The sequence below is a fragment of the Burkholderia sp. BCC1208 genome, from assembly GCF_902833095.1.
Lineage (GTDB): Bacteria > Pseudomonadota > Gammaproteobacteria > Burkholderiales > Burkholderiaceae > Burkholderia.
In genome coordinates, this window is sequence record NZ_CADFDY010000003.1 from 230,254 (window position 1) to 460,939 (window position 230,686).

The 230,686-nt window shown below is 67.0% G+C and carries 202 protein-coding genes and 3 pseudogenes (2 of these 205 running past the window's edge); 93 read left to right on the forward strand and 112 right to left on the reverse strand.

From position 1 onward, the window contains the following. A protein-coding gene (locus HWX09_RS08650; RefSeq protein WP_027786549.1) for an extracellular solute-binding protein crosses the window boundary here: on the reverse strand, positions 1-202 show its start. Its footprint begins 1,037 nt before the window's first position; the window shows 202 of its 1,239 coding nt (coding positions 1-202); the start codon lies at positions 200-202; its stop codon lies beyond the left edge, outside the window. A gap of 63 nt (positions 203-265) precedes the next feature. Beyond that, positions 266-1,420: a sn-glycerol-3-phosphate ABC transporter ATP-binding protein UgpC gene (ugpC, locus tag HWX09_RS08655; RefSeq protein ID WP_027786548.1), complete on the reverse strand. Its 1,155-nt coding sequence runs from the start codon at positions 1,418-1,420 to the stop codon at positions 266-268. A gap of 235 nt (positions 1,421-1,655) precedes the next feature. Here ugpC and HWX09_RS08660 point away from each other — a divergent pair, with 235 nt between their 5' ends. Beyond that, a complete protein-coding gene (locus HWX09_RS08660) occupies positions 1,656-2,669 on the forward strand; it encodes a LacI family DNA-binding transcriptional regulator (protein ID WP_027786547.1) in 1,014 nt (337 codons plus the stop codon). A gap of 336 nt (positions 2,670-3,005) precedes the next feature. On the opposite strand, the gene HWX09_RS08665 is transcribed toward HWX09_RS08660, so the two are convergent. Together HWX09_RS08665 and HWX09_RS08670 are read right to left on the reverse strand one after the other, a co-directional pair. Beyond that, complete coding sequence (locus HWX09_RS08665; RefSeq protein ID WP_034185563.1) at positions 3,006-6,062, reverse strand: hypothetical protein; 3,057 nt, start codon at positions 6,060-6,062, stop codon at positions 3,006-3,008. A gap of 315 nt (positions 6,063-6,377) precedes the next feature. Continuing rightward, the gene (locus HWX09_RS08670) at positions 6,378-19,094 is read right to left on the reverse strand and encodes an autotransporter-associated beta strand repeat-containing protein (RefSeq protein ID WP_089502465.1); all 12,717 of its coding nucleotides are present in this window, start codon (positions 19,092-19,094) and stop codon (positions 6,378-6,380) included. Between the two features lie 737 nt (positions 19,095-19,831). Here HWX09_RS08670 and HWX09_RS08675 point away from each other — a divergent pair. Beyond that, positions 19,832-20,305, forward strand: a complete 474-nt coding sequence (locus tag HWX09_RS08675; RefSeq protein ID WP_027786546.1) for a (2Fe-2S)-binding protein — start codon at positions 19,832-19,834, stop codon at positions 20,303-20,305. Between the two features lie 2 nt (positions 20,306-20,307). Continuing rightward, positions 20,308-22,800, forward strand: coding sequence for a xanthine dehydrogenase family protein molybdopterin-binding subunit (locus HWX09_RS08680; protein WP_027786545.1), 2,493 nt, complete (start codon positions 20,308-20,310; stop codon positions 22,798-22,800). A gap of 314 nt (positions 22,801-23,114) precedes the next feature. On the opposite strand, the gene HWX09_RS08685 is transcribed toward HWX09_RS08680, so the two are convergent. The 15 genes from HWX09_RS08685 to HWX09_RS08755 all read right to left on the reverse strand — a co-directional run bounded on the left by HWX09_RS08685 (position 23,115) and on the right by HWX09_RS08755 (position 36,100). Further along, entirely contained in the window at positions 23,115-24,089 is a 975-nt protein-coding gene (locus tag HWX09_RS08685; protein ID WP_027786544.1) for a type II secretion system F family protein, read from the reverse strand. A 36-nt stretch (positions 24,090-24,125) separates the two neighbouring features. After that, positions 24,126-25,103, reverse strand: a complete 978-nt coding sequence (locus HWX09_RS08690) for a type II secretion system F family protein (RefSeq protein WP_027786543.1) — start codon at positions 25,101-25,103, stop codon at positions 24,126-24,128. 34 nt (positions 25,104-25,137) lie between these two features. Then, on the reverse strand, positions 25,138-26,502 hold the full coding sequence (locus HWX09_RS08695; RefSeq protein WP_027786542.1) for a CpaF family protein: 1,365 nt from the start codon (positions 26,500-26,502) through the stop codon (positions 25,138-25,140). A gap of 18 nt (positions 26,503-26,520) precedes the next feature. Further along, positions 26,521-27,729, reverse strand: coding sequence for an AAA family ATPase (locus tag HWX09_RS08700; RefSeq protein ID WP_027786541.1), 1,209 nt, complete (start codon positions 27,727-27,729; stop codon positions 26,521-26,523). Between the two features lie 22 nt (positions 27,730-27,751). Next, the gene (locus tag HWX09_RS08705; protein ID WP_027786540.1) at positions 27,752-28,195 is read right to left on the reverse strand and encodes a TadE family protein; all 444 of its coding nucleotides are present in this window, start codon (positions 28,193-28,195) and stop codon (positions 27,752-27,754) included. Further along, entirely contained in the window at positions 28,192-28,728 is a 537-nt protein-coding gene (locus tag HWX09_RS08710; protein WP_027786539.1) for a TadE family protein, read from the reverse strand. Before HWX09_RS08710 ends, HWX09_RS08705 begins: the two co-directional genes overlap by 4 nt. 13 nt (positions 28,729-28,741) lie before the next feature. After that, a complete protein-coding gene (locus HWX09_RS08715; RefSeq protein ID WP_027786538.1) occupies positions 28,742-30,013 on the reverse strand; it encodes a TadE/TadG family type IV pilus assembly protein in 1,272 nt (423 codons plus the stop codon). 25 nt (positions 30,014-30,038) lie between these two features. Next, the gene (locus tag HWX09_RS08720) at positions 30,039-30,335 is read right to left on the reverse strand and encodes a hypothetical protein (RefSeq protein ID WP_027786537.1); all 297 of its coding nucleotides are present in this window, start codon (positions 30,333-30,335) and stop codon (positions 30,039-30,041) included. A gap of 20 nt (positions 30,336-30,355) precedes the next feature. Next, entirely contained in the window at positions 30,356-32,275 is a 1,920-nt protein-coding gene (locus HWX09_RS08725; protein WP_027786536.1) for a type II and III secretion system protein family protein, read from the reverse strand. A 104-nt stretch (positions 32,276-32,379) separates the two neighbouring features. Beyond that, positions 32,380-33,219: a Flp pilus assembly protein CpaB gene (cpaB, locus tag HWX09_RS08730; protein WP_027786535.1), complete on the reverse strand. Its 840-nt coding sequence runs from the start codon at positions 33,217-33,219 to the stop codon at positions 32,380-32,382. A 35-nt stretch (positions 33,220-33,254) separates the two neighbouring features. Beyond that, the gene (locus HWX09_RS08735; RefSeq protein ID WP_027786534.1) at positions 33,255-34,655 is read right to left on the reverse strand and encodes an ATPase; all 1,401 of its coding nucleotides are present in this window, start codon (positions 34,653-34,655) and stop codon (positions 33,255-33,257) included. A 43-nt stretch (positions 34,656-34,698) separates the two neighbouring features. Then, complete coding sequence (locus tag HWX09_RS08740; RefSeq protein WP_027786533.1) at positions 34,699-35,238, reverse strand: prepilin peptidase; 540 nt, start codon at positions 35,236-35,238, stop codon at positions 34,699-34,701. 28 nt (positions 35,239-35,266) lie between these two features. Continuing rightward, positions 35,267-35,485, reverse strand: a complete 219-nt coding sequence (locus HWX09_RS08745) for a Flp family type IVb pilin (protein WP_027786532.1) — start codon at positions 35,483-35,485, stop codon at positions 35,267-35,269. Between the two features lie 82 nt (positions 35,486-35,567). Continuing rightward, positions 35,568-35,759 (reverse strand): Flp family type IVb pilin, encoded by a 192-nt coding sequence (locus tag HWX09_RS08750; RefSeq protein WP_027786531.1) that lies wholly within the window; start codon positions 35,757-35,759, stop codon positions 35,568-35,570. Positions 35,760-35,908: 149 nt separating this feature from the next. Continuing rightward, the gene (locus tag HWX09_RS08755; protein ID WP_027786530.1) at positions 35,909-36,100 is read right to left on the reverse strand and encodes a Flp family type IVb pilin; all 192 of its coding nucleotides are present in this window, start codon (positions 36,098-36,100) and stop codon (positions 35,909-35,911) included. Positions 36,101-37,149: 1,049 nt separating this feature from the next. On the opposite strand from HWX09_RS08755, the gene HWX09_RS08760 reads away from it, so the two are divergent. Genes HWX09_RS08760 through HWX09_RS08775 form a run of 4 tightly spaced genes read left to right on the forward strand, consistent with a single transcriptional unit; the run spans position 37,150 to position 41,227 of the window. After that, positions 37,150-38,388, forward strand: coding sequence for a glycosyltransferase family 87 protein (locus HWX09_RS08760; protein ID WP_027786529.1), 1,239 nt, complete (start codon positions 37,150-37,152; stop codon positions 38,386-38,388). Then, a complete protein-coding gene (locus HWX09_RS08765) occupies positions 38,385-39,764 on the forward strand; it encodes a glycosyltransferase family 87 protein (RefSeq protein ID WP_027786528.1) in 1,380 nt (459 codons plus the stop codon). Before HWX09_RS08760 ends, HWX09_RS08765 begins: the two co-directional genes overlap by 4 nt. Before the next feature lie 23 nt (positions 39,765-39,787). After that, positions 39,788-40,831 carry a glycosyltransferase family 2 protein gene (locus tag HWX09_RS08770; RefSeq protein WP_027786527.1) on the forward strand — a complete coding sequence of 348 codons (1,044 nt, stop codon included), beginning with the start codon at positions 39,788-39,790 and terminating at the stop codon, positions 40,829-40,831. Between the two features lie 12 nt (positions 40,832-40,843). Next, a complete protein-coding gene (locus HWX09_RS08775) occupies positions 40,844-41,227 on the forward strand; it encodes a GtrA family protein (protein WP_027786526.1) in 384 nt (127 codons plus the stop codon). Positions 41,228-41,347: 120 nt separating this feature from the next. Here the strand turns inward: HWX09_RS08775 and HWX09_RS08780 are convergent, their stop codons facing one another. Further along, a complete protein-coding gene (locus HWX09_RS08780) occupies positions 41,348-41,962 on the reverse strand; it encodes an NIPSNAP family protein (protein ID WP_027786525.1) in 615 nt (204 codons plus the stop codon). A 99-nt stretch (positions 41,963-42,061) separates the two neighbouring features. On the opposite strand from HWX09_RS08780, the gene HWX09_RS08785 reads away from it, so the two are divergent. Beyond that, positions 42,062-42,982: a LysR family transcriptional regulator gene (locus HWX09_RS08785; protein WP_027786524.1), complete on the forward strand. Its 921-nt coding sequence runs from the start codon at positions 42,062-42,064 to the stop codon at positions 42,980-42,982. A gap of 110 nt (positions 42,983-43,092) precedes the next feature. Here HWX09_RS08785 and HWX09_RS08790 read toward each other — a convergent pair whose 3' ends face one another. Next, positions 43,093-43,995: a LysR family transcriptional regulator gene (locus HWX09_RS08790; protein WP_027786523.1), complete on the reverse strand. Its 903-nt coding sequence runs from the start codon at positions 43,993-43,995 to the stop codon at positions 43,093-43,095. A 99-nt stretch (positions 43,996-44,094) separates the two neighbouring features. Between HWX09_RS08790 and HWX09_RS08795 the strand changes: the two genes are divergently transcribed. From HWX09_RS08795 to aroE, 5 genes are read left to right on the forward strand one after another with little or no spacing between them, the layout of a single operon-like run. Continuing rightward, positions 44,095-45,045: a 2-dehydropantoate 2-reductase gene (locus tag HWX09_RS08795; RefSeq protein ID WP_027786522.1), complete on the forward strand. Its 951-nt coding sequence runs from the start codon at positions 44,095-44,097 to the stop codon at positions 45,043-45,045. After that, complete coding sequence (locus HWX09_RS08800) at positions 45,042-45,434, forward strand: VOC family protein (protein ID WP_027786521.1); 393 nt, start codon at positions 45,042-45,044, stop codon at positions 45,432-45,434. Before HWX09_RS08795 ends, HWX09_RS08800 begins: the two co-directional genes overlap by 4 nt. A gap of 2 nt (positions 45,435-45,436) precedes the next feature. Continuing rightward, entirely contained in the window at positions 45,437-45,895 is a 459-nt protein-coding gene (locus HWX09_RS08805; RefSeq protein ID WP_027786520.1) for a MaoC family dehydratase, read from the forward strand. Next, positions 45,895-47,115 carry a CoA transferase gene (locus HWX09_RS08810; protein WP_027786519.1) on the forward strand — a complete coding sequence of 407 codons (1,221 nt, stop codon included), beginning with the start codon at positions 45,895-45,897 and terminating at the stop codon, positions 47,113-47,115. The genes HWX09_RS08805 and HWX09_RS08810 overlap by 1 nt, the downstream gene beginning before the upstream one ends. Continuing rightward, positions 47,115-47,948 (forward strand): shikimate dehydrogenase, encoded by an 834-nt coding sequence (aroE, locus tag HWX09_RS08815; RefSeq protein WP_027786518.1) that lies wholly within the window; start codon positions 47,115-47,117, stop codon positions 47,946-47,948. Before HWX09_RS08810 ends, aroE begins: the two co-directional genes overlap by 1 nt. A gap of 72 nt (positions 47,949-48,020) precedes the next feature. Here the strand turns inward: aroE and HWX09_RS08820 are convergent, their stop codons facing one another. Together HWX09_RS08820 and HWX09_RS08825 are read right to left on the reverse strand one after the other, a co-directional pair. Then, positions 48,021-48,317 (reverse strand): YciI family protein, encoded by a 297-nt coding sequence (locus HWX09_RS08820; RefSeq protein WP_027786517.1) that lies wholly within the window; start codon positions 48,315-48,317, stop codon positions 48,021-48,023. A 117-nt stretch (positions 48,318-48,434) separates the two neighbouring features. After that, positions 48,435-49,358, reverse strand: a complete 924-nt coding sequence (locus tag HWX09_RS08825) for an SDR family NAD(P)-dependent oxidoreductase (RefSeq protein ID WP_230469158.1) — start codon at positions 49,356-49,358, stop codon at positions 48,435-48,437. Between the two features lie 200 nt (positions 49,359-49,558). Here HWX09_RS08825 and HWX09_RS08830 point away from each other — a divergent pair, with 200 nt between their 5' ends. Continuing rightward, on the forward strand, positions 49,559-50,623 hold the full coding sequence (locus HWX09_RS08830; RefSeq protein WP_034185525.1) for an AraC family transcriptional regulator: 1,065 nt from the start codon (positions 49,559-49,561) through the stop codon (positions 50,621-50,623). Positions 50,624-50,758: 135 nt separating this feature from the next. Here the strand turns inward: HWX09_RS08830 and HWX09_RS08835 are convergent, their stop codons facing one another. Further along, complete coding sequence (locus tag HWX09_RS08835; RefSeq protein WP_027786514.1) at positions 50,759-51,388, reverse strand: TetR family transcriptional regulator; 630 nt, start codon at positions 51,386-51,388, stop codon at positions 50,759-50,761. 266 nt (positions 51,389-51,654) lie between these two features. Here HWX09_RS08835 and HWX09_RS08840 point away from each other — a divergent pair, with 266 nt between their 5' ends. Beyond that, on the forward strand, positions 51,655-52,656 hold the full coding sequence (locus HWX09_RS08840; RefSeq protein ID WP_027786513.1) for an NADP-dependent oxidoreductase: 1,002 nt from the start codon (positions 51,655-51,657) through the stop codon (positions 52,654-52,656). A gap of 129 nt (positions 52,657-52,785) precedes the next feature. On the opposite strand, the gene HWX09_RS08845 is transcribed toward HWX09_RS08840, so the two are convergent. Together HWX09_RS08845 and HWX09_RS08850 are read right to left on the reverse strand one after the other, a co-directional pair. Then, positions 52,786-53,724 carry a cysteine synthase family protein gene (locus HWX09_RS08845; RefSeq protein ID WP_027786512.1) on the reverse strand — a complete coding sequence of 313 codons (939 nt, stop codon included), beginning with the start codon at positions 53,722-53,724 and terminating at the stop codon, positions 52,786-52,788. A gap of 217 nt (positions 53,725-53,941) precedes the next feature. After that, positions 53,942-54,808 (reverse strand): NmrA family NAD(P)-binding protein, encoded by an 867-nt coding sequence (locus HWX09_RS08850; RefSeq protein WP_027786511.1) that lies wholly within the window; start codon positions 54,806-54,808, stop codon positions 53,942-53,944. A 210-nt stretch (positions 54,809-55,018) separates the two neighbouring features. On the opposite strand from HWX09_RS08850, the gene HWX09_RS08855 reads away from it, so the two are divergent. Further along, positions 55,019-55,951, forward strand: a complete 933-nt coding sequence (locus HWX09_RS08855; RefSeq protein WP_027786510.1) for a LysR family transcriptional regulator — start codon at positions 55,019-55,021, stop codon at positions 55,949-55,951. Positions 55,952-56,064: 113 nt separating this feature from the next. On the opposite strand, the gene HWX09_RS08860 is transcribed toward HWX09_RS08855, so the two are convergent. Beyond that, positions 56,065-57,027: a helix-turn-helix domain-containing protein gene (locus HWX09_RS08860; protein ID WP_027786509.1), complete on the reverse strand. Its 963-nt coding sequence runs from the start codon at positions 57,025-57,027 to the stop codon at positions 56,065-56,067. A 90-nt stretch (positions 57,028-57,117) separates the two neighbouring features. Further along, complete coding sequence (locus HWX09_RS08865; RefSeq protein ID WP_027786508.1) at positions 57,118-58,041, reverse strand: LysR family transcriptional regulator; 924 nt, start codon at positions 58,039-58,041, stop codon at positions 57,118-57,120. Between the two features lie 105 nt (positions 58,042-58,146). Here HWX09_RS08865 and HWX09_RS08870 point away from each other — a divergent pair, with 105 nt between their 5' ends. From HWX09_RS08870 to HWX09_RS08880, 3 genes are read left to right on the forward strand one after another with little or no spacing between them, the layout of a single operon-like run. Next, positions 58,147-58,881, forward strand: coding sequence for an SDR family oxidoreductase (locus HWX09_RS08870; protein WP_027786507.1), 735 nt, complete (start codon positions 58,147-58,149; stop codon positions 58,879-58,881). A gap of 10 nt (positions 58,882-58,891) precedes the next feature. Then, a complete protein-coding gene (locus HWX09_RS08875) occupies positions 58,892-59,659 on the forward strand; it encodes an SDR family oxidoreductase (RefSeq protein WP_027786506.1) in 768 nt (255 codons plus the stop codon). Positions 59,660-59,686: 27 nt separating this feature from the next. Beyond that, positions 59,687-60,283, forward strand: a complete 597-nt coding sequence (locus HWX09_RS08880) for an NADPH-dependent F420 reductase (protein WP_027786505.1) — start codon at positions 59,687-59,689, stop codon at positions 60,281-60,283. Positions 60,284-60,399: 116 nt separating this feature from the next. Here HWX09_RS08880 and HWX09_RS08885 read toward each other — a convergent pair whose 3' ends face one another. Continuing rightward, entirely contained in the window at positions 60,400-61,128 is a 729-nt protein-coding gene (locus HWX09_RS08885) for a transporter substrate-binding domain-containing protein (RefSeq protein WP_027786504.1), read from the reverse strand. A 257-nt stretch (positions 61,129-61,385) separates the two neighbouring features. Between HWX09_RS08885 and HWX09_RS33550 the strand changes: the two genes are divergently transcribed. Beyond that, positions 61,386-61,667: a hypothetical protein gene (locus tag HWX09_RS33550; protein WP_227789468.1), complete on the forward strand. Its 282-nt coding sequence runs from the start codon at positions 61,386-61,388 to the stop codon at positions 61,665-61,667. A gap of 36 nt (positions 61,668-61,703) precedes the next feature. Here HWX09_RS33550 and HWX09_RS08895 read toward each other — a convergent pair whose 3' ends face one another. Then, the gene (locus HWX09_RS08895) at positions 61,704-62,132 is read right to left on the reverse strand and encodes a hypothetical protein (protein WP_227789469.1); all 429 of its coding nucleotides are present in this window, start codon (positions 62,130-62,132) and stop codon (positions 61,704-61,706) included. 554 nt (positions 62,133-62,686) lie between these two features. On the opposite strand from HWX09_RS08895, the gene HWX09_RS08900 reads away from it, so the two are divergent. Beyond that, a complete protein-coding gene (locus HWX09_RS08900; protein ID WP_143751688.1) occupies positions 62,687-64,711 on the forward strand; it encodes a hypothetical protein in 2,025 nt (674 codons plus the stop codon). A 376-nt stretch (positions 64,712-65,087) separates the two neighbouring features. Here HWX09_RS08900 and HWX09_RS08905 read toward each other — a convergent pair whose 3' ends face one another. Further along, complete coding sequence (locus HWX09_RS08905; protein WP_027786502.1) at positions 65,088-66,209, reverse strand: sensor histidine kinase; 1,122 nt, start codon at positions 66,207-66,209, stop codon at positions 65,088-65,090. Positions 66,210-66,607: 398 nt separating this feature from the next. On the opposite strand from HWX09_RS08905, the gene HWX09_RS08910 reads away from it, so the two are divergent. Further along, positions 66,608-67,723: a PHB depolymerase family esterase gene (locus tag HWX09_RS08910; protein WP_027786501.1), complete on the forward strand. Its 1,116-nt coding sequence runs from the start codon at positions 66,608-66,610 to the stop codon at positions 67,721-67,723. A gap of 32 nt (positions 67,724-67,755) precedes the next feature. Here the strand turns inward: HWX09_RS08910 and HWX09_RS08915 are convergent, their stop codons facing one another. The 6 genes from HWX09_RS08915 to HWX09_RS08940 form a co-directional block, all read right to left on the reverse strand. Further along, entirely contained in the window at positions 67,756-69,525 is a 1,770-nt protein-coding gene (locus tag HWX09_RS08915) for a histidine kinase (protein WP_027786500.1), read from the reverse strand. 85 nt (positions 69,526-69,610) lie between these two features. Then, positions 69,611-71,023 (reverse strand): HD domain-containing phosphohydrolase, encoded by a 1,413-nt coding sequence (locus tag HWX09_RS08920; RefSeq protein WP_027786499.1) that lies wholly within the window; start codon positions 71,021-71,023, stop codon positions 69,611-69,613. Between the two features lie 121 nt (positions 71,024-71,144). Then, positions 71,145-71,600: a GNAT family N-acetyltransferase gene (locus HWX09_RS08925; RefSeq protein ID WP_027786498.1), complete on the reverse strand. Its 456-nt coding sequence runs from the start codon at positions 71,598-71,600 to the stop codon at positions 71,145-71,147. A gap of 371 nt (positions 71,601-71,971) precedes the next feature. Continuing rightward, a complete protein-coding gene (locus tag HWX09_RS08930; RefSeq protein ID WP_152777264.1) occupies positions 71,972-72,373 on the reverse strand; it encodes a hypothetical protein in 402 nt (133 codons plus the stop codon). Positions 72,374-72,545: 172 nt separating this feature from the next. Beyond that, positions 72,546-73,784, reverse strand: a complete 1,239-nt coding sequence (locus HWX09_RS08935; protein ID WP_027786496.1) for a dicarboxylate/amino acid:cation symporter — start codon at positions 73,782-73,784, stop codon at positions 72,546-72,548. Continuing rightward, positions 73,768-74,430: a GntR family transcriptional regulator gene (locus HWX09_RS08940; RefSeq protein WP_027786495.1), complete on the reverse strand. Its 663-nt coding sequence runs from the start codon at positions 74,428-74,430 to the stop codon at positions 73,768-73,770. The genes HWX09_RS08935 and HWX09_RS08940 overlap by 17 nt, the downstream gene beginning before the upstream one ends. A 149-nt stretch (positions 74,431-74,579) precedes the next feature. Between HWX09_RS08940 and HWX09_RS08945 the strand changes: the two genes are divergently transcribed. Then, positions 74,580-75,044 carry a GNAT family N-acetyltransferase gene (locus HWX09_RS08945; protein WP_027786494.1) on the forward strand — a complete coding sequence of 155 codons (465 nt, stop codon included), beginning with the start codon at positions 74,580-74,582 and terminating at the stop codon, positions 75,042-75,044. On the opposite strand, the gene HWX09_RS08950 is transcribed toward HWX09_RS08945, so the two are convergent. Then, entirely contained in the window at positions 75,018-75,410 is a 393-nt protein-coding gene (locus tag HWX09_RS08950; protein ID WP_143751687.1) for a hypothetical protein, read from the reverse strand. The two genes, HWX09_RS08945 and HWX09_RS08950, sit on opposite strands and share 27 nt — an antisense overlap. A 639-nt stretch (positions 75,411-76,049) precedes the next feature. Between HWX09_RS08950 and HWX09_RS08955 the strand changes: the two genes are divergently transcribed. Beyond that, positions 76,050-77,216, forward strand: a complete 1,167-nt coding sequence (locus HWX09_RS08955; RefSeq protein ID WP_027786493.1) for a porin — start codon at positions 76,050-76,052, stop codon at positions 77,214-77,216. Positions 77,217-77,381: 165 nt separating this feature from the next. Here the strand turns inward: HWX09_RS08955 and gcvA are convergent, their stop codons facing one another. Next, a complete protein-coding gene (gene gcvA, locus HWX09_RS08960) occupies positions 77,382-78,314 on the reverse strand; it encodes a transcriptional regulator GcvA (RefSeq protein WP_027786492.1) in 933 nt (310 codons plus the stop codon). Between the two features lie 138 nt (positions 78,315-78,452). Between gcvA and HWX09_RS08965 the strand changes: the two genes are divergently transcribed. Further along, positions 78,453-79,685: an MFS transporter gene (locus HWX09_RS08965; RefSeq protein ID WP_027786491.1), complete on the forward strand. Its 1,233-nt coding sequence runs from the start codon at positions 78,453-78,455 to the stop codon at positions 79,683-79,685. Next, positions 79,672-80,568 (forward strand): oxidoreductase, encoded by an 897-nt coding sequence (locus HWX09_RS08970; protein ID WP_027786490.1) that lies wholly within the window; start codon positions 79,672-79,674, stop codon positions 80,566-80,568. Before HWX09_RS08965 ends, HWX09_RS08970 begins: the two co-directional genes overlap by 14 nt. 37 nt (positions 80,569-80,605) lie before the next feature. On the opposite strand, the pseudogene HWX09_RS08975 reads toward HWX09_RS08970, so the two are convergent. From HWX09_RS08975 to HWX09_RS08985, 3 genes and pseudogenes are all read right to left on the reverse strand, one after another. Continuing rightward, positions 80,606-80,680 (reverse strand): annotated as a pseudogene (locus HWX09_RS08975) (chromate resistance protein ChrB domain-containing protein); the annotation flags it as partial. A gap of 14 nt (positions 80,681-80,694) precedes the next feature. Further along, positions 80,695-81,867, reverse strand: coding sequence for a chromate transporter (locus HWX09_RS08980; protein WP_027786489.1), 1,173 nt, complete (start codon positions 81,865-81,867; stop codon positions 80,695-80,697). 20 nt (positions 81,868-81,887) lie between these two features. Then, positions 81,888-82,850, reverse strand: coding sequence for a chromate resistance protein ChrB domain-containing protein (locus HWX09_RS08985; RefSeq protein WP_027786488.1), 963 nt, complete (start codon positions 82,848-82,850; stop codon positions 81,888-81,890). A gap of 472 nt (positions 82,851-83,322) precedes the next feature. On the opposite strand from HWX09_RS08985, the gene HWX09_RS08990 reads away from it, so the two are divergent. The 9 genes from HWX09_RS08990 (at position 83,323) to HWX09_RS09030 (ending at position 87,365) form a co-directional block, all read left to right on the forward strand. Beyond that, positions 83,323-83,607: a hypothetical protein gene (locus tag HWX09_RS08990; protein ID WP_027786487.1), complete on the forward strand. Its 285-nt coding sequence runs from the start codon at positions 83,323-83,325 to the stop codon at positions 83,605-83,607. A gap of 274 nt (positions 83,608-83,881) precedes the next feature. Continuing rightward, positions 83,882-84,085, forward strand: coding sequence for a cold-shock protein (locus HWX09_RS08995; protein ID WP_027786486.1), 204 nt, complete (start codon positions 83,882-83,884; stop codon positions 84,083-84,085). 246 nt (positions 84,086-84,331) lie between these two features. After that, positions 84,332-84,487: a hypothetical protein gene (locus HWX09_RS09000; RefSeq protein ID WP_175888565.1), complete on the forward strand. Its 156-nt coding sequence runs from the start codon at positions 84,332-84,334 to the stop codon at positions 84,485-84,487. A gap of 392 nt (positions 84,488-84,879) precedes the next feature. Beyond that, on the forward strand, positions 84,880-85,164 hold the full coding sequence (locus HWX09_RS09005) for a hypothetical protein (RefSeq protein ID WP_027786485.1): 285 nt from the start codon (positions 84,880-84,882) through the stop codon (positions 85,162-85,164). Between the two features lie 48 nt (positions 85,165-85,212). After that, on the forward strand, positions 85,213-85,422 hold the full coding sequence (locus tag HWX09_RS09010) for a hypothetical protein (RefSeq protein ID WP_027786484.1): 210 nt from the start codon (positions 85,213-85,215) through the stop codon (positions 85,420-85,422). Between the two features lie 32 nt (positions 85,423-85,454). Then, positions 85,455-85,667, forward strand: a complete 213-nt coding sequence (gene rpsU / locus HWX09_RS09015) for a 30S ribosomal protein S21 (protein ID WP_027786483.1) — start codon at positions 85,455-85,457, stop codon at positions 85,665-85,667. Positions 85,668-85,676: 9 nt separating this feature from the next. After that, the gene (locus HWX09_RS09020) at positions 85,677-85,883 is read left to right on the forward strand and encodes a hypothetical protein (protein WP_027786482.1); all 207 of its coding nucleotides are present in this window, start codon (positions 85,677-85,679) and stop codon (positions 85,881-85,883) included. A 94-nt stretch (positions 85,884-85,977) separates the two neighbouring features. Beyond that, the gene (locus tag HWX09_RS09025; RefSeq protein WP_155257386.1) at positions 85,978-86,271 is read left to right on the forward strand and encodes a hypothetical protein; all 294 of its coding nucleotides are present in this window, start codon (positions 85,978-85,980) and stop codon (positions 86,269-86,271) included. 359 nt (positions 86,272-86,630) lie between these two features. Beyond that, positions 86,631-87,365 (forward strand): ABC transporter substrate-binding protein, encoded by a 735-nt coding sequence (locus HWX09_RS09030; RefSeq protein WP_027786481.1) that lies wholly within the window; start codon positions 86,631-86,633, stop codon positions 87,363-87,365. Between the two features lie 54 nt (positions 87,366-87,419). On the opposite strand, the gene HWX09_RS09035 is transcribed toward HWX09_RS09030, so the two are convergent. Both HWX09_RS09035 and gltP read right to left on the reverse strand, forming a co-directional pair. Beyond that, positions 87,420-88,679: an aminotransferase class V-fold PLP-dependent enzyme gene (locus tag HWX09_RS09035; RefSeq protein ID WP_027786480.1), complete on the reverse strand. Its 1,260-nt coding sequence runs from the start codon at positions 88,677-88,679 to the stop codon at positions 87,420-87,422. 53 nt (positions 88,680-88,732) lie between these two features. Continuing rightward, positions 88,733-90,061: a glutamate/aspartate:proton symporter GltP gene (gltP, locus tag HWX09_RS09040; RefSeq protein ID WP_034185523.1), complete on the reverse strand. Its 1,329-nt coding sequence runs from the start codon at positions 90,059-90,061 to the stop codon at positions 88,733-88,735. A 175-nt stretch (positions 90,062-90,236) separates the two neighbouring features. Between gltP and HWX09_RS09045 the strand changes: the two genes are divergently transcribed. The 3 genes from HWX09_RS09045 to HWX09_RS09055 all read left to right on the forward strand — a co-directional run bounded on the left by HWX09_RS09045 (position 90,237) and on the right by HWX09_RS09055 (position 93,675). Further along, positions 90,237-91,154 (forward strand): LysR family transcriptional regulator, encoded by a 918-nt coding sequence (locus tag HWX09_RS09045; protein ID WP_027786478.1) that lies wholly within the window; start codon positions 90,237-90,239, stop codon positions 91,152-91,154. A gap of 258 nt (positions 91,155-91,412) precedes the next feature. Further along, on the forward strand, positions 91,413-92,720 hold the full coding sequence (locus HWX09_RS09050) for a dicarboxylate/amino acid:cation symporter (RefSeq protein WP_027786477.1): 1,308 nt from the start codon (positions 91,413-91,415) through the stop codon (positions 92,718-92,720). Positions 92,721-92,733: 13 nt separating this feature from the next. After that, entirely contained in the window at positions 92,734-93,675 is a 942-nt protein-coding gene (locus tag HWX09_RS09055; RefSeq protein ID WP_027786476.1) for an amino acid ABC transporter substrate-binding protein, read from the forward strand. A gap of 88 nt (positions 93,676-93,763) precedes the next feature. Here the strand turns inward: HWX09_RS09055 and uvrA are convergent, their stop codons facing one another. The 5 genes from uvrA to HWX09_RS09080 form a co-directional block, all read right to left on the reverse strand. Then, positions 93,764-99,658 (reverse strand): excinuclease ABC subunit UvrA, encoded by a 5,895-nt coding sequence (gene uvrA / locus HWX09_RS09060; protein WP_027786475.1) that lies wholly within the window; start codon positions 99,656-99,658, stop codon positions 93,764-93,766. 256 nt (positions 99,659-99,914) lie between these two features. Continuing rightward, complete coding sequence (locus HWX09_RS09065) at positions 99,915-101,375, reverse strand: amino acid racemase (RefSeq protein ID WP_175888566.1); 1,461 nt, start codon at positions 101,373-101,375, stop codon at positions 99,915-99,917. Then, the gene (locus tag HWX09_RS09070; protein WP_027786473.1) at positions 101,372-102,646 is read right to left on the reverse strand and encodes a dicarboxylate/amino acid:cation symporter; all 1,275 of its coding nucleotides are present in this window, start codon (positions 102,644-102,646) and stop codon (positions 101,372-101,374) included. Before HWX09_RS09070 ends, HWX09_RS09065 begins: the two co-directional genes overlap by 4 nt. 184 nt (positions 102,647-102,830) lie before the next feature. Continuing rightward, complete coding sequence (locus HWX09_RS09075; protein ID WP_027786472.1) at positions 102,831-103,745, reverse strand: LysR substrate-binding domain-containing protein; 915 nt, start codon at positions 103,743-103,745, stop codon at positions 102,831-102,833. A gap of 266 nt (positions 103,746-104,011) precedes the next feature. After that, complete coding sequence (locus HWX09_RS09080) at positions 104,012-104,227, reverse strand: DUF3820 family protein (RefSeq protein WP_027786471.1); 216 nt, start codon at positions 104,225-104,227, stop codon at positions 104,012-104,014. 215 nt (positions 104,228-104,442) lie between these two features. Between HWX09_RS09080 and HWX09_RS09085 the strand changes: the two genes are divergently transcribed. Then, positions 104,443-104,631, forward strand: a complete 189-nt coding sequence (locus tag HWX09_RS09085) for a hypothetical protein (protein WP_027786470.1) — start codon at positions 104,443-104,445, stop codon at positions 104,629-104,631. 202 nt (positions 104,632-104,833) lie between these two features. Here HWX09_RS09085 and HWX09_RS09090 read toward each other — a convergent pair whose 3' ends face one another. Next, positions 104,834-105,496 (reverse strand): OmpA family protein, encoded by a 663-nt coding sequence (locus HWX09_RS09090; RefSeq protein ID WP_027786468.1) that lies wholly within the window; start codon positions 105,494-105,496, stop codon positions 104,834-104,836. A gap of 115 nt (positions 105,497-105,611) precedes the next feature. Then, positions 105,612-109,556: a YadA-like family protein gene (locus HWX09_RS33820; protein WP_027786467.1), complete on the reverse strand. Its 3,945-nt coding sequence runs from the start codon at positions 109,554-109,556 to the stop codon at positions 105,612-105,614. A 1,471-nt stretch (positions 109,557-111,027) separates the two neighbouring features. On the opposite strand from HWX09_RS33820, the gene HWX09_RS09100 reads away from it, so the two are divergent. Continuing rightward, positions 111,028-111,861, forward strand: a complete 834-nt coding sequence (locus HWX09_RS09100; RefSeq protein ID WP_027786466.1) for a response regulator — start codon at positions 111,028-111,030, stop codon at positions 111,859-111,861. Next, a complete protein-coding gene (locus HWX09_RS09105) occupies positions 111,854-114,196 on the forward strand; it encodes a sensor histidine kinase (protein ID WP_027786465.1) in 2,343 nt (780 codons plus the stop codon). Before HWX09_RS09100 ends, HWX09_RS09105 begins: the two co-directional genes overlap by 8 nt. Positions 114,197-114,290: 94 nt before the next feature. Here HWX09_RS09105 and yjfF read toward each other — a convergent pair whose 3' ends face one another. From yjfF to HWX09_RS09125, 4 genes are read right to left on the reverse strand one after another with little or no spacing between them, the layout of a single operon-like run. Beyond that, entirely contained in the window at positions 114,291-115,379 is a 1,089-nt protein-coding gene (gene yjfF, locus HWX09_RS09110; RefSeq protein ID WP_027786464.1) for a galactofuranose ABC transporter, permease protein YjfF, read from the reverse strand. After that, positions 115,376-116,419 (reverse strand): ABC transporter permease, encoded by a 1,044-nt coding sequence (locus tag HWX09_RS09115; RefSeq protein ID WP_027786463.1) that lies wholly within the window; start codon positions 116,417-116,419, stop codon positions 115,376-115,378. Before HWX09_RS09115 ends, yjfF begins: the two co-directional genes overlap by 4 nt. Beyond that, positions 116,416-117,930, reverse strand: coding sequence for a sugar ABC transporter ATP-binding protein (locus tag HWX09_RS09120; protein WP_027786462.1), 1,515 nt, complete (start codon positions 117,928-117,930; stop codon positions 116,416-116,418). Before HWX09_RS09120 ends, HWX09_RS09115 begins: the two co-directional genes overlap by 4 nt. Positions 117,931-117,989: 59 nt before the next feature. After that, positions 117,990-118,952, reverse strand: a complete 963-nt coding sequence (locus HWX09_RS09125) for an ABC transporter substrate-binding protein (RefSeq protein WP_027786461.1) — start codon at positions 118,950-118,952, stop codon at positions 117,990-117,992. Between the two features lie 376 nt (positions 118,953-119,328). Here HWX09_RS09125 and HWX09_RS09130 point away from each other — a divergent pair, with 376 nt between their 5' ends. Beyond that, positions 119,329-120,357, forward strand: a complete 1,029-nt coding sequence (locus HWX09_RS09130; RefSeq protein WP_027786460.1) for a DNA topoisomerase IB — start codon at positions 119,329-119,331, stop codon at positions 120,355-120,357. A gap of 274 nt (positions 120,358-120,631) precedes the next feature. Beyond that, complete coding sequence (gene proP, locus HWX09_RS09135; RefSeq protein WP_027786459.1) at positions 120,632-122,101, forward strand: glycine betaine/L-proline transporter ProP; 1,470 nt, start codon at positions 120,632-120,634, stop codon at positions 122,099-122,101. A 55-nt stretch (positions 122,102-122,156) separates the two neighbouring features. Here proP and HWX09_RS09140 read toward each other — a convergent pair whose 3' ends face one another. The 4 genes from HWX09_RS09140 to HWX09_RS09155 form a co-directional block, all read right to left on the reverse strand. Then, complete coding sequence (locus HWX09_RS09140; protein WP_027786458.1) at positions 122,157-122,981, reverse strand: alpha/beta fold hydrolase; 825 nt, start codon at positions 122,979-122,981, stop codon at positions 122,157-122,159. Positions 122,982-123,141: 160 nt separating this feature from the next. Next, entirely contained in the window at positions 123,142-124,134 is a 993-nt protein-coding gene (locus HWX09_RS09145) for a LysR substrate-binding domain-containing protein (protein ID WP_027786457.1), read from the reverse strand. A gap of 620 nt (positions 124,135-124,754) precedes the next feature. Continuing rightward, a complete protein-coding gene (locus tag HWX09_RS09150; RefSeq protein ID WP_089502478.1) occupies positions 124,755-125,615 on the reverse strand; it encodes a diiron oxygenase in 861 nt (286 codons plus the stop codon). Between the two features lie 29 nt (positions 125,616-125,644). Continuing rightward, the gene (locus tag HWX09_RS09155) at positions 125,645-126,592 is read right to left on the reverse strand and encodes a fatty acid desaturase (protein ID WP_027786455.1); all 948 of its coding nucleotides are present in this window, start codon (positions 126,590-126,592) and stop codon (positions 125,645-125,647) included. Between the two features lie 420 nt (positions 126,593-127,012). On the opposite strand from HWX09_RS09155, the gene HWX09_RS09160 reads away from it, so the two are divergent. From HWX09_RS09160 to HWX09_RS09270, 23 genes are read left to right on the forward strand one after another with little or no spacing between them, the layout of a single operon-like run. Further along, positions 127,013-128,788 (forward strand): fatty acyl-AMP ligase, encoded by a 1,776-nt coding sequence (locus tag HWX09_RS09160; protein WP_027786454.1) that lies wholly within the window; start codon positions 127,013-127,015, stop codon positions 128,786-128,788. Continuing rightward, complete coding sequence (locus tag HWX09_RS09165; RefSeq protein WP_027786453.1) at positions 128,785-129,495, forward strand: ABC transporter ATP-binding protein; 711 nt, start codon at positions 128,785-128,787, stop codon at positions 129,493-129,495. Before HWX09_RS09160 ends, HWX09_RS09165 begins: the two co-directional genes overlap by 4 nt. Continuing rightward, positions 129,467-130,684, forward strand: a complete 1,218-nt coding sequence (locus tag HWX09_RS09170) for an ABC transporter permease (protein ID WP_027786452.1) — start codon at positions 129,467-129,469, stop codon at positions 130,682-130,684. The genes HWX09_RS09165 and HWX09_RS09170 overlap by 29 nt, the downstream gene beginning before the upstream one ends. After that, positions 130,681-131,424 carry an outer membrane lipoprotein-sorting protein gene (locus tag HWX09_RS09175; RefSeq protein ID WP_027786451.1) on the forward strand — a complete coding sequence of 248 codons (744 nt, stop codon included), beginning with the start codon at positions 130,681-130,683 and terminating at the stop codon, positions 131,422-131,424. Before HWX09_RS09170 ends, HWX09_RS09175 begins: the two co-directional genes overlap by 4 nt. Beyond that, on the forward strand, positions 131,414-132,742 hold the full coding sequence (locus tag HWX09_RS09180; RefSeq protein WP_027786450.1) for a hypothetical protein: 1,329 nt from the start codon (positions 131,414-131,416) through the stop codon (positions 132,740-132,742). Before HWX09_RS09175 ends, HWX09_RS09180 begins: the two co-directional genes overlap by 11 nt. A gap of 13 nt (positions 132,743-132,755) precedes the next feature. Next, the gene (locus tag HWX09_RS09185) at positions 132,756-133,853 is read left to right on the forward strand and encodes a hypothetical protein (RefSeq protein WP_027786449.1); all 1,098 of its coding nucleotides are present in this window, start codon (positions 132,756-132,758) and stop codon (positions 133,851-133,853) included. 58 nt (positions 133,854-133,911) lie between these two features. Continuing rightward, entirely contained in the window at positions 133,912-134,166 is a 255-nt protein-coding gene (locus tag HWX09_RS09190; RefSeq protein WP_006481176.1) for an acyl carrier protein, read from the forward strand. A 7-nt stretch (positions 134,167-134,173) separates the two neighbouring features. Further along, complete coding sequence (locus HWX09_RS09195) at positions 134,174-135,049, forward strand: hypothetical protein (RefSeq protein ID WP_027786448.1); 876 nt, start codon at positions 134,174-134,176, stop codon at positions 135,047-135,049. A gap of 1 nt (position 135,050) precedes the next feature. Next, entirely contained in the window at positions 135,051-135,680 is a 630-nt protein-coding gene (locus HWX09_RS09200; RefSeq protein WP_027786447.1) for a hypothetical protein, read from the forward strand. Position 135,681: 1 nt separating this feature from the next. Beyond that, on the forward strand, positions 135,682-136,665 hold the full coding sequence (locus HWX09_RS09205) for a ferritin-like domain-containing protein (protein ID WP_051421441.1): 984 nt from the start codon (positions 135,682-135,684) through the stop codon (positions 136,663-136,665). A gap of 1 nt (position 136,666) precedes the next feature. Beyond that, entirely contained in the window at positions 136,667-137,656 is a 990-nt protein-coding gene (locus HWX09_RS09210; protein WP_034185521.1) for a 3-oxoacyl-ACP synthase, read from the forward strand. Continuing rightward, positions 137,646-138,821, forward strand: a complete 1,176-nt coding sequence (locus tag HWX09_RS09215) for a PLP-dependent decarboxylase (RefSeq protein ID WP_027786444.1) — start codon at positions 137,646-137,648, stop codon at positions 138,819-138,821. The genes HWX09_RS09210 and HWX09_RS09215 overlap by 11 nt, the downstream gene beginning before the upstream one ends. Before the next feature lie 20 nt (positions 138,822-138,841). Further along, positions 138,842-140,425 carry an acyl-CoA ligase (AMP-forming), exosortase A system-associated gene (locus tag HWX09_RS09220; RefSeq protein WP_027786443.1) on the forward strand — a complete coding sequence of 528 codons (1,584 nt, stop codon included), beginning with the start codon at positions 138,842-138,844 and terminating at the stop codon, positions 140,423-140,425. Continuing rightward, a complete protein-coding gene (locus HWX09_RS09225) occupies positions 140,422-141,513 on the forward strand; it encodes a hypothetical protein (RefSeq protein ID WP_027786442.1) in 1,092 nt (363 codons plus the stop codon). The genes HWX09_RS09220 and HWX09_RS09225 overlap by 4 nt, the downstream gene beginning before the upstream one ends. After that, the gene (locus tag HWX09_RS09230) at positions 141,513-143,360 is read left to right on the forward strand and encodes an acyl-CoA dehydrogenase (protein ID WP_027786441.1); all 1,848 of its coding nucleotides are present in this window, start codon (positions 141,513-141,515) and stop codon (positions 143,358-143,360) included. Before HWX09_RS09225 ends, HWX09_RS09230 begins: the two co-directional genes overlap by 1 nt. Position 143,361: 1 nt before the next feature. After that, complete coding sequence (locus HWX09_RS09235; protein ID WP_034185520.1) at positions 143,362-144,600, forward strand: citrate/2-methylcitrate synthase; 1,239 nt, start codon at positions 143,362-143,364, stop codon at positions 144,598-144,600. A gap of 28 nt (positions 144,601-144,628) precedes the next feature. Further along, a complete protein-coding gene (locus tag HWX09_RS09240; protein ID WP_027786439.1) occupies positions 144,629-145,291 on the forward strand; it encodes a class I SAM-dependent methyltransferase in 663 nt (220 codons plus the stop codon). Positions 145,292-145,294: 3 nt separating this feature from the next. Beyond that, a complete protein-coding gene (locus HWX09_RS09245; protein ID WP_027786438.1) occupies positions 145,295-146,368 on the forward strand; it encodes a TauD/TfdA family dioxygenase in 1,074 nt (357 codons plus the stop codon). An 11-nt stretch (positions 146,369-146,379) separates the two neighbouring features. After that, positions 146,380-147,393, forward strand: a complete 1,014-nt coding sequence (locus HWX09_RS09250; protein ID WP_027786437.1) for an ABC transporter ATP-binding protein — start codon at positions 146,380-146,382, stop codon at positions 147,391-147,393. Further along, on the forward strand, positions 147,386-148,465 hold the full coding sequence (locus HWX09_RS09255) for an ABC transporter permease (protein WP_027786436.1): 1,080 nt from the start codon (positions 147,386-147,388) through the stop codon (positions 148,463-148,465). Before HWX09_RS09250 ends, HWX09_RS09255 begins: the two co-directional genes overlap by 8 nt. 37 nt (positions 148,466-148,502) lie before the next feature. After that, complete coding sequence (locus tag HWX09_RS09260; protein ID WP_027786435.1) at positions 148,503-149,045, forward strand: hypothetical protein; 543 nt, start codon at positions 148,503-148,505, stop codon at positions 149,043-149,045. Between the two features lie 2 nt (positions 149,046-149,047). Beyond that, positions 149,048-150,457 carry an FAD-binding oxidoreductase gene (locus HWX09_RS09265; protein WP_027786434.1) on the forward strand — a complete coding sequence of 470 codons (1,410 nt, stop codon included), beginning with the start codon at positions 149,048-149,050 and terminating at the stop codon, positions 150,455-150,457. 32 nt (positions 150,458-150,489) lie between these two features. Continuing rightward, complete coding sequence (locus HWX09_RS09270) at positions 150,490-150,747, forward strand: hypothetical protein (protein WP_027786433.1); 258 nt, start codon at positions 150,490-150,492, stop codon at positions 150,745-150,747. A 107-nt stretch (positions 150,748-150,854) separates the two neighbouring features. Here the strand turns inward: HWX09_RS09270 and HWX09_RS09275 are convergent, their stop codons facing one another. The 5 genes from HWX09_RS09275 to HWX09_RS09295 form a co-directional block, all read right to left on the reverse strand. Then, entirely contained in the window at positions 150,855-152,414 is a 1,560-nt protein-coding gene (locus HWX09_RS09275) for a methyl-accepting chemotaxis protein (protein WP_027786432.1), read from the reverse strand. Positions 152,415-152,560: 146 nt separating this feature from the next. Beyond that, the gene (locus HWX09_RS09280) at positions 152,561-153,652 is read right to left on the reverse strand and encodes a beta-propeller fold lactonase family protein (RefSeq protein WP_027786431.1); all 1,092 of its coding nucleotides are present in this window, start codon (positions 153,650-153,652) and stop codon (positions 152,561-152,563) included. A gap of 94 nt (positions 153,653-153,746) precedes the next feature. After that, positions 153,747-155,099: a TRAP transporter large permease gene (locus HWX09_RS09285; RefSeq protein WP_027786430.1), complete on the reverse strand. Its 1,353-nt coding sequence runs from the start codon at positions 155,097-155,099 to the stop codon at positions 153,747-153,749. A 4-nt stretch (positions 155,100-155,103) separates the two neighbouring features. Then, positions 155,104-155,676, reverse strand: coding sequence for a TRAP transporter small permease (locus HWX09_RS09290; protein ID WP_027786429.1), 573 nt, complete (start codon positions 155,674-155,676; stop codon positions 155,104-155,106). Further along, positions 155,673-156,659: a TRAP transporter substrate-binding protein gene (locus HWX09_RS09295; RefSeq protein WP_027786428.1), complete on the reverse strand. Its 987-nt coding sequence runs from the start codon at positions 156,657-156,659 to the stop codon at positions 155,673-155,675. Before HWX09_RS09295 ends, HWX09_RS09290 begins: the two co-directional genes overlap by 4 nt. A 578-nt stretch (positions 156,660-157,237) precedes the next feature. On the opposite strand from HWX09_RS09295, the gene HWX09_RS09300 reads away from it, so the two are divergent. Continuing rightward, positions 157,238-159,391 carry a glycosyl hydrolase family 28 protein gene (locus HWX09_RS09300; RefSeq protein ID WP_027786427.1) on the forward strand — a complete coding sequence of 718 codons (2,154 nt, stop codon included), beginning with the start codon at positions 157,238-157,240 and terminating at the stop codon, positions 159,389-159,391. A 90-nt stretch (positions 159,392-159,481) separates the two neighbouring features. Beyond that, positions 159,482-159,676, forward strand: a complete 195-nt coding sequence (locus HWX09_RS33570; RefSeq protein WP_080681422.1) for a hypothetical protein — start codon at positions 159,482-159,484, stop codon at positions 159,674-159,676. 34 nt (positions 159,677-159,710) lie between these two features. Here the strand turns inward: HWX09_RS33570 and HWX09_RS09305 are convergent, their stop codons facing one another. The 4 genes from HWX09_RS09305 to HWX09_RS09320 form a co-directional block, all read right to left on the reverse strand. Continuing rightward, entirely contained in the window at positions 159,711-160,796 is a 1,086-nt protein-coding gene (locus HWX09_RS09305; RefSeq protein ID WP_227789472.1) for a helix-turn-helix transcriptional regulator, read from the reverse strand. 280 nt (positions 160,797-161,076) lie between these two features. Next, on the reverse strand, positions 161,077-161,328 hold the full coding sequence (locus HWX09_RS09310) for a hypothetical protein (protein ID WP_027786425.1): 252 nt from the start codon (positions 161,326-161,328) through the stop codon (positions 161,077-161,079). Between the two features lie 356 nt (positions 161,329-161,684). Continuing rightward, positions 161,685-162,737 (reverse strand): ankyrin repeat domain-containing protein, encoded by a 1,053-nt coding sequence (locus HWX09_RS09315; protein ID WP_027786424.1) that lies wholly within the window; start codon positions 162,735-162,737, stop codon positions 161,685-161,687. A 104-nt stretch (positions 162,738-162,841) separates the two neighbouring features. Next, positions 162,842-163,246: a hypothetical protein gene (locus tag HWX09_RS09320; RefSeq protein WP_175888567.1), complete on the reverse strand. Its 405-nt coding sequence runs from the start codon at positions 163,244-163,246 to the stop codon at positions 162,842-162,844. 248 nt (positions 163,247-163,494) lie between these two features. Here HWX09_RS09320 and HWX09_RS09325 point away from each other — a divergent pair, with 248 nt between their 5' ends. Together HWX09_RS09325 and HWX09_RS09330 are read left to right on the forward strand one after the other, a co-directional pair. Beyond that, a complete protein-coding gene (locus HWX09_RS09325; protein WP_027786423.1) occupies positions 163,495-164,553 on the forward strand; it encodes an NAD-dependent epimerase/dehydratase family protein in 1,059 nt (352 codons plus the stop codon). Beyond that, complete coding sequence (locus tag HWX09_RS09330) at positions 164,550-165,539, forward strand: AraC family transcriptional regulator (protein WP_027786422.1); 990 nt, start codon at positions 164,550-164,552, stop codon at positions 165,537-165,539. Before HWX09_RS09325 ends, HWX09_RS09330 begins: the two co-directional genes overlap by 4 nt. Before the next feature lie 41 nt (positions 165,540-165,580). Here the strand turns inward: HWX09_RS09330 and HWX09_RS09335 are convergent, their stop codons facing one another. Further along, complete coding sequence (locus HWX09_RS09335) at positions 165,581-166,069, reverse strand: RidA family protein (RefSeq protein WP_027786421.1); 489 nt, start codon at positions 166,067-166,069, stop codon at positions 165,581-165,583. A 227-nt stretch (positions 166,070-166,296) separates the two neighbouring features. Between HWX09_RS09335 and HWX09_RS09340 the strand changes: the two genes are divergently transcribed. Further along, positions 166,297-166,596 (forward strand): H-NS histone family protein, encoded by a 300-nt coding sequence (locus HWX09_RS09340; RefSeq protein WP_027786420.1) that lies wholly within the window; start codon positions 166,297-166,299, stop codon positions 166,594-166,596. A 171-nt stretch (positions 166,597-166,767) separates the two neighbouring features. On the opposite strand, the gene HWX09_RS09345 is transcribed toward HWX09_RS09340, so the two are convergent. Then, on the reverse strand, positions 166,768-167,100 hold the full coding sequence (locus tag HWX09_RS09345; protein ID WP_027786419.1) for a cupin domain-containing protein: 333 nt from the start codon (positions 167,098-167,100) through the stop codon (positions 166,768-166,770). Continuing rightward, positions 167,081-167,374, reverse strand: coding sequence for a hypothetical protein (locus HWX09_RS09350; protein WP_155257385.1), 294 nt, complete (start codon positions 167,372-167,374; stop codon positions 167,081-167,083). Before HWX09_RS09350 ends, HWX09_RS09345 begins: the two co-directional genes overlap by 20 nt. Before the next feature lie 168 nt (positions 167,375-167,542). On the opposite strand from HWX09_RS09350, the pseudogene HWX09_RS09355 reads away from it, so the two are divergent. Beyond that, positions 167,543-167,968 (forward strand): annotated as a pseudogene (locus HWX09_RS09355) (LysE family transporter); the annotation flags it as partial. Between the two features lie 20 nt (positions 167,969-167,988). On the opposite strand, the gene HWX09_RS09360 reads toward HWX09_RS09355, so the two are convergent. After that, positions 167,989-168,621 (reverse strand): NAD(P)H-dependent oxidoreductase, encoded by a 633-nt coding sequence (locus HWX09_RS09360; RefSeq protein WP_027786418.1) that lies wholly within the window; start codon positions 168,619-168,621, stop codon positions 167,989-167,991. A 132-nt stretch (positions 168,622-168,753) separates the two neighbouring features. On the opposite strand from HWX09_RS09360, the gene HWX09_RS09365 reads away from it, so the two are divergent. Then, the gene (locus HWX09_RS09365; RefSeq protein ID WP_051421439.1) at positions 168,754-169,677 is read left to right on the forward strand and encodes a LysR substrate-binding domain-containing protein; all 924 of its coding nucleotides are present in this window, start codon (positions 168,754-168,756) and stop codon (positions 169,675-169,677) included. 10 nt (positions 169,678-169,687) lie between these two features. On the opposite strand, the gene HWX09_RS09370 is transcribed toward HWX09_RS09365, so the two are convergent. The 3 genes and pseudogenes from HWX09_RS09370 to HWX09_RS09375 all read right to left on the reverse strand — a co-directional run bounded on the left by HWX09_RS09370 (position 169,688) and on the right by HWX09_RS09375 (position 172,058). Next, a complete protein-coding gene (locus tag HWX09_RS09370; protein ID WP_027786417.1) occupies positions 169,688-170,944 on the reverse strand; it encodes a saccharopine dehydrogenase NADP-binding domain-containing protein in 1,257 nt (418 codons plus the stop codon). A 43-nt stretch (positions 170,945-170,987) separates the two neighbouring features. After that, positions 170,988-171,113 (reverse strand): annotated as a pseudogene (locus HWX09_RS33575) (acetoacetate decarboxylase); the annotation flags it as partial. Between the two features lie 261 nt (positions 171,114-171,374). Next, entirely contained in the window at positions 171,375-172,058 is a 684-nt protein-coding gene (locus HWX09_RS09375) for a glutathione S-transferase family protein (RefSeq protein ID WP_027786416.1), read from the reverse strand. Between the two features lie 99 nt (positions 172,059-172,157). On the opposite strand from HWX09_RS09375, the gene HWX09_RS09380 reads away from it, so the two are divergent. Further along, on the forward strand, positions 172,158-173,138 hold the full coding sequence (locus HWX09_RS09380; RefSeq protein ID WP_027786415.1) for a YafY family protein: 981 nt from the start codon (positions 172,158-172,160) through the stop codon (positions 173,136-173,138). 71 nt (positions 173,139-173,209) lie between these two features. Further along, the gene (locus tag HWX09_RS09385; protein WP_027786414.1) at positions 173,210-173,617 is read left to right on the forward strand and encodes a DUF3224 domain-containing protein; all 408 of its coding nucleotides are present in this window, start codon (positions 173,210-173,212) and stop codon (positions 173,615-173,617) included. A gap of 9 nt (positions 173,618-173,626) precedes the next feature. On the opposite strand, the gene HWX09_RS09390 is transcribed toward HWX09_RS09385, so the two are convergent. The 5 genes from HWX09_RS09390 to HWX09_RS09410 form a co-directional block, all read right to left on the reverse strand. Continuing rightward, complete coding sequence (locus tag HWX09_RS09390) at positions 173,627-175,192, reverse strand: methyl-accepting chemotaxis protein (RefSeq protein ID WP_027786413.1); 1,566 nt, start codon at positions 175,190-175,192, stop codon at positions 173,627-173,629. Between the two features lie 188 nt (positions 175,193-175,380). Continuing rightward, positions 175,381-175,860 (reverse strand): VOC family protein, encoded by a 480-nt coding sequence (locus HWX09_RS33580; RefSeq protein ID WP_227789473.1) that lies wholly within the window; start codon positions 175,858-175,860, stop codon positions 175,381-175,383. Between the two features lie 34 nt (positions 175,861-175,894). Continuing rightward, complete coding sequence (locus tag HWX09_RS09400) at positions 175,895-176,740, reverse strand: MBL fold metallo-hydrolase (RefSeq protein WP_027786411.1); 846 nt, start codon at positions 176,738-176,740, stop codon at positions 175,895-175,897. Positions 176,741-176,758: 18 nt separating this feature from the next. Then, positions 176,759-177,085: a hypothetical protein gene (locus HWX09_RS09405; RefSeq protein WP_027786410.1), complete on the reverse strand. Its 327-nt coding sequence runs from the start codon at positions 177,083-177,085 to the stop codon at positions 176,759-176,761. Next, positions 177,078-177,608 carry a hypothetical protein gene (locus tag HWX09_RS09410; protein WP_027786409.1) on the reverse strand — a complete coding sequence of 177 codons (531 nt, stop codon included), beginning with the start codon at positions 177,606-177,608 and terminating at the stop codon, positions 177,078-177,080. The genes HWX09_RS09405 and HWX09_RS09410 overlap by 8 nt, the downstream gene beginning before the upstream one ends. A gap of 168 nt (positions 177,609-177,776) precedes the next feature. Between HWX09_RS09410 and HWX09_RS09415 the strand changes: the two genes are divergently transcribed. Genes HWX09_RS09415 through HWX09_RS09425 form a run of 3 tightly spaced genes read left to right on the forward strand, consistent with a single transcriptional unit; the run spans position 177,777 to position 179,210 of the window. Beyond that, on the forward strand, positions 177,777-178,670 hold the full coding sequence (locus HWX09_RS09415) for a LysR substrate-binding domain-containing protein (RefSeq protein ID WP_027786408.1): 894 nt from the start codon (positions 177,777-177,779) through the stop codon (positions 178,668-178,670). A gap of 49 nt (positions 178,671-178,719) precedes the next feature. Then, complete coding sequence (locus HWX09_RS33825) at positions 178,720-178,848, forward strand: hypothetical protein (protein WP_256980743.1); 129 nt, start codon at positions 178,720-178,722, stop codon at positions 178,846-178,848. After that, on the forward strand, positions 178,845-179,210 hold the full coding sequence (locus HWX09_RS09425) for a hypothetical protein (protein WP_027786407.1): 366 nt from the start codon (positions 178,845-178,847) through the stop codon (positions 179,208-179,210). Before HWX09_RS33825 ends, HWX09_RS09425 begins: the two co-directional genes overlap by 4 nt. Before the next feature lie 46 nt (positions 179,211-179,256). Here HWX09_RS09425 and HWX09_RS09430 read toward each other — a convergent pair whose 3' ends face one another. Next, the gene (locus tag HWX09_RS09430; RefSeq protein WP_027786406.1) at positions 179,257-180,162 is read right to left on the reverse strand and encodes a LysR family transcriptional regulator; all 906 of its coding nucleotides are present in this window, start codon (positions 180,160-180,162) and stop codon (positions 179,257-179,259) included. Positions 180,163-180,279: 117 nt separating this feature from the next. Here HWX09_RS09430 and HWX09_RS09435 point away from each other — a divergent pair, with 117 nt between their 5' ends. Together HWX09_RS09435 and HWX09_RS09440 are read left to right on the forward strand one after the other, a co-directional pair. Continuing rightward, positions 180,280-180,870 (forward strand): flavodoxin family protein, encoded by a 591-nt coding sequence (locus HWX09_RS09435; RefSeq protein ID WP_027786405.1) that lies wholly within the window; start codon positions 180,280-180,282, stop codon positions 180,868-180,870. A 70-nt stretch (positions 180,871-180,940) separates the two neighbouring features. Then, a complete protein-coding gene (locus HWX09_RS09440) occupies positions 180,941-181,996 on the forward strand; it encodes an aldo/keto reductase (RefSeq protein ID WP_027786404.1) in 1,056 nt (351 codons plus the stop codon). A gap of 121 nt (positions 181,997-182,117) precedes the next feature. On the opposite strand, the gene HWX09_RS09445 is transcribed toward HWX09_RS09440, so the two are convergent. Both HWX09_RS09445 and HWX09_RS09450 read right to left on the reverse strand, forming a co-directional pair. Continuing rightward, entirely contained in the window at positions 182,118-182,837 is a 720-nt protein-coding gene (locus tag HWX09_RS09445; RefSeq protein ID WP_347879648.1) for a carboxymuconolactone decarboxylase family protein, read from the reverse strand. Between the two features lie 73 nt (positions 182,838-182,910). After that, complete coding sequence (locus HWX09_RS09450; RefSeq protein ID WP_027786402.1) at positions 182,911-183,309, reverse strand: cupin domain-containing protein; 399 nt, start codon at positions 183,307-183,309, stop codon at positions 182,911-182,913. 130 nt (positions 183,310-183,439) lie between these two features. On the opposite strand from HWX09_RS09450, the gene HWX09_RS09455 reads away from it, so the two are divergent. Beyond that, the gene (locus HWX09_RS09455; RefSeq protein ID WP_027786401.1) at positions 183,440-184,348 is read left to right on the forward strand and encodes a LysR family transcriptional regulator; all 909 of its coding nucleotides are present in this window, start codon (positions 183,440-183,442) and stop codon (positions 184,346-184,348) included. A 221-nt stretch (positions 184,349-184,569) separates the two neighbouring features. Here the strand turns inward: HWX09_RS09455 and HWX09_RS09460 are convergent, their stop codons facing one another. Next, entirely contained in the window at positions 184,570-185,484 is a 915-nt protein-coding gene (locus HWX09_RS09460) for a LysR family transcriptional regulator (RefSeq protein ID WP_027786400.1), read from the reverse strand. Between the two features lie 149 nt (positions 185,485-185,633). On the opposite strand from HWX09_RS09460, the gene HWX09_RS09465 reads away from it, so the two are divergent. From HWX09_RS09465 to HWX09_RS09480, 4 genes are read left to right on the forward strand one after another with little or no spacing between them, the layout of a single operon-like run. Beyond that, entirely contained in the window at positions 185,634-186,758 is a 1,125-nt protein-coding gene (locus HWX09_RS09465) for an FAD-dependent oxidoreductase (protein WP_027786399.1), read from the forward strand. Further along, entirely contained in the window at positions 186,751-187,050 is a 300-nt protein-coding gene (locus HWX09_RS09470; protein ID WP_027786398.1) for a (2Fe-2S)-binding protein, read from the forward strand. The genes HWX09_RS09465 and HWX09_RS09470 overlap by 8 nt, the downstream gene beginning before the upstream one ends. Next, positions 187,047-188,483 (forward strand): (2Fe-2S)-binding protein, encoded by a 1,437-nt coding sequence (locus HWX09_RS09475; RefSeq protein ID WP_027786397.1) that lies wholly within the window; start codon positions 187,047-187,049, stop codon positions 188,481-188,483. Before HWX09_RS09470 ends, HWX09_RS09475 begins: the two co-directional genes overlap by 4 nt. 40 nt (positions 188,484-188,523) lie before the next feature. Then, a complete protein-coding gene (locus HWX09_RS09480) occupies positions 188,524-189,306 on the forward strand; it encodes an ABC transporter substrate-binding protein (protein WP_027786396.1) in 783 nt (260 codons plus the stop codon). 128 nt (positions 189,307-189,434) lie between these two features. On the opposite strand, the gene HWX09_RS09485 is transcribed toward HWX09_RS09480, so the two are convergent. Further along, positions 189,435-190,097 carry an ankyrin repeat domain-containing protein gene (locus tag HWX09_RS09485; RefSeq protein ID WP_027786395.1) on the reverse strand — a complete coding sequence of 221 codons (663 nt, stop codon included), beginning with the start codon at positions 190,095-190,097 and terminating at the stop codon, positions 189,435-189,437. Positions 190,098-190,188: 91 nt separating this feature from the next. After that, a complete protein-coding gene (ampC, locus tag HWX09_RS09490; RefSeq protein ID WP_027786394.1) occupies positions 190,189-191,358 on the reverse strand; it encodes a class C beta-lactamase in 1,170 nt (389 codons plus the stop codon). A gap of 163 nt (positions 191,359-191,521) precedes the next feature. Between ampC and HWX09_RS09495 the strand changes: the two genes are divergently transcribed. Beyond that, positions 191,522-191,671 (forward strand): hypothetical protein, encoded by a 150-nt coding sequence (locus HWX09_RS09495; RefSeq protein ID WP_155257384.1) that lies wholly within the window; start codon positions 191,522-191,524, stop codon positions 191,669-191,671. 29 nt (positions 191,672-191,700) lie between these two features. Here the strand turns inward: HWX09_RS09495 and HWX09_RS09500 are convergent, their stop codons facing one another. From HWX09_RS09500 to HWX09_RS09560, 13 genes are all read right to left on the reverse strand, one after another. Continuing rightward, positions 191,701-192,513 (reverse strand): alpha/beta hydrolase, encoded by an 813-nt coding sequence (locus HWX09_RS09500; protein ID WP_027786393.1) that lies wholly within the window; start codon positions 192,511-192,513, stop codon positions 191,701-191,703. A 70-nt stretch (positions 192,514-192,583) separates the two neighbouring features. Then, entirely contained in the window at positions 192,584-193,048 is a 465-nt protein-coding gene (locus HWX09_RS09505; RefSeq protein ID WP_027786392.1) for a hypothetical protein, read from the reverse strand. A 375-nt stretch (positions 193,049-193,423) separates the two neighbouring features. Then, positions 193,424-193,798, reverse strand: coding sequence for a hypothetical protein (locus HWX09_RS09510; protein WP_175888563.1), 375 nt, complete (start codon positions 193,796-193,798; stop codon positions 193,424-193,426). A gap of 94 nt (positions 193,799-193,892) precedes the next feature. Next, positions 193,893-196,781: a sugar-binding domain-containing protein gene (locus HWX09_RS09515; protein WP_027786391.1), complete on the reverse strand. Its 2,889-nt coding sequence runs from the start codon at positions 196,779-196,781 to the stop codon at positions 193,893-193,895. A gap of 71 nt (positions 196,782-196,852) precedes the next feature. Next, entirely contained in the window at positions 196,853-199,345 is a 2,493-nt protein-coding gene (locus HWX09_RS09520; RefSeq protein WP_175888568.1) for a glycoside hydrolase domain-containing protein, read from the reverse strand. 547 nt (positions 199,346-199,892) lie between these two features. After that, entirely contained in the window at positions 199,893-201,080 is a 1,188-nt protein-coding gene (locus tag HWX09_RS09525) for a beta-propeller fold lactonase family protein (RefSeq protein ID WP_027786389.1), read from the reverse strand. A gap of 122 nt (positions 201,081-201,202) precedes the next feature. After that, the gene (locus tag HWX09_RS09530; protein WP_027786388.1) at positions 201,203-202,705 is read right to left on the reverse strand and encodes a M81 family metallopeptidase; all 1,503 of its coding nucleotides are present in this window, start codon (positions 202,703-202,705) and stop codon (positions 201,203-201,205) included. Continuing rightward, the gene (locus tag HWX09_RS09535; protein WP_027786387.1) at positions 202,702-203,982 is read right to left on the reverse strand and encodes a Zn-dependent hydrolase; all 1,281 of its coding nucleotides are present in this window, start codon (positions 203,980-203,982) and stop codon (positions 202,702-202,704) included. The genes HWX09_RS09530 and HWX09_RS09535 overlap by 4 nt, the downstream gene beginning before the upstream one ends. Before the next feature lie 34 nt (positions 203,983-204,016). Further along, positions 204,017-204,718 (reverse strand): ABC transporter ATP-binding protein, encoded by a 702-nt coding sequence (locus tag HWX09_RS09540; protein ID WP_027786386.1) that lies wholly within the window; start codon positions 204,716-204,718, stop codon positions 204,017-204,019. Continuing rightward, positions 204,715-205,482, reverse strand: a complete 768-nt coding sequence (locus tag HWX09_RS09545) for an ABC transporter ATP-binding protein (protein ID WP_027786385.1) — start codon at positions 205,480-205,482, stop codon at positions 204,715-204,717. The genes HWX09_RS09540 and HWX09_RS09545 overlap by 4 nt, the downstream gene beginning before the upstream one ends. Next, positions 205,479-206,519, reverse strand: a complete 1,041-nt coding sequence (locus HWX09_RS09550) for a branched-chain amino acid ABC transporter permease (protein ID WP_027786384.1) — start codon at positions 206,517-206,519, stop codon at positions 205,479-205,481. Before HWX09_RS09550 ends, HWX09_RS09545 begins: the two co-directional genes overlap by 4 nt. After that, on the reverse strand, positions 206,516-207,376 hold the full coding sequence (locus HWX09_RS09555; protein WP_027786383.1) for a branched-chain amino acid ABC transporter permease: 861 nt from the start codon (positions 207,374-207,376) through the stop codon (positions 206,516-206,518). The genes HWX09_RS09550 and HWX09_RS09555 overlap by 4 nt, the downstream gene beginning before the upstream one ends. A gap of 70 nt (positions 207,377-207,446) precedes the next feature. After that, positions 207,447-208,655: an ABC transporter substrate-binding protein gene (locus tag HWX09_RS09560; protein WP_027786382.1), complete on the reverse strand. Its 1,209-nt coding sequence runs from the start codon at positions 208,653-208,655 to the stop codon at positions 207,447-207,449. Positions 208,656-208,884: 229 nt separating this feature from the next. On the opposite strand from HWX09_RS09560, the gene HWX09_RS09565 reads away from it, so the two are divergent. Further along, positions 208,885-209,742, forward strand: a complete 858-nt coding sequence (locus HWX09_RS09565; RefSeq protein WP_027786380.1) for an FCD domain-containing protein — start codon at positions 208,885-208,887, stop codon at positions 209,740-209,742. Between the two features lie 59 nt (positions 209,743-209,801). Here the strand turns inward: HWX09_RS09565 and HWX09_RS09570 are convergent, their stop codons facing one another. Genes HWX09_RS09570 through HWX09_RS09580 form a run of 3 tightly spaced genes read right to left on the reverse strand, consistent with a single transcriptional unit; the run spans position 209,802 to position 214,108 of the window. After that, positions 209,802-211,241, reverse strand: a complete 1,440-nt coding sequence (locus HWX09_RS09570; protein WP_027786379.1) for an aldehyde dehydrogenase family protein — start codon at positions 211,239-211,241, stop codon at positions 209,802-209,804. 30 nt (positions 211,242-211,271) lie between these two features. Then, a complete protein-coding gene (locus tag HWX09_RS09575; RefSeq protein WP_027786378.1) occupies positions 211,272-212,669 on the reverse strand; it encodes an aspartate aminotransferase family protein in 1,398 nt (465 codons plus the stop codon). A 50-nt stretch (positions 212,670-212,719) separates the two neighbouring features. Further along, positions 212,720-214,108, reverse strand: coding sequence for an APC family permease (locus HWX09_RS09580; protein WP_027786377.1), 1,389 nt, complete (start codon positions 214,106-214,108; stop codon positions 212,720-212,722). Between the two features lie 251 nt (positions 214,109-214,359). On the opposite strand from HWX09_RS09580, the gene HWX09_RS09585 reads away from it, so the two are divergent. Next, the gene (locus HWX09_RS09585; protein WP_027786376.1) at positions 214,360-215,454 is read left to right on the forward strand and encodes an AraC family transcriptional regulator; all 1,095 of its coding nucleotides are present in this window, start codon (positions 214,360-214,362) and stop codon (positions 215,452-215,454) included. A gap of 482 nt (positions 215,455-215,936) precedes the next feature. On the opposite strand, the gene HWX09_RS33830 is transcribed toward HWX09_RS09585, so the two are convergent. After that, positions 215,937-216,068 (reverse strand): hypothetical protein, encoded by a 132-nt coding sequence (locus tag HWX09_RS33830; RefSeq protein ID WP_256980740.1) that lies wholly within the window; start codon positions 216,066-216,068, stop codon positions 215,937-215,939. A gap of 49 nt (positions 216,069-216,117) precedes the next feature. Between HWX09_RS33830 and HWX09_RS09595 the strand changes: the two genes are divergently transcribed. The 4 genes from HWX09_RS09595 to HWX09_RS09610 are packed head-to-tail and all read left to right on the forward strand — an operon-like array spanning position 216,118 to position 219,578. Beyond that, positions 216,118-216,834 carry an ABC transporter permease gene (locus HWX09_RS09595; RefSeq protein ID WP_027786374.1) on the forward strand — a complete coding sequence of 239 codons (717 nt, stop codon included), beginning with the start codon at positions 216,118-216,120 and terminating at the stop codon, positions 216,832-216,834. Further along, on the forward strand, positions 216,831-217,742 hold the full coding sequence (locus HWX09_RS09600) for a glycine betaine ABC transporter substrate-binding protein (RefSeq protein WP_027786373.1): 912 nt from the start codon (positions 216,831-216,833) through the stop codon (positions 217,740-217,742). The genes HWX09_RS09595 and HWX09_RS09600 overlap by 4 nt, the downstream gene beginning before the upstream one ends. Before the next feature lie 10 nt (positions 217,743-217,752). Then, positions 217,753-218,406 carry an ABC transporter permease gene (locus HWX09_RS09605; RefSeq protein ID WP_027786372.1) on the forward strand — a complete coding sequence of 218 codons (654 nt, stop codon included), beginning with the start codon at positions 217,753-217,755 and terminating at the stop codon, positions 218,404-218,406. Next, positions 218,403-219,578 (forward strand): ABC transporter ATP-binding protein, encoded by a 1,176-nt coding sequence (locus HWX09_RS09610; protein ID WP_027786371.1) that lies wholly within the window; start codon positions 218,403-218,405, stop codon positions 219,576-219,578. The genes HWX09_RS09605 and HWX09_RS09610 overlap by 4 nt, the downstream gene beginning before the upstream one ends. A gap of 338 nt (positions 219,579-219,916) precedes the next feature. On the opposite strand, the gene HWX09_RS09615 is transcribed toward HWX09_RS09610, so the two are convergent. Further along, a complete protein-coding gene (locus HWX09_RS09615; protein WP_027786369.1) occupies positions 219,917-220,294 on the reverse strand; it encodes a hypothetical protein in 378 nt (125 codons plus the stop codon). A 286-nt stretch (positions 220,295-220,580) separates the two neighbouring features. Between HWX09_RS09615 and HWX09_RS09620 the strand changes: the two genes are divergently transcribed. Next, positions 220,581-221,558, forward strand: coding sequence for a helix-turn-helix domain-containing GNAT family N-acetyltransferase (locus HWX09_RS09620; protein WP_027786368.1), 978 nt, complete (start codon positions 220,581-220,583; stop codon positions 221,556-221,558). A gap of 147 nt (positions 221,559-221,705) precedes the next feature. Here HWX09_RS09620 and HWX09_RS09625 read toward each other — a convergent pair whose 3' ends face one another. From HWX09_RS09625 to HWX09_RS09660, 8 genes are all read right to left on the reverse strand, one after another. Then, entirely contained in the window at positions 221,706-222,923 is a 1,218-nt protein-coding gene (locus HWX09_RS09625; RefSeq protein WP_027786367.1) for a porin, read from the reverse strand. Positions 222,924-222,986: 63 nt separating this feature from the next. After that, complete coding sequence (locus HWX09_RS09630; RefSeq protein ID WP_027786366.1) at positions 222,987-224,789, reverse strand: tannase/feruloyl esterase family alpha/beta hydrolase; 1,803 nt, start codon at positions 224,787-224,789, stop codon at positions 222,987-222,989. Positions 224,790-225,015: 226 nt separating this feature from the next. After that, a complete protein-coding gene (locus HWX09_RS09635; protein ID WP_027786365.1) occupies positions 225,016-225,723 on the reverse strand; it encodes a substrate-binding domain-containing protein in 708 nt (235 codons plus the stop codon). 14 nt (positions 225,724-225,737) lie between these two features. Beyond that, complete coding sequence (ligK, locus tag HWX09_RS09640; RefSeq protein WP_027786364.1) at positions 225,738-226,421, reverse strand: 4-carboxy-4-hydroxy-2-oxoadipate aldolase/oxaloacetate decarboxylase; 684 nt, start codon at positions 226,419-226,421, stop codon at positions 225,738-225,740. A 2-nt stretch (positions 226,422-226,423) separates the two neighbouring features. Further along, the gene (locus HWX09_RS09645) at positions 226,424-227,449 is read right to left on the reverse strand and encodes an amidohydrolase family protein (protein WP_027786363.1); all 1,026 of its coding nucleotides are present in this window, start codon (positions 227,447-227,449) and stop codon (positions 226,424-226,426) included. Between the two features lie 68 nt (positions 227,450-227,517). Then, positions 227,518-228,867, reverse strand: coding sequence for an aromatic acid/H+ symport family MFS transporter (locus HWX09_RS09650; protein WP_027786362.1), 1,350 nt, complete (start codon positions 228,865-228,867; stop codon positions 227,518-227,520). A 126-nt stretch (positions 228,868-228,993) separates the two neighbouring features. Further along, positions 228,994-230,298, reverse strand: coding sequence for a gallate dioxygenase (locus HWX09_RS09655; protein ID WP_027786361.1), 1,305 nt, complete (start codon positions 230,296-230,298; stop codon positions 228,994-228,996). Positions 230,299-230,393: 95 nt separating this feature from the next. After that, positions 230,394-230,686, reverse strand: partial view of a hypothetical protein gene (locus HWX09_RS09660; protein WP_027786360.1) — the 3' portion only. Its footprint extends 262 nt past the window's final position; the window shows 293 of its 555 coding nt (coding positions 263-555); the start codon falls outside the window, past its right edge; its stop codon occupies positions 230,394-230,396.

Below are 230,686 nucleotides of genomic sequence, written 5' to 3' on the forward strand. Positions count from 1 at the left end.
ATGCCTCCTCGCCGACGTAGCTGACCTTCAGATCGATATCCGGATTCGCCTTGTGGAACTGGTCGAACGCTGCCTGCCACGTCGCGCGCTGGTTGCCGCGCGCGGCGACGTTCACTTTCAGCGTGCCCGCGTCGGCCGTGCCCGCGGCGCATGCCGCGGCAGTCGTCAGGGCAAGCAGCAGTCGGCTCGCACGAAGTTTCATCGTTGTCTCCTGGTATTGGTGTGTTGAATGCCGCGTCGCATGCGGCGGGTCGGCATTGCGCCGTTACGCGAACGCCGCTTCGGCGTGGATGGCCGGCAATGCGATGCCGGCTTCGTCGAAAAGGTGACAGCTCGACGGCGGCACGCGGAACGCGTGGCGCTCGCCGCGCCGCAATGCGGCCTGCCCCGGCAGTTTCGCGAGTAGCGGCACACCATCGGGCTGGTCGAGATGCACGTACGCGGCTTCGCCGAGCTGCTCGACGAGCGCGACGTCGCGGACGATCGACGGCAACCCGGCATCGCCGGACGCCGCGACCGTCAGGTGCTCGGGACGGATCCCGAGCGTCACGCGCGCGCCGCGGCCGACGTGGCGCGGCAACGGGCGATCGCGCAGCGTGAGCATTTCGCCGGACCCTTCCAGCGTCAGCCGGCAGCCGTGCGCATCGCCTGCGTCGACCACCGCCGGCAGAAAATTCATCCGCGGCGAGCCGATGAAGCCCGCGACGAAGCGGTTGGCCGGCCGGTGATACAGCTCGAGCGGCGCACCGGCCTGCGCGATGCTGCCGAAGCGCGCGACGTCGTCGCCCGCGTGCAGCAGCACGATCCGGTCGGCCAGCGTCATCGCCTCGATCTGGTCATGCGTGACGTAGACCGAACTCGATTGCGTGAAGCGCGCGTGCAGCCGCGCGATTTCGACTCGCGTCTGGCCGCGCAGCGTCGCATCGAGATTCGACAGCGGTTCGTCGAACAGGAACACGCGCGGCTCGCGCACGATCGCGCGGCCGATCGCGACGCGCTGCCGCTGCCCGCCCGACAACGCCTTCGGCTTGCGATCGAGCAGCGCGTCGAGCTGCAGCACGCGCGCGGCCTCGGTCACGCGGCGGCGGATTTCGTCCTTCGGCGTGCCGGCGATCCGCAGCCCGAAACCGATGTTGTCGAACACGGTCATGTGCGGAAACAGCGCATAGCTCTGGAACACCATCGCGACGCCGCGCTCCGCGGGCGGCGTGTCGTTCATCCGCGCGCCGTCGATCCGCAGTTCGCCTTCGGTCACGTCCTCGAGCCCCGCGATCATTCTCAGCAGCGTGGATTTCCCGCAGCCCGACGGGCCCAGAAACACGCAGAATTCGTGCGACGCGATCTCGAGGTTCACGTCGCGCAGCACCGGCGCATGGTCGCCGTAGCGCTTGGAGACATCCTTCAATGAAATGGCGGTCATCGCGCTCTCCTCTGGCCGGTCACACGCATCGGATCGGAAAATTTAAACGCTTAAATTTCTGTGGTTCGATTCGCCCGGTTCGCCGTACCATGTCGTCTCCTTCCTCTGATGTGTCGAGAAATTAGCGTATCGGCTGTCCCTGTGCAACTTGTGGGACACACTCCCAGAATATGAGCAGACACTCCCCCGCCTTACTGTTCTCTTGCGGCGCTGCCCGGCCGAACGGAGCCCTCGCATGGTGACACTCGCCCAAGTCGCGCGACGCGCGAACGTCACGGCGGCGACCGTCTCGAACGTGCTGCGCAATCCGCAGAAGGTGAAGCCGGCGACCGTCGAGCGCGTGATGGCCGCGATCCGCGAGCTCGGCTATCGGCCGAACCTGACCGCACGCGCGCTCGCGGAAGGCCGCACGTCGACGCTCGCGCTGATGCTGTCGAACATCACGAACCCGTTCTACCCGGAGTTCGTGCTGGCCGCCGAACGCGAGGCGCGCAAGCGCGGCCATTACCTGCTCGTGTCGAATACCGACGACGATCCGGCGATCACGCGCAACTACCTCGAGCGGATCGCGGGCACGCTCGCGGCCGGCGCGATCGTGATGAACACCGATCTGGCCGAAGCCGAACTCGCCGACATCACGCGTCACGGCGCATCGATCGTGCTGTGCATGTGGGAACACGTGCATGCGTCGCGCACGCTGCCGTGCGTGACCGTCGATTTCGCGGCGGCGGGCGCGCTGGCGGCCGCGCATCTGTCCGGGTTGCGGCATCGCGCGTTCGGCGCGCTCGTCGGCAAGGGTTCGGGCGGACCGCAGTCGGTGCGGCTGCGCGGTTTCGCCGACGAACTCGCCGCGCGCGGCCATCCGGCGAATGCGCTGACGACCGTGTCGGCGCACGACTCGATCGAAGGCGGCTACGAAGCGGCCGCCGCGCTGCTACGGGAAAAGCCGGGCCTCACCGCGCTGTTCGCGACCAACGACCTGATGGCGATCGGCGCGATGCAGGCCGCCGCCGATCTCGGCTTGCGCGTACCGGCCGATCTGTCGGTGGTCGGCATGACCGATATCCAGCTCGCCCACCAGTTCCGCCCCGCGCTGACGACCGTACGGTTCCCGACCGCGCAGATTGCCGCGCGGGCGATCGCGCTGACGCTCGACATGATCGACGGGATCGAGCCGTCCGCGGCCGTGCATACGATCGGCGCGCCCGAGCTCGTCGTGCGCGAATCGACCGGGGTGGCGCCGGACTGACGGTTCGACATGCACGCGTTTGCGCGTGCGGCGTATGCGTCGGCAATGAACGGCGTGGCGTCGGTCGCGCGGTTTGCGTTTTCGCATTCGACGAGGGCGGGAAACGTACATCGCCCCTTCGACGCGCGGCGAACCGATGCGGGCAGGAAGAGATCGGAAGTCCGAGAGAGCGGCATCCGACGCCACCGCTCCGCGAAACGCAAAATGGCGCGTCACCGAGACAACGCCGCGCGAGTCGACACGATTCGTCGTCCCGCCGGCGTTGTGGGTGACGCGCGTGTAGCGTGATGATTCGCGGTCGCCCGGAGCATGCGGCGGCCGCGATATCGACGTCGCCTACTTCTTGATCACCGGGACGGTGAGCGAAGTGACGAGCGACGTCACGGGTGCCAGCAGACCGCCCGACGAACTGCCTCCGCCTTGCGCGGAATTGCCGTTCAGCGAAACCGCCAGCGCGGGAACGACGCCGGCCACCGCACCGACGGCCGAACCGACCGATTGCACCGCCGCGTTGGCGACCGTCGCGCCACCGGAGATGAGCGCCCCGGCGGCGTTCGTCACACCGCCGACTGCGCCGGCCGCCGTGCCGCCGTTGAGCGCGACACTCAATGCCGGCAGGGTCGCGGCGACCGCGCCGGTGGTACTGGTTACGGTGTGCGCGAGCGAGCCCGCCAGGCCTGTGGTGACCGTCGCGAGCGAGCCCGCCGCGCCGGTTGCGCCGGAGAGGACGCCGGTTCCCGAGCCGACGACGTTGCCGGCGCCGCCCGTGGCGGATCCGATCAACGACGTGACGGTCGATGCGATCGGCGTGATTGCCGCCGTGCCGGTGCCGGCGATGCCGGTTACCGCGCCGGACATTGCGCCAATCGCACCAGTCGCTGCGCCGACCGGCAGCGAACCGCCGAGATTGCCGACGATGCTCGTGATCGGCGTGATCAGCGCGCCGCCGTTGCCGGCGACTCCGGTGACGGCGTTGACGACGCCCGTGCCGGTATTGGCGACCGTGCCTACGATGTCACCGAGGCCGCCGGTCGCACCGCCGGCACCGCCCACTGCGCCGGTCAGCGTTCCGACTGCACCGGTTGCCGTGTTGCCGACCGTGCCCACAATGCCGCCGAGACCACCGGTCGCACCGCCGGCACCGCCCACTGCGCCGGTCAACGTTCCGACTGCGCCCGTTGCCGTGTTGCCGACCGCGCCAACGACGCCGCCGAGACCACCGGTCCCGCCACCACCGATGCCACCCAGCGCACCGGTTACCGTACCAACCACGCCACCAAGCCCGCTAGTCGGATCGCCGACACCACCCAAGGCACCTGTCACCGTACCGACCGCGCCGCTTGCCGCGTTGCCCACCGCTCCAACGACGCCACCGAGACCACCGGTCCCGCCACCAACACCGCCCAGCGCGCCAGTCAACGTTCCGACTGCACCCGTGGCCGTGTTCGCTACCGTGCCGACAACACCGCCGAGGCCGCCGGTCCCGCCGCCACCGATGCCACCCAGTGCACCGGTTACCGTGCCAACCACGCCACCAAGCCCGCCGGTCGGATCGCCGACACCACCCAAGGCACCCGTCACCGTACCGACCGCGCCGCTTGCCGCGTTGCCCACCGTTCCAACAACACCACCGAGACCACCGGTCCCACCGCCCACGCCGCCCAGCGCGCCAGTCAGCGTTCCGACTGCACCCGTCGCCGTATTCGCTACCGTGCCGACAACGCCGCCGAGGCCGCCGGTCCCGCCGCCACCGATGCCACCCAGCGCACCGGTTACCGTACCGACCACACCACCAAGCCCACCAGTCGGATCGCCGACACCACCCAAGGCACCCGTCACCGTACCGACTGCACCGCTTGCCGCGTTGCCCACCGTTCCAACAACACCACCGAGACCACCGGTCCCACCGCCGACGCCACCCAGCGCGCCAGTCAGGGTTCCGACTGCACCCGTGGCCGTATTCGCTACCGTGCCGACAACACCGCCGAGATCGCCAGTCGGATTGCCACCGCCGATGCCACCCAGTGCACCGATTACCGTACCGACCACACCACCAAGACCGCCTGTCGGATCGCCGACACCACCCAAGGCACCTGTCACCGTACCGACTGCGCCGCTTGCCGCGTTGCCCACCGTTCCAACGACGCCACCGAGACCACCGGTCCCGCCACCAACGCCGCCCAGCGCGCCAGTCAGCGTTCCGACTGCGCCCGTCGCCGTATTCGCTACCGCGCCGACAACGCCGCCGAGACCACCGGTCCCACCGCCGACGCCACCCAGCGCGCCAGTCAACGTTCCGACTGCACCCGTCGCCGTATTCGCTACCGTGCCGACAACACCGCCGAGACCACCGGTCCCACCGCCGACGCCACCCAGCGTGCCAGTCAACGTTCCGACTGCACCCGTCGCCGTATTCGCTACCGTGCCGACAACACCGCCGAGACCACCGGTCCCGCCGCCACCGATGCCGCCCAGTGCACCGGTTACCGTGCCAACGACACCACCGAGACCCCCGGTCGGATCGCCAACACCACCCAAGGCACCCGTCACAGCGCCGACCGCGCCAGTTGCCGTGTTCGCCACCGTCCCGACAACACCACCGAGGCCGCCCGTCGGATTGCCGCCACCGATGCCACCCAGTGCACCGGTTACCGTGCCAACGACGCCACCAAGCCCACCGGTCGGATCGCCAACACCACCCAAAGCACCCGTTACCGTACCGACCGCGCCAGTTGCCGTGTTCGCCACCGTCCCGACGACACCGCCCAAGCCACCCGTCGCACCACCGCTTCCACCAAGACCACCCAGCGCACCGGTCACCGTGCCAACGACACCACCGAGACCACCAGTCGCACCGCCGCCGCCCACACCACCCAAGGCACCCGTCACAGCACCGACCGCACCGCTGGCCGCGTTGCCCACCGTCCCGACGACACCACCCAAACCACCCGTCGCACCACCGCTTCCACCAAGACCGCCCAGTGCACCGGTCACCGTGCCAACGACACCGCCAAGACCACCCGTCGCACCGCCACTCCCGCCGATGCCACCCAACGCCCCCGTCACCGTGCCGGCCGCACCCGCGACCGGCTCGAGCAATCCGCTACCGATATCGATCGCCGCGGTTCCCGTCCCCGACCCGGCCATCCCGATCGAGATACCGCCTGCATTCGGGCTGCCGACCGTCACCGCCCCATTCCCCCATCCCGTCACGGTGCCGATGAGCCCGTCGGGCGCCGGCGATGCGCCTTCGATGATGACGCCGTCGGTATTGCTGAGACTTCCCGGCACGGCAGTCACGACCCCCGCCTGGGACGCCGTGGCGGCCAGGCTGAACAAAACCCCGACCGACAAGGCGATGCCTGTCAATTTCGCGTTCATTTTCGTTTTCATGAATAACCTCATTTCGGTTGGACAACCGCGGAACAGCTCGAGCGATGACGCGTGGACCCCATCGCCCGAAGGCGGCGCGAATCGTTCGCGGATTGCCCGATACGGCAAAGCGTTGAAACAGGTTCAAACAGGCCGATGCAACGGGATACCAAACACCAAGCGGCGCACTTCATGAAAATTGATTCGCATCACGAAACGTCTTCAATGCGAATCTGAAAACCAACCATCATCGAACTATCAAACCATCGATCGACGACCAACAACGATCGACCGCTCACGACGCCCCCCTCCATCGCGAGCGGCCCCCGCCTCCCTTTAGAACTTCCACAACAGATTGCCGTACAGCGCGTGATCGCCGATGTTGCCGCCGAGCTGGCCGCTGTACGACAGGCCGAGCGACAGATTCTTCGTGACGGCCGCATCGACACCAACCTCGAGCACCGCGGCGTCGCGCGCGACCGGCACGCCGACCACGCTGAACGGCGATCCGCCGCTCGCGAACGACAGCCTCGACGCCGGCTGCGTATTGCCGAACGCGTGGCGCCAGCCGACCGTGCCGAACGCCGTGACCTTGCCCTTCGTCGTGACCGCGAGGTCGGTCGAGGCCCGCACGCCGACGGTCGAGAAGCCGAGGCCCGTCGTGTCGGAATCGCCCTGCAGCGCAGCCGCGCCGCCGTTCTCCTTGAAGCCGCCGGTGTGCAGGCTCGCGAACGCGAGCCCGACGAACGGTTCGAGCTCGACGTTGCGAATGGCCGTCGAGTAGCCGATCTCCGTGAACACCTGCGTCGCGTTCGCGTCGTAGCTCGCGGTATCGTGATCGGAGAAGCCGCCGAACGACGGATTGCGCTCGCTATGCACGCGGTACCACGACTGCGACACGCCACCGCGCACGTTCCACGCGTCGTATCGGCCGCTGGCGTACAGCGCGATCGTCTCGCCGTTGACCTTCGCCGACTCGTTCTGGTCGGTATTGAGCTGGCTGCGCGACGCGCCGCCCGCGATACCGACGCGCCAGTGGCTGCTGACTTCCGCATCCGTACCGACGACGAAGCCGTACAGGTTGCGATCGATCGAAGCGACGCCGTCGCCGTCGAACCGGCTATGCGAACCGTACAGCCGGCCCCACACCGCGGGCTTGAACGACTTGGCCGGCGTGCAGCCGTTCTCCGCGGCCATGCGCCGGTCGAGCGCCGCCGAGTGATCGTCCGCCGACACCGGCGCCTCGCATCCGCACAGCGCCCCGCCCGGCTGCGAACCGAGCCGCGCGCGATCGAGCACCGCGTCACGCACGTAGCGGCTATCCGACAGCAGCACGCTGCGCGTGCTCGGATACAGGTCGCCGGCCAGTTGCGTGAACGCACGGTTGGCGGTCGGCGCATCCGAGGTCAGCACCGTATCGAACAGCGGGTTGCCTGCGCCGAGCGTGCCGACCGCGCCCGCCACCGCTTGCCCGTCGGGCGTCGTCGCAACCGACGCGAACGGCGTGCCGTTCGGGGCCAGCGACATCAGCACCCGCGCCGGGTCGTACGTGAGCGTCGGCGTGAGGAACGCATACGTCGAGTTCACCGCGCTGAACTGCCCTTGCACGCCCGCGCCGGCATTCACGATGGTGTAGAGCTTGCCCGGCTGGTATTGCCCGGCCGCCGCGACGACCTGGACCGACCCACCGTTGAGCGTGGCGGAGCCGGTCACGTCGAGGCCGCCGCTCTGTTGCGGCGTGGCGCCGACCTGCAGCGTCGAGCCCGGCTGGAAGGTCGCGTTGCCCGCGACCTTCAGCGGCTGCCCGAGCTGGAGAACCGATGCGGTGCCGCCACCCGACACGACCAGGCCGCCGATCGTGCCCGTCCCGGTGACGGTCGCGCCGCTACCGACGGTCACCGGCGAGCTGGCCAGCGAACCGGTCACGGCGAGCGTGCCGCCGGTCACGGTCGTCGGCCCGGACAACGTGTTCGTGCCGCTCAACACCTGCGCGCCCGTGCCGGCCAGCGTCAGCGGGCCGGTACCCGACAGCGTGCCCGCGAACGAGCTGGTGCCCGCGGTATTGACCGTCAGCGGCGTCGCGCCGAGGTTCACGTTCGAGCCCGTCGTACCCGACAGCGTGCCGATCGACTGCGGTGCGGCCGCGGCCGTCAGGTTCAGCGTCGCGCCGCTGCCCGCGAGAATCATCGGGCTCGTCGACGCGAGGCTGCCTGCGCCGGCGAGCGCGAGCGTGCTGCCGCTGCCGATCGTCGTGCCGCCGGTATACGTGTTGGCGCCGGTCAGCGTCTGCGTGCCGCCGCCCTGCACCGCGAAGCCGCCGGTGCCCGCGATCGTGCCGCCGAACGAACCGCCCGCCGGGCCGGCCACGGTCAGCGTGTTGCCGCCGAGATTCACGGTCGAACCGGCCGCGCCCGACAGCGCGCTGGCCGTCTGCGGCGTCGTCGTGCCGCTGACGTCGAGCGTCGCGCCGTTGCCGGCCAGCGTCAGTGCGCTGCCGGCCGACAGGCCGCCGTTGCCGCCGACCGCCAGCGTGCTGCCGTTGCCGATCGTCGTGCCGCCCGTGTACGAGTTCGCGCCGCTGAGGGTCGTCGTCGACGGACCGCTCACCGCCAGGTTGCCGCCGCCCGAGATCGCGCCGCTCAGGCCGAGGTTGTTGGCGCCGCCCACCGTCAGCGTCGAACCCGTGCCGAGATTCACGGCGTTGCCGAGCGTCGTGCCGGGCACGCTGGTCCCGAGCGTGCCGCCGTTGCCGCCGACACTCAGCGTGCCGCTGCCGAGTGCGGTCGGCGTGCCGGCGACCAGCGTGCCGCCGCCCGTGACGCTGGTGCCGCCCGTGTACGTGTTGGCGCCGGAAAGCGTCGTCGTCGCCGGGCCGCCGAGCGCGAGCGCGCCGCTGCCGGAGATCGGGCCGCTCAGACCGAGGTCGTTCGCACCGCCCACCGTCAGCGTCGATCCCGTGCCGAGGTTCACCGCGTTGGCGAGCGTCGTACCCGGCGTGCCCGCGGCCAGCGTGCCGCCCGCGCCGCCGGTGTTCAGCGTGCCGGTGCCGAGCGCCGTGTTGCTGCCCGCGACCAGCGTGCCGCCGCCGGTCAGGTTCGTGCCGCCCGTGTACGTGTTCGGCCCGGTCAGCGTTTCGGTGCCCGTGCCGGCCAGCGTGAGGCTGCCGCCCGTGCCGGCGATGGTGCCGCCGTACGTGCCGCTGCCCGACCCGCCAAGCGTCAGCGTGTTGCCGCCGAGGTTCACCGTCGAACCCGCGACGCCCGACAGCGCGTTCGTCGTTTGCGGCGTCGTCGCGCCGCTGACGTCGAACGTTGCGCCCGCACCGGTCAGGCTCAGCGGGCTGCTGCCGGACAGGCTGCCTCCCGCGCCGATCGCCAGCGTGCCGCTGTTGATCGTCGTCGCGCCGGTGTACGTGTTGTTGCCCGTCAGCGTTTCAGTACCGGTGCCCGACAACGTCAATCCGCCCGTGCCGCCGACCGTCCCGCCGAACGTGCCGCTGCCCGATCCGCCGAGCGTCAGCGTGTTGCCGCCGAGATTCACCGCCGAACCCGATACGCCGGACAGCGCGCCGGTGGTCTGCGGCGTCGTCGCGGCACTCAGGTCGAGCGTCGCACCGCTGCCCGCCAGATCCACCGCGCTACCCGACGACAGGCTGCCGCCCGCGCCGACCGCCAGCGTGCTGCCGTTGCCGATCGTCGTGTTGCCCGTGTACGAGCTGGTGCCGCTGAGGGTCGTCGTCGACGGACCGTTCACAGCCAGATTGCCGCTGCCCGAGATCGCGCCGCCGAGGCCCAGGTTGTTCGCGCCGCCGACCGTCAGCGTCGAGCCCGAACCCAGGTTGACCGCGTTGGTCAGCGTCGTGCCGGCCACACTCGTGCCGAGCGTGCCGCCTGCGCCGCTGGTGTTCAGCGCACCTGTGCCGAGCGCCGAACCGTTGCCGGCGAGCAGCGTGCCGCCGCCCGCCAGGTTCGTGCCGCCCGTGTACGTGTTCGGACCGGTCAACGTTTCGGTACCGGTACCCGCCAGCGTCAGGCTGCCGCCCGTGCCGGCGATCGTACCGCCGAACGTGCCGCTGCCCGACCCGCCGAGTGTCAGCGCGTTACCGCCGAGGTTCACCGTCGAACCCGCGACGCCCGCCAATGCTCCCGTCGACTGCGGCGACGTGGCCGCGCTCACGTCCAGCGTCGAGCCCGCACCGGCCAGATCGACCGCGCTGCCCGACGACAGGCTGCCGCCCGCGCCGATGGCCAACGTGCTGCCGTTGCCGATCGTCGTGCTGCCGGTGTACGTGCTCGCGCCGGTGAGCGTCGTCGTCGACGGGCCACTCACCGCCAGATTGCCGCTGCCCGAGATCGCGCCACCCAGGCCCAGGTTGTTCGCGCCGCCGACCGTCAGCGTCGAACCTGCACCGAGATTCACCGCGTTGCCGAGCGTCGTGCCGGCCACGCTGGTGCCGAGCGTGCCGCCCGCGCCGCTCGTGTTCAGCGTACCCGTGCCCAGTGCCGAACCGTTGCCCGCGATCAACGTGCCGCCGCCGGTGAGGCTCGTACCGCCCGTATAGGTGTTGTTGCCCGTCAACGTTTCGGTACCCGTGCCCGCCAGCGTGAGGCTGCCGCCCGCGCCCGCGATCGTGCCGTCGTACGTGCCGCTGCCCGTGCCGCCGAGCGCCAGGTTGTTGCCGCCGAGATTCACCGTCGAACCGGCCACGCCCGACAGCGTGCCCGTCGTCTGCGGCGTGGTCGCGCCGCTCAGGTCGAAGGTTGCGCCCGCACCCGTCAGGCTCACCGGCGTCGTCCCCGACAGGCTGCCGCCCGCGCCGATCGCCAGCGTGCCGCTGTTGATCGTCGTGGCGCCGGTGTAGCTATTGCTGCCCGTCAGCGTTTCGGTGCCGGTGCCCGACATCGTCACGCCGCCCGTGCCGGCGATGTTGCCCGCGTAGGTGCCGCTGGCCGACCCGCCGAGCGTCAGGTTGTTGTTGCCCAGGTTCACCGTCGAGCCGGCCACGCCCGAGATCGCGCCGGTCGATTGCGGCGACGCGGCGCCGCTGAGGTCGAGCGTCGCGCCGGACGCCGTGAGGCTGACCGGGCTGCTCGACGACAGGCTGCCGTTGCCGCCGATCGCCAGCGTGCCGCTGTTGATCGTCGTCGCGCCGGTGTACGTGTTGGTCCCGGTCAACGTTTCGGTGCCGGTGCCCGACAGCGTCAACCCGCCCGTGCCGCCGATCACGCCCCCGTACGTGCCGCTGCCTGCGCCGCCGAGCGTGAGCGTATTGCCGCCCAGGTTGACGTTCGTGCCCGTGCCGCCGGACAGCGCGCCGCTCGTCTGCGGCGACGTGGCCGCGCTCAGGTCGAGCGTGGCGCCGGTGCCGGACAGGTCGATCGCGCTGCCCGACGACAGGTTGCCGCCCGCGCCGACCGCCAGCGTGCTGCCGCCGCCGATCGTCGTGCTGCCGGTGTAGGTGTTCGCGCCCGACAGCGTCGTCGTCGACGGACCATTCACCGCGAGGTTGCCGCTGCCGCTGATCGCACCGCCGAGGCCGAGATCGTTCGTACCCCCGACCGTCAGCGTCGAACCGCTGCCGAGGTTCACCGCGTTGCCGAGCGTCGTGCCGGGCGTGCTCGCGGCCAGCGTACCGCCCGCGCCGCTCGTGTTCAGCGCACCCGTGCCGAGCGCCGAACCGCTGCCCGCGATCAACGTGCCGCCGCCGCTCAGGGTCGTGCCGCCCGTGTACGTGTTGTTGCCGGTCAGCGTTTCGGTACCCGTGCCCGACAACGTGAGGCTGCCGCCCGCGCCCGCGATCGTGCCGCCATACGTGCCGTTGCCCGTGCCACCGAGCGTCAGGTTGTTGCCGCCGAGGTTCACCGTCGAACCTGCGACGCCCGACAGCGTACCGGTCGTCTGCGGCGTGGTCGCGCCGCTGACGTCGAACGTTGCGCCCGCACCGGCCAGATTGACGGGGCTGCTGCCGGACAGGCTGCCGCCCGCGCCGATCGCCAGCGTGCCGCTGTTGATCGTCGTCGCGCCGGTGTACGTGTTGGTCCCGGTCAAGGTTTCCGTGCCGGTGCCCGACAGCGTCAATCCGCCCGTGCCGCCGACCGTCCCGCCGAACGTGCCGCTGCCCGACCCGCCGAGCGTCAGCGTGTTGCCGCCGAGATTCACCGCGGAACCCGCTGCGCCGGACAACGTGCCGGTCGTCTGCGGCGACGTGGCCGCGCTCACGTCCAGCGTCGAGCCTGCACCGGCCAGATCGATCGCGCTGCCCGACGACAGGCTGCCGCCCGCACCGACCGCCAGCGTGCTGCCGCCGCCGATCGTCGTGTTGCCGGTGTACGTGCTCGCGCCGGTGAGCGTCGTGGTCGACGGGCCGTTCACCGCGAGGTTGCCGCTTCCCGAGATCGCGCCGCCGAGGCCCAGGTTGTTCGCGCCGCCGACCGTCAGCGTCGAGCCCGAACCCAGGTTGATCGAGTTGGTCAGCGTCGTGCCGGCCACGCTCGTACCGAGCGTGCCGCCTGCGCCGCTCGTGTTCAGCGCACCCGTGCCGAGCGCCGAGCCGCTGCCCGCGATCAACGTGCCGCCGCCGGTGAGACTCGTACCGCCCGTATAGGTGTTGTTGCCGGTCAGCGTTTCGGTACCGGTGCCCGACAGCGTGAGGCTGCCGCCCGCGCCCGCGATCGTGCCGTCATACGTGCCGCTGCCCGACCCGCCGAGCGTCAGGTTGTTGCCGCCGAGGTTCACCGTCGAACCGGCCACGCCCGACAGCGTGCCCGTCGTCTGCGGCGTGGTCGCGCCGCTGACGTCGAAGGTCGCGCCCGCGCCGGCGAGATTCACCGGGCTGCTCGCGGACAGGCTGCCGCCCGCGCCGATCGCCAGCGTGCCGCTGTCGATCGTCGTCGCCCCCGTGTACGTATTGGTTCCGGTCAGCGTTTCCGTCCCCGTGCCGGCCATCGTCAGCCCGCCGGTGCCGCCGATCGTCCCCGCATAGCTGCCGTTGCCGGCGCCGGCCAGCGTCAGCGTGTTGCCGCCGAGATTCACGTTCGTGCCCGCCACGCCGGACAGCATCCCGCTCGTTTGCGGCACGGTCGCCGCGCTGATGTCGAGGGTCGCGCCCGTGCCGGCGAGATCGAGCGCGCTGCCCGACGACAGGCTGCCGCCCGCGCCGACCGCCAGCGTGCTGCCGCCGCCGATCGTCGTATTGCCGGTGTAGGTGTTGGTTCCCGTGAGCGTCGTCGTCGACGGGCCGCTGACCGACAGACCGCCGCTGCCCGAGATCCCGCCGCCCAGCCCGAGATCGTTCGTACCGCCAACCGTCAGCGTCGATCCCGCGCCAAGATTGACTGTATTGCCGAGCGTCGTGCCGCCCACGCTCGTGCCGAGCGAGCCGCCCGCGCCCGTCACGTTCAGCGCGCCGGAACCCAGTGCGCTGCCGTTGCCGGCGATGAGCCCGCCGCCGCTCAACGTCGTGCCGCCGCCGTAGGTGTTCGTGCCGGTGAGCGTCGTGGTGCCCGCACCGGTCTGCGCCAGGCCGCCGCTGCCGGAAATCGTGCCGCTCAGGCCGAGATCGTTCGCGCCGTTCAGCCCGAGCGTCGCGCCCGCGCCGAGCGTGACCGCGTTGCCGAGCGTCGTGCCGCTCACGCTCGCGTTCAGCGTGCCGTTGCCGGTCACGTTCAATGCGCCGGAACCGAGCGCCGTATTGCTGCCCACGCTCAGTCCGCCGCTGCTCAACGTCGTCCCGCCGCCATAGGTGTTCGCGCCGCCGAGCGTGGTCGTGCCCGAGCCGGACTGCACCACGCCGCCCGCGCCGGAAATCATGCCGCTCAGGCCGAAGTCGAACGCGCCGCCGAGATTCAGTGCTGAGCCGGCGCCCAGATCGACGGCGTTCGCCAGCAGCAGGTTCGCCGTGCTCGCGCTGAGCGCGCCGCCGCTGCCGGTGACGCTGAGTGCGCCCGTGCCGAGCGCCGTGTTGCTGCCGACCGACAGGCCGCCGGCACTCAGCGTCGTGCCGCCCGTGTAGGTGTTCGCACCGGTGAGCGCGGTCGTGCCGCTGCCGACCTGCGCGAGACTACCGCCGCCGGCGATGACGCCGCCGAGGCCGAGATCGTTCGTGCCGCCGAGCGTCAGCGCCGAACCGGTGCCGAGATTCACGGCATTGTTCAGCGTCGTGCCGGCGACGCTCGCGGCCAGCGTGCCGCCTGCGCCGCTCGTGTTCAGCGCGCCGGTGCCGAGCGCCGCACCGTTGCCGGCAAGCAGCGTGCCGCCGCCGGTCAGGTTCGTGCCGCCCGTGTACGTGTTGGTCCCGTTCAGCGTTTCGGTGCCCGTACCCGACAGCGTCAGGCTGCCACCGGCCCCCGCGATCGTGCCGTCGTACGTGCCGCTGCCTGCACCACCGAGTATCAGGCCATTGCCGCCGAGGTTCACCGTCGAACCGGTCACACCCGACAGCGTGCCGATCGCCTGCGGCAGCGCCGCGCCGCTCAGGTCGAACGTCGCGCCGGCCCCGCCGAGATTCACGGCGCCGCTTGCTGCCAGGCTGCCGCCCGCGCCGAGCGCCAGCGTGCCGCTGTTGATCGTCGTGCCGCCGATATAGGTGTTCGCGCCGGTCAGCGTCTCCGTGCCGGTGCCGGCCATCGTCAGCCCGCCCGCGCCGCCGATCGTGCCGCCGAACGTGCCGTTACCGGAGCCGCCGAGCGTCAGCGTATTGCCGCCGAGATTCACCGCCGAGCCGGCCGTGCCGACCAGCCCGCCCGTCGTCTGCGGCGACGTGGCCGCGCTCAGGTCGAGCGTCGCGCCCGCGCCGGCCAGATCGAACAAACTGCCGCCGGACAGGCTGCCGCCCGCGCCCACCGCGAGCGTGCTGCCGTTGCCGATCGTCGTGTTGCCGGTGTAGCTGCCCGCCCCCGTGAGCGTCGTGATCGACGGGCCGCTCACCGCGAGGTTGCCGCCGCCCGAAATCGCGCCGCCCAGGCCCAGGTTGTTTGCGCCGCCGACCGTCAACGTCGCGCCCGAGCCAAGATTCACCGCATTGCCGAGCACAGTGCCGCCGACGCTCGTACCGAGCGAGCCGCCCGCGCCGGTAACGTTCAACGCGCCCGTGCCGAGCGCCGCGCCGTTGCCCGCGACGAGCCCGCCGCCGGCGAGCGTCGTGCCGCCCGTGTACGTGTTCGTACCGAGCAGCGTCGTCGTGCCGCTGCCGGTTTGCGCAAGCCCGCCGTCGCCGGCAATCACGCCGCCCAGGCTCAGATCGGCCGTGCCGTTCAGGCCGAGCGTCGCGCCGGCGCCGAGGTTCACCGCGTTGCCGAGCAAGGTACCGGCGACGTTCGTGGCGAGCGTGCCGCCCGCGCCGCTCACGTTCAGCGCACCGGTGCCGAGCGCCGCGCCGTTGCCGGCGATGAGCCCGCCGGCGCTCAACGTCGTGCCGCCCGTGTACGTGTTCGCACCGAGCAGCGTCGTCGTGCCGGTGCCGGTTTGCGCGAGGCTGCCGTTGCCGGCGATCGTGCCGCTCAGGCCGAGATCGTTCGCGCCGTTCAGCCCCAGCGTGACGCCGGCACCGAGATTGACCGCGTTGCCGAGCGTCACGCCCGGCACGCTCGCGCCGAGCGAAGCCGAGCCGTTGACGTCGAGCGCGCCGAGGCCGAGCGCCGCGCCGCTGCCGACGACCAGGCTGCCGCCCGTCAGCGCCGTGCCGCCCGCATAGGTGTTGTTGCCGGTCAGCGTTTCGGTGCCGGTGCCGGAAAGCGTCAGCCCGCCCGCACCGCCGATGTTGCCGGCGAAGACGCCGCTGCCGCTGCCTGCCAGCGTCAGGTTGTTCGAACCGAGATCGATCGTCGAACCCGCGACACCCGACAGCGTGCCGATCGACTGCGGCGTGGTCGCACCGGTGATGTTGAACTGCGCACCGGCGCCCGTCAGGTTGACGGGGCTCGACGCGGCGAGGCTGCCGCCCGCGCCGATCGCGAGCGTGCCGCTGCCGATCGTGGTGCCGCCGGTAAACGTCTCGGCCGCGGTGAGCGTCGTCGTCCCCGGACCGCTCACGGACAGGCCGCCCGCGCCGGAAATGATCCCGCCCAGCCCGAGGTCGTTCGCACCGCCAACCGTCAGTGCCGCGCCCGCGCCGAGCTGGATCGCATTGCCGAGCACCGTGCCGCCGACGGTCGTGCCGAGCGAGCCGCCCGCGCCGGTCACGCTCAGCGCACCCGTGCCCAGCGCCGCGCCGTTGCCGGCGAGGATTCCGCCGCCGCTCAGCGTCGTACCGCCCGAGAACGTGTTCGCGCCGGTCAACGTCGTGATGCCCGAACCGGTTTGCGCGAGCCCGCCGGTACCGGCGATCACGCCGTTCAGGCCGAGATCGTTCGCGCCGGTCAACGCGAGCGTCGCGCCCGCGCCGAGGTTCACCGCGTTGCCCAGCGTCGTGCCGTTCACGCTCGCGCCGAGCGCACCGCCCGCGCCGGCGACGTTCAGCGCGCCGCTGCCCAGCGCCGTATTGCTGCCGGCGAGCAGCGTGCCGGCGCTCAGGGTCGTGCCGCCGCCGAAGGTGTTCGCGCCGGACAGCGTCGTCGTCCCCGTGCCGCTCAGCACGAGACCGCCGGTGCCGCCAATCGAGCCGCTCAGGCCGAGGTCGTTCGCGCCGTTCAGCGTCAGCGACGCGCCGTTCAGGTCGATCCCGTTCGTGAGCGCTGCGCCGGCGGCCAGATCGGTGCTCAGCGAACCGCCGAGGCCGCTCACGGTCAATGCGCCGCCCACGCCGAGCGCCGAGTTGCCACCGACGATCAGGCTGCCGCCACCCGTCAGGCTCGCGCCGCCCGTGAACGTGTTCGCGCCGGACAACGTCGTGGCGCCGGTGCCGCCGAGCGCCAGGGCGCCCGCGCCCGAGATCGCGCCGCTCAGGCCGAGATCGGCCGCGCCGTTCAGGCCGAGCGTGGCGCCCGCGCTCAGGTTGACCGCATTGCCGAGCACGGTGCCGCCGACGTTCGTCGCGAGCGTGCCGCCCGCGCCGACCACGTTCAGCGCCCCCGTGCCCAATGCCGCGCCGTTGCCGGCGATCAGTCCGCCTCCGCTCAGCGCCGTGCCGCCCGTAAACGTGTTCGCGCCGAGCAGCGTCGTCGTGCCGGCACCGGATTGCGCCAGGCTGCCGTTCCCGCCGATCGCACCGCCCAGGCTCAGGTCGGCCGCGCCGTTCAGGCCCAGCGTCGCGCCCGCGCCCAGGTTGACTGCGTTGCCGAGCAGCGTGCCGCCGACGCTCGTCGCGAGCGTGCCGCCCGCGCCGGATACGTTCAACGCGCCCGTGCCGAGCGCCGCGCCATTGCCGGCGATCAACCCGCCGCCGCTCAGTGCGGTGCCGCCCGAGAACGTGTTCACGCCGAGCAGCGTCGTCGTGCCCGTGCCGCTTTGCGCGAGGCCGCCGTTACCGGCGATCGTGCCGCCGAGGCTCAGGTCGGCCGCGCCGTTCAGGCCCAGCGTGGCCCCTGCGTCGAGATTCACCGCATTGCCGAGCAGCGTTCCGCCGACGTTCGTCGCGAGCGTGCCGCCCGTGCCGGCCACGTTCAGCGCCCCCGTGCCCAATGCCGCGCCGTTGCCGGCGATCAGCCCGCCGCCGCTCAGCGCCGTGCCGCCCGAGAACGTGTTCGCGCCCAACAGCGTCGTCGTCCCCGTGCCGGTTTGCGCGAGACTGCCAGTGCCTGCGATCGTACCGCCCAGACCGAGGTCGGCCGAACCGTTCAGGCCCAACGTCACGCCGGTATCGAGATTCACCGCGTTGCCGAGCAGCGTGCCGCCGACGCTGGTGCCGAGCGTGCCGCCCGCGCCGCTCACGTTCAGCGCGCCCGTGCCGAGCGCCGTGCCGGTGCCGACGATGAGCCCGCCGCCCCCCGTCAGATTCGTTCCTCCCGTGAACGAATTGGCGCCGTTCAGCGTCAGCGCGCCGGTGCCGCTCACGTTCAGCGGGCCGCCGCCGGCGATCGCCCCCGACAACGCGAGCCCGGTCGCGCCGTCCACCGTCAGGCCGCCGGTCAGCGTCACGTTGTTGAGCAGGTTCACGCCGGCCGCGCCGGCCTCGAGCGTGCCGCCGCCGCCGACGATCGTGCCGGTGCCCAACGCACCGGCGCCGTGGACGATCGCGGTGCCGCCGGTCAGCGACGCGTTCGTCGCGGTCGATGCGCCGGTGATGTCCCACGTGCCGCCCTGCACGGCGAGGTTGTTGAAATTGCCGTACGTATCGACCGCAATGGCGCCGTTCGTCGCGCCGCCGGCGGCCGTGTTCAGTTGCAGGTTGAGCGTGTTGTTGCCGCCCAGCCCGGCATCGACGCCGAGCCCGACCGACGATCCGGTCAGCGCATTGAACGTGTTCGACGTGCCCAAGGCCGCGCCCAGCGACACGTTGCCCGTGACGGTGCCGGCGTTGGTGAACGTGTTGCCCGTGCCCGGCGTCCCGCTGGGCGCGAGCACCACCGAACCGTTGATCGTGCCGCCGCTCGCGTTGGTGAAGTTGGCCTGCGCGCCGCCCGACGTGGTCACGACCTGCGCGGTGGGCCCCGCGCCGAAGCCGAGCAGGCCGGTCGTACCGATCGTGCCGGCATTCGTGATGTTCGTCGTGCCGCCGGTGCCGTTGTATACCGTCAACGCCGGCCCGTTGAGCAGCGAGCTCGTCGACCCCATCATCACGCCCGAGCTGGCGTTCGTGACGTTGACGGTGCTCGCCGACGCGATATTGCCGACCACCGTGCCGTTCGACACGATGCTCAACCCGGACAACGCGGGGTCGATCGTGCCGTTGTTGGTCAGCGTGACGCCGCTGCCCGTCAGCGACAGCGCCGTGCCGCCGATCAACGGCACCACGGAAACGGTCGCGCCGGACTGGACGGTCAGGTTGAGATTGTTCGTGCCGTTCGAATAGGACGTGCTGGCTCCGGTACAACTGACGGTCGTCGTTCCGGTGCAGGCAGCCAGTGCGTCGACGGGGACGATCCCGGCGCCGACCAGCGCGACCAGCATGCCGGTCGGGACGAGGAATTTCGGACGTGCTTCCGCGCGCTTTTTGTTCGAGCCCATGCGCATACGCATAATCACACCTTCCCATAAGAGAATCGACGACACCGGGCATTCACTCGGCGAATTAAAATGGCCTGAGATAAATACCGGAATGCGTTATTCGATGTTTTCCGGAAAAACACCGTCCCGTCACCAATCCGAAGCGGCTGGCTGGATTAAAAACAAACAAGAACGAATCGACGAGAATTATTGAATCGGCATATTTTACTTTTAACCCCCTTCATTACCCGGTAAATTTTCCACTAATCAATAATAGTTGTTTTCACGACACCGTAAACGTTGCCTCGACGAGCACAGCTCATCGCACATCCATCCATACAGGCCAACAACGCATCCATGCCGAAACCCTGCCCGTACGGGACTTCCCGCCCCACAATCAAACGCCGCCCGATCCCGTCGGACAACCGCGCTCCTGTTGCCCCGCATACCGATTCGTTAGTGCCTGCCGCCCGATCCGCCTGTCTCCCGGCGCGATCGCGAGTCAAATATAGGCCCGAGTCGCAAACGTTTTCCATCGAACGGGTATTTTTTTGGCAAAACTCAATATTCTTTCATTCACATTAATCCATTGGTCGCGCGAGATGAAAATGATTCTCTTTAAATAAACCGGGAAAATCATTAAGAAAGGCAAAAAACTCGAATTCCCCGGTGCAGACTTTTTAGCGAATCTGCTTTAATTGGTTCAGATTCGCCGCATTGCCTTTCCTGTTTCTCGGGCGATAACGAGGTGTCCAAGGGAGAACTTCACGATGGTGACGTTGAACATCAACAACCGGCCGGCCGAGATCGACGCCGATCCGTCGACACCGGTGCTCTGGGTGCTGCGCGACAACCTCGGGCTGACCGGCACCAAGTTCGGATGCGGCACCGGCGACTGCGGCGCCTGCACCGTTCATGTCGACGGCCGGCCGGCCCGAAGCTGCACGCTTGCGTTGTCGGCGGTCGGAAGCGCGCACGTCACGACATCCGAACATCTCGCCGACGATGCGGTCGGCAAGGCCGTCCTCGACGCATGGATCCGGCACGACGTCGCGCAATGCGGCTACTGCCAGAGCGGCCAGATGATGAGTGCGGCCGGCCTGCTGCGCGGCAACAAGGCGCCGACCGATGCCGACATCGATCGCGCGATGGCCGGCAACCTGTGCCGTTGCGCGACCTACCAGCGCATTCGCGCCGCGATTCACGATGCGGCTCACGCGCTTGAGCCTGCCGGGAGACTGTGACCATGCGTATCCGCACTTTCGGGCGCCCGGCAAGCGCCGACGCCCCCCACCGCGACGCTTCGCCGGTCGCCGGAACACGTTCTCCGAAGCTCGGCCGGCGCGGCTTCCTGAAGCTGACGATGGCGGCGAGCGGCTGCCTCGCGCTCGGCATCGCGCCGACGCGCGCCGCGGCGCAAGCGGGCAAAACCGTGCAGGCTTCACCACCACAAGCATTCCTGATCATCGCGCCGGACAACACCGTGACCGTTGCCGTCAACCGGACGGAATCCGGCCAGGGCGTCAGCACCGCGCTGCCGATAGCGCTGGCCGACGAGCTCGACGCCGACTGGCGCAACGTGCGCACCGTGCTCGCGCCGGCCGGCGAGCCGTACAAGGATCCGGTGACGGGCATCCAGATGACGGCCGGCTCGACGTCGGTCAATCACTCGTTCGCGCAATACCGCGAGCTCGGCGCGTCCGCCCGCGCGATGCTCGTCGCCGCGGCCGCACGGCGCTGGAACGTCGATCCCGCCACGTGCCGGACCGCGAATGGCGTCGTGACGTCCGGCAGCTACCGCGCGACCTACGGCGAGCTCGCACCGGACGCGATGGCGATGCCGGTACCGCAGCGGGTGCCGTTGAAGTCGCCGGACCAGTTCCGCCTCATCGGCAAGCCGACCCCGCGCGTCGACGCGCGCGCGATGCTCGACGGCACGCTCAAGTACGGGATGGACTGGCGCCTGCCGGACACGATGGTGGCCGTGGTCGCGCGCCCCCCGCGCTTCGGCGGCAAGGTCGCGAGCTACGACGCGGCGGCGGCCCGGGCCGTCAAGGGCGTGGTCGAGGTCGTCGAGATCCCGACCGATCGCGGCGGCACCGGCGTGGCCGTGATCGCGAACGGCTACTGGCCGGCCAAGCTCGGCCGCGATGCGCTGAAGATCACGTGGAAGGATGCCGGCTCGACCGTCACGTCCGCCGAACAGATGCAGGCGTACAAGCAGCTCGCCGGCACGCCCGGGACCGTGGTTCGCACGGGCGACGCGGGCAGCGCGCCGCCCGCGGCAACGCGGATCCAGAAGGACTACGAATTTCCGTATCTCGCGCATGCGGCGATGGAGCCGCTCAGTTGCACGGTCGACGTCGGGCCACCGAGCTGCGCGTGCGGGATCAAGATCTGGGGCGGCTCGTCGCTGCAGACGACCGACCGCGCGGCGGTCGCGAAGGCGCTCGGCGTCGCCCCGGAGAAAGTTCAGATCTTCACGATGATGACGGGCGGCGACTATGGCCGGCGCTCGACGCCCACGTCGGACTACGTGGTCGAAGCCGCCCACGTGTCCTCCGCGTACCTCGCGGCCGGCCATCTCGGCCCGGTCAAGACGATCTGGACGCGCGAGGACGATCTGCGCGGCGGCTATTACCGCCCGATGGTGCTGCATCGCGTCGACATCGGCGTCGACGGCAGCGGCGCCGTACGCGACTGGCAGCACGTCGTCGTCGGCCAGTCGGTGCTGAAGGGCTCGCCGCTCGAGCGCACGACGATGCTCAAGCGCGGCACCGATCCCAGCCTGACCGAAGGCGTGGCGAACAGCCCGTACGGCTTCCCGATGCAGGTATCGGTCCATCAGACCGACGCCGACGTGCCGGTCCAGTCGTGGCGTTCGGGCGGCCATACGCACACGGCGTTCGTGATGGAAACGCTGGTCGACGAACTCGCGCACTCGGCGCGGCAGGACCCGGTCGCCTACCGGATGGCGCGGCTGGCCGGCCCCGAACACGCACCGCATCGCCAGGCGCTCGCACTGGCCGTCGACAAGTCCGGCTACGGCACGCGCACGCTGCCGGCCGGGCACGCGTGGGGCGTCGCGATGCACGAAACGGCCGGCTCGGTCGTCGCGTACGTGACGGAAGTCTCGATCGAAGCGCAGCAGCCGCGCGTGCATCGCGTGACGGCAGGCGTGTATGCGGGCCGCATCGTCAACCCGACGGGTGCGGAAGCCCAGATCCAGGGCGGCGCGCTGTTCGGCCTCTCGACGACCAAGCCGGGCTTCGCGATCGACGTCGACCATGGCGCGGTGCGCAACGCCGGTTTCGCCGACTATTCGCCCGTGCGCATGCAGGAGGCGCCGCCGGTGGATGTCTTCTTCGTTCCGTCGGACGCTCAGCCGACCGGGTTGAGCGACGCCGGCGTGCCGCCGATCGCGCCGGCGGTGGCCAACGGTGCGTTCGTCCTGACCGGCGAACGGCTGCATGCGCTGCCGTTCGGCCCGATGCTGGTCGCCTCGGCCGCCCCCGCGATGTCGGCGGCCCCCACTGCGGCCGTCGACGAGGACCCGTACGGCGACCTGCCGGCCGGCGGCTGCCGGCTGCCGCGCAAGGCCAAGTCGATCGCGTCGAAGCCCAAGGTCGACCAAAGCCACGCCGGCGTCGGCCAGTCGCCGGCGGTGCCGAAATTCCTGCGGCCGAAACGGCGCGCCGGGATTCCGTGCATCGAGGATCTGAAGAAAGGCACGGTGTGACGTAGACGATCCGGCGCGCGATCGATACCGGCAGTCGTTTTTAGTGATGCGCCGCGCGCCGGCCGTCCCGATACGGGACGCCGCCGCTTCGAGCGGTTAGCAGTAGGGGGCAGCCGTGAAGGCGGTGGACTACGGCTTGTTCCATGGTCGACCATGGGTCCAGGATGCATTGACGCCGCTATGGTCGGCCTGTCTCGCGGCGCCGCCTGGGGAGGAAGCCTCCATGAAGCCTGTTGCCGTGCCGGCCGCCGGATCGCCCGGGGCCGGCACGCAAGATCGTGATCGATGCAGGTAAAGCCGTGTCGCCCCGCCGCTCACTGTGCGACGCCGACGAACGTCGGCAGCAGCACGCGATAGACGTGAATCATCGCCGGGCCGAGCAGCACCATCATCAGCGCGGGAAAGATGCAGAAGATCAGCGGAAACAGCAGCTTCAGCGCGATCTTCGCCGCGCGCTCCTCCGCGCGCATCCGGCGCCGCGTGCGCAGCATGTCCGACAGCACGCGCAACGATTCGCTGATGCTCGTACCGAACCGGTCGGCCTGGATCAGCATCGCGCAGAACGATTCGATGTCTTCCACGCCGGTGCGCAGCGCGAGATTGCGCAGCGCCGTCTCCTTCGTGAAGCCGGAGCGCATCTCGAGCAGCAGCAGGTCGAGTTCGGTCGCGACCACCTCGCTGCGAAACCGCAGCTCCTCGCTCACCTTCATCAGTGCCGCGTCGAGCCCCAGCCCCGCTTCGACGCACACCGTCAGCAGGTCGAGCGCGTCCGGGAAATCCTCGAAGATCTTCTGCTGGCGCACCTTGACCCGCTGCGACAGCACGACGTTCGGGATGTAGTAGCCGATGCCGGCGAGCGCCACGAGGATCACCGACAGCAGCGCACGCTCGTCGCCGAGCGGCGTCGTGATCAGTATCGCCAGCGCCGCGCACGGCAGGCCGAGCGCGAGCATCGTCTTCGCGGTGAAATACAGCGCGGCCGCGCTCTGGTTGCGCCAGCCGGCATTCATCAGCCGGATGCGCAGCGGCGAATTCTCCCAGCCCTCCTTCGGTACCGACAGCTTCGAGATCGGGGTGGACAGCTCGACCAGCTTCGCGACCCAGCGCGACGCCATGTCGTCGCCGTCGCCCGGGCCGGCGACGGCGCCCGCCGCGGCCCCGCCGGCCTGCTGGAGCCGGCGCTGGATGCCGCGCGGCGCGAACAGCAGCATCGCGACGAGCACGCCGCCGGCCACGAAGATGAACAAGCCGCCCAGCATCACGGCCTGGACCACGCTCAGGTTTTGCATGACAACCTCGCAACGGTTCGTTATTCGGCTCGCGCGTCAGACGCGAATGCGGACGATTCGGCGGATCCAGAACAGGCCGAACAGCATCGATACCAGCATCGTGCCGACCATCCGGATCCCGGCCGGATCCTCCCAGAGCACCGACAGGAATTCGCGGTTCAGCAGCGCCATCACCGCCGCGGTGCCGAACGGCAGGAGCCCGAGAATCCACGCCGACAGCCGCCCTTCCGCCGACAGCACGCGCACCTTGTCGAACAGCTTGAAGCGCTCGCGGATCAGCCCCGCGATGCTGTCGAGCAGCTCGGCCAGGTTGCCGCCCGTCTCGCGCTGGATCAGCACCGCGATCACGAAGTAACGCAGGTCCTGCACCGGCACGCGCGTCGCGAGGTTCATCAGCGCATCGTGCAGCGACACGCCGTAGTTGACCTCGTCGAACGTGACGCGGAATTCGCCGCCCATCGGCTCGGAAAACTCGTCGCCGACCATTCCGAGCGTGCTCGTGAACGAATGACCGGAACGCAGCGCGCGCGCGATCATGTCGCAGATCTCCGGCAACTGCCGCTCGAGCTTGCGCATCCGCCGGGCGCGGCGGCGCAACACGTACATCATCGGCCCCCACCCGGCGAACAGCGCGATCGGCACCGCGGCGAGTTGCGGCAACCGCGCGAAGCTCACCGCGAACCACGTGAGCGCCGCGAACGTCGCGCTGAGCGTGATCAGCTTCGGCAGCGTCCAGTCGAGGCCCGACTGCTGAATCACGAGGTCGAGCGCATGCACGCGCGGCAGGCGCAGCAGCAGCCGGTCGAACGGCTTCGACTGGTCGAGCATGCGCTTCTTCAGGATCGACAGCCGCTCCTGCTGGACGTTGCCGCCCGCCGACATCGCGCGAATGCGCGATTCGATCCGGCGCGCGGCGGCGCCGTGTCGCGCGTTCCACCATTGATAGACACCTTCGATCGACAGCACGACCGCGACGAAGGTGAGAATCACAAAACCGTAAAAGATCGCATTCATGAATGCCTCCCCGGCAGCACACGGCGCCCTGGCGTCAGTCCGTCTCGTAACGCACGGACGGGTCGTACAGCGAATCCGGCAGGTTGATGCCGAACGCCTGCAGCCGCTCGACGAACTTCGGCCGCACGCCGGTCGCGCAGAAGTGGCCGCGCACCGCACCGTCGCGGTCCACGCCCGTGCGCTTGAACGTGAAGATCTCCTGCATGTTGATGATGTCGCCTTCCATCCCGGTCAGTTCCTGGATGCTGACGATCTTGCGCTTGCCGTCCGTGAGCCGCGCCGCCTGCACGACCACCGAGATCGCCGACGCGATCTGCTGGCGCATCGTCTTTGGCGGCAGCGTCAGTCCGGACACGCTGACCATGTTCTCGAGCCGCGTCAGCGCATCGCGCGGCGTGTTCGCGTGGATCGTCGCGAGCGAGCCCTCGTGGCCCGTGTTCATCGCGTTGAGCATGTCGAGCGCTTCGGCGCCGCGCACTTCGCCGAGAATGATCCGGTCCGGGCGCATCCGCAGCGCGTTGCGCACCAGCGTGCGCTGCGTGATCTCGCCCTTGCCTTCAATGTTGGGCGGCCGTGTTTCGAGCCGCAGCACGTGCGGCTGCTGCAGTTGCAGCTCGGCGGCGTCCTCGATCGTCACGATCCGCTCGTTGCGCGGAATGAAGCCGGACAGGATGTTGAGCAGCGTCGTCTTGCCGCTGCCGGTGCCGCCCGACACCAGCACGTTCACCTTCGCGCGAGACAGCGCGTCGAGCAGCTCGGCCATCGGCGGCGTCAGGCTGTGAAAGCGCACCAGGTCGTCCATCTTCAGCGGGTTGACCGCGAAGCGCCGGATCGACATCAGCGGCCCGTCGATCGCGGACGGCGGGACGATCGCGTTCACGCGCGAGCCGTCCGGCAACCGCGCGTCGACCATCGGGCTCGATTCGTCGATACGGCGCCCGACGCGCGACACGATCTTCTCGATCACCTTCATCAGGTGCGCGTCGTCGTAGAACGTCACGTCGGTCAGTTCGAGCTGCCCGCGGCGCTCGACGTAGACCTGCCGGTAGGTGTTCACGAGGATGTCGGAAATGCCGGGGTCGCGCAGCAGCGCCTCGAGCGGGCCGAAGCCGAACATCTCGTCGTACACGTCGATCGCGAGCTGTCTCCGCTCGATGTCGTTCGCGGGCATCCGCTCCTCGTCGAGGATGCGCGCGATCAGCGCGCCGATTTCCATGCGGACCTGGTCCTGATGCAGCCGCGACAGGCGCTCGAGCTCCACGCGCTCGAGCACGGCCAGGTGGATTTCGCGGCGCAGCTTCTGGTATGCGTCGCGCACCGACGAATGCGCCGGGCCGGCCGGTTCGCTAGCCGCCGTCGGCTGGGCCCGTTGCAAGGACATCTGTTCGCGCAATGACATGATGATTCCCCGAAAGAATTACATCGACTTGAGCTTAGGCGTGGCCTTGCGGCCGAACAGCCGGGACATCAACGGTTCGGTGTGCGTCGCGCTGCGTCCCGCGCGCACCTCGCCGTCGACGAGTTGCTTCGCGCAGCCCTGCAACGCCCGTACGACCGCCGAGCCGCGCGCGAGCCGCGACACCGGATGGCCCTGGTTGATCGCTTCGAGCACGGTGTCGGCGTCGTCGGGAATCGTGCAGGCCGCCTGCAGGCCGAGCACTTCCTCGAGCGCGGTGCGGGTCCGCTCGCTCGCGCGGGTCGCGCGGTTCACGATCAGCCGCAACTGGTCCGTCGAATAGCCAAGCGACACGAGGATCTCGAGCAGCCGGCGGCCGGCGCGCACGTGCGGCATCGCGGGCTGCAGCACGAGCTGGATCTGGTCGCTCCGATCGAGCGCGACCATCGACAGCGGGTTGATGCCGACGCCGACGTCGAAGATCACGAAGTCGTAGCGCGGCGCGGCGACGCCGAGAATCCATTCGAGCGCGTCCTCGCGAATCTCGGCGGCCTTGACCGGGTCGCCGGCGCCCGCCAGCACGTGGAAATTTTCCGTGACGTGCGCGACGCTCGCGTCGAGAAACGCGCCGTCGAGCCGCTCGATCTGCGCGCACAGCTGCGGCAGCGTCGACGGCGGGGTTTCGTCGCTGACGAGAAACGCCGCGTCGGCGAACTGCTGGTTCACGTCGATCAGCAGCACGCGGCGCTTGAAGCCCTCGGCGATCTCGAACGCGATGTTGCTGGCCGCGAAGCTCGTGCCGGCCCCGCCCTTGCACGACATGAACGACACGATCCGCGTGTCGTCGGTATCGCGCCGCGTGCTTTGCCCGGCCGCCCGTTCGAGCGCTTTGCCGAGCGCCTGCAGATCGAGCGGCCACTGCAGCACGTCGCGCGCGCCCGCGCGCATCGCGTCGAGCAGCACGTGCGGCGATGCATCGGCCGTCACGAGGATGCAGGTCAGGCTCGCGTGCGCGCGGCAGATGCGCTCGATCGCCGACAGCTCGGACGGCTCGAGCGACGTGCCGTCGACCAGCAGGACGTCGAACGCGTCGAGCCCGTCGGTGCGATGTTCGATCTGCGACGGACGGCCGTTGGCGCGCGTCGTGCGATAGCGTCCGCAGTCGGCCACGAGACGCGCGATCTGCGAAAGCCGCGCGGTATCGTCGGAAGCTACGAGGATATTGATCATGTCGTGTGCCTCGTGTGTTCGATCAGTTGCAGGCGGAGCCGCCCGTCGCGGAGCTCAGGCTTTCGCGCGGCAGCGTCGTCGTGAACGGCGGCATCCTGACCGTGACGTTCACGAACGGGATCATGGTCTTGACGGTGACGTTCGTGACGCTCACCGTCACGAACGAGCATGTGTTGACGTCGCAACTCGTCGGCGTATAGCTGACCGACACGTTGCTGTCCGACAGCAGCGGCAGCATCGATTTCACGCGCTTCACGACGCCCGCGGCGTTCACGTCGCAGACCACCGCCGTGCGTGCGCCGAGGCGCACGGCCTCGCTCGCGGTATTCCAGTAGAACAGCACGCGGCCGAATTCGAAGATGCCGATCAGCAGCATGATCAGCACCGACGCGATGAGGGCGAATTCGACGATCGCCGCGCCGCGTTGGGCGCGCCGGCGTGACGGCGGAACATGGCGCGCGTTCATGACACTTGCCTCATCACGGTGACGATGTTGCCGAAGGTGATCGACGGCAGCGCCGGGTACGCGGGAATCGGCTGGTACTTGTAGCCGCTGATCTTCACTTCGACGACGTTGATCGCGCCCGCCGCCGAGCCGCTCGACGAACTGTTGTTGTCCGCGTCATAGGTCGGCAGGTTCGCGAACTGCGACGGATCGGACGCATCGCTGCAGCCGGTCGTGTGCTGTGCGTCGCAGATCGTGACCATCGACGTCGTGAGGCCGGGCACCAGCTCGGTGCCCGATGAGCCGCACGTCGTGCTGCCGTAGACGACGAGACACTGCGCCTGCGACACCGGATACGCGCTGTCGGTCGGCAACCAGACCGACAGGTAGCGCGCCGCGTCGCGGGTCGCCTTGGTCAGCGTCTCGTACTGGTAGATCGCCCGGCCGAATTCGGCCACGCCGGTCGCCAGCAGGATCATCGGCATCAGCACGAGCGCGAACTCGACGGCGGCGGCGCCGCGGGTGCGCGAACGACGAAACGACGGCTTCTTCATGATCGTCTCTCCGTTATTGAACGAGCATCGGAACCTGGGTTCCCGACGCACTACCGCTGCCCGGCAAGCCGTGCGTCGCGCACGGGCTGTTGGCGGAGACCGACGAGCCGAGGTATTCGAGGTGCGCCACGACGGCGCCGCTGCCGGCGCTGAACGGGAGCGGATCGAGCATCAGCACGCAATCCCATTGCGTGACGTGCACCTTGCCGCTGTTCCCGGACAGCGTCGAGCAATCGCCTTCCGGCGCGAGCGCGACGCGGCGATCGCCGCCGGCCGTCTGGTAGTTGCTCGCCGTCGCCGTGCCGTTGGTGGCGATTCCGCTGCCCGACGGCGGCGCGCCGTCGCCCTGGTAAGGCTTGAAGCTCGCGCGGTCGGTCACGAACTGCGTGTACGCGTCCCCCTTGATGCCAGCCGTTCCGGGCGGCCCGTAGTTCGGCCCGACATACGCGTAACCGGTGAAGTCCGGCTGGCCGCTCGAGCCGTTCGCGCCGTTCGTATAGATGCCGAAACGCGTGTTCCAGGCCCGCTGCGACGCCGACTTCAGGCCGGTGGTGCTCAGGTCCGGCGGGGTCGTGATGTTGCAGGTGTTGCCCGACAGCTCGCCCGCCAGCGTCGTTTCGTTCGTCGAGCCGTCGAGCGCGGCCCAGCCGAAGTTGCCGGGCCCGTAGGTCGACGACGACCCGGACGGCGACGAGATCCAGTCGCCGACCTTGTACGACGGCGAGCCCGCCGTGCGGCACACGAACACCGGGATCGCGCAGGTCGTCTGCCCGCCGCCGACCGTGGCGATCGCGCTCGCCGACACCTCCGCCGCATTGGCGAGCTTGGTGCCGGGCAGCACGTTCAGCACTTCGATGAACCAGTGCGCGATCTTGCTCAGCGTCGCGGTGCACTGCACGTACTTGATGTTCGCCGGCGTCGTGACCGCGTTCTTCGCCAGGAACGGATTGGTCAGCGAATCGCTGAACGTGACGTTCGCGTTCGTCGCCATCTGCACCGACTTTTTCTGGAAAAACACGAAATTCAGATGGCCGGCGGCGATGCCGTCGGCCTCGGCCACCGACAGGCTGATGGCCGAAGTCAGGTCGCGAGCGGCCGACAGCGCGCATGCATCGGCGCTGTTCTGCAGTTCGCTGCGCGTGACGTACAGCTTGCCGAGATCCAGCGCGAGCCCGACGAACCCGATCATCACCGCCAGCGAGAGGCCGACGATGATCGCGACGGCACCGCGCTGGCGATGCAGGCTGCGACGCGTGACTTTCGGATAGCGGGCTGCGCTGTTCATGGCGTTCTCCCTGAGCATGCCGTCGTTACTGGGTGGCCTTGCCGATGCCGATCACGAACGCGTTGGAGGGCGGCGTGATCTGCTTGAACGACTTGTCGTAGTTGTCGAGCGCGGCCGCGGCGGCGCTGCCGTCGACGCCCGATGCCGACGCCGTATGTTCGCCGGCGTGCGGATCGATGATCTGGGCCTGCATCACGGTGCGGACCGAGTCGCCGAAGCGGCTGTCCCACACCGGGGTCGACGACATGCAGCCGGCAAGCGCGAACGCGAGCGGGACGGCGAGCGCCGCGCGGCGCACGAATACGAGGTAGGCGGATTTCATGAGCTTCCCCTTGGATGGCTTCAACGATCGGTGGACTGAGGTTCCGCGCCCGCACGCGCGATCTGCGCTTTGGGCGCCGCCGCGATCCGGTGCTTCGAGCGCGCCGCCGGCTGGGCCGGCGTATCGGGGCCGGCTGCCGCGAGGCGCGCGGCGGCGGCTTCGATGCGGGCGACACGCGCCGAGGTGGCCGGGTCGGACTGCGGGGCGGCGGCCGCGACCGGCGCCTTCGGCGGCCCGACGGGCGCCGGCGGCTGCACGTCGGCGTCTTGCGGCGCGCGCGGCGCCGGCAGCGCGGCCGGCGCGACCGGTGCTTCCGATCGCGGCGCCGGAGCGGGCGCCGGCGCCTGGGCCGGTGTCTGCGGAGCGGCGGCGTTCGCGGGTTGCATGGGCTGGGCGCCTGCCTTGCGGACGCCGCCGCGGCCTTCCATGTTGCCGGTCGCATACACGTCGGCTTCGTTCGGCTTCGAGAAGCTGTCGGTCGGCAGCGCGACGTCCGCGGTCTGCAGCGGCTTCACCAGGTGCGGCGTGATCAGGAAGATCAGCTCGGTGCGATCCTGCTGGAACGACGTGCTGCGGAACAGCGCGCCGAGCACCGGCACTTCGCCGACGCCCGGGATCGCCTTCAGCGCGCCGGTCGCGTTGTCCTTGATCAACCCGCCGATCGCGAACGATTCGCCGTCGCTCATCTGCACCGTCGTCGATGCGCGCCGCGTCGTGATCAGCGGCAGGATCGACGTGCCGCCGATGTTGGTCGCGCTCAGCGTGACGCCCGTCTGCGACAGCTCCGACACTTCCGGCGCGACCTTCAGGCTGATCCGGCCGTTGGCCAGCACCGTCGGCGTGAACTTCAGCGCGACGCCGAATTCCTCTTCCTGCAGCGTGATCGACGACGTGCCGTTGCCGCTGCTCTGCGGAATCGGGATGAAGATCTTGCCGCCCGCGAGGAACGTCGCTTCCTGGCCGCTGATCGTCACGAGGTTCGGCTCCGCGAGGATCTTGACGAGGTTGTCGGTGTTCTGCGCGTCGGCCGCGACGCTGAACGGCTTGTTGTTCGCCTTGTTGAACAGCGCGCCGCTCGCGACGCCCGCGAGCAGGTTGCTGACCAGCGCGCCGCTCCACGAACCGAACCCGCCCTGGATGTTGAACGCGCTGCCCATCTGGTTGATCAGCGTCTTCGACACCTCGGCCACCTTCACCTCGAGCATCACCTGCTGCGGCGACGTGACGTTCAGCATGTTGAGCACGCCGCCGCCCTGCTTGCCGCCGCCCGCGGCATCGCCCGCGCTGTCGCCGTACGCATGGGCGATCTGCACCGCCTGCTGCGCGGCCTGCGAGCTCGACACGGTGCCGGCCAGCACGATCGTGCCGGCCGCGGTCGACACATGGATGTCGCGTTCGTTCGGCATCAGTTGCAGCAGCGACGCCTGCAGGCCGCCGGCGTCCGCGCCGACCGCGACGTCGATCACGCGGCATGCGCCGCTCCTGCCCTGCACGATCATGTTGGTCGTGCCGACCGAGAGCCCGAGGATGTACAGCGTCTGCGGCGACACCATCGTCGCCTGTGCGACGGCCGGATTGCCGATCGTCCGGTTGCGGACCGGCTCGGGCATCGGCACCAGCAGCGACTTGCCGAGCGGCACGGCGACGCTGCTCGATTCGCGCACGGCGCCGACGCAGTTCGGCCCGCGCAGCGGCCCCGCCGACGCGGGCGCGGCGGCCGGCACCGGCGCCATGCTGATCGTCATCTGCATCGGCCCCTTGCCGACCGCGGCCGGCGCGCTGGCGCCGCCCTTCGTCAGCACCGCCGATTCGACGCCTTCCTGCGCGAGTGCGCCATACACGGTCAGCCATCCCGAACAGAGGATCGCGGCCATCATCGTGCCCCGTGCGACGCGTGTGCGTAGCGGGCCGGTACCTGTGCATTGCGGTTTGATCTTCATTTCGTCTGATCCCCCGAGAGACCGGCGCCGTGCCGGTTATCGACTTCCAAGGCCGCCGCGCGTTGCCGGCGGCCGATCTGTTGGTCTGGCTGGTTGGTTTGGCTTCAGAAACATTCGACGCTGCCCTTCACGCCGGTCAGCACGCCGACGCAATCGCGCCGCGCTTCCGGCGCCGCGTGCGACGCGACGTGCACGCGGACCTGCCGCACGTGGACGGGCGCCGGCGGCGCTTCGGGCACGGGCTCCTTGCCGAGCAGCGTCAGCTTGGTCGCACCGTCCGTGTTCAGCGTCTTCTGGTCGACCTGGTTGCGCAGCACGAGCGACAGCGTGCCGACGCTGCGTGCGACGTCGAGCCGTTCGGCCTGCTCGGGCGTGACTTCCAGCGTCACCGCGTTGACCACCTTCGGCGCCGTGTCGTCGCGGCTGACCTGCTGCGCGACGGCGAGCACGAGGATGTGCTCGAGCACGATCTTGGAGATGCTCTGCCCGTCGGTCTTGCCCTGCTGTTCCTGCGTGTTGACGATCACGTCGACGTAGTTGCCCGGCAGGGCGAAGCCGGCGACGCCGACCACGTCGTTCACGCGCACCGTGATCGCGCGGCTGCCGTCGGCGATCACCGCGGACAGCCCGCCCTTCGTGCCGACCGGCGCGAGCTTCGATTCGATCACCGGTTCGCCGCGCGACAGGCTGGTGCGCACGACACGCCCTTCGAGCGTCTTCGTGTCGGTGAACGCGCCGGTCGGCACGCTGCCCGACGGCCAGCTCACCATGTGGATCTGGTTCGGCCCGAGCGGCTCGCCCAGGTTCAGGTCGGTGCTGGCCACCGCGACGGACGTGACCGAGCTCGTGGATGTCTGCATCAGCCAGTGGGAGGCGAATACGACCGCGGCAAGACCCGCGATCATCGCGACGACCAGCATCATGACCGCTCGACTGTTTTTCATGGCAATGCTCCTCGACGAATCGTGAAAGAAACCGCTCAACCGGTGACGAACGTACGGCCTCCGCGCTCGACCGGCGGCGGATGGCTGCCGTCCCGTTCAGGCGCCGCGCCGAAGTAACTCGCCCACGCGTCGTACAGCGCGTCGTGCGTCACCTCGGGCGGATCGCCGCGATAACGCGCGCCGGCGGCCACGAGGCGCAGCAGGTCCGCCGGAAAGCACGCGAGAAACGCCTTGCCGGTCGGCAGATGCAGCCGATGCAGCAGGAAGTCGAACGCGTCGCTCGCCGACACGAGCCCGAGCGATGCGCAGGCCGCGTCGTACACCGCGCGGTAGTCGTCGATCGACATCGCGCCGACGTGCAGCTTCGAGCCGAGGCGGCGCATGAACGCGTCGTCGCAGAACTGCTCCGGCGCCAGGTTGCTCGAGAACACCGGCCATACGTCGAACGGCAGCACGAAACGGTTGCCGGATTCGAGCGTCATGAAATCGTCGCCGCGATCGAGCGGACGCAGCCAGCGATTGAGCAGGTCGCGCGGCTCGACGCGCTGGCGGCCGAGATCGTCGACGACGTACATGCCCATGTTCGCCTTCATGTGCGGCGGCGCCTGGTAGAAACCGGCCGCTTCGTCGCGACGCAGGTCGAGCTCGTCGAGCGTCAGCTCGCCGCCCGACATCACGACCGGCCGCCGGCACAGGCGCCAGCGGCGATCGACCGACTGGCCGACGCTCGGTGCCTGCGCGTCGACATGCACGAGCGGGTCGTAGACCTGGATCACTTCGCCCGCCGCGCAGATCGCGTGCGGGACCGGCACGCGGCCGTGCATCAGCGCGCCGAGCCGTTCGGCGAGAAAGGTCTTGCCGCTGCCGGCCGGGCCGTAGATCAGCAGCGGCCGGCCCGCGTTCAGTGCCGCGGCCGCCGCATCGAGCACTGCCGTGTCGATCACGATGCCTTCGAACGCCGCCCATACGTCGCTCTGGCCGATGTGCAGCTTGCGCACCGAATGCGCGGCCACGCTCGCGAGATACGCGTCGAGCGTCACCGGCGCGGGCCCGCTGTAGCCGCTGCGCTCCCGTTCCTCGAGCGCGAGCACGCGGCCCGCATCGGTCAGGCGGAACGTCACGTCGAGATCGGTCGCGCCGCGATGGATCAGCTCGACGAGATGCTCGCGCACCAGGAACGCAAAGACGTCGTCGAGCACCGCGAGCGGCAGGCAGTGCCGCTCGACCAGGTCGCCGTACGACGGACGGCCGAGCACCAGCGTCGACTTCAGCACGAGGCCGCCGACGAACGCCATGCTCAAGCCGGTTTCCGCGAGCGAGCGCGGCGCCGGCGGCAGCTGCGCGCCCAGCTTCGTATGGACCTCCCGCGACGGCGGCGGGTCGGGCAGGCGTGCCACCTGCGCGTCGCGTCTCGGTTCGGTGTGGTTCGTGTTCATGATCGTTGCGTCCTCGTTGCGTCTTCGTTGCGGATCCGCCGCGCTATGCGCACGACGCGAACAGCATGCCCAGCGTGCCGACCGCGATCGCCACGCCGTACGGCAGCGTGCCGACCGAGACGATCTCGACGGGGCCGTTGTCGGCCTCGGCGCGCGCCGCTTGCGAGCGCCGCACGAGCAGCGTGCGCACGTTCGCCCACATCCGGCGCGTCCGCCCGCGCAGCAGCGCGTAGACGACGGCGCCGATCCCGCCGGCCAGGAACGTGGCCAGCACGATGTAGAACGTCATTTCCGCGCCGACCCATGCGCCGATCGCGAGCATCAGCTTCACGTCGCCGGCCGCCATCCCGCGCAACAGGTAGAACGGCAGCAGCAGGCCGAAGCCGGTTGCAGCGCCGGCAAGCCATCCGAGCACGCCTGCCAGTACGCCGTGCAACAGGCACTGCGCAACCAGCGCGCCGGCCAGGCCGAGCAACACGAGACGGTTCGGAATGCGACGGCTCGCGATGTCCGTGCCGGCCGCGGCGACCGCGAGCAGCGTCACGCACAACGGAACCGGATAAGGCGGCGCAACGGGAAGCATGGCGAACCTCGCGTATCGAATCGGTGGATCAGGAAACCATGGACAACGCGGTGGTCACGGCGGTGCTCACGGCAGCCGTCACGGCCGCGGCGATCATCTCGTATGTATCGACGAGCGAGCCCTTCAGCGTGACGACGCTGCCCAGTACCGCGATGGCGAACATCGACGCGAGCAATGCATATTCGATCGACGTCACACCCTGTTCGTCGGCGATCCAGCGACGGGCGACACGCGTGATGGCATGCATGATGGTCTCCGGTTTCCGGTTGAACGGATGGCCGGGGACGGCCCGAACGCTGCACCAGCCGAGCCGCCCGCGGCACGGTGCATCAGATGCCTGCAACCGCCGAATCGAGGTCGGCCGCGATCGTGCTGAACACGGTCTTGAGATCCTTCCCGATGGTCGACAGCGCGGCGATGATGCCGATGGCGATGAGGGCGGCGATCAGGCCGTATTCGATGGCGGTCACGCCGTCTTCGTCGCGAATGAAACGGCCGGCTTGTTGAATGAGCTTGGACATGGTGATCTCCTTGCGTGGTGACTTTCAAAACCCTCGCGCACCGGCTGGTCGGACGACCGTGCATCGATACGTCGAGGAATGTCGTTGATGCCGTGTGGCGCCGACGAACGATTCGGACGATTCGGGCGAACCGTTCGTCGTACCGTCCATCAGATGCCTGCTACCGCCGAGTCCAGATCCGCGGCGATCGTGCTGAACACGGTCTTCAGATCCGTACCGACCGTCGCCAGAGCGGCGACGATGCCGATCGCGATCAGCGCGGCGATCAGGCCGTATTCGATGGCCGTCACGCCGCCCTGATCCTGGACGAACCACGCGATCTTTTCGATGATTCTTGACATGAGCACTCTCCTTTCGGACTGCTATGAAATACCCTTCGTCGGTCGAGACGTCGGGGGGTGGGCACCACCGGCACTACGCTAGAAATCGGAAGCCGACGATCAGTCGCGGAAACGGGGCGGACCACCCCGGTCCGTGCGAACGGGTATCGGCGAGACGGAGCATGAGAGATGCGTGTACGGTTCGACCAGTCGGATGAACCGGGCAGGTCGATCGACCGGAACGGCACGGCGGCCGCTCGACGCATGGAATCCAGTTGAACGGGAGACGAACTCCCGGCAAAACTGCAATGTGTCTTTAACGCGGCTTGCGATCCGCGATGTGCTGTGGTCTTTCATTTTTATTCCCCATGTACTGCCATGCCGATTTCTTATTGCCCGGAAGCGATCGGGTCTCGTTGGTCGTTCGACGACGGTTCCCGCGCTCGATCGAGCGGAGCCGCGTGTTCCCCGACGCGCTCCGGACCATCTTTTTCCGCAAGTGATGCCGAGCCGGTTCCTCTGCTTGTTGCCCGAACCGCCCGGTCACCACATCGTCGACTGCCGTGCCAACGCTTACGCAAAGAGCGGACCATCCCGGGCGAAATCGAGGCGCGGCAAGGGTTCCGGCGATCCGCACGCCCCCTCGCCAAACGTCCGGCCACCGAAATGTTTCAACCTTGATATATGCGGTTCGGGCGCATGTGGTCGGCACGAAACCCCGTCGCCGCGCTGCACAAAGGGTCCAAAAAATTTTCTCGGGATTTTCCCGAACATGGCGAGCGCCTCGTGCGTCGCCGGTTCGGCGGCCTGCACAGCCGACAAAAAACGCGGAATGTTTCAGGCCAGATACACGAATGCCGGCGGCGGCGTTTTCTCATACCAGAAATGGCGGTTTTCACCCGAACCGATGAACACATTCAATGCCGGCCGGCCGTGCGCGGTTTGCATCATGCGATTTTTTCTTCAACAATGAATTCACGGACAACGCTATCTCAGAGCGATCGATCCGCAGGCACGACAACATCAAACGGCTGCGACAGACCACGCGGCCAAACGACAGACGGGGCATCATGTACACAGCCAATCGTGGAACGCGCGATCGCGCAATACGCTGTGCTCAATGGCTGACGGCCGACCGGATCATTCCGTACAGCTGCATCATGCTGATGCTCTTCGCTGCGCTGCTGATCGTCTGGGGCGTCGTGACCGACGGCTTCACGTCGAACGCCACCGCCCGCCCCGGCACCGACTTCTCCGTCTTCTGGACCGCATCGCATCTCGTGTTGCAAGGTCACGCCGCGGCGGCCTACGACACGTCGTCATTTCTGCAGGCCGAATTCGCGCACTTCGGTGCGTATCTGCAAAACCGGCCGCTTCCCTGGCTCTATCCGCCGACGATGCTGCTGTTCGTCGCGCCGATTGCCCTCGTGCCTTTCCTGCCCGCTTACTTCCTCTTTTTCGCGGGCAGTCTTTTATGCTATGCGTTCGCCGTCTCGCGGTTGTCGGGGCTGCGCGCGCATCTTCCCGTGCCGCGCGCCGCGACGCTCGTCGTCGTCGCATATTCGGCGGTGTGCATGTCCGCGCTGTTCGGCCAGAACAGCATCCTGACCGCCGGCCTCGCCGCACTCGCGCTGCATCTGCTCGGCAAGCGGCCGGTCGTGGCGGGCGTGCTGATCGGGCTGCTCGCGATCAAGCCGCAACTCGCCGTCGTGTTCCCGTTCGTGCTGATCGCGACGCGTGCGTGGCGCACCTTCGCGGCGGCGGCGATCAGCGCGGCGCTGTTCGCGGCGGCCGGCGTCGCGCTGGCCGGCCCCGCCGCGCTGCACGGGTTGAGTCACGCACTGGAGACGGTACGCGCGCAGCATTTCATGCTCGCGTCGTACTGGCTCGCGTCGCCGACGCCGTTCGCCGCGTTGCGGCTCGCAGGCGCGCCGGTCGCGGCCGCGCTGGCCGCCCAGGCGGCGGTCGCGCTCGTCGCGCTCGCCGCGGCCGTCGACGTCTGGCGCCGCACGCGCGACATGCGGCTGCGCGGCGCGGTGCTGGCGGTCGCCACGCTGCTGACGACGCCGTATCTTTGGAACTACGAACTGACGTGGCTCGGCATCGCGCTCTTCTGTCTGATCGCGCACGGCCTCGACGAAGGTTGGCTGCCCGGCGACCAGGGCATCGTCGTGCTGGCATGGCTGCTGCCGATCTTCGAAATGCTGAACCGGCTGATGAAGCTGCCGCAAATCGGGCCGGTCGTGCTGCTCGCGGTGCTGTTCGTCGTCGTGCGCCGCACGGCGTTCGTATCCCGGAGCGCACGATGAAAACGCCGTCGTTCGCCCGCCACGCACACCCGGCCGCCCACGTGCATCCGGAACTCCCGATCGCCGGCCCGCGCCGCTATCCGCACTGGCTCAATCGCGATCGCGTGCGCCTCTATGCGGCCGCCGTGCTGCTGACGGAGGTGCTGTTCATCGTCATTTACCTGGTCCGCCTGCACCTGTCGCACGACGGCGCGCTGGAGCCGCTGTCGCAGGACTTCTCGCCGGTCTGGAGCGCCGCATGGCTCGCCGCGCACGGGCACGGCGCCGACGCATGGCATTACTCCACGTTGTTCGCGGTCCAGAAGCTCGCGCTCCCGACGATGACGCTCGCGGACGGCACGCTGCCGTGGCTCTATCCGCCGACGATGCTACTGCTCGTGCTGCCGCTCGGCTGGCTGCCGTACACGCTGGCGATCGTGCTGTGGCTCGGCATCGGAATCGCGCTGTTCGCGGCGGCGATCCGCGCGACCGTGCAGCGCGACGCCGCGTGGTTTTGCGCACTTGCGTTCCCCGGCGCGTTCCTCACGGTGATCGTCGGGCAGACGAGCCTCTTCACCGCGACGCTCGCCGCGCTCGGTCTGCTCGCGCTGAACCGCCGCCCCGTCTTCGCCGGCATCTGTTTCGGGTTGCTGACGATGAAGCCGCAGCTCGCAGTGCTGTTCCCGCTCGCGCTGCTGTGTGCCGGCCAATGGCGCGCGCTGGCTGCGTGGGCCGCGACGATCGTCGGCAGCGCCTTGCTCGCGACGCTCGCGTTCGGCGTGGGCCCATGGATCGCGTTCGTCCACTTGATCGCCCACGTCTATACGATCGTCGGCACCGGCCACGCCAAGCTCGCGCGCATGCCGACCTTGTTCGCGCTCGCGACGATGGCCGGCTGGCCCGCGCTCGTCGCGCGCGGCCTTCAGTTACTGTCGGCCGCGGCTGCCGCGATCGCCGTCGTCTACGCGTGGCGCGGCGCCTGCTCGTACGCGCTGCGCGCCGCGACCCTTGCGTGTGCATGCCTGCTCGTCAGCCCCTATCTGTACGACTACGACCTGACGTGGTACGGCATCGTGATCGCGTGGTATGCACGCTATGCGTGGACGCACGGCTGGCGCCACTTCGACCGCGAATGGCTGATGCTGCTGTGGCCGATGCCGCTCGCGGGTCTCGCGATCGTACCGCACCTGTCGTTCCAGTTCATGCCGCTCGTGACGCTCGCGTCGCTCGCGCTGCTCGTCGGCCGGATTGCCCAGGAACGACGCGACGTGCCGTCGATGCCCGATGCGCGCGACACCTCGACCGAGACCGACTTCGCGCACGCGGTCCGACCGCACCACCGCCCGGCGCACGACATGCGCCGCACCGGCCGCCTGACGTTCGGCGTCCACCGGTAAGCGACATCACAAGGGGAATCATCATGCGGGAATCCATCTACACGCCGCTCGTCTCGCTGGTCGTGCCGTTCTACAACGAAGGCGAAGCCGTCGAGCGCTTCTTCGACGTCGTGATTCCGTTGTTGACCGCGATCGACGCGATCCGCTTCGAGATCGTCTGCGTGAACGACGGCAGCCGCGACGACACGCTGGAACGCCTGGTCCGCATCGGCGCCGCCGAGCGGCGCGTGCGCGTCATCGATCTCACCCGCAATTTCGGCAAGGAAGCCGCGCTGACGGCCGGCCTCGACGAAGCCGCCGGCGACGCGGTGATCCCGCTCGACGCCGACCTGCAGGACCCGCCAAGCCTGATTCCGGTGCTGATCGAGCACTGGCGCGACGGCGCGGAGGTCGTCGCGGCCAAGCGCAGCAACCGCGCGTGCGATTCCTTCGCGAAACGCACCGCCGCCGCGATCTACTATCGCGTTCACAACCTGCTGTCGGACGTGAAGCTGCCGGAGAACGTCGGCGATTTCCGGTTGATGGATCGCAAGGTCGTGAACGCGCTGCGCAACCTTCCCGAGCGGCACCGCTTCATGAAAGGGCTGTTCGCGTGGGTCGGCTACAAGACCGTGATCGTCGAATACCAGCGCGATCCGCGCAGCGCCGGGCACTCGAAATTCTCCGGCTGGAAGCTCTGGAATTTCGCGCTGGAAGGCATCACCAGCTTCAGCACCGTGCCGCTGCGCAGCTGGACCTACATCGGCGTCGGTATCGCGGCGCTCGCGTTCCTGTACGGCACCTTCATCATCCTGCGCACGCTGCTGTTCGGCAATCCGGTGCTCGGCTACGCATCGCTGATCTCGGTCACGCTGTTCATCGGCGGCATCGAGCTGATCGGGATCGGCGTCGTCGGCGAATACGTCGGGCGGATCTACGACGAATCGAAGCAACGGCCCATCTACCTGATCCGCCGCCGCTACCAGGCGCACGGCAAGGTGATCGAACTGCCGGTCGCTCGCGACGCACGCCGCCAGCCGCCCCGCCGGCGCGCACAGCCGGTCCGGGCGCGCATCGGCGCGCGCTGACGCGCAGGCGCCATGATCGGCCCGCTCCGGGCCGAGCGCACGCGGCTCGTGCGCTTCGGCGTATCCGGACTCTGCTCGACCGCGATTCACACGCTGGTCGCGGCGGCGCTGTTCGCGCTGCTCGATGCGACGCCGGTGACCGCGAATGCGGTCGCATTCGGCTGCGCCACCGCGTTCTCGTATCTGGCGAATACGCTGTGGAGCTTCTCGTCGACGGTGCGCACCCGCAATGCCATGCGCTTTCTCGCGGTCACGCTCGCCGGTTTCGTCGAAACGATCCTCATCGCACGCGCCGCGGAGGTGCTGGATGTGTCGCGCGCGATGGGTGTCGTCGCGATCGCGCTGCTTATCCCGCCGACGACGTTCGTGCTGCACCGGCTCTGGACGTACCGGTAAGCGGCCCTCTTTCGTCCCTGCCGACAATCGGTCAATCAATTAACAGATTCAATGTCGTTACGTGGCCGATCACCCGAGCGGCGCCGCGGGCCGGATTGCGCGGCAGCCGCGGCGCCGCATTCAACGCAACGGCGACCACGCCTCCGGCAAGCCGATCGTCGACGTCGCCCTTTCGATCTGCTCCGGACCGCCTTTCGGAGGCCAAAGCCCCTCCGCATAGTGCCGCTTTCTCAGCGCCATACGTTCTTCCAGACTCGAGAATCCCCAGATGTGCGTGATGCGCGGCGGTCCATCGAGCGCGTACAGGTTGCCAACGAGATGCGACGTATAGGCTTTGGCCGGGCCCACCGCCCGTTCCCACGCGGCAATGGTCGGCGCAATACCGCCGGCTTTCAGCCAGTAGCGGCGAATCTCATAGAAGTCGCCAAATGCCGCCGGTTCGACATCGGGTAGAAAAGGAAAAAGCGCATGGCTTTCCATCGTCAATCGAACGGATGCGCTTTCAATCCCGAAAGGTCGCTCGGCGCTCAATGCCCGATTGCGTTCATGCTGCAACTCATCCATCGTCTCGAAGCCACGCAGCACGACAACCCGCGATAGCTCGCCAATTTCCGTGCGCCATGCTCCCAGCAGCCGCCCTTGCGCGTCGGCATCCGATACCCAGCGATGCGCATGGCGGGACACCCTGTCCTGGTCCAGAAGCGGACACGACAACGTCGCGAGTTCATACAGCATTTCTGTCCTCCCTTTTTTGCTTGCATATCCCAATCTATTTCCAAACCGGCGGCTGATAAACGCGCCGCACCTTGAAACAGAATCCAGTACCATTGCGCAATGGATCTCCTCAAGGCGATGGCCGTATTCGTCCGTATCGTGGAAACGGGCAGCCTGACGGCGGCGGCGCAAGCGTCCAATCTGTCGCCGACCATGGTCGGCAACTATCTTCAGGCGTTGGAAAGTCGGCTAGGCGCGGTCCTCCTTCACCGCACGACCCGTAAGCAGAAAGTCAGCGCGTTCGGCCATGCTTACTACGAGCGATGCGTCGAAGTCCTCGGTCTGGTCGACGACACGGAACAGCTTGCGCTCGATCACCTCAAGCAGCCACGAGGGCGTTTGCGCGTGACTGCGCCCGTCGTGTTCACGAACGAGTGCCTGATTCCCGCGCTCGCGGACTATTACCGGCGCTACCCCGAGATCAAGCTCGATATCGTCGCAACCGACTCGCTCGCCGATCTGTTCGACGAAGGTTTCGAGGCAGCCATTCGCATCGGCGCGCTCGCCAACCCGGATGTGGTGGCGCGCCCGCTGGCGCCATATCGGCTGGTGCTGTGTGCGTCGCCCGCTTACGTTCGCGAACATGGAGCGCCGACTACGCCGCACGCGCTGGGCGAGCATCAATGCCTGACGTACGCGTATCCGCCCCGTTCGGAATGGCACGCGGCGCAACCTCAATGGATGCTGGAAGGTCCGGATGGGCCGATGAGCATCGCCGTGGACGGCCGACTGAAAATTGACAGCGCGGAAGCGTTGCGCCGAGCGGCATTGAGCGGGCTGGGTATCGCGATGCTTCCTTCCATGTTGATAGACGAGGACATTCGCGAGGCGCGCCTCATCGAGATCATGCCGGACTTTGCCGGCCCCGAACGACCGATGAATCTGCTTTATCTGCAAGAGCGGCGAAAATCACCGAAGCTTCGTAGCTTTACTGAATTCGTGGTCGACCGGTTCGGTGCCGAAACGGCCTACCGGACGTAACGCGGCTGCCGTTCCTGTTCAAAGCCGATCGACTTGCGGGCGCGACCGGATCGGTAACGCCCGAATGCCGCGACACCTCCGGCCTCCATCGCGAACGCCGACGCCACTGGTCAATGCGAAGCACCGAACAATCGAATCACGACACCGCGCAGCCACCGGTTGCCGGCCTCGTGGTGATAGCGCGCATGCCAATGCTGCCGCACCGCAAACCCGTCGACCGGGATCGGGCAAGCATGAACCGCCAAATCGCTGGCCTGGGCCAGCGTCTCGCCGATATGACGAGGTAGCGTCGTGATCAGGTCGGTCGTCTGGACAATCGCCCCCAGACCGAGAAAGCCCGGCAATTCCAGCACCACGTCCCGCTCGATGCGCGCCTGTCGCAGCGCCTGTTCGAGGAGCTGCGCCCCGGTGCCGGCCGTGATGGCGACATGCCCTTCCGAACGATACTGCCTGGCCCCGAGCCGGCCGCGAATCCTCGGGTGATGCCGATTCACCAGACAAATCCAGTCCTGGTCATAAAGCTTCTGCTGATAAATACCGCCACCGAGCCATGGCACATAGCCGATCGCGAGATCGGCTTCGCCGGATTCGAGCGCCCGCTCCGTATTGCCGTCGATCCGTGCGGCTTCCAGCCGGACGCCGGGCGCCTGCGCGCGGACATGGGCCAGTAGCCGCGGCAGCAGCGTGACGTGGCTCGCGTCGGTCATGCAGATGCGAAAGCGTCGCTGGGCGGTCGCGGGATCGAACGCGATCTCCCACGCAGTGAAACGTCGCAGCGATTCGAGAATTTCCCGGCATGGCCCGATCAGCGCGTCGGCCTGCGGTGTCGGCGCCATGCCGCCGGGCGTCCGGATGAAGAGCGGATCGTGCAGGTGCTCCCGCAAGTGCCCGAGCCAGATGCTGACGGTCGGCTGGCTCTGGCCGAGTTGCTCGGCGACGCGCGTGACGCTGCGCACGTCGTACAGGAGATCGAATAGCTGAAGCAGTTTCAGGTCCGGCAGATCGGCGGGCATCGTCGCATTATTGTGCTGGGCAATGACGCCATTGTATCCATTGCATTGCCGATATGAGCGGCGGCTCCTATCGTGAGGCCATACGTCAAGGAGACACCGTTGAAAATTGCGATTCTGGGTGCCGGCGCACTGGGCTGTGCGATCGGCGCCACCCTCACCGAAGGCGGTCACGAGACCTGGTTGATCGACCGCTCGCCCGCGCACGTCGATGCGATGCGTCGCGACGGCCTGCGGGTCGACGACGCCGGCGGCTCCCGGCACGTACGCGTCCACGCGACGACGCAGGCCGCCGAAGTCGGCGCGGCCGACCTGGTGGTGGTGCTGGTCAAGTCGTTCCACACCGACGCGGCCATCCGCGGCGCCCGATCGCTGGTGGGGCCCGATACCGTCGTGCTGTCGCTGCAGAACGGCCTCGGGCACGAGGACATCCTGAGCGAGGCCGTCGGCCGCGAGCGCGTACTCGCGGGCAAGACCTACGTCGGCGGCGTGCTTCGCGGGCCGGGCCATATCGAATCCGGCGTCATCGGCAAGGCCACCTACATCGGCGAACTCGACGGCCGAATCACCCCGCGTGTCCGGGCGATCGCCGACGCGTTCGATACCGCCGGCCTCGCGACGACGATCAGCGACAACATCGTCGGCACGATGTGGGACAAGCTGCTGGTGAACGTCGCGACCGGCGCGCTGACCGGCCTCACCGGCCTCACCTACGGTCAGCTTTACGACGAGCCGTTGCTGAAGGCGACGTCGCTCGCGGCCGTCGCCGAGGCGATCGCGGCGGCGCAGGCCGCCGGCGTGACGCTGTCGATGACCGATCCGGAACAGGCATGGGCGCTCGCGGCCGAGGGGCTGCCCGCGGCCTTCAAGACCTCGATGCTGCAAAGCCTGGAGAAAGGCTCGATCACCGAGATCGACTTCATCAACGGTTCGGTCGTGCGCTGCGGGCAGCGCTACGGCGTGCCGACCCCGGTCAATGCCACGCTCGTCGCCTGCATCAAGGGGCTGGAGCGCGCGATGGCCGATCGCGCACGCGAGGAGACTGCCGCATGAACGCCACGAAAGCCTATCTCGAACACGTTGCGATCTGGGTGAAGGACATCCGCTGGCACATCCGTTTCTTCGAGGACGTGCTGGGCATGACGCTGCGCGAAGTGGACGGCACGCTCGACGCACCGCGGCAGTACTGGACGCTCGGCGGCCTGCAGTTCATTCACGCGCCGGAACACGACGGCCCGGAAGGCCGGCTCGCCCATCTCGGCGTGATGTGCGAAGACCTGGAGGCCGCGCTGGCCGCGGCGCGGCGGTTCGACGTGACGGAGATGCCGCAGGGGCGCAACTGGCTTCGCCTGCCCGACGGGCTCGCCGTCGAACTGATTCAGGCCAGGCCGGCTTCCTGTGTCGCACAGGCGTTGGCGATCGACCCGCGCGCGGAGGCATGACCATGACGATCGTCGAGAAATACTGGGACGACGCCCGCGAGGGCGATGCATGCACGAGCCCGAGCTACATCGTGACCAAGGAGCGCATTCTCGCGTATGCCGACCTCACCGGCGACCATACGCCCGTGCACGTGGACGAGGCGTACGCGAACGCCAGCCATTTCGGCTGCCTCGTCGCGCACGGGCTGTTCGGCCTGTCCGTTGCCGACGGCCTGAAGACCCAGAGCGACTATCGCTTTCTGCCGGGCATGTCGCTCGGCTGGACCTGGGATTTTCTGCTGCCGATCAAGGTCGGCGACGTACTGCACGTGACGTTCCGCGTCGGTTCGATGCGGGCCAGCAAGAGCCGTCCGGACTGGGGCATCGTCGTGCTGCCGTCGGAACTGATCAATCAGGACGGGCAAATCGTTCAGCATGGCGAACATCGTCTGATGGTCCCGCGCCGTCCGGAGGCATCGTGATGCAGGCACGTCCCCTCGAAGGCATCCGCGTCGTCGACTACAGCCATTTCCTCGCCGGCCCGTATGTCGGGCGCTGTCTCGCGGCGCTCGGCGCAGAAGTCATCAAGGTCGAGCGTCCCGGCGCCGGCGACGCCGGGCGCCAGCACGCGACCGTGCTCGACGACCAGCAAAGCGGCTACTTCCTGCAGCTCAACATGGGCAAGCGCGGCGTGAGCGTCAACATGAAGGACCCGCGCGGCAAGGCGTTCATGCAGCGGCTGTGCGACTCCGCCGACGTCTTCGTCGAGAACTATCGGCCGGGCGCGCTGGACAAGCTCGGGCTCGGCTATGCCGAACTGTCGGCGCGCAATCCGGGCCTCGTCTACTGCTCGATTTCGGCGTACGGGCACACCGGTCCCGACGCCCATCGCGCGGGCTTCGGGCTGATCGCCGAAGCGAAGAGCGGGATCATGCAGATGGTCGGCACGCCCGGCGAGCGGCCGCCGCTGCTGCGCATTTCGCTCGGCGACATGTACACCGGCATTCATGCGGTCGCGGCGATCAACGCCGCGCTGCTGGGGCGCGTGAAGAGCGGTCGCGGGCAACACGTCGACATGGCGCTGTACGACACGCTGGTGTCGATGCACGAATACGCGGTGCAGTGCTACACGCTGCAGGGCGTGCTGCCCGAGCAGACCGGGCACGACATGCCGACCTCGACCCTCTATGGCGTGTTCCGTGCCGCGGACGGCGATCTCGTGATCGCCGCGCAGGTGGACGACGCGTGGAAGCGCTTCGCAGCACTGATCGCGACGCACGGCGGCCCGGCGGGTTTCGGCGCCGACCCGCGCTTTCACGACGGCACCGGGCGCAACGCGCACCGCGCGGAGATTCTGTCGGTGGTCGAGCCGTGGGTGGCCGCGCGTTCCGTCTCGTCGGTACTGGAATTGCTGGACGGCATCGACGTTCCCTGCGCGAAGGTGCAACGCATCGACGAGGTGTTGAACGATCCGCAGATCCAGGCCAGAGGCATGGTCGTCGAGCAACAGCATCCGCGCTACGGGACGCTGCGTCTGCCCAACCTGCCGTTCCGGTTTTCCGATTGCGATACGACGATTCGCGACGTCGCGCCCGATCTCGGGCAGCACAACGCGGAAGTCGCGCGTTCCCTTGGGTTCGATTCGGCCGAAATCGACGCGATGCAGGCCGACGGCGTCCTCTATTCAAAAGCGAGCCAATGATGACCGACCGATACGCGGTGATCGGCAATCCGATCGGGCATACGAAATCCCCGTTGATTCACGGCCTCTTCGCGCAAGAGACGCGGCAGGACATTCGCTATACGGCGATCGAGGGCCCGCTCGAGCCGGCAGGCGCCTTCGCCGCCGCGGTTCGCGCGTTTTTCGACGGTGGCGGCAAGGGCATCAACGTTACCGCGCCGTTCAAGCTCGATGCGTTCTCGATGTCGGACGAATGCAGCGAGCGTGCGCAGCTCGCGGGCGCGGCCAACGCGCTCAAGTTCGACGGCGGCCGCATCCTGGCGGACAATTTCGACGGAATCGGGCTGGTTCGCGATATCGAAGCGAACCTCAATCTTCCGATGGCCGGCAAGCGTGTCCTGGTGCTCGGCGCGGGCGGCGCGGCACGCGGCGCGCTGTTGCCGTTCCTCGAAGCAGGCCCGGCGGAACTCGTCATCGCGAATCGCGACGTCGACAAGGCGTGCGCCCTGGCCACGCAGGTCGCCGGGCGCGGCCCGCTGGTGGCCGGCAGCTACGCGGACCTCGCGCGGATGGGACGTTTCGACCTGGTCGTCAATGCGACATCGGCCAGCCTGACCGGCGACCTGCCGCCCGTCCCGCCGAGCGTGTTCAGTCCGACGGGAACCGCCTACGAACTCGCCTACGGCAAACGTCTCACGCCGTTTCTCCGGCTCGCGAAAAACGCGGGCGTGCACGGGATCGCGGAGGGCGTCGGCATGCTGGTCGAGCAGGCGGCCGAGGCGTTCGCATGGTGGCGCGGCGTGCGCCCGGCGACCAGTTCGGTGATCGATCGGCTGGCCGTGCCGTTCGACTGAACGCCGGGATCGTTGCGCGGCTAGCCAGCGATCGACGCGGCGGCGCGTTCGGCGCCGCTTCCGCCAGGGCGCTCAACCACGCGTCGTCAAATGAAGCATGGTGTAGTGTTCGTAATGACCCACGCCGTTCTTCACGATCGGATCTTCCGATGTCAGCGCGGAAATATCCTGATCGTCGGCAATCTGGTAGAGCGATACGCCGTAGCCGCCAGCGTCATCGATCACGGGGCCATGAGCGACGATCAGCCCCTTGTCGAGGAGCGCGTTCTGGAAAACTCCGTGCTGCCTCATCCATTCCTTTTCGTCGGCAGACATCGTCGCGAGGAAATTCGCACGCGGCGGAATGAATTTGCAAAGATAATATTTCATCGTTTAATCACCTCATTTATAGAACCGACTGCCATTCCGGAATGAACAACGGCTTTACCAACTGACATCCTTACGTAACGTTTCCGTAAGTTGAAAGATCAATGGCCGCCGGAAGCTTCATTTCGCCGTTCTTACGCTTTTAAGTATCGAACCTTCGAACATTTTTGGCACGTAGTTTTGAAGGAAAAGAATCATGCCCGTCATCTTCCCTACAGGATTGCTGAATTTCGGCTCGTGGGTATTGATCAGCCGGGTAATAGTATTGACGACCGCATCCGGCGCTTCCGCTTCGTCAATGCCTTTTTGCGTCGCGGCCGTTACCTGTTTCCGGTACGCGTCGTAGTCGGCGATGTTGCCGCTGCCCGCCGACACGGCATTGTGGCCAAGATTCGTTTTGAACCAGACCGGCTCCACCATGCTGATCTTGATGTTGAACTGATTCAGTTCGAAACGTAACGACTTGAAGAAACCCTGAACCGCATGCTTGGAAGCAGTGTAATACGACAGGTTCGGCGGACCGATCAGCCCCACGATGGAACTGATGGTAATGATATGCCCGCGCTTCTGCGCCCGGAGCTTCGGCAGCAACGCAGTTGTCACCTTGACCGTGCCCCAGAAGTTGGTCTCGAACTGTTGCCTGCCCAGTTCGATCGGCGTCTCTTCCGCGATGCCGGTGACCATGTAACCCGCATTATTGACCAGTACATCCAGCTGCTTGACGTGTCTGAACAATTCGTCGGCAAACGCCTCGATGGAGCCATCTTCATCGATATTCAGGCGCAGCAGTTTGAACGGCACCTTACCGGCGCATTTTTCCGGCGTACGGCTGGTGCCTATCACGTCGAAACCTTGTTGATGGAGGTGATTGGCAAGCATCAACCCAAAACCCGACGATGCGCCCGTAATCAGGACCGCTTTTTTCATGTGCGCCTTCCAAAAGATGTTGTCACTCATGCAGGCCGGGATGCGCAGTTCGCGTCCGGAGCTGGCAGGATCCGACGACTGCCGCAACAGCCCCGCAAAAGCATCGAACCGACGCACCGCCGTGTCTGCAATGGTGAATAACCGCCTGGCACACGTGAGTTGACGGCACCGCTGGCTTAAGCAGCACTTTGCCGTTGAGCCGCGTCACGCGCACTCGCCGAACGCGCCAATGAAACTGCCGAACGCGCCAAAGATCGCGTACGCTGTTGGCGCGTTCAGCGAGTGCGCTGTCGCTGTCCACCGCGTAAACTTCGCCCATGTCCACAGAACCCAGAATCCCGCTGAATGGCTACCGCGGCTCCCAGTTGATGTATGCCGTGTGGCCCGGTTGGCGGTTACTGATGCATGACGCAGGATTGGCAACGCCGAGCGTGCTGGGCCGCGCACAGCTGCCGGGCGATCTGTTCGCCCGCGAGAACGTGCGGCTGAACTCGGCAGACTTCTTCAAACTTTGGCGGGCCATCGAAGCCGAAGGCCAGGCCGTGCGGGCAGACTGCCCGGCACCGTTGCAGGTCGCGCAGGTGATGTCGTCCGACTGGTTCGACCCCGAACTTTTTGCTGCACTCTGCAGCTCGAACATGGAAGCGGCACTTCACCGCATCGCAAAGTACGTCAGGCTGGTCGCGCCGATCGAGATCAACGTGGCGCGAACCGCGACGCAGTGCACGGTCACCATCGATTTCCTGGACCGCACGGAGTCTGCGCCGAGCGTGTTCCTGGCGTTCAAGCTGGTGTTCTTCGTGCAGCTCGCACGACTCGCCACGCGCAGCCACGTGCGCCCGTTGCGGGCAAGTTGGCCCGTGCCGCAAGGATCGGAGTCGGACCTCCGTGCATACGAGGCGTACTTCGGCGTACCGGTCGACCGCAGCGCATTGGCCACGCTGGTTTTTGCCGCCGCGGACGTTGAACGCCCCTTCCTGACCGAGAACCACAAAATGTGGTCGTATTTCGAGCCTGCCCTGCGCACGCGGCTGGCGGAGTTGGACCGCGCCGCCAGCATGGTGGAGCGCTTGCGCGGCGTGCTACTCGAGGCACTGCCGGCTGGTGAACTGTCGATGGATGCCGTTTGTCGAAAACTCGGCGTCAGCACTCGGACCCTGCAACGCAAGCTGAAGGCTGAAGGTACCGGTTTCCAGGAGACGCTGGACGCCCTGCGCGAGTCGCTCGCCAAGCATTACCTGACGAATTCGTCGATGTCCGGCGCGGAGATCTCGTTTCTGCTCGGCTTTGAGGATCCCAATTCGTTTGCGCGGGCGTTTCAGGTGTGGACGGGGAAGACGCCACAGGCGGCGCGTTTGGCGCTCAAGAAAACCGGCTCCTGAATCGTTTCGCAATCGGTATCAGGTTTTGGCGGCGGCTTGCGCCGCCCTCCCCGGTCACGCCTGACAGGGCTCACCGTGTTGCATCGACGGGCTCGATCGGCTTTGCGCGCCGGTCGGTGCTCGCCGATCACGGTGTCACGCCGACCCTGCCGACGCGCCACCACCTTCATTGCGCGGAGGTTCGCCCGCGGTCACCGACTGGCTCATTGACGCCAGAATCGCGTCGCGGCAAACCGCAAGAATTTCGTCAGCCAGTGGCGAATCGTCCGGACACGCGCGCGACATGACGATGGCCCCGACCGCGTGCGCCAGCATGTCGAGCGACCTGGCTCGCGTCCGGGCGGCGTCCACATCGTCCAACGCACCGCCTTCAGGGCTCAACGCAGCCAGCAGGCTCTCGATACCGGCCGCAAACGTAGCTCGAACCGCTTCCGGCTGACGGGCGGCATCCGCGCCTAGCGCTGCCATCGTACAACCGGTCGCACGGGTGTCGCGGTGCGTGCGAGAAAGGTAATACCGCACGAACTCGGACGCGTTCGCGCCCGCGCTCAGCGCCGCGGTCTGCGCGATGCCGCACGCCGCCGATTCCGCCATCAGATCGGCCTTCGAGCGGAACTGTTTGTAAAAGCCCCCGTGCGTGAAGCCGGCGGCAGCCATCAGATCGGCAACGCCAACCCCATCATAGCCACGCTCCCGAAACAGCTTCGACGCCGTCTCGACGACGTGCTCCCGATTGGCCTGCGCCTGTGCCTTGGTGATCTTCATTTCCTGACGACCGTGAGTGCATGCCTGCGAAGGCTCCATCATACATTGATGTCGATCGTCATCAAAACCTTGACAGATTAGATTACGACCATCATCATTGCTCCGCGTTCCCCACCCCGAAAACCGGCGCAACATGACCGACAAGACGCTTTTCGAGCCTGCGCCCTTGGCCGCGTGACCCTCGCCAATCGCGTTGTCACGACACCGCTGACCCGCAATCGCGCGGGCAGGCACTGGCTGGTACCCAACCTTGAATCTGGAACACCATGAAAGCACTTATCTTCAGACGCTATGGCAAGTCCCCCGAGATCGGGTTCGCCGAAGTGCAGCGACCCGCGCTAAAGCCTGATGAACTGTTGGTCCAGATCCACGCGGCGGGGTTGAATCCGGTCGACAACGTGATTCCGACAGGAACGTTCAAGCCCGTCCTCAAATTCGAATTGCCGGCCACGCTCGGCAGCGATATTTCCGGTGTGGTGACCGAGGTCGGCAGCCGTGTCACGCGTTTCAAGCCGGGTGATGCCGTCTTTGCCAGCCTCTTCGATCTCGGCCGAGGCTCGCTCGCCGAATTCGCGGCAGTGCCGGAGCGCGTTGCGGCGCCGAAGCCGGTCAATCTGGACTTCGTGCAGGCTGCCGCCGTCCCGATGGTCGGGCTTACCTCGTGGCAGGCATTGAAGGAGCGCGCCAATATTCAAGCCGGCCAGAAGGTGTTCATTCCTGCCGGGTCCGGCGGTATCGGCACGTTCGCGATTCAGCTGGCAAAGCACTTCGGCGCGACGGTCGGAACGACCACCAGTACGGGCAACGTCCAACTGGTAACCAGCTTGGGCGCCGACGAAATCGTCGACTACAAGAAGCAGGAATTCGAAAACGTGCTGCGCGGCTACGACGTCGTGCTTGGCACGATCAGAGGCGATGCGATTGAAAAATCCGTAGGCATCCTGAATCCAGGCGGCAAGATCGTATCTCTCGTCGGGCCGCTGGACGCGGCGTTCGCCCGTGCTCGCGGGCTGAACGTCGTGCTGAGGTGGGTATTCGGGCTCATGAGCCGCAAGATCATCCGGCTTGCGGAAACACGAGATGCGACCTATTCGTTTCTCTTCGTACGTCCGGATGGAGCCCAGCTCGCCGAAATTGGCGCACTCCTCGAGTCGGAACACGTTCGTCCCGTGATCGACAAGGTGTTTCCTTTTGACCAGGCGAAGGAAGCGCTCGAATATCTGGCCCAGGGACGCGCCAAGGGCAAGGTCGTCGTGAAAATCAAGTGAGCGGCCAATCCGTTGACGACTGACTGTGCGGGTTCTTGCCCTGGCTTTTGAAGAGGCGCAGCGGCGGCCAGGGCCGGACTCGATGGAAAACCTGAGGGCCGCTTAGGACTACGATTCGCCCAACGGCCATCAACCGATCGTTTCCGCGAACGACTTCAGATACTTCATGCCCGTGTCGCACATGATCGTCACGATCGTGGCGTCCGGGCCAAGCCGTTCGGCGAGTCGCAATGCGCCGGTTACGTTGGCTCCGGTCGACGTACCGCAGAACAGCCCCTCCTCCGCGGCCAGTCGGAACGCCATGGCTCTCGCTTCCTCCGTGGAGACACGCTCGAGTTCGTCGGCGATGCCGTCGTGCCATAGCGGCACGACATAGCCCGCGCCGATTCCGTCGATCTTGTGCGCCCCGGTCGGGCCACCCGACAGCACCGCCGATTCTGCCGGCTCGACGCCGGCGATCCGGATGCGTGCATCGTGTTCGCGCAAGCGCCGCGCAATCCCGCGTAGCGACGCCGCCGTGCCGACGCTCTGGACGAAGCCGTCGAGACGGCCGCCGGTCTGCTCCCAGATCTCGTCGGCCATCTTCGTATAGGCGTCGAACTGATCGGTATTCTCCATCTGCGCGGTGAGGTATGCGCCCGTCTCGCCGACAATTCGATTCGCTTCGCGAATCATGTCTTTCGTCAGCTTCTCGGTTTGCTTGCCGCCGTCGCTCGGGACGATCGTCAGCGTCGCGCCAAGCAGGCGCATGTGATCCAGTTTCTCCTTCGAGAACGCGTCCGACGAAACCAGATGCAGCGGATGCCGCTTGACGGCGCATACCAGCGCGAGCGACACGCCCGTGCTGCCGCCGGTGTACTCGACCACCGCGCCACCCGGCTTCAGACGCCCATCGCGCTCAGGCGCTTCGATCATCGCGAGCGCGATCCGGTCTTTCATGCTGCCGGTCGGATTCTGACTTTCGAGCTTGACGAACAGGCGCGCGCCGTTCTTCGGGACGACGTTTCGCAACGGTACGAGCGACGTGTTGCCGATCGTGTCGAGAATGCTGCCGGGAGTCGATTGCATGTTGACCTCTGAAGTGAGCGAACTGGCAAGACCGGGCGAGTGGCGGTTGGACAAACCCGCCGATGCCGGAAATGCTTCGCAGTCTAGACGCGCGACGAGGCCTTTCACCATAGTCAGAAATGACATTAATAGCGACAATCACGACATCCGTTCTACCGGGAATCCGATGCGTGGGCGGGCGTAGCGCACACGCGCCGCGCGCGCCCACCGAATGCAATCAGGCCGCACGCGACACGAGCTCGCCCAGAACCGTGTCCAGCGCGACGTGGCCGCGCAAGATTTCGTCAGGATGACTTTCGAAATCGATCCAGCCTTCGTTGAAGCCGTCCAGCATGCGCATGCGGGGTAGCGGATGCTTCATGCCCTGCGCGCGAAACAGCGCTTCCCACGTTCGCCTGTCGACGGCTTCCGCGCGCACCTGCCGGCCCAAAACGCGAGCGAAGGCCAGTGCGAGATCGTTGGGGCTCACCCGGCGCGGGCCCTCGAGCTCGACGACACGTACACCGCGCCACGTCTGCTGGAGCAGTTCCGCCGCCACACGGCCTACGTCCGCGGTGGCGACCATCGGCACGGGCTTGTCGAGCGGCTGCAGGTAACTGGCGACGACGCCATCGTCGCGCGCGGACGCGACATCCCACGCGGCGTTCTCCATGAACCAGCCGGGCCGCAGGAACGTCACCGGCATCGGCATCTCGCGCAGCGCGTGCTCCATCAGCGTGAGTTGCGTGAGCAGATTGGTCTCCTCGGCCTGCGCGCCGATCGTCGACAGGCAAACGACCTTTTCGGGGCGCGCCTTCAGAAGCGCGGCGGATACGGCCTCGATCACCTTCCGCGTTTCGGGAAACCCGGGCGCCGGATCGAACACCGGCGGCAGCAGGATGAAAACGCCCGAAGCGCCGGCGAACGCGGCGGCGAGCGACGACGAGTCTTCCATCAACGCGGTCGCCATCTCGCACCCGCGCTCCGCCCACGCCGCTGCCCGCGTCGTGTCGCGTACGACCGCGCGCACCGACCGCCCAGAGGCCAATAGCTCGCGCGCCAGCGCGCCGCCGACCTGACCGGTGATTCCAGTGATTGCATACATTGCTCGTTCTCCATGTGTGAATGCGTGGGTCGCATTCTGGACAAACGCCGATCAAAACAAAACGACATGGATGGCATCAGATAAGTGACAACGTGTCATCAATTCGGCATGATCGATGCAGACGCCCGACCGTGCTGCAGCGTGCGGCGTTCGCGTGTCGGCCTTCAATGGCTCGCACGCAATCCGCCATCCGTATTCACTCGAACAACCATGAGATCCAGTAGCGAGAAACTGTCCGGCGGCATCAGCGTGTTCGCCGCCGTGGTCGATGCCGGGACGTTCGCGGCTGCCGCCGACGTCATAGGCATGACGCCGCCGGGCGTCAGCCGAGCGATTGCCCGGCTGGAAAGAAAGCTGAACATCCGGCTTTTCAACCGAACGACGCGGTCCGTGTCGCTGACCGAAGAGGGCCGCCGCTTTTACGAGCAGGTCATGCCCCATCTCGCCGGGCTGGAGGAAGCCGCCGCGGCGGCTGCGGGCGGCGCCTCAACCGTGCGCGGCAAGCTGCGCATCAATCTGGATCCCGTCGTCTACCGGGCCATTCTCGGGCCGCGGCTCGATGCGTTCATGGACGCACATCCCGAGCTCGAAATCGAACTCATCGCGCGAGACAGCCTGGGCGACCTCGTCATGGACGGCTTCGATCTCGCCGTGCGATTCGGCGAACCGCGAGCATCGAGCCTGATCGCGAGAAAGCTGCTCGATACCGGCGTCGTGACGGTTGCGGCGCCCTCGTACATCGCGCGCCGGGGACGGCCGGCAAAACCCGAGGATCTCGAAAACCCGAGCCACCGCTGCCTGGAATTTCGGAATCCTGAAACAGGCAAGCCGTTCGCGTGGGAATTCCATCGCAAGCGCAAACGCATCGTGGTCGATACCCGGGGACGCCTCACGGTCAACGATCCGGGCGCCCTGCTCAACGCATGCCTCGCCGGTTCCGGAATCGCGCAGATGCTGCTGCTCGGCGCCGAGCCGCTGATCGCCGAAGGCCGGTTGATCGATCTCTTTCCTGAATGGGCCGACGAGCGGTATCCGTTATACGCGTATTACCCATCCCGGCATCACGTGCCGGCGAAGACCCGCGCGTTCCTCGATTTCATGGTCGAACTGACGGGCATTCACGCGGGCGTCGGCACGCGCTAGTGCGGTTCCAGCCGAGCCCACTGAACTCTGTGTCGGCATTCGCGGCGGACGACTGCGCCGCCGTCGACGCAGCGACTGCGTTCGAGCCGGGCCGCTCATCCATACCGAGGACGCTACCGATTGTCGGCACGCAACTCCCGCACCCCACGGCCGAGCCGGCGCCGCAACAAGGCCCGCAACGTCGCCGAATCCGCATAGCCGACCTCGCTTGCGATCGTCTCCAGGTCGTAACCCATCGACACGAGGTTCTGCGCCCGTTCGATTCGGAGATCCTGGAAGAACGCCAACGGCGACTTCCCGAGTACGGCCTCGGTACGGCGCTGCAACGTGCGTGGCCCAACGGCTAATGCGGCTGCCGCCGTCTGAAGCGAGAAACCGAGGGAAAGATTCTCGCGGGCCCAGCGCTCGAATCGCGCGACCAACGGATCGGCGTGTGCAAGGTAATCCGGAATGATGTATTCGGCCTGCGACGAACGCTTGTCGATCAGCATGAAGCGGGCCACCAGCGTGGCCAGTTCGGGACTGGCTTGACGCATCAACCACAGCGCAAGGTCGAGATGGCCCATGGCCGATCCTGCCGTGACCAGACGATCCGCGGCGACGACCATGCGCGAATCGTTCAGATCGACCGTCGGATAACGTTGACGAAAAAAAGGCGAGAGCGACCACGTGGTCGTCGCCTCGCGACGATCCAGAAGCCCGGCTTCGGCCAGCAAGAACGTCCCGATACAGGCGGCGGCAACGCCTATCCCACCGGCATGCCACGCACGAAGATGCGCCATCGCATCGCGCACGTCTCGACGCTCCAGCGTCTTGATCAGGCGCTCCGGCTCCCTGATGCCGGGCGCGGGCACGGCCACCCAGTCCGGGTGGCGTACGCTGCTTGCCGGTTCCACCAGCATCGACAATCCATGCGCGGTTCGGATGCGTTTGCGCACGCCCACCACCGTCACGTCGAAAGGCGGTGCGGCGAAGCCCTGAGCAGCAGCCAGTTCGTTGGCCATCGCGAAGGTATCCAGCAGCACCGTCAGCCCGGTGTCGAACAGACCGTCGAGGGCGAGGATGGTCAGTCTCATGTCGTAAACGTCGCCGTTGATATCATTTACGACTATAGTCCGGTTTCCGAAAAAAGCGCGGAGTGCAAGGCAACGCTGTGAAGAAGCACGTCACGCCGACCTCGCTCGTCCCGCCCTTTGCGAAGGACATTTGCCAAGCAGTTCGATCAGCCGCGTCTCGCATCCGGAAAACGCGTACCCGCGCCGCTGCGAGATCATGAACGTAAGGGGCCGCATGTGCCATGCGCGCCGCCGGAGTTCGACCAGTGTCCCCTTCGCGAGGTCTTCCTCGACCATATGGCGCGGCATGTGCCCCCAGCACAAGCTCCCTCTGAGCAGGTCGTGCTTCGCGCCGAGGTCATTCACCCACCACTGGCGTTCACTGGCGACCCCTTGCTGGGTCTTTTCCGCATCCGGCTGATTGTCGGTGACGACGAGCTGGATGTGCCGGCCGAACTCCTCTCTCGGGATCGGCTTCGCCATTGCGGCTAGCGGATGCGATGGCCCGCATACGGTCACCATTTGCGCATCGAATAGATGATGCCGTTCGATGGTGCCGGGGCTCAGTTCGGGCACGTCCGTGATCGTCACCGCCAACGCGCACGTGCCCTGGAGAACCAGACGCTCGCCACCCTGCATGGTCGTCATGCGCAGATTGATTGCAACCGTCGGAAATTCCGCCTGCAGCGTGCGCAGGCATTCGATCAGGTGCGCACGTGAAAAATAAGTGTCGACGGCGATCGACACTTGCGGGACGCCGGCTTCGGCAATCGCGACCGCACGCATCTTCATTTCCTCGGTGCGCGAGATCACCCCGCGCGCATCGGGCAGGAGGCTGCGCCCGGCGGCCGTGAGCGTCGCCTTGCGCGTGTTGCGCTCGAACAGCACCACGTCGAAAGCGCTCTCGAGCGCGCCGATCGCGTGACTGATCGCCGACTGGGCACGCCTCAGCTCCCTGGCCGCGCCGGAAAAGCTCCCCTGGTCGCACACGGCGACGAACGCGCGAAGTTGATTGATGGTGACGTTGTCCAGCATAGGTATCTAAAAAGTAGATGGCACTTATAGATATTCAGTCAATTGGCTTCATGAATCAAGCACGCCAGAATCGGATTGTCGCTTTTGTTTCGAAGGATGCACGACATGAACAGACTGAATGGAAAGACCGCCGTGATCACCGGCGGCGCAACCGGCATCGGCCGCGCCGCGGCACAGCGCTTCATCGAGGAAGGCGCTTTCGTCTTCCTCTTCGGCCGCCGGCAGGCGGCGCTCGACGCGGCGGTGGCCGACCTTGGGCCCAATGCCCGCGCGGTGAAGGGCTCGGTTTCCGATCCGACCGATCTCGACCGGCTCTACGCGGCGGTAAAAGCGGAGCGCGGCACCCTCGACATCGTCTTCGCCAATGCCGGGACCGGGAGCCCGCTTCCACTCGGCCAGATCACCGCCGAGCACATCGACGACACCTTCGACACCAATGTGAAGGGGACGATCTTCACGGTCCAGAAGGCGCTGCCGCTGATGGGCGCGGGCGGGTCGATCATCCTGACCGGCTCGAGCGCCGGCACCACGGGCGCCCCCGGATTCACGGCCTACAGCGCGAGCAAGGCCGCGGTGCGCAATCTCGCCCGGACCTGGGCGGCAGACCTGAAGGGTACCGGCATCCGGGTCAACGTGCTGTCGCCCGGCGCGACGGCGACCGAACTGGCCAAGGAGGCGCTGGGCGAAGAAGGCCAGAAGGCCTACGGCGCGATGACGCCGCTCCAGCGCATGGCCGAACCGGCAGAGATCGGGGCGGTGGCCGCCTTTCTCGCGTCGCCGGACAGCAGCTTCATGACCGCCAGCGAGGTTGCCGTCGACGGCGGGCTGGCACAACTCTGAGGAGAAGCACATGACCCAATCGCTGAAGGGCAAGACCGCGCTCGTGACCGGCGGATCGCGGGGCATTGGCCGCGCCATCGCCGAACGTCTGGCGAGCGACGGCGCGACAGTGGCGCTGACCTACAACGCCAGTCAATCCGGCGCGGATGAAACGATCGCGGCCATCGAAAAAGCGGGAGGCACCGCGTTCGCGATCCATGCGGATCTCGTCGACCCGGCGAGCGTCCCGGCTTTGTTCGAAAAGCTCGACGACGCACTCATCAGGCGCAACGGCAGCAAAGCCCTCGACATTCTGGTCAACAACGCCGGCAATTCCGGCTGGCTCGGCTTCAAGGACGCGACACCGGAGAGTTGGGACACCCTGATGGCGGTCTACGCCCGCGCGCCCTTCTTCATCATTCAGGCCGCGCTGGATCGCCTCGCCGACGGCGGGCGCATCGTCAACATTTCTTCCGCTGCCGCCACGAAGCCCGTCACGGCGGCGCCCGTCTACTCGATGGCGAAAGCGGCCATCAACACCCTGACCCATACGCTCGCCATCGAGCTGGGGCCGCGCGGCATCACTGCGAACGCCGTCGCGCCGGGCTTCACGCGAACGGATGCGAACGCCGCCTTTCGCGAGAATCCCGAACTCGTCAAGGCGGCCGAGGCGCAAATCGCGCTGGGCCGCTTTGGCGAGCCTTCTGAAATCGCCGCCGTCGTCGCGTTTCTGGCTTCCGATGACGGCCATTGGGTGACCGGCCAGACGATCGAGGCGAGCGGCGGTTACAAGCTCTGACCACATCGGGAAACGAAGGAGAAACATATGCGTTACGCAATCATCGGTTTCGGCAAGATCGGCCACGCGCTTGCCAGGGCGTTCGCCCGCAACGGCATCAACGTGGCCGTTGCAACCACGCGCGATCCGGAAAGCTTTGCGGCGGAGGCGGCCGCGATCGGACCGACGATCACGCCCACGACCCTTGCGGAAGCCGTCAAGGCGGACATCATCTTTTTGGCTGTTCGTTTCGAGTCGCACCCGGCGGTCGCGAAAGCACTGGCCGACTGGAACGGGAAGACCGTCGTCGACGCGATGAACACGCAGGCCCCGCTGGAAGAACTGGACGGTCTGCCGTCCTCGGCCTTCGTCGCGAAAGCGTTCACCGGCGCCCGATTGGTGAAAGGCTTCAATCATCTGGTCGCCGCCGTCCTCGGTCAGGACCCGGCCGTCCACGGCGGCAGGCGAGTCGTGTTTCTGGCGAGCGACGATGACGAGGCCGCGGCGGAGGTCGGTGCGCTTGCGGAAAAACTCGGTTTCGCGCCGATCCGGCTCGGCGGGTTATCGGAAGGTGGATGGCTGGTGCACGCGCGCGGAAAAAGCTGGGGACACCTGATCTTCAAGGACCTGATCAGCTTTGCCTGACGAGGTTCGATTTCCTGCATTTCGCCGAATCGAATGGACCGTTGCCGGGCGCAGCCGACGCCCGAACGGCAACGTGTGCGAATGACCGCTCGCGGCCGAGTGCCGGCCTACCTTGTCTACAGGACGGCCGGATCGATCTCGCGTGCCGTCAGTCCGAATCTCGCCATGCGAGCGCGATGGTCCGACGAGCCGAGATATGAACGAAGTTGCTGATTGACCGCCGTCAACAGATCGCGGTTTTCGCGGTTGAATGAAAACGCACCCAGCGGAGGCGTCCGCTGGGTGCCGTTTACATCCGGCTCGTGCGCGACGTCCTGGATCATCGAGTTGCCTATCCGGCTCGCAACGATTCGATTTCCCAAAGCCGTGCTCGCATAGGCATCGATCACGCCGGAGAGAACGGCCGCAATCGCGTCGGCCTGCTGTTCGAAGACGACGATTTGCCGCCGACTGACGCCTGACGCCATCGCGGAATCATGCTGCACCTGTCCTGCGATGATGCCGAGACGCACATTGGGACGTTCGGCGATCGACGCATAGCTGCGGAGCGCTCTCGGGTTGCCGGGCCGAACCAGAAAGCCGTCCTCGATCCCCCACACCGGCACGCTGAACGCGACGGTATCGGCACGCTTCGGGGTCACGAAGAGCGGCACGTTCATGTCCCAGCGACCTGCTGCGACCCCGGGCAGCAATTCGCTGAACGTCGTCGGGCGATACTCGATGCGAGTGGCGCCTATCTGCCGGAGGATCGTCTCCGCGAGCTCGAGATCGGCACCGGTAGCGGTGCCGTCCGCTTCGGTCCAGCCGAACGGAGGTTCTTCGATGTACGCAATGGTTAACTTCATCGCTTTGCCTCGCAAGCCGAAGGTGGTGCTCAAGTGTGGGGCGGATCGTTGATGATTTTACTCATGCGGACGGACGTGTCTCCTGGCCATGGCACGCCGATCGCGGTTTTTTATCGCGATGGACGAGATGTGACGTCGCTATTCGATGTTTGTCCGCGACGCCCGCCATCCGGATCATATGCGGCTTGACGGCGTCGTCTTCGGCGGTCGCGGTCTCCTTCGGACGAGTCAGCGCTTAGAGCCGCGCCTTCGTCGCGATGAACGCCGGCGTATTGACCTTCAAATTGCGCGGCCGTGGCACCGGCATCGCGATCAGCTGCTGCACCCCGCCCGGATTCGCCTTCAGCATTCCGGGCTACGGCGAAGAGTCGGTTTCGGCAGGTTTCGAAGAGATAGCGTCAGACCGCTGGAAGGACGAAGTCTATCGGCCGGACATCAAGGGCCGCTTGCATACGCTATACAAATGGCCGAAGTCGAGCGCATCGCCGGGTGCCCGGAACGCTTCGAATATGGATCTGCGAAATGCGTCAAGCGACTGAGCCAACGGAACGAGTGCTATCTCCGCTGACGCGTATTCAACGACGCTCCGTAATCGAACCCTCAGCGTCAACTTTCCCAACGGCGCCGACGGCGCCACCAACGGAAATCGGTCCATGTGCTTCCAGATCCCCGTGCACGGTCAGCGGGCCATGCACGGTGAGCGGGCCGTGAAACGTATTTTCTCCCTGACGTCTGCGTATGGCATGACCGTCGGGAGGAATCCGTTCAATCGAGACCGCGTTGATCGGGCCGCGGGCGGAGATGTCACCAGCCACCGTCAGTGAGCCGTCGACAGTAACCGGCCCGAGGACGACGAGCGATCCTTCGACGCTGAGCGGCCCCGTGACGACCGGCTCGGCATGTCCTGACGTGAAGAAGACAGAGGACGCCAGCAGAACCGCGCGCGCCATCGCGCTCTCTGCCCGCCTCGATGCCATGCTCTTTCCTGGCGCCAGATGAAGCATTTCACATGTCCTCCTGCTCGGCGCTACTTACGCGAGCAGCCAGCGGTCCACTGACTCGCGACAGGCGGCTGCCGCTGAAGCACCCCCGGGCGCTATTTATCCAGTCTAGTCGCGGAGTTGACGAGCACAAGCGGCATCGGCGCGATAGCGCGAAGAGCGCGATCTTCGACTGAACGTCTGCAGTGCACCGGGGAAGCGACCGGTCGAGCGTTTGCCGGCGCACGCCGACGAATGACGGATATTGGCCGGAAGTCGCCGGTCGGCGCCCGGTGCGGCCCGACCGGCGACTTCCGACCCATTGCTGACAGTCGAGCAGTCACGGCTACAACGGCAGGAAGCAAAGTGGAACGGACATTCCGCGTGTTTCTCTGTAGATCCATCTTGGGAAAGCCTTATGTCAAAATCGACGTATTCGCCACTTTTCTGCCGAGAGTACAATGTTCCGAATGGATCAAGTTTGCCGATTAATTAATCGAAAATGGTATTAAAGCAAGAACGACGACGTGCTTCACACTGCGTAAAAATTAGTGACTTCTAAATTAACGGGGAAAATAATGGGTGATTTTGTACAACTAGTTCAATCTGAAGGTGTTGACGGCCCGCGTCGGACCAAATTTACAGAAAAAAAGTGGAAAGCCGCATTTGATAGCGTGAAATCGCCTGATATCGCTGACCGGCGTTTATATGATGCCGCTTTGGTGATTCACACGAAGCTTGGGAATATTCGTAGCAGATTAAAGCTTTCGACAACAAAAGATCTCACTACGACAGAAAAAGTACGAGCGTTTGTTGCTGCTGCAAATCACGGCTTTCTTGTCGCGCAAGAAAAGACCCGAGAGGCGTTAATCGCAGTGGGAAGGGAGCTTGCGCAGCGAAACGACGACGGGATCCGTCCTGAGGACATTTTCGCGGAAGTCAAACTTGAACTGCCTGGCGGATTTGAATGGTCGCCCAATGAAATTGTTGAGAGCCTCGTCGAGGGAATTGAAATTCCTATCAAAGTTGCATTGCAAGACGATCCGGATCTGAGCGGAAACCCCCGCATGGCGCAGATTTCGTGGAAAGACATTCTATTGGAACTCAATCTAGGGATCACGTATCGTCACACGGAAGATCTCTGGGATGATTGTCTTTGGAATGGCTATGGCGTAATAGAGGTGAAAAATAGGACGGTGTTTGTTCCGAAGGACATAGATGTGAAGCGGGGTCAGGCCGTCGGCATTGCCAGACGACACACTTTGTGGACCGGATTTTCGCTTCAGGCAAAGATGTTACATCGTGAATACGCTGCTCGGGGCGCAACTATGCGCATTCGAGACATCAAGGCGATACGCAAAGAAGGTAGAAAGCAAGTAATTAGCGTTTCAAGACTAGGCGAAAGCTCAGAGGCGCAAGAGGATCAGGTATTACTGAGAATGCTAGCAAATGAACCGTACTACCAGGAACTACTTGGGAAAGACTTGCCATCTCTAGAGGGTGTGACACTCACTGAGATCCTCGACGCATGGGTCGTTATATCACGTGCAGCTCAAATGCTATTGGCGACCATCTCTGATCATGAACGCGCTGCTAACGATCAAGAGGCTCCCACCCACACTTGGTTGCCGGCGTTTGTTCCCGTATTGCAAACCGAAGCACTGGTTCAGGCAATTTCGTCCGCCGCAGCTATCGCGCCGGCCAAAGGGCGAAAGATCGTCGATTTCTTTACCTTTTATGGGAAGGCCGGGCAGGAGATCTGGGATTCCCCGCTGGTACCCGTCGGTTCAAAGGTAGTCGCACCGATTTTCGCCGCAATTGTTAACCCGAATTTGAGAAGATTGGTTGACATTTGGATGCGGCGCGGCGGGATTGACCTGGAAGTCCGAGGAGATCCCTTCGAAGCGCATGTCAGATCGAAGATGGTAGCAGCCATCAATGCTTCCCCCGTTCTGGCAGGCAAGGCTGTTTGCATTGCAGACAACTATGTGTTTAGTCCGTCGGCAGGTCGATCCGAGCAGATTGATTTGATAATCGTGATCGGTTCGACCGTTCTGGTTGGTGAGAGCAAGTGCATTCTCGAACCTACTGAAGCGAAAGCGCTTGCCATGCACCAACGCACGGTTCTTGGGGCCGCGGATCAGGCCTTGCGAAAATCAAAGGCCTTGACGGATAACCGGGGTGATTTCGTGACTGATGTCGCGCGGCTCGGGATAAAGCTCCACGAGGACTTCAAAGTTGTACCACTTGCCGTCGTCAGCACGTCGACCCATGTTGGTATTCCCGCCAAGGGGGTTTCGGTTGTGGATGAGTACATTCTCGGTAAGTATCTCGAAGGTGAACTCGAAGATGCTGGTCTGGATATGAGTAACCTCGCGGTTGTAAAGCGGATTAAACGGGTTTTTTATTCCGACCTCGCTGAAGCCGAAGCACGTGTGGCGGATTATCTTGCTTCTCCACCTCAGGTTCAAAGGCTGCGAGACGGGGTCAAGGTTCGTCTCGTGCCGCTGCATGCAATCAGTGAAACCGACTGGGAGGGACTGGTACTCACATTGGAGTGCGTTCCCCGGTCTAACGCTATTACTGCCGACGCGAACCTTTGAGGAAACCGGCCGCTGGCACCAAGCCGGTCCAACCGCGGCAAAGGTCGACGACTTTGATGCAGCCTTAGGTTGATAGGATGGCCGTTTGCGGAGTGGAGCGGCCGTCTGAATGTGTCGGCACTGCATAAAACGAAAGTCGCTTTATGGCCGGTAACGGCCCATCGCCATCACCGGCCGCAAGCCAGATGGCGAACCTCAAGCGATCGCATGCGGGCCACTGCGAACTCATCGGCCAAAGCAACTTTTCGCGATCACGTGAGCACGCCCCCGCAGCAGCAGTTTCAACCGCCGCCCCGACGGATGCATCACCACCATCCCACAAGCCCCCGAGTCGAACCGCCCGAAGCCGACGCATCCCCGGCCCACACTCCCCACTTCACGCGCCTCTCGGCAAGCGCACCGTGAACACGGTTTCCCTCTGATCGGACCGCGCGTCGATCCGACCGCGATGCGCCTTGGCAATTTCGTTGGCGATGAACAAGCCGAGTCCCAGGCCGATATCGTCACCCGTTCTTTCCGGATGATCCGCCCCGCGCTGAAGCGGATCGAAGATGCGGTCCAGCGTGAGCCGATCCATGGCCGGGCCGTTGTTGCCGACCTCGATGAGCACTTCCGCGCCGGCCGCCGCGGCCATCACCCGCACCCGTGTCCCGGGCGCTCCATACTTGACCGCATTGCTCACCAGATTGCTCAGCAATTGCTGCATTCGCTGATCGTCCCAATCGCCTCGAAGGTCGCCGCTCATATCGAGCGTAATTTCACGATCGGGATGACCTGCACGCAATTCGTCCACCACGTTGACGAGCACGTGCGCGAGATCGATCGTACGGGGAACGACGTTGATGCCCAGTCCGAGCTGGGTTCGATTGAAATCGCAGAGATCGTCGAGAAGGCCGTGCATGCGTCCACCACTCCTGATCAGGCGCGCGGCTGCTTCCGATACCTCCTCCCCTGCATTGAGCGCGGCGAGATACGACGCCGTGACCTGGATCGTCTGCAGCGGCGTGCGCATGTCGTGGCCGAGCATGCCGAGGAGCAAGTTGCGAGCCTGCTCGGCCTGTTCGGTAAAAAAGGCGACGGATTCCGCCAGCGCTTGATCGACCGCCTCGTTGAAGCGCATGACGTCGTCCAGATCAGGCACGCTCGGCTGACACTCGTCGATCCACAAGCGCAGCACACTGGCGCGCAGCGCCCGATACTCGGCTGCCAGTTGATTGATGTTGAAGCCCCGCCGGGCGCGCAGGACGGCATGCGTCTGGGCGGCCGTCTCTGCGGCATTCACCGGCTCGGGCGCGCGCCCCAACGATTTTTCATGTTGCGCTTTCCTCGTTTGCGGCGTCGCGATGTCCTTGGCGACGGCGGTCAGGATCTCACGCGCGTGGTCGCGCAGCCCGAGCGAGTTCATGTTCCTCGCGGCTGGTAACAGGGTAGCGGCGAACGCTTCCCACTGCACCAGGATCGGTTCCATGTTCCGTACGATGAAATCGGCAAGCCGCATGTCGCCCCTCACAACGGAATGATCGGTGGACACTTCAGTCGAACCGCACGATATCACGCGAATATCGACGTCAGCCGGCGATTCAATCGCCGTCGTCGTTTCCGGCTGCGCGGGCGATGAGCACCGAGCGGCAGCGTCGATCGACCTAGCCCTGGCCAGGCATTCGGAGCCCTTGAACGATACGCGACTGAATTTGCGGTCGCGACGGGGCCGAAGCGAACGTCGATTCGCACGCACGTCACGTCGGGCGGCTAGCATCGCCGATAATCGGTGCGACGCTGTCCGATTGCCGCGGCGCCGGCAGCACGAACCTTGCGCCGCGCTCGTTCGTCTTTCATCCCGACGCCGGATTCGGCCGCATTTTCCTGCCACGGCCGGCCGCCGGCACGCAACTGCACATGCCCAGGAAAAAATCCAGCCTCTGGCTGCGGCCTCTCGACCTGTTTTCCATCGCGACCGGCACACGCCCGAAGAAGCAGGCCGGCAGATCGCGGCCGGCCGTCAAAAAGGCCAGCAAAAAGGTGGCCCAACGGGCCGTCAAGCCGGCCGCCACCGTCCGTACCGCGAGACGGACCGGGTCCGCGCACGGAGCCCGCATCCCATCGGCCCGACCACCCGGCACGTGGCTCCGCTCGTTTCATTCCGCCGGCCCGAGCGCCGGCCGGTTCGTGAACCATCTTGCGTACGCGCTGTATCTTCCCGCCTCCCCGGCCATAACAGCGGGTATGCCGGCCGTCGTCATGCTGCACGGCTGCAAGCAGACCGCGGAATCGTTCGCCGCGGGCACGCGCATGTGCCGTCTCGCGGAGCGGTCGGGATTCGCCGTGCTGTTTCCCGAGCAGGCCAAGACGGCCCATGCGCACCGCTGCTGGCACTGGCACGGCGACGCGACCGAATCCGAAGCCGCGGCCGTCGCGTCGCTGGTCGACGCCATCGTGCAACGCCACGGCTTCGATCGCGACCGGATCTACGTGGCCGGCATGTCCGCCGGCGCCGGGCTCGCCGCGGCGCTGGCGATACGGTATCCCGACCGCTTCGCGGCGGTCGGCCTGCACTCGGGCCCGGCCATCGCGCCGCCGTCGTCGACGATGGCCGCGATGAGCCTGATGCGTCGCGGCATCCGCGACGATCCGATCCATGTGCTCGACGCGTGCACCGACGTCGCGTCCTATCCCGGCATGCCGGCGCTCGTCGTGCACGGCGCGCTCGATACGGTCGTGACCGACCGGAACGCGGCGCAGCTCGGCATCGCGTTCGCGCGACTCAACCGGCTCGTCGACGAACACGGTGCGATCCGCGTCGGCGAGCAACGCAGCTACACGCAGGACGATGCGGACTACGTCGATTATCTAAAGCGTGGACGGCTGGTCGTCAGGGTTTGTGTCGTTCGCGGGCTGCGGCATGCATGGAGCGGCGGAGATCCGAGCGAGCCGTTCCATTCCGCCACCGGGCCGGACGCGACCTCGATGTTCTGGCATTTCTTTCGTCGTCAGCGCCGCAAGCGATCGACATGACGCACGACGCTCGCGCCCCCGCCGTCATGTCGTCATGCCCGTTGCTCCAGCGCGACCGCGTTCGCGCGGTCGCCGGCACGCCGCACCGGCAACCGTATCCGGAAGGTCGTGCCGCGCCCCGGTTCGCTGGTCACGTCGATGGTGCCGCGATGACGCTCGATGATGCCGTGCGATACCGACAGCCCGAGCCCCGTGCCCTGCCCGACCGGCTTCGTGGTGAAGAACGGATCGAAGATCCGCCGGACGACGTCGGGCGTCATGCCGGCGCCGGTATCGCTGATCGCGACCGACACTTGATCGCCGTCGCTCGACGTGCGGATCGTGATCACGCCGCGCTCCGGAATCGCCTGCGCCGCGTTGACCAGCAGGTTCATGAAAACCTGGTTCAACTGCGACGGCAGGCATTCGACGTGCGGGACATCGCCGTAATCGCGCACGATGTCGGCCTTGTACTTGAGTTCGTTGTGGACGACGTTGAGCGTGCTCTCGAGGCCCGCATGGAGATCGACCACGCTCCATTCGTCGCTGGCCGGACGCGAGAAATCGCGCAGGTCCTGCACGATGCGCCGCACGCGCAGCGCGCCGTCGATCGACTCGTCGATCAGCATCGCGATCTCGTCCCGGACATAGTCGAGATCGGCCGCGCGGTGCACGGCCGTCAACGTGTCGCGAGTGGCTGGATCGAGCTGCGGCAGCGCGGCTTCATGTGCCGCGACCACATCGATCAGGCTGCGCACCCACGTCTTCAACGTATTGAGGTTCGCGCTGACGAAGCCGATCGGATTGTTGATCTCGTGCGCGACGCCGGCCGCGAGCTGGCCGATCGATGCGAGCTTTTCCGACTGCAGCAACTGCTCGTGCGTTTCCTCGAGCGCATGCAACAGGCGCCGCTGTTCGTCCTTCTCCCGTTCGAGCAGCGCATGCGCGGCCTTGCGCTCGTCGATCTCGGCCGCCATGTTCTCGCGCGTGCGTTGCAGCATCCGCGTCGTCTGTTCGTAGCTATGCAGCGCGCGTTCGAGTTCGCTGGTTCTCACCCGCACGAGCCGTTCGAGCGTGTCGGTCATCCCGCGCAGGAAAGTTGTGCGCGCATCGAAACGGCACACCAGCAGCGTGACGACCAGCGTCGCCATCGTGAACAACGCGACCGTCGTCGCGAGCCACGGTGCGTCGACCCCGTTCGCGGCGCCGCACCGCGCATCCGGCGCGAAATGCGCGGCCGCCATCGCCGTGTAGTGCATGCCGGTAATCGCGATGCCCATGATGACGGCCGCGCCGATGCGTTGCGCGGTCGCGTGGCGCGCCTGTTGCATGCGCAACGCCTGCGCGATCCACAGCGCGGCCGTCGACGCGATCACCGCGATGCCGATCGACGCGGCGAACAGTGCGGCATCGTAGCGAATGCCGGGCTGCATGTGCATCGCGGCCATCCCCGTGTAATGCATGCCGGCGATCCCGCCGCCCATCAGCACGCCGCCCGCGCACAGCCGCCACCAGGCCAACCGTGCGCGCGTGACGACGTTCAGCGCGAAATACGATACGAGCACCGCGATCGCCAGCGACGCGCCGGTTTCCTGCCATGCATAGCCGAGCGACACCGGCAACGAAAACGCGAGCATGCCGACGAAATGCATCGACCAGATTCCGGTGCCCATCGCCGCCGCACCGCCGCCCAGCCATGCGCGCTTGAGCTTCGGATTGTCGAGCAGCGAGATGAACGCGGCGAGGTCGAGCGTCGTATAGGAAGCCAGCGTCGCGATCGCGAGCGACAGCAGGACGAGCGGAAGGTTGTAGGTGCCATGCATGATCGGACGCCCCGGAACGGGTTGAATGCATCGCCGCGGTGCGCGCGGTCGCGCACACCGCGGCCGTCAGGCCGACGTGTCGACGTCAGGCCGCCGGCGCACCTGCGTTGGGCGCGTGCGCCTGCCCGGCCGGACGGGCCAGCACGAGAATGTCGAACGGCGTGCCCTCCCGTGTCTCGAAGCGGCGCACGAGCTCGATCTGGTGCGCGGACATCACGCTGCCTTTCGTCATCAACAACACGCCGCGATGCGTGCGCAGATCGTCGGCGAGCTGCATCCCCTCGCGCAGTTGCGCCGACCGAATTTCCGCGACGGACGCCGCGATGCCGAGACTTGCCGGATCCCGCATCAACTCGATGAAGCGCGCGACCAGTTGCGGGTCGTAACGCACGCTCGCCTGCGAGCGCAACACGTCGATTGCCTGTTCGATCGAATGCGGCGCACCGATTTCGCCGTTGCGCAACCCTTCGAAATCGCGCGCGATCGCGACGATCCGCGACCCGATCGGGATCGCGTCGCCGACCAGGCCGTCCGGTGTGCCACGGCCGTTGAAGCGCTCGTACTGGTGCAACACGATCGATGCGACCTTGTGCAACTGGGCGACCGGCGTGAGCACCATCTGCGCACGCAACGGATGCTCCTGGAACACGCGGTGCTCGTCCGTCGTCATCCGCGCGAGCGGCTTGTGCAGCAATTCGTCCGGCAGCGACAGCTTGCCGATGCCGTGCAACAGCCCCGCGAAATAGACGTCCTGCGCGTGCAGTTCGCTCATCCCGGCCGCCAGCGCGAGCCGCCGCGCGATCTCGCCGACCCGCATCGCATGCCCGCTCGCGGCCCCGCAGCGCAGCTCGATCATGCTCGCGCACACCTGAACCATCGCCGTGAAACTGCTTTTCAGGTCGCGTTGCGCCGCTTCGAGAAACATCACCGTCTGGCCAAGCTCTTCGGTGCGCGCGCGAACCTGCGTTTCGAGGTCCGTATTGAAACGGCGCAGCGCTTCGTTCTGCGCCTCCGTCAGCGCCGCCAGCCGCGCCGCTTCGCGACGCAGACGGCGCTGCTCCAGCGCCTGCTCGATGGTCAACAGCAGGTCGTGGTCGTCCCACGGCTTGTTCAGGTAGCGATACACGCCGCCTTCGTTGACGGCCTGCATGACCGACGCGATCTCCGCATAGCCGGTCAGCAAAATGCGCATCGTGTCCGGGTACAGCCCCCGCGCGCGCGCCAGGAATTCCGCGCCGCTCATGTGCGGCATGCGCATGTCGGACACGATCAGGTCGATTTCCGTCGACGCCAGGATGTCGAGCGCGGCCTCGCCGCTGTCGGCGATCACGATGTCGTAGCCGGTGGGCCGGAACACGCGCCTGAGCGCCGACAGCACGTTCGGTTCGTCGTCGACCAGCAGGATCGACGGTACGCGGGCCGCCTCGCCGGATGCCGCCGCATTGTCGGACGTTTCGGGCGGCACGGCATTCACGTCGTTTGTTGCAGATGTGGTCATAATCGGCCTCGGATCAATTATTTACGCCCTCTCTGCAACATCGGCCGGGTCCGCATTTTCCACATTGGTGGAAACGCTAATGTGCGCGTGTCGATTCCCACCGGCATGCATCGCACGAACGCTATGTCGTTGACGCGCCGGGTTCGCGCCGGTAGTAGATGTCCCATTCCGCTTCGTCGGTTCGCACGAAACCGTGCCGTTCGTAGAAGCGGTTCGAGTCGCTGCCGCGCAGTGCGCCGACGCGAACGGGCATCCGGTGTGCGTCGGCTTGGGCAAGGATCTCGCGGAGCACGGCGGCGCCGATGCCCTTCCCCTGATGCGCGGGCACGATGTACAGGTGGTCGAGCAGCCAGTGATCCGCCATCGGGCGAAGCGTGTAGAAGCCCGCACGCGAATGGTCGACTTCGATGAAACGGCATAGCGCCGGGTCGAACGACACGAGAAACCGGTCGCGCGCACGCCGAGGATCGAAACGGCCGATGCGCTCGAGGCTGTCGCGCATCGCGGCAATGCGGATCGCGACGAGGGTTTCGGCGTCGGCGTGCGTGACGGGGAGGAAGGTCGGGGTCACTGTCATTGGGCTGGCGGGATGCAGGGGAAAGCGAACGCTCGGTTTGGCGGTGCGGCCCCCCAGCATCGAGGCGAGTGATCGCCTCAGGGCGGCTTGACGCCTTGCGCCCGCGTGAACCGACTTCTGACATCTTCGCTCGAAGGAGACTTCAGCGCGGCGCGCCGCTCCTTGATCGGAGGGCGCGCGGCAAACGAACCGATTCAATCGGCTCAATGAATAAAAAGCGCTGGCCGGTGAACCGGCCAGCAAATTGGTCCTGGCGATCCGAGGTTGAGGTGTGCCAGGACCACATGCATTAAATGGCGGACGCGTGCAGACGCCCCGGTATGTCAAACGATTGGCTCCTCCGAGCCTGCGCGGCGATCTGTGATCGCAGTTTAGGCCGGGCTAACCGATGCGATCAAGTCCGCGCGCACGCCCGTCAACCTGAATGCATCGACGGGCTTCGGCACTTCCCATGTTGCGATCGCCGCTTCAGTCGGCAGATAGTCAGGATCGGCCGACGCGACCCCAGCCCACACGCCTCGCGACACCTGTCTGCCATGGAGATAAAAATGCAACTCCCGGCCCGCGCGGTCGCAAATACATCTGATTCTCTCCACCGACCGGCCCAGTCCTCTAATCTGTGCGATCTGGTTGCGATCCAGTTCGAACACGGCGCTCACCACCCCATCGCAATCGACCATGCCGATCATGTTGCTGTCATCGGTGAATGTCCACGACGGATGCGGCGTGCCTAGGCGCAGCATGAAAAAATCCGCAGATTCTGAACCAACCATCACGTTTCTCCTGCAATGATACGTCGTTCTACTAACTGCAACTTGATGAATACGCTTGCTCATCCAACCGTGCCTCCTCGCCGTGCGTGGATGCTCGGGTGAACGTACGCCAGCGCCTTGCAATGGGCGCGCGCAACGTTGAAGCGCGCAGCGCCCGGCGCTTTCGAAGCACCTACACACTCGCCTGACCCGTCACGGTATCTGCGGCCATACTGTCCGAACCGGAAAGCCTCACCGCGACAGCCGCTGCCGCCGTGCTTCCGTAGACGTTGAGGGCGGTTCTCCCCATGTCGAAAAAGGCGTCGACGCCCAACAGCAGCAGCACCGCATCGGCCGGCAAGCCGATCGACGTGAGAACGATGGTGATGGCCACGATCGCCCCGGAGGGCACATTGGCTGCACCGTCGATGGTGACGACCGTCAAAATCAAAATCGTGATCACCAGCGGCCAGGACCAGACAAGGTGATATGCGTCGGCCAGATAACCGACCGCGAGGGCCGTATAGAGAACCGCGCCGTCGCGATTGAAAATATAGGCCAGAGGCAAAATCGTGGACGCCACGCCGTAAGGCACGCCCAATTCAACCAGCTTCTTCAGGTGCAACGGATAGGTAATTTCGGACGAACGCGTCGTGAAGCCGAGGATCAGTGGCTCCCTCACTTTCCTGAGCACGGCGAGCGGCGACTGACCGGCGACGCGAATGACGATGGTGAGTACGACCGCCAGAACCGCCATGCCGAGATAGGCCACGCCAAGAAGCTCGACAAGCGAGTGCGCGCCCGCAAAGCCCTTGGCCGACAACAACTGCGCGATCGCGGCGAAGATCGCGAGCGGCGACCATGCGATCACCCACTGGATCATCTTGAACAGCCCCGACAGCAACGCCTCGAAAACGGCAATCGCGGGCTCGGCACGCTCCGGGGCAGCCGACAATGCCGCGCCGAAAATGACGCCGAAAACGAGCACCGGCAGAGAATTCCCTGCGGAAAGCGCGGCGACGATGTTGGCGGGAATCAAATCAACGAGAAATTTCGTCCAGTCGATGCTGGACGCGAGCGCTGCGGGCATCGATCCAGAGTGAGCCGCGCTCGCGCCAAGACCCGGTCGAAATACGAAGTTGAGCAAGAGGCCGAACGATGCAGCCAAGCCAGTCATCAACACGAAGAAGCCGATACTGGACAGTGCGACCTTTCCAAGCCGCTCGCGAAGTCTGCCCGCACGAAAGACCCCGACCGTGACCGACAGGAAGATCAACGGCATGACGACCATCTTGATCGCGTGGCCGAACATCGTGCTCAGAAAGCCCAGCTTCGCGGCAAAGCCCGGAGCAAACACGCCGCAAGCGACGCCCAGGACAAGCCCGCCAAGCATTTGCATCGGAAGGGAAAGCCCTTTATTTTTCGTGTTCATGCCTCGCCTTTAGCAGTTTTATCCGTGCGGGCGTACCGTCAACGATGTGATTCCACATATGCTGACGCGCAAGCTCGCCGTCGTTCGCTTCGATTGCGTGAAAGATGTGCAGGTGCTCGATCGTGCCGCGCCGAACGGTTTCAGCGTCGCCGCGCGGGAGTTCGTTCAGGGCCAAGGTCTGGGCCCGCAATAGACCATACGCCGATGAGATTCGTACGTTCCGTGCGGCAGCAAACAACTCTTGATGAAACACCCAACCGATACGTTGCTCGAGCATGATGTCCGAGACGTCTCGGTCAACCAGTTCCTGCATTTTTGCCGCCGCGTCGCAAAGGCCTGCCGTTACTCCCGATCTCGCTGCAAGAAACGCTGCGGTACTCTCCAGGGCCAGCCGCATTTCAAAAATTTCGCGAAGATCGCTGGTAGTCGGCGACGCGACATATGTGCCACTCTTTTCGATCACGACGACCAACCCTTCGGACTCGAGCAAATGCAATGCGCTGCGCACCGGCATTTGGCCGAAACCCAGTTCGTCCGACAGGCCTCGGTGCGATACTTTCTGCCCAGGCGCAAGGCGGCCGTCAAAAATCCTCGACCGGATCTCGTCGTAGGCCAGCTCTGCATCTGTCGAGACTTTCGACGTCATCTGTGATCGCAGTTAGCGTATGATTCAAAAAAGAAAGTGATAGGAAATTACCCTTACTCGCCATGTCCGGCAACTGCTAATTTTGCGAGTGAGTATGCCGAAAGAGAATTGGAAGAAAAATCTGCGTCACGAAGAGAGCCGATAATTATATGACTTCACAAGATGTGCGCTTTACCATCTGTGCCGTCCGCGCGGAAGAAACCTATCCCCTCAGGGCCGCGGTCTTGATGGCTGGAGATGAAGAGGGAAGCGCTCTACACGGAGATCACGCCCCAACGACAATCCACTTTGCCGTTCGTGACAACGACAATATCGTTGCCGTGGCATCGGTGTGTAAAGAAGGACAATCCGGCGTTTCGAATGCCGAAGCGTGGCGCCTTCGCGGCATGGCCGTCCATCCGTCGGTACGCGGCCTGGGGTTCGGACGCCTGCTGGTCAATCTTTCCATTCGCCATGTCCGCGAACAGCGCGGCACCCTGCTCTGGTGTACGGCGCGCGAATCAGCCTACCCATTCTACGAAATGCTCGGCTTTGATCGCGATCCGATACCGATTTCAATGCATGGCCGCGACGACATGAAATTCTATCTAATGCAGCGCCAAATCGTGGGCTGATTCCATCTGCGACCGACGTTCGATCGCAATCGCGGGCCGATACCAGGCGCTGGCTGCCGGCCCGAAAACACCGGTTCGCCCAGCGTCCGCATTAGCTGGTTCGCCCGCGCGAAGATCAAGATCGTGTGCGACGACGATTGTCGCAATACCTGCATCATCCAGCGCGCCGCCGAACGGTAGCGCCATTCGCTTGTCTCGCGAGTTTCCGGTCAAGACGGTTGAATATTCAACAATCGTCTTTACCGTTTCGATTGTTGCAATCCCAGAGAAAATGGAACGGTTACCAAGAACGAACCTTGGCGACCGATTTTCGGCGAGGGCTCTACGCTTGTTGAACGACCGAATTTGACCCGGTGCGGCGATCAATGCGACCTGCCAACCGCGGTACGTTCCTCTCCGATTGTTGCTCCCCGTGGCTGCCCCTTGCAGCCCGCTATCGCCCTCACATCACCTCGCCCGCATTCGCTTGCCGTTGTCGAGATCGTCAGCGTGATGGCGCGCAGGCCTCGATAACCCTTCGTCCTGATGCCGGCGCCTCTAAGGGAAACTCCGGAAGGCGCCAGGCCATCAAACGAGATTAACTTATATCAAACTAATTTTGACGGGAATTTATGTTCCTGATATGGTTTTTACGCTTGCAAAGTGCGACCACGCTGTATTGGCGCCGGGCGAAAAGATTGGCGCACGTCGCCGTGGCTGAACCGGCCGCCTGGTCAGTCCGCGAGGATCGCCGATATTTCCAGCGCGTCTTTTGTCGCTAGTGGAGCAGCCTCTGGTCTCGCCGTCGCCGACTTCGCTCGCAGGCATTGCACGAGCGTGGAGTGCGACGGTCGAGCAGCGTGACGTTCCCCATGCCATTTTATAAGGACCACGAAATGAGCGAACTCGATATGCCGACTTGGCGAATGTGACGCCGCCCGATTCGACCGATACGACGCGCAGACCGCGAATACGACCAAAGCCGTTTCAACCCATCCCGAAACCACTCCTGACCGTGAAATGCAGATGAAAAACAAAAAAATCAACATCAGCGTTATCGCTGTTGCCGCCTTCGCCGCATCGTCGGCAGCAATGGCACAGTCGTCGATCACCCTGTACGGCATGCTCGATGCCGGTATCGGCTATACGTCGAACATCAATGGCCACAGCAGGTTCGGCCTCGATGGCGGCGCCTCGGGTTCGAACAAGTGGGGCCTCAGAGGGCAAGAGGATCTTGGGGGCGGCCTCCAGGCGGTATTCAAGATCGAGAATGGTTTCAACATCGCTACGGGTGGGATAGGCGGCCAGGGGCCCATCGGTTCCACGCGTTCGCTGTTCAACCGTCAGGCCTACGTGGGCCTCGCGTCCGAACAGTACGGTGCGCTGCGCATGGGACGCCAGCTCGACGCCGTGACGGAAATGGTTCAGGTTCTCACCGGTGACGCCATTTCGGCGTCGACGTTCTCGACACCGGGCGACGTCGACAACAACGACAACACGACGAACCAGAACAATGCGGTGAAGTACATTTCGCCGATCATCCACGGCTTCCAGGCGGAAGGCGCGTACTCGTTCGGCGGCGTGGCCGGTGCAACGGGTTCCGGTCAATCGTGGTCGGCGGCGGCGACTTACGCTCAAGGTGGCCTGACGGTCGCCGGCGGCTACTTTCACGCGGCAAACCAGGGCGAGAACGGATGGGTGAACGCAACCGCACAACCGAGCTTCGGTGGCGCGCTGGGCTATCCGAGTTCGGGCTACTACGGCGGCAATGCGTTCAAGAGTGCGGGCATCGCGCAAATCGCCGCTCAATACCAGGTGGGTCCGTACACGGCCGGCTTGCGCTACTCGAACGCTCAGTACAAGGGGAACGATGGCCAGCCGTCGATCCACTTCAACGTGCTGGGTGCGCTCCTGCAGTACCGGGTCACGCCGGCGCTGTCGCTGGCGACGGGCTACACGTATGTATACGGTTCCGCAGCCACGCCGACGCAAGCTGCCGAGGGCCGCACGATGGCCTCGATCAGCCAGGTGTCGCTGGGTGCGACGTACTCGCTGTCGAAGAGCACCGCGCTGTACGCGATGGGGGCCTATGTCCACGCCAAGGGCGCGCAGGCTTCGGCTGCCGACTTCGGCAACACCTCATCGGGCGGCAACCAGGTTCAGGTCAACATCGGCATGTTCCACGGCTTCTGATCGCCGACTCGCAAGTCCGGGGTAGTGGCCGCACTACTCCGGCGAAGCAGACTTGCGTGGGTAATACCGATGTCCCGTTCCGAACCCCACGATCGGGAAACCTGAAAGGCCATGGGGTTTCATTCGCTCGCGGCGCAGCCTCACCGCCCGCTCCAGTCCGCGAACCTAGCCACCCTCCTGATTCGCCATGCCTTCCATCCACGCCTCGAACGCGGACACGGCCGCATCGTCGGCGCGATCGGCGTTCGTCACCAGCATGTAATCGTCGGCACGCCATACCGGCGATGCGATCGGACACACGAGGCGCCCCTCGGCAAGATCGCGCCCGATCAGCGGCAGCGACGCCAGCGCCACACCGAGCCCCTCGATGGCCGCGCCAAGCTGAAGATTCACGTGATCGAATTCGACATGGCGGGCGGCTCGCAGATCGGAAGCACCCGCTTCCTTCAACCAGTGCGACCAGGCGGAGCGCGTCGTGGCCGAATGCAGCAGCGTGTGATGGCGCAGGTCGGTCACGCTCTGTATCGGATGCTGGCGCAGCAATGCGGGATTGCAGGCCGGTACGCGCAAGTCGGGCATCAACGGGCGCGACACGACGCCCGCGCCTTGCTCCGGACCGGAGCGAACACCGATATCGAAAGCGTCGGCGACATAGCGCAGCTTGCGCGATGTCGTCGACACCCTGACATCGACGTCGGGGTACCGCGAATGGAAATCGGCGAGCCGCGGCAACAGCCAGCAAAGCGCAAAGCTCATCGGCACATTCACCCGCACGACGCCCGAGATCCGGTGCGCGAACGGGTTGTGGCGCAGCCGTACCACCGCGGTACCGAGACGCTCGAACGCGTGACTGACGTCATTCAGCAACGCGGCGCCTTCGTCGGTCAGCACGACGCCGCGAGGACGACGATCGAACAACGGCAGGCCGAACCAGTCTTCCAGCAATCGGATCTGTTTTCCGACGGCCCAGTGGGTAACGTGCAGTTCCGCCGCGGCACCCGCGAAGCTGCCGTGCCGCGCGACCGCGTCGAAAGCGCGCAGCGCATTGAGCGGGGGCAACTCGTCCCGGTGCTTCGCAGCACCTCGGCTTTCGTTCATGACGTGACTTTTTCTCTCCGTTGACGGGATTTTAGCTCAATTGAAATGACCGGTATCCCGGTCATAAAATTTACACGTCGAGCCTGAAAACCACACCACGAGCGCCTTTCATCCACCGCTCGTACGGAGAGAATGACGATGCGCTTGCCGGTTTTTTCCCCTTCCGTCGTGCGGGAAACTGCGCCATCGCGGCCGCGCGTGCTATGGCTATCGTGCATTGCCCACGCGATGCACGACGGCTATACGGACATGATCTACGCGCTGCTACCCGTGTGGCAGTCGGAATTCGGACTCGACTTTGCGGCCCTGGCTATCCTGCGCGGCGTCTATGCGGGCACGATGGCGACGCTGCAGTTGTCCGCCGGGCGTCTCGCACAACGTCTGGGCAGCCGAGCGACGCTCGCACTCGGTACGCTGCTCGCCGCGCTCGGCTATGCGATCGCGGGCATGTCGGGCGGCCTGCTCGGCTTGGGCGTCGCGCTGGCGATTTCGGGCGGCGGCTCCAGCACGCAGCATCCGATCGCATCGGGCGCCGTCTCCCGCGTCTACGGGCGCGACGCGAGAGGCCCGCTGAGCATCTACAACTTTTCCGGCGATCTGGGGAAATCCGCACTGCCGGCCGCCATTTCGCTGCTCGTGACGATGATGCCGTGGCGTCATGCGCTATGGATCGTCGCCGGGCTGGGCTGCGTCGTGGCCGCCGTCATCGCGCTCTGGTTTCCCGCCGTGCCGCGCGGCGCCGGAAAAGCGCCGGCAAAAGAACAAGCGTCCGCTCAACGCGGCGGCACGGGAAAAAGCGGATTCTCCGCGCTGTTTTCCATCGGCGTGCTCGATACGGCCGTACGCATGGGACTGCTTACCTTTCTGCCGTTCCTGCTCCAGGCGAAGGGTGTCTCGCCTCCACTGCTGGGCACGGCCCTTGCGCTCGTTTTCATCGGGGGCGCGGCCGGCAAATTCATGTGCGGCTGGCTCGGCGCGCGCATGGGTACGGTGACGACGGTGCTGCTCACGGAGGGCGGCACGGCTGTGTGCATCATCGCGGTGATGTATCTCCCGTTGGCGCTTACCATGGTGTCGCTGCCGATTCTGGGCATGATGCTCAACGGCACTTCGTCGGTGCTGTACGGAACCGTCCCGGAGATGTCCGCGCCCGAGCGCACCGAGCGCGCATTCGCGATTTTCTATACCGGGACGATCGCATCGGGCGCGCTATCGCCGGTTCTCTACGGTTTCCTGGGCGACAGGATCGGTGTGCACGGCGCCACGTATGCGACGGCGTTGACCGCGCTGGCGATTTTTCCGCTCGCCCTCGCACTGCGCCCGCATCTGGCGGATAACTTTCGACAGGATGAACCCCATGATGAAGTCTGACTACCCGAGCGTCGCCCTCGTCGGTCCCGGCGCAATCGGAACGACCGTCGCCGCGGCCCTTCATGAAGCCGGCCGCACGCCGGTGATCTGCGGCCGCTCGGCGCACGAACAACTGAAGTTGCGCTTCGATGGCGGCGAGATCGTCGTACCCGGGCCCGTACTGACCGATCCGCAAGCGATCAAGGAAAGGGTCGATGTCGTGTTCGTCGCGGTCAAGTCGACGCAGGTGGCGAGCGCGGCACCCTGGCTCGCCGCGCTATGCGATGCGAATACCGTCGTCTGCGTGCTGCAAAACGGCGTCGAGCAGAAAGCCGCGTTCGCACCGCATGCGGCCGGCGCCGAGGTCGTGCCATCGGTCGTCTGGTTTCCGGCGCAGCGCGAATCGGGTGCGTCGGTGTGGCTGCGGGGCAAGCCGCGGCTCACCCTGCCCGATACGCCGGCGAGCAACGTGGTGGTCTCGGCTTTGCGCGGCACGCGATGCTCGCCCGAGGTGGCGGAGGATTTCGTCTCGCTCGCGTGGCGAAAGCTGTTGCAGAACGCGGTGGCGGGACTCATGGTGCTGACCGGTCGCCGCGCCGGCATGTTCTCGCGAAGCGACATCACCGAACTGTCGCTTGCCTACCTGCGGGAATGTCTCGAGGTCGCGCGTGCGGAGGGCGCGAAGCTCGGCGATGAAGTGCCGCTGGAAATCGTCGAGGGATTCCATGGCTTTCCGCCTGATTTAGGTACGTCGATTCTTGCCGACCGGCAAGGCAACCGCCCCCTCGAATGGGACTGCCGAAACGGCGTCGTGCAGCGATACGGGCGAACTCATGGCATTCCGACGCCGATCAGCGATCTGGTCGTGCCGCTTCTCGCGGCCGCCAGCGACGGGCCGGGCTGATAGCGAGAAACGCTCTATCCAGTCGGACCAGTGTGAGTTCGATGAAACGGGCAATGAGCCAGGGACAAGCGACCCTGTCGATTTTCGGACGTCGTCGCGTAATCCATTGCATGGCGGCCTCCACGGTCAGTGATGCAACAGCGGGTACACGATCAGGCCCATCACGGCGGCCCCGCCGACGACCACCGGCTCCGACAGCTTCCTGAACCTGACCAACAGCACGATCGTCGCGAGCGCTATCAACGCAGTCGGCACGTCGACGATCGAACGTCGGGCCAGCACGATCACCGACCCCGTGATCGCGCCGACGGCCGCGGCCGTCACCCCGTCGACGAATGCCAGAATCGCCGGCAGCCTGCCGTACTTCTTGAAGTACGGGGCCGGCACCACCGTGAACAAGTAGCACGGCAGGAACGTGCCGGCTGCCGCGACGCACGCGCCGGGCAACCCCGCCACCAGATAGCCGATGAAGCCCACCGTGATGACGACCGGACCCGGCGTGATCATCGCGACCGCCACGGCGTCGACGAACTGCTTCTCGTTGAGCCAATGGTGCTCGGTGACCACGCCGCCATAGAGGAACGGCACGATCGCGAGCCCCGAGCCGAACACGAAGGCGCCGGCCTTCGCAAAGAAGACGGCGAGTTGCGCGAGCTGCGGCCAGGCCACGATACCGAACCACGTGCCGGCGGCCGAGACGGGCAATGCCACGACCGCATTGACGCGCCGCTGGCGCAACCACCTGGGCGGCGAGCGCGTGAACCAGACGAGCAGGCCCGCCGCGAGAAACAGCCACGCCGCTTCCGATTCGGTGATCACTGTCACGGCTACCAGCGCGAGATAGATCGCCCACAGCAGTTTGTCGTGACCGATGCTTTTCGCGGTCAGCTTGCGCGCGCTGATCGCGATGATGCCGATCACCGCCGCGCCGACGCCATAGAACACCGACTGCATCCACGTCAGCCCGCCGAATCGCGTGTATGCATAGCCGAGCAGCACCACCATCAGAAACGACGGCAGCACGAACGCGATCCCGACCATCGTGGCGCCGACGATACGGTAGTGCACATAGCCGAGATAGATCGCCAGTTGCGCGGCAAGCGGGCCCGGGGCGAGTTGCGCGAGCGCCAGGCCTTCCTTGTAGTCCGCGTCCGCGATCCATCGGCGCGTGTCCACGAGATCCCGATGCATGTAGCCGGCAAGCGCGACTGGCCCGCCGAAACCCGTCGCGCCGAGCCACGCGAAGTACAGGATCAGTTGCCACAGCGTATAGGCCGGGCGGTCGCGATGTGTATCCATGTTGCGGGCGGGTAACAAGGTCAGGATTGTCGGTTGCCGCTGAAATGCACGTACAACGAATCGAGTACGGCGCCGATCTCGATCAGCAACGCATCGTCGTCGGCAAGACGCTTGCGGGCGCCCGCGAGAATGGCCTCGAATCCGCCGGCTTCCGGTACGGCGGCGCCGCCCACATCCAGCGCATGCACCATGGCGCCCAACCGGACGAGTCCGTCGTCGTCGCCGAATCCGAAGCTCGCGACCAGCACCTCGAACGACACGCGATCGCCCACATGCGTGAACGGAGCGCCGTCGAAATCGAAGCCGAGCGCATCGACCGGACAATCGGCGAGGTTGTCCAGCCACACGAAGCGCGCATGCGGATCGATGAAACGCCGAATCAACCACGCGCTGGCGACGCGATCCACCCACAGGTGACGGCGCGTCGCCCACAGCCTGCCCTGATACTGCGCACGGTCGCGACGTGGGATGCCGCGTTGGGCCGCATGCGGCTCGCCGGGGGAGCGCAACGCCTCGACCGCGGCGGTGAAATCCCGCCATTGCGCAAGCGCGCGCAGCGAGGTTTCGCCGGGAAAGAAATCGATGCTTCGAATGGCCTCGTACGTGCGAGCGTGACGGCGTTGCAGGCGATTGAGATCGGCCACCGCCAGATCGGGCAGCGTCTTGCGGGCTTCCGAAAGCTCGGCGAGCCAGTCCGCGTAATCTCCCGCGCGATCGAACAGCGACTCGTACGCGCTTTCGTCAGCCGGATCGTCCGCACGGACATCCAGCACCCACGCATGCCCTTCGCCGTTACGCGCGTCGTCGGCCAGCTCGCGCAACTGCGCCGCCTGCTCGGCATGCGCCGGCAACAGGTATGCGCCGTCCCGCAGCGCGCCGCAGCCGAGCGCCTTGACGGTGCGCCAGATGCGCATGCGGGCAGTCGCGCCGGAGTTCGGCAGACTGACGATCAACAGGAGCCAGGAAGTCGGGGCGGCATTCATGATGGGCAGCATAATTTGCCGTCACGAACACTGCAATTCGGTAGATATCGCTACAACGTTTCGGCAGCAGGCAGCTCCGCTCGACGTGTGGAGCAGGAACGCCAAAATAACGATCGTCGACAACACCCGCGCCATCCGGATCGACATATCGACGAAATGGACAGAACGTCCGGTATCACGTAATAAACGCCGAAGCCGCGCGCGACGACATCGGAACATGCGTATCGTGTCCTGATCGAGTGCGCGCCACCCGACGGCCGATCGCGTCGTCGCTGAGCCGCAACCCCAATCGAAACCGGATACGCGCTCGACGCCGCCGGACATCGTGACGATATTCTGCGAATCGAGCGGTTCAACGCATAAACTGTCAGTATGCCACGGCGAACTCCCGTCGATCCATCGCCCGCTTGCCCCGACACCGTTCCGAATGCAGCTGGACGGCAAACGCAGCCCCGCACATGAAACCGCCCCAATGACAATCGATCCCGGCTCCATTCCTTACTATCTCGTCCTTCGGGCCGGCTGGCCGCCCTATGTGCTGAATTCGGATCGTCAAGTGCTCCGCCGCCAAGCGAGCCCGCTATTGCTGGCATTCGCGCGCACGCGCGGAGCGATCGCACGTGTCGACGACAGCGCGTGGAACGTCTTTTCCGACAACGAAGGGCTCACGGTAGTCGAACGTCGCGAGACCGGGTTCTTTTCGTTGGTCGCGGGAAACGAGACCGAACGTCAGTTGCAGTTGCTGACGACGCTCTGACGTCATCGCCGGAACCGCGCATCGCACGGCGCGACGTGCATGCGGCAAGCGATTGGCCGCAGCCCGAAGAAGCGTCACGCTTCTGGCCCCGAGGCCGAAAGCGCTTGACACATTTCCTGCCGACGCGTACTGTCGGCCGCAGAAGTATTCAAGAAGCGCGATTGCTGCTCATCATCGACCGCAGCCTGCGGTATTCGTTGTCCTCTCCCTCCTTGATTCTTTTCCCCTCGTCCATTCGGGGCACATTCGCTCGTTCATTTTCAGGAGATCTAATATGGATACCGGTACCGTCAAGTGGTTCAACGACAGCAAAGGCTTTGGCTTCATCACCCCCGACAAGGGCGGCGACGATCTGTTCGCCCACTTCTCCGAGATTCGCAGCGACGGCTTCAAGACCCTCGCGGAAGGTCAGAAGGTCAGCTTCGAAACGAAGAACGGCCCCAAAGGCCTGCAAGCATCGAACATCACCCCGCTGTAATCGCTGAACCGGCAGTCCCGTTCACGAAGCGGCACATCGCTGCCGCTTCACGTGCCACGCCCTCCGTCGCAGGCAATGCGATTCGACGCAGGCTCGGCGCGGCGGTCCGCTTCGCATCCGGCCATCGTCCCTGTGCGTATACCGGTACCCGAACATCGATCGCCGCGCGCACGTTCAATCGCACGAGCGCGGTCGGCGCACGTCGTGCTCACCGACCCGCGCAAGCGGCGCAGCAGGAGAATCCGCATGACCCGAAGCCAGCCTCGCAGCAACAAGGTGCCTCCGCGTGCCAAGCAAGCCATGGCCCTGCCGAAGCTGGGCACCGCATTGAACTGGGTGCCGCCCGAGCCGCCCGCCGCCACGAAATCGCGCGCGAAGAAACGCCCGCTTGCTGCGCAATAACGCGCGCGGAACCGCGCGGCGTCCTCGATGAAGTCCTTCCCGACGGCAGATTCCGCGTGACACCGGAAACGGCGTGACGGTCGACGCGTACGGATCGGGATGCACGCGCCGGCACCGTGTCCACGATCCGGCCACCCGCACCGTGTGAAGGTGCGTGCTTGCGCCCACCCGGAATAAAGTGGGCGTTCGACAAACGATGCGCGTATGATGGGTTCATTCGAGCGATCAGCCATCCTTTGACCGTTCGCCCCTCCACCCGCCCGCTTGCTGCATCGCCCCTCCTTCGCGCTGCAACGTTGTCCCCTTCACCCACTGGCCCGCCCCGCAACGGGAATACCGGCCGGATGTGTTCGCCCATGCGACTCGTCATGGCTGAACGCCAGGAGTTTCTCATGAGCATGCATGTCTACCGTGGATTCGAAATTTATCCACTGATTTACCCCCATGTGCCGGCGCTGAATGGCTGCCCGCATAACTACGACGCCGGATTCGACGCGGCAGTCAAGATTTGCCTTCGCGATGCCACCGATACGCTGACGCAGAGCCAGACGTTCCGATTGGGCGACGCATCCCCATTCGACAACGCCGGTGACGCCCGTCGTGCATCGGTGCGCTACGCCGAGAACATCATCGACGACAATCGCGACAAGCAGGGGTTCTTTTCCATCCCGCGCTGAAGCGGCTCGGCAGTGCAACATCATTTTTTCGGCATTCTGGAGGGCGAAATGATCATCGACGAACTGCTCGGCTTGATCGGACGACGTGAAGTGACCCGGCTCGACACCGCCGTCCCCGCCGGAATCGCCGATTCAGCGATGTGCCACCAACCGGAGCTGCACATGTTCATGGCGGTACGTGCGTTATCGATCGGAGCAGGATATTCGGAATTCGAATCCGACGAGATAGCGAGCGCCGTCATGACACGGCTCGGCTAGCTTTCCGTTCAAATCTTTCCGACAGGATCTACATGACGACAATCACGCTGAAGCTCAACGAACCGATCGATGTCGCGCTGCGACGATTCCGGCGCAGCATCGAGAAAACCGGGCTGATTCGCGAATTGCGCAGTCGCACCGGCTACGAGAAGCCGACGACGGAGCGCAAGCGGAAAAAGGCCAGCGCCGTTTCCAGACAGCGCTTGAGGGCGAAGCGCATGTTGCCGCCCCGAAAAATGTACTAGGAGAACATCGTGCACAACATGCCGGCCGAGGCGCCTCCGTTCTTCCCCCTGACGAAATGCGAAGTCGATTTCGATCAGCAGAGCGACATGGTGACGCTGCTGCCGAGCTTCTATGCATTCGGGTGCGAGTACACCAGCCGCGGGTTGCTGATCGGGCGCAGCGATGCGTTCAAACTGATTGCCGCGATCGAGAAGGCGCTCAGCGTTCAACGGTGAGCCGGCACCGGCGCAATCGCAAGTATCGACAATCACAAGACGGACTATGCGCGGCCGGACCAAGTACGTAGATTTGCTCTACTTCCTCGTTGTCATGCAACTCGTCACCCGCAGGCAGACGCGCGAGTGGCTTTCACCGTTCCAGCTCGTCGAATCGCTGCAAGCGTGGCTGGTTATCCATCGCGCGAAATGCGAGTGGCGCGACCGCGTCTGGATAGGCCACGCTTCCCTTCAGATCGCGAAATCGGCCCGCCCGGCCGACAGCACCGCATTCGCGGAACCGCTCGCGAATGCCGAACCGGCCCCGACGCCCGCATCGCCGGACGCCCTGGGAGATCGGTCGAGCCTGCGGATGAAATGCGTCCGCTACCTTCGCGAGCATGTCTGACCTCGATTCCGCTGCGCCGTAAGGCAGAACGTTCGAGTTCGACCCCGTGGATTCCCCCCGTACGTACCCTCGCGATCTCCCGGCGTGGCTTCGGCGTAGACAATGACGCGAGCACGGAGCGCCGGTAGCGCAAATTGCGGCATCTATCTGCATCGCATGCATCGATCGATGCGGGTGACGTGACACGCGGAAGGCGCCCGGCTCGACGTTTCGACGCCGGCACGCCTACGCGCCTACACGCCTACACGCCTACACGCCTACAACACGCGATACCCGACGTTCGGGTGATAAGCTCGACATCGACGCGCCGTCGCGCGTCCCGTCACCCTATCGACCCTACGCCTCCCGCGAGTCCGCTCATGCCCATCGCTCCTGCTGTCGTCTCCGCCTTCACCCCCACCGGCAAGCTCCGCGCATCGATCAACCTCGGCAACCCGATCCTCGCGAACCGCGACCCGGCCACGGGCGAACCGTTCGGCGTATCGATCGATCTCGCCCGTGCATTCGCCGAGCGCCTGTCGGCCGACCTGGAACTCGTGGTGTTCGACGCCGCCGGCAAATCGGTGCAGGCGCTGACAGAAGAGCGCGCCGATTTCGGCTTCTTCGCGGTCGATCCGCTGCGCGGCGAAACGGTCGCGTTCACCGCGCCGTACGTGCTGATCGAAGGCTTCTATCTCGTGCCGGACGCGTCGCCGATCCGCGCCAACGCGGACGTCGACCAGCCGCACCAACGCGTGGCCGTCGGCAAGGGCAGCGCGTACGACCTGTTCCTCACCCGCGAACTGAAAGCGGCGCAGATCGTGCGCGCGCCGACGTCGCAAGCCGTCGTGCCGACGTTCGTCGAGCAAAAGCTGGAGGTGGCGGCCGGCGTGAAGCAGCAGCTCGAAACCGACGCCGCGAAAACGCCCGGCCTGCGCCTGCTCGACGAGCGCTTCATGGTGATCCGGCAGGCGATGGGCGTGCCGAAGAGTCGCGGCGACGCGGCCGCCGCGGCACTGAACGCATTCGTCGAGGAAATGAAGGCGTCGGGCTTCGTCGCCGATTCGCTGCGCCGGCACGGCATCACGGGCGCATCGGTCGCGCCGGCAGCCTGATCGAAAATCGCGCCGGAGGCGACACGGCCCGGACGATCCGGGCCGAGTCGTCGATCAGCGTTGCGTCGCGAGCGCTTCGGTTATCGCGAGGAATCGCGCGATATCGTCCGGCGCGTGACAATGGAGCGGCGAGATCCGCACCGCGCCGGCGAGCCCGAACGATTTCAGCATCCGGCCCGAATACAGGCTCGATGCGACGCGCTCATACACGATCACACCGCGCTGCTCGTATTCCCGCACCGCCTGCGTCGGTTCGAGATGCGCGAAGCCGATCCCGACGATGAGGTCGCGCTTCGTCAGATCGTCATGATCCCAGTAGACGTCGACGCCGTCGAGCGTGCGCAAACCGTCGAGCAACGCGGCGAGCAGCGCGCGTTCGTGCAATTCGATCCGGCGCATGCCCTCGACGAACAGCGTGCGCCGGTCGTCCGAATCGATGAAATACCGGCCGATCCAGGCCACGTAATCGACGATCGACGACACGACCGCAAACTGCGCGGGTGCCGGGCTGCCGAGTTCCCATACGCCGTTCTCCTTCGCGGCGAGCCGGTGATGCGGCAAGGCCGCCGCCCGCGGCGACAGCCACGACATGCCCGAGCCGCGGCAGCCGAAAAACTTGTACGGTGCGAAATTGATCCCGTCGACCGGCGTGCGCTGCAGGTCGATGATCCCGTGCGGCGCATGCTGGACCGCGTCGACGACGATGAACAGATCGGGTTTCTTCTCGCGCGCACGCGCGACGATCGTCTCGATATCGAATTTCGCGCCGGAGATGTTCGACGCAGCCATTACGTTGAGCAGCGCGGTATCCGCGTCGACCAGCGACACGATCGCGTCGACGTCCACGCCGCCGGTCTCCGGATTGCTCGGCGCGATGCGCAGCGTCTTGCCGGTACGTTCGGCGTAATACGTCATCGCATCGTAGGACGACGGATGCTCGAGCACGGTCGTCACCGCATTGGTGCCAGGCACGTTCTCCATGATCGCGCGCACCATGTCGAACATCGCCCCCGATGCGGTCAGCGACGCATACACGGTGCCGCCCTGCGCGTTCAGGATCGTGCGAACGTCGTCCTCGCCATGCGACTGGACCGCCTGCAGATCGAGCGCGCGCGCATGGATGCGCTCTGGGCAATCGGGCAGCGCATCGACCCGTGCGTACGCGTCGACCGCCGCCTTCAATCGGAACGACCCGCCCGCGTTGTCGAAGAACAGCCGCTCCCGGCCGTCGACGTCGCGATCGACGTGATGAAAGCGCGACTTGATCTGCTGCATCAACGCGTCGGGAAAAAGTGCTCCACGGGGACTGCTCATCTTCGATGCTCCTGTTTGCTTCGGAATGTTGTGCGATGCATGCATGGCGGCATTCAGCCGCGCAGCGATTCGACGTACGCGCGGCCCTTTTCCGCGTCGTACCGGCCTTCCCATTTCGCGATGACGAGCGGCGCAAGCGCGTTGCCGACGACGTTCAGCGCGGTGCGGCCCATGTCCATGATCCGGTCGACGCCGGCAATGAACGCGAGCCCTTCGAGCGGCAACCCGGCGCTCGCGAGCGTCGCTAGCATGATCACGAACATGAAGCCCGGCACACCGGCCGCGCCCTTCGACGTGACGACCATGGTCAGCGTCAGCAGCACCTGCTGCTGCCAGCCGAGGTGCACGCCGTAGAGCTGCGCGACGAACAGCGTGCCGATGCCGAGATAGATCGACGCGCCGTCGAGGTTGAACGTGTAGCCGGTCGGCACCACGAACGTCGTGATGCTCTTCGGCACGCCGTAGTCCTCCATCTTCTTCATCAGCTGCGGCAGCACGGTCGCGGAGCTGCAGGTCGAGAACGCGATGATCAGCTCGTCCTTGATCACGCGCAGCAGCGTCAGGATGCGGAACCCGAACAGCCGTGCGATCACGCCGAGCACGGCGATCGCGAACAGCAGGATCGCGAAGTAAGTGACGGCGACCAGCTTCAGCAGCGGCAGCAGCGATCCGAAGCCGAAGCTCGCGACGGTCACCGCGATCAGCGCACACACGCCGACAGGCGCATAGCGCATCACCATGTTCGTCACCTTGAACATCGCATCGGCGACGCCCTTGAGCATCGCGAGCACCGGCTTGCGATGTTCTTCCGGCACCGACTGCAGCCCGAGCCCGAACAGCAGCGAAAAGAAGATCACCGGCAGCAGGTCGCCCTTCGCCATCGACGCGACGATGTTGTCCGGGATGATGCCGAGCACCAGCGCCATCAGCCCGTGGTGCGCCTGCTGCACCTGTTGCGTGGCCTGCTGGTAACGGGAAATGTCGGTGTGCCCGAGTTGCGACATGTCGGTGCCGACGCCCGGTTGCAGCACGTTGCCGATCACGAGGCCGAGCACGATCGCGATCGTCGTGACCACCTCGAAATAGAGCAGCGTCTTGATGCCGAGACGGCCGAGCGACTTGCCGTCGCCCACGCCGGCGATGCCGATCACCATGCTCGTGAACACGATCGGCACGACGATCATCCGCACCAGCTTGATGAAGATGTCGCCGGCCGGCTGCAGCAACCCGGACACGGCCGTGTCGCGCAATTGAGGAAACCGGTTCAGCACGAGCCCGGTCGCGATGCCGATGACGAGGCCGATGACGATCTGCCACGCAAGACCGACGCGCGGCTTGCGGGCCGCGCCGACGGAGGGCGGGGAATCGATGACGGTGTCCATGCAGTCTCCAAGAATGGGGGTTCGATTGAACGATGGGCGCGACGCGGTGCGTTTTCTGGTGAACGCACTCGCCCGGCGACGCAACGGGAGCACCTTAAACAGCCGAAATAGGTAAAAAAAGCGATTTTTTGACATGAGAACATATCGCTTTTTCTCATCTATCGAGTGACACGCGATGCTGACGTTCAAGCAGATGGAAGCGCTGTACTGGATCGTGCGGCTCGGCTCGTTCGACGCGGCCGCGACGCGCCTCAACACGACGCAGTCGGCCGTATCGAAGCGGATCCAGGAACTCGAACGCGCGTTCGACCTGACCGTGTTCGATCGCGCGCATCGCAGCGCGCGGCTCACCGACAAGGGCGCGGAGCTGTTCGACCATGCGAAGGAATTGCTCGAGCAGCGCGACCGCGTGGTCGAGCGGATGAGTTCGAAGGAAGCGCTGGTGCGGCATGTGCGGATCGGCGTGACCGAGCTGACCGCGCTGACGTGGCTGCCGCGCCTGATCGCGGCGATCCAGGCCGCGTATCCGCGCGTGCACGTGGAGGCCGAGGTGGACCTGACCGCGACGCTGCGCGACCGGCTCGCGGCCGACACGATCGATCTGATCGTGGTCCCGCAGATTCATGCGACGGACGCGTTCACGGCGACGGTGGTCGGCGAGGTCGACAACGCGTGGATGTGCGCGGCCGGATTCGTGCCGACGTCCCGGGCCGCCCTTGCGTTGACGGACCTCGCGCGGTTTCCGCTGATCCTGCAGGGGAACCTGTCGGGCACCGGACACCTGTACACGCGCTTTCTGCAGGAACACGGCGTCGCGATTCAGCGTGTGCTGTCGAGCAACAGCCTGCTCGCGCAGATCGGCCTGACGCTGTCGGGCCTCGGCATCAGCTATCTGCCGAAGGCGTGCGTCGCGCACCTCGTCGCTTGCGACGCGCTGGAGATCGTGCGCACGCAACCGGCGCTGCCGCCGGTTCGCTACGTCGCGCTGCATCGCGCCGAACGCGCCCAGTCGTTGACCGCCGAGATCGTCCGGCTCGCCGCGCAGGCATGCGATTTCAGTACGAGCCTGCTGGATCCGCGGGCGCATGACTAGGGCGAATGGCGCGGCGCGGCCCATCGCCCATCGCCATTCTGCGGCCGCCGAACCGGCGATCCGCTGCACCGCACCAATCAATCCGTATCCGGTTGCGCCGGCCGCAGGCACGAAGCGCCACCGGCGCAAGCGCCGTCGCCCAATCGGCCGCGACCGGCGCTAGCGCAAACCCGAACCCGGTTGCACTGTTCATCGCCATTCTGGTCCTGTATTGTCCTCCCATCCCCGATTGCGAAACCGCTGCATGGGAGGCGCACGATGCGAAAAAAGAATGCTGCAGCCGTCTGGATCCTGATCGCGATGGCGGTAGGCATCGTGATCGGCTACATGATCTTCACGAGCTTTCCGGACAAGAAGGCCGCCGCCGAAATCGCCGGCTACATCTCGCTCGTCTCCGACGTGTTCCTGCGTCTGATCAAGATGGTGATCGGGCCGCTCGTCTTTTCCACGCTCGTCGTCGGCATCGCGCACATGGGCGACGCGGCATCGGTCGGACGCGTGTTCGCGAAATCGATCGGCTGGTTCGTCACCGCGTCGCTGGTCTCGCTGCTGCTCGGGTTGCTGATGGCGAACGTGCTGCGGCCCGGCGACAATCTCGGCTTGCCGCTGCCGGACATCGGCGCATCCGCGAACCTCGCGACGTCCAAGTTCACGCTGAAGGATTTCGTCGGCCACATGGTGCCGAGGTCGATCGCCGAGGCGATGGCGAACAACGAGATCCTGCAGATCGTCGTGTTCTCGATGTTCTTCGGCGTCGCGCTCGCTGCACTCGGCGAGCGCGGCAAGATCCTCATCGCCGCGATCGACCAGTTGTCGCACGTGATGCTGAAGATCACCGGCTACGTGATGAAGCTCGCGCCGCTCGCGGTGATGGCCGCGATGGCCGCCACCGTCGCGGTCAACGGGCTGTCGGTACTGCTGAAGTTCGCGGTGTTCATGGGCGACTTCTACCTCAGCCTGTTCCTGCTCTGGGCATTGCTCGTGTGTGCCGGGCTGCTGTTCCTCGGCCGCCGCGTGTTCAAGCTGCTCGTGCTGATCAAGGAAGCGTTCATGCTGTCGTTCGCGACGGCCAGCTCCGAAGCCGCGTACCCGAAGATCCTCGACGCACTCGACCGTTTCGGCGTGCGCCGCAAGATCTCGAGCTTCGTGATGCCGATGGGCTATTCGTTCAACCTCGACGGCTCGATGATGTACTGCACGTTCGCGTCGCTGTTCATCGCGCAGGCGTACAACATGCACCTGTCGCTCGGCACGCAGATCACGATGCTGCTGGTGCTGATGCTGACGTCGAAAGGGATGGCCGGCGTGCCGCGTGCGTCGCTCGTCGTGATCGCCGCCACGCTGCACCAGTTCGGGCTTCCGGAAGCCGGGCTGCTGCTGATTCTCGGCGTCGACACGTTCCTCGACATGGGCCGCTCGGCCACCAATGCGGTGGGCAACTCGATCGCCAGCGCGGTGGTCGCGAAATGGGAAGGCCAGCTCCTGTCGGAAGCGGAAGCCGACGCCAACGCGGCGCGCATCGAAGCGGAACAGGAAGCGACGATCGCACATCCGACGGAAGTCTGACGGAGGCCCGGCGATGAAGATGCAGCGATTCTGGCGTGCGCTCGCGCTCGTGGGCCTGCTCGCCACGGGCGCGGCCGCGCGCGCGGAAGATGCACCCTCGACGCAGCCGCGCGTCGAGCCGTTCGCGCCGGCCCAACTGACCGGCACGCTCGCGAAGGTGCGCGGCAGCGGCACGATCGCGCTCGGCTATCGCGACGCGTCGATACCGTTCTCGTACCTGAACGCGCGCAACCAGCCGATCGGCTATTCGATCGAACTATGCAAGGCGCTCGTGTCGTCGATCGAGGATGCGATCAACCGGAGCCTGACGATCCAGTGGGTGCCGGTCACGTCCGACAACCGCATCGACGCGGTGGTCGGCGGGAAGGTCGATCTGGAATGCGGCTCCACGACCAGCAACCTCGAGCGCCAGAAGCGCGTGGCGTTCTCGCCGATCATCTTCGTGGCCGGCACGAAGGTAATGGTGAAACGAGGTGCCCCGATCCGCTCGTTCCGCGATCTCTCGGGCAAGAAAGTCGCGGTGACGGCCGGCACGACCAACGAGAAGGCGCTGCGCGACCTGAACGAGCGGTTCAGGCTCGGGATCCAGCTACAGGTGGTGCCGGACCATGCGCAGGGCTTCGCGCTCGTCGCGAACGGCGGCGCCGACGCGTTCGCGACGGACGACGTGCTGCTGTACGGGCTGATCGCCGAGAATGCGGGCAAGGGCGGCCAGTACGACGTGGTGGGCGATTTTCTCTCGTACGACCCGTACGGCATCATGTTCCGCAGGGACGATCCGCAGCTCGCCCAGCTCGTGAAAAGCACGTTCCAGGAGCTGGCCGCCGACGGCGAGATCGCGCGCCAGTACAAGCGCTGGTTCCTGCGCCCGCTGCCGTCGGGCTTGAGTCTCAACCTACCGATGAGCCCGCAACTGGAGACCATCATCGAGACGATCGGCGTCAACGGGAATTGAGCGGCGTCGGCATGAACGACGAATGACGAAACAAGAGCGGCCCCGATGCCTCGCCAGGCACCGGGGCCGCTCGCCGGATGCAACGCGTTCAGCCGACCCGCGCCGCGCCCTGCTGCTCCGCTTCGGCGCCTTCGGTGGCCGTTCGCGCCAGCACCGGCTTCAGCGCCTGCCCCGTATGGCTCGCGCTCACCTTCGCGAGCGCTTCCGGCGGAGCCGCCGCGACGATCGTGCCGCCACCGACCCCGCCTTCCGGCCCGAGATCGATGATCCAGTCGGCTTCCGCGATCACGTCGAGGTCGTGCTCGATCACGACGACGCTATGCCCTGCGTCCACCAACCGGTGCAGCACGCGAATCAGCTTCGCGACGTCCGCCATGTGCAGGCCGACCGTCGGTTCGTCGAGCACGTACAGCGTGTGCGGCGCCTTCTGGCCGCGTCGCGTGACGTCGTCGCGCACCTTCGTCAGCTCGGTGACGAGCTTGATGCGCTGCGCTTCGCCTCCGGACAGTGTCGGTGACGGCTGGCCGAGCGTCAGATAGCCGAGCCCGACATCCTTCATCAACTGCAGCGGATGCGCGATGTTCGAGATCGGCGCGAAAAATTCCACCGCCTCGTCGATCTCCATCGTCAGCACGTCGCCGATGTTCCGGCCGCGCCACGTGACGGCAAGCGTTTCCGGATTGAAGCGCTGCCCATGACACACGTCGCACGGCACCTTCACGTCGGGCAGGAAGCTCATGCCGATCGTGCGCACGCCTTGCCCTTCGCACGCGGGGCAGCGCCCGTCGCCGGTATTGAACGAGAAACGCGACGCCGTATAGCCGCGGGCGCGCGCTTCGAGCGTATCGGCGAACAGCTTGCGAATCGTGTCCCACACGCCGATATAGGTGGCCGGGCACGAGCGCGGGGTCTTGCCGATCGGCGTCTGATCGACTTCGAGCACGCGATCGATCTGCTCCCAGCCACTGAGCGACTCGCAGCCCTGCCACGCATGCGTGACGTTCAGCGACGGCCGCGGCGCGCTGCGCGCGAGCACGCTCGAGCGGCGGTTGGCGGCCGGCGCGTCCTGCTGCGCGGCCTTGCGCGCACGCCGCGTGGCCGGCGACGACAGCACCGAGCGGCCGACCGCGTCGAGCAGGTTCGTCATCAGCACGTCGCGCGCGAGCGTCGACTTGCCCGACCCGCTGACGCCCGTCACCGCGACGAGCCGCGCGAGCGGAATGCCGACCGTGACGTCGCGCAGGTTGTGCAATTTGGCGCCATGCACGGTCAGCCAGGCGTCCGGCACCGCCGCACCGCCCTTCTTGCCCGGCAAACTCACGCCGCGGCGCGGCTGCAGCGGGTGCAGCATCGGCTGGGCGAGCAGGCGCCCCGTCACCGATTCGGCCTGCGCGGCCAGATCGGCGACCGCGCCTTGCGCGACCAGCGTGCCGCCGCGCTTGCCGGCGCCCGGGCCGACGTCGATGATGTGATCGGCACGGCGGATCGTGTCCTCGTCGTGCTCGACGACGACGAGCGTATTGCCCTTGTCGCCGAGCTTGCGCAATGCGTCCAGCAGGATCTGGTTGTCGCGCGGATGCAGGCCGATGGTCGGCTCGTCGAGCACGTAGCAGACGCCCTGCAGGTTGCTGCCGAGTTGCGCGGCCAGCCGGATACGCTGCGCTTCGCCGCCCGACAGGCTCGGCGCCGCGCGGTCGAGGCTCAGGTAGCCGAGCCCGACTTCCTCGAGGAACGCGAGGCGGCTGCCGATCTCGCTGACGATGTCGCGCGCGATCTGCGCGTCGCGCCCGGTGAGTTCCAGCGCGTCGATCCAGCGCCGCGTGTCCGACACCGTCCATTGCGCGACCTCGACGATCGGATGCGCGTCGAACGTGACCGCACGCGCGGACGGGTTCAGCCGCGTACCGCCGCAATCCGGGCACGGCTCGTTGCCGACGCCTTCCGGCTCCTGCTCGTCCGACGGCAGCGTCTGTTCGCGGCCGCGGCCGTCCTCGGCGAGCACCGTGTCGTCGTACGCGGCTCGCTGTTCGCGCGTGAGCGTGACGCCGGTGCCGACGCAGGTCGTGCACCAGCCGTGCTTGCTGTTGTACGAGAACATCCGCGGGTCGAGCTCCGGATAGCTCGTGCCGCACACCGGGCACGCGCGCTTGACCGACAGCACCTTGACCGCGCCGACCCGGGCGGTCGAATGATCGTTGCGCATCGCATCGTGCAGCCCGTCGAGCGGCGCGAGCAGATGCATCACGCCCTTGCCGAGTTCGAGCGTCTCGTCGAGCCTGCGCCGCAACTCGGCCTCGTTGTCCGGCGACACGATGATGTCGGCAACCGGTAGTTCGATCGTGTGCTCGCGGAAGCGGTCGAGTTTCGGCCACGCGTCGACCGCGACGAACTCGCCGTCGACGCGCAGATGCGTGCTGCCGCGCGCCTTCGCCCACTTCGCGAGATCCGTATATACGCCCTTGCGATTGACGACGAGCGGCGCGAGCAGCCCGACGTGTTCGCCGCGATGATCGCGCAACAGTTGCGCGGCGATCGATTCGACGGATTGCGACGTGACCGGCGTGCCGTCGTGGATGCAGTGCTGCAGGCCGAGCTTCACATACAGCAGCCGCAGGAAGTGCCACACTTCGGACGTGGTCGCGACCGTGCTCTTGCGCCCGCCGCGCGACAGCCGCTGCTCGATCGCGACGGTCGGCGGAATGCCGTACACCGCGTCAACCTCGGGTCGGCCGGCCGGCTGCACGATCGAGCGCGCATACGCGTTCAGCGATTCGAGATAGCGGCGCTGGCCTTCGTGGAACAGGATGTCGAACGCGAGCGTCGACTTGCCGGACCCCGACACGCCGGTGATCACGTTGAACTTGCCGTGCGGGATGTCGACGTCGAGCGACTTCAGGTTGTGCTCGCGCGCGTTGACGATCCGCACGACGTCCTCGCCCTCGATCGCACGGCGCGCGCGCGCCGCGTTGAGCGCGGCCTGCAGCGGCACGCCTTCGTCGGCCACCGCCGCCCGGCCATCCATCGCGCGGTCGTACTGCAGCAGCGCCACGCCGGTATGCGATCCGGCGCAGGCCTTCACGTCGTCGGGCGTGCCCGCGCACAGCACGAGGCCGCCGCCGTCGCCGCCTTCCGGGCCGAGATCGATCAGCCAGTCGGCCGCGCGGATCACGTCGAGATTGTGCTCGATCACGATCAGCGAATGGCCGGCCGCGAGCAGCTTGCCGAACGCCTGCATCAGCTTCGCGATGTCGTCGAAGTGCAGCCCGGTGGTCGGCTCGTCGAACATGAACAGCTTCGCGCGCGCGATGCGCGCCTCTTCCGTCGCGACCCGGCGCCCGTTGGCCGCCGCCGCCGACTCGGCGAGGAAGCCGGCGAGCTTCAGGCGCTGCGCTTCGCCGCCCGACAGCGTTGGCACCGGCTGGCCGAGCTTCACGTATTCGAGGCCGACGTCGACGATCGGCTGCAGCACGCGCAGTACCTCGGCGTCGGTCGCGAAGAACGCGGCCGCTTCGCTGACGGTCAGGTCGAGTACATCGGCGATGTTCAGCGCGCGGCCCGCGCGCTCGATGCGCACTTCGAGAATCTCGGCGCGGTAGCGGCTGCCGTCGCAGTCCGGGCAACGCAGGTAGACGTCGCTCAGGAACTGCATTTCGATGTGTTCGAAGCCCGAGCCGCCGCAGGTCGGGCAACGGCCGTCGCCCGAGTTGAAGCTGAACGTGCCGGCGCCGTAGCCGCGCTGCAGCGCGAGCGGCGCCTTCGCGAACAGCTTGCGGATTTCGTCGAACGCGCCGACGTAGCTCGCCGGGTTCGAACGCGTGGTCTTGCCGATCGGCGACTGGTCGACGAACACGACGTCGCCGACCTGGTCGGCGCCCGTGAGGCTGCGAAACGCACCCGGCGACTCGGTCGCCTTGCCATGATGGCGCGCCATCGCCGGGTACAGCACGTCCTGCAGCAGCGTGGATTTGCCGGAACCGGATACGCCCGTTACGCACACGAGCCGCTGCAGCGGAATCTCGACCGTGACGTCGCGCAGGTTGTGCTCGGTCGCGCCTTCGAGCACGATGCGCGGCGTGTTCGCATCGACCGGACGGCGCGCCCAGTTCGACGCATGCGCGACCTGCTTGCGGCCGCCGAGATACTCGCCCGTCAGCGTGTGCGCCGAACGGATGTCGGCCGGCGTGCCGTCGTACACGATCGTGCCGCCGCGTTCGCCCGGGCCAGGGCCCATGTCGATCAATCGATCGGCCGCGAGCATCACCGACGGATCGTGCTCGACCACGACCAGCGTGTTGCCCGCGTCGCGCAGCCGGTGCATCGCCTCGACGATCCGCGTGAGATCGCGCGGATGCAGCCCGATGCTCGGCTCGTCGAGCACGAACAGGGTTTTCGTGAGCGACGTGCCGAGCGCCGTCGTCAGGTTGATCCGCTGCACCTCGCCGCCCGAGAGCGTGCGGCTCTGCCGATCCAGCGTCAGGTAGCCGAGCCCGACGTCGCACAGGTATTTCAGGCGTGTGCGCACTTCGGCGAGCAGCAGCTTCAAGGCATCGTCGAGCAGCGCGCTCGGCAGGACGATGTCGTCGAAGAAGCGCCGGATGCGCTCGATCGGCAGCAGCATCAGGTCGTGCACGGTCAGGCCCGGCAGCGCTTCGAGCTGCGCGCGGCTCCAGTCGACGCCGCGCGGCATGAAGCGATCGGCCGGGGCTAGCACGCCGTCGGCATTGTCTTTCGAGCCGAGCCGCCATTGCAGCGATTCCGTCTTCAGGCGCGCGCCGCCGCACACGTCGCACGGCGTGTAGCTGCGGTATTTCGACAGCAGCACGCGGATGTGCATCTTGTACGCTTTCGATTCGAGGTAGCCGAAGAAGCGCTTCACGCCGTACCACTGGCTCTGCCACTTGCCGTTCCAGTCCGGCGAACCGTCGACGACCCAGTCGCGCTCGGCCTCCGTCAGCTCGGACCACGGCACGTCGCGCCGGATGCCGGCCTTCGCCGCGTAGCGCATCAGGTCGTCCTGGCACTCTTTCCACGCGGGCGTCTGCATCGGCTTGATCGCACCGCCGCGCAGCGTCTTGCGCGCATCGGGGATCACGAGGCCGAGATCGACGCCGATCACGCGGCCGAAGCCGCGACAGGTTTCGCACGCGCCGTACGCCGAGTTGAACGAGAACAGCGCCGCTTGCGGCTCCGCGTAGCGCAGGTCGCTATCGGGATCGTGCAACCCGGTGGAGAAGCGCCACACCTGCGGCTCGGCCACCGCGTTCTCCGCCTCCGGCGCCAGCACGTACACGTTCGCGCGGCCACCGCCGCGCTTCAGCGACGCCTCGATCGCCTCGACCACGCGCACCTTGTCGGCCTGCTGCACGCGGAAACGGTCGGCCACCACGTCGAGCACCTTGCGCGGCCCGGTGGGCGACGCGACTTCGCGCTGCGCCTGCACGCGCGTGTAGCCGCTCGCCGACAGCCACTGCGCGATTTCCTCGTCGGACACCGCCTCCGGCAATTCGACCGGGAACGTGACGACGACGCGCGGATCGTCCGCCTGCGTGCGCGCGACGAGTTCCGCGTAGATCGTCTCCGGCGTGTCGTGCCGCACCCGCCGCGCGGTCTTGCGGTCGAACAGCTCGGCCGCGCGCGCGTACAGCAGCTTCAGGTGATCGTTCAGCTCGGTCATCGTGCCGACGGTCGAGCGCGAGCTGCGAACCGGGTTGGTCTGGTCGATCGCGATCGCGGGCGGCACGCCGTCGACGCGCTCGACCTGCGGGCGATCCATCCGGTCGAGGAACTGCCGCGCGTACGCGCTGAAGGTTTCGACGTAGCGCCGCTGGCCTTCCGCGTACAGCGTGTCGAACACGAGACTCGACTTGCCGGAGCCCGACGGGCCGGTCACGACCGTCATTTCACCGGTACGCAGGTCGAGATCGAGATTCTTGAGGTTGTGCTGACGTGCTCCGCGAATGCGGATCAGATTGCTGGATGACAATTTGCCTGCCCGTCTGAATGAGTTAGCCAGAGTTCACGGTGCCGGAACGCTGCGGCGGATGCCCGCAGGCGCGGCGCGGGCCGCGACAAGTGATGCCCGCGCGGCCCGAGTTCGACGGATACTATACTGTATATTCATACAGTTTTCCATGAACCGGCGAACGCACTAAAGCGCTCCAGATCATTCCTGGCATCGGGGCGGCAAAACGGGTTTGTCGTCCGCGCCCCGGCGACGTCCGCCCCGAACGCCAACCGGCTCAGCCGCCGCCCCCCGTCGCATACGCAATGCACGTGCGGGCGAGCACGTCGGTCGGGTCGACGAGCGTGGCCCGACTGCCGTCGCGCGCGACGTACTCTCCGCCCGGAAGCAGGAGCGGCAGCTCCGTACACCCGAGCACGATCACGCTCACGCCGTCGGCCATCAACGCCTCGACGGCGGCGCCGATATCTTCCTCGCACCGTCCGGTCGTGAAACCGGCCTTGACGCCGTGCTTGCCGTAGATCGCCTCCATCACGCGCGCCTGCAACGCCGACGTCGGCGCGACTTGCCGGAGCCCTTGCGATTCCAGCGCCTTGTCGTAAACGCCGCTTTCGATCGTGCCGGACGTCGCCAGCACGCCGACCTCGCGCAGCGTCGGCCAGGTTTCGCGCAAGTGGGCGACCGTCACGGTCAGCATGTTGACGATCGGAATCCCGAGGTACGGCTGAATCCGTTCGACGAACGCGTGCGCGGTATTGCACGGAATCGCGACGACGTCCGCACCGCCTTCCTCGAGCTTCTTGCAGGTTGCGTACAGCGAGATCGTCGGGTCCGCGCCGGTACCCACCAGATTCTCGGTCCGATCGGGAATCTGCGGATTCTGTTCGACCAGCAGTTTGATATGGTCCTGATCGCGCGACGCCGGCGTGTTGCGCACGATCTTGTCCAGAAAATCGACCGTCGCGGCCGGGCCGACGCCGCCGACCACGCCGATCTTGAACGCCGCCGCGCGCGAATCCGGCTGTCCGGTCAGCGCGTACCGCGCATAGGCCAGATTCGAATCCACGAGCGGCACGCGCCGCGGACCGATTTCATCGGCGACCAGCGCGATCTCGGTCAGGCCGGGCACGATCACCTGCACGCCCCGATCGATCAGATCGTCGCACGCGCGGCGCAACAGTTCGACCGGACGCCCTCGAAGATTGCCGCGTTTGATGCCGTCGGCGCCGTAGATGGCTTCGGTCACGAGGTCGATCCCGCCGTGCGGCCGCGGATAGACGACTTCGAACCGCGGCGACGGAAAATACGCATCGAAAAGCCGCTTGTCCCGCACGTAGTCGGACGCCAGCACGCCGATACGCGTCGCGGCCGGGTACGTGCACCGCACGTGGCTCCGAACCGCTTCGACGATATCGACGATCGGCAGGCTGGTATTCGCCTTCAGCTCGTCGATGAACGTGTGGCTCAGGAAGCATGGCAGCACGACGGTCGTCACGCCGCGCTTCTCGAACTGCCGGATCATGTCGAACACGTACAGCTTGCGTTCGATGGTCGCGGCACTCCCCGCTCCCGCGCCCTTGAACGGGTATTGCTCGAAGATCACTTCGGGGTGTGCTTCGTCCGACGACGCAGGCGTCGCCTTCACCATCTTGAAGAACACGTCGGCACCGCCCAGCGGCCCCAGGCCGCCAACCACGCCGAATTTGCGCCGCGCGTTCACGTGGTCCGTGCGCATCATGCTTTCAGCTCAGGTTGATCGAACCCGGCATCCCGCGGCTTCGCGGCGCGCCGCTCCTCCCACTTCGCGATCACCGCCGTCGCCACGCTGTTGCCGATCACGTTCGTCACCGTACGGCCCATGTCGAGAATCTGGTCGATTGCGAGGACCAGCGCGACGCCCGCCGCCGGCAGATGGAACATCGGCGCGACCGCCGCGACCACGACCACCGACCCGCGCGGCACGCTGGCCATCCCCTTGCTGCTCAGCATCAGCACCAGCAGCATGAACACCTGCTCCGACAACGGCATGTGCACGCCGAATGCCTGCGCGATGAAGAGGGCGGCAAACGCCTGATACATCATCGAGCCGTCGAGGTTGAACGCGTAACCCAGCGGCAGCGTGAAGCCCACCACCTTCTTGTCGACGCCGAACTGCTCGAGCTGCTCGGTCAGGCGCGGATACGCGGCCTCGCTGCTCGCGGTCGAGAACGCGATCAGCGCGGGTTCGCGCACGGCCTTCAGCAGGTGCCCGATGCGCCGCCCGAGAAACAGGTAGCCCACGCCGATCAGGATCGCCCAGAGAACGAACAGCCCGAGATAGAACGCGCCGATCAGCTTCCCGTACGTATGGATCACGTCGAGGCCGCGCAGCGTGACCGACGAAGCAATTGCACCGAACACACCGAGCGGCGCCGCACGCATCACGTAGTTCGTCAGGCGCAGCATCACCGGCACCATCCCGTCGATCGACTGGATCACGACGGCCACGCGCTTGTCGCGCTTCAACGCACTCAGTGCGATGCCGAGAAACACCGAGAACACCAGGATCTGCAGGATGTCGTTGCGCGCCATCGCGTCGAGCAGGCTGGTCGGGAACGCGTGCGTGATCACGTCCCGCGCGTTCAGCGCCGCGGTATTCAGCCCGGTGTCGACCTCGCCGGCGGCCGGCGTGAGGTTCAGGCCGGCGCCCGGCTGCAGCACGTTCGCCATCGCGAGGCCGAGACTCAACGAAATCAGCGACGCGCAGACGAACCATCCGATCGAGCGCAGGCCGATGCGCCCGACGTCGTCGCCGCCGTCCATGCCGGCCAGCCCGGACACGAGCGTCACGAACACCAGCGGCGCGATGATCATCTTGATCAGCCGCAGGAAGATGTCGGTGACGATCGAGAAGTAGCCGGCGATCGTTTTCAGCGTGGCCGGGTCCGCGATATTCGCGTGACACGCATAGCCGGCGACGACACCGGCGATCATGCCGACTGCGATGCTCAAGGTAAGGCGATTTTTCATGTCCATTCGTCCCTGGATGGCGCCGTGCCGCCGAAAGGCGGACGAGCGCGGCGAAGAAGGCCGCGCGACGCCGGTCATGCGTCGCATTTGCCGTTGGAACGAATGGTAGGGACGGTCGATAAAACGGTGATGCCGGTACGACATGGCGGTATGCGAGCCCCGCATAACGCGGGGAAACCCTGTCTCACGCGAGCCGTGAAGGTGTCGTGTGCAGGTGCTGCCAGAGCGTGTCGAGGAATTCGCTGCGGTTGGACACGTCGCGATACACGCGCAGCTCGACTTCCAGATTCCACGCCGCCGGCCCGGCCGGCACGAGTTCGCCGGCCGCCAGTTCGGCGGCGATCGCGCTGCGGGGCAGCCATGCGACGCCCTCGCCTTCCATCACGAGTTTCTTCAGCACTTCGGCCATGTCGGACTCGTAGTGCAGTTGCAATGCCGGCGCATCCGATGCGCGGCCGAGCAGTAGCGCGAGGCAGCGGCCGAAGTAGCTGGTTTCCGTATAGGAAATCAGCGGCAGCGGGTTCTGCTTCGTGCCGGGAAGACGAAAAGCCGGCGCCGAGCGGCGGTTCGGCCGGCATGCCGGCATCAACGTGTCGAGCCCGACGGTCAGGTGCGCATACTTCGCGGGATCGAGATGAAGCGGCAACTCCGGATGGTGGTACGCAAACATCAGCTCGCAGTTGCCGTTGACGAGCATCAGGATCGAATCGTGGACATTGGTCGGAATGACGCGCGCCCGCACTTCGCCGAAATGCGGTGCGAGCGCCTTGAGCCAGCCCGGCAGGAAACTCAGTGCGATCGTGTGGCCCGCGGCGATCTGCAGGCTCTTGCCGGCGATCCGCTGCTCGGTGCGGATGATGGCGCGGGTGTCGAACAGGCGGCTGAGCACGTCCTCGGCCGTCTCGCGAAACAGGCGCCCCGCCGGCGTCAGCACCGGCGGAAAGCTGCTGCGATCGATCAGCTCGGCGCCGATCCACTGCTCGAGCGACTGGATGCGACGGCTGAAGCCCGACTGCGTGACGTTACGGAACTCCGCCGCCCGGGAAAAGCTTTGATATTGAGCGAGGGCGAGGAAGTCCTCGATCCATTTGATTTCCATGTCGGCCCTGGAGAGGTGCGCGGGAGGAATCGGCCTGCGCGCGGCGCTCGGGTCATGGTGGCGCGCCGGCCGACGAACGCTCACATTGTATGTGCTCGTCGCGGCCGTCCGCGCTCTGAAGCCAGTGCCCGCCGCCGAGGGACATGCATGCGGCGAGGCGGACGAGCGCGCCCGTCGCGCGGCGGCCGTGACGCCGCGTTCGAGCGTGCACGACATCGCCGCCTCGCGGTCAACGCTTCGGGCGACCGGTCGGGCGTGATGTCGTGCTATGCGGGTTTGCGCAGCGGCTTCAGCAAGTGCCGCAAGCCGTTATGGTCGATCTCGTGCATGAGCGCGAGCTGGCGGCCGAGTTCGCCGCGCGGGAACCCTTCGCGAGCCATCCAGTTGAGGTAAGGTCCGGGCAGGTCGGCAATGAGTCGGCCCTGGTATTTTCCGAAGGGCATGGTGACGGCGACAAGGCGCTCAAGATCGGGGGCTCGCATGCGCGTATTGTGCACGGCTTTCCGCTCGCCCGCGCGTCGCGGCCCCGCCGCGCGCCCGCCGGGCCACGCGGCGGGCGCGCGGCCGCGAATCCGGCCCTTCATGGCAGGCCGAATCGACGGGCCGGCGCCGGTTGACAGCCGTGATTCGCGTCGGCCGCCGACTTCCTTCATGCCTGCTAGACTGGAATTTCCCCCTGCCAACCATGGAGGGAATCATGATGTCCACCTACGTCGTGAAGACCGGCGAGCAGTTTCTGTGCACCGCCGAGGACGGCGATATCGGCATGGCGCCCGCCATCGAAGATGCCGCATCGTTTGGTTCGTATGATGAAGCGGAGAAAGTCGCGAGCGCGCATGCCGACCCGGGATACGAGATCGTGGCCGTCTGCGTGATCAGGCACTGAGCGCCGCCTTACGGCCCGGTGCGGATGGCGATCCGCGTGCCGGACGCAAGTCGTCGTGCGGCGGCGGCGTCCATGCGACGAGCACCGCTTGCACACACCGCGACGGGCCTTTCCCGCCGCGGTCGTCCGCGCCGAGCATCATTGCCGCAAGCGAGCCGTCCGGCTTCGACGGCCACGCTTGCGGCAAACTGGTCGCAGCGTCCTACTTCTGCAGCGAGATTTCCACGCGACGATTGCGCGCGCGCCCTTCGGCGGTATCGTTCGATGCCGCCGGATTGGCTTCCCCGTGACCGGCCGCGGCAAACGAATCCGCCTTCAGCCCGTGTTCGCGCAAGTAGGCGGCGACGGCATCCGCCCGGCGCTTCGAGAGCGCCTGATTGTGCGTATCCGAACCGGTCGCGTCGGTATAGCCGTCCACTTCCACGCGGGAGAAATGCCGGTCGGCCTGCTGGTTCAGCAGCTTGTCGAGCGCGGCGGTGGCCGCAGCCGTCAGCACGGCCGAGTCGGTCGCGAAATACGCATCGCCGGTCAGGCTCACCTTCTCGACCGGCGCGGGCGTCGGCGCAACGGCCGCGGCAGCCGGCGCGGGTGCCGCACCGCACTGGAACACGATCGAATGCGGATCGGCGCCGTCGCGGTACGGCGTGGTGGTGTCGACGAGACGTACGGGCTCGTTGCCGCACATGCGTGTCGCGACCTTCATGCAGGTCTTCGCGGTCGACAGGATGCCGTGGCAGTCGACCTGGAACGTCCGGATGCCGTTTCGCGCCTGCAGTTCGTAGGCGTTGTACGTCGGCCCCGATGCACTCGAACAGGCCGTGAGGGAAACGACGGACGCCAGCAGGGCAAGATGGATGTTTTTCACTTGATTACTCCGAGAATGCGATGGGCGCAGCGTGCGGCGCGGCCGCACGCGCATGCGTTTGCGTTCGGCGCGGTCCGCTCCGGCAATGCGTGCCGGAACGAACCGCTGCGCGCGATCACTTCCACTGATACAGCATGCCCGCGCCGACGACGCGCTGGCTGCCGGCGAAACCGCCGTTCACCGTCGCCTTCAGGTTCTCCGTGATGCGCGCCTGCACGCCGACCGCCATGGCCTTCTGGCCCTGGAACGTCGCCGTGCCGACCCCCATCGCGAAGTTCGAATCGCGGTCCATGTGCGGGATCGACGCCATCGCGGCGGTCGCGGCGATCCCCTCGCGGGCCATCGAATCGGTCTGCTGGATCTGCTGCTGCATCTGCGTGAGCTGATTGTTGACCGTGTTCAGCGACTGCGTGAACTGGTTCGATACCGCATTCAGCTGGTTCACGTTCACGGCGTCGGTGCCCTGCGTACCGGCCGCGACATTCACGACCTGCCGCGCCGAATCCGCCGAGCCGACCGCGACGACGTTCGAGCGACCGCCGTCGTTGCTGCCCGTGCCGAGCGCGGTCGAGTTGTTGCCCGATGCGGTCGAACCCACGCCGATGGCTGTCGAGCCGTTGCCCGACGCCGTCGAGCTGTTGCCCACCGCCGTGCTGTTCGAGCCCGATGCGACCGCCCCCGAGCCGCCCGCCGACGAATTCGAACCGCTCGCCCCCGGCGGCACGTTGCCGCCCGGCGGGTTCGTCGTGTACTGCCCGCCGAGGTTGGTCGTGCGCTGGTCGATCAGTGTCGTCAACTGGTTCGCGACCGAATCGAGCTGCGACACGTTCACCGCGTCCGTGCCGCTCTTGCCGGCGGCCAGGCCCGTGATCTGGCGATTGCCGACGTTGATTTCGCCGGCCGACGACTGCGGGCTGCTCAAGCCGTACGCGACGTAGTTCGTCAGCGCGCCGACCGTGGTCAGCGAACCGGCGCCGAGCGCCACGCTGTTCGCGAACGTCGCGGATGCGCCGGCGCCGAGCGCGAGCGCATCGGTCGCCGTGCTGCGCGCGCCCGAGCCGAGCGCGACGCTGCCGACACTGACCGCCACCGCATTCGCACCCTGCGCGACCGACTGCGCACCGGTTGCCGTCGCGCCGCTGCCCAGCGCGATCGCATCGGCCTGCGCGGAACTCGCCGCCTGCCCGATCGCGATCCCGCCCGGCGCCGTCTGGTCGACGATCGCGCCGTTGCCGATGCCCACGCCGTTGTCGCCGTTGACGACCGTCGTCGGACCGACCGCGATCGATTCGGCGCCGACGGCCAGCGAATCGCCCGCCGTCGAATTCGCGTGGAAGTACTTCTGCCCCGTGACCGCGAACGACTGCAATGCGCCGGTCAGCTGCCGCACGGTTACCGCGTCCTGCTGGCCGGTGCCGTCCGCGACGTTGGTGATCTGGCGGTACGTCCTGTTCGTCGCATCGCCGACCGACACTGCGCCGAGCAGCGTCTGGTCGGTCGTGTCGTACGGAATCGACGCGCTGCCGTTGCGGATGATGCCCGACGACGGCACGGTTGCGCGATCGGCGACCGAACCCGAACCGAGCGCGATGCTGCCGTTCACGCGCGAGATCGCGTTCGGGCCGATCGCGACGCTGTCCGTGCCGAGCGCCTGGCTGTCGGGCGCGGTCGAGTTCGCGTGGAAATACTTGATGCCGTTGGCGTTGATGTTGTCGATCGCGGAGCCGACGTTGTTGTTGATCGTCGTGGAGCCGTCGCTGTTGTACGTCACGTACGACGGCGCGGAGATCGTGCCGGTCGTCGGATCGTAGGTGGCGCCGCCGCCGATCGCGCCGGCCGTGCTGTTGCCGAGGTTCGTGTTGTTGTTCGCGATCGAGCTCAGGCCCGTCGACAGCGAACTGATCCCGGTCGACGTGGCGGTCGACAGCGAGGTCAGGTTGCTGTTCGTCGAGCTCAGGCCGGTGGACAGCGAACCGACGACCGTCGAGGTCGACGTGGACAGCGACGTGATCGAACTGTTGGTCGAGCTCAAGCCGGTGGACAGCGAGCCGACGACGGTCGAGGTCGACGTGGACAGCGACGTCAGATTGCTGTTGGTCGAGCTCAGGCCGGTGGACAACGAGCCGACGACCGTCGACGTCGACGTGGACAGCGACGTCAGGTTGCTGTTCGTCGAGCTCAGGCCGGTGGATAGCGAGCTGATGCCCGTCGACGTGGACGTCGACAGCGACGTCACCGTGCTGTTGGTCGAACTGAGGCCGGTGGACAGGGAGCTGATGCCCGTCGACGTGGACGTGGACAACGACGTGATGCTCGACGCCGTCGACGTCGACAGCGAATTGACTGCCGTGTTCGTCGCGGCGAGTTGCGACCCGTTGATCGCATCCGTGCTCGACGAATCGATGCGCCCGGCCGCGACGTTGGTGATCTGGCGCTCGCTGCCCACCGCACCGACGCTGACGACGCTGGTTGGGTTGATGCCGTTGAAGTTGTACGTGACGCCGCCGATGACCGCGCTGGCCGTCGGGTTCGGCGCGGCCGTGGTCGAGCCCGAGCCGAGCGCGACATCGTTTGCGTTGTTGGCCACGGCCGACGCGCCGAACGCGACCGCTCCCGCCGCCGCCGCCGTCGACGTATTGCCGAGCGCCAGCGACCCCGTGCCCTGCGCGTTGTTGGTATTGCCGATCGCCACCGCGCCGTCGCCGTTCGCGGTGTTGTTCGAACCCATCGTGACCGCGCCGGTGCCGATCGCGCTGCTCGGATCGCCGATCGCGACCGCGCCATTGCCGCTCACCGTCTGGCCGAAGCCCAGCGCGACGGCGCCGACACCGCCCAGCACCTTCGAGCCGTAGCCGCCCGCGACCGAACCCGTGCCTGCTGCCGCGGCGACCGAGTTGGAATCGCCGATCGCGACGGTCGAACTCGCCGCCGCGACGCTGTTGATACCGACCGCCGTCGCATTCGTGGCCGACGCCGTCGCCCCCGGCCCCAGCGCGGTCGCGGATACGCCGCTGCCGAGCGCAAGATTGCCGAGCGCCACCGAAAACTGCTGCGTCGCGGTCGACTGCACGCCCATCGCGATCGAACTGAGACCCGACGCATTGGCGTTCAGGCCGAATGCCTGTGCATTGTCCGCACTGGCCGCCGTACCCGAGCCCATCGCGATCGAACTGGTGCCGAGTGACTGGGTGCCCGAGCCCGGCACGCCGGCGATACCGCCCCAACCGATGGCAATCGACGACGTACCTTTCGCACCGCTGTTCACGCCCATTGCGACGGCCGAATTCCCCGAAGCCAGTGCGCCGCTGCCCAAGGCGACGGCGGCCGAGCCTGAACTCGTCGACTGGTTACCGAGCGCAACGGCACCGGTGTCCGTGGCATGCGCCGAAAAGCCGAGCGCGATACTTTGCGCGCCGGAAGCGAGGGACCCGAGCGCGAGCGCAGCCGCATACTGGCCGGAGGCCGATGCATTGTTCCCGAGCGCGACGCCTGCCAGGCCGTTCGCGGTCGCGCCGCTGCCGATCGACACCGCGCCGCTTTGCGTGGCCTGCGACAGATTCCCGATCGCGACCGCAAAGGGACCCGAACCGATCGCCTGCACGCCCATTGCCACGCTGTTGACACCGTTCGCTTGCGCGTTGATGCCGACGGCCGTCGAACCGTCGGCCATCGCATGCGCGCCCGGGCCCAGCGCCGTGGCCGACACGCCCTGCGCCGTCGACAGATTGCCGACGGCGGTGGAATTCACCTGCGCGGCGGTCGATCCGTTACCGATGGATATCGAGCTGACTCCCCCGGTGGCCGTGCCACCATCCGGCGCGTACTGTGCATGCGCATTCGCATGGAACAAGCCGAGGCAGGCGGTCGCCGTCAGCACGGCCAGACTCAGCACCGAAGGTGCCGGCGGCTTGCCCGCGTGCATCGCGGTTTCTCCGTGTGCGGCGCATTCCGGCGCGCGCTTCGACGACGCAACACGCTTGCCGCGTGCCCGGTCAAGCTCCGAAGCCGCAACCCAGGCCCCCAGTGCTTCGTTCCAGATCGACTTGAACGACTTGTTCATCTTGTGTTCCCTCGGTTCTCATGTGCTGGATGACGCAACAGCGAACGCGGCGTCAGGCGAAATGCGGACCCTCTCCGCTTTTGTCTGCCTCGCGACGCTCCGCCTCTTACTTCGCATTACTAATAAAGACTACGAACAGCGCTGCACGAAACGCTCGACCCACATCGCGATGGCACGATCGATCGGCGCGCATGCCCGTTCGGCATGATGCGCGATGGCGATCGCCGGTTATCGATTCACGGAAGTCGAGATCGCCTGCCCGGCGGCGACATGGCGCACGACGCGTCGCGAATCCGCACACGCGTACACCGTCGCACCCGCCGAAGGGCGACTTCGAATCTCATCGGAAAAACGTCGCTCGGACGCTGGACGAACGGACCCCGGCCCGCATCGCGGGCGGCCCGTCATCTTTCATTCAGGCGGCGAAAGGCGCCATCCTGTCCCCGGGTCTGCGGCATGCGCCGCCGGATCGCTGACGCTGACAGCCGGCACCGGATCGATCGACCCGACGCCCTGACCTGCCATGCTTGTCGTATTCATATTTTTCGTATCCGCCTGATTCGACAGAGCACCGCGCGCCGCCGCCGGATCGATCAAACCGCCCGGCGACTCACGCGAAGTCGCTCACCCCTTTCCGTCCGGCCGGCGACGGTTATTCCGGATTTCCGGAAAAACCGGCCACTCACCGAACGACCCCGGCATCGAATTAATCGATCGAATTTACTTGACGATTTCTTCTCGCCCGATGCCTCAAACCCAGCCCCGTCCCGTCATTTCGCGACTCATCTTGTATATCGAAAATTCTCGCGAATTATGACGTTTGCATTACCCTCGTGCCCTCTATTCTTTTGTTACCGCCTTCTCATTATCCGGGAATACCATCATTCAATGTGACATTGAAAATTGGCTACCCGGAAAGCAACGGCGACAGCAATCTTTACGGCAGCCGGAAGCATCCAGAGAACCGATTCCAGCCGCGCTGGAGCTAGTGTGCCGACATTCGTCCAAACAAACCTTTTCCTGAGCGGACAAATACTTTTCCGGAGCGGACGGTATTTACATTCATACACATTTGCAGGAAATCCGATTTTCCGGAAACATGAATGCACGCCGGGATTACATCGAATTTAGTCGACCGGCAAGTAATCGGAGAATTCGATTTACATCCTCGTCATCGGATTTCGACACCGAGAGCATAAATTCATCATCCGGGCCATTTCCATTCTTGAAATCATTTAACCGGAAATAAAGACCGTAATTTCACAAATCGATTCGGCATATTTTTCCGACTTGTTTTCCGGAAGAACGGACCAGACCTCCGCGCACCCGCGATGCCGATGCGACAAGCCCACACGCGCCGCACGGAATCCCACCTTCGACACTATTGTCGGCATATAATTTTTTGCAACAATCGTTCAGATTGCGATGCCTCCGACCTGACAGGCCACTCCCCTCCAACGCGTTCGCAACCATGTCATCCCGCTTGTCCAGTTCGGCGTCGCCACGCACCACGCCGGATCTCGCCGGCGCCCATATTCTTATCGTCGACGACCGCCCGAACGACCTGCGACTCCTGACCGAGATCCTGCGCACCGCCCAGTGCCGGATCAGCGTCGCGTTCGACGGGCTGCAGGCCTATCACCGTGCGCAGGCCATCGCGCCCGATCTGATCCTGATGGACGTCCGCATGCCGCGCATGGACGGTTTCGCCGCGAGCCGGCTGCTGGCGTCCACCCCATCGACGCAATCCATTCCGGTGATCATCCTGACGGCCGCCGGCGATCTCGAGGATCGCATCGCGGGGCTCGAAACGGGCGCGATCGACTACATCGTCAAGCCGTTCGAACCGGCGGAAGTCATCGCGCGAATCCGCAATCACCTGAAGCGCGTGCGACGCAGCCAGCCGTTCGCGCACCTGCCCGAACTGCCCGACAACCGCGACGCGGCGCTGGTGCGCGCGGCAAGCGACGTGCTGCTGCGCGACTTGCGCCATCCACCGGCCCTCGAGGATCTCGCGAAGCAGGTCGGCACGCACGAAAAACGGCTGTCGCGCGCATTCCGCGACCATCTCGGCCAGACCGTATTCGAGTACCTGCGCGACACGCGGCTGCGCGCCGCGATGCACTTCCTGTCGGAAACGTCGATGGGGATCGGCGACATCGCGGAGGAAATCGGCTTTTCCACACCCGGCAATTTCGCGACGGCGTTCCGCGAACGCTTCGGCATCACGCCGTCCGACTGGCGGCGCCAGCGCCACGCGGTCGACTCACCGGCCGCACCGGAGGGGCGCCACGGCGATGCGTAGGCACTACGCGGCATGGGCGGCGGGATGTCGCACGTTGCTCCTGCTTCTGGCGGCGCTGGCCGTCACGTGCGCGACGGCCCGTGCCGCGACGACGCCGAATCCCGCGCAACTCGAAGCCGTAGCGGTTTTCGAAGACACCGGCACGACGCTGTCCGTCGACGAGGTCGCCGCCCGGCTCGCCGAGCCGTCGCTTCACCCGGCCGCCACGGCCCGCACTGCATTCAACGTGACGTTTTCGCGCTCGGCCTGGTGGGTCCGCGCGACGCTGATCAACCGCGACAGCGACACGCGCCCGCTGGTGCTGGCGATTCGCGATGCGCGCGTCGACCGGGCCGACTTCTATGTCGACCGGCACGGCCAATGGATGCTCGAGCGCAGCTTCCCGACCGACCGCGGCGACGCGCGCGACGCGCCGTCGCGCTACCCGACCCTCGACGTCACGCTGCGTGCGGGCGAACAGCTCCCCGTGCTGATCCGCATCACGTCGCGCAAGGAAATGCGCCTTGCGCCGGTCGCGTTCACCCGCGACGCGTGGATCGCGCAGGAACTGCACGCGTCGATGTGGAACTTCGGGTTCTTCGGCGGGCTGCTTGCACTCGTCTGGTGCGCGCTGCTGATCGGCTTTTTCTCGCGCAGCGGCGTGTTCCACACGCTGGCCGCACTGACCCTGAACACCGCGCTGTTCGAAGCCGCGTACCGCGGCTATCTCGCGATGCTCCTGGCGCCGGGCGCGCGCGAGTGGTCGACGCGCGGCGAAACGATCTTCGCGTATCTGTCGGTCGCGTGCTTCATCGTCTTCATCCTGATGGTCTCGCATCGCGAAAAGGCGAAGATGCCGATGCGCGCGGTGTACGTGGTGTTTCTCGCGCTCGAATGCGCGGGGATAACCGGCGCGGCGTTCGGCGATCTGGCGACCTTCGCCTGGTTCTGCCTGTGGCTGAACACCGTGCTCGCGATCGTGAACATCAGCATGGCGCTGATGCTCGTGATCCGGCGCACGCCGACGGCGCGCGTGATGCTGATCGCGGTCGCGTTCGCGACGTTCAACATCCTGATCCGCATGCTCGACGGCCGCGATGCATTGCCACCCGTGCTGTCGTGGATCCGGTCCGACGTCTATCCGAACCCGGTCATCGCGATCATCGGGCTCGCGACGCACCTGCTCGTGCTGGCCGCGTGGATTCACCACGTGGGCCGTCAGCGCACCGAGGCACGCAAGCGGCTCGAACACTGGCAGCTCACCGAGCAGGATCGGCTGCGCGACGAGGTCGCGCGGCGCACGGTCGCGCTCAACGACGCATTGCAGCAGTCGAAAACGCACATGCAGCAGAAGATCGAGACGCTCGGCTACGTCAGTCACGACCTGCGCGCGCCGCTGTCGACGATCAACGGCTATGCGAAGCTGCTGCTGCAAGGCGCGACGCGCAGCCAGGCGCGGCTGATCCGGTCGATCGACCGCAGCATCCGCTACCAGCTCGCGCTGATCGACGAATTGCTCGCGTTCACGAAGGCCGAACTCCACCCGCTCGGCGTCGCGCCCGACCGCACCGACCTGCCCGGGCTGCTGGACGACATCGGCCACTACGCGCTCGCGCTGTGCGCGCAGCAGGACAACCGGTTCATCTATCGGCCCGTCACGCCGCTGCCGCGCACGGTGCTGATCGACGGCATCCGGCTGCAACAGGTGCTGCTGAACCTGCTGTCCAACGCATCGAAATTCACGCGCAACGGCACGGTCACGCTGTCGGTTCACGCATCGCGCGAAGGCCATGCATGGCGCCTGCTGTTCGAGGTCGCCGATACGGGCATCGGCATCGACATCACCGAGACCACCGACATCTTCCGCGCGTACCAGCAGGTGCAGGCGGTGAACGGCGGCACCGGGCTGGGCCTGTTCATCGCGCAGCGCATCGTCGCCGCGATGGACGGCGAGCTGGCCGTCGCGAGCCAGCCGGGGAGCGGCACGACGTTCTCGTTCGCGGTCGCCGCGCCGGCCCTCGGTCATGCGCTCGCGCCGGTGTCGGGGCTCATCAGGCGGTTTCGTTCCGACGACGAAGCGGAACCGGCCAGCGCCCCGCTTGCGATGCGCAGCCCGCCCGCCGATGCGCTCGCCGAGCTGATCGTGCTCGCCGGCGAAGGCCGGCTGACCGATATCGAGGAATGGCTCGGCCAGTATGCGGACGAGCCCGACCATGCGCCGTTCGTGCAGGAAATGCGCGAGCACCTCGATGCGCTGGATCTGCCCGCGATCGAAAAACTGGCCGGCTCGCTGAAACGCACGCGCGTCGCGGATACGTCGTTCGACACCGAGGCGGACGCCGCCGGCCCGGCCTGACGGCGCCGCGCCGCATGCGGCCGGCATGCGGCCGCGTGCATCATTCCACCGCGGTTCGCCCGCGCTGTCGGTCGCGCAAGGGGGAAGGAATCCCCTACGACCGCCGCATCGTCGATACCAGCGCGATGTCCTCTTCGGGCGGCGCCGGCCGCGCGGGCGCGGCGGCATGCGTCGGCCGCTGCGCGCCGAGCCCCGTGCCGCCGGTGCGGCGCCGCGTCGCGTGCCGCTCGATGACCCGCTGCAGCACGCAGAACACGCACAGCAGCGCGCCGATCACGATCCGCGTCCACCACGAACTCAGCGTGCCGTCGAACGTGATCAGCACCTGGATCGTGCCGAGGATGCCGACCCCGAACACCGAGCCGATCACGTAGCCCACGCCGCCCGTGAGCAGCGTCCCGCCGATCACGGTCGCGGCGATCGCGTCGAGCTCCATCCCCTGCGCCTGCAGCCCGTAACCCGACAGCACGTAGAGCGTAAACACCACGCCGCCGAGCGCCGAACAGAAGCCGCTCAGCGCGTAGACGCCGATCTTCGTGCGCGCGACCGGCAAGCCCATCAGCAGCGCCGAGCGTTCGTTGCCGCCGACCGCATACACGTTGCGGCCGAAGCGCGTGAAATGCGCGACGTAGATCGCGACGGCCAGCGTCGCGAGCGCGATCAGCGCACCGGCGCTCAGCATGCCGCCGCCGACCGGCACGCTGATGCCCGCGATCGCATGGAACGCCGGCTCGTTGATCGTGATCGACTGCGTCGTGATCAGGAAGCACGCGCCGCGCGCGAGAAACATCCCGGCGAGCGTGACGATGAACGGCTGCAACCGGAAATAATGGATCAGCGCGCCCATCGCCGCGCCGTACAGCGCGCCGAACGCGAGCACGAGCGGCACGATCACCCACACGGGCCAGTGCAGCCGTTCGGCGCCGACCGCGCAGAAGATCGTCGTCAGCGCAACGACCGAGCCGACCGACAGGTCGATCCCGCCCGACACGATCACGAACGTCATCCCGATCGCGACGATCAGCAGGAACGCATTGTCGACGAGCAGCCCGGTCAGCACCTGCATCGAGAAAAAGCCCGTGTACATCACGGACCCGAAGCCGAACAGCACGACGAACAGCACGATCGTCACGACGATCGGCAGAGTGCGCGGATCGGCGAGCCGGCCAAGGAAACGGTTCATCGCGGCGTCGCTCCGGTGGTGGTGGCGCGCGATCGCGCGGAAGGCAGCAGCCGCGACGCGTGCCGGACGAGCAGCGCACGCGCCGCGTCGGACTGGATCAGCGTCACGACGATCACGACGACCGCCTTGACGACGAGCGTCGCCTCCGGCGGCACGCCGATCGAATAGGTCGTGTAGGTGAGCGTCTGGATGATCAGCGCACCGAGCACCGAGCCGGCGAGACTGAAGCGGCCGCCGAGCAGCGACGTGCCGCCGAGCGTGACGGCGAGAATCGCGTCGAGTTCGAGCAGCAGTCCCGCGTTGTTGCCGTCGGCGCTGCGCACGTTCGAGCTCGCGAGGATGCCCGCGAGCGCCGACATCACGCCCGAGCACAGATACACGCCGAACACGACCGCGCCCGAGCGCAGCCCGACGAGCCGCGTCGCCACCGGATTCACGCCGATCGCGCGAATGAACAGCCCGAGCGCCGTGCGGTTCACCAGCAGCGCGGTCGCGCCGATCGTCGCAAGCGCGATCCACACCGCGCACGGCACGGTCGCGAGGTAGCCGCCGCCGAGCGCGAGGTAGCCCGGCGCGCCGATCGGGATGATCTGGCCGCCCGTCAGCAGTTGCGCGACGCCGCGCCCGGCCACCATCAGGATCAGCGTCGCGATGATCGGCTGCATCCCGACGAAGGCGACGAGCAGCCCGTTCCACGCACCGGCCAGCAGCCCGACGCCGAGCGCGGCGGCCAGCGCCGTGCCGACCCGCGACGGGTCCGCCTCGAGCACGATCGCCGCGGCCGCGCCGGCGATCGCGACGATCGCGCCGACCGAGATGTCGATCCCGCGCGTCGCGATCACGAGCGTCATCCCGAGCGACACGATCACGAGCGGCGCCGCGCGGTTCAGGATGTCGATCGGCGCGCCGAACAGGTGGCCGTCGAGCAGCACGATCGACAGGAAGCCGGGACGATGCGCGACGTCCAGCGCGAACAGCAGCGCGAGCGTCAGCACCGGCCACGCGAGCGAATGACGAAACAGCGTGCGCAACCACGTCATGACTGGCCTCCCGCGATCAGCCGGTAAACCTGCTCCTCGGACGCATCGGCGCCGGTCAGCTCCGCGACCTTGCGCCGGTCGCGCAGCACCGCGATCCGGTGGCTCACGCGTACGACCTCGCCGATCTCCGACGAAATGAACAGGATCGCCAGCCCCTGCGCGCACAGCGCGAGCACGCGCTCCATGATGTCGAACTTCGCGGCGACGTCGATGCCGCGCGTCGGCTCGTCGAGAATCAGCAGCTTCGGGTCCGTCGCGAGCCAGCGCGCGAGCAGCACCTTCTGCTGGTTGCCGCCCGACAGCAGCCCGATCGGCTGCTCGGCGTCGCGTGCCTTGATGCCGAGCCGGGCGATATACGTGTCGGCGATCTCGCGCTGGCGCGCGCGCCCGATCAGCCGCCACCAGCCGCGCCGCGCCTGGAGCGCGAGGACGATGTTCTCGCGGATCGACAGCGCGGCGACGATGCCTTCCTTCTTGCGGTCTTCCGGGCAGTACGCGATGCCGTTGCGGACCGCATCGTGCGGCGACGCGAGCCGCCTGCGCGCGCCGTCGATCTCGATCGCGCCGGTATCCGGGCGCGCCGCGGCGAACGCCAGCTGCGCGGTTTCGGTGCGGCCCGAGCCGAGCAGCCCGGCCAGCCCGACGATCTCGCCGGGGCGCACGTCGAGATCGAGCGCGCTCATCATTCCGCGCCGGCCGACCCGCTGCATCGACAGGAACGGCGCGGCGGCCGCGGCGGTACGCTCGACCGCCGCGGCGCCGGCCTGCAGCGTGTCGGACATGCGCTCGCGGCCGGTCATCTTCGCGACCAGCACGTCGACCGGCAGGTCGCGCGCCAGGTACTCGCCTTCGCGCTCGCCGTTGCGCATCACGGTGATCCGGTCGGACACCGCATAGGTCTGCTCGAGAAAATGCGTGACGAACAGGATCGCGATGCCCGACGCCTTCAGCCGGCGCAACACGTCGAACAGCCGCGCGACCTCGCCGTCGTCGAGGCTCGAGGTCGGTTCGTCGAGAATCAGCACGCGTGCGTCGACCGACACCGCACGCGCGATCGCGACCATCTGCTGCACCGCGATCGGATACGCGTCGAGCGAGCGCGTGACGTCGAGCGACAGGTCGAGATCGGCCAGCGCCGCCCGCGCGCGCGCATGGATCGTGTTCCAGTCGATCACGCCGCGCCGCATCGGCTGCCGGCCCGCGAAGATGTTCTCCGCGACCGACAGGTTCGCGCAGAGGTTCACTTCCTGATACAGCGTCTGAATCCCGGCCGCCTCGGCCTCGCGCGGCGCGGCAAAGCGCACGGGCTGGCCGCCGACGCGAATCTCGCCCGCATCGTGCGCATGCACGCCGGTGAGCACGTTGATCAGCGTCGACTTGCCGGCGCCGTTCTGGCCCATCAGCGCGTGGATCTCGCCCGGAAACAGCCGGAAATCCACGCGCTGCAGCGCGCTGACACCCGGAAACGACTTGTCGATGCCGATCATCTCGACCACCGGCGCACGCTCCATGCATCCTCCTCGAAACGTCGCCGGGCGGTGGCCGGCAGGCCGCCGCCCGTGCGGACAGGTCAGTACTTCCGGGTCGGCAGCACCTGCGCCGCGACGTTCATCGGGAACACCGTTTCGTTGGTCACGATGCGCTTGGGCAGCGGCTTGCCGGCGACGACGTCCTTCACCGCGCTCATCAGTTGCGGGCCGAGCAGCGGGCTGCATTCGACGTCGACGTTGATCTTGCCCGCGATCATCGCCTGGAAGCCGCCCTTGGTCGCGTCGAACGACACGACGCTCACGTCCTTGCCGGGCTTGATTCCGGCCTCTTCCATCGCCTGGATCGCGCCGAGCGCCATGTCGTCGTTGTGCGCGTAGACGACGTTGATCTGCTTGCCGTAGGTCTTCGCGAACGCTTCCATCACCTGCTTGCCGCCGGCGAGCGTGAAGTCGCCGCTCTGCGACGCGATCACCTTGAATTTCGGATTGTTCTTGATCACTTCGAGCAGGCCCGCGCGGCGGTCGTTGGCCGGCGCGGAGCCGACCGTGCCCTGCAGCTCGACGATGTTGATCGGACCCGGGTCGTTCTTGTAATGCTCTTCCATCCAGTGGCCGGCGCGCCGCCCTTCCTCGAGGAAGTCGGAGCCGATCATCGTCACGAACAGCGACGGATCCTTCACGTCGACCGCGCGGTCGGTCAGGATCACCGGGATATGCGCGGCCTTCGCTTCGGTCAGCACGGGCTCCCAGCCCGATTCCACGACCGGCGAGAACGCGATCACGTCGACCTTCTGCGCGATGAACGAGCGGATCGCGCGAATCTGGTTCTCCTGCTTCTGCTGCGCGTCGGAAAACTTCAGGTTGATGCCGGCGTCCTTCGCCGCGCCCTTCACCGATACGGTGTTCGCGGTGCGCCATGCGCTTTCCGCACCGACCTGCGAGAACCCGAGCGTGATCGGCTTTTGCTGCGCGTGCGCGCCGGTGGCCAACACCGCCGTCGCCGCGACGATCGCGGTGGCCGCCAGCTTCCTGATGAATGTCATGGTCCGTCTCCGATGATGTCGTTGTGTGCCGCGGCGCTGTTGTGTTTCTGCGTGGCGCTGGCGCGGATCGGGCTGCGCCGGCCGGCATGTCCGGTCGGCGCGGCATACATGCCCCGCATCAGTCTAGGAACAAGTCCGATAACCTTCCAATGAAATATTGGATTGAGGCGATACCGGAATCGGCATACGTATAAACACCTAACCACGGAATCGCCCGCGCGGAGGCGGCGCACGGTTCTTGCTCCGTCGCAATGGCGGTTCGCACCCCATGCCGGGCGGCCGCCCTTCACGCGAACCCAAAGGAGACAAACATGATCGCTGCCCGTGAACGTGGGTCGCCGCGCGCCGACGTCGCCGCCGGCCGGCGCCTTCCGACATGAAGCAGCCCGCTTCGGGCGCCGCCGGGCCGCTGCGCCATGTCGACGACCGTCGCCCGGGCTATACGCGCCGGCGGCTGCGCAACGGCTTCGCGTATTACGGGCCGGACGGTGCGCGGGTTCGCGATGCCGACGAAATCGCCCGCATCGACGCGCTTGCGATTCCGCCCGCGTACACCGACGTCTGGATCTGCATGGACCCGCGCGGTCATCTTCAGGCAACGGGCCGCGATGCGCGCGGCCGCAAGCAGTATCGCTATCACCCGCAGTGGCGCGCGACCCGCGATGCGAACAAGTACGCGCGGATGGCCGCGTTCGCGCGGGCGCTGCCGCGCATCCGCGCGCGCGTCACCCGCGATCTGGCGTTGCCGGGCATGCCGCGCGACAAGGTCGTGGCAACCATCGTCCGCTTGCTCGACACGACGCTCGCGCGGATCGGCAACGCCGAATATGCGCGCGAAAACGGCTCGTACGGGCTGACGACGCTGCGCAAGCGCCATCTGAAGATCCAGCCCGGCCAGGTGCGGCTGCGCTTCGCCGGCAAGAGCGGGATCGAGCACGACGTGACGGTCGACGATGCGCGGGTCGCGCGCATCGTGCGACGGTGCGCGGAACTGCCCGGTCACGAGCTGTTCCAGTATGTGGACGACGACGGCGCACGCCATCCGGTCGGGTCGTCCGACGTGAACGACTACCTGCGCGAGGCCGGCGGCGCCGATTTCACCGCGAAGGATTACCGGACCTGGGCCGGCAGCGTGCATGCGCTCGGGTTGTTGCGGCGCGTGGAGCATCGCGGCGTCACGCACGCCCGCAAGCAGATCGTCGAGACCGTGCGCGCGGTGGCCGAGCTGCTGCGCAACACGCCGGCCGTGTGCCGGCGCTGCTACATCCATCCGGCGGTGCTCGACGCGTTCGAGGCCGGTACGCTCGCCGCGCTGGCGGTCCGACGCACGCCGCGCGGCCTGCGTGCGGACGAAGCGGCGTTCGTGGCGTTGCTGGTGTCCGCGAGCCGGCGAATGGCGAGATGAGCGTCCACGCCGCGCCGCGGCCCGACGGGGCGCAATCGGGGCCGCTTCCCCGGCGTGTCGTTTACCACCGGTTTCCAGGCGCATGACCGATAGCCGCTCGCCCCCGTTTCTCTAAACTGGTTCGCACAACACACCTGCCCGGTGTCGTCCGCTGCGCGCGCCACGCCACCGGCATCGAGGCACCCCCGAGACATCCGCCTTCGCTGTCCGTCGGTCCGCACGCCCCCGCTTCATTCCCGCCGGCCGGCTGCCAAGGCAATTCCAGGAGAGTTCATTGAGCCCGTCGCAAGCGCACCCCGCGAAAGCCCGGTCTTCGCGCAAGTCCGTCAAGCTGGATGACATCACGATCGTCGACCCTGCCGTCGTCAAGCGCGCGGTCGGCGCCATGGCGTTCGGCAATGCGATGGAATGGTTCGACTTCGGCGTCTACAGCTATATCGCCGTCACGCTCGGCAAGGTGTTCTTCCCGTCCAGCAGCCCGTCCGCGCAGTTGCTCGCCACCTTCGGCACGTTCGCGGCCGCGTTCCTCGTGCGCCCGCTCGGCGGCATGGTGTTCGGCCCGCTCGGCGACCGTATCGGCCGCCAGCGCGTGCTCGCCGCCACGATGATCATGATGGCCGCCGGCACCTTCGCGATCGGCCTGATCCCGAGCTATGCGTCGATCGGCATCATGGCGCCCGTGTTGCTGCTCGTCGCCCGCCTCGTGCAGGGCTTCTCGACCGGCGGCGAATACGGCGGCGCCGCCACCTTCATCGCCGAGTTCTCGACCGACAAGCGCCGCGGCTTCATGGGCAGCTTCCTCGAGTTCGGCACGCTGATCGGCTATACGCTCGGCGCGGCCACGGTCGCGCTGTTGACGGCCACGCTGTCGCAGGACGCGCTGTTGTCGTGGGGCTGGCGCGTACCGTTCTTCATCGCCGGCCCGCTCGGCCTCGTGGGCCTCTACGTGCGGCTCAAGCTCGAGGAAACCCCGGCGTTCAGGAAAGAGGCCGAAGCACGCGAAGCGGACGAACGCGCGCGGCCGAAGCAGCGCTTCGCGACGCTGCTCGTCGAACAGTGGAGGCCGCTGCTGCAATGCGTCGGCCTCGTGCTGATCTTCAACGTGACCGACTACATGGCGCTGTCGTACCTGCCGAGCTACCTGTCGGCGACGCTGCACGTTCGCGAATCGCACGGGCTCTTCATGGTGCTGCTCGTGATGGTGCTGATGATGCCGATGACGCTGTACGCCGGGCACCTGTCGGACAAGGTCGGCCGCAAGCCGGTGATGATGGCCGGCTGCGTGGGCCTGCTCGCGCTCTCGGTGCCGGCGCTGATGCTGATCCGCACCGGCGGCATGCTGCCGATCTTCGGCGGGATGCTGATCTACGGCATCCTGCTGTCGACGTTCACGGGCGTGATGCCGTCGGCGCTGCCTGCCCTCTTCCCTACGCGCATCCGCTACGGCGCGCTCGCGATCGGCTTCAACGTGTCGGTGTCGCTGTTCGGCGGCACGACGCCGCTCGTCGCCGCATGGCTGGTCGATCGCACCGGCGACCTGATGATGCCCGCGTACTACCTGATGGGCGCGTCGTTCATCGGCATCGTGTCGGTGCTTGCGCTGCGCGAGACCGCGCGCCAGCCGCTGCCCGGCTCCGGGCCGTGCGTGGCGAGCCGCGCGGAAGCGCTGAGCCTCGTGCGCGGCGGTGCCGACGGAGCGCGTGTGCGCGACCGGGAGTTCACGCCGGTCAGCGAGCGTGCGTGACGCGGGTCGATGCGGCGCCGCGCGGCCTGCGCGCGTGTCGCCGTTCGCGTGACCGTCAGTTCGACGGCAGTTGCTGCGTGTCGAACCAGTCGAGCAGCGTGCGCGTGACGAACGCGGGATTTTCCAGGTTCGAGATATGGCCTGCGTCCGGCACCAGCACATGCTCGCAGCCGATCACGCTCGCCGTCTTCACGGTTTCCGACGGCGGGCGCGCCATGTCGCCCGCGCCGCACATCAGCAATGTGCGTGCGGCATCGAGTTCGGCCAGTGCCGGCAGCGTGTCGGGGCGGCCGAAGATCAGCCGGCCGAGCGGCGCGATCGATTGCCGCAGCCGGTCGGCGGGCAGGTTCGCGAGCGCATGGCGAAACGCCGTCGGCACCGGATCGTCGAGATTGACATCCGGCCGGAAGAACAACGGCACGATCGCGTCGAGCAGCGGCGGCGCGATGCGGCCCGCGGCCTCGATCGCATCGAGCATCGCGAAATAGCGCATGCGCGTCGCATCGGGTTCGGCCTCGAGCGACGCGTCCATGATCACGAGCGAGCGCACGCGCTGCGGCTCGCGCAGCGCGAGCCGTGCGCCCCACATGCCGCCGACGCTGAGCCCGACGATCGCGCACCGTTCGATTTCCAGCGCGTCGAGCAGCGCGCTCGCATGCGCGGCGAGATCGTCGAGCGTGTGCGTGCCGTCCGGCAGCACGCCCGATTCGCCATGCCCCCACAGGTCCGGCACGATCACGCGATACCGGCGCGACAATGCGTCGATCTGCGGCGCCCACATCGTCGCGTCCCACAGATAGCTGTGCCCGAGCAGCACCGGAAAACCGGCGCCGTGATCGTGGTAATGCAGGGTACTGCCTTGGATGCTGTGTGCGGGCATGCTGTCTCCGGAATGTCAGGACTCGGCGGTGACCCGGAAACGGGTGCCGCGGTCGGCGGCGTTCTGCGACGAACGCGAAGCGGCGCATCATCGCACAGGTTGCAGGTATCGCGCATGACGGCGCGCATGACGCTCTCGCCGCGCCGCGTTACCCGACGCGTCATCCGACGCGATACATCGGCAGCACGTTGCTGCCGGGCGTGTCCGGCTCCGTCGCGAGCGGATGACACGCTTGTTCGAGCAGCCAGTTGGTCAGCACCGCGATGTCGAATTCGTTGCACGCATCGGGGTTCTGCACGAGCACGTAGCTGCCCGATGCTACGGTGCAGTGCGGGAACAGCTCGACGAGCCGCCCCTGCTTCAACAGCCCGTCGACCAGCGGCCGCCTGCCGATCGCGATGCCGTGCCCGTCGACCGCGGCCTGGACCAGTTGATCGTACTGGCTGAAGTGCAGCGCGCCGGCCGGCCGCAGCCGCGGCACGCCCAGCTCCTTCAGCAAATGGCTCCACCCGTGCCAGGGCCATTCGCCGCGCGGATCGTCGAGATGCAGCAGCACGTGCTTGTCGAGGTCGGCCGGCTTCATCGACGCGGCGTCGCCCACCGCCGTCATCAAACTCGGGCTGCACACCGCCACGACACGCTCGCGAAACAGCACGTCCGTATCGTCGGTCGACGTATACGGGCCGGCATAACGCACGGCCAGGTGCAAACGTTTGCGTTTAAGATCTTCAATTTCGCTCGTTGCGGACACGCGCACGTCGATGTCCGGATAGCTGGCGCGGAACGAACCGAGGCGCGGAATCAGCCACAGCGCGGCGAACGAAACGGTGGTCGACAACGAAATGGCGCGCTGGCCGACACTCGACGACAGCTTGCCGACCACCGATTCCAGGTCGGACAACGCGAACGAAATCGCGTCGTACAGCTCGCGTCCCTTGTCGGTCAGCGTCAGCGAACGAATGTGCCGATGAAAAAGCTCGATCCGAAGCTGCTCCTCGAGCGCCTTGACCTGCCGACTCACGGCCGATTGCGTGACGTTGAGCTCCTGCCCCGCACGCGTGAAGCTCAAATGGCGCGCCGCGCATTCGAAGCCTCTCAGGAAATCCAGCGAAGGCAAACTTCTCAATCGCTTTGCCAATCTCACATTAGCCATACCGCCGCCTCAAAGTTGCACCCATCGACAGGCAAGTTGCCTTTCGTCTCCCCTGATTCGTTTCTCCCATTTGGATTCGGAAACGATTTTATATTGAAGCATGGATGCATATCATTCTTATTTTCAATCGTGACACTTGTATTTATCTATCAATTTTCGTCGTGTCGATATTCTTACACCAACATTATCAAGTAGTGATTTTGTAAATTAATATGCGAACGAATCGAGCGTACCAGGATGGTTGTTAAATTCTCGTAAAAACAGTCGATTACGGGCCAAATTCGGCGTCATTGCGACGATTACGCCGCCATGGCAGAGGCAGCGCCCGAGGCCTACAATTCGATTTCAATCAGCCGACTTTTTCATTTTATTTTCCGGATTGCGAAACACAAACAGTCTGCAACATACACGCAAAATGCCATTTAAATCCGGAATTCCGTGTTTATTAAAAAATACTAAACGGATGAAATTCGTTCTTGCCATGCGGTTCGAGTAATTGATGAACGGATTATGTCCGGAAATGAATAATCCGCCGGCCGGCAGTGCCGGTCAGCGTGCAGCGGGTTCGCCTGTCGGCCGGAATCCGGCCCGAAACGCGCGACGGCAATACGTGTCGATCGCTACGGACCGTCCGCCGCGCCATTCGTCCGCGGCGTCACTTCGCGGCGGTAGCGGTTCAGCTCCTGCGCGGTCGCGAACGTGCGCTCGAACAGGATCGACAGGTTGTGCAGAATCCGCTCGACGACCTTCTTCTCCCACTCGCCGTCGAACCGGATCTGCTCGTCGAGCCAGCGCTCGAGCCATTCCGGATCCGGCAGGCGCGACTGCACCGTGTCGCGCGGGAACAGCGCCTGGTTCACGTGCAGGTTGGTCGGGTGCAGCGGCTTCTCGGTGCGGCGCGCCGAGGCCATCAGCACGCCGATCTTCGCGAATGCGGCGCGTGCGACGTCACCGCAGTTGTTCAGCGCTTTCTTCATGTAGCGCAGGTACGCGCCGCCATGACGCGCCTCGTCGCGCGAAATCGTTTCGTAGATCTGCTTGATGACGGGCTCGGTATGCCAGTCGGCCGCGCAGCGGTACCAGTGGTTCAGGCGGATTTCGCCGCAGAAGTGCAGCATCAGCGTCTCGAGCGGCGGCGCCGGATCGAACTGGAAGCGCACCGCGTGCAGCTCCTCTTCGGTCGGCACCATCTCCGGCTTGAAGCGGCGCAGGTATTCCATCAGCACGAGCGAATGCTTCTGCTCCTCGAAGAACCACACGCTCATGAACGCGGAAAAGTCGCTGTCGTGCTGGTTGTCGCGCAGGAACATTTCCGTCGCGGGCAGCGCCGACCATTCGGTGATCGCGTTCATCTTGATCGTCTTCGCCTGCTCGTCGGTGAGCAACGAAGCGTCGAACCTGTCCCACGGAATGTCCTTCTCCATGTCCCAGCGGACAGCTTCGAGCGACCTGTAAAGTTCGGGATAGAGCATCGCGGTCACCGTCGTCGCAAGGCATTCGGCGCCGGTGGTCATGCCGATTGCGTGGACGCCGGCGCGACCGATTCGGCATCGGGCTCGCGATCGTCCCGATCGTCCTCCACCGAGCGCGGCGACAGCCGGCCGCGCAGCAACGCGTAGTAGAACTGCCGATAGGTGCGGTGGTAATAGCGGATGCGCGGCGCGATCGCGCCATGCAGGTCGTGCAACCGCTCGATCGGCAGGCTCGGCATCATGTGATGCTCGACGTGATAGTTGTTGCCGTTCGTGAACCATGTCATGAATGCGTTGCTCTCGATCGTCCGCGTGTTGCGGAACGGGTCGGTGCTCGTCAGGTCGCAGCGGTAGTGCTCGGGCATCTCGACCAGCGCATGCACGGGCGCCGCCACGCATACGAGCGGCACGACCCACACCCAGACGGCGAACCAGGTGTGCAGCGCGAACGACAGCGCGGCGAGCAGCGCGATCGCCGCGGCCATCAGCAGGTAGTCGCGGCGGATCGCGCGCGACACGAGCGCGTTGTCGCCGAAGCGCGCGCCCGGCACGACGAGCTTCACGACGTTCTTCGCGAACTGGATATAGTGCGCGGCCATCGACAGCCGCCACGCCCACAGCCCGACATTGACGACGGGGCTCGCGCCGTACTGATCGCCGTAGTCGAAGAACTCCTTGTTCTCCGGCGTGCCGAGCAGCCGGTGATGGCGCAGGTGGCTGTCCTGGTATGCGTGGAACGACACGAGCATCGGCATGCCGAGCAGCACGCCGAACACCATGTTCAGGCGCTTGCTGCGGAACCCCTGGTAATGCAGCGCCTGGTGCTGCAGCTCGACGCCGTGCGCATACATCGCGCCGAGCAGCAGGATGCCGACGACCTTCAGGATCACGAGCGCCGACAGCGCGAACATCATCCCGTGCGCGATGAGCGCGACGTACACCGCCAGCTTCAGCGAGAAGACCACGCCGCTCGGGCGGCTCTTCATGTCTGCAACCGGTTTCGAGCGGGCGACAAGCGATGAGGTGACGGACAAGACGCTCTCCTTGAGCCGGACCCTGCCCGGCACGATGACGCGGCGACGCTGGCGCGCTGCCGGGATGCAATTCTTCTGTGAGTCGATGTTTCGGACAAACGAATTTTCCGAACGCATTGCATGACGCCTGCGCATGAGCGAACCACATCGTGAACTAGACGACCGGTCGAATGAGACCGACCAGTCACCTAGCGTCCCGTCACGCTAATAATGAATTTGCGCGGGTCTTCGTGGATGCGCTCCGCTCATGCATAGCCTGCATAGATTCCGTTTGTCGCAACGGATCGATCCGGCAAGAATCCTCCTCACTCGACGAACGGCGCCGCCGGCACCGTGGCGCGAGCGGCCGTGTTCCTCAAGGGGAGAATCCTCGTGACGAAGTACGCATCCACCATTCATCGCCTGATCGAATCGCTCGAGGACGTCGCGGGTGCCATGCATCGCATGACGTTCGTCGACGATGCGGGCCGCGAAGCGGGCATCACGTACCGGCACTTCGCGGAAGAGGTGTTTCGCCAGGCCGGCGCGCTGCGCGAGCTCGGTGTGCGCGAGAACGATCTGGTGATGCTCGCGCTGCCCGCGTCGGTCGAGCATGCGGTCGCGATGATGGCCTGCGTGATGACGGGCGCGCTGCCCTGTACCGTGCCCGTTCCCGCACGGCGTGCGGCGGCCGGACGGCAGGTGATCGACGTCGCGTGCGAGTTGTACCGGCCGCGCATCGTCGTTGCCGCGGATGCGCAGGCCGCGGCCTGGCACGACGATGCGTTTCCCGCGGGCGCCACGCGCGTCGTCGATCTCGCGACGCTGTCGAGCGCCGCGGATGCCGGCGCGCGCGCGCTGATCAGCGCGAAGAGCGGCCGCGATCCGCATCATGTCCAGCTCACGTCGGGTTCGACGTCGCATCCGAAGGCCGCGGTGCTCAGCCACGAGAACGTGATCGCGAACGTGCTCGGCATCGGCGGATCGGTGCGCTTCGATGTCGCGGCCGGCGACGGCACCGTGTCGTGGCTGCCGCTCTATCACGACATGGGGCTGCTCACGCTGCTGTCGAACCTCCACTACCGCGCACCGCTGCTGATGATGCAGCCGAACAGCTTCATCCGGAATCCGCTCGGCTGGCTGAAGCGCATCGCATCGGCACGCGCGACGACGACGTCGGTGCCGACCTTCGCGCTGCGCTATTGCGTGCGCCGCTTCAATGCCGCCGCGATGGACGGCGTCGATCTGTCCGCGTGCCGCAACATCTTCATCGGCGGCGAACGCGTCGACGACGCGACGCTGCGCGATTTCGCCGCGACGTTCGCGCCGTACGGCCTGGCGGCGTCGGCGCTGCAACCGTGCTACGGGATGGCCGAATCGACGCTCGCGGTATCGATGCATCGTGCATGGCACGAAGGCAAGGTCGACGGCGCACCGTACGTGATCGCCGACACGCTCGACCGGCGCGCGCTGATCGAGCGCCGCGAGGCGCGGCCCGTCGCCGCGAACGAAGGCCACGATACGGAAACCGATACGGATACCGAAACAGTGCTCGCGATGGGCACGCCGATCGACGGGATGGCGTTCCGCATCCTCGACGACGGCGACCACGCGCTGGCAAACCGCGCGGTCGGCGAAGTCGCGATCCGCGGCACGTCGGTGATGCTCGGCTACCTGAACCCCGACGACGGCACGGTCGCCGCGCCGCTGACGGCCGACGGCTGGTTCCGCACCGGCGACATCGGCTACGTCGCGGACGGCCAGCTGCATATCCTCGGCCGCAAGAAGGAAGTGATCATCATTCGCGGCAGCAACTATTTCCCGCATGAGATCGAGGAAGCGCTCGCGTCGCACGGCGCGCTGCGCAAGAGCACATGCATCGCGTTCGGTCTTCCCGATCCGGAAACCGGCACCGAGCGGCTGGTCGTCGCGATCGAGGCGCGGCCCGTCGACGCGACGCCGCAAACGCGGTCCGAATGCCAGCAGCTGCTCGCCTCGCGCATCGGGTTCGCCGCGCAGGATCTGTGTTTCGTCGAACCCGGCTCGCTGCCGCGCACGACGAGCGGCAAGCTGCAGCGCCTGAAGTGCCGCGATCTCTATGCGAACGGCGCGTTGCCCGTGATTCCCGCGTCGGCCGCCGTCGAAGCGGGCCAGGGAGCGTTCGCATGACGGCCGCGTCGCTTGATCCCGTGCTCGAGCTGCGCGACGTCACACGCGTGTACGAGGGCGCGGGCCGCGTCGTCGCGGTGCGCGGCGCGACGATCTCGATCGGCCGGCGCGACGTCGTCGCGCTCGTCGGGCCGTCGGGCAGCGGCAAAAGCACGCTGCTCAACCTCGCCGGCTTTCTCGACGTGCCGAGCAGCGGCGAACGCTGGCTCGAAGGCCGCCGTATCGACGACGCACCGGACACGCTCGAACGGATTCGCCGCGAACGCATCGGCTTCGTGTTCCAGCAATTCAATCTGATTCCGGTGATGTCGGCGCTCGAGAACGTCGAGCTCGGCTGCTTCGCGTGGGGCACGCCGCGCACGCGGCGCGAACGCGCCCGCGCGATGCTCGACGCGGTGGGGCTCGCCGCGCGCGAACGGCACCGCCCCGGCGAGCTGTCGGGCGGCGAACAGCAGCGCGTCGCGCTGGCCCGCGCGCTCGCCAAGGAGCCGGCGATCGTGATCGCGGACGAGCCGACCGCGAGCCTCGACAGCACCAACGCGCGGGCGGTCGCCGAGCTGATCCTCGACACCAACCGCACGCTGGGCACCGCCTTTTTGATTGCGTCGCACGACGATCGTCTGTGCGCGCACCTGCCGCGTCGCATCGAGATGCGCGACGGCGTACCGGGAGTGAATCGTGAACTGGTCGACGTTTGCGTGGCGTAACCTCTGGCGCAACCGGCGCCGCACCGTGCTGACGATGGCGATGATCGGCGTCGCCGCGTTCGCGTCGAGCCTCGCGCTCGGCTACGTGATCGCGACGTTCGACGCGGTGCGCGAAGGGTCGATCGACAGCGGCGTCGGTCATGTGCAGGTATTGCACCACGGCTATCTCGACCTGATCGGCGAACGGCCGCTGCAGTATGGGCTGACCGCCGACGAGCAGGCTGCCGCGACGCGCGCGATCGCCGCGCTGCCCGGCGTCGCGACGACCGCGCGCGGCATCGACTTCGACGGGCTCGTGTCGAACGGCGATCTGAGCTACGGCTTCGTCGGCGAAGGGATCGAGCCGAACCGCGAGCCGCCCGGCTTCTTCGACTATCACACGGTGCTGTCGGGCCGCTATCTGTCGCCGACGCAGGCGGGCACCGAAGTCGTCGTCGGCGCCGAACTCGCGCGCAAGCTCGGCGTGCACGTCGGCTCGGTCGTGCAACTGATGGCGTCGACCGCGCACGGCGGCATCAACGCGACCGACGCGCAGATCGTCGGCGTGATGAGCACCGGCAACAAGGACGTCGACGAACGGATCGTCAACGTGACGTTCACGGCCGCACAGGCGCTGCTGCGCACCGACCGCGCGTCGCGCATCGCGGTGTTCCTGTCGAATACCGCGCACGCGCCGGCCGCCGCCGCGACGCTGCGCGCCGCGCTGCCGACGCTCGACGTGCGGACCTGGGACCAGCTCGTGTCGCTCTATCACCAGGTCGTCGCGCTGTACAAGAACCAGTTCTCGGTATTCGGCGCGATCCTCTGCGTGACGATCCTGCTGTCGATGAGCAACTGGATCCTGATGAGCATCGTCGAGCGGCGCCGCGAGATCTCGACGCTGCGCGCGCTCGGCGTGCCGGCCGCCACGGTGCGCGGCGTGCTGATCCAGGAAACCGCGCTGCTCGGCCTGCTCGGTGCGGCCGCCGGCATCGCGCTCGCGCTGCTGACGATGGTCGCGCTCAATCACGCGCAGATCCACCTGCCCGCGCCGCCCGGCCGCGTGAAACCGATCCTGCTCGAATTCACCGTGTCGCCCGTCGCCGTGGCCGCCGTCGAAGCCGCGTTCGTCGTGCTCGGCGTGGCCGCGGCGCTGCTCGCGACGCTCGGGCTCGCGAAACGCAACATCCTCGAAGGACTCGCCCCATGAATCGCATTCGCGTTACGTTCGCCGCGCTCGTCGCGTGCGCGCCGCTCGCCGCTCACGCGGCCGACGTGCCGACGGCCCAGACCATGCTCGCCCGTGCCGACGCCTACCGCAGCACGGCAGCCGATACACAGACGAACATCCGGATCACCAACGAGGTCGCCGGGCAATCCGGCGACGCGACCCGCTATCTCGTCTACACGCGCGGCAACGGCGACACGCTCGCGCTCACGCGCAGCGGCGAGAACGACGGCCAGAAATACCTCGCGACCACGCGCGGGCACTGGTTCTACGTGCCGAATACGCGCAGCGCGGTGCGCATCAACGGGATGCAGCGGCTGCAAGGCGAAGTCGTGATCAGCGACATCACGCGCACGCACTGGGCGGACAGCTATCGCGCGACGGCCGCGCCGGGCACGACGCCGATCGCCGGCAAGCCGGCCACCGAGCTCGACCTGACCGCGACCGACCCCGACAACGTCTACCCGACGATCAAGCTGTGGGTCACGCCCGATACCGACGTGCCGGTGCGCGCGCAGTTCTTCCTGGCAAGCGGCCTGCTGTTTCGCAGCGCCGATTTTTCCGCGCCGGTCGACGCGAACGGCCGCAAGGTGATTCGCAAGATCACGTATCGCAACGAGGTCGAGAAGCAGCGTGCGAGCGTCGTCGACATCCTCGACGGCCAGCCGCACAAGATTCCGTCGGGCTGGTTCAACCCCGACACGCTCGCCGATGGTCAGTGAGTACGACGCCGATGCCGACGCTCGTCGTGACCGCCTCCGTTCGTCGTCCGGCCGGGCCAGCCGCGGCTGGCCGGGTATCGCGCTCGCCGTCCCGCTCGCGCTCGGCTGCACGCTCGCGCATGGAGAATCGCTGATGGACCAGCTCGGCACGCTCAACGGTATCGGCTACGCGCGCTCCGTCGACAGCATGGACGGCCGCGCGCTGCTCGGCCGCCTGATCGGCGACTCGCCGCGCGATCGGCAGGAAGCCGGCGTGCTCGCGCGCATCGACGGCGAGAACCTGTTCGTGAATGCACGCGTCGTCGCCAGCAACCATTCGCTCGGCGCACAGGCGAGCCGCTTCAACGAAGCCGGCGTGCGCTATGCGTTCGACAACGGCATCACGCTGACGGCCGGCAAGCGAATCGATACGCTCGATACGTCGCAGGCGTTCTTCCCGCTCGGCTTCTTCCAGAAACGGGCCGCGACGGCCGACATCTACGACCGCTACGGCGACGTCGAGGGCACGCCGCTCGTCGAAGCGAAATGGGCCGGCGAGCAGACCACGCTGCAGTTCATCGCCGGCGAGAACCGCACGCTGCGCAACGACGTCGACAACCGCGACGTCGAAGGCGCGACGCAGCTCGTGCGCGGCGCATACAACTGGTCGGGCGGCTCGGCCGCTCTGCTCGCCGGCCGTCACGCGGGCCGCGGCGGCGCCGGCGCGACGCTGTCGTTCGACGTCGCGCGCTCGAACACCGTCTATGCGAGTGCGTGGCTCGAGCGCGGCACGACACGGCCGCTGCCGGCCTTCATCGCGAACGGCACGTCGCTCGATTCGGCGGCCGCGTACGACGCCGTGGATCGCCGCAACGATCGCCAATACATGTGGCGCAGCGCGGTCGGCATGCAGAGCGCGCTGCCCGGCAATCTGTCGCTGATCGTCGAGTGGTCGCACGACGAAGCGCGTTACGACGCCAGCCAGTGGCGCCGGATGGTCGGCGCGGTGCAGGCGAACAACGCGCTGCTGCCCGTCGCGCCCGGCGCCGCGCTGGCCGGCCTCGGAGGCACGGCCGCTTTCGTGAGCGCCGACGGCAGCCTGCGCGACTACCTGTTCGCGCGGCTCGGCAAGAAAATCGGCCGCGTCGAATATTCGTTGCGCGGCGTCTATTCGCCGCAGGACAAGGGCCTGCTCGCGATCGCGCAGATCGTCGCCGACGTGAACAAACGCGTGAGCGTCGACGTCGCGCTCACCCGCGCCTTCTCCGACAGCCAGTCCGAGTACCGGATGGTCGGTCTCGGCACCCGTATCGACGCCGCCGTGCGCGTGCGTTTCTGACAGGAACCCTGCCATGTCCACGCTTTCCGTTCTCGCTTCGACCGCCACGCCGCCCTCGCCGCCGCTGCTGCTGCGCGTGGCCGACCAGGCCGCGTATCCGGTGCTGCGCCACCTCGACGCGATCGGCACGCCGCCGCGCGCGGCGGCCCGGCTCGTCGAAGCCGCCGCCGTGCGGCTGCTCGACAGCGAGATGGTGATCGCGCTGCGCGCGTCCACACCGGACGTGCTGCCCGACGCGGCCGCATCGACACCGCTTCGGCACGACGAGGCGCCGCTCACCGAAGCGCTGCTCGAACAGATCGGCCGCGAAGGGTTTCATCACCTGTTCAAGCCGTTCATGCGCGCGTTCATCCGCATCATGTTCGGGCTGTTCTTTTCGGACGACCAGAACCGCCGCGCATGCGAGTGCATCGACAGCGGCCACAACTTCGCGTTCCTGATGAGCGACGGCGGCGGCCCGTCGCTCGCCGCATGGCGCACGGTCGTACGCAGCGACGACGGCGGGCTCGCGTTGACCGTCGACAAGGTGTGGGGCATCGAGGCACACCGCGACTGCATGGCCGTCGTCGCGGCGCGCTTGCCGGGCGTGATGTTCCCGGCCGCGTACCTCGTGTGGCCCGACGAATACCGGAAGCTCAAGCGCGCGACCTGCGGCGCGCCGTTCCTCGCGGGCAACCTGCAGCTCGCGAACGTCGGCGGCCAGGTGCGCGTCGCCGCCGAGGATCGCCTGCGGATCGGCGGCCCGACCGTGTTCAACAAATACCTGACCGTCGTGCGGCCGTACTTCGTCCGCGCGCTGATGGCGCACGTCGGCTGGCTCGAACGAGCCGGCCGCGTCGAGCTCGACGCCGACGCACGCGCGGTGCACCGCTTCATCGCGGACGCCGCGTGCAGCCAGACCGACGACGCGCACTACAGCTTCGGCAAGGTGCAGCGCGTGCTCGCGATCAAGCTGCTGTCGAACGAGTTCCTGAGCGCGCTCGTCCGCGACGGCAAGGTGCCGCTGTTCGACGACCAGCGCGACCTGCTCGCGTTTTCGAAGATGGAAGGCAGTTCGTACCGTTGTTATCACGAGCTTCGCAAGAGCCTGCGCTGCGAAGCCGGCAGTTGACCCACGCGACAGGCCGATCGATCCCGATCAATCCAACTCAACTCCAGGAGCTCTCCTCATGACGACCCAGAACGTTCCGGCCGACGCGCTCGACATCCTGTCACGCGAAGTCGCGAAAATCCTCAACGTCGAAACCGTCGACACGGACGCCGGCATCGGCGAACTCGGCATCGATTCGCTGAACATCGTCGAGCTGATCGTGTTCTGCGAACAGCTTTACGGTTCGATCGACCCGGAAGCGCTGAACATCACGCAATACACGACGCTGCAGCAGCTCGACGCGCAACTGCGCAGCCAGCAGCACGCGGCCTGATACGACGATGCTCGCGCCCCTTGCCCCCGTGGCGGCCGCCGTCGTCCAGCCGGCCCCGGCGACCGCGCTGACCGTGCAGGCGCTCGCGTACCGGCGCGTCGCGCCGTCGCGCGACGGCGTGGCCGCGCCGCTCGACGACACGGCCCGCGCGATCGGCACGCTGGCGTGCGCCGAACGCGAGCGGCTGTGCGGCGCGATCGGCGCGGACGACTACGTGGTCAGCTCGACGATCCTGTCGATGCTGCTGATGAACGATTCGCCGCAGCATCGCGTGTTCGCGCAGGCACTCGCCGGCGCGAACGACTACACGCCCGACTGGATGACGTGCTCGTACGAATGCGCGGGCTGGGGCTACGTGCTGCGCCGCACGCTCGCGACCGCGGCCGAGACCGGGCCGCGCACGCTGCTGCTGCAGATCGTCGACATCGACGTGCACGGCTATACGTACTGGCACGGCAATCCCGCATGGGGGCGCTCGGGCTTCGGCGTCTGCACGCTGCTCGTCGACGTCGGCCGCGAACCGGCGCAGTCGGTCATCGCGGATGCCGCGCCGCCGGCCAGCGCGGTCGTGCGGCTCGGTCGCGACATCCGTACGTTCTGCACGGCACGCCCCGGGCTGCACGCGGCGCTGCCGTTCTTTCCGGCCACGTCGCGCCGCGCGCTGCTCGCGTCGGTCGGCAAGACGCCGCTGCTGCCGGACGGTCACGGCGTGTTCGGTCATGCGTTCGGCAGCGATCCGTGGCTGTCGGTGCTGCTCGCGCACCGCGACGGCGACACGCCGCGCCGCGGGGCCGTCTGCTCGCTCGCGCTGAACGGCTATTACGCGATCGCCGACGTCGCGTTCGCGCCGGACGCGACGTTCTCTCTCGACGGCGAGGCGTGACATGGTGCGACCCGTTCACTTCACCTACCGGATCGCGCGCGACGCGCGGCAGCCGGTCGCGGTCGCGGCCAGCGCGTACCGGATGCCGCTCGACACGCCGGCCGATTATGCGCGCGCCGCACTCGCGGAAGCGGCCGGCGATGCGTACGACGCGGGCAATACGTACGACGTGGCCGGCGGCGAACGCCGCGTGCTGCTCGATCACGTCCAGTATTTCGCATTCCTCGCGGAAATCACGGCGCGGATTCGCGAGGCCGTTCATCCGGAGGCGCGCCTGTTCATCGAAGTCTGTGCGCCGTATTTCGGCGCGCTGCCGGCCGAACTGCTCGCCCCGCACGTGCTGCTCGGCGTGCACCTGTACGACGAAGCATTGCGCGACGCCGCGCGCGGCGCGCCGGTCGTCTGGATCGGCGACCGCATCCTGCGCGATGCGGAATTCGCCGGCGACAACCGCGTGTGCTGCGCGATCTGGCCCGCGCGGCTCGCCGATGCGTTCGACGCGCAACTGCGCGGCGCGTGGCCGGCCTATGCGATCCGGCTCGAACCGCACCCGGGCGCGTCGCGCGCCGCCGCCCCGTTCACCGATTCCGCCCAACATTCCGGCGCCGCCGCGCGGCCGGGGAGACCCTGACATGAATGACACGCTTACCGTGATGCAGGACACGGCCGATATCCGCTGGTCGATGCCCGTCGACGCGCTGATGTCGAACGACTACGCGCTGCGCGAAGAGGCGCTGAACCGGCTGTACGAGAAGGCGAAGGCCGCGCAGTGGGACGTCGCGACCGACGTCGACTGGAGCCACGACCTCGACCCGGCGAATCCGCTCGGCATGCCCGATCCGACGCTCCTGATCTACGGCACCGAGCTGTGGGGCAAGCTCGCCGACGCCGACAAGCGCGAGGTGCGCCATCACGCGCAGGGCTGGCTGCTGTCGCAGATCCTGCACGGCGAGCAGGCCGCGCTGATCTGCGCGTCGAAGCTCGCATCGGCCGAGAGCGGCCTGAGCGCGCGGCTGTGCGCGGCCGCGCAGATGATGGACGAAGCGCGCCACGTCGAGGCGTACGCGAAGCTCGTCAACGAGAAGCTCGACGTCAGCTACCCGATGAGCCGCTCGCTGAAGGGGCTGCTGCACGACACGATCACGAGCAGCGCGCTCGACATGACGAACCTCGGGATGCAGGTGCTGGTGGAGGGCATCGCGCTGTCGATCTTCCAGAGCGTCGTCGCGTACAGCACCGATCCGTTCATCAAGGACCTGTTCGTGCGGATCCAGCGCGACGAGGCGCGTCACTTCGCGGTCGGCCGGATCACGCTGTGCCGCGTGTACGCGGAGATGAGTTCGCACGAACTGCGCGAGCGCGAGGAATTCGTCTGCGAAGGCGCGGCCGTGCTGTACGAGCACCTGTGCGCGGACGACATCTGGGAACCGATGGGGCTGTCGAAGCGCGAATGCAGCGCGATGGTGCGCGAATCGCCGGTGTCGAGTTCGATCCGCCGCTCGATCTTCCGGCGCCTCGTGCCGACGATCCGCGAGATGGGCCTGCTCACGCCGACCGTGCAGGCGACCTTCGAAAAGCTCGACGTCCTCGACTACGCGGCGATGCCGCTCAACTGACATGACGATGCCCTCCTCACACGCATCCCGCGACGCCGGCTTCTGGATCGGCATCGACGCGGTGGCCTACGAGCTGCCGGGCCTGCCCGTCGATATCGAGGCCTGGGCCGCCGAACGCGACTATCCGGCGCAGCGGGCGGCCGCGATCGCGCAGTCGGGCAGCCGCTATTTCCATATGGCGCTCGACACGAGCGAGACCGATCTCGCGATCGCGGCGGTCGGCCGGCTGCTCGACACCGCGCGCGTGCATCCGTCCGAGGTCGGCGCGATCGTGCACGTGCACACGCAGCAGTTCAGCGTGCCGCCGGCGCCGCGCAGCCTGCCGCATGAAGTGGCCGCGCGGTTCGGCATCGAACCGTTGTGGCTCGGCTCCGTCGCGCAACTGAACTGCGTGTCGGTCGCGGCCGGCATCGAAACCGTGCGCGCGCTGATGCGCCGCCATCCGCAGCTCGACGCGGCGCTCGTCGTGTCGTCCGACCGCGTGTACGGCGAGGATTACCGGATGCGGCAGATGACGGGCGTGCAGTGCGACGGCGCGGCCGCGATGCTGATCGCGCGCAACAGCACGAAGAACCGGCTCGGCGGCATCGCGATCGAGACGCACGCGAAATGGCATCGCGGGTCGGACACCGTCGCCGCGAACGAGGCCGACCTAATCATGATGGAGTGGCCGTACACGCGCCGCGCGATCGACGCGGCCGTCGCGCTCGAGCCGCATGCGCTCGACGCGTACGATCTCGTGCTGCCGCACAACGCCGACCTGCCCGGCTGGAACGCGCTGTGCCGCGCGATGCGCGTGCCGGCCGAGCGGCTGTACGCGGAAAACATCCACGCGCGCGGCCACGCGTGCTGTTCGGATTTTCCGATCAACCTGGCCGACGTCGGGCTCGATGCGGTCGCGCACGGCCGGCGCGTGCTCGGCGTGATGCAGTCGAACTGCGGCGCGTATGCGGCCGCCACGCTTCATCCGGTGGGCCGCCATGACGCCTGAGCGCCCGCTTCCCGTCACCGGCGATCATGCATGGATCGCCGACCTGCGCACGCCGTGCTACGTGTACGAGCCGGACGTCGCGATCGCCCGCTACCGGTCGCTGAAGGCGCGGCTCGGCACGCGGCTGATCGTGTCGCTGAAGGCGAACCCGAACCAGGACATGCTCGCGCGCTGCGCGCATGCGTACGAGGACGGCGTCGAACTCGCGAGCCGCGGCGAACTCGACGCGGTGATCGGCCGGATCAAGACGCCGCGCTACCTGAACAATCCGTCGATGGACGAGATGTTCATGCGTGCGGGGCTCGCGTCGCGCTGCCATTTCGTGCTCGACAACCCGGACGCGGTCGCGCGTTTCGTGCCGCTCGCGCGTGAAGCGGCGGCCGGCGGCGGCACGCCCGGCGCGGTGCTGCTGCGCGTGAACGCCGGCGCGCTGGCAGGCGCTCACGCGCGGCCCCTGTGGCACGACCACTTCGGGATGACGCCGAACGAAGCGCACGACGCGGTGCGCACGCTCGCGGCCGCCGGTCTGCCCGTGGCCGGGCTGCACGTGTTCTCCGGCCCGCATTCGTTCATCCGCCAGGACGCGACGCAGCCCGACACGCTCGTGTTGCCCGAGCTGCTCGCGGCGCTGGCCCGCGATCTCGCACCGGCCAACGGTGCGCCGCTCGGCTCGCTGAGCCTCGGCGGCGGCTTTGCCGACGATCATCCGGGCGACGCCGCGTTCGAACGCTATGCCGCCGCGCTCGCGCCGCTGGCCGGCCGGTATTCGCTCGCCCACGAATCCGGCCGCGCGATCTTCGCCGATGCGGGCGTGTTCGCGACGCGCGTCGTCGCGGTGAAGGCGTGGCAGGACCGCACGATTGCCGTCTGCGACGGCGGCCTGTCGCATGCGTTCCTGCTCGCGCAGACCGAATCGGTGATGCGCCGCCTGGCCGCGCCGTCGCTCGTGCGCCGCGCACCCGCGCCGCCGCCTCGCGGCGTGCCGACGCTCTACGTCGGCAGTACCTGCAGCCGCGCGGACGTGATCGGCCGCGACGACACGGGCGCGCCGCCCCAGGTCGGCGACATCGCCGTGTTCGCACGCTGCGGCGCGTATCACCGCACGTACTCGATGCCGCATTTTCTGTCCCACGAAGCCGCGCACGTGTACGTGCGGCCTGCCTAGACCATCCAGAGGAGCCGATCATGAACGCATTGATCAGCGTCGCCGACCTGCTCGAACATGGCGCGCAGCGCTGGCCGCAGCGTCCGGCGTATGCCGATGGCGGCGGCACACTGACTTACGATCAGCTCGCCCGCGCGGTCCGGCGCGCCGCCGCCGCGCTGGCGGATCGCGGCGTGCAGCCCGGCGAACGCGTCGCGATCTATGCGCCCAAGCGCATCGAAACCGTGGTCGCGATGCTCGCGGCCAACGCACTCGGCGCGATCTTCGTGCCGGTCAATCCGCAGTTGAAGGAAGCGCAGATCGAACACATCGTCGCCGACAGCGGCGCCGCGCTGTTCGTGACCGGCGCGCAGCGGCTCAAGCGCCTGCCGGCGCTCGCCGCGCTCGTCGGCGAACGCGTGATGCTGATCGAGGCACTGGCCGAGGCGATCGACTCGCCGGGCGCCGACACGCCGGCATCGGCAGCGGCCCCGGCCGGCCGGCCGGTCGACGACGATCCGGCCGCGCTGCTCTACACGTCCGGCTCGACCGGCAAGCCGAAAGGCGTCGTCGTGTCGCACCGCAACCTGGTGTCGGGCGCGTTCAGCGTCGCCGCGTACCAGGGGCTCGCCGAAGACGACGTCGTGCTCGGCGTGCTGCCGCTCAGCTTCGATGCGGGCCTGAGCCAGCTCACGACCGCGCTGGCGTCCGGCGCGTGCTACACGCCGCTCGACTTCCTGCAGCCGGCCGAAGTGCCGCGCCATTGCGACGCGTTCGGCGTCACGTCGATCACCGGCGTGCCGCCGCTGTGGATGCAGCTCGCCTCCGCCGGCTGGAGCGACACCGCGCGCACGCGGATCCGCCGCTTCGCGAATACCGGCGGCCATCTCGCGACGCCGCTGCTGCATCGTCTGCAGGCGCTGTTCACGCAGGCGTCGCCCTACCTGATGTACGGGCTGACCGAGGCATTCCGCTCGACCTACCTCGCGCCGGCCGACGCGGCGCTGCGCCCGACGTCGATCGGCAAGGCCGTGCCGAACGCGGAGATCCTCGTGCTGCGCGCGGACGGCAGCGAGTGCGCGGCCGACGAACCCGGCGAACTCGTGCATCGCGGCGCGTTCGTCACGCTCGGCTACTGGAACCGGCCCGAGCTGACCGCGCAGCGCTTTCGTCCGCTGCCGCGCCGGCACGGCGAGATCCCGCGCCCGGACGTCGCCGTGTGGTCGGGCGACATCGTGCGGCGCGACGCGGACGGCTACCTGTATTTCGTCGCACGCGGCGACGACATGATCAAGACGTCCGGCTATCGCGTGAGCCCGACCGAGGTCGAGGACGTGCTGTTCGCGTTGCCGCACATCCGCGAGGCCGCCGTGTTCGGCGTGCCGCACCCGGCGCTCGGCGAGGCGATCGCCGCGTGCGTCGTGTCGACGCTCGACGCCGCCGCCTGCCGCGCCGACATCGCACGCGCGTGCCGCGACGCGTTGCCCACCTACATGAACCCGCTCGTCGTCGAGCCGCTGCCGGCGTTGCCGCGCAACCCGAACGGCAAGATCGACCGACCGGCGCTGAAAACGCAGTATCGCGACGCGTTCGCGCGCCCGAATCTCGAGGAGACCGCCGCATGACCCTGTCGACGCTCGATGAAACCTGTCTCGGCGCGCCCCGCGTCGCCGCACCCGGCACGCTCGCGTTGTCCGGCGGCGTCGTGGTGCTGCCGCCCGCCGTCGTGTTCAGCGCGATCCAGGCGCAGGAGCGCCATCCCGGCTACCGGCACCTGCTGCTGCCGCAGGCGCGCTTTGCGCGGCCGCGCGGCATGGGCGCGCTGACGCCCGACGAAGGCACGCGCCTCGCGCCGGGCGGCCGACCCGCGCTGCGCGTCGCGCCGCCCGGGCGCAGCCTCGCCGATCTGGCCGCCGACGCGGCGCTCGACCTGCGCGACCAGCTCGGCTCCGGCGCGCTTGCGCGCACGACGCACGTGATCGTCGCGAGCAGCGCACTCAACGAAGGCATCGGCGACTCGGTCGTCGGCCGCATGCAGTACGAACTCGGGCTGCAGCGCGTGACGCCGTTCGCGCTCGGCCAGAACGGCACGCTCGGCTGGTATTCGGCGCTGATGCTGCTCGACGGGCTGCTCGACGACGGCGACCAGGCGCTCGTGATCCTCAGCGACAAGTGGCTCTACCCGTTCTTCCGCCAGTTCGGCGACCTGGTCGGCTACGGCGACGCGGCCGCCGCCCTGCTCGTGTCGCGCGCGGGCCCGGCGCCGGAGCCGGCCGCGTGGGGCGGCGTGCGGGCCGTCGCGCTCGAATTCGGGCCGTCGATCGCCGATCCGTGGGCCGATGCGCCGGCCACGCTGCGCGACACGCTCGCGCCGGTCGCCGCCCGCGCGATCCGCCGTGCGCTCGAGCAGGCCAGCCTGCGCGCGAGCCAGATCGACTGGTGCGTGCCGCCCGGCTTCGATCCCGGCTTCGCGGCGCGCGTCGCCGACGCCGCGTCGATTCCGGTCGCCGCGCGCATCCAGCACGACGGGTCGGGCCATCTGTCGTCCGCCGAATCGGCCGCCGCGCTGATCCGGCTCGCGGGCGCACTGGACGAAGGCGAACGCCGCACGGTGCTCGTCTGGGATGCAGCGCTGCACGGCGCGGCCGCCGCCGCCGTCGTCGATCTGGCCGGCGGCCTCGACGCCGCGCTCGATATCGAAGGAGACGCATGATGAGCGCGTACAAGGTCAGCCTGCGCGAACTGCGCTTCTTTCTGTGGGAACTGTTCGAGGCCGACCGGCACTTTCTCGAACATGGGCCGTACAGCACGCACGATCGCGCGTCGGTCGATGCGCTGCTCGAACGCGCCCGCGATTTCGCGCTCGACCTCGGCCGCAGCTACCAGCAGGCCGACGTCGAGGGCTGCGCGCTGCTCGACGACGGTCAGGTACGGATTCCTTCACATTTCCACGCGCTGTGGGCGCGCTTTCGCGACGAGTGGTCGAACACGCTGTTCGGCACCGCGCACGGGCTGCCGCCGATCGTCACGCAGATGATCTACGAGATGTTCATGGGCGCGAATCCGTCGTTCATGACCTACGGCGGTTTCACGCGCCCCGCGATCAAGTTGCTGCAGATGCACGGCACGCCGCACCAGAAAGCGCTCGTCGCACCGCTCGAAGCGTACCGCTGGGATGCGTGCTTCTGCGCGACCGAGCCGCAGGCCGGCACCGACCTCACCGCGGTCGCGCTGCGCGCGACGCCGCTCGAACGCGACGTCTACGCGATCGACGGCGAGAAGGTCTATATCTCGGCCGGCATGCACGAACTGACCGAAAACACGCTGTACTTCGTGCTCGGCCGCATCGATACGGCGTCGCCGGATTCGTTTTCGCTGTCGTGCCTCGTCGTGCCGCGCTTCTGGCCCGACGAGGAAACCGGCGAGCTGCGGCCGAACCATGTCGACTGCATCGGCCTGCCGCGCAAGATGGGGCTGAAAGGCTGCGCGAACACGCACCTCGTGTTCGGCGCGAACGGCACGACCAAGGGCTGGCTGCTCGGCGGCCGGCGCAACGTCGGGTTGCTGCAACTGATGCCGCTGATGAACCAGGCGCGGATGAGCACCGGGATGTTCGGCGTCGGCGTCGCGTCGAGCGCGTACCTGCACGCGGTCGAGTATGCGGGCCGCCGGTTGCAGGGCCGGCCGATCGAGAGCGCGTCGAACACGAACGCCGCGCGCGTCGCGATCGTCGAGCATGCGGACGTGCAGCGCATGCTCGTCGACATGAAAAGCCGCGTCGACGGCTGCCGCGGGCTGCTCGGCAAGCTCGCCGCGACCGCGACGCGCGCGGCGATGCTCGAAGCGACGCCCGACGCCGACCCGGCCGAGATCGAACGCCATCGCAAGCTGCAACTGCTGCTGACGCCGATCTGCAAGGCGTTCATCTCCGACCAGGCGTGGCGCATCTGCGAGACGGCGATCCAGGTGCACGGCGGGCTCGGCTACACCGACGCGAGCCCCGTCGAGCAGAACGCGCGCGACGTGAAGATCCTGTCGATCTGGGAAGGCACGAACTACATCCAGGCGCAGGACCTCGTGCGCGACAAGCTCGGCTTCGGCCGTCATTCGCGGCTGATCCAGTATTACCGCGACGAACTCGACGCGTTCCTCGCCCATCAGCATCAATCCGGCACGCATGCGGAGCTGCGGCCGCTGTTCGATGCGCTGCGCGCGGGCGCCGACCGGATCGCCGCCGCGCTCGACGACATCGCGCGCGACGTGCAGGACGGCCACACGCATCGCAGCAGCCAGTTCTACACGCGCTTCCTGGAGATGTTCGGCGTGGTCACGTCGGCGTGGGTGCTGCTCGAATCGGCGACGATCGCCGCACGCCGGCTCGACGCGCCCGATACCGCCGACGTGCCGGCCGAGCTCGCGTTCTATCGCGGCAAGCTGAAAAGCGCGCGCTACTACTTCGCGAACGTGCTGCCCGTCGTCGACCAGCACGCGGCCGTGATCGCCGCGATGGCGCACGCGGCGATCAGCGTCAGCAGCGACGAACTCGCCGCGGTGGAATGACATGGACACGACACTCGATTCCGGCACCTCCGTCAGCGCGGCCGGCGATGCGCCGCGCAACCTGCTCGGCCGCCCGGCGACGCGCCATCGCGGCTCCGACATCGACGGCGCGACGCTCGACCCCGAAGCGCTGCGCGTGCGCGACCTCGACCTGAACGTGCTGATCGGCGCGACGACGTTCGAAGGCGCGCTCGCGCATCTGTGGTTCGACGTCGCGCCCGGCAGCGCCGAGCACCGCGCGCACGAGGCGGCGCTCGGTGCGCGACTCGCGGCGTTCGCCGACGCGCTGGCGCCGGGCTCGGTCGCCCAGTCGGTCGCGGCCGACCTCGGCGCGGCGGGCGTCGCGCCGGTGTTCGCGGCCGCGGCCGGCCTGCTGCGCGGCCTCGACGACGTGATCGGGCGCGTGCGCGGCCCGGCGCCGGACGATGCCGATCTCGACACGATGCTGCTGTGCGCGGCCGCCGCGCCGTTCCTGCTGCACGCGGCGATCGAGGGCCGGCCGTTCGCCGCCGGCACGGCCGGCCGCGCATCGCTCGATGCGGCCGCGACGCAAGCGCAACGCATGCTCGTGCTGACCGGCGCGACGCGCGGCGATGCGCCGGCGCAAGCGGCAATGGACATGCTGCTCGTCGCCTGGCACGCCGGCTTCGGCTACATCACGCCGACCGTGCTCGCGCCGCGCGTCGCGATCGGCACCGGCGTCACGCTGGTGCAGGCAATCGCGTCCGGCTTCCTCGCCAGCGGGCCGTCGCACGTCGGCGCGGCGCTCGAAGCGATGCAGTGGCTCGCGGCGCTCGCGCGGTCGGTGCCGGGCGGCGCCGGCGCACCGCCGGCCGCGCTCGATGCGGCCGGGGGCGCGGCGATCGATGCGGCGCTCGACGCGAAACGCACGCTGTACGGCTTCGGCCATCCGCTGTTCGTCGCCGATCCGCGTCCGCCGCACATGCGCGGCCGGTTCGCGGCATGCGGCTTCGACGGCGCATACGTGACGCTGTTCGACGCGTGCTGCGCGCAGGCCGACGCGCGCCGCGCGCTGCGGCCGAACATCGATTTTCTGACCGCCGCGACGCTGCTCGAACTCGGCGTCGCCGCGCCGTCGTGGGGCGTCGGCGTCGGGCTCGGCGCGCGCATCGCGGCGATGGCCGCGCATGCGGTCGAACGGCGCCGCCGCCCCGCGTTCGGCGTCAACAGCGCGACCGCGCGACGGCTGCTGGCCGCCGTGCCGGTCGGCTGGCTGTGAACCCTCACCCTTTCGCACAAGGAACGTCATGCTGCTCAAGAACCTGCGCCCAGCGAACGACTACGATCGCTTCGCCACCGAAACGCTCGAACCCTGGGACCTGCTGTTCATCAGTCGCATCCGCCAGCTGGCGCGCGGGATGACGCCCGGCACGATCGCCGACATCGGTACGGCCACCGGCGTCGTGCCGGTGCGGCTCGCGACCGATCCGGCGATGCGCGGCTGGCGTTACGTCGGCATCGACCTCGATCCGGCGATGCTCGACGAAGGCCGCCCGCGCATCCGCGAACTCGGGCTCGACGACACGATCGAGATGCGCGTCGGCGACGCGCTCGCGCTGCCGTTCGACGACGGCACGCTGACGATGGCGGTCGGCCGCGCGACGCTGCATCATCTGCCCGACAAGGCGCTCAGCCTGACCGAGATGTACCGCGTGCTGGAGCCGGGCGGCATCGCGCTCGTGCACGACATGCGCCGCGACGCGCCGCAGCACCTGCTCGACCGCTTCACCGAGATGCGCGCGGCCGCCGACTATCCGCCAACCCACGTCGAGGAAAAGATCACGCTCGACGAAGCGCATGCGCTCGTCGCCGCGGCCGGCCTCGCGGCGGTTGCATCGATCTACAGCCCGAGCGCGGGGCTCGGCGCGCTCGGCTTCGAAATCCTGCTGAAGAAACCGGCGCTGGCCTGAGCGATGACCGATCTCGCCTTCCTCGCCGCCCATGCCGCCGCGCGGCTCGGCGCCGACGACGTGCACTGCGCGGCGCTCGCGCCCGGCGCGACGCTGCCGCTGTGCGTAACGCCGCGCAGCGCCGAACTCGCGACGTCGCCGGAGATGTTCGTCGCGTGGTACCGCTCGCGGCTCGACACGATCGACACGCTGCTCGACGCATGCGGCGCGCTGCTGTGGCGCGGCTTCGCGGTGCCCGACACCGCCGCATTCGGCCAACTCGGCGCGCTGTATCCGGCGCACGCGAACGGCTATACGGCCGGCGCCGCCCCGCGCCGGCAGATCGACGGCCAGGTCTACGAGTCGACCCGCATGCCGCCGCCGTTCAGGATCGGGCTGCACCAGGAGATGGCCTACATGCCCACCTTTCCGCGCCTCGTCGCGTTCTACTGCCGGCAGCCGGCCGACGCGGGCGGCGAAACACCGATCTGCGACATGCGCCGCGTGACCGCGCGCGTGCCGGCCGCGCTGCGCGAGCGGTTCGCCGAACGCGGCGTGATGTACCTGCGCAATTTCGCGGCGCCCGGCGACCGCGCGGACGGCCTCGCCGCCAATCCGAACCTGCCGTTCGCCGCCTACCACCGCCCGTGGGACGACGCATTCGGCACGACGAAGCGCGACGAAGTCGAGCGGCTGTGTGCGGAACGCGGCGTCGGCTGCCGCTGGCTCGACGACGGCAGCGTGACCGTGTCGCACGTCGGCAGCGCGCTGCGCACGCATCCGCGCACCGGCGAGGCGGTGTGGTTCAACCAGGCGAGCGCGCAGCACCCGAACCCGCGCTCGATGGGCGACCTCAGCTATCGCTACCTGCAGCGCATGTACGGCGCGCGCGCCGCATTCCCGTACGAGATCCGCTACGGCGACGGCGCGCCGATGCCGTTCGACGATCTGGTGGCGATCTACGACGCGCTCGACGACGAGGAGCGGGCGTTCCCGTGGCAGGCCGGCGACGTGCTCGTCGTCGACAACATGCTGGTCGCGCACGGCCGCAACCCGTACCGGGGCGCGCGCGACACGCAGGTCATGCTGTTCGACTGAGGATGCCGACGATGAGCGTTTCGTTTCTTGGGTCCGTGCGTGCGATGTTCGGCCCGCCCGCCGCGTTCGACCGGCCGCAACGCGCGGGCACGCCGCCGCTGCCCGACGCGCATGCGCCGGGCGCGGCGCTCGGGGCGCGCGCGATCGACGTCACGGCCGGCGATTTCCGCTTTTCCGCGCGCCACGTGCGGTTCCGGCTCGGCGCGATCACCGCGATCGTCGGGCCGAACGGCTCGGGCAAGACCACGCTGCTCGAAACGCTGCTCGGCTTCCGGCGCGGCGGCAGCGACGTGCGCGTGCTCGACGTGCCGGCCGAACGCTTCATGCGCGATTCGCGCTCGCTGCAGCGGATCGGCGCGCAATTGCAGAAGGTCGAGTATCCCGATCACCTGCGCGTCTCGGAAATCGTCGCGCTGCACCGCGCGATGTACGCGCACACCGATGCGGCGATCGCCGACGCGCTCGGCATTGCCGAACTGCTCGACAAGCCGTGCCGCGCGCTGTCGAAGGGGCAGCGCCAGCGCGTGGACCTCCACGTCGCGCTCGCGCACCGGCCCGAGCTGGCCGTGCTCGACGAACCGTTCACTGGCCTCGACCGCCGCTATGCGGGCGTCGTGATCGACCTGCTGCGCCACCGCGCGCGCGGCACGAGCGTCGCGATGATCTGCCATTCCGAGGAAGAACTGAGCGTGGTCGACGATCTCGTCTGGGTGCGCGACGGCGGCGTGCGCTACCAGGGCGAGCGGGACACGCTGCGCGCCGAGCTCGTCGGCGAGGCGCGCGCGGTCCTGCATTGCCGCGACGAAGCCGATGCGCGCGCGCTGCGCAAGCGGCTCGCGGCGCTGCCGGGCGTGACCGGCGTACGCGTGTCGGCCGCGCACGTGGTCGAGGCGTTCGGCGATGCGACGCTGCATCCGAACGTGCACCGGATCGTCGGCGAACGCGGCATCCAGCATCTCGCGCTCGCGCCGAGCACGCTGGGCGACCTGCTGCGCCTGTGCACCGAGGGCCCGACCCATGACTAAGGTGTTCCTGATCCTCGTGCGCAACGAGCTGCTCGGCTATCTGCGCAGCCGCTCGTCGCTGTTCTGGACGCTCGTGTTCCCGGTGTTCCTGCTGAGCGTGATGCTGTTCGCGTTCGGCGGATCGGGCTCGCTCGGCACGGCGGACATCGCGTTCGACGTGCCCGGCGGCACGACGCCGTACAGCCGCGCATGCGAAGCGCAGATCGTCGACAGCCTGTCGCACAGCGACACGGTGAAGGCGACGTTCGGCGGCCGTGGTGCGCCGGCCGATCACGTGACCGTCGTGCTCGGCGCGGACGAACGCACGCCGGCGACGATCCGCTACGACTTCAACGGCCCGCTCGCGGTCAAGGCCGCGTCGCGGGTCGTCGAGATCGCGCTCGCGCGCTGCGCAGCGCAGCGGCTCGGGCTGCCGGCCGCGCAGGCGCGCTTCGAGAATGCCGCGCCGACGCGCCGGCCGTTCGACTACGGCGCGTTCTTCGCGACGGGCATCCTGGTGATGGCGTTCATGGCGATCGGCCTGAACTCGACGACCACCGCGATCGCCGCGCTGCGCGAGCGCAATACGTTCAAGCTGTACGTGTGCTTCCCGGTCTCGCGCGGCGTGTTCCTCGCCGCGCTGATCGTCGCGCGGATGGCGATGATGGCGCTGTCGGCGCTCGTGCTGTTGATGGTCGCACGCGTCGCGTTCGGCATCGCGCTGCCGATTGCGACGCCGGACGGGCTGCGCGCGTTGCCGATCGTGCTGCTCGGCGCTGCGATGGTGCTGAGCATCGGCGTGCTGCTGGCCAGCCGCACGCGCTCGCTCGCGGCGGCCGAACTCGCGTGCAACGTCACCTACTACCCGCTGCTGTTCTTCAGCGACCTGACGATCCCGATGCACGACGCGCCGGCCTGGCTGAAGGCCGGGCTCGCGTTCCTGCCGACCAACCAGTTCGCCGTCGCGCTGCGCGGCGCGCTGGTCGACGGCGCGCCGTACGCGCAGCTCGCGCCGCAACTGCTCGGCATGACCGCGTGCACCGCGCTGTTCCTGTTCGCCGCCGCGCGGCTGTTCCGCTGGCACGACGCTTGACGCGTCGCCCCGCTGTTTCGACGAAGGAGAGACACCGATGAAATCGACCCATCCCATAACCGGCTACCTGCTGCACGCGAGCAACTTCCTGCCGGCGATCGTGTTCCTGTTCTACGGCCGGCTCGGCCCGGAGCAGCCGGACCTGCGCTGGACCCACGCGTTCCTGATCGGCGGCGTGCTCGCGCTCGTGCACGGCGCGTGGCTGATCCGCCGCGCGGAGCGCAACAGCATCGCGATCGGCGTCGACCTGTTCCTCGTGATCGGCGCGGTGCTCGCGCTCGTCTCGCCGACAGGTAGCCGTCTGTGGGGCGAGGAACTCGGGCCGGCCGCGATGCTCGTCTGCGTGCTGGTGGTCGGCATCGTGCATACCGCGTGGTCGGACGGCGGCTTCGTCGACGGCGCGTTGGTCGACCACGCGCGTGTGCGCTCGCTGTCGCTCGTGCTGCTCGCCGTCACCGTCGTCGCGCTCGCGGTGTCGATCGCGATGCGCCACAGCCCGCTGTGGGGCGGCGTCGTGCCGCTGATCGCGCTGGTCGTCGTGCGCGGCCGGCTGCGCAAGCAACTGGTGCGGGCGAACTGACGATGAGCGCGCTGCCCGAACGCGCCGCGCAGCGGCACGCGCTCGCCGCGGCACTCGGCGACGGCTGGCTCGACGGCGCGGCATGCGAGCCGTATGCGACCGACGTCGCGCGATACGGCGGCGTGCCGCTCGGCGTCGCGCGGCCGGCATCGACCGCCGACACGCGCGCGCTCGTTCGCATCGCCGCCGCGCACCGGATCGCGCTCGTCGCGCAGGGCGCGCGCACCGGGCTCGTCGGCGCCGCCGTGCCCGATCGCAGCGGCACGCAATGCGTGGTGTCGTTCGAGCGGATGCGCGCCGTTCGCGCGTTCGATCCGGCCAATCGCAGCATCACGGTCGAGGCCGGCGTGCGGCTGTCCGACCTCAATCGCGTGGCGGCCGAAGCCGGACTCTGCCTGCCGATCGACCTCGGCAGCGATCCGGCGGCCGGCGGCCTCGTCGGCGCCAACGCGGGCGGCAGCCGCCTGATCAAATACGGCGACGTGCGCCGCAACGTGCTCGGCGTCGAAGTCGTGCTGGCGGACGAAGCCGGCACCGTGATCGACGCGCTCGCACCGCTGCGCAAGCGCAACGCGGGCTTCGACGTCGCGCAGTGCTTCATCGGCGCGAACGGCGCGAACGGGCTCGTGACGGCCGTGTCGTTCGCGCTCGCGCCGCTCGAACGATCGTCGTGCGCGGCGTTCGTCGCGTTCGCGTCGTACGACGCGGCGCTCGCCGGCCTGCTCGCGTTCGAGCGCGCATTCGGCGAGATGCTGTCGGCGTTCGAGTTCATGTCGGCGGCGGCGGTCGGTTGCGTCGCCGCGGCGTTTCCGGCGTTGCGGGTGCCGTTCGACGCCAACGCCGCCGCGTGCCACGCGCTCGTCGAGATCGCGACCGGCATGCCCGGGCTCGATGCGCTGCTCGAGGAACGCGCCGTCGCGACGCTCGACGTGCTCGCGAACGAGCGTGTGGTGCTCGATGCTGCCTGTGCGCCGGCCGAACGGTTCTGGCGGATCCGCGACGCGCTGCCAGTCGCAGTCGCGCAAGAAGGCATGCCGCTGTCGTTCGACGTGTCGTTGCCGCGCGGTGCGCTGGCCGGATTCGTCGCCAATGCCGAGCAATGGCTCGCCGCCGCGCATCCGTCGCTGCGTTGTCATGCGTTCGGCCATTTCGGCGATGGCGGCTGCCATCTCGTCGTGTCGATCCCGCACGCCGATGCGCACCGCTACGGGCCGCTGCAGCAGGTGGCGCTGCGCGGCGCGCTGTACGACCGCGTCGTGCGCGCGGGCGGCTGCTTCAGCGCGGAGCACGGCGTCGGGCCGGTCAATATCGCGTACTACCGCAAGCACGTGCCGGCCGCGCAACGACAGGTCGCCGCCGCCATCCAGCACGCCGTCGACCCGCTGGGCCTGATCGGGCGGGTCCGCTACTGACGCGCCGATGCGCGGCGCCACGGAGATTTCGCATGATGTTTCGACACCCGCCCGGCCCGGACTCCATGGCCGAACCCGACACCGACGACCGTTCGTTCTCCGGCATCCCGGGCACGCTGCCCGACTCGGGTGTCGTGGTCAACGTGGGCGGCGTCGCTTATGTGATCGAGCTGCCGCCGCAGGATCACGCGCGCCCGGCGCTGTGGCGCGAGCTCGTGCATTGGCGCGACGATCGGTCGGCCGATGACGCATCGGGCGGCGGCATCGCGCCGGGCACGCGGCAGGATTGATCGTTTACCGTGCAGCCATGCTCGCGGGCCCGCCCGCGATACCGTTTTTGCTGTTCAGGCTTCGGCCTTGTCGCGGACGTTCCGGGCAATGCCGATTCGGCACCGGCTCAGCCCGCGTGCGCAATCCGAAAGACCGACATCGCGGCCTGCATCGCGCTGGCCTGATTCTCGAGCGCCGTCGCGGCAGCACTCGCCTGTTCGACGAGTGCCGCGTTCTGCTGCGTCATCTGATCCATCTGGCTGACCGCCTGGCCGACCTGGTCGATGCCGGCACTCTGTTCGACCGTCGCCGTCGTGATGTCGGTCATGATCGTCGCCACGCGTCGCACCGACGACACGATCTCGCCCATTGCATGGCCCGCCTGCGCGACGAGTTCGTTGCCGCTGCGGACGTCGTCGATCGACGTGCCGATCAGTTGCCCGATCTCCCGCGCGGCGCTCGCGCTGCGCTGCGCGAGCGTGCGCACCTCGCCCGCAACCACTGCAAAGCCGCGCCCGTGTTCGCCCGCGCGCGCCGATTCGACCGCCGCATTCAGCGCGAGGATATTGGTCTGGAATGCGATCCCGTCGATCATCCCGGTGATCTCCGCGATCTTCTTCGAGCTCGCATTGATCACGCCCATCATGTCGACCGCCCGGCCAACCAGTTCGCCGCCATGCTGCGCGAGGTCCGCCGCGCTCGCGGCAAGCGTACTCGCCTGCTGCGCATGGTCCGCGCTCTGGCGAACCGTCGACGTCAGTTGCTCCATGCTTGCGGCCGTTTCCTCGAGCGACGCGGACTGCTGCTCGGTGCGGCTCGACAAATCGAGGTTGCCCGCGGCGATCTCGCGTGCGGCCGTGTGGATCGCGTCGCTGCTGTCGCGCACGCCGGCGACGGTGGCGACGAGACCGCCCTGCATCCGCTTCATCGCCGCGAACAATTGGCCGATTTCATTGCGGCCCGCGTCCGGTACGGTCACGGTCAGGTCGTTCGATGCGATCCGGTCGAGCAGCGCGGCTGCGTTCGCGAGCGGCCGCGACACGATCCGGCGCAACGCGAAGTGCGTCGCGACGATCAGTGCGAGCGCAAGCGCCACGCCGATGCCGACCATCGCGATGATGCGCGTGTAGGCGGCGTTGCCGTCATCGATCGTTTGTTCCGACAGCCGGTTTGCGAGGCGCTGGAATTTCTCGACGTTCGCCGAGTAGACCTGGCCGGCCGTGGTGATCTCCTTGTCGTTGATCGTTGCGTACGCGGCGGTGTCGCCGTTGCGAAGCGCGTCGGTCGCGCGTGCGAGGACGGTCGCGAGATGCGTCGACGATTCGACAAGTGCCCGCTTCAGGTCGGTGTCGATGCCGGCGGCTGACGGGGCGCTCTGAAACGCCTGCGTTTCCTTCGCGGACAGATCGAACGTCCGCTGCGCGCTTTGCAGCGCCGCATCGCGCTGCGCCGGATCGTCGTGCTCCTTCAGCGCCGCGTAGGCACGCACGAGTGCCGAGCGGGTACGGGTGCTGTCCTTGTATGCGTCGTTGACGAGCAACGTCTGGGCGGCGATTTCATGCAGGCGCTTCGCGTTCGTGTTCGCGTTTCCGAGTGCGGCGATCCCGACGATGCCACCGACCACGATCATCGCGGCAAAAGCAGCCAGCACGGCGAGCAAACTGTTCTTTACCTTCAGGTCGCGCATGATGAACCGGTTCTTGAAGTTTTACTGTATGGGTTAACGGCCTGCGTCTCGCCGACTTGATTCGATTAAAGGCATTTCCGCGTGTGGTCCTGCTGGCGAGTGTCGGAAACGAGCGGCACGTGACGCATGCCGCCCGTTTCGGCCACTCAGTTCGTCCCGTCGTACGTGACGATCTCGACCCAGTTCGCGCCCTTGCCGACCGGATACTTGCCGATCGCGTCGAGGTGCCCGGTGCGGCCGTCGATCCGGTACACGGCCAGCGTCGGCGACAATTGCCCGGCCGCGAGCAGATACCTGCCCGACGGATCGATCGCAAAGCCGCGCGGCTGCTGCTCCGTCGCGAACGTGCCGATCCGCGCGAGCGTGCCCGACTTCGCGTCGACGCGATACGCGGCGAGCGTGCTCGACGTGCGCTCCGATGCGTACAGGAAGCGCCCGTCCGGCGTCAGATGCAGGTCGGCGCCCCACGGCTTGTCGCCGTGAAAATCGGACGGCAGGATCGATACGGTCTGGATCGGCCGCGCATCGGCGTCGCCGTGCGACAGCGCGATCACGTGCAGCTTGCCGTCGAGTTCATCGATCAGGTAGGCGAACCGCCCGTTCGACGAAAACACGAAATGGCGCGGACCCGACTTCTCCGGCAGCCGATACGCGGGCTCGCCCGTGTCGGTCAGCTTGCCGGTCGACGCATCGAACGGCAACCGCAGCCACGCATCGGCGCCGAGCACCGACGCGAACGCGTAGCGGCCGTCCGGCGACTGGCGGATCGCATGCGCCATCGGGCCGGTCTTCACCGTCTGCTGCACGTCGCCGGCCACGCCGTCCGCGCCGATCCGGTTCACCGCGAGCAGGTTGCCGCCGTACGACGCGGAGAACAGATAACGCCCCGACGCATCGGTCGACACGTACGCCATGCTGTCCGCGAGCGGCGCGCGGCCCAGCTCGATCAGCCGCCCGTCGAGCGGATTGATCGCGAAGCTGACGACGCGATACGGCGTCGAGCGCAATGCCGCGTAGAGGCGACGATGATCGGGCGACAGCGCCATCGGCATCACGGCGCCGCCGACCGGCACGGTTTCGATCGCGGTCAGCGCACCGTTTGACGGGTCGACGCCGAACACCGAGATGTCGCGGCTGTCGCTGTTCGACACGTACGCATACGTCGCCGCGTGCGCGAGCGAGGCCGCCATCGTCAACGCAGCCGCCGCAACGGCGCGCCGCAGGAGAGTCGTTTTCATGGGAGTGACGGGAAGTGGGGAAAGGGAACCGCGGATGCGAGCGCGGCGCCGGACAACCTCGGTCGTCCGGCGCCGCGACGGGCGAAGCGTGCGGTCAGAACACCGCGTGCCCGCTGATCAGGCTCGGCAGCCACGTCGAGAAGAACGGCAGGTACGTGACGATGTTGATCGCGCTGAAGATCGCCAGGTAGTACGGCCACGCCATCTTCGTCGTCTCGCCGATCGACACGTTGCCGATCGCGCAGCCGACGAACTGCACCGACCCGATCGGCGGGTGCACCAGGCCGAGCGAGCAATTCAGCAGCAGCATGATCCCGAACTGCACCGGCCCGACGCCGCACGCCATCGCGATCGGCAGAAACAGCGGCGTCGTGATCAGGATGTGCGCGGCCATGTCGACGAACGTACCGAGGAACACCTGGATGATGTTGATGTACAGCAGCATCAGCCAGGGCGCCGCGGTCGACTGCTTCAGCAGCCCTTCGATCGCATCCGGAATCTCCAGGTACGACATCTGGAAGCGCAGCATGTTGGACACCGCGATCAGCAGCAGCACGACGCCCGTCGTGCGCGCCGCATGCGACAGCGCGCGGCGCAGCTTCGCGGCCGTCAGCGTCCGGTAGACCACCGCGGTCAGCACGAGCGAGTAGACGACGGCGATCGCGGCCGCTTCGGTCGCGGTGGCAATGCCCTTCGCGACGCACACGAGGATGATCGCGATCACCATCAGCCCGGGCACCGCGCCGACGAAGCTGCGCAGCACCGCATACCAGCCGGGAAACCGCGGCAGCGCGGACGAGCCGTCCTCGCGGCGCGGATAACCGTGACGCACGGCCTGCCAGTACGCGGCGGCGAGCACGAAGCCCATCACCCACAACACCGGCAGGAGTCCCGAGAACAGCAGGTCGCCGATCGACACGCCGCTCACCGGCTGGCCGTGCAGCATCCCGGTGATGCCCTGCGCGGCGAACGCGTAGATGATCATGTTGGTCGACGTCGGCATCAGCGCGCCGGCGAGCGACGCATGCGTCGTCACGTTGACCGCGTACGCGGCGCTGTAGCCTTCGCGCTTCATCAGCGGAATCACCACGCCGCCCATCGCCGACGTATCGGCGGTCGGCGAGCCCGACACGCCGCCGAACAGCGTGCACGCGACGACGTTCGCCATCCCGAGGCCGCCTCGGAAGTGGCCGACGCTCGCCTGCGCGAAGCGCAGGATCCGGTCCGCGATGCCACCATGCAGCATCAGTTCGCCGGAGAAGATGAAGAACGGCACCGCGAGGAACGAGAACGCATTCATCCCCGAGATCATCGCCTGCATCGCGGTCGCGATCGGCAGGCCTTCGACCAGGTAGGTCAGCACGCACGAAATGCCGAGCGCGAACGAAACGGGCACGCCGAGGACGAGAAAGATCAGAAAACTGACGGACAGGATCGCGAGTTCCATGGCGTTATTGTCCCGACGAAGAACGACGAAGCGCGAGCAGGTGCTCGAGCGAGAAGAAGATGATCGCCACCGCCGCGGGCATCGTGATCAGGTAACGCACGCCTTCGGGCAGCCCGATGATCGGGATGCGGTCGCCCATCGTCTCGGCGGCCATGCTGCCGCAGCCGATCATGATCATGATCGCGAACGCGATCAGGCTCAGATGCTGGATCGCGATGACGACCGTGCGCGCCTTCGGCGACAGCCGGCGCACCAGCGAATCGAGGCCGATATGGCCGCCGTCGCGCACCTTCATCGCCGCGCCGAACATCGCGATCACGATCACGAGCAACAGCGCGATCGGCTCGACGAAATCCGGCGCGTTCTCGAACACGTAGCGCATCACGACCGCGTAGAACACCAGCACCGTGAGCACCGCGAGGCACGCCGACGCGATCACGGCCAGCACGCGGAACAGCACGTCGTTCACGCAGCGCAACAGCGGCGCGGCGTGCGGCCGCGCCGGCGCCGCGCCGTCCGGTGCGCCGGCCGGCGAGCCCGCGGCCGCCGCACCGTTCAGGGAAGTACGACGCGTCACTTGGTGGCCTCGATCTCGTCGACGATCTGCTTCATCTGCGGCGTCTTTTCATACTTGGTCCACAGCGGCTGCATCGCCTTCACGAACGCCGCGCGGTCGATCTGCGCGGCCGGCAGGATCTTCGCGCCGCCCTTCGTCACCATCTGCTGCGCGGACGCCTCGCGCGCGGTCCACAGCTTCTGGTAGTACGGCACCGAATCGGCCGCCGCCTTCCTGATCGCCGCCTGCTCCTGCGGCGACAGCGTGTCCCAGATCTTCTTCGAGAACACCAGCACTTCCGGCGTCATCGCGTGCTGCGTCTCCGAGTAATCGGGCGCGACTTCGTAATGCTTGGTTTCCTCGTACGACGGCAGGTTGTTTTCCGCCGCATCGACGAGGCCCGTCTTCAGGCCCGTATACACCTCGGCGAACGGCATCGGCGTCGGCGTGCCGCCCATCGCCCGGATCTCGTCGACCATCAGGTCGGACGGTTGCACGCGCACCTTCAGCCCCTTCATGTCCGCCGGCGAGCGCACCGGGCGCTTCGCGTAGATCGAACGCGCGCCGCTCTCGTAGAACGTCAGCGCGATCATCCCCTTCGCGGTGAACGCGTCGAGGATCTTCTGGCCGGCCGGGCCGTACATCGCCTTGCGGAAATGGTCGACGTCGCGGAACAGGAACGGGAACGACGGGATCAGCGATTCCGGCACGATCTCGTTGAACGACGCGCCGTTCACGCGCGCCATGTCGATCGCGCCGATCCGCACCTGATCGACCGTGTCCTTCTCGGAGCCGAGCGCGCTGTTGCCGAACACCTTGATCGAATCCTTGCCGCCCGTCTGCTTCGACAACTCGTCGCCCATGAACTTCACGGCCATGTTGGTCGGGAAGTTGTCGCCGTGCACGTCCGCCGAGCGGAACACGCGCGCCTGCGCGGACATCGCGAAGCCGGCCATCAGTGCGACGGCCAGGGCGGTACGGGAGCCGGTGAATCGGTGCTTCATGGTGAGTCTCCTTGATGGTCGATCGTTGTTGTGCGGCGATCCGTCGGCCCGCGCGTGCATCGCCGATGCGCTTCCTCGAATCGCAGAGTCATACGTCGTATGACGTGTTGGGCAAATGTACGTCGGTTAACCGTTTAACTCACTTGGTGCATACCCCTATAACTGCCGCCATCAGGGGCTTTTGGCGGGGAACGGGGAATCGCATTCTCTGTTTCCACGCTTTTTCGCGAAACGTTTTCCGGAAATGGGTCGCCCTGCGAATCGGACGCCGATGAGACGGTTTCCCGACATCCGACGGTCTTCTTTCGCTTCGTTTGCGGTCGTTGTAGGATGACTGATCACAATACCATCAGCCCGTCGCGATGCCACGAGCATGCGGCGGCCCGCATCCCGCGCGACGCGATTCGCGCCTGCAGCGCCCGGCCCGACGACCCGCGCCGACGGCCGCGGCCGCCCGTTTCAGCCTTGCCGGCAGTTCGTCCACCACCCGTCCGCTCGCGCCGGGGGACCCGCACCGCCGAACGACCCGATACCAACCCGACATCGCGCAGCCGATGCCTCTTCAGGAGATCTCCGTCATGACCATCCCCGTTTCCCGGCCGAACCGGCGCCCGCGCGCGCTCGGCCTGCTCGCCGCCTTGCTCGCCACCGCCGCGGCGCTCACCGCGTGCGGCGGCGACGATTCGAGCACCGGCGGCGGCGTGGCGTCCACCGCGCCGCCCGCCCCCGCCGTGTTCCAGGTCGGCACGACGACCGTCGACCCGAACCTGCCGGCCGAACCGGCGCTGCCCGCCGATACGCAGGTATGCAGCACGCTCGAAGCCGCCAATACGCTCGTGAGCCGCCCCGACGGCTCGCTGCCGCCGGAGGCCGACCCGTCGACGGCCGGCGTCGGCAAGGCCGTGTCGGCCGCGACGGCCAACCCCGACCAGGCGCGCATCCAGGCCACGCTCGACGCGTGCGGCGCGGCGGTCGACGCCGAAGTCGGCGCGACGATCGCGGCGGCGGACGCCGCGGCCACCGCCGCGCAGAAGACGGCTGCCGTGCCGAACGTGAACATCGCCGGCGCGTCCGGCGAGGAGCTCGCGAAGCCGAAATACCGCGCGAGCAAGTTCGCCGTGCGGCTCGTCGTCAATCACGCGGGGCCCGGCAACGGCTTCATCAGCGGGCCGCTGACGCTGCCGTCCGGCGTCACGCTGTGGATCGACAAGGGCGTCACACTGTATGCGTCGCGCGACGTGAAGGCGTATTCGCCGAACGCCGCCGGCCCGTACTGCGGCAATACGGCCGTCAGTGCGACGAAAGCCGGCAGCTCGTCGAACTGCGCCGCGCTGATCGCCGGCGCCAACCTCGTCAACGCCGCGGTGGTCGGCGACGGCCGGATCGACGGGCGCGGCTACGCGGAGCTCGTCACGTCCGATGCGAAATACCCGCTGATGAAGGTCGACCTGACCTGCTCGAACACCTACGCGGCCTACAAGAGCGGCACCGTGGCGCCCGACGGCACCGCGTGCGACGACGGCGGCACCGTCGTCGATTCGAAATCGACGGTGCGCAACATGACGTGGTGGGATCTCGCGTATCTCGGCAACATGGTGCAGAACGGCACGACCGGCTTCGGCTCGCAGTCGAATTTCCGGCTGATGGTGTTCAACTACGCGAAGAACCTCACGCTGTATCGCATCACGCTGAACAACAGCCCGAATTTCCACGTGGTGCCGAGTGGCGTCGACGGGCTGACGATCTGGAACGTGAAGGTGCAGACGCCGACGCTCGCCGCATTCGCGAACCCGGCCGGCAACGGCAACCCGCTGTACAACGGCCAGACGTTCAACGCGGACAACGTGAAGAACACCGACGCGTTCGACCCGGGCTCCGCGGCGAAGCCGACGTCGGTGGCGCTGTCGACCGGCAGCACGACGACGTCCGCCGCCGCGATCTCGTTCGACGGCTACCTGAAGAACTTCGTGTTCGCCTACAACTACGTGAGCACCGGCGACGACGACATCGCACTCAAGGGCAGCAACAACCCGGCGCCCGCCGGCTCGGGGCTGTTCGGCATCGACGGCAATCGCGACGTGCGCGCCGACCGCAAATGGGGCGTCGCGATCGCGCACAACCACATCTACTGGGGGCACGGCATCTCGATCGGCAGCGAGACCAACGGCGGCGTGACCAACGTTCAGGTGTACGACAATTCGTTTCGCGATTCGGAGGAAGGGCTGCGCATCAAGTCCGACTATGCGCGCGGCGGCGAAGTGAGCAACATCCGCTACGCGAACATCTGCATCCGCGATGCGAAGAACGCGCTGCTGTTCACGCCGTACTACAGCACGAAGGCCGTACCCGCGAGCGGCCCGCTGTACCCGAACTTCCACGACATCTCGCTTGCGAACGTGGTGATCGAGGGCGCGGCCGGCGTGAAGCTGCAGGGGTTCGAGGCGAACACCGGCGGTTACGGCGAGCCGGCGTTCCCGCTCGCGATGTCGCTGACCAACGTGGTGGCCGACACGCCCGACGGCATCGCGACGATCGCATCCGACGCGAACCTCACGCTGCGCAACGTGAACCTGCCGGTGTTCCCGTCGACCGCGAACCGGGTGGTCGTCGACGGCGCCGCGGTCCATGCGATCGATCCGGCCAGCGTGCTCGACTGCAGCAAGGCGTTCGTCGACTTCCCGGGCATCGACCAGTCGAACCCGTTCGGGTCGACGTGGGCGCCGGCGCTGTAACGCGCGGGAAACCCGTCGTCGTCGCGCGTGCCGCCCGCCAGGCACGCGCGATGCTCACCACGACGACGTGCAACGCGAAAGGAGCCCGTGATGTCGACCACGAAGCCATCGGCGACCCCCGACCCCGCTACCCCGGCGAATGACGGCGACGAAGGCCCGGCAAATGCGCCGGGCATCGGCGAGGACACGTGCCGCGTCTGCCGCGGCACCGGCAGGGTGGAAGGCCAGCCCTGCACCGTCTGCGGCGGGACCGGCCGGATACTGCAGGGAATCGGCGGCGGATAGTAAAAACGCCGCCGCACCGGCGCGCATCGATCGCTCAGGTCTGCATGACCAGCGACGTCAGTTGGGCTGCGCGCGCCACGTCCGTTTTCGTGTAGATCGACTTGATCTGCGCGCGGACCGTGCCGATCGACACGCCGCGCAGCGCCGCGCATTCCTGCGGCGAACGCCCGTCGCAGCACAGCAGCACCGCGAGATCGGCTTCCGCCGACGACAGCCCGTAGAACACCCGCAAGCGCTGCGCGCGCGCCGACGGCGCACGCAGGTCGGCGGCCGTCATCAGCGCCGCGACCCCGGGCCGTTCGCGCGCGAGGCGCGACTGTTCGGGAACGGGAATCAGCGCAAGCGGCAGCGGTTCGCCCGTCGCACGACGCAGCAACAGCCCGCCGCATGCGAATGCATGACGCCATTGCGCATCGTCGACGCAGCCTTCCGGTGCGAAACGGCCGCTCACGATCCGCAGCGCCGGTTCGGCGGCGATCAGCTGATCGGCCGCGCGGTTCGTATAGCGCAGTTCGCGCTGCGCGCCGAGCAGGAACACCGGCACCGGCACCGCATCGAGCGCCGATTCCGCGGCGGCCACGCGCGCTTCGAGCTCGCCGATGCGCGCGTGGATGCGCAGCGCGCGGCTGATGTGCGCGCCCATGATTTCGATGGTGCGACGCTGCTCATGGGACAGCCCTTGCGATTCGGGGCCGCTCTGTACGCTGAGAAAAGCGCCCGCGCCGTCGCCGCGATGAATGTACAGGCCCGAGATGCCGCCGAGCCCGAACGGCTGCATGAATTCCCGATAGAACACGCCATGTGTGCGCTGCCGCACCGACAGGTGCTTCACGTCCTCGAACCAGCGCCCGACGGGCCAGTCCGCGGCAACCGGCACGACCGGGTCGTACAGGTGGAACTCGGTGTTGTAGCGGTGGAGGCACGCGGCGACCCAGGACGGATCGTCGCCGGCCACCTGCTCGATCGCCGGCAGCCTGGCGGCATCGTCGAACGACAGCAGGATGGCCATGCGTACGCCGACCGACAGACGCAGCCCGTCCAGCACCGTTTCCCATCGTTGGTCGCCCAGCGCCGCAGCGTAGACGTCATCGATCCATGCCGACGGAACCCACCCGTTCATCTGCATCTGGCCACCCCGCGCCGTGCGTTTGTGTCGAACGCCGTTCGGGCATCTTACTCAATCGGCCTCATTGTTCAAATTGCCGATGCAGGTTTGATCGAAATACCACGTTCAATACCGTTTCTCGTCAGACGTAATGGCCGTTTTCGACATGGCGGCGTCATCCGTGTCGACGCAGCAGACGGCCTGCGCAGCGCCGATCGACGTGACGGCATCCGGATAAAGGGACGCGGCCGACGATGCGATGAAACGCGTTTCGCTGCCCGGCCCGACGATGCACTTACTTCATCGTCGCGAACCGCACTTCCATCTCGTCGATCTTCGCGAGCACCGTTTCGCTCAGCTTTCTGACGTGGCGCGGCACGTCGGGGGTCGACAGCAGCGCCTCGATACGCCCGCGCCAGTATCTCGGATGCCGGACGCGCCCCGCGCCCGACATCGACACATCGTCGACGTCCGTCTCGCTGTCCAGCAGCGCCACCATTCTCTGGATGTGAGAGAGCTCACGTTCCACATAGTCTCGTGCGAGCATATTGATTGAAATTCCCCGAAATACGACGTAAGGCCTTCCGTCATCAACGCGCCATCGTCCGCGGCGCCGACGACGCACCGCACACGTTGCGCATCAGCGTACGCGACGACCGTGTCAATCAAGTGTGCGAGCGCGCACAGAGATCGACGAAGGAACGACGGACCTGTTCGAGTGTTCTGGCGACATCCGGTCCCGGTGCCTCGTCGTCCATCGTAGGCGTACGGCCCGGCGACGGCATCCCCAAAAGTGGGGATGCCGGCCGATATGGGCCGGGTGATGACGTCCGGAAACGACGAGGCGCCGAAACGGCCGGCATGGGGTGGCCGGCCGGCGCTGCGCGGTGACGCTGCCGCGCGCTACCGGCGATAGGGCGGCGGCGCGAGTTCGAGCGGATCGGGGTTCAGGCGTACCCACGCCACCGCGAGCCGGCACAGTTGCGCCGGGTCGCCGGATTGCCGCTTGACGTCCTGCACGACGGCCTCCATGTCTGACAAATCGGCCGCCGGCAGCGACGTGCCGGTGCGCACGATCGCCGCGAACGCATCGGCCATCTTCCTGAAATCGGCGTCCCAGTTGCAGCCGCCGTTGTGGTCGAGTTCATGCGCGATGCGGCCCGAGATCCGGATGAGTTCGCCCTGCACCGTCGCCGCGTGCCCCGTTCCCGGCACCAGTTGCGTCCACAACGCCTGATGCTGTTGCTGCCAGGTTCCGGCCGCGACGACGATCGGCGACCGGCCGTCGTGCAGCCGACGACGCGGCGCCGGAGGCACGTCGAACAGCGTGTAGAGCCGGTCCAGCGCAGCGCTCGCCGCATCGACCTCCTGCGGGTTGTAGCGCTCGCGCATGAACTCGAAACGCTCCCCGATTTCGGCGACGCTGGCCTGCATTTGCGGCGTCTTCGCCGCACCTGCGTCGAGCAGCACGTCGGCGAGCGCCACCATGTGCTCGAGATCCGCGTTGCCGCAGGTGCGCAATGCGCGCTCGAGCGGGGTCTGTCCGTCCCGGTTCAATGCATCGACGCGCGCGCCGTGCTCGAGCAGCAGGCGCGCGGACGATGCATGACGCGAGTCGGCCGCCGCATGCAGGGGCGTGCCGATCGACGCACCGTCGTCGTGAACGTCCGCGCCGAGTTCGAGCAGCACGTCGAAGCGGCTGCGCCGGCATTGCACCCGCGCGTGCAATGCCGTGTTGCCGTACGCATCGGCCGCGCCGATATCCGCGCCGTGCGCGACGAGCCAGCGCGCGAGATCGTCGGGACACCGGTCGAACGACAGCGCGGTCCGCTTGCTCGGCCCGCCGCGTGCATTCACGTCGCAGGTGTCGAACACCGCCTGAAGCTTCGCAACGTCGCCTTCGTCGAGCAGCGCGTCGAAGTCCTTCGGCAGCAGCTTCTTTTTTGCTTTCGGCATGGCGGCTCTCCTGCCTTCGATCGCGTCCGTATCGTCGGCCATTCGTCAAAGTGATAACGCGGTTTTGCGTTCGTTGCCGGTGCGCGTGCAACCGGCCGCATCCGTCAGTCCAGCGGCTCCAGCGCCTCCAGCCCCTCCGGGCGGCCGGATGCGCCGCGGAGCTTCGTGATGTTCCAGCGTGCGGCGTCGTTCCAGTCGTAATCCATTCGATAGGAAAACCGGGCATTGGCGCGAAACAGCGCGGCGCGGAATTTCCTGCCGTCGTTCGCGAGCGCGTCGCGCAGTTGCGGCCCGATGCGCATGATCCCGCCGATCAAATCCCGATGCTCCATGGTCGAAACCAGCTCGACGCCGGTCGCCGTCGCATAGGACGCACGCACGCCGTACTGCGCGTCGCCCGGTGCGCTGAAGCACACGTAAACTTCGCGCCAGCCGGGAAAAGCGGATTGCATGTAGCCGATTACGTGCCGGGCGAGTTCGATCACCCGTTCTGTCGCGTCGTCGTTCATCGATCGTCCCCGGAATGAGATCGGAGAGGAGCGTAATCGGACACGGCGCGACGCGTCAATGGCCGCCGGCAAACCGGCGCGCGGTGCGGTCGCCGTATCCGGATCCGTCAGCGATCCCGAGCATCGCCGCACGCGGCCGGCATCGCGTCGCCTGTCGTCCCCTGCATGTCGATTGGCGCGCTTTGCGAGTGAAGTGGCGCGCAAAAGGCGGCATCATGGCGCATCCTCTCCGCCACGGAATCCCGTCCATGAATATCGATACCGACCTGCCCGTCATGGTGACCGGCGCAACCGGATACGTCGCGGGCTGGCTCGTGCAACGGCTGCTCGAGGCCGGCCTGACGGTCCATGCAGCCGTTCGCGACCCCGACAGCCCGGACAAGCTCAGGCATCTCCAGCGCATCGCGGCCGGCAAGCCCGGCACGATCCGCTACTTCCGCGCCGACCTGCTCGAACCCGGGTCGTACGAGGACGCGATGGCGGGTTGCGGGATCGTGTTCCATACCGCGTCGCCATTCACGGTCACCGTTCGCGATCCGCAGAAGGAGCTGGTCGATCCGGCGCTGCTCGGCACGCGCAACGTACTCGAGACGGCCAATCGCACACCGTCGGTGCGGCGCGTCGTGCTGACCAGCAGTTGCGCGGCGATCTACGGCGACAACGCCGATCTCGCCGCGACGCCCGACGGTAGGTTCACCGAAGCAATCTGGAACACCAGTTCGTCGCTGGCCCATCAACCCTATTCGTATTCGAAGACGGTCGCCGAGCGCGAAGCGTGGCGGATCGCCCGCCAGCAGCAACGCTGGGATCTCGTCACCATCAATCCGTCGCTCGTGATCGGGCCCGGCATCAATCCGTACGCGACGTCGGAAAGCTTCGAGATCGTGCGGCAGATGGGCAACGGCGCGATGAAGGCCGGCGTGCCGGATCTCGGCATCGGCGCGGTGGATGTCCGCGACGTGGCCGACGCGCATTTGCGCGCGGCGTTTCTGCCGAGCGCCAGTGGCCGCTACATCGTATCGGCGCACGACACGAACCTGCCGGCGATAGCCGCCACGCTGCTGGAACGGTATGGCGCCGACTATCCGATACCGCGACGCATCCTGCCGAAGTGGCTGGTGTGGCTGGTCGGCCCGCTCGCGAACAAGAGCGTGACGCGCCGCGTGATCGCGCGCAACGTCGGCCTGCCCTGGCGCGCGGACAACAGCCGCAGCCGCAACGAGCTGGGCATCCGCTATCGCCCGCTCGCCGAGTCGATGAACGACTTCTTTCAGCAGCTCGTCGAAACCGGGCAATTGCGGCGATGAACCGCTTCGCGATTTCGCCGGGCTGGCGGGTCGTGATGGTCGACCTCGGCCTGCGCGTCGACGAACTGCTGCGGCGCGCGCGGTTGCCCGCCGATCTGTTCGCGCGGCCGGAGAACGGGCTGACGACCCGCGAATACTTCCGCCTGTGGCGTGCGATGGAAGACATGACGAATGCGCCGGCCGTCGCGCTGCGCATCCTCGATCTGCTCTCCGTCGAAACCTTCGATCCGCCGCTGTTCGCCGCGTTGTGCAGCCCGAACCTGGAGATCGCGATCCGGCGCATCGGCCAGTTCAAGCCGCTGATCGGCCCGATCCGGTTGCACGTGTCGCACGAGGCCGACGCGCTCACCCTCGCCGTCGACTTCCTGGAGCGCGACGTGCCGCCGCCCGGCATGCTGGTCGCGGCCGAACTCGGCTTCTTCGTGAAACTCGCGCGCCTGGCGACCCGCACCGAGCTGCCGGCGCACGCCGTCACGCTGCCGTGCGACGTCGGCCTCGATCCCGGCTATGCGCACTTTTTCGGCGTGACGCCGCGGTACGGCGATGCGCCTTCCGTGAGCATCGCGCTGCAGGATGCGCGGCGTCCGTTCGTGACCGCGAACCATGCGATGTGGAAGATCTTCGAGCCCGACCTGCGCCGCCGCCTCGATGCGCTGTCGGCCGAGGCCGGCATCGTCGAGCGCGTGCGCGCGGCGCTACTCGAATTGATTCCGGGCGGGCTCGCCACCGCGGACGGCGTCGCGCAAACGCTTGCGATCAGCAAGCGGACCTTGCAGCGGCGACTCGGCGACGAAGGCGCGAACTTCAAAACCTTGCTGGCCGAAGTTCGCGAGAAGCTCGCGTGGCACTACCTCGATCGCTCGGCCCTGCCCTACGGTCAGATCGCCTTCCTGCTCGGCTACCAGGATCCGAATTCGTTCTTCCGTGCCTTCAATGAATGGACCGGGATGACGCCCGAAGCGGCCCGTTCGCGGACGGCGCGGTGATCGACGCAACGCGGCCCGTCCGCCCACGCGGCCATTCTGGGTCAGGCAGTGGCGCCGCTGCGATTCAGCCCGAAAATGAAATCGGCTTCGACCGATGCGCCCTTCGGCAATTGCAGCACGCCGACCGACGAACGCGTATGGACGCCGGCGTCGCCGAGCACCGCGTACAACACGTCCGACGCGCCGTCGGCCACCTCGCTCTGCATCGTGAAGCCGGGCGCGCTTCGCACGTACACGGTCATGCGCGGCACCGTCGCGATCGCATCGAGCGTGCCGCACTGCTTGCGGATCAGCGCCAGCGCGCGCAGTGCGGAAATGCCGGCCGCGCGGCGGCCGTCATTCAGTGAAACGGATTCGCCCACGATGCCGACGAAATGCACGACTTCCCCGATTCGCGGAACCTGGCCGGCGACGTAGGCGGTTCTTCCGTCGACCAGGACGGGCGTGTACTTTCCGCCGATCCTGATCGTTTCGTCTGGATCGAATCCGAATTCGGCTGCGACCTGTTTCAGTTTGTCATCCCTGTTCATCAGTGAATTCCCCAATCCCTCTGAAAAAAGATAAAGAATAATTGAGTCTCCAAAGCTTGTCCCGCATGAGAAGATCGGACGCAAACGATCCAGACAAACCACTTCTCAGGTGTTCGAAGCAGTCGTGCATTGCCATATCGGCAATGGAATTCGTAGTCGGAGCAATTTTCTTCGTCATTTCCGATTGAAACCGCTATCATGTATGGACACAACCTGAAGAGTGATATATGGCAACTTACAAGGAACTGAAAGCTCAAATGGATGCTTTGGCCGAGAAAGCCGAAGCAGCGCGTGCCGCTGAATTCCAGGCGATCGTCGACGACATCCGCACCAAAGTCGCGGAATACGGCATTACCGAAAAAGACATTTTCGGTACGCGCCGCGGTCGGCCGGCCAAACAGGCGGGCGCTCCCGTGCAGGCAAAGTATCGCGATCCGAAGTCCGGGGCGACCTGGTCGGGCCGCGGTCGCGCGCCCGCATGGATCAAGGATGCGAAGAATCGCAATCGATTCCTGATCCAGGAATAAGATTCCCGCATGGCCCGGCGCGTGATTCAACACGCTGGCCGGCAATTTGGGCATTGATTGGGGCATCGATACCGGCGGTATTTCAAAGCCGCTCCGGTTGACGAGGTTTTGCCCGATCGGCGTGTCGCGCATCGGTCAGTCCACCGATCGTGCCGCACGCCAATCCTTTCTTCAGCGTTCGTAATAGATGGCAAGCCAGACGGTTTGCACGTCGTCATGCGTCCATGCGACACGATGACGGCAATGCGGCTCGATCAGCACGTAATCTCCGGCGCGCATATCGAGCCGCGTCGCATTCTCTTCGAATTCAAGCACGGCCGCGCCGGACAGCAGCACAACCCATTCGGCCCGCGGGTCGTCATACCAGAACCCGTCCGGGCTCGCATGCCCCATCGATACGATTCGCTCGACGTTCACGCGCGGGCCCGTGACGAGCATGTCGATTCGCTCGTCGCCGCCGCGCCGCCCTTCGACGTCGAATAAATTACCGGTTTGAAGTTGCACGGCTTCGCCTCGTCATTGCTCTTCGGGTAAAGGATGCGGATTTAAAGGCAACGGGAAATATTCGCTGCAGCCTGGCGTCGCCCTGGTTTGCCCGTGCGTCGTTAAAAGCCGTGTCAAAAAGATGAAGAATGACGGCGACTTCACCGGCGCTCATTCGTTGCAGCGATAAAGCACGCATCGGCATTCCGTTGGCGACGCGCGTGCCATCCCGCGCGATTTTTCGGTAAAAGCCGGTCGACATCCTGCCGGCCGCTGCAACGTCGAGCCAGGGCAATCAGCCTCGAACGTTCGCCCGGCAATTCGGCATCCTGCTTGCAGGGCGTGCGTCGATCGATGCATTCTCCATTCGCTGGCCGGCATGAGCAAGCGTCGGGAAGTCCATTCATTCTTTATTTCGATTCGAGGTAGCGTTTGTTCCATCAGCGACAATATGGTCCGGGGCAAGTCGCCGTGGCTCTTCGATACCGTCAAGCTGATCGGCGCGATCTACCTGATCTACCTCGGCGCAAAGATGCTCATGGCGAAAGCCGGCGGCGTGCAAGCCGATACCGCCGTGGCGCCGCTGTCCGATCTCGCCGCGTTACGCACGGGCTTCCTGACCAATGCGCTGAATCCCAAAACCACGGTGTTCATCGTCAGCCTGTTCATGCAGGCAGTCCGGCCCGACACGCCGTTGATCGTGCAGATCGGCTACGGCGTGTTCATCGCGGCCGCCCATGCCGGCTGGTTCAGCCTCGTGGCGCTCTGTTTCTCGGCCACGGCGGTCCACGATCGCCTGCTGTCGCTACGGCACTGGATCGATCGCACGTTCGGATGCCTGCTGGTGGGCTTCGGCGTCGCGCTCGCCATCGCACACGGCGGGCGCTGACGCTTAATGGCGCGGCGGCCTCAGAACGCGCGCGCCGTCGCCCGTGCCTCGTCGATCGCGCGGCTCCGATCGACCTTCCCGTCCGCACCGAACAACGTGCGCTCGACGACGATCCCGGCGACGTCCGTCACGCCCACGAACTTGAGCCACGTTTCCATGTACGGGCGCTGCAGATCGAACTCGGCGGCCGGCGTAAACGACCCCGGCGACTGGTAGGCGAGCCCGCGAGCATAGACCACCGCCGCCTTTTTCCCCGCCAGCTTGCCGGTAAAACCCGCTGCGTCGAACGTGAACAACACATCCTTCTGCGAGATCACGTCGATCAGGTGCTTGAGCTTGTACGGAATGCTGAAATTCCACAGCGGCACGCCGAACAGGAACTTGTCCGCTTCGTGGAACGGCGCCGCGAGCCGTTCGATCTGCCGCCACGCCGCCGCCTGCTCCGGCGTCAACGCCGTGCCGCTCAGCCCGGCATATTTCGCGGCCAGCGCGGCGCCGTCGAATTCGGGCATCGGCAGATCCCAGATATCGAGCTTCCGAATCTCGTGATCGGGATGGGCATGCCGGTACGCGTCGAGAAATGCATCGCACACCTCGATGGACGCCGAATAGGCCTTGTTGGGTGAGCCTTCGATATAGAGAACGCGTGTCATGGCGCCGGTCCTTGCCAAGGGTGACGACGGCGCGCCCAATGCGCGCTCGCCCACCGCGCTTCACAGCCTATCCAGGCAGCCTATAATCCGGAAACGATATTAATTGATCGAATTAACCCGGATTGGTGATGAATGAATCCTCCTCTCGACACGTCGCTGCTTCATACCTTCGTGGCGGTTGCCGACGTGTGCAGCTTCACCCGCGCCGGGCGGCGGCTGAACCTCAGCCAGTCCGCGGTCAGCGCGCAGATCGTTCGCCTCGAGGAACAGGTCGGGCAGGCGCTGCTCGTGCGCAACACGCGCAGCGTCACGCTGACCGCGCATGGCGAGACGCTGCTCGGCTACGCGCGCGCGATGCTCAATCTGAGCGAGGAAGCTCGAGCCCGGCTGGGAACGGGTGACGCCGTCGACGTCAAACTGCGGATCGGTGTGTCGGAGGACTTTGCAGGCGGCTGGCTTGCGGACCTGATGCGCCGCCACGGCGCCGCGCGGCGCGGCCTGCGGATGGATCTGGCCGTCGACATCGGCGACAGCCTGTTTCGACGGCACGCCAACGGCGAATTCGATCTCGTGATCGGCAGCCGGTGCTCGCACTCGGGCCACGGCGCGACGTTGTCGCACGAGCCGCTCGTCTGGGCGTTCGCGCGCCACGAGCCGCTTCCGGAAGGCGACGTGCCGCTCGCGTGCTTCCCCGATCCGTGCCCGTACCGCGGCGCCGCCATCAAGGCGCTCGCGCTGGCCGGCATGCGCTACCGGATCGCGTGCGAAAGCCCGAGCGTGACAGGCATCCGGACCTTCGCACGGGCCGGCATCGCGATCGCGCCCGTGCCGCGCAGCGCGATCGACGACACGCTCCGCGAATTGGGCTTGCCCGAAGGTTTGCCGGCACTGCCGGAGATGGAATTCGTGATGATGCACGACGCGCGGATGCCGGCGGCCGCCGAATTCGCCGCGACGATTCTGGACGAAACGGCTGCCCGCACGGGCGCGGGCAAGCGCGGCCGCGAGCGTACCGGCGGGCGGGGCATCCATGACGCCCCCGCCCGGCTCGAATAGCTGGCGCGAACTACGTTCGAATCACCTCGAAACGCAACCCGGCATGGCGAACCAGACGCTCGATATAGCGTTCGTCGAACATCGTCGCGGGCGTCCAGAAACCGCCGCCGCGCCCGGTCTTCACGCCGTCGCGGCTGCAATCGAGCGCGAGACCGATCGCGGCCTGGCCGAGCATCTTGCCGGTGGAGCCGTAGCCGGGATCGCGATCGCCGGTGACTTTCACGCGCAAGGTTCGCCCGTCGTCGGCGCGGCCGAAGAAGCGCAAATCGTAGCGGCCAGCCTGTTGGGCGTCGATGCTCGGCCCCTCGCCCGGCTTCGGCAGCAGGAAGCGCTGCATCAGGCCGCGCACCGGCCCGATGAGGACACCGATCATGAACGCGCCGAGGCCCGCCACCATCGTCAGCGCGATCATGCGCCCCTTCAGGCCCGCGCCCGTCATCACGGCTTCGTCATAGGTAAAGCGGCTGCCGTACGCATCGCCAGCCAGCGCATTGGAGCGGTGGACGACGCGCTCGTTGATCGCCGCCATCACGAACGGCGCGATCCACGCATCGCAGTCGCGATCGAATTCGGCGGAGCGAACCGCATGCTGCCGTACCGTGAAACCATGCCGTTGCGGACACAACGAATAAGGATCGAGCAGTTCCCGACGCAATGCCGGATCGGCCGCCGCTTCGCGCACGACGTTGATCACGCTGGCCACGGTGCCGCCCGACGCACCGCCCTTCAGCGTTTTGACGCGCATCGTCACGTGAGCGGCCGGCGCGCCCCACTGCCGCCGCGCCTCTTGCTGCAGGAAGAACACACCCATGTCGGACGGCACCGAATCGAAGCCGCAGCAATGCACGATGCGCGCGCCCGATTGCCGGGCCGCGGGCTCGTACTTGTCGATCATCCGCCTGATCCACTGCGTCTCGCCGGTGAGGTCGCAGTAGTCGGTGCCGGTTTGCGCGCAGACCCTGACCAGCGGCTCTCCGTACAGCGCGTAGGGGCCGACGGTGGACACGACCACCCGCGTTTGCGCGCACAGCGCCCGAAGCTGCGTTTCGTCGGCTGCATCGGCGACGATGATCGGCACGGATTGCCCGGCCGCGCCGAGCGTATCCCTGACCTGCCTGAGCTTCGCGTCGGACCGGCCCGCGATCGCCCAGCGCAGCGTGTCGTCGGTACCGGCGGCCGACAGATAGTCGGACAGATAGCGTGCCAATATCTGCCCGACAAAGCTGGTGGCGCCAAATACGACGAGATCGTAGGTCGGTTGGGGCATGGACGACTCCTTCCGTGCGCGCAGGTCGCACGCATCCGTATCGTTAGCGTGGCTTTCCGGGTTCATCGAAGGCCCTTGAAGGCGTCGGCAGATTCAGGACCCGTTGCGCATCCTCGACCACGTCGAGACGCATGATCGTGGATGCGCCGAGCCCGTCGAGCAACTGGCTTCATCCGGGACCGGTCGTAGCCCCCGCCCTCGGGCACGTCGACCGTGTGCGGCCCGAATTCGACCTGTATAAAACGCCTGTCCATGTCCGTTGCCCCTCGTCGATGATCGACCGTGGCAGGCGAGATCCGAAGCCTGCCGATTCGCCGCCGTCAGCAAGCACTCTAAGCTTCAAGTCAACTTCAAGGTCAAGGCGACGAGTAGAGGAATATGTCGGACTGCGGCGGCGCGGCCCGATGGCCGCAGCCGTTTCGTCGCCCGATCATGGGGCTGGCGGGCGTGGCCGATCGAGCTCGCAAAGAAAATCGGGCACCGCTTCCCCGATCGACGCCAGATACGCGACCATCGCACCGGCCACTTTCCGCACCGCCGGACGCGCCGTCATCCGGTCACGCCACGCGAGCAGGTTGGGCGTCTCTCCGGTCATCGGCGCCCCCTTGCGCGCGCCAAACAACTGCGCCATGTAGAACGCGATATCGGCATAGGAATAGGTATCCGCCAGAAATGCGCGATCCGCGAGCACATGCTCCATGCGCCGATAGTATCGTGCCGCTTCGGCGCGCGCGGCCCGTGCCGCCGGATCGTCCGGCGTTGCTTCAAGCCCCATCAGCCGGACGATGTGCGGAAAATAGATCTCGTCGCTGCCATGTTCGAGCTGACGCGCAACGGCGCGTGCCGCCGGTTGCGCCGGCCACAACGCAGGTTCCGGCTGCAGGTCCTCGAAGTACTCGAAGATCTGCGTGGAATCGAAAATCTCCAGCGCGCCGTCGATCAGCACCGGCACCTGGCGCCTCGGGTTGATCCGCAATACATCCGGATGCGTGGGGTCGTAGCCGCGTTGCTGGCTGAACGGCGCCATCGCCAGCTCGAAATCGATGCCCTTCTCGTGCGCCGCAATCTCGACCTTGGCGCCGAACATGCTCAGCGGTCCTGAAATGATTTTCATGATGTGTCTTCGCTTCGACGGAACAGATCGGGGATGCCACAAAGCATAAGCGTGAAAACACGACACCCGATGTCATGTATTTGCGGTAACGTGCCGTGTATGAAAGCGAGCCGCCTGTTGTCGATCATGATGATGCTGCAAGCGCGCGGCCGGATGACCGCGCCGGCGCTGGCCGAAGCGCTGGAGGTGTCCGAGCGCACGATCCTGCGCGATATCGACCAATTGTCGACGGCCGGCGTGCCGATCTGGGGCGATCGCGGCCGCAATGGCGGCTTTCAGTTGCGCGACGGCTGGAGCACCGATCTCACGGGGCTCACCGAGCACGAGGCGCATGCGCTGATTCTCGCGGGCCTGCCCGGCCCGGCGAGCGAACTGGGCCTCGACGGCATGGCAACCTCGGCACGGCTGAAGATGATCGCCAGCCTGCCGCCGGGCGCGCGCGAACGGGCCGATCGCGTCGCCAGCCGGCTGCATGTCGATACCGTGGATTGGTACCGCGCGCAGGAAACGCCGGAATTTCTGCGCGAAGTCGCCGATGCGGTGTGGGGTGCGTACCGTATCGACGTGAAGTACCAAAGCTGGCGCGGCATGTCCCGGCGCGCGCTCGAGCCGCTCGGCCTCGTGCTCAAGGGCGGCGCCTGGTACCTGGTTGCCCGGGTGGCCGGCAAGGCCGGCGCGCTCACCTTCCGGCTGGCGAACATCCGCGAACTCGAAGCGACGCACCGCCGTTTCAGGCGCCCCGCGCGATTCGATCTCGCCGCGCACTGGCGTGACGCGATGAGCCGGTACGAGGCCGATCTCTATCGGCTGACCGCCCATATCGCCGTGTCGCCGCGCGCCGAAACCTGGCTGGCCAACGCGCGGATCGAAACCGCACCGGTATCGCCGGACGCGGGCAGCCCGGATGTCCCGGCGGGATGGAAAGCGCTCCTGATGCCGATCGAATCGATCGAGCACGGTGCACGCAAGCTATTGGGGTACGGCGCACAGGTGAGGATCCTCGGGCCGCAGGCGCTCAAGGATCGATTCATCGACGAGTTGTCGCAGTTGAAAGCGCTTTATCGATCCGGCGACGATTGACGCGCCGCGACCGGCCGCCGTCGACGGCGTTGGCTTATAGTGCCGATTCCCATTCGACGAGGAGAACAGTCATGAAACTGCAGGCCAGCGGTCCGTTCGAAGTGAAGCTGAATCCGGAACCCCTGAGTCACGTCGCGGAAAGCAGCGGGCTCGGCCGCATGTCGCTGGACAAGCAATTTCACGGCGATCTGGAAGCCGTCAGCCACGGAGAAATGCTCGCGTTTCGCAGCAGCGTTCAGGGTTCGGCCGGCTACGTGGCGATGGAAACCGTCGAAGGCGTGCTCGGTGGACGCAAGGGCAGCTTCGTCCTGCAGCACAGCTCCACGATGACGCGCGGGCAGCCGACGCAGTCGATCACGGTCGTGCCCGATTCCGGAACGGACGAACTGCTCGGGCTCTCCGGCGCGATGCTCATCGACATCGACAACGGCCAGCACGCGTACCGCTTCGACTACGCGTTGCCGGACGCGCCGCAATAAGCCCGCACGTCACGCGAGCGCCGCGTCGCGCAGACGGAACTGTGCGACCGCCGCGCTCAGCCGCGCGCCCTGTTCGTCGAGCGACAGCGCCGCGGCCGCCGCTTCCTCGACCAGCGCGGCATTGCGTTGCATCGTCTGCTCCATCTGGATCACCGCGGCATTCACCTGCTCGATGCCCGACGACTGCTCGTCGAATGCCTGGCTGGTTTCGCCCATGATCGCGTTCACACGCTCGACCGCCGCGACGAGTTCGGCCATCGCCGAGCCGGCCCGGTCGACGAGGCCGCTGCCGTCTTCCACGCGTCGCGCGGAATGGCCGATCAGGTCGCGAATTTCCTTCGCCGCGGCCGCACAGCGCTGTGCGAGCCCGCGCACCTCGGTCGCGACGACCGCGAACCCGCGCCCCTGCTCGCCCGCGCGCGCGGCTTCGACCGCGGCGTTCAACGCGAGGATGTTCGTCTGAAACGCAATGCTCTCGATCACGCCGACGATGCCGGAGATGCGCGTGGAGCTGTGCGAAATCTCCGACATCGTCTCGACGACGCGTTGCATCGCTTCGCCGCCGCGCGACGCGATGCCGGCCGCGCCCTCGACATACGTGCGCGCGTCGCGCGCGTTGTCCGCGTTCTGGCGCACGGCCGCCGTCAGTTGCTCGACGCTCGCGGCCGCCTGCTGCAACGACACGGCCTGCTGCTCGGTACGCGCGGACAGGTCGACGTTGCCGCTCGCGATCGTGCGCACGTCGCCGACGATCGTCTCGGTGCTCGCGCGCACCTGGCTTACGGTATCGACGAGGCCGTCCTGCATCCGCTTCAGCGCATTGAGCAGATACGCCATTTCATTCTCGCCCGGGACGACGACGGCGCCGGTCAGGTCGCCTTTCGAGATTTTTTCGAACTGCTCGACCGCGAGATTGATCGGCTCGATGATCGCCTTCGCGAGCACGCGCTGCGCCAGGAACCCGACGACGAGCGCCAGCACCGCGACCGCCCCCATCCCCCACACGATCCGGTGGAAATGTATGCCGGCCGCATCGTAGCGGGCCTTCTGGCGCGTGACCTGGAACGATTCGAGCGCGTCGATCGCCGTCTGGTAGGCGGCGAACAATGCAGGCGGCGCGGTGCGCTGCGTGTCGAGGAAGTTGAATGCGTCGTCGCCGTCGAGCTGCGACAGCGCCTTCAGGAACACGCGGTCGAGCAGCGCGCGCCGGCGGCTCTGCAGCGTGTCGAACAGCGCCTGCTCGCCGGCGTCGCGCACGTGCAGACGCGTGTACGCATCCAGTTCGTCGTTGCTCTGCTTGAGCAGCGAATGAAGTTGCGCGACTTCCTCTTTCGCGGGCTGGCCGGCGCTGATGATCTGCGCGACGTCGCTCATGCGTTCGCGCAGCACCAGCATCCGCTCGGAGCTGGTCTTCAGGTGCAGCAGCGACGCGGTGTCGTCGCGGTACATCGCCTCGAGCGAGCCGTTGCCGACGTAGAGGGCCGCGATGCAGGCGCCGACCACCAGCACGAGCAGCACGGTATAGCCGGCGATGGTCGCGACGAGTCCACCACGGATAGTGAGTTGTTTTCGCATGACGTTCCCTTGAGCCGGCCGGGCACGGCCAGCGGCGGAGTGAATTCCGGAACACGAACGACGCGCGCCGTGGCGCAATACCAGGCGCGGGGCTGCGAACGGGTTAACGGCGCGGGGAACGGGCGGCTTTTATCCGCACGCGACGCGAATCTTGACGATTGCGACAGAGGGAGGCGAAAGCAGCGCGGCTACTCGCCGTCGCCGAGCCTCGAACGAATCTCGTCGGCCGACGGGTCGCGCTGGTGCGTGGCGATCTGCCAAACGTTTCCCCACGCGTCCTTCACCATCGCCCGCCGGTCGCCGTACGGCATGTCGGCGGGCGCTTCCAGCGGAATCGCCTGCGCCGCGAGCGCCCGTCGATAGGTGGCATCGGTGTCCTGGACATACACGTACAGAAACGCCGGCATCGGATCGCGCAGGCCGTCTGCGCCGCTGATCATCACGACGGAGTCGCCGATCCGGATCTCGGCAGGCAAACCGGTACGGAATTCGCCTTCCGCGTCGAACACCGTGCGGATGAAGGCGATCAGGTTGCGCGGATCGGGCACGACGATCCGCGGCGTGACGGTATGCCATCCATCGGGCTGGAATGGGGCCATGACGTGCGACCTCCGACGAGATTTCAGGCTGGATTGTCCTCCTCGAACGGCAGCTTGCAAAGCGGGCATACGGTATCGACCACGCACGTTGACGTGCCTCACTTCAGGTGTCGGTTTCGTAAAACAGGCCGTATTCGCCGTTCGTTCGCCTGATGCGCGCGAAGCCGGATTCGCCCAGATGCATGCCGGCGATCAACAGCCCTTCCGAGCTGACGCGGTCGAGCAGCCGCGAACGCGTCTTCGCCGCTTGCGACGCGTCCTGATCGAATGCAATCGCGACGTCCGGCCGTTCGATCTGGATGTGCGGAAAATGCACGATATCGCCCCACACGAGCAGGCCCTGATCGCCGGATTCGAGCAGGTATCCGGTATGTCCGTCGGTATGCCCCGGTAGCGGTATGGCAGCAATGCCGGGGAGCACTTCGCCTTCATCGAACGTCCGGAGCGCGTCGCTGTAAGCGTCGAATACCTGACGCGCGATCCGGAAATTGCCGCGAGCGCGCTCGCTGGCGTGGCTCAGATTGCCGTCGTCCCGCCAGAATTCGACCTCGCGTCGATGCGCGACCAGTTCCGCATTCGGGAACGCAACGTATCCGTCGGCATTCACCAGCCCGCCGACATGATCGGGATGAGCGTGCGTGAGCAGAACGGTGTCGATAGCGACAGGATCGATGCCGGCCAGTCGTAAGTTGTCCTGCAGGCGGCCGCCCCATTGCCTGATGCCACCGGCCCCGGCGTCGATAAGAATCGTGCGGCCCGCGCCGCGCACCACGTAGCAGTTGATATGCACGGCGGACGGCTCCTGCTGCCCGGCCGCACGCTGCATCGCGGCAGCGTCGGTCACGTCAATATTCGACAGGAAATCGAGGCTGGCCGTGAGGTAGCCGTCGCTGATCGCGGTGATCGTGAAATCCCCGACGCGCTGGCCGGGAAACGTAACGTTGGACATCATGCTTCTCCGCGGTGGCTAGTTTCGGGCGTGAAGGTTCGGCGCGGCATGACCGAAGCAACGGATGCGCGCCTTCAGCCCCGTGCGACGAACGATGGCGCGATCCAGCGCTTCCATGAACGCGTTCATGACCGCGGGCGGCCGGAACGACGCCACGCGATACTGGATTTCCGCGAAAACGGGATGCCCGCACCCATGCCGAACCGCCACGTAAATGACGTGGACGTTCCCGACTTCTGCCTGAAGGACATCCGTACAGAGTTCGATGCAGTCGCCGGACAGTTCGGCGAGGCGCTCGTCAGGCGGCATGCGTTCCGCATCGATATGGAACGTCACGTTAGGCATCGCTGCTCTTCTTCGTCAGTTGCGCCGTCATCGGTGCGTACAGGTCGAGGCCGGCCGGCACGTCGTCGACGAGCGGGGCATCGCGCCGGGGGAGTACCGCAAGCCAGCGGCGCGCCGGACACTGCTCGAGTGCAACGGCCTGCATGGCCAGCGGTTTCAGGCCCAGTTCGATCAGCGAGTCGGGCCCGCTGGCGCTCAGCAGGAGCAGTTCGTCGGCATGGACCGCCGGCGCACGACCGATATCGCTGTAGAGGTTGCGGTGCCAGTCGGTGATGTGCTGCTGCCACCGCGCGAAATTGCCGCCGCCTTTGCGTCGATATTCATCGCCGGTCAGCACGTCGAGGCCGTCGATCGTGTGAATGGCCAGATAAACGGGGCAGCCGCCGCTGATCGCCCTGAAGCGCTGCGACGTATGAAAGCCGGTCACCGAGATGAGGGCCGGCAGCTTGTCGACGCTGTAGAAGTCGTTCCATTCGGCTTCGCTGGCTGCGTCGGCGAAACTGCATTCAACGGTATAGATCATCGGATCGTCCTTCGTGACGAATGAGCATCCTGTGCTTCGAATGCGGGATATTCAGTGCAGTGACGTAATGCTAATCTGCTGTTTTTCGCAGAGATATCGACTTAAAGTCAGCCTTCAGTGATATTTGATCAAGCTGACCGTCGAATGCACCCGACCGGCGAGACCCCGATGCGACGCAAGATCCCGAGCAATTCCGCGCTTCTGGCCTTCGAGGCGGCGGCCCGACACGGCAGCTTCGCCCGCGCCGCCGACGAGCTGGCGCGCACCGAGGGCGCCGTCAGTCGCCAGATCGGCCGGCTGGAGGCGTTCCTCGGCGTGACGCTGTTCGAGCGCGTCGGCAATCGCGTGCGGCTCGCCCCCAACGGCACGCGATACGCGGTGCAGGTGCGCGAGATTCTGGATCGGCTGGAACGGGACAGCCTGTATCTGATGGGGCAGCCCGTCGAAGGCGCGAGCATCGACATCGCCGCGATCCCGACCTTCGCGACCCGCTGGCTGATCCCGCGGCTGAAGCGCTTTCAGGAGCGCCATCCGAACGTCACCGTGCACATCGCCGAACGGATGGAGCCGTTCCTGCTGGCCGGCAGCGGATTCGACGCCGCCATTCATTTCGAACATCCGGCCTGGGCCGGCATGCATCGGCATCCGCTGCTGGAGGAGGTGCTCGTGCCCGTCTGCAGTCCGGCGCTCATCGAACGCGCCGGCGCGAATCCGTCGCTCGATGCGCTGCCGCGCCTTCACCGGCGGCAGAATCCGGACGCGTGGCAGCTCTATGCGCAGGAAACCGGCATCGCGCTGACCAATTCGGCGGTCGGCCCGCGATACGATCTCCATTCGATGCTGATCGAGGCCGCGCTGGCCGGCCTCGGTGTCGCGCTGGTGCCGCGCCTTTACATCGGGACAGAGCTTGCACAAGGGCGGCTGGTCGCACCCTGGCCGGACGGCAAAGCGATTACGAAAAACTTTTGCCTCGTGCTTCCCGAGCCGATCGAATTGAGCGCGGCGCCGGTGCGGGCGTTTGCGGAATGGTTGCTCGACGAGGCGCGGGACGCGGCGCGCTGATGCCGTGCCCGATGTTCATCGCTACACGAATCAGGAGGGCCTTTCACGCATGATGCAGACGGATATCGAGGCACCCGGGCCGGCCGGCCCGCTGAAAGGCACGCTATTGTCTCCCGCCGCGGACGATGTTCCGGTGGTGCTGATCGTGCCGGGATCGCAACGGAAAAACGAGCGATGACGAGCCTGATTCGATTCCGGGTTCGGCCGGTGTATCACGGTAGCGATCTGCTGGTCGAGGTACTCGACGACCATCGCGCAGCCGACTTTCCGGATATCGCCGCGATCCTGCGCGATGCGCTGCATTCCGTCCGGCTCACACATCCGGACGGCCTCGACGACCCGCAGGCCGCCTCGTCGCAGGACCGCTATTTCAGCTATTGGGCGTATGCGCGCGGTCACTATGAAATCGACGACGATATCTGGGGATGGTGCGTCACCGCGCCGGTCGACAATCGGGCCATCGTCGCGGACATCGAACAAGCGCTGCTGTCGACCGGAAAATTCGTCCGGGAAGCCGTGGATTTCGGCAAGTTCGCATAACGCAAACGGCCGCATCCGCCAGCACGTCGAACCGCTCCCCTCTCAGCTAATCCAGGTAGGGCTGTAATACGCCCCCGATCCAGTCCATGAACGCCCGCACGCGCGGCGAAAGATTGCGCCGATGCGCGACGACGAGCGACGCGGCAAGCGGCTCGGGACGCAAGGCCGGCAACACCTCCACGAGCGCGCCGCTCTCGATGTGATGCGCGAGCGCCGAATAGCCGGCCTGGATCAGCCCGATGCCCGCCAGCCCCGCTGCATGATAAGTCTGGACACTGTTGACCTGCATCGCGCTCGGCAACGGTAGCCACGCATAGCCGTCGCCGTCCGGGTATTCCCATCCGGGATGCCGCGCGCCGAGCGTCAGCGTGTAGTGGATCATCTTGTGCCCCTGGCTGTGCAGATCGCCGAGCGTGTGCGGCACGCCATGCCGGGCCAAATAGTCGGGGCTCGCCGCATTCGTCATGCGCAGCCTGCCGAGCGGTCGGGCAATCAGCGTCTCGTCGGCGATCGGGCCCAGCCGGATCACGCAATCGAACCCTTCCCGAACGAGATCGACACGCCGGTCGGTACTGGAAAGTTCCAACTCCAGATCCGGATGCGCGGCCATCAGTTGCGGCAGCGCCGGCACCACGACACTGCGCGCCAGTTCCGTGGGCATGTCCACGCGCAACCTGCCGCGCAACGATGTGCCGCGCCCCGAAAACATCGACTGCAATTCCTGCACTTCGGCGAGCAGGTCGGTTGCACGGGCATAGAACGCGCGGCCGTCCTCGGTGAGCTGCACGCGCCTCGTGGTCCGATGCAGGAGCGCGACGCCCATGTCCCGTTCGAGTCCGCGAACGACCATGGACACGCGTCCTTTCTGAATACCGAGGCTCTCGGCGGCACGCGTGAAGCTCGCCATTTCGGCGACACGGGCAAAAATCAACAGCGCGTCAAGGTTCTGCATTGTTCATCCGGAAAGTAACGGAACGTTCAATCTGCCGTCGTTTATAACCCGATCGCGGCTCGGTAGAGTGGTTTCCCACGTCGTCTGAACGACAACCCCAAACGAAAGGAAACCATCATGGATCAACTCAACCCGCCGGTAAAAACGGTCGTCGTCTACCACTCCGGCTACGGCCATACGCAACGTATGGCCGCCGCCGTCGCGGACGGCGCCGGCGCCGTACTCGTCGCGATCGATGCCGACGGAAACCTGGCCGACGACGCGTGGAACACGCTGGCCGACGCCGACGCGATCCTGTTCGGCTCGCCGACCTACATGGGCGGCCCGAGCTGGCAGTTCAAGAAGTTCGCGGATGCGTCGTCGAAGGTCTGGTTCGACAGCGGCTGGCAGAACAAGATCTTCGGCGGCTTCACCAATAGCGCCAGCATTAACGGCGACAAGCTCAATACGCTCGAATACTTCTTCCTGCTGGCCGGACAGCATGGCGGCATCTGGGTCAGCATGGACATCAAGCCGGCCAACCTGAAAGCGTCGACGCGCGACGACCTGAACCGCATGGGCGCCTACATCGCGCCGATGGCGCAGACGCCGGCCGATGCGTCGCCCGAGGAGATGTCGCCGGGCGATCTCGAAACGGCCCGCCGCTATGGCGCCCGCGTCGCGGCGATCGCCGCGCGGTTGCGGGCCGGCACATCGCGCGGCAACTGACATTCCGACGTGCGGGGCGCCACCGGCCGACGCCCCGCCTGGTGTCCGGCCGATTCTGAAGGGGGCTGCATTGAAATACAAGCAATTGGGCCGCACCGGCCTGTACGTCTCCGAGCTGTGCCTCGGCACGATGACCCTGGGCGGCAACGCGGATGCCGGCATGTGGGCGGCGATCGGCGCGGTCGGCCAGGACGACGCGAACCGTTTGATTGCCCGTGCGCTCGACGCAGGCATCAACTTCATCGATACCGCCGATATTTATTCCTTCGGCCAAGCCGAACGCGTGCTCGGGCAGGCGTTGCGAGACATCGGCGTCCCGCGCCACGAGATCGTGCTGGCGACGAAGACGGCCGGCGTGATGGGCGCGGGCCCCAACGACCAGGGCGCGTCGCGCGGTCACATCATGGATTCGGTGCAGAGAAGCCTGGAACGGCTCCAGGTCGACCATATCGACCTGTACCAGATTCACGCGAGCGACCCCGTCACGCCGATCGAGGAGACGCTGCGCGCGCTCGACGATCTCACGCGGCAGGGGCTGATCCGTTACGTCGGCGTGTCGAACTGGCGCGCGGGCAAGATCGGCAAGGCGCTCGGCCTGAGTGCCGCGCTTCACGCCACGCGCTTCGAGACGCTCCAGGCCTACTACTCGATCGCCGGGCGCGACGTGGAGCGCGAGCTGATTCCGCTCGCCGTCGACGAGCAGATGGGGCTGCTCGTCTGGTCGCCGCTCGCCGGCGGATTGCTGTCGGGCAAGTTCGGCCCCGGTGCGTCGACCGAAGCAGGTTCACGGCGCGGTCATTTCGATTTTCCGCCGGTCGATCCGGATCGGGTCTGGCCGTGCGTGGCGGAGATGCGCGCGATCGCCGGCGCGCATGGCGTCTCGGTCGCGCGGATCGCGCTCGCGTGGTTGCTCGCCAAGCCGGCAGTCACCAGCGTCATCATCGGCGCCAAGCGGATCGACCAGCTCGACGACAACCTTGGCGCGGTCGACGCCGTCCTGACCGACGAAGAACTGGCGCGTCTCGATGCCGTGAGCGCGTTGCCGCCCTGCTATCCCGGCTGGATGATCACGCGTCAGGAAGCGGGCAGGCTGCCCCGGCCGGTCACGCGCGCCGCGTCGCAATAGGACCGCGACGCTTCGTCGTCGCGTCGGCACGGGCGGTTGCGAAGCTGCCAGTATCAAGGCGGGTGCGCGGCATGCGCGCTTGCGTCCGCCAGCCCGGTTTCTCGTACAGCGTCCCGGCACGTCACGTCGCGCGCCGTGAAAATACCTCCTTGAACACGGGCATCGCCGAAAAGACGTTCGGCCATCCCGCGTAGAACGCCAGTTGCGTCAACGTCTCGGACGCTTCGTCCTGCGTGAGCCCGTTGTCCATCGCCCGGTTCAGGTGATACGGGATCTGCGCCACCTGGCCGTTGGCGACGAGCGCGCTCACCGTCACCAGGCTGCGGTCGCGCGGCGCGAGCCCCGGGCGAAGCCACAAGTCGCGAAACAGCGCGTCGGTCGTGTACTCGACCACGCCCGGTGCAGCGGCGCCAAAGTTCTCCGCGACCGTCCGTGCGCGCTGCGCCTCGGCCGCCTCGTTCAACGGCAGCAGCGTGACGTCCGCAGGCGCGAGCTGATCGGGCCCGATGCCGCGTTCGTCATAGGCGTGCTTGACGACGATCGACGCAGCGCTCGCGTTGGGCCATCCCGAGTAAAAGGCCAGATGCGCGATCATTTCCGATATTTCCGCGGGCTTCACGCCATGATCCAGCGCGAGGCGGACATGAAGCGGCATCTCCGCGGTCTGGCCGCGAGCGATCAGCACCGACAGCGTCACGATGCTGCGATCGCGCGGCGACAGGTGCGGCCGCTTCCACAGGCCGCCGAACACGGTTCGAGTCGTATATCGCTCGAAGGCCGGGGCAATGGCCTTCAACTCATTGGAAGGCAAGGATTCCTGCATGGTGTCGGTCCTTTGCATGGTGGTGCACGCGGCGGCAAGCAGCGCCAGGCCCGTCGCGGCGGCGAGCCGCGACACGCAACGCGTGCGATCGTCAGCGCGGGTCGTACTGCGCATCGGTGACGTGTTCGAGCCAGTCGACGTTGCGCCCATCGAGTGCTTCCTGAATCGCGATATGCGTCATCGAGGTGGTCGACGTCGCACCGTGCCAGTGCTTGTGTCCGGGCGGGCACCAGATCACGTCGCCCGCGCGGATCTCGACGCGCGGCTCGCCGTCGCATTGCGTCCAGCCGCAGCCGGCGGTCACGAGCAGGGTCTGGCCGAGCGGGTGCGTGTGCCACGCGGTGCGGGCGCCCGGCTCGAACGTGACGCTGGCGCACGATACGCGCGCCGGCGGCGGCGGTGCGTTCAGCGGGTCGATCCGGACCGTGCCGGTGAACCATTCGTCGGGGCCCTTGATCGAGGGCTGCGAGCCCGCGCGCTTCAGTTCCATGATGTCGTCCTCTATCGAAAAGGGTGCCGCATGGATCGCTCCAGCGGTCAGCCATTCCACTTTAATGATTCGCGATTCATGCGACTAGATGGCAAAATCGGCATGGACCTATGCTGGGGTGCATGAATCAATGGAAGACTTCAACGATCTGGTGGCGTTCATGGCCGTCGCGCGCGAGCGTAATTTCACCCGCGCGGCCGCGCAGCTTGGCGTGTCCCAGTCGGCGTTGAGCCGAACGGTGCGCGCGCTGGAAACGCGCATGGGCATTGCGTTGCTGACGCGCACGACGCGCAGCGTGTCGCCGACCGAGGCCGGCGAGCGGTTGCTGGAATCGCTCGCCCCGCGCTTTCAGGAAATCGAGGCGGAGCTGGAATCGCTGCGCGCGACGACGGACCAGCCGGCCGGCAACGTCCGCATCACCACGACCGACTATGCGGCGAACGAGTACGTGTGGCCGCGGCTGCAACCGCTGCTGCGTCGGTATCCGGCGCTCAAGGTCGAGCTGGTGAACGACTATGGTCTGACCGACCTCGTCGCCGGCCGCTACGACATCGGCGTGCGGCTTGGCGACCAGGTCGCCAAGGACATGATCGCGCAGCGTATCGCGCCGGACATGACGATGTCGATCATTGGCTCTCCCGATTATCTAGCGTCCCGAGCCGCGGCGAAGACGCCCCAGGACCTGACCGGGCACAACTGCATCAATCTTCGGCTGCCGACCAGAAACGCGCTGCTGTCGTGGGAGTTGAGCAAGGGGCGCCGCGAATTGCAGGTCCGCGTCGAAGGGCAGTTGACGTTCAACAACGTCTATCAGATGGTCGACGCGGCGCTTGCCGGCTTCGGGCTCGCCTATGTGCCGAAGGACCTGGTCGCGCATCACGTCGAAGCCGGACGGCTCGGCTGGGTGCTGGAGGACTGGTTTCCGACGTTCGTCGGGCTCCACGTCTATTACCCGAGCCGGCGCAAATCGTCGCGGGCCGTGGAGCTCGTGGTCGACGCGCTCAGGGCCGGGTATCAACGCAACATGCGATCGGCCTGAGCCGTTACGCCGGTGTATCGGCAGCGTCCCGCCCGTTCTACCTGAAGTATCACGGCTATACCGCGTACTTCCCGCTGGGCACTCGCGCGTTATCGGAGGCTGGCGGGCGCCGCGGCGGCGGCTCCCGCGGCAGTCGAAGCGGACGACACGGCCATCGCTTGAACGACCCGCGCTGCGCGGCGCCGACCGCACCCCGCGGTCGTGACGGCCCCTCCACCGAATCACCCGGCTTCGTTCTCCCGCATCCTCGCGAACGCGTCGCGTAAATCCGCGCAGAACGCGTCGCCGATCATCGACAGCGGCTGCGACGCGGACGTCACCAGATAGAAGTGATCGGGCACGGCCGGCTCGAACGGCTTGACGGCCACGCGCGGGCCCGCGTACGCGGCCGTCACCGGATCGATCAGCGCAACGCCGGCGCCGTTCGCGACGAACGCGACGATCGTCCGCGACAGCTGCGCCTCGATCGACAACACGCGCGACACGCCGGCTTCGACGAACACGCGGTCGATCGCGCTGCGCGCCTCGAAACTCGGCGGAAACGAGATGAACGATTCGTCGCGCAGGTCGGCTGGCTGCACGACGCGCTTGCGCGCGAGCCGATGCCCGCGCGGCACGATGCAGCACATCGCGCTTTCCGCGAGCCGCTCGCCGCGCACGGCCGGATGCGGGACGGGCTCGGCGATCAACCCGACATCGCATTGCCCCGACGCGACCTTGTCGACGACGGTGGACGCACTGTGCGCGAGCAGCGTGATGTCGACGCCCGGATGCGCGTGCGAGAAACGCGTGACGAGCTCCGGCAGCAGGTCGAGCGCGACGGCGGGCGAGCCGGCCACGCGCAGCGTGCCGCGCCGCATCGCGCGGATCTGCTCGGCGGCCTGCGCAACACGGTCGAGGCCGACGAACGCGCGTTCGACCTCCTCGTACAGCACGCGCGCCTGCGCGGTCGGCGTGAAGCGCCCCTGCTGCCGCTCGAACAGCACGAAGCCGATCCGGTCCTCGAGATCGGCGATCAGCCGGCTCACCGCCGGCTGCGAGATATGGAGATCGCGCGCCGCGCGCGTGACGGTATGGCGCTGCATCACCGCGCGAAACGCTTCGATCTGACGAATCCTGAGCGAGGGCGTAGTCATAACATTGAATTATGGGTCGTTGATCAAGCTGTATTGGACAGCGCATTTTGCCTGTCCGAACATCGGCGCCACACCGTACTGAAAGCAAGGAGCCGCGCTCCCATGGGATATAACACGCAACCGCGTCACCCGCGACACCGGAGTCGCGCATGACCGTGCGCCGCTTCGACGTCGTCGTGGCCGGCGGAGGTCTCGTCGGCATGGCCCTCGCGTGGGGCATCGCGCGTCTCGGCCAACGCGTCGCGGTGTGCGACGGCGACGACATCGCGTTTCGCGCGGCGCGCGGCAATTTCGGGCTCGTGTGGGTGCAGGGCAAGGGCGGCCGCTGCCTGCCGTATGCGCGCTGGTCGTGCGAATCGTCGTCGCGCTGGCACGCATTCTCCGCGCAGTTGCAGCGCGAAACCGGCGTGGACTGTGCGTTCGAACGCCCGGGCGGCATCGAGCTGTTCGAACATCGCGCGGAACTCGACAGCGCGACCGACCTGCTCGAATCGCTGCGCCGGCGGGACGCCGCGCTGTCGTATGAAGTCCTCGATCCGGCGGCGCTGCGCCGGCGCATTCCATCGGCATCGCCGTCGCTGGCCGGCGCGCTGTGGTCGCCGAACGACGGTCACGCGAATCCGCTCCATACGCTGCGCGCCATGCTGCTGGCATTCCAGCAGTGCGGCGGCGTCTATCTGCCGCGCAGCGACGTCACGGAAATCCGCCCGCGCGCCGGGCGCTTCGAGATCGACACACGCCACGCGCGGCTCGAAGCCGGGCGCGTGGTGCTCGCGGCCGGCCTCGACAACGCACGGCTCGCGCCGATGGTCGACCTGCGCGCACCGATTTCGCCGTTGCGCGGCCAGATCATGGTCACCGAGCGCCTTGCGCCGTTTCTCGACTATCCGACGCTCGTCGTCCGGCAGACGCGGGAAGGCTCGGTGCTCCTCGGCGACTCGGCCGAAGACGTCGGCTTCGACGACGGACAGACGCGTCCCGCGATGGTCGACATCGCGCGCCGGGCCCGCACCGCATTCCCGGCCCTCGCGCATGCACGCATCGTCCGCGCGTGGGGGGCGCTGCGCATCATGACGCCCGACGGCCTGCCCATCTACGAGGCGTCGGCCACGCATCCCGGCGCGTTCATCGCGATCTGCCACAGCGGCGTGACGCTCGCGGCGACCCACGCCGATCTCGTCGCGCCGTGGATCGCCGGCCGCGCCGCGCCGGCCGACCTGTCCGCCTTTACCACCGCGCGCTTCGCCGCGCCCACGGAAGCCCGGCATGTTTGAATCCCTCATTCCCGCCGCCGCGATGCTCGAACGCGTGCGCATCCATATCGACGGCACGCCGTACGACGTACCCGCGCATGACAGCGTCGCGGCCGCGATGCTCGCCGCCGGTTCGGCCGCATGCCGCACGAGCGCCGTCAGCGGCGCGCCGCGCGGCCCGTTCTGCATGATGGGCGTGTGCTTCGACTGCCTCGTCGAAGTCGACGGCGTACCGAATGTGCAAGGCTGCATGACGCCCGTCGCCGACGGCATGCAGGTGCGCACGATGCACGGCAAGGCGAGGCTCGCATGACGCGCCGCCAGTGCGACCTGCTGATCGTCGGCGCCGGGCCGGCCGGGATGGCGGCGGCCACCGCCGCGCGTGCGACCGGCTTGTCGGTCGTCGTCGCGGACGAAGGCCGCGCACCCGGCGGCCAGATCTACCGCAACGTCGCCGATGCGCCGGCGCCGCTCGCGCAATGGCTCGGCGCCGACTACACGGCCGGCCGCCCGCTCGTCGACGGCCTGCTCGCCAGCGGCGCGCATTACCTGCCGCGCAGCGTCGTCTGGCAAATCGCGTTCGAGCCGGCGCCCGTCGCGATGCTCACGCAAAGCGGCCCGTCGCGCGGCACGCTCGAAATCGGCGCGCGCGCGGTGCTGATCGCGACCGGCGCGCAGGAGCGGTCGTGGCCGGTGCCCGGCTGGACGTTGCCCGGCGTGATGGGCATCGGCGCCGCGCAGACGCTGCTGAAAGCGTCGGGGCTCGCGCCATCGGCCGACGCCGTGCTCGCGGGCAGCGGCCCGCTTCTCTGGTTGTTCGCCGCGCAATTGCTGAATGCCGGCCGGCGCGTGCGCGCGCTGGTCGATACGACGCCGCGCGACGCGTGGCGCCGCGCGCTCCCGCATGCGCTGCCGGCGCTGCGCGGCGCCGACTATCTGCTCAAGGGCTGGCGCATGCTGCGCGCGGTGCGCCACGCCGGGATTCCGGTGTATCGAGGCGCGACCGACATCCGCATCGACGGCGCCGACCGCGCCGAACGCATTCGCTTTCGCGACGCGGAAGGCGTCGTGCAGATGCTCGACACGTCGCTCGTGCTGCTGCATCAGGGCGTCGTTCCGTCGACGCAGCTCGCCCGCTCGCTCGGCTGCGCACACGAATGGGACGATTCGTCGGCGTGCTGGCGGCCGCGCTGCGACGCACGCGGCCGCAGCAGCGTGCCGCACGTCTGGATCGCCGGCGACGGCGCGGGCATCGGCGGCGCGCGGGCTGCGGCACTCGCCGGCGAAGTGTCGGCGCTCGACATCGCCGTGCAACTCGGTGCGCTCGACGCGCAACGGCAGGCCGCGCGCGAACGCCCGGTGCTGCACGCGTTGCGCCGTCATCTCGCGGTGCGCCCGCTGCTCGACGCGCTCTACACGCCGTCCGCCGCGCTGCGCCGCCCCGACGACGACACGATCGTGTGCCGCTGCGAGGAAGTCACGGCCGGCGAAATCCGCCGGCTCGCGGCACTCGGCTGCCAGGGGCCGAACCAGATGAAGGCGTTCACGCGCTGCGGGATGGGTCCGTGCCAGGGGCGCTGGTGCGGCACGACGGTCGGCGAACTGATCGCCGACGTACAGCAGCGCAGCGTCGGCGACGTCGGTCACTACCGGATCCGCGCGCCGATCAAGCCGGTCACCGTCGGCGAGATGGCCGACGCCCTCGAACTGTCGAACGATTTTCAGCGCGGCGAATTCCCGAGCTGACGCGCACGCCCACTCTTCCCCACACGAACGGAGCCCGACCATGAAGACGCGCATCACGATTCTCCTTTCCGCCGCCGCGATGGCCTTCGCATCGCTGGCGTCCGCGAAGGAATGGACGACCATCCGCATCGGCGTCGACCCGACCTACCCGCCGTTCGAGTCGACCGCGACCGACGGCAGCGTGAAAGGCTTCGACATCGATCTCGGCAACGCGCTGTGCGCCAAGCTGAATGCGAAATGCGTGTGGGTATCGAGCAGTTTCGACGGGCTGATTCCCGGGTTGCAGGCGCGCAAGTTCGACGTGATCCTGTCGTCGATGGCCGCGACCGAACAGCGGCGCCAGCAGATCGACTTCACCGATCGCCTGTACCGCAACCAGACGCGGCTGATCGCGCGCAGCGGGTCGGGGCTGCTCCCGGACGCGGCCAAGCTCGCCGGCAAGCGCGTCGCGGTCGAACAGGGCACGGTCCAGGAAACCTATGCACGTGAAAAGTGGGCGGCCGCGAAGGTCGAGGTCGTGCCGTATCCGAGCTACGACCAGGCGTATGCGGATCTCGTCACCGGGCGCGTCGACGGCGTGCTGATGGATGCCGTGCAAGGCCAGCTCGGGTTCCTGGCGACGCCGCGCGGCAAGGGCTTCTCGTTCGCGGGCGGCGTGGTGTACGACGCGAAGATCATGGGCAACGGCGATGCGGCGGGCGTGCGCAAGGCCGACACCGACCTGCGCGACGCGCTGAACCGCGCCATCGCGCGAATTCGCAGCGACGGCACCTACGACGCGATCCAGTCGAAATACTTCGACTTCGACATGTACGGGAACTGACCGCACACGGGGCAGGAAAGCGAAACCCGGCAGCCATTCTTCCCGGGCGCCGCGATGCCTCTGATTGGGTGCACTCGCAACGACATCGACGTGGTGCGGTCTTGTGCCCGGCGGGATGACCGGCCGTGTCAGACGAAGCCCGCTTCGACCAGCGTGCAGCCGTGGGCCGTAATCTCGTGCCGCTGGCCCGAGCCGCCGACCACGCGGCTCCAGCTCTCGGACACGAGCACGGCGGCATCGCCGTCCGTGCGCAGCGCGTAATCGAATCCGCCGTACATGCCGGGCACCGCGAACCACATGCGCCCGGCCTGCGCGTCGAATTCGAGCAGCGGTTCGAGTTCGGGAAAACGCAGCGCGTCGACCCGCAGGTGCGCGATGCGGCCACCGATCATGTCGTGGAAATGACGCTGGATGGCGCGCAGCGTGCCGTCGGGCACGAAGCGTCGCGGCTGCGGCGTCAGCAGCGCGACCAGATGCCGATGCCCGCGCCGCGCGGCAATATCGATCGCACGCTCGCGTCGCGCATCACGCAGCATCCGCCATGCACCGAGCCGCAGCAGCTCAGTGACGACCTCCTCCGGCGCGCCGCCATACGCGGCCTGATGCAACGGCGCGTAAAGCGACGTGCCGCCCGGCCGCGTCGCGTTGACGAGCGCGGGCTGTTGCGCGATACGCTCGAGCAGGGTCGCCCATGCGCCGTCGCGCGCCGCATCGGCCAGCGCGTGCCGGCTCGCCAGTTGCGCGTCGTCAAGCACGTCGGCGCCCGTGATTCCGTCCCATGCGATGCTCAATCGGCTCTCCTCCGTCGCCCGGTGCGTCGCTCGCCGCGCACCGGATTGCCCGCCCATCATAAGCATTTCCCGACGGGCGGGCGCGGCAACGTTACCGCCCGTCGCCGAGCGACCCGAGGATCCGGTAGGCGACCTTCACGCGGTCCTCGATCGGCACGTTGCCGTTCGCGAGCATCACGATCGCGATCCGCTTCGCGGGAACGAACGCGACATACGTGCTGAAGCCGCCGGTCGAACCCGTCTTGTTGATCCAGGTCGCGGGGTTCGGCGCGAGCGGCGGCTGGATCGCGCTGGCCGGCACCGCATCGAACAGCATCTTCGGCGCATTGCCCGCGAGCAGCGTGGGCAGCGCGACCGGGTACGGATACTGTTCCCAGATCAAATCCTGGGTCAGCGGCCCCGCGCGGAAATAGCCGGTGTGCGTGCGTTCGATCGCGCGCTGCAGCCGCGGCGCCGTCTGGATCATCCCCATGTTCGCCTGCACGAAGCGCAGCAGGTCGGCCGCCGTGGTGCGCACGCCGTACGCCGGCTGCCAGAGCATGCCTTCCGTCATCCGGACCGGCTTGCCGTCCTTCGTGTAGCCCTGCGCATAGTCGGCCATGCGCGCGTCGGGCACGTCGATGTAGGTATGCGTCATCCCGAGCGCGGGAAAGAGGCGCTGCTCCATCAGCGTCGCGAAATCCTTGTGCATCGCCTTCGCGGTGAGCCAGCCGAGCATGCCGATCGCGACGTTCGAATACTTGCGGTGCGTGCCCGGCGCATATTCGGGCCGCCACGCGTCGAGATAGCGGATCAGGTCCGCGTCGTCGCGGATGCTGTCCGGCACCTGCAGCGGCGTCCCGCCGGGCGTGTGCGTGCCGAGCTGGAGCAGCGTCACGACGCCGAACGGCTTGCCCTGCAGCTCAGGCAGATATTTGGCCGCGGGGTCGGCGAGCGACAGTTCGCCGCCCTCCTGCGCGTCGGCGGCGAGCGTCGCGGTCAGCGTCTTGCTGACCGAACCGATTTCGAACAGCGTGTCGCCGGTCACCGGCTTGCCGGTTTGCTTCGACATCACGCCGTAGTCGAACACATAGGGCTTGCCGTCGGCGACGATGCCAACAGCCATGCCGGGGACCGCATACTGCTTCATCAGCGGCGCGATATGGCGGGTGACGGTGTCGTGGAGGGCGTCCTGCGTGACGGCGGCCGCACGGCCGGCCGCGGCGGTCGCGCATGCGGCGACGAACAGGGTCGCGGCGAAGCGTGTCGCATTGAATCGCATGAGTGCGGTTCCTTTCGATTTCTGATGGTTGCATGGACAACAGACCTGGCCGCGCCGCGCGGAGCGAGCGGCGGCCGGCCTGCCGAAGCAGGACTATCCGCTACCGCCCGGCCGCCAACAATCGACGATATGTTGCGCGAGCCGAAAGAAAAACTTATGCGATATGCGAAATGCCGGACGGGGGCGGCTCGCCCGCCGCGGCGCCGAGCGCGGCGATCCGGGCGACATCCTCGCGTGGCTCGGCAACCATTTCTTTCGCAGGGTCGTCTGGGCGTTCGAGTACGCGCAGCCGCTCGATTCGCTCGCCGAGTAACGCCCGCGCGTCGGCGGGCCGTGCGCGCATTAACCCGCCAACCGGTCGAGAAACGCCAGCATCGCCGCGTTGAACCGCGCGGGCCGCTGCAGCGGCGCGAAATGGCTCACGCCGGGCAGGATCGTCAGCGTCGCGCCCGGGATCGTCCGCGCGAGGTACGCCGCATGCTCGGGTCGGATGAATTCGTCGTGCTCACCTTGCACGATCGCAACCGGCACGGCAATCGCCGCGAGATCCTGCGCGGTGTAATTCGGTTGCGTGCGCATCATTTCGCTGACGGCAGCCACGAATGCGTCGAACTGGTCCGGTGTCGCGGACAGTTGCGCATAGTCCTTTCGATGTCGCGCGAAACAACGATCGATCAGCGGGCTCGGCACCATTTCCTTCGTGCCGCCCGGATCCATGTTGCACGCGAAGAAGAACACGCCGGCCGCGCGTTCCGGTGCGCGGGCGGCCAGCACGAGTGCGATGCATGCGCCGTCGCTCCAGCCGACGAAGCGTGCACGGTCGACCTGCAGCGCGTCGAGAACGGCCAGCACGTCCGAGGCCATGCGTTCGTACGAATAGGGTCTGTCGTCGCGCGTGCTGCGGCCGTGGCCGCGGCTGTCGATCACGATCGCGCGGTAGCCTGCCGTGAGCAGCGCCGGTACCTGGTTGCCCCAGTTGCCGCCGTGGCCGAGGCCGCCGTGCAGCAGCACGACCGCCGGCCCCCGGCCGAACGACGCGTGCCGGATGCGCGCGCCGTCGTGGTCGAGCCATCCTTCGGCATCGGCCGCGGGCAGCGGCGTGCCGCCGTGTGCGTCGAAGTGAACGAGTTCGTCGTCGTCGAGTTCCGCATTCATCGGTCAGCCGTCCTTGAGAGGGAGACGAGCTTGCGATTGTAATGCGTGCGGCCGACGCCGCCGTGGCCGCTCAGGCCTGCGTCGACACCAGCCCGCCCGACGGCGAGCCGCCGGATTTCTCGAGTGCCGCGGCGAGTTGCGAGATTGCCGTCGCGAGCGCGGCTGAAATCGCGCTGGCTTCCGCATTCAGCGACTGCTGTTCGACGGCCGCGGCCGGATCGTCCTTTGCGCGCTGCGCCGCAGCGGCCATTTGCCGCTCCACTGTCGCGAGCTGCTTCTGCAGCCGCTCGATCAGCGCCTTCAACTGGGCGACCGCCGGGTCTTCCGACGATGCGCCCGCAGCGCCGGCGGCGCCGGCCGAATCCTTCGTGCCGGTGGTGCCGGCCGTGCCGGTCGCACCCGTGGCGTCGGCCGTGCCCGTCGGGCTCGCGGCATCCGTGGCGGCGCCGGTGGACGACGTCGCGGCGGGCGGGTTCGCGGTCACGCCGCTGTCCGCGAGCGGGGATCTCGCGGTCGTGGAGAAATCGATCTGCATCGTGTCGGTCCGTGTGTCGGTAAACGAAATGACAGGGGCGAAAGTCGCCTTCCTATCGTTTTACGGCATTCGTCACACGAAACTTGAATATCGGGGTCGGGTGGATTGCCGGGCGATGACCGCAATTGATCGCGAAAGGGACGGATTGGCGGCATGACGGCGCTGGTAAAATCGCCGCTTCGCCGGCCGGGACGCGCATGTCGGATGCCTCTTCCAGGCCCGATCGCGTGATGCCGCCGGCTTCGACTCACGGCCTTTCGGGGCTCGGCATGCAACGTGTGCCGACGACGACGCGGCTTCCCGGGTCGCCTTTTCCGTTCGCCCGCGTGGATGCTCCGCTCACCGCTCGAGCGGCGAACGCCGCGCGGCACGCATTCACTTCATCACGCATTCGAGGAACACACGATGGCCCGCATCGGCGCCTTCTGCATCACGACGTGGCTCGCCGCCGCGATTCTCTACTTCGGCCAGCACTCCGTCGCGATGATCGTGCTCAGCGGTGTCGTGGTATTCGGCGGGTTCGATCTGCTGCGCCCGTAACTGCGCGGCCATGCCGCCCGGTGCGGCCGTACCGGGCACTTCTTTCCTCAGCATCCTCGTGTGCGCATGGCCGGCTTGCGTGAACGACAACACCTCGGCAAGCCGCGCGATGGTGTTTTCCGCCCGCTCATGGCTGATCGACGAGCCGTGGACTTCGTCGTCCAGCGCTTGCTTCAGCGCCCCGATCCGTATCCTCTGAAACGTCTCCAAGCTCCGTTCCCCGTTTGCATTCAGGCTCCGAAGCCGCGCGGCGGACAACCGCCAGTGACGTTCGCCGCCGCGCCGCATCACGCCAACCACCCGCTCAACATGTCGCGAACGTCGCCACCGCCTGGTCGACCGCCAGCGCGCGCTCGTTGAACACGACCGGCACACCGCCGAGCCCGAGCTTGCAGTTCGGCCGATCGAGTCGCCACCCGTCGATCCGCAACGCGACGCGCGATACCGGGGCGCCGTTCGCATGCGGCAGGTCGATCGTGATCCGCCGCTTCGCGCCCGGCATCAGGTTCAGATAGTTGTCGCTGTAGAACGCCGGCAGGATGCGCGCGCCGGTCGCCGGATCGAACACCTGCAGGTGCGTCATCAGCGCGATGGTAGCGCCGGCGTTGGCGACATCGACCGTGATGCGCGTCGTCACGTCGTCGACCTCGGCCGACGTCGCGCCGACGGCAACGGCCGCGCCCGGCATCGTGTCGAGCGACGTGTACGACGTGTCGCCGCCGTCGCGCTGCCGCCAGTAGACGTTCTCCGCGAGCGTATTGCCGCCCGAATCGGTCAGCGCGAGCGACACGATGCACACGTCGGACTTCGCGGCGGCCATCGCCGGCTTCAGGTTCGCCACCACGCGATACGACGCGCGGGCAACGCCGCCGACGTCGGCCGTGGCGCGGCTGCTCAACGTGCCGTCGAGGTTGTACACGCGCATCTCGACACGGCCGGTGACGGCCGCGCTCGTGTGATTCGCGATCGTCACGTCGGCGGTATTCGCGTCGAGGATCGCGTTGACGCGGCGGCAGCCGTGCCGCACCGCGAAAAACGACGAATGCTCCTCGAGATCGTGGCTGTACATTTGCCACACGAAGCTCGGCTGCGACGGGTTCGTCATCCACATGATCACGCCGGTGGCCGGCGACGTGATCTTCCCGGCCACCGGGCCGATCATCACGGCCGCATTCGCCTCGTAGATCGAGCGGATGCACTCGTAGTTCATCATCTGCGCCTTGCGCACGAAATCGGCGAGGTTGCGGATCGCGCCGTAGCGCAGCGCCGTCATCGCGATGTAGCCGGCGCCGCCCTGCTTGCCGACCTGATCGTAGTAGGCGCCGTTGCCGTTCATGTCGCGATCGGCCCAGAAATCGTCCGGGCAATCGTACGAGCCGGGCGGCAGCATCGACTCGACGAATTCGAGCGTCGGGATCGAGTGCGAGCCGACTTCGTTGTGGAACGCGACCGACGTCGTGCCGTAGCCGCGGCTGAACGCGGCCTGCGGCGACGCCCAGTTGTACGGGCCGCCGGACGAATAGCCGTTCACCGCGCCGGCGCCCGTATCGCCTGCCGAACTCGTGAGGCACAGGCGTTGCGGGTCCAGCTCGGCGACGAGCGCGTCGAGCCCCTTGACGAGGGCCGGCGGAGGCGCACCTTCGTTGCCGCCGCACCAGAGCAGGATCGACGGGCGATGGCGGTTGCGCGCGATCACGTCGCGAATGTCGTCGAGATCGCGCGGCACGTTGGCCGCGCCCGATCCGTCTCCTTCGGTCGAGAAGAAGAAGTCCTGCCAGACGAGGATCCCGTAACGGTCGCACGCATCGAAGAAATCGTCGCTCGTGCTCTGCCCGTTCCAGTTGCGGATCAGGTTGAGGTTCGCGTCGCGATGCAGCCGCACCTGGTTGAACAGCCGTTCGCGCGGAATGCGCTTCAACGCTTCGTCGAGCCCCCAGTTGCCGCCCATCACGAGAATCGGCAAGCCGTTGACCGTGATGCTCAACTGCGTGCCCTGGCCGATGTCGCGCGAGTAGTCGATGCGGCGCAGGCCGACGTTCAGCGTGCGTTCGTCCGACAACAGGCGTCCCACCTTGATCCCCACCGTCACCGCGTAAAGATCCGGCTCGCCGTACCCGTTCGGCCACCACAGGCGCGGCTGCCTGATCGACAGCGCCGCGATATCCGACGACGTGAGCGATAGCTTCGTCGTCGTACTCGATGCGGGAATCGCCATGTCGTGGCTGAACGTCGCGCCGTTGCCGATGCTGCCGACGAGCGTTGCGACGAGATCCTGGCCCGACCCGTTGTCGAGTTCCAGATCGAGCCGTAATTCCGCTCGCGACAGATCGGCGGAAAGCGTGTGCGCGACGTTGATCGCCGCGATCCGTACCGAGCCGGTCGTGAACCACGAAACGGGCTGCCAGATGCCGAGGTTGCGGTCGGGAATCGTCGGCAGCCAGTCCCAGCCGGCCGAGCAGAAGAACGTCGGGCCGTTCTTCAGCGTGACGCCGGTCGGACCGCCGTTGCGGCCGCCACGCGTGACGCCGCTCTGGTAGTTCGGCAGCAGCGGCCCTTCGGAGAAATCCAGCTTGACGACGCGCACGGCCAGATTGACCACACCGCCCGCCTGCGGGACCAGCCGCGAGATGTCGAACGCGCCCTGCTTGAACGCGCCTTCGAGCCGGCCGACGAGCGCGCCGTTCAGCCAGATCTCGGCGCAGTAATTGACCCCGTCGAAGTTCAGCCACAAGCGCTGCCCCGGTTGCCGGGGCGGTGCCGCGAACGTCGTCCGGTACCAGTAGTCGGTGTCCTTCAGCGTATCGGGAATGGTGTCCGTGACGATGCGGCCGTAGAACGGATCGGGATACTTGCCGTTGACGATCATGCTGTTCAGCACGGTGCCGGGCACCGTCGCGGGCGCCATGCCCGTCACGCCGGCAGCGCCCGACAGTTGCGCGCCGCCCGCGCCCGGCAGGCTGCTCGCGGGCGCGAACGTCCAGTTCCGCGTGAGCTGCTGCGTCGCCAGCAGGCTGTGTTCCGGGTCGGCCGGCACGCCGGGGACGGTGGGCGTGACCGTCGCCGGGCCGTCGGTGCTCGGCGTGACCGCTGCCCCCGACGGCGAATCCATGTCGCCATTGCAGCCGGCGAGCCAGCTCGTACCGACCAGCGCGGCACTGTAGGACAGAAACTTTCGGCGCTCTTTCGATTTCATGTAGTTGTCCTCCATGATTGCGTCGTCTCGACGGATGCGCGCAGCGCGGCGCCCTGCGCGCATCCCTGCATTTATCGCGCGCCGGCCTGGTGCAGCAGGCGCGTCGCAGTCGACGCGCCGCCGGCGGTCATCTGCGTATAGTCCGCATTCGGCCCGGACGGCGGCGTCAGGTTGTCGGCGGCCGCCCATTGCGTCGGCGTGGCGGACAGCGCGTAACGCATCGTTCCGCCGTTGGTGATCTTGCCGAGCGGCAGCCACGAGCCCGCGTAGTCCGCGCCGTTTACATTCAGCGACTGGATGTACGGGAACGCGGCGCGGCCGGTATCGTCCGCGGCAACCTGCTTGTCGCTTTCGAGTCGCAGCGTCTTGCCGTTGCCGAGCCACACCGTGATCCCGCTGAATTGCGGCGTCGACAACGCCAGACCGGCTTCCGACGGAATGACCGGGAACATGCCGAGCGTCGCCCACACGTACCAGCTCGACGTCGCGCCCATGTCGTCGTTGCCGGGCAGGCCGTCGCGGCCGGTGCCGAACGTCTGCGCCATGATGATCGGCAGGACGTACTGCGCGCCGCTCGGTTGCCCGGCCCAGTTGTAGCCCCACGGCGACTGGAACGACGGTTCGTTGCCGATATAGAGGCCGTTCGACGATTCGCCGCCGTTCAGGCTGCCGGAAGCCGGCACGGTCGAGTACGGGGTCGTGATCGAGAACAGTTCGTTCAGCCGCGCGACGGCCGCCTGCTTGCCGCCGATCGCGTCGATCAGCGCGGACCAGTCCTGCGCGAAGGTCCAGAAGTAGTTCGGCTCCGTCGATTCGTGGAACGAGCCCTGCACGAGCGTGCCCAGCGTCCCGGGCGCCGCACCGGCCGGCGGCGCATTGCGCGCGGCGATCACCTTGTTCGCGTAGTCGAAGATGTTGCGCCACCACGACGCGCGCGTGTACAGCGTGCCGATGTTGTCCGCCGTCACGCCGACCGACGGCGCGTTCAGCACGCTGGCGGGCAGTGCCTGCAGGAACGCGGCCGCCGAGCGGTCGCTCAGCACGCGCTCGATGGTCGCGGACGACGAATGGCCGTCGTCGCTCTGCGACAGGTAATGGGCCGTCAGGAAATTGGCGAGCCCCGGCGCGCTCGCGCGGTCGTTGCACGCGCTCGACGGATCGAATACCGACTGCTTCGTCAGACGCGCGGCCGACACCAGATCGAAATCGGTCGCGCCGAACTGGTAGGAACCGGCGATCACGTTCAGCGCGTTGTCGCCCGCCATCGGCGTCGAATCGTCGCTGCCGTCGACCCAGTGCGGAAACGCGCCGCATTGCAGCCCGTCGACGACGAGCGACTGCATCATGTCGCTCGCTTCGTGCGGCGCGAGCATGGCAAGCAGCTGCGCCTGCGAGCGATACGTATCCCACAGCGAGAAGCCCGTGTAGTGGTTGGCGCCGCCGCCTTGCGAGCCGTCCGGACGTTTGTACGCATAGTCCTTGACGTTCGCGGTGGCACGCTGCGGGACGGTGCCGGTCCGGTCGACCGAAGTCGGATAGCCGCCGTTCGCGTTCTTCGGCTGACGCATGCTGCGAAACTCGCCATTCGTGTCGCTGTAGAGCGTCGGCGCGCTGAACACGTGATACAGCGCCGTGTAGAACTTCGTGAGGTTCGCCTTCTGCGTGGCGTTCAGCGAACCCGGATCCTTCGCCTGATCGATCTGGATCGTGTTGAGCCGGTCGTTCCATGCTGCCGATGCCTTCGCACGCGCATCGTCGAACGTCAGTTTTTCGCCCTCGGCCGCCAGGTTGGCCTGCGCGTTCGACACGCTGACGGACGAGATGCCGACCTTCACGGTGACGGTCTTGTCAGCATCGGTCAGATCGAACTGCAGTGTCGCGGCGCCGTTGCTTGCGGTATTCACCGACGTACCCGTTTGCTTGCGCAGCGGCTTGTCGAAGGTCGCATAGAAATACACGGGAGCGTTCCAGATCGTGCCGTACGGCGTGCAGAACGCGGGTGCGATGGCCTGCCCGCTCATCGACCTGCCGTCGCTGGCAAGCGCGAGCGCCACGTTGTTCGCGGTGATGCTCGTGCTGCCCGAATCGCTGTTGCCGTTCAGCTTCGCATCGACCGAGAAAAAGCCCTTGTTCTTGTCCGTGTACGTGAAGCGCGCGAGGCCGGAGCGCGCGGTCGCGCTCAGTTCCGTCACGATGCCGTTCGCGAGGCGCACCTTGTAGTAGCCGGGTTGGGCCGCTTCGTCCGAATAGCTGTATCCGATGCCGGTCGGGCTGCCGCCCGGCGCGATGGCGTTCGCCCCGTCGGTGGGCAGCATCGCGACCGCGCCCTGCCCCGGGCAGCCGACGCCGCTCAGGTGCGTGACGCTGAAGAAATCGATCGTACCGTTCGACCCGCCCGACGACAGGTAGCCGCCCGAACCGTTGAAGTCGTAGCGCGGCGTGTTCGGCCCGAAATCGACCATCCCGAACGGCACCGTGGCGCCCGGGTTCACGTTGCCCGCGTAGCCGGAGTCGCCATTGACCTGCGTACCGATCAGCGGGTTGACGAACTGCGTCAGTTGCATGTTGGTACGCGTGGGTGTGGGCGTGGGCGTCGGCGTGGAGGGTTGGCCGGGCTGCGCCGGCTGCCCGGTTTGTCCTGGTTGCGATGGCCCCGATGTCGATGGCCCGTCCGTGCCGCCGTTGCCGGCGGTCGACGTACTGTTCACGTCGTCGCCGCCACATGCGGCGAGCGCGGCACACGTCAGTGCGGCGACGATCAAGAGTCGTGGATTTTTCATTTTTTCGTTTAGCACCATTAACTAAATGAGTCATCCGGCGTCGACGACGCGTGCTCGGTTCGTCAACGTGGGCCTCCTGTTCGGGATATCCGTCCTGCCTTCCCGGGCCTTACAGTGCCGTAACGATTGTTTATTCACCACGAGAAGTTTCCCGAATTTTCAGTTTGTTTAACTAAACAATCGAGAGTTAAGTGGCTTCTGGTACAAATTGCCGGCGTTTGTTGCGTTGCAACCAGACAAGAGAAGGATGGGGATCGGCGGGCACCCGGCGAATGCGGGTACCCTGTTCACTCACGGATGCGAAAAAACGGGCGAAGCGCGCGGCGGCGCGTCAGCGCGGCAACCTCCTCAACGACGACGGCCCGCCCGTCAGCGCGATCCGCTTGCCCGTATCGCGCAGCTTGCCGCCTTCGATCGCATACAGCGCAAGCTGCCGTTCGACGTTGAACTGCACGATCACGTGCCGGCTGTCGGCGGTAAACACGATGCCCTGCGCGGCTTCGCCGCCCGGCACTTCGCTCACCTTCACGGCCTGCCCGTCGCGGATTTCGAACAGCAGCACCTTGCCGAGCTTGTGGCGGCCCGGGTTGTCGGCCGTCAGGTTCGAGCCGTCCATCGCCTGCACGGCGATCCACTTGCCGTTCGGTGAAATCGCGACGCCTTCCGGCAGCGACGGCACCGTCAAATACTGGACCGTGCGGAACGGCACGCGCGATACGTCGATCAGCGCGACCGAATCGGCGTCGCCCGCGAGCGTGCCGGTGTAACCCGGCAGCCCGGCGAGCCCGACGTTGCTGACGACGGCCCAGCGGTTGTCGCTCGACACGTCGATCGTGTACGGCGCGACGCCCGTGCTCAGGCGCGTGCCGCTGTCGGTCACCTTGCCGTCGTCGACGTTCAGCACCGCGATGCCCTGCTCGTCGCGCAGCGACACGAGCGCATGCTTGCCGTCGTGCGTGAAGCTGATCCCGGCCAGCCGCTTCTTGCCGATTTTCAGGGTGCCGTCGAGCGTCACGTGCGTGCCGTCGATGCGAAGGATCGACACGCTGCCGTCGACGTTGGCGACGAGCGCGAGCCGACCCGAGCGGTCGATCGCGATCCCTTGCGGATGCGTGCCGAGCTCGACGCGCGTGATCGCGGGCGGCGCGGTGTCGAGATTCACGACCTGCAGGAACGTGTCGAGCACGAGCTGCTTCGCGGCCGCGTCATAGCGCGTCGGCGCGCCGACGAGCGCGAGCTTCGCGTCGGGCGTGATCGCGACCGCCTGCGGCGGCCCCTGGATGCCGTTCTCGACGTCGACCTGCAGCGCGACCTTCGGCGGGAACGTGCTGGCGTCGAGCAGCGTCAGCGTGTCGGCGGGCGGCGAAGGCAGATAGGTGTCGCGGCCCTCGACGCGCTGGTACTTGCCGTCGTTGCCGGACACGATCCAGTCGGCGGCGTGCACGGCAACGGCCGTCGTGGCGAGGGTCAGCGCGGCGAGCAGGCGCGCGCCGCGCAGGCGGAAGGGATTCGAATGCATGGCGGTCGGTTCTCCGGATCGGTTGCGGACGCAATGGATTGCCCGACCCTGCTGCCCGACGGGCCGGCGCCATCGCATGATGCCCGAAAGCGCGCGAGCCCGGCGTCTCGTATCCGTTTCCGTCAGGCCGTGCGGCCCGCGCCCGACGCCCACCGCCCGATGTCGTCGAGCGGATACACCGGCCGCGCGAGCCGCTCGTAGCGGAACAGCCCGAAGTCCGAACCCGTCACGCCGCGGCTGTCGCATTCGACCAGTGCGGATGCAATCGGCACGAACACCGGCCGGCAATACATCCGCGACTTCAGCAGCAGGAAGCGCGCACGGCGCGGATCGACGCCGACGCTCTCGAACACGCCGAGATCCCACGGCTCCTGCGTGCGCTCGGTGACGACGAGCGTGGCCGTGCCGATGTCGAGCACCGCCGCGCGGCCCATGTACGCACGCTGCCCGGTATACGTCGGCCCGGTGATCACGTATTCGCCGTCGGTGATCGCGCGCACGATGCCCGTCGCCCGAAACGGTTCGCGCCGCACGCCGCCGTGCGACGGCAGGCGGTTGCCGACCGGCACCGTGACGGTTGCGCCAACGCCCGCATCGATCAGCGCCGCCACGGCGTCGGGGTCGCACAACGGCCCGCTGACGATCCCGTCGAGCCCGTGCGCGAGCGCGGCTTCGAGCAGGTCCATCGTGTCGCACGGGCCGCCCGACATGCAGTTGTCGCCGTGATCGAGCATCAGCACCGGGCGGTCCGCGCCGCGGGCGAGCGCGGCGGCCTGCGCGACCGATTCGGCGAGCGGCGCGCTGCGATAGACGAATTCGTCGCGCGCGTCCCAGATCTGCCGCGCGATGCGCTCGGCCACGGCGTCGGCGCCGGCGCGGTCGCCGTCGGCCACCACGACCACGCTGATGCACGGCGCCGGAATATCCGCGAGCGAGAAGCCGGGCAACACCGACACCGCGAGCATCCCGTCCGCCTCCGCCGCGCGCGCGGCCTCCACCGCGCGCCGCATCGCGCCTTCGGCGCTCGCGCTGCGCAGCGTCGACGTCATCAGCGGCGGCTGCCGCCACGCGAGCACGGGCCGCGCGCGGCCATGAAGCCGGTCGAGCAGCAGCCGCGCCGCATGCTCGCCGGTCTCGTACATGTCGACGTGCGGATAGGTCTTGAAACTGACGATCACGTCCGCGTGATCAATCATCTTCTGCGTGACGTTCGCATGCAGGTCGAGCGCGACCGCGATCGGCGCGTCGGGCAGCGCCGCGCGTACGCGCGCGAGCAGGTCGCCCTCGCCGTCCGCGCTCTGCTCGGCGACCATCGCCCCATGCAGGTCGAGCATCACCGCGTCGCAGCCGGGCGCGGCCGCAACGATCGCATCGCAGATCGCCGCGTACGCATCGGCCGCGACCGGACCGCTCGGGTTCGCGGCCGCCGATACGGGCGTCACGATGTCGGCGCCTGCGCGCTCGGCCGCATCGATGAACGCGGCCATCGCGGTGCGCATCCCGCGATTCGCGCGATACGCATCGTCGCCCCAGTCGGGGCCGTTGCGGCCGAACGCGGCGAGCGGCGTCGGCACCGGCGAGAACGTGTTGGTCTCGTGGTTCATCCGGGCGATCAGGATCTTCATTGCGCACGGCCCTCCGCGATCCCGGCAGCGCCCAGCATCGCGTGCAGCAGCACGTTGCAGCCGGCTTCCAGATGGTCCGGATCGGCGTCCTCGATCTCGTTGTGGCTGATGCCATCCTTGCACGGCACGAAGATCATCGCGGTCGGCGCGACGCGCGCAAGATACACCGCATCGTGGCCCGCGCCGCTGATCACGTTCATCGACGACAGCCCGAGCGCACGCGCGCCGGCGCGGACCTGCTCGACCAGCGCCGGATCGAACGGCTGCGGCGGAAAGTACACGACCGGCTCGACGTCGATCCGCATGCCGGCCGCCGTGCCCAGGTCGGCGCATGCCGCACGCAATTGCGCATCCATCGTCGCCAGCGTCGCGTCGTCGGCCGCGCGCAGGTCGACGGTCAGCGTCACGCGGCCGGGAATCACGTTGCGCGAATTCGGGTGCACGTCGACCCAGCCGACCGTGCCGCGCCCGTGCGGCGGATGCGCCCGCGCGATACCGTTCACCGCGCGCACGAGATCGGCCGCGACCAGCAGCGCGTCGTGCCGGAGTTCCATCGGCGTCGGGCCCGCATGCGCCTCCATCCCGTGTACGGTCACGTCGTACCAGCGCTGTCCGAGCGCGCCCTCGACCACGCCGATCGTCGTGTCGTGCGCCTCCAGCACCGGCCCCTGCTCGATATGCGCCTCGAAATACGCGCCGACCGGATGCGCGTCGCGCCCGTCGCCCGCATAGCCGATCGCCGCCAGCGCATCGCGCACCGACACGCCGTCGCGGTCGCGTTGCGCGAGCGCATGGTCGAGCGTGAACGCGCCCGCGAACACGCCGGACCCCATCATCACCGGAACGAAGCGAGACCCTTCCTCGTTGGTCCAGACGGCCACCTCGAGCGGCGCGCGCGTGCGCACCCCCGCGTCGTCGAGCGTGCGCAGCACCTCGAGGCCGGCCAGCACGCCGTAGTTGCCGTCGAACTTGCCGCCGGTCGGCTGCGTGTCGATGTGGCTGCCCGTCGCCACGGCCGGCAGGTCACCCCGTTCGCCCGCGCGCCGCGCAAAGATATTGCCGATCGCATCGACGCGCACCGTGCAGCCGATTTCCTTCGCCCACGCGACGAACAGGTCGCGCGCATCGCGATCGAGTTCGGTGAGTGCGAGACGGCACACACCGCCCTTGTCGGTCGCGCCGATCCGCGCGAGACGCATCAGGCTGCTCCACAGCCGCGCGCCATCGACGCGCAAACCGGACGCCGCGACGCCCGGAGTCGAATCCTGTACTTGCATCGTTGCCATTCCTCGCATTGAAAGGGCACGGCGCTCATGCGACGCCGACGCCCAGGTACCGGTCCTTCACGTCGTGATCGGCCGCGAACGCCGCGTTGCTGCCTTCGTAGACGATCACACCCTGTTCGATCACGAAGTGGCGATCCGCGAGCTGCGTGCACACTTCGAGGTTCTGTTCGACGAGCAGGATCGCGACGCCGGCCGCCTTGATCCGCTTCAACTGCTCGACGATCTCCTCGACGATCACTGGCGCGAGCCCCTCGACCGGCTCGTCGAGCATCAGCAGCCGCGGATGATTCATCAGCGCGCGACCGATCGCGAGCATCTGCTGCTCGCCGCCCGACAACTGCGCGCCGCCGTTGCGGCGGCGCTCCTTCAGGCGCGGAAAGATCCGGTAGATATCGTCGAGCTGCCACGGCGAATCGCGACGCGCGCCGAGCCGCAGGTTTTCCTCGACCGACAGCAGCCGGAAAATCCCCCGATGCTCGGGCACGAAGCAGAGGCCGCGCGCGGCGATCCGGTGCGCCGGCTGCCCGGACACCGGACGGCCCGCGAACGTCACCGTGCCGCCGGTCGGCGCGACCACGCCCGCAATGGTCTTGAGCGTCGTCGACTTGCCCGCCCCGTTGCGGCCGAGGAGCGTCACCGTCTCGCCTTCGTTCACGTTCAGCGAAACGCCCTGCAGCACGTGGCTCTTGCCGTAGCAGGCATGCACCTCCTTCACGTCGAGCATCATGCGCGGCCTCCCGTGATCATGTTGCCGAGATAGGCGCTGCGCACGCGCGCGTCGCCGCGAATCGCGTCGGGCTTGCCCTCGACCAGCACGCGCCCCTGCTGCATCACCGTGATCGTGTCCGATATGTCCATCACGATGCCCATGTTGTGTTCGATCAGCACGACCGTGTAGTCGTCGCGCAGGCTGCGGATCAGCGTCTTCATGTCGTCGAGATCGTCGATGCCCATGCCCGACGTCGGCTCGTCGAGGAAGATCGCGCGCGGCCGTGCCGCCAGCGCCATGCCGACCTCGAGCCGGCGCTGCTGGCCATGCGACAGCACGCCGGACGCCGTGCCGGCGAAGCGCTGCAGGCCGAGCCGCTCGAGTACGTCGTCGACGATGTCGTCATGCGCAAGCGCGCCGCGAGGCGGCGTCCACGGATTCAGCGCCCGCCGCGATTCGACGCCCTGTGCGGCGACGCGCAGGTTCTCGCGCACGCTCAGGTTCGGAAACAGGCTCGTGACCTGGAACGAGCGCGCGATGCCGCGCCGCACGCGCTTGTGATCGGGTTCGTGCGACACGTCGTGACCGTCGAACAGGATGGAGCCCGACGTGATCGGCAACGTGCCCGTCAGCGTATGGAACAGCGTCGTCTTGCCCGCGCCGTTCGGGCCGATCACCGAATGCACGGTGCGCGGCATGATGCGTAGATCGACGCCGCCCAGCGCCGTGAACTTGCCGTAGCGCTTGACGATGCCGCGCGCTTCGAGAATCGCTTCGCTCATTGCCGCTCCTTGACCGTAGCCGCCGCGCGATCGCTACGCCGCAGCGACGCCACGACGCGTTCGCCCAGCCCCCACAACCCGCGCTGCATGAACAGGCTGACCGCGATCAGCACGAGGCCGAGCAGCAGCAGCCAGCGCGGCCACAGCGTCGACAGCCAGTCCGCGAACAGCACGTAGAACGCCGCGCCGAGCACCGACGCGAACAGGTTGCCCGTGCCGCCGATCACCGTCATCACGAGAATCATCTCGCTCGTGTGATAGTCGATGTTCGACAGCGGCGCGATGCCCGTCATCAATGCGTGCAGCGCCCCCGCCAGGCCCGTGACCGCGCCCGAGATCACGAACGCCGCGAGCTTGAAGCGCTTCACGTCGTAGCCGGCCGCCGCCGCGCGCGCCTCGTTGTCGCGAATCGCGAGCAGCGTCCGCCCGAACACCGAGCGCGAGACGCGCAGCAGCAGCCAGAACACCGCGACGAACAGCACCGCGACGAAGCCGTAGTAGCGCCACGGCGAATCGAGCGAGACGAGCGGATGCCCGAACGCGGCGAGCGCGGGACGCGGGATGTCGAGCAGCCCGTTGTCGCCGCCCGTCACATCCGGCGTCGTATACGCGAGAAAGTAGAACAACTGCCCGAACGCGAGCGTCAGCATCACGAAATACGTGCCGCGCTGCCGGATCGAGAACCAGCCGACGAGTGCGGCCGCGACGGCGCCGAGCACCGCGGCCGCGACCAGCGCGGCCGTCACGGATGGGACGCCGCGCGTCAACACCAGCCCCGCCGTGTAGCTGCCGAGCCCGAAGAAGATGCCCTGCCCGAACGACAACAGCCCCGTGTAACCGAGCAGCAGGTTGCAGCCGAGCGCGGCGAGCGCGAACACGAGCACCTCGGTCGCGAGCGAGCCCGAACTCAACACGAGCGGCAACACGCACGCGGCCACCACCGCGAGCCAGGCTTCCGGCCGCTGCAGCACGCCGCGCCACTGCGGACGTTGCGACGCCGCCGCGCCCGGCGGCAGCGGTTTCGACGAGTCGATCATGCGGCCCTCCCCAGCAAACCGTTCGGACGCAGCAGCAGCACGGCCGCCATCGCGACATAAATCATCAGCCGCGCGCCTTCCGGCCACAGCGTGCTCATCAGGCTCTGCACGATGCCGACCAGCAGGCCGCCCACGAGCGCGCCGAGAAAATTCCCCATCCCGCCGACGACGACCACGACGAACGCGACGCCGAGCGCCTCGATACCCATGAACGGATCGACGCCGCGGATCGGTGCGGCGAGTACGCCGGCCAGCGCGGCCGTCGCCGCGCCGAGCGCGAACACGAGGCTGAACACGCGCGTCACGTTGATGCCGAGCAGCGACACCATCTCCGTCGATTCGCTGCCCGCGCGCACCGTACTGCCGAGCCGCGTGCCTTCGAGCACCCACCACAGCAACGCGGCGAGGACGGCCGTGAACGCGATCACGAACAGCCGGTACTTCGGGTAGACGAAGCCGCCCCAGATCACGACGCCGTTCAGCGCGTCGGGCGGCGGCACGTTGTCGCCGAGCGGGCCCCATGCGAGGATCGCGCACTCCTGCAGCACGAGCGCGAGCCCGACCGTCGCGAGGATGTGAAATTCATGTTGCTGCGCGTACACATGACGCAGCACGAGCTTCTCGACGATCCATGCGAACGCGCCGACGACGAGCGGTACGATCGCGAGCGCCACCCAGAAATTCGCCGACCATTGCAACGCCTGGTAGCAGAGATACGCACCAAGCAGGTAGAACGCGCCGTGAGCGAAATTCACGAAGCGCAGCAGGCCGAACACGATCGACAGGCCGACGGCGAGCAGGAAATACAGCATGCCCACGCCGATGCCGTTGACGATCTGCAGCAGATAGACGTTCATGGCTTCCGTGTCGGAAAGGAAGATAACGGACGCCCGCGGCGCGCGATGCGCCGCGAACGCATGCACGGCGTCACGCGAGCTTGCAGCCCGTCTTGTCGACCGCCAGGAACGACTGGCCGGAGCTGACGATGTCCGCGTAGTCGTCCGCGTTCTTCATCCGGCTCTTCGGCTTGCCTTTCAGCAGGTAGTAGTTCTTCAGCACCTGGTGGTCGCCCTTGCGGATTTCCTCCGGACCCGTGAGGCCGTCGTACTTCATCCCTTCCATCGCGGCGACGACCTTCTTCGGATCGGCACTGCCGGCCTTCACCATCGCGTCGATCAGGATCTTCGAGCACATGTACGAACCCGCGAGGCTGTAGTTCGGGTTCGCCTTGAACGCGGCGTTCGCGCGCTTCACGAGATCGCGGTTCAGCGGCGAATCGATGCCGTGCCAGTACTGCGCGCCGAAATACACGCCGTCGCAGATATCCGGACCGAGCGCCTCGAACTGCTCGAGGCCCGATGCCCACGCGAGCAGGATCGTGCAGTTGCGCTTCATCCCGAAGCTGACGGCCTGGCGCAGCGTGTCCGACGATTGCGAGCCGAAGTTGAGGATCAGCAGCACGTCCGGCTGCGCGGCCGCCGCATTGGTCAGGTAGCCGCTGAATTCCTTTTCGGCGAGCGAGTGATAGCTGTTGCCGACGTGCTCGATGCCCTTCTCCTTGAAGAGCGCCTTCGCGGCCGACAGCAGGCCGTCGCCGAACACGTATTGCGGCGTGATCGTGTACCAGCGCTTCGCCTTCGGCAGCATCTGGATCAACGGGCGCACCGTCTGCTCGATCGCGCCGAACGTCGGCACCGACCAGCGGAAGGTCGCCGCGTTGCAATCCTTGCCGGTGATCTCGTCCGCCCCGGCCGTCGTGATGAACACGCCGCCCGCCTTCTGGACTTCCTTGCCCATCGCCAGCGATTCGGACGACAGGATGCCGCCCGCGAAGAAACGCACGCCCTTCTGCTGCGCGATTTCCTGCACGCGCCGCACGGCCGTCGCGGGCTTGCCCTCGGTGTCGAGCGCCGTATAGGCGAGCGGCGCGCCGAGCACCTTGCCGTATTGCTTGACGACCAGTTGCATGCCGAGATCGGCGTACTTGCCGTTGGCGGCGAACGGGCCGGACATCGGCACCGGGCAGGCAAGCTGGATGGGCGAGCCCTGCGCGAACGCGACGCGGGACGACATGCTGCCGAGCGCGCCCGGCACGGCCGACAGCGCGGCCAGTTTCAACAGTTCTCGGCGATTCAAGTTGATGCTCCTCATGATGGGGGACACACGCGATACGACCGACTGCCAAACCGTGCCCACGCCACTCCCGCATGCGCGCCGCCGGTTCATCCTATTTATCATGATAAATAGGATGAACCTGATGCTAGAGTTGATCAAAATTGGTGTCAATCAGGCAAAATTCCGTACCCGCGCCAGGACCGATCGTCGAAGATGACGCGGCGCGCGGTCAGAAAAAGGAGTCGTGAAGATGGTCATGGACCGACCCAGGGCGGGCCTCGCGGTCGAAATCAAGCAGCCGAAGCGGGCCGATCTCGTCGCCGAGGAGATCAAGCGGCTGATCACCGAGAAGGACCTGAAGCCGGGTGACCGCCTGCCGCGCGAAGCCGAGCTGCAGCAGCTCTATGCGGTGAGCAAGAGCACGATCCGGGAGGCGCTGAAGTCGCTCGAGGTGCAGGGCCTCATCAAGGTCACGACCGGGCCGTCGGGCGGCGGGATGATCGTCGAGGTGCCGCTCGACCGCACGCTTCAGCTCCTGCAGAACTACCTGTTCTTCAAGGACGTGACGATCGACGACATCTATACGGTGCGCAAGCTGCTCGAACCCGAGCTGGCCGCCGGCGCCGTGCCGCACCTGACGGAGCGCGACTTCGCGGCGCTGGAATCGAACATCGCGTGCTGCGACGGCGCGTCGGGCGTGCACGATCGCGGCCACATGCTGCGCCAGCGGCAGGAGGACACGACGTTCCACGACATCCTCGCGGCCGCGAATCCCAATCCGTTCCTGCGCTTCAGTTGCGAACTGATCAACGAGATGATCCGGCAGTTGATCGAGTTCCGGAACGATACGCCGCTCGTCGAGCACAAGCGCTTCGGCGAAGCGAACGTGTCGATCCACAAGGCGATCCTGCAGGCCGCGCGCGAGCGCGACGCCGAGCGCGTGCGTGCGCTGATGGTCGAGCACATGACCGAGGCTCCCAAGCATGTGAAGCGGATGAAAGGCAAGCTGCGTGGGCGGTTGATCCTCGATTCCGAGATCCGCAGGCGCGCGGCCGCCGCGCCCGTGGCGGGATCCGATGCGTCCGCAACGGATCCGGAAGAACGCTGAGCGGCGGCACACGCGGCGGGGGCACATTCGCCGCGCGCTTCGTCCGGGCGATCAGGTCGTCATCGCGCGCCGCCTTCCGTGTACCCGGTCGTACCCTTCGTTTCCAGATACTCGACGAGGCCGAACTCCGCATACTCGCGCCCGTTGCCCGAGCGCTTGTAGCCGCCGAACGGCGCGGCCGGGTTCCACGCCGGGTAGTTGATGTGGACGTTGCCGACGCGCAACCGTGCCGCGATCCGGCGCGCGCGCTCGAGATCCTTCGACTGCACGTAGGCCGCGAGCCCGTAGACCGAATCGTTCGCAAGCGCGACGGCCTCGTCCTCGGTCCGGTAGGTCATGATCGACAACACCGGCCCGAAGATTTCTTCCGTTGCGATCGTCATGCCCGGTGTCACGTTCGAAAACACCGTCGGCCGCACGTAGAACCCGTCCGCGTGCCCCGCCGGCCGGCCGGGGCCGCCGGCGACGAGCGTCGCGCCTTCTTCGATCCCGAGCCGGATGAAGTGCTGGATACGATCGAACTGCGTGCGGCTGACCACCGGCCCGATGCCGGTTTCCGTCGAACGCGGATCGCCGACGACGGTACGTTCCGCTTCCCGGCGCGCCGCCTGCTCGGCCCGCGCCAGATGATCGACGTGCACGAGCATGCGCGTCGGCGCATTGCACGACTGGCCGCTGTTGCTGAAGCAACTGCGCGTGCCGCGCGTGACGGCATCCTCGATGTCCGCGTCGGGCAGGATCAGGTTCGGGCTCTTGCTGCCGAGCTCCTGGTGCACGCGCTTCACGGTATCGGCGGCCGCCTTCGCGACTTCGACGCCGGCCCGCGTCGAGCCCGTGAACGACACCATGTCGACCTCCGGATGCCGCGATAGCGCGTCGCCCACTTCATGTCCATAGCCGTGCACGAGATTGAACACGCCGCGCGGCACGCCGGCTTCGTGCAGGATCTCCGCGAACAGGATCGCGCTGAACGGTGCGATCTCGCTCGGCTTGAGCACCATCGTGCAGCCAGCCGCGAGCGCCGGCGCGACCTTGCACACGATCTGGTTGATCGGCCAGTTCCACGGCGTGATCAGCGCGCACACGCCGATCGGCTCGTGCGACACCAGCAGCGAATCGGTCTGCGTGCTGAAGCGGAACGACTGCAGCGCGCGGATCGTCTGTTCGAGGTGCGCGGTGCCGACCGCGGCCTGCATCGCCCGCGCGAACGCGATCGGCGCCCCCATCTCCTGGCTGATCGTCTGCGCGACCTCCTCGTAGCGGCGCTGATAGATCTCGAGGACCCGCTTCAGCAACGCGACGCGCTCATCCACCGGCCAGCGCGAATAGGTATCGAAGGCCCGCTTCGCCGCGCCGACCGCGTGGTCGACATCGGCCGCGCCGCCGATCGCGAGCCGTGCATACGGCCGCGCGGTGGCCGGATCGATCACGTCGATCGATCTCGCATCGGCCGGATCGAGCCACTGGCCATCGACGTAGGACTGTTGTGACGTTCGCATCGAATGCTCCTGAAATGAAGGATGCCGCGCTCAGCGCGTCGCCCGTGCGTAGGTTTCGACGAGGATGTCGCGAATCTGCGCGACGAACCACACGATCTCGTCGCGCGACATCACGAGCGGCGGCGAGAATTGCACGATCGGCGTGCCTTCGTGATCGACGCCCGCGCGGCACAACAGCCCCGCGTCGAAGATCGCCGGCGCGAGCATCGTCGACACGAATGCCTGCGCACTGATACCGGCCGCCCAGCGGCCCGCGGCCTTGTCCGTCACAAGTTCGAGCGAGTAGTGATAGCCGTCGCCGCGCACGTCGCCGACGCACGGCAGCTCGAGCAGCCCGTCGAGCGTCCGGCGAAACACCGCTTCGTTGTCGCGAACGTTCGCGAGCACGCCTTCGCGCTCCATGATCGCGAGATTCGCGAGCGCGGCCGTGCACGCGACCGGATGGCCGCCGTAGGTCGCGCCGTGCAGGAACATCTGCTGCGGCCCGTCGAGCACGGTGTCGACGACCGCGTCGCTTGCGATCACGCCGCCGAGCGGCACGTAACCCGACGCGATGCCTTTCGCGAACGTGATGATGTCCGGCTTCAGCCCATAGCGTGCGGAGCCGAAATACTCGCCGAGCCGGCCGAAGCCGCAGATCACCTCGTCGGCCACGAGCAGCACGCCGTGCCGGTCGCAGAGGCCGCGCAGGCCAGCCGCGTAGCCGGCCGGCGGCGTCAGGCTGCCGCCCGCGTTCTGCAACGGCTCGACGACGATCGCGGCGACCGTGTCGGGCCCCTCCTGCACGATCAGCGATTCGATCTCGTCGAGCAGATGGCGCGTGAACTGCGCTTCCGTTTCGCCTGCCGGGCGGCCGTAGCGCTTCGTATTGCCGACGTGCCGCACACCCGACATCAGCGGCTCGAAATGCTTGCGGAAGTTCGTCATCCCGTTCAGCGCGAGCGCGCCGAACGACGTGCCGTGATACGCGACGCGCCGCGCGATGAACTTGCGCCGCTGCGGCTCGCCGCGCGACTGGTGATACTGGCGCACCAGCTTGATCGCCGATTCGTTCGACTCGGAACCGCTCGACGTGAAGAACACGCGGTTCAGTCCTTCCGGCGCGAGCGCCGCGAGCCGGTGCGCGAGCCGGATCGCCGGTTCGTGGCCGTATCCCCAGTTGGTCGCGAACGGCAGCCGCACCATCTGCTCGCGGATCGCATCGCCGATCTCCGCGCCGTGGCTGTAGCCGACCTGCACGCAGTACAGCCCGGCCAGCCCGTCGAAATAGCGCTTGCCGCTGCGGTCGACGAGCCAGCAGCCTTCGCCGCGGTCGAACACAGTCAGCGCGTTCTCGCGGTATGCATCGGCATGCGTGAAGTGCATCAGCAGATGGCGCTTGCCGAGCGCCTGCAGGTCCGCATCGAGATTGACGTCAACGGCGTTCATGGATCACTCCTCCTTCAGGGTTTCAAAACCGGCATCGCGCAGCCGGTCATTCAGTTCATCGACAACGTCGGCGCCGGGCGCGTGAAGCCGCGCGTGAGCCAGACGAGCTGGCAGAGCCCGAGCACGAGCCAGCCGATGCCGACGTAGAACGTCTGGCGCGACAGCCCAGACCAGAGCCACACGTTCATCGCGAAGCCGATCGCCGGCATCAGGCCGTATGCGATCCAGCCCGCGGCATGGCGATGCTCGGGCCGGCCCAGATAGCTGCGCATCACGCACAGATTCACGATCGCGAACGCGACGAGCGCGCCGAAGCTGATCATCGTCGACGCGAGATCGAGCGTGATGAACAGCGCGGACAGCGATACGACGCCGACCGCGAGCGTCGCTCGCACCGGCGTGCGCAGCCGCGCATGCAGATGACCGAACACGCATTCGGGCAGCACGCGGTCGCGACCCATCGCGAACAGCACGCGCGTCACGCTCGCCTGGCCGGCCATCGCGCTCGCGAAGCAGCCGGCCACGTACACCGCGACGAAGAACGCCGACAGCGTGCGGCCGCCGACCCGCCGCATCAGTTCGAGGCTGGCCGAATCGAGATCCTTGAACGCGTGCCAGTCGGGAAACACCCGTTGACCGACATACGCGATCAGCATGAACAGCAGGCCGCTCGCGAGCGTGCAGAGCAGAATCGCGCGCGGCACCGTGCGCCGCGGCTCGCGCGTTTCCTCCGACAGCGTGGTGACCGCATCGAAGCCGAGAAACGACAGGCACAGAATCGCGGAGCCGGCGAAGATCGCGCCCGCGTCGCCGGACGACGGCAACGCGACGGCCATCGACAGTCCTTCGCCGGCCGCGACGTACGTCGACGCGATGACGAAGACCGCGATAAACACGAGCTGGCTCGCGATCAGGATCAGGTTCACGCGATTGACGAGCCGGATGCCGACGAGGTTCAGCCCGGTGATCAGCGCGATGCTGCCGACGATCCACACGCCGGCCGGCACCGTCGGAAAGATCTGCTTCATGTAGATGCCGATCGCGAGGTAGCTGATCATCGGAATGAACAGGTAGTCCATCAGCAATGCCCAGCCGACCATGAAGCCGGCCGACGTGCCGAAGTTGCGGCTCGCGAACGTATAGGCCGACCCGGCGCTCGGCATCAGCCGTGCCATGTGCCCGTAGCTGCGTGCGGTAAACAGCATCGCGATCAACGTGACCGCATACGCGGCCGTCAGATGTCCGTTCGTCTCGCTCGTGACGAGGCCGTAGGTCGTGAACACCGTCATCGGCAGCATGTACGCGAGCCCGAAGATCACCAGCGTCGAGAGTCCGAGCAGGTGCGGCTTGCCGGCGTCCGTGTGGCCGCGCTCCACGTGCGCCCCGAACTCGTGCGTCGCGGCGACTGATACGGTTCGACCTGGCCTGTCGTTGTCCATGCTGTCCTCACGTGGGTGGCGTCCATGACTTCAACACGCGTGCGTCCGGCGCTGCCGGCGGGGCACGACTCGAGGAAAGTGTGGTGCGTCAAAAAATCGACGACGAATGAGAAAAGCGGACGTAATCGAGGGATATTTACGGACAGGTGGTCGCGCATCGTGCCATTTCACCTTGCATGCTGCTGTGCCGCACTGGCGTTTTGCGGACAATCCGGCTATGTTCGGTGCGACTCCGTCACCCCGTCGGCACCATGAGCAGCCGTTCCCAACGAAACCAGAGCCGGGCCGAGCGCAGCCTGCGTTCGGCGCTCGGCCTCGCGCGCCCGGCCGGGCGTCAGCAGGATATTCCCGCCACGGTCCATGCGATCGCGGTCGCGCTGGACGAGTGCCGCGTGCGGCACATCGACGGCGCCGCGCTGCTCGAAGGCACGGGGCTCGGCGCGGACGAAGTCGCGTCGCCGAACCTGCACGTGAATCGCGGCCAGGAGCAACGCTGCTTCCGCAACCTGCTGCGCTGCAGCGGCGTGCCGTCGATCGGGCTGTCGATCGGCGCGCGGCTGCATGTGTCGACGCTCGGCCTGGCCGGCTACGCGATGCTGATCAGCGGCTCCGTGATACAGGCGTTCCGCTGCATGGGCCAGTTTCCGCTGTTCATGGGGCTGTATTTCGACGTGCGGGTCGACGCGCACGCAGGCGGCATGAGCGTGACGATTGGCCGCTACAACGGCGAGCCCGATCTCGCCGTGTTCCAGGCCGACATGTGCCTGGCGAGCCTGCGCCTGATCGTGTCCGATCTCGTCGGCAAACCGGTATGGCCCGAGCAGGTTCGGCTCGCGCGCCCCACGCCGCTCAACGCGGCCGACTACGCGCGCCACTTCGGCTGCCCGGTCGTCTTCGATGCGGACGACAACCGGCTCGTGTTCACGTCGGTGAACGGCATGGAAGCGCCGCGTCTCGCAAACGAAGTCAGCTTCAATGCATTGCACGGCCAGTGCGAGGTGCTCGAACGGCAGTGGGCCGCATCGGTCGGCACGCGCTTCGCCGATCGCGCGAAGGAACTGATGGCGCGCGACCTCGCGCGCTTCAAGTCGATGACGGCGCTCGCCGACGCGCTCCACCTGACCGAACGCACGCTGCGCAGGCGGCTCGACAAGGACGGCATCACGTTCCAGTCGTTGCTCGACGACGTGCGTCGCGACGAAGCCGTGCGCTTGCTCGACGATCACGCGTTGACCGTCGCCGCGATCGCCGAGCGGCTCGGCTACAGCGAGCCGCGCAGCTTCCGTCATGCGTACCGGCGCTGGACCGGCAAGACGCCGCGCGCCGAGTCGGACGTCGACGCGTGAATCCGACGCACGGTATTCGGCGATCACGCGCGTCGCGGAAATCGACGTCGACCAATATCATCCGGCACACGACGTACGCGAGCGGACCGCGAGGACGATCGTGCGGCTGCCCACCGACATGAGCGGAACGAGCATGTCGCGACCGCGTCTTGACCCACTGATTCGGTCTTCGAATCAATTTTCACGCACCTCGCTCTTCGCTGTCGCGCGGCCGGGGACGCATCGCCGCGATCGTCCCCCACGGTAGACGCGATTAATCGATTGCTCTATACTCGCGTCAACTTCATCACAAAACGCATGATCTCGTGCGCAACGTGATGTCATTTCGCACTTCGTTGCGCATGCATCCGTTTCGCCACGTCAAAGGGGCCACCGGCCCCAGCGGTCGGCGTCAAGCCGCCCGCATCCATGCCGTCCTCACGGGACGGTGCCCTGCTCGAACGCGCCTCGCCGTTACGGCGCCGCCGGGCTGAACCTGACAATCAGACGAACGCGTCGTCGCGTTCACCCGACCGCCAGCCGCACCTCGGTGCAGCCGGCAGCACTGTTTCCGTCAGTTCAATCGCGGCCATGCCGGGATCACGAACTTCCATCGCGACGCCATTCGGCGTCATCGCGGCGTGCGCCTGCGCGCGTCGCACCGAATCGAGGAGGCGTATCTTCATGACTCGACGCACTGTCCAGCTGGTGGGCAGCCTGATGGCAATCATCGCAGTGGGATGGGCATTGGCGCGCGGCATCGGCGCCGAAACGTTCCATCAGCGCTCGGACGATCTCGCCTACTACGCAGGCCAGCACATGCTGCTGGTCGTCTATTCGATGACACTGGCCATCGCCGTGGGCGTGCCGGCCGGCGTGCTGCTGAGCCGGCCGCGATTCCAGCATCAAGCCGAGCGCTTCATGCAGATCTTCATCATCGGCAACACGATCCCCTCGCTCGCCGTGCTGGCCATCGCACTCGGCATCTTCGGCATCGGCAACGTGCCCGCGATCGTCGCGCTGTTCCTCGCGTCGCTCCTGCCCATCACTCGCAATGCGTACGAAGGCATGAAGAACGTGCCGGCCGCGCTGCGCGAAGCCGCCAAGGGCATCGGCATGACCGGCTGGCAGTCGCTGGTTCGCGTGGAACTGCCCAATGCGCTGCCGATCATCGTCGGCGGCGTGCGCACCGCGCTCGCGATCAACGTCGGGACGGCGCCGCTCGCGTACCTGATCGGCGCGGACAGTCTCGGCTCGCTGATCTTCCCCGGCATCTACCTCGACAACCAGCCGGTGCTGCTGCTCGGCGCGTCGCTCACCGCGATCCTCGCACTGGCGCTGGACGGCGTCGTCGCGGCCGGCAGCCGTCACTGGCTCGCACGCCACGGAGGTGCCGCATGATGCTTCGACGCATTCTTCGATCGCTCGCACGCCTGGGCGTCGCCGGCGCGCTGTGCGTCGCAGCCGGCACGCCGGCCTTCGCCGCGAAGCTCGTGCTGGGCGCGAAGAACTTCACCGAGCAATACGTGCTGGCGGAACTCACGTCGCAATACCTGCGCTCGCGCGGCTATGACGTCGAAGTCCGCGCCGGCCTCGGCAGTACGCTCGCACGCAGCGCACTGGAGAACGGCCAGTTCGACCTGATGTGGGATTACACGGGCACTGCGGCCCTCGTCTACAACAAGATCCAGGACAAGCTGTCGCCCGAGGAAATGTACCGGCGCGTCAAGGCGCTCGACGTGCCGCGCGGGCTCGTGTGGCTCGACGCGTCGCCGCTCAACGACACCTACGCGATCGGCCTGCCGAGCCAGCTCGCGCAGGCCACCGGCATCCGGACGGTGTCGCAGCTCGCCGAGCACCTGAAGAACGATCCGGCCGCGAAGCATTACGTATTCGGCATGGACGCGGAATTCGCGAACCGGCCCGACGGCCTGAAGCCGCTGCTCGCCGCGTACGGCATGCAGTTCAGCCGCGCCCAACTGAAACAGATGGATCCGGGGCTCGTCTATACGGCCCTGCACAACGACCAGTTGAAGATCGGCCTCGTCTACACGACCGACGGACGCGTGAAGGGCTTCGGCATCGTTCCGCTCGAGGACGACAGGCACTTCTTCCCGCCGTACAACGCGACGCCCGTGGTCCGCAAGGGCACGCTCGAGCGCAACCCGAAGCTCGCGACGCAGCTCAACGCGCTGTCGGCCGCGCTCGACAACGACGCGATGCAGGCGATGGCCAAGGCGGTCGATCTCGACGGCAAATCGCCGCGCGACGTCGCCGATGCATTCCTGCGCACCCATTCGCTACCTTGAAGGAGAACCGATGAACGTATTCGACTATCTCGCTTCGAGCTGGCCCGAGCTGCTGCAGCTCACGCTGCAGCACGTGTGGCTCGTCGCGATCGCCGTGGGCTGCGCGATCGTCGCCGGCGTACCGCTCGGTGTCCTGATCAATCGCCACGACTGGCTGGCGGGGCCGCTGCTCGGCCTCGCCACGCTCGTGCTCACGCTGCCGTCCATCGCGTTGTTCGGCCTGATGATCCCGTTCTTCTCGCGCTTCGGCCAGGGCATCGGCGCCGCGCCCGCGATCACGGCCGTGTTCCTCTACTCGCTGCTGCCGATCATGCGCAATACCTACCTCGCATTGCACAACGTGGATGCGGGGATCAGGGAAGCCGGCACCGGCATCGGCATGACGTCGTGGCAGCGCCTGCGCCTCGTCGAATTGCCGCTGGCGGTGCCCGTGATTCTCGCGGGCGTACGCACCGCGGTCGTGATGAACATCGGCGTGATGACGATCGCCGCCGTGATCGGCGCGGGCGGCCTCGGCACGCTGATCCTGCGTGCGATCGGGCAGAGCAGCATGATGAAACTGCTGGTGGGCGCGGTGCTCGTGAGCCTGCTCGCGATCGTCGCCGACCGGCTGCTGCAGATGCTGCAACGTGCATTGACACCGAAGGGAGTGCAGAAGACATGATCGAACTCGACAAACTGACCAAGACCTTCACGCGCAAGGACGGCCAGGCCGTGCGCGCGGTCGACTCCGTGAGCCTGTCGGTGCCCGAAGGGGAAATCTGCGTGTTCCTCGGCCCGTCGGGCTGCGGCAAGACCACCACGCTCAAGATGATCAACCGGCTCATCGCCGCGACATCGGGCCGCGTGCTCATCAACGGCGAGGATACGGCGCAGTTGAACGAAGTCGACCTGCGGCGCCACATCGGCTACGTGATCCAGCAGATCGGGCTGTTCCCGAACATGACGATCGAGGAAAACATCACCGTCGTGCCGCGCCTGCTCGGCTGGGACAAGAAGCGCTGTGCCGAACGCGCACGCGATCTGATGTCGATGGTCGCGCTCGATCCGAAGCTGTACCTGAAACGCTATCCGCGCGAGCTGTCGGGCGGCCAGCAGCAGCGCATCGGCGTGATTCGCGCGCTGGCCGCCGATCCGCCCGTGCTGCTGATGGACGAGCCGTTCGGCGCGGTCGATCCGATCAATCGCGAATCGATCCAGAACGAGTTCTTCCAGATGCAGCGGCAACTCAACAAGACCGTGATCATGGTGAGCCACGACATCGACGAAGCGATCAAGCTGGGCGATCGCATCGCCGTGTTCCGGCGCGGCCAGCTCGTTCAGTACGATCACCCCGACACGCTGCTCGCGCGCCCGCGCGACGAGTTCGTCGCGCAGTTCGTCGGCCAGGACAGCACGCTCAAGCGCCTGCTGCTCGTGAAGGCCGGCGACGCCGCCACGCAGCCCGAAACGGCGCGCGTCGATACGCCGCTCGCGCATGCGCTGGCGGTGATGGACGAAACCGACTGCCGCTACCTGACCGTGCTCGACGACGCGGGCCGGGCGCTCGGCTACGTGACGCGCCGCGCGGCACGCACCGACGGCGGCGTGTGCGGCGAACGCGTGACGCCGTACCCGGCCGGCGTCGCGGCGGACGACAACCTGCGCATCGTGCTGTCGAAGATGTACCAGTACAGCGTGTCGTGGATGCCGGTGCTCGACCCGGACGGTGCGTGGCTCGGCGAGATCACGCAGGATTCGATCGCCGCATACCTGAGCTCCGGCCGGTCGCGCCGGCAAACCGGTCAGCCGCCGGGCAGTCCGGTCGAGGTGGCGGCCGCGGTCGCCACGTCCTGAGTCGCACCCGGGCCGGTGCTGCCGGCGCTTCATCGCATCGGCTTCGGGAAGCGAATCGATGCCGCGCGTTGCCGAAAAAGAGGGGGCGTGTTTGTTCGGATCGCAAATCGAATGGAATCGAAACGGGCGGTCGGACGTCGCACGGTGCGACGCTGCTGCGCGAGCTGCGCGAGCTGCGCAAGCCGTCGGCCGCGCTACCGCGCATCGATGCGGCGTGGGTCGGGCACGACGTTCGGCTCGGCGACGGTCGGCCGACGCCGGCCGAATAGCATCGGCAAGTCGATGGCGCTCGCGCGCCGATCGGGAATCCCCATGGCGGCGTACCGAACCGGCGAGCGTCAGCGCAGCGGCGTGCGGATTTTTCCGTCGACCTTCAACGTGCGCCGGTCACGCGCGACCTCGTATTCGACCGTCTGCGCAGGCGCGACCGCGCCGTAGGATCGGCCATTCACATAGGCGACGCCGTCGCGCAACTCGACCCTGTCGCCGTTGACGGTCGCGGTGGCCCGGTCGCCCTGCAACACCGCGCCCGAACAGCCGGCGGTCGAGAAGCTGCGGACCGCCGCGCCCGGCATCGCGGCGTTCCCGCCGCCCCGATCCGCCGCGTGCGCGGCGCTGCACGGCGGCGCATCCATGGTGCCGGCCGCGTGCAGCGGCGCCGCCCCGATGCCGCCCCCCGCAAGCAACGCGATCGTCATCGGCAACAGCTTGTTCATGGTGATCTCCGTGGTGCGTGGTGCGTGGTCGTCGATCGATGATCGGTCGACGACCCTGCTCGCGGGTCGGCCCGTTCCGCCCAGTATGCGGCCACTTCTCCGCGCCCCGCCATCCGATTCGATACCGGTCGCCCCGTCCCGGTTCGTCCCCGCGCCTCGCCCGCTTGGCCGTCGCCTCCCCGAAGCACCGCCCCGAAACGACCGATCCCGCCTGAAAATCCGCGTTGCCAAAGTTGCGACCCGCAACTATTATTGATTGCGACACGCAACCTTTCGGGAGCCATCCATGGACCTCATCGATGCGCCGGCCAAGCCGCGCGACGCGACCATCCTCGAGCTGCGCGACTTCTCGCGCAAACTGGTGCGCGAGCTCGGCTTCATGCGGGCGACGCTGGCCGACAGCGACTGGGCGCCGTCGGCCGTGCACGCGATCCTCGAGATCGGGATGGCGCCCGGCATCAACGCGAAGGATCTCGGCGCCATCCTGCGGCTCGACAAATCGAACACGAGCCGGCAACTCGCGCGGCTCGAAGCGGCCGGTGTCGTGGAGCGGCGCGTGTCGAGCGAGGATGCGCGTGCGATCGAGCTGTACCTGACCGCCGAAGGCAAAAAGCTCCGGAAACGAATCGACACGTTCGCGACCGACCAGGTGTCGAATGCGCTGCGCCGCATGATTCCGGCCGATCAGCAGGCGCTGTTGCGTTCGCTCGCGCTGTACGCCGATGCGCTCGCGCAGGACAACGCGGCCAGGGTGCCCGTCGCGCCCGCCGACGCGCCGTCGATTCGCGAGGGCTACCAGCCGGGCTGCATCGGCGACATCGCGAGCCTGCATGCGCGCTTCTACGCGGAACACTGGGGTTTCGGCGCCTTCTTCGAACAGCGCGTGGCGACCGAGCTGGCCGCCTTCGCGGGCGCGCTGCCGGCCGACGGCAAGGCGCTCTGGCTGTGCCAGGAAGACGGCCGGACGCTCGCGTCGCTCGCGATCGACGGCGATCCGGCGACGGGCGTCGCGCACCTGCGCTGGTTCATCGTCAACGACGCGTTGCGCGGCTCGGGCGTCGGACGTCAGCTGATGACGCTGGCGATGCGTTTCGTCGACGATCACCGGTTTCGCGAGACCTATCTGTGGACCTTCAAGGGGCTCGACGCCGCACGCCATCTGTACGAATCGTTCGGCTTTGCGCTGACGAGCGAGTGCGCGGGTACGCATTGGGGAACCGAGGTGGTCGAGCAGCGCTTCAGCCGCCCAGGACCGGGCGGCTGATTTTCGACGAAACCTGTCATGCGGCTTCGGCGCCTGGATGTTTCGGCTGCGGAACCGGCTGCGGGTGCAGTTGAAGACCGGGCGCCGAGCGGTGCGGCGCGCCGCGCCTGCGGCAGTCCAGGCCGGCGGCACGCGCGGCGCCCCGCATCAGAACCGGTGAATGATCCCCGCACCGAATCCGAACTGGTTGCCCGTCGATGACGGTACTGTATTGAACCCGTCGCCCAGCGTCGCGGTCGCGTCGACGATGGTGCCCGCGCCGCTCGTGCCGAGCGTCTTGCCCTTCGCGTGCTGATACGCTTCGAGCAGGTACAGCCCGGTTCGCTTCGACAGCGAGTAGTACTGCGACAGGTTGAACTGATGATACTGCGCGCTATCGGCAATGCCGTTCGACTCCGTGGCACGCGTGTACGCATAGCCCGCGCCGAAATCCCAGACCGCCGACGGCTTCCAGTGCAGCACGGCGCCCGCCGTGTTGAAGATCGCCGTATTGAAGAACTTCGACGACGCCCCCGGAATGTATTCGGTGTTGGTGTACGTGGCCGTCGCGTCCCAGGCATCGCTGAACCGGTAGCCGAGTCCCACCGCGAACCGCTGCTGCGCCTTCGCGGTCTGGTAGCCGTTCGTGACCGCCGATACGCCGATCTGCGCGCCGCCGTTCGACGTGGTCGAATTCGCGCCCCATGCACCGCCGGCCGTATTCGAGTTGTTCACGCGCTCGAACGCAACACCGATACCGAGCGGGCCGGCCGCATACTGGATGCCGGTCGCCCACGTCGAACCCGCGTTCGTGCTGCCGGCCACGCCGCCGAGCGAATAGGAACCGCTCAGCGTCACGCCGTACCATTTCGGCGACGTGTACTCGATCGTATTGTTCGCGCGGTAAATGGTGTCGAGCCCGTCGACGTCGCCCGGATGCGCACCGTAGTAGCCGGTGATCCACGTGGTCGGGCTGAACGGCGACATCGTCTGGTAGTACGACGCATATTGCCGGCCCGCGGTCAGCGTGCCGTAGCTTGCATTCGTCAACCCGACCCATGCCTGCCGCCCGAACATCGCATCGGTGTACTGCGCGGCACCCGTTGCCGAATTGAAGCCCGATTCGAGCGTGAAAATCGCCTTCGTGCCACCGCCGAGATCTTCGCTACCCTTCAGCCCGAAACGGCTGCCGGCCCAGACGCCCTGGTTCATCCTGACGACCGACTTGCCGCCGCCCGTCGAGCCGACCGTCGTCGCGTTGCTCTGGTAGCCGATACCGTTGTCGACGATCCCGTACAGCGTGACGCTGCTCTGCGCGAACGCCGGTGCGACCACCGCCATCGCAACGCCGGACGTCAGCGCTACCCGCCATGCCTGCTTTTTCATCGATTCGTCTCCTTCCTTGTCTGGTTCAGTCAGTGAGTTGTTGTGATGCCGGCCTGCCGTCCGTCAGGGACGATACGCATGCCAGCCGTTGCCGTCCGTACAGACGAGCTGCGAACCCTTGGCCTGGCATTGCGCCTCGTAGCCCGGCGCATACAGCCATTCGCCGGCCCAATGCAGGTCGACATACGGGTCGGCCTTCGGCGTGTCGGCAACGAAATTGGCCGCGTCGTCGGTGCTGCCGCTGCCCGTGTAGCGCGCGGCGGCCGGGTACGGAAACACCGGGCGCGTACGCGTCGTGTTGCCGTTCGCATCGACGATGGATGCGACGATCCGGCCGGGCGTCGCGCCCGTTTCGGTCCATGCCATCAGCGGCGTGAGGACGTCGAACACGTTCGGCCCCTGCCCGCCACCGCAGTGCGCGACACCCGGGAACAGGTAGAAGCGCGCGAAGCGATCGACCTGCGCATCGCCCATGTAGTGCTTCATCGCTTCGTAGTACTCGATGCTCGAACGCGGCGAGATGTGCTGATCCTCCAGGCCGTGCCACAGCAGCAGCTTGCCGCCGCGGCCGGCGAAGCGGCCGAGGTCCGGATCGGTTGCGGCCAGGTAGTTCGACACCGGCACAGTCTTCACGAACGCGTCGAGCGTGAACTTCAGGTCGCCGATCGTCGCGGACGGATACGACGCGTTGTAGTAGTCGAGATAGCGCAGGAACGGCAGCACGAAGCTGATCGTGCCGCTCGGGGCCGTGGCGGTTGCCGGCACGAACAGGCTCCAGTTCAGCTCTGAGCCCCATTCGCGCGACACGAGCGGTTCGAGACGCGTGCCGTTCGCCGCGGTCGCGCCGTCGTGAATCCGGCGCACGACGTCGGCTTCCTGCGGCGTCAGGCACGTCGCGGTCGATTGCCCGGCCGCGCACACCAGCGTCGCGGGATCGAACCGGCAGGCGCGCGGGTTGTCGATCACGCCGTCAACCACGCCATCGAGCCCGTCGCACGCCTTCAGCACCGCGGCATGCAGCATCGGCAGCTTGCCGGCGAGCAGGATCGCGTTGCCTGTCTTCGGATCCGTGTTGACCGCGGCCGGCCATGCGTGATGGAACGTGTTCTGCACGATCAGGTCGTTCGCGGGCGCGCCGGCCGCGATGCCGTCGAAATCGTCGGGGAAGCGCTGCGCTTCCATCAGCGCTTCGCGGCCGCCGTCCGAGCAGCCGTCGAAATACGCATGGCGCACGGGCCGCGCATAGAACTTGCCGATGATCGCCTTGGCCACCTGCGCGGTGGCATGCTCGGCGCGATACGCGAAGTCGAGCTTCGCCTTCGGGTCGAGCGCCCACGAGCCGTCGTTGCCGCCTTCATGGCCCATGTCGGTCGCGGCCATCGCGATCGTCCCGTTGGTCACCGGCACGCAAGTGGACGCCATCGGCGCATTGACCGACAGGTTGCCGCATAGTCCGCCGCAGCCCGTCTGCAGGTAGCGTTGCGTCCAGCCCTGCGTCGGCAGTTGCAGTTCGAACAGCGACGCGCCCGGACCGATCGTGCCTTTCACGTCGCACATGGGCGCTGGCAGCGTGTTGTTGCCGACGACCGTGCCGGCGGGCAGCAGCACCGCCGACGTGATCGTGACGATGCCGTCGGTCACGCCGCTCAGGTCGAGCGCCGCGACGGCAGGGCACGACATCGCGGGCATCACCGCCGGAAGATTCGCGAGGCCGCCGGCGGCGCTTGCCGCGTTCGGCCAGCCGGCCAATGCCGTACACAACCCCATCATGCCGATCACCAGTATCCGGACCAGCGCATCGCGCCGGACGCCCGCCGCGCGATGCCATACGCGCACGCTCCACCCTGCCCTGCCGTTCGTCTGCATTTTTGTCTCCTGTCGTTCTGTTTGGCATGCCGCGTCGCTTTCGACAGACGATGCGGCGACGTCACGAAAATCCTGCGATACATCCGGCGAACCGAATCGGTACGGCATGCGCCGATTCATCAGCATAACTAAGCTCACTGACAGACCGCATTGCGAAGAATGCCGAATCCCATCCGATCCGTTTATCGATTCCGATGCGGCGCTGCGATTGCGCCGCACTCCGGCCCTACGCCGGCTCCATCCCGCATTCACGCTTCACGCGATCGGCCTGCGGCGACGCCAGATACGCGAGAAACGCCGCGGCGGCAGCACGATCGTGCGCCGTCTGGCACACCGCGGCGGTGAACACCGTGACGGCCTGAACCGCCTCAGGCAGCACATCGACGACTTCGATGCCCGGCACATGCATCAGTTCGCTCAACTGCTGAAAGCCGAGATCGACCTCGCCGGAGGCGATCAGCGTACCGACCGGCACGCCAGGCGGCGCCTGGACGACACGCGGCGCGATCATGTCCGCGATGCCCCAGTACGCGAACAGGCGATGCAGGTGCGTACCGCTCGGCCCCGTCGAATAGCCGATCCGCCCTGCCTGCAGGATCGCGTCGCGAAGACCGGTTTCGGTGGCGATGTCCGGCCGCGCCGCGCCCGCCGCCACCGCGACCGCCATACCCGAGCACGCGAGCGCCACGCGGCTGCCCGCATCGACACGGCCATCGGCCACGAGCCGCTCGATCGCATCCGACGCGAGCACCACGAAATCGAACGGCTCGCCGGCCTGCACACGCCGCGCCGCGTCGACACCGCCGACTGACGTGACCGATACCCGGCATCCCGTTTCGTCCGCATACGCAACTGCCAGTCGCGCGAGCACCGGCCGCGTCGCCATCGACGAAATTCCGGTGACGGCAGCCGCCGCCTGGAGGGTCTGCACCATCGTCGCCACCCGCATCAGTCGACGTAGCGCAGGCCGGCCTGGCGCAGCGGCTCGCGCATGTCGTACATGTCGAGGCCGAGCACGCCGGACGCGAGCTTCGCGCGCTTCGCCGCTTCGTTCGTCTCGCGCGCGATCGCCTTGTCGAGCACGTCGGCGGCACGCGCCGCAGGCACCGCGACCACGCCATCGTCGTCCGCGACGATCACGTCGCCGGGATTGACGAGCGCGCCCGCGCACACGACCGGCACGTTCACCGAGCCGAGCGTGGCCTTGATCGTGCCTTTCGCGGAGATCGCCTTGCTCCAGACCGGAAACTGCATCGCTTCGAGCACCGCGACGTCGCGCACGCCGGCATCGATGATCAGCGCGTGCGCGCCGCGTGCCTTGAAGCTCGTCGCGAGCAGATCGCCGAAATAGCCGTCGGTGCAGTCCGCCGTGATCGCCGCGACGACCACGTCGCCCGGCCGGATCTGCTCGGCCGCGACGTGCATCATCCAGTTGTCGCCCGGATGCAGCAGCACGGTGACGGCCGTGCCGGACGCCAGCGCACGCGGATAGATCGGCCGCATGTACGGCTTGAGCAGGCCCGTGCGGCCCATCGCCTCGTGCACCGTCGCCGAGCCGAGCGCACCGAGCCGCGCCGCGACGCCCGGGTCCGCACGGTGGATCGTGCGGTAAACCACGCCGAGTTCATTCATGATCAAAGCCCCTTCGCTTTCAGTTGCGCATCCAGACGCGGATACACGCGTCGCGCATTGCCTTCGTAGATCTTGTGCCGCGCCTGCGCATCGAGCGACGACGCTTCGATATAGCGCTTCGTGTCGTCGTAGTAATGGCCGGTCTCGGGATCGATCCCGCGCACCGCGCCGATCATCTCGCTCGCGAACAGGATGTTGTCCACCGGAATCACGCCGGTCAGCAAGTCGATGCCGGGCTGGTGATACACGCACGTATCGAAGAACACGTTGTTCAGCAGGTGATCCTTCAGCAGCGGCTTCTTCAGTTCCTGCGCCAGCCCGCGAAAACGTCCCCAGTGATACGGCACCGCGCCGCCGCCATGCGGAATCACGAAGCGCAGCGTCGGGAAATCGCGGAACAGGTCGGAGGTCAGGCACTGCATGAAGGCCGTCGTATCGGCGTTCAAGTAGTGCGCGCCCGTCGTGTGGAAGCACGCGTTGCAGCTCGTGCTTACGTGGATCATCGCGGGAATGTCGTACTCGACCATCTTCTCGTAGATCGGGTACCAGTAGCGGTCCGACAGCGGCGGACTGGTCCAGTGGCCGCCGGACGGATCGGGGTTCAGGTTGAGCGCGACATTGCCGTATTCCTCGACGCAGCGGACGAGCTCCGGAATGCAGGTCGCGACATCGACGCCCGGGCTCTGCGGCAGCATCGCGGCCGGCACGAAATGGTCGGGAAACAGCCGCTGCACGCGATGGCAGAGTTCGTTGCAGACGGCCGCCCACGTGCTCGACACCGCGAAATCGCCGATGTGATGCGCCATGAAGCTCGCGCGCGGGCTGAAGATCGTCAGGTCGAGGCCGCGCTCGCGCATCAGCCGAAGCTGGTTGAGCTCGATCGATTCGCGCAGCTCGTCGTCGCCGATGTTCAGCTCGGCAACCTTCGGCCGCTCCGACGGGCTGTCGATCGCCGCGACCTGGCGATTGCGCCAGGCCTCCAGCGCCTTCGGCGCGGTCGTGTAGTGGCCGTGAATATCGATGATCATGCATGCTCCTGCGTGTAATGACGTGTCCGGCCGCCTGTCGACAGCCGCGCTCCGTCGGCGCGGCCGCGTCAGTGCGCCGGGTTTTCCAGTTCCTGCGGTTCGGGCGCGCTCGCGCGCTGCGACGTCATGATCGCGATCGCGGCCAACGTGGCCGGCACCGCGAGCATCGACAGGATCGCGCCGAACTTCCAGCCCAGCCCGAGCAGCGCGCCGCCGATCGCCGAGCCGAAGATGCTGCCGAAGCGCCCCATCCCGAGCATCCAGCTCACGCCAGTCGCCCGTGCGACGGTCGGGTAGCGGCCCGGCGCATACGCGTTCAGCCCCGTCTGCGCGCCGCTCATGCAGAAGCCGGCCGCGAACACCAGCAGCGCGAGCGACGACGACAGCGCACCGGCCCAGGCGAGCACGGCCACGCACAGCCCGCCGCCCAGATACGCGACGCCGATCACCGGCGCCGGCCGCACCTTGTCCATCAGCCAGCCGACACCGAGCGCGCCGATCGTGCCGCCGATCTGGAACATCGCGGTCACGTTCGCGGCCGTGCTGACGGACAGGCCCGCGTCCTTGATCAGCGTCGGCAGCCAGCCCGTCAGCAGGTAGATCACGAGCAGGCCCATGAAATACGTGATCCACAGCGACACGGTGACGAACCCGTAGCCTTGCGAGAACAGCACGCCGATCGGCTTGCGCGTCGGCAGCGGGGGCTCGTTCGACACGAACGTCTCGTTGCCGCTGAACTGCCCGCCGCATACGCGGTTCAGCAACGCGGCGATGCGCTGCGACGGCGCGCCGCGCACGGCCAGCAGCCGTGCCGATTCGGGCAGCAGCCACAGCTGCAGCGGAATCAGCAGCAGCGGCAGCACGCCGCCGAACAGCAGCACCGAGCGCCAGCCGTGCTCCGGAATCAGCCAGCCGGCGACGAAGCCGATCAGCGCCGAGCCGAGGTTGAAGCCCGTGAACATCACGGTGATCATCCGCGCGCGCATCCGCTTCGGCGCGTACTCCGACAGCAGCGTCGTCGTGTTCGGCATCGCCGCGCCGAGGCCGATGCCCGTCAGCAGCCGCAGCATCGCCATCTCGAACGGCGAGTGCGCCTGTGCGGTCACGATCGTGAACACCCCGAACAGGAACACCGACGCGATCAGCACACGCTTGCGCCCGAACCGGTCCGCGCTCGGGCCCGCCACCAGTGCGCCGATCACGAGGCCGATCGGCGCCGCGCTCATCACGAGGCCGAACTGGGGCCGCGAGATCGCCCAGTCATGGATGATCGACGGCGCAACGAAGCCCATGATCGCAACGTCCATCCCGTCGGCGATCACGACGAGGCAGCACAGCACGACCAGCAGCCACTGATAGCGCGTCACCGGCCGGTCGTCGATGAACGACTTGATGTCGATTGTCTTTCCGCTTCCCATCATGTCTCTCCTGTCTCCTTGACGACGATCCTTCATATCGATTCGTCATCCTATTTATATGCGTCGATATCTCGCTGAACTGGCCTGCATGATCGCGCGCGATGCGATGCGCGCGATCGTCGTCCGTCAAGCGTTTTCCTGCTTCTCCGCGCCATCCCAGCCGAGCGGCCCCGCGCTCTTGCCCGCGACGGAATACAGCGCGCCGGGCGCGTTTCTCGTCCGCTGGAAATCCTCCAGCGATTCGCCGCGCATCGCCGCGTAGATATGCAGGTTCGATACGCCCGTTACCGCGCCGAGCTTTTCGAGCAGGAAGAAGATCACGCCGTAGCGCAGCAGCCCCGGCCAGTCGCGCCGGCGGATCAGGTCGCGCTCCTGCGCACTGAGGCCGGCCGCGTCGAAGCTCGCCTCTGGATCGCTCAGGAACTGCGCACGATGCGCGGGTTCGATCATCCGGTGCAGATAGTCGTTGATCCGGTATGCGTCGACGGCCTTCGCGATCGTGAACGGATAGGTTCCCGGCAACTGCTCGACGCCGGCGAGCTCGGCCGCGATCCGCTGCCGGTGCCGTTCGGCCGCCGCCGTGTCGATGTCGGTGTCCGCCGGCTCGTAGACGGCCGTCGCGATGCCCGTCATCGATGGCAGGTAATAGCCGCGATGCCGGCATACCACGCCGGCCGGCAACGCGCCGCGCATCGTGAGCCACATCACCACCTCGGCCCCCTCGTAACCGCCGAGCGTCGCGTATTCGGCGAGCGGCATGCCGGCAAGGCGTTCGGGATCGCGTTCGAGCAGATCGAGAAAGCGTGCGTCCCATTCGGGGTTATTGAAGCCCGAGCGCTCGCCATGTACCTGGTGCGACAGCCCGCCGGTCGCGACGATCGCGACGCGCAAATCTTCCGGATAGCTTTCGATCGCGCGCCGCAGCGCCTGCCCGAGCCGGTAGAAGCGGCGTGCAGACGGCACCGGCAACTGCAGCACACCCATCTGCAGCGGCACGAGCCGCACCGGCCAGTCGGGCCGGTGCGGGCACAGCACCGACAGCGGCGAGAAGCAGCCGTGATCGAGCGGCTTGTTCTGGAAGAACGACATGTCGAACTCGTCGGCCATCAGCGACTGGCCGACATGCGCGGCAAACGCCGGATGGCCGGCGATCGGCGGCAGGTCGCGCACGCCACCGCCTTCGTCGGCCGGGCGCCACTGCGGCCCGACGCCGAGCGCGAACGCCGAGTAGTGGTCGAAGAAGAACGACGTCACATGGTCGTTGTAGATGAACAGCAGCACATCGGGGCGCTTGTCGGCGAGCCACGCGGCCAGCGGCGCGAAGTTCTCGAAGATCGGTGCCCATACCGGATCGTCGCGCTTGTTCTTGTCGAACGCGAACCCGATCGTGGGCGTGTGGGAGGCCGCGATGCCTCCGATAATCCGTGCCATGCCAGTGCTCCTTCGTGATGCTCGAATGCGGTCCGGCCCACCCGGCCGGCCGCGACAGATTGAATGCGTGCCGCGCCCGCTGCCTCCGCGGCTGCCTACGCGCGGCCGTTCGGCTGCTGCGCGAGGCTGCGCTTGACGACCAGCGCGAGCGGGACGGCAAACACAAAGTGCGACATGAACCCGCCGATGATCACGTTCGGGTCGAAGTAGTTCGGATGGTTGCTCGACGCGATCATGATCAGCGCGTGCATCACGATCCACGCGACGATCGCGAAGAACAGCGCGACGAACGTCGCTTCGAAACCGCGCCGGCGGAACCACGGCCAGATCGCAGCGAACACGATGCCCCATGCGATCGCGAACGCAAAGTGAATCGCGGTGCCGATGA

Bases quoted from the DNA above. Each gene is read 5' to 3' on its own strand.
- ugpC (WP_027786548.1), bottom strand. From the start codon at position 1,420: ATGACCGCCATTTCATTGAAGGATGTCTCCAAGCGCTACGGCGACCAT.
- HWX09_RS08660 (WP_027786547.1), top strand. From the start codon at position 1,656: ATGGTGACACTCGCCCAAGTCGCGCGACGCGCGAACGTCACGGCGGCG.
- HWX09_RS08665 (WP_034185563.1), bottom strand. From the start codon at position 6,062: ATGAAAACGAAAATGAACGCGAAATTGACAGGCATCGCCTTGTCGGTC.
- HWX09_RS08670 (WP_089502465.1), bottom strand. From the start codon at position 19,094: ATGCGTATGCGCATGGGCTCGAACAAAAAGCGCGCGGAAGCACGTCCG.
- HWX09_RS08675 (WP_027786546.1), top strand. From the start codon at position 19,832: ATGGTGACGTTGAACATCAACAACCGGCCGGCCGAGATCGACGCCGAT.
- HWX09_RS08680 (WP_027786545.1), top strand. From the start codon at position 20,308: ATGCGTATCCGCACTTTCGGGCGCCCGGCAAGCGCCGACGCCCCCCAC.
- HWX09_RS08685 (WP_027786544.1), bottom strand. From the start codon at position 24,089: ATGCAAAACCTGAGCGTGGTCCAGGCCGTGATGCTGGGCGGCTTGTTC.
- HWX09_RS08690 (WP_027786543.1), bottom strand. From the start codon at position 25,103: ATGAATGCGATCTTTTACGGTTTTGTGATTCTCACCTTCGTCGCGGTC.
- HWX09_RS08695 (WP_027786542.1), bottom strand. From the start codon at position 26,502: ATGTCATTGCGCGAACAGATGTCCTTGCAACGGGCCCAGCCGACGGCG.
- HWX09_RS08700 (WP_027786541.1), bottom strand. From the start codon at position 27,729: ATGATCAATATCCTCGTAGCTTCCGACGATACCGCGCGGCTTTCGCAG.
- HWX09_RS08705 (WP_027786540.1), bottom strand. From the start codon at position 28,195: ATGAACGCGCGCCATGTTCCGCCGTCACGCCGGCGCGCCCAACGCGGC.
- HWX09_RS08710 (WP_027786539.1), bottom strand. From the start codon at position 28,728: ATGAAGAAGCCGTCGTTTCGTCGTTCGCGCACCCGCGGCGCCGCCGCC.
- HWX09_RS08715 (WP_027786538.1), bottom strand. From the start codon at position 30,013: ATGAACAGCGCAGCCCGCTATCCGAAAGTCACGCGTCGCAGCCTGCAT.
- HWX09_RS08720 (WP_027786537.1), bottom strand. From the start codon at position 30,335: ATGAAATCCGCCTACCTCGTATTCGTGCGCCGCGCGGCGCTCGCCGTC.
- HWX09_RS08725 (WP_027786536.1), bottom strand. From the start codon at position 32,275: ATGAAGATCAAACCGCAATGCACAGGTACCGGCCCGCTACGCACACGC.
- cpaB (WP_027786535.1), bottom strand. From the start codon at position 33,219: ATGAAAAACAGTCGAGCGGTCATGATGCTGGTCGTCGCGATGATCGCG.
- HWX09_RS08735 (WP_027786534.1), bottom strand. From the start codon at position 34,655: ATGAACACGAACCACACCGAACCGAGACGCGACGCGCAGGTGGCACGC.
- HWX09_RS08740 (WP_027786533.1), bottom strand. From the start codon at position 35,238: ATGCTTCCCGTTGCGCCGCCTTATCCGGTTCCGTTGTGCGTGACGCTG.
- HWX09_RS08745 (WP_027786532.1), bottom strand. From the start codon at position 35,485: ATGCATGCCATCACGCGTGTCGCCCGTCGCTGGATCGCCGACGAACAG.
- HWX09_RS08750 (WP_027786531.1), bottom strand. From the start codon at position 35,759: ATGTCCAAGCTCATTCAACAAGCCGGCCGTTTCATTCGCGACGAAGAC.
- HWX09_RS08755 (WP_027786530.1), bottom strand. From the start codon at position 36,100: ATGTCAAGAATCATCGAAAAGATCGCGTGGTTCGTCCAGGATCAGGGC.
- HWX09_RS08760 (WP_027786529.1), top strand. From the start codon at position 37,150: ATGTACACAGCCAATCGTGGAACGCGCGATCGCGCAATACGCTGTGCT.
- HWX09_RS08765 (WP_027786528.1), top strand. From the start codon at position 38,385: ATGAAAACGCCGTCGTTCGCCCGCCACGCACACCCGGCCGCCCACGTG.
- HWX09_RS08770 (WP_027786527.1), top strand. From the start codon at position 39,788: ATGCGGGAATCCATCTACACGCCGCTCGTCTCGCTGGTCGTGCCGTTC.
- HWX09_RS08775 (WP_027786526.1), top strand. From the start codon at position 40,844: ATGATCGGCCCGCTCCGGGCCGAGCGCACGCGGCTCGTGCGCTTCGGC.
- HWX09_RS08780 (WP_027786525.1), bottom strand. From the start codon at position 41,962: ATGCTGTATGAACTCGCGACGTTGTCGTGTCCGCTTCTGGACCAGGAC.
- HWX09_RS08785 (WP_027786524.1), top strand. From the start codon at position 42,062: ATGGATCTCCTCAAGGCGATGGCCGTATTCGTCCGTATCGTGGAAACG.
- HWX09_RS08790 (WP_027786523.1), bottom strand. From the start codon at position 43,995: ATGCCCGCCGATCTGCCGGACCTGAAACTGCTTCAGCTATTCGATCTC.
- HWX09_RS08800 (WP_027786521.1), top strand. From the start codon at position 45,042: ATGAACGCCACGAAAGCCTATCTCGAACACGTTGCGATCTGGGTGAAG.
- HWX09_RS08805 (WP_027786520.1), top strand. From the start codon at position 45,437: ATGACGATCGTCGAGAAATACTGGGACGACGCCCGCGAGGGCGATGCA.
- HWX09_RS08810 (WP_027786519.1), top strand. From the start codon at position 45,895: ATGCAGGCACGTCCCCTCGAAGGCATCCGCGTCGTCGACTACAGCCAT.
- aroE (WP_027786518.1), top strand. From the start codon at position 47,115: ATGACCGACCGATACGCGGTGATCGGCAATCCGATCGGGCATACGAAA.
- HWX09_RS08820 (WP_027786517.1), bottom strand. From the start codon at position 48,317: ATGAAATATTATCTTTGCAAATTCATTCCGCCGCGTGCGAATTTCCTC.
- HWX09_RS08830 (WP_034185525.1), top strand. From the start codon at position 49,559: ATGTCCACAGAACCCAGAATCCCGCTGAATGGCTACCGCGGCTCCCAG.
- HWX09_RS08835 (WP_027786514.1), bottom strand. From the start codon at position 51,388: ATGAAGATCACCAAGGCACAGGCGCAGGCCAATCGGGAGCACGTCGTC.
- HWX09_RS08840 (WP_027786513.1), top strand. From the start codon at position 51,655: ATGAAAGCACTTATCTTCAGACGCTATGGCAAGTCCCCCGAGATCGGG.
- HWX09_RS08845 (WP_027786512.1), bottom strand. From the start codon at position 53,724: ATGCAATCGACTCCCGGCAGCATTCTCGACACGATCGGCAACACGTCG.
- HWX09_RS08850 (WP_027786511.1), bottom strand. From the start codon at position 54,808: ATGTATGCAATCACTGGAATCACCGGTCAGGTCGGCGGCGCGCTGGCG.
- HWX09_RS08855 (WP_027786510.1), top strand. From the start codon at position 55,019: ATGAGATCCAGTAGCGAGAAACTGTCCGGCGGCATCAGCGTGTTCGCC.
- HWX09_RS08860 (WP_027786509.1), bottom strand. From the start codon at position 57,027: ATGAGACTGACCATCCTCGCCCTCGACGGTCTGTTCGACACCGGGCTG.
- HWX09_RS08865 (WP_027786508.1), bottom strand. From the start codon at position 58,041: ATGCTGGACAACGTCACCATCAATCAACTTCGCGCGTTCGTCGCCGTG.
- HWX09_RS08870 (WP_027786507.1), top strand. From the start codon at position 58,147: ATGAACAGACTGAATGGAAAGACCGCCGTGATCACCGGCGGCGCAACC.
- HWX09_RS08875 (WP_027786506.1), top strand. From the start codon at position 58,892: ATGACCCAATCGCTGAAGGGCAAGACCGCGCTCGTGACCGGCGGATCG.
- HWX09_RS08880 (WP_027786505.1), top strand. From the start codon at position 59,687: ATGCGTTACGCAATCATCGGTTTCGGCAAGATCGGCCACGCGCTTGCC.
- HWX09_RS08885 (WP_027786504.1), bottom strand. From the start codon at position 61,128: ATGAAGTTAACCATTGCGTACATCGAAGAACCTCCGTTCGGCTGGACC.
- HWX09_RS33550 (WP_227789468.1), top strand. From the start codon at position 61,386: ATGAACGCCGGCGTATTGACCTTCAAATTGCGCGGCCGTGGCACCGGC.
- HWX09_RS08895 (WP_227789469.1), bottom strand. From the start codon at position 62,132: ATGCTTCATCTGGCGCCAGGAAAGAGCATGGCATCGAGGCGGGCAGAG.
- HWX09_RS08900 (WP_143751688.1), top strand. From the start codon at position 62,687: ATGGGTGATTTTGTACAACTAGTTCAATCTGAAGGTGTTGACGGCCCG.
- HWX09_RS08905 (WP_027786502.1), bottom strand. From the start codon at position 66,209: ATGCGGCTTGCCGATTTCATCGTACGGAACATGGAACCGATCCTGGTG.
- HWX09_RS08910 (WP_027786501.1), top strand. From the start codon at position 66,608: ATGCCCAGGAAAAAATCCAGCCTCTGGCTGCGGCCTCTCGACCTGTTT.
- HWX09_RS08915 (WP_027786500.1), bottom strand. From the start codon at position 69,525: ATGCATGGCACCTACAACCTTCCGCTCGTCCTGCTGTCGCTCGCGATC.
- HWX09_RS08920 (WP_027786499.1), bottom strand. From the start codon at position 71,023: ATGACCACATCTGCAACAAACGACGTGAATGCCGTGCCGCCCGAAACG.
- HWX09_RS08925 (WP_027786498.1), bottom strand. From the start codon at position 71,600: ATGACAGTGACCCCGACCTTCCTCCCCGTCACGCACGCCGACGCCGAA.
- HWX09_RS08930 (WP_152777264.1), bottom strand. From the start codon at position 72,373: ATGGTTGGTTCAGAATCTGCGGATTTTTTCATGCTGCGCCTAGGCACG.
- HWX09_RS08935 (WP_027786496.1), bottom strand. From the start codon at position 73,784: ATGAACACGAAAAATAAAGGGCTTTCCCTTCCGATGCAAATGCTTGGC.
- HWX09_RS08940 (WP_027786495.1), bottom strand. From the start codon at position 74,430: ATGACGTCGAAAGTCTCGACAGATGCAGAGCTGGCCTACGACGAGATC.
- HWX09_RS08945 (WP_027786494.1), top strand. From the start codon at position 74,580: ATGACTTCACAAGATGTGCGCTTTACCATCTGTGCCGTCCGCGCGGAA.
- HWX09_RS08955 (WP_027786493.1), top strand. From the start codon at position 76,050: ATGAAAAACAAAAAAATCAACATCAGCGTTATCGCTGTTGCCGCCTTC.
- gcvA (WP_027786492.1), bottom strand. From the start codon at position 78,314: ATGAACGAAAGCCGAGGTGCTGCGAAGCACCGGGACGAGTTGCCCCCG.
- HWX09_RS08965 (WP_027786491.1), top strand. From the start codon at position 78,453: ATGCGCTTGCCGGTTTTTTCCCCTTCCGTCGTGCGGGAAACTGCGCCA.
- HWX09_RS08970 (WP_027786490.1), top strand. From the start codon at position 79,672: ATGATGAAGTCTGACTACCCGAGCGTCGCCCTCGTCGGTCCCGGCGCA.
- HWX09_RS08980 (WP_027786489.1), bottom strand. From the start codon at position 81,867: ATGGATACACATCGCGACCGCCCGGCCTATACGCTGTGGCAACTGATC.
- HWX09_RS08985 (WP_027786488.1), bottom strand. From the start codon at position 82,850: ATGAATGCCGCCCCGACTTCCTGGCTCCTGTTGATCGTCAGTCTGCCG.
- HWX09_RS08990 (WP_027786487.1), top strand. From the start codon at position 83,323: ATGACAATCGATCCCGGCTCCATTCCTTACTATCTCGTCCTTCGGGCC.
- HWX09_RS08995 (WP_027786486.1), top strand. From the start codon at position 83,882: ATGGATACCGGTACCGTCAAGTGGTTCAACGACAGCAAAGGCTTTGGC.
- HWX09_RS09000 (WP_175888565.1), top strand. From the start codon at position 84,332: ATGACCCGAAGCCAGCCTCGCAGCAACAAGGTGCCTCCGCGTGCCAAG.
- HWX09_RS09005 (WP_027786485.1), top strand. From the start codon at position 84,880: ATGAGCATGCATGTCTACCGTGGATTCGAAATTTATCCACTGATTTAC.
- HWX09_RS09010 (WP_027786484.1), top strand. From the start codon at position 85,213: ATGATCATCGACGAACTGCTCGGCTTGATCGGACGACGTGAAGTGACC.
- rpsU (WP_027786483.1), top strand. From the start codon at position 85,455: ATGACGACAATCACGCTGAAGCTCAACGAACCGATCGATGTCGCGCTG.
- HWX09_RS09025 (WP_155257386.1), top strand. From the start codon at position 85,978: ATGCAACTCGTCACCCGCAGGCAGACGCGCGAGTGGCTTTCACCGTTC.
- HWX09_RS09030 (WP_027786481.1), top strand. From the start codon at position 86,631: ATGCCCATCGCTCCTGCTGTCGTCTCCGCCTTCACCCCCACCGGCAAG.
- HWX09_RS09035 (WP_027786480.1), bottom strand. From the start codon at position 88,679: ATGAGCAGTCCCCGTGGAGCACTTTTTCCCGACGCGTTGATGCAGCAG.
- gltP (WP_034185523.1), bottom strand. From the start codon at position 90,061: ATGGACACCGTCATCGATTCCCCGCCCTCCGTCGGCGCGGCCCGCAAG.
- HWX09_RS09045 (WP_027786478.1), top strand. From the start codon at position 90,237: ATGCTGACGTTCAAGCAGATGGAAGCGCTGTACTGGATCGTGCGGCTC.
- HWX09_RS09050 (WP_027786477.1), top strand. From the start codon at position 91,413: ATGCGAAAAAAGAATGCTGCAGCCGTCTGGATCCTGATCGCGATGGCG.
- HWX09_RS09055 (WP_027786476.1), top strand. From the start codon at position 92,734: ATGAAGATGCAGCGATTCTGGCGTGCGCTCGCGCTCGTGGGCCTGCTC.
- HWX09_RS09065 (WP_175888566.1), bottom strand. From the start codon at position 101,375: ATGATGCGCACGGACCACGTGAACGCGCGGCGCAAATTCGGCGTGGTT.
- HWX09_RS09070 (WP_027786473.1), bottom strand. From the start codon at position 102,646: ATGAAAAATCGCCTTACCTTGAGCATCGCAGTCGGCATGATCGCCGGT.
- HWX09_RS09075 (WP_027786472.1), bottom strand. From the start codon at position 103,745: ATGGAAATCAAATGGATCGAGGACTTCCTCGCCCTCGCTCAATATCAA.
- HWX09_RS09080 (WP_027786471.1), bottom strand. From the start codon at position 104,227: ATGCGAGCCCCCGATCTTGAGCGCCTTGTCGCCGTCACCATGCCCTTC.
- HWX09_RS09085 (WP_027786470.1), top strand. From the start codon at position 104,443: ATGATGTCCACCTACGTCGTGAAGACCGGCGAGCAGTTTCTGTGCACC.
- HWX09_RS33820 (WP_027786467.1), bottom strand. From the start codon at position 109,556: ATGAACAAGTCGTTCAAGTCGATCTGGAACGAAGCACTGGGGGCCTGG.
- HWX09_RS09100 (WP_027786466.1), top strand. From the start codon at position 111,028: ATGTCATCCCGCTTGTCCAGTTCGGCGTCGCCACGCACCACGCCGGAT.
- HWX09_RS09105 (WP_027786465.1), top strand. From the start codon at position 111,854: ATGCGTAGGCACTACGCGGCATGGGCGGCGGGATGTCGCACGTTGCTC.
- yjfF (WP_027786464.1), bottom strand. From the start codon at position 115,379: ATGAACCGTTTCCTTGGCCGGCTCGCCGATCCGCGCACTCTGCCGATC.
- HWX09_RS09115 (WP_027786463.1), bottom strand. From the start codon at position 116,419: ATGACGTGGTTGCGCACGCTGTTTCGTCATTCGCTCGCGTGGCCGGTG.
- HWX09_RS09120 (WP_027786462.1), bottom strand. From the start codon at position 117,930: ATGGAGCGTGCGCCGGTGGTCGAGATGATCGGCATCGACAAGTCGTTT.
- HWX09_RS09125 (WP_027786461.1), bottom strand. From the start codon at position 118,952: ATGACATTCATCAGGAAGCTGGCGGCCACCGCGATCGTCGCGGCGACG.
- HWX09_RS09130 (WP_027786460.1), top strand. From the start codon at position 119,329: ATGAAGCAGCCCGCTTCGGGCGCCGCCGGGCCGCTGCGCCATGTCGAC.
- HWX09_RS09140 (WP_027786458.1), bottom strand. From the start codon at position 122,981: ATGCCCGCACACAGCATCCAAGGCAGTACCCTGCATTACCACGATCAC.
- HWX09_RS09145 (WP_027786457.1), bottom strand. From the start codon at position 124,134: ATGGCTAATGTGAGATTGGCAAAGCGATTGAGAAGTTTGCCTTCGCTG.
- HWX09_RS09155 (WP_027786455.1), bottom strand. From the start codon at position 126,592: ATGAAGAGCCGCCCGAGCGGCGTGGTCTTCTCGCTGAAGCTGGCGGTG.
- HWX09_RS09165 (WP_027786453.1), top strand. From the start codon at position 128,785: ATGACGGCCGCGTCGCTTGATCCCGTGCTCGAGCTGCGCGACGTCACA.
- HWX09_RS09175 (WP_027786451.1), top strand. From the start codon at position 130,681: ATGAATCGCATTCGCGTTACGTTCGCCGCGCTCGTCGCGTGCGCGCCG.
- HWX09_RS09180 (WP_027786450.1), top strand. From the start codon at position 131,414: ATGGTCAGTGAGTACGACGCCGATGCCGACGCTCGTCGTGACCGCCTC.
- HWX09_RS09185 (WP_027786449.1), top strand. From the start codon at position 132,756: ATGTCCACGCTTTCCGTTCTCGCTTCGACCGCCACGCCGCCCTCGCCG.
- HWX09_RS09190 (WP_006481176.1), top strand. From the start codon at position 133,912: ATGACGACCCAGAACGTTCCGGCCGACGCGCTCGACATCCTGTCACGC.
- HWX09_RS09195 (WP_027786448.1), top strand. From the start codon at position 134,174: ATGCTCGCGCCCCTTGCCCCCGTGGCGGCCGCCGTCGTCCAGCCGGCC.
- HWX09_RS09200 (WP_027786447.1), top strand. From the start codon at position 135,051: ATGGTGCGACCCGTTCACTTCACCTACCGGATCGCGCGCGACGCGCGG.
- HWX09_RS09205 (WP_051421441.1), top strand. From the start codon at position 135,682: ATGAATGACACGCTTACCGTGATGCAGGACACGGCCGATATCCGCTGG.
- HWX09_RS09210 (WP_034185521.1), top strand. From the start codon at position 136,667: ATGACGATGCCCTCCTCACACGCATCCCGCGACGCCGGCTTCTGGATC.
- HWX09_RS09215 (WP_027786444.1), top strand. From the start codon at position 137,646: ATGACGCCTGAGCGCCCGCTTCCCGTCACCGGCGATCATGCATGGATC.
- HWX09_RS09220 (WP_027786443.1), top strand. From the start codon at position 138,842: ATGAACGCATTGATCAGCGTCGCCGACCTGCTCGAACATGGCGCGCAG.
- HWX09_RS09225 (WP_027786442.1), top strand. From the start codon at position 140,422: ATGACCCTGTCGACGCTCGATGAAACCTGTCTCGGCGCGCCCCGCGTC.
- HWX09_RS09230 (WP_027786441.1), top strand. From the start codon at position 141,513: ATGAGCGCGTACAAGGTCAGCCTGCGCGAACTGCGCTTCTTTCTGTGG.
- HWX09_RS09235 (WP_034185520.1), top strand. From the start codon at position 143,362: ATGGACACGACACTCGATTCCGGCACCTCCGTCAGCGCGGCCGGCGAT.
- HWX09_RS09240 (WP_027786439.1), top strand. From the start codon at position 144,629: ATGCTGCTCAAGAACCTGCGCCCAGCGAACGACTACGATCGCTTCGCC.
- HWX09_RS09245 (WP_027786438.1), top strand. From the start codon at position 145,295: ATGACCGATCTCGCCTTCCTCGCCGCCCATGCCGCCGCGCGGCTCGGC.
- HWX09_RS09250 (WP_027786437.1), top strand. From the start codon at position 146,380: ATGAGCGTTTCGTTTCTTGGGTCCGTGCGTGCGATGTTCGGCCCGCCC.
- HWX09_RS09255 (WP_027786436.1), top strand. From the start codon at position 147,386: ATGACTAAGGTGTTCCTGATCCTCGTGCGCAACGAGCTGCTCGGCTAT.
- HWX09_RS09260 (WP_027786435.1), top strand. From the start codon at position 148,503: ATGAAATCGACCCATCCCATAACCGGCTACCTGCTGCACGCGAGCAAC.
- HWX09_RS09265 (WP_027786434.1), top strand. From the start codon at position 149,048: ATGAGCGCGCTGCCCGAACGCGCCGCGCAGCGGCACGCGCTCGCCGCG.
- HWX09_RS09270 (WP_027786433.1), top strand. From the start codon at position 150,490: ATGATGTTTCGACACCCGCCCGGCCCGGACTCCATGGCCGAACCCGAC.
- HWX09_RS09275 (WP_027786432.1), bottom strand. From the start codon at position 152,414: ATGCGCGACCTGAAGGTAAAGAACAGTTTGCTCGCCGTGCTGGCTGCT.
- HWX09_RS09280 (WP_027786431.1), bottom strand. From the start codon at position 153,652: ATGAAAACGACTCTCCTGCGGCGCGCCGTTGCGGCGGCTGCGTTGACG.
- HWX09_RS09285 (WP_027786430.1), bottom strand. From the start codon at position 155,099: ATGGAACTCGCGATCCTGTCCGTCAGTTTTCTGATCTTTCTCGTCCTC.
- HWX09_RS09295 (WP_027786428.1), bottom strand. From the start codon at position 156,659: ATGAAGCACCGATTCACCGGCTCCCGTACCGCCCTGGCCGTCGCACTG.
- HWX09_RS09300 (WP_027786427.1), top strand. From the start codon at position 157,238: ATGACCATCCCCGTTTCCCGGCCGAACCGGCGCCCGCGCGCGCTCGGC.
- HWX09_RS33570 (WP_080681422.1), top strand. From the start codon at position 159,482: ATGTCGACCACGAAGCCATCGGCGACCCCCGACCCCGCTACCCCGGCG.
- HWX09_RS09305 (WP_227789472.1), bottom strand. From the start codon at position 160,796: ATGAACGGGTGGGTTCCGTCGGCATGGATCGATGACGTCTACGCTGCG.
- HWX09_RS09310 (WP_027786425.1), bottom strand. From the start codon at position 161,328: ATGCTCGCACGAGACTATGTGGAACGTGAGCTCTCTCACATCCAGAGA.
- HWX09_RS09315 (WP_027786424.1), bottom strand. From the start codon at position 162,737: ATGCCGAAAGCAAAAAAGAAGCTGCTGCCGAAGGACTTCGACGCGCTG.
- HWX09_RS09320 (WP_175888567.1), bottom strand. From the start codon at position 163,246: ATGAACGACGACGCGACAGAACGGGTGATCGAACTCGCCCGGCACGTA.
- HWX09_RS09325 (WP_027786423.1), top strand. From the start codon at position 163,495: ATGAATATCGATACCGACCTGCCCGTCATGGTGACCGGCGCAACCGGA.
- HWX09_RS09330 (WP_027786422.1), top strand. From the start codon at position 164,550: ATGAACCGCTTCGCGATTTCGCCGGGCTGGCGGGTCGTGATGGTCGAC.
- HWX09_RS09335 (WP_027786421.1), bottom strand. From the start codon at position 166,069: ATGAACAGGGATGACAAACTGAAACAGGTCGCAGCCGAATTCGGATTC.
- HWX09_RS09340 (WP_027786420.1), top strand. From the start codon at position 166,297: ATGGCAACTTACAAGGAACTGAAAGCTCAAATGGATGCTTTGGCCGAG.
- HWX09_RS09360 (WP_027786418.1), bottom strand. From the start codon at position 168,621: ATGACACGCGTTCTCTATATCGAAGGCTCACCCAACAAGGCCTATTCG.
- HWX09_RS09365 (WP_051421439.1), top strand. From the start codon at position 168,754: ATGAATCCTCCTCTCGACACGTCGCTGCTTCATACCTTCGTGGCGGTT.
- HWX09_RS09370 (WP_027786417.1), bottom strand. From the start codon at position 170,944: ATGCCCCAACCGACCTACGATCTCGTCGTATTTGGCGCCACCAGCTTT.
- HWX09_RS09375 (WP_027786416.1), bottom strand. From the start codon at position 172,058: ATGAAAATCATTTCAGGACCGCTGAGCATGTTCGGCGCCAAGGTCGAG.
- HWX09_RS09380 (WP_027786415.1), top strand. From the start codon at position 172,158: ATGAAAGCGAGCCGCCTGTTGTCGATCATGATGATGCTGCAAGCGCGC.
- HWX09_RS09385 (WP_027786414.1), top strand. From the start codon at position 173,210: ATGAAACTGCAGGCCAGCGGTCCGTTCGAAGTGAAGCTGAATCCGGAA.
- HWX09_RS09390 (WP_027786413.1), bottom strand. From the start codon at position 175,192: ATGCGAAAACAACTCACTATCCGTGGTGGACTCGTCGCGACCATCGCC.
- HWX09_RS33580 (WP_227789473.1), bottom strand. From the start codon at position 175,860: ATGCCCGCTTTGCAAGCTGCCGTTCGAGGAGGACAATCCAGCCTGAAA.
- HWX09_RS09400 (WP_027786411.1), bottom strand. From the start codon at position 176,740: ATGTCCAACGTTACGTTTCCCGGCCAGCGCGTCGGGGATTTCACGATC.
- HWX09_RS09405 (WP_027786410.1), bottom strand. From the start codon at position 177,085: ATGCCTAACGTGACGTTCCATATCGATGCGGAACGCATGCCGCCTGAC.
- HWX09_RS09410 (WP_027786409.1), bottom strand. From the start codon at position 177,608: ATGATCTATACCGTTGAATGCAGTTTCGCCGACGCAGCCAGCGAAGCC.
- HWX09_RS09415 (WP_027786408.1), top strand. From the start codon at position 177,777: ATGCGACGCAAGATCCCGAGCAATTCCGCGCTTCTGGCCTTCGAGGCG.
- HWX09_RS33825 (WP_256980743.1), top strand. From the start codon at position 178,720: ATGATGCAGACGGATATCGAGGCACCCGGGCCGGCCGGCCCGCTGAAA.
- HWX09_RS09425 (WP_027786407.1), top strand. From the start codon at position 178,845: ATGACGAGCCTGATTCGATTCCGGGTTCGGCCGGTGTATCACGGTAGC.
- HWX09_RS09430 (WP_027786406.1), bottom strand. From the start codon at position 180,162: ATGCAGAACCTTGACGCGCTGTTGATTTTTGCCCGTGTCGCCGAAATG.
- HWX09_RS09435 (WP_027786405.1), top strand. From the start codon at position 180,280: ATGGATCAACTCAACCCGCCGGTAAAAACGGTCGTCGTCTACCACTCC.
- HWX09_RS09445 (WP_347879648.1), bottom strand. From the start codon at position 182,837: ATGCAAAGGACCGACACCATGCAGGAATCCTTGCCTTCCAATGAGTTG.
- HWX09_RS09450 (WP_027786402.1), bottom strand. From the start codon at position 183,309: ATGGAACTGAAGCGCGCGGGCTCGCAGCCCTCGATCAAGGGCCCCGAC.
- HWX09_RS09455 (WP_027786401.1), top strand. From the start codon at position 183,440: ATGGAAGACTTCAACGATCTGGTGGCGTTCATGGCCGTCGCGCGCGAG.
- HWX09_RS09460 (WP_027786400.1), bottom strand. From the start codon at position 185,484: ATGACTACGCCCTCGCTCAGGATTCGTCAGATCGAAGCGTTTCGCGCG.
- HWX09_RS09465 (WP_027786399.1), top strand. From the start codon at position 185,634: ATGACCGTGCGCCGCTTCGACGTCGTCGTGGCCGGCGGAGGTCTCGTC.
- HWX09_RS09470 (WP_027786398.1), top strand. From the start codon at position 186,751: ATGTTTGAATCCCTCATTCCCGCCGCCGCGATGCTCGAACGCGTGCGC.
- HWX09_RS09475 (WP_027786397.1), top strand. From the start codon at position 187,047: ATGACGCGCCGCCAGTGCGACCTGCTGATCGTCGGCGCCGGGCCGGCC.
- HWX09_RS09480 (WP_027786396.1), top strand. From the start codon at position 188,524: ATGAAGACGCGCATCACGATTCTCCTTTCCGCCGCCGCGATGGCCTTC.
- ampC (WP_027786394.1), bottom strand. From the start codon at position 191,358: ATGCGATTCAATGCGACACGCTTCGCCGCGACCCTGTTCGTCGCCGCA.
- HWX09_RS09495 (WP_155257384.1), top strand. From the start codon at position 191,522: ATGCGAAATGCCGGACGGGGGCGGCTCGCCCGCCGCGGCGCCGAGCGC.
- HWX09_RS09500 (WP_027786393.1), bottom strand. From the start codon at position 192,513: ATGAATGCGGAACTCGACGACGACGAACTCGTTCACTTCGACGCACAC.
- HWX09_RS09505 (WP_027786392.1), bottom strand. From the start codon at position 193,048: ATGCAGATCGATTTCTCCACGACCGCGAGATCCCCGCTCGCGGACAGC.
- HWX09_RS09515 (WP_027786391.1), bottom strand. From the start codon at position 196,781: ATGAAATCGAAAGAGCGCCGAAAGTTTCTGTCCTACAGTGCCGCGCTG.
- HWX09_RS09520 (WP_175888568.1), bottom strand. From the start codon at position 199,345: ATGCAACTGACGCAGTTCGTCAACCCGCTGATCGGTACGCAGGTCAAT.
- HWX09_RS09525 (WP_027786389.1), bottom strand. From the start codon at position 201,080: ATGCATTCGAATCCCTTCCGCCTGCGCGGCGCGCGCCTGCTCGCCGCG.
- HWX09_RS09530 (WP_027786388.1), bottom strand. From the start codon at position 202,705: ATGAAGATCCTGATCGCCCGGATGAACCACGAGACCAACACGTTCTCG.
- HWX09_RS09535 (WP_027786387.1), bottom strand. From the start codon at position 203,982: ATGCAAGTACAGGATTCGACTCCGGGCGTCGCGGCGTCCGGTTTGCGC.
- HWX09_RS09540 (WP_027786386.1), bottom strand. From the start codon at position 204,718: ATGATGCTCGACGTGAAGGAGGTGCATGCCTGCTACGGCAAGAGCCAC.
- HWX09_RS09545 (WP_027786385.1), bottom strand. From the start codon at position 205,482: ATGAGCGAAGCGATTCTCGAAGCGCGCGGCATCGTCAAGCGCTACGGC.
- HWX09_RS09550 (WP_027786384.1), bottom strand. From the start codon at position 206,519: ATGATCGACTCGTCGAAACCGCTGCCGCCGGGCGCGGCGGCGTCGCAA.
- HWX09_RS09555 (WP_027786383.1), bottom strand. From the start codon at position 207,376: ATGAACGTCTATCTGCTGCAGATCGTCAACGGCATCGGCGTGGGCATG.
- HWX09_RS09565 (WP_027786380.1), top strand. From the start codon at position 208,885: ATGGTCATGGACCGACCCAGGGCGGGCCTCGCGGTCGAAATCAAGCAG.
- HWX09_RS09570 (WP_027786379.1), bottom strand. From the start codon at position 211,241: ATGCGAACGTCACAACAGTCCTACGTCGATGGCCAGTGGCTCGATCCG.
- HWX09_RS09575 (WP_027786378.1), bottom strand. From the start codon at position 212,669: ATGAACGCCGTTGACGTCAATCTCGATGCGGACCTGCAGGCGCTCGGC.
- HWX09_RS09580 (WP_027786377.1), bottom strand. From the start codon at position 214,108: ATGGACAACGACAGGCCAGGTCGAACCGTATCAGTCGCCGCGACGCAC.
- HWX09_RS09585 (WP_027786376.1), top strand. From the start codon at position 214,360: ATGAGCAGCCGTTCCCAACGAAACCAGAGCCGGGCCGAGCGCAGCCTG.
- HWX09_RS33830 (WP_256980740.1), bottom strand. From the start codon at position 216,068: ATGACGCCGAATGGCGTCGCGATGGAAGTTCGTGATCCCGGCATGGCC.
- HWX09_RS09595 (WP_027786374.1), top strand. From the start codon at position 216,118: ATGACTCGACGCACTGTCCAGCTGGTGGGCAGCCTGATGGCAATCATC.
- HWX09_RS09600 (WP_027786373.1), top strand. From the start codon at position 216,831: ATGATGCTTCGACGCATTCTTCGATCGCTCGCACGCCTGGGCGTCGCC.
- HWX09_RS09605 (WP_027786372.1), top strand. From the start codon at position 217,753: ATGAACGTATTCGACTATCTCGCTTCGAGCTGGCCCGAGCTGCTGCAG.
- HWX09_RS09610 (WP_027786371.1), top strand. From the start codon at position 218,403: ATGATCGAACTCGACAAACTGACCAAGACCTTCACGCGCAAGGACGGC.
- HWX09_RS09615 (WP_027786369.1), bottom strand. From the start codon at position 220,294: ATGAACAAGCTGTTGCCGATGACGATCGCGTTGCTTGCGGGGGGCGGC.
- HWX09_RS09620 (WP_027786368.1), top strand. From the start codon at position 220,581: ATGGACCTCATCGATGCGCCGGCCAAGCCGCGCGACGCGACCATCCTC.
- HWX09_RS09625 (WP_027786367.1), bottom strand. From the start codon at position 222,923: ATGAAAAAGCAGGCATGGCGGGTAGCGCTGACGTCCGGCGTTGCGATG.
- HWX09_RS09630 (WP_027786366.1), bottom strand. From the start codon at position 224,789: ATGCAGACGAACGGCAGGGCAGGGTGGAGCGTGCGCGTATGGCATCGC.
- HWX09_RS09635 (WP_027786365.1), bottom strand. From the start codon at position 225,723: ATGGTGCAGACCCTCCAGGCGGCGGCTGCCGTCACCGGAATTTCGTCG.
- ligK (WP_027786364.1), bottom strand. From the start codon at position 226,421: ATGAATGAACTCGGCGTGGTTTACCGCACGATCCACCGTGCGGACCCG.
- HWX09_RS09645 (WP_027786363.1), bottom strand. From the start codon at position 227,449: ATGATCATCGATATTCACGGCCACTACACGACCGCGCCGAAGGCGCTG.
- HWX09_RS09650 (WP_027786362.1), bottom strand. From the start codon at position 228,867: ATGGGAAGCGGAAAGACAATCGACATCAAGTCGTTCATCGACGACCGG.
- HWX09_RS09655 (WP_027786361.1), bottom strand. From the start codon at position 230,298: ATGGCACGGATTATCGGAGGCATCGCGGCCTCCCACACGCCCACGATC.